We start from the raw sequence: 230,686 nt of genomic DNA, 5'->3' as shown, positions 1-230,686 counted from the left end.
GGGAATGCGATCGTATCTCTCAGGTTGGTGCGGCCGCTGAGCAGCATCACAAGCCGGTCAAGGCCGAGCGCGATTCCGCCGTGCGGGGGAGCCCCGTATTCAAACGCTTCAAGCAGGAAGCCGAACTGTTCTTTCGTCTCTTCCTCAGATAAGCCCAGAAGCGCAAACATTTTCTCCTGAACATCTTTTTCAAAAATACGGATCGATCCGCCGCCCAGCTCATAGCCGTTTAAGACAAGATCATAGGCTTGCGCTTTCATGTCTTCCGGATTCGTGTCGACCAGATCAAGGTCTTCCCGGACAGGCATCGTGAACGGATGGTGCGCAGCATAGAAACGTCCTTCTTCTGAATCATACTCAAGAAGCGGCCAATCAATGACCCATAAAAAGTTGAACAAGCTTTCATCGATCAGATTCAATTCTTTTCCGAGCTTTAAGCGCAGCGCGCCGAGCGCGTCATTGGCGACTTCCAGCCGGTCTGCGACAAAGAGGATGAGATCCCCTTCTTTGGCGTCAAGCGTTTCAATGAGCGCCTGCTGTTTTTCGTCCTGGAAGAACTTCGCAATCGGGCCTTTCAGTCCGTTCGCTTCGGCTTTCAGCCATGCCAGCCCTTTCGCCCCGTAGTTTGCTGCGAATTCGCCAAGTGCGTCAATGTCTTTCCGCGAATATTTAGATGCAGCGCCTTTAACATTTATCGCTTTAACGGCGCCTCCGTTTGCCACAGCTGACGCAAACACTTTAAAATCGGAATCCTTTACGCTTTCTGATACATCGGTTAACAGCATGTCAAAGCGGGTATCCGGTTTGTCGGATCCGTAAAGATTCATCGCATCCTGATAAGACATTCGCGGCAGCGGCAGGGAAATGTCCACACCGTGCGTTTCGAGCATGACTTTCGCCATCATTTCTTCAGCGAGCTTCATGATGTCTTCCTGGCTCATAAATGACATTTCGATATCGATCTGCGTAAATTCCGGCTGGCGGTCGGCGCGCAAATCTTCGTCCCTGAAGCAGCGGGCGATTTGATAATAGCGGTCAAAGCCGGATACCATCAACAGCTGCTTGAAAAGCTGCGGAGACTGCGGCAGCGCGTAAAATTCGCCTTCATGGACACGGCTCGGTACGAGATAGTCGCGCGCTCCTTCAGGCGTTTTTTTTGTCAACACTGGTGTTTCAATATCGATAAAGCCGTTGTCGTCAAGGAAGCTGCGGACGGCTTTTGTAACATTATGCCGCATTTTTAAGGTGTTGAACATCTCCGGACGGCGCAAGTCGAGATAGCGGTGCTTCAACCTGATGTCTTCAGACACTTCTGAAGCCTGGTCGCTGATCGCAAAAGGCGGCGTTTTGGCCGCACTCAGCACATTGACCGATTCCGCCTGGATTTCGATTTTTCCGGTTTTCAAGTTCGGATTGACTGTTGCTTCTTCACGGGCAACGACTTTTCCTGTAATGTCAAGTACATATTCACTGCGGATGCTTTCAGCTGTTTCAAGGGCAGCTTTGGAAACGTCGGGGTTAAATACAACCTGCACAATGCCGGTGCGGTCTCTCAAGTCAATAAAAATCAAGCCTCCGAGATCGCGTCTTTTTTGAACCCATCCTTTTAAAACGATGGATTCTCCGATCGCCTTCTCCGTTATTTCGCCACAATAATATGTTCGTCCAAACAAAGCGGTCCTCTCCTTTAACTTTCAGTGTTTGTTTTCAAGAAACGGATGAATTTATCAAGGCCGATGGCCTGTTGATCTCCTGTTTTCGCATCTTTGACATTTATCTGATTTTGGTTCAGTTCATCCTCGCCCAAAACAGCGATATATTTCGCATTGAGACGGTCGGCCGATTTAAACTGGCCTTTCATTTTTTTCTGTTCATAGTCGATTTCGGCGGAAATCCCTGCTTCTCTCAATTTATATAGGAGGGATACAGAATAGTCTTTGGCTTTGTCGCCAAGTGTCACGATATAGCAGTCAATGCCTTCATCCGCTCCGACTTTCACATTTTCCGCGTCCAGTGCGGCGAGAAGGCGTTCGATGCTCATCGCAAAGCCGATGCCAGGCGCTTTCGGTCCGCCGAACTCCTCGGTAAGGCCGTCATAGCGCCCTCCGCCAGCAAGCGTCGTAATCGCTCCGAAGCCTTCGGCATTGCTCATGATTTCAAATGCCGTGTGATTGTAATAGTCAAGCCCTCTCACCAGATTCGGATCGACCTCAAACGCAATGCCGATGCCGGTCAAATATTGCTGCACTTTCGCAAAATAGGCTTTGGATTCTTCATTTAAGTAGTCAAGAATCGAAGGAGCCGTTTTCAGCAGTTCATGATCCCTGTCTTTTTTGCAGTCCAGAATCCGCAGCGGATTTTGCCGGAGCCGTGTTTGACAGTCTGAACAAAACTCGTCGATCCTCGGCTCGAAGTGACGGATCAGCGCTTCTCTGTGAGCGGTTCGGCTCTCTTTGTCGCCGAGGCTGTTAATGACCAGCTTCAAATTGCTGAGACCCGCTTTCCGGTACACGCTCATCGCCAAGGCAATGACTTCTGCGTCAATCGCCGGGTCGTTCGAACCGATCGCTTCGATGCCGAATTGATAAAATTGGCGGTAGCGGCCCGTCTGCGGCCTTTCATAGCGGAACATCGGTCCGATGTAGTAAAGTTTCGTCGGCTGAACCGGATTAGCAAAAAGTTTGTTTTCCACAAAAGAGCGTACTGCAGATGCAGTGCCTTCAGGGCGAAGCGTCAGGCTTCTTCCTTTTTTGTCTGCGAATGTATACATTTCCTTTTGTACGATATCAGTCGATTCTCCCACCCCGCGGGAAAATAGTTCTGTATGTTCAAAAATAGGCGTCCGGATTTCTTTATATTGATACGCATGACACGTTTCTCTCGCAATCTTTTCGACGTATTGCCAGCGTTCCGATTCTCCTGGGAGAATATCTTGTGTTCCCCTTGGAATATTAAATCCCATTTTTAAATCCTCCTCATGACTTAAATGCTTTTTTTCATTTATGGAAATAAAAAAACCCCCGAACCTACTATAAAACCAATAGTAGGGACGAGAGTTATACCCGTGGTGCCACCCTAGTTGGAACGATCAACCCGTTCCCGCTCATGCCTTTAACGCAGGTTCACGTCCGCCGCCTAATTGCTCGCATGCTCTGCCGGGCTTTCAGCGGGAAACCTTCGGAGTGTTCATTCAGTCAAGATACCATGCAGACCGCTTTCAGCCCAGGGCGGTTCCTCTCTTTTCACGTACTCTTGCCTACTATTCTCCATCTTCAGTTCAACTCATATGTACACTAATTTATATTATAATACGAGTGTTAAGTGTGCATGTCAACCCTATTTGCGGTTCTTTTTATTCTGAATTGATTCTTTGGACGCAAGCCCCAGCTCAGTCGCCGTTTCTTCCATAAAGCCGGCCTGCTCCGGGTCCGCATGATCCTTTAGATGCAGATTCGCATCTTGCTCATGGATCGCTCTGCCCATTCTTTGATTATACCTCATGCAGCAACATCCTTTTGATATCTTTTTTCTATAGTATAAACAAATCATTTTCATTTTATTAAAAAAACGGCAAGGAATATACGATATAGAAGAAGAAGTAGTGTTCCAAGTTTTTTACCGAAAGGAGGAGATGGGTAACAATATGAAAAAAAGAACCGTATTGATCCTCTCGATGATGCTGGCAGCACAAGCAGCCTTTTATACATCGTCAAACACAGCTTCTGCAGCCATCGGGGAAGCCGTGATTGCCACCGATGAAATCAATGTCAGGAGCGGGCCCGGACTGAGCCATGAAATCGTCAGCGTCGTCAGCCGGAATGAAAGCTATCCGATTCTCGAAGAGCGCGGGGATTGGGTTCAGATCCAGCTGAACGGCGGACAAAAAGGATGGGTCGTATCGTGGCTGATCAAGAAAAAAAGCCAAGTCTCCAACGGCTCTGATTCAGCGGCGGGAAAAGTCACATCTTCCGAAGCAAACCTGAGAATCAGAAAAGGCCCCGGCACTTCATATGAAGTCCAAGGCGTATTCCCTGAAGGAGAACAGGCTGACCTGCTAAAGACCGACGGAAAATGGATGAAGATTTCCTATCAGAACATCACTGGCTGGGTCCATTCAGACTATGTCAATCAAGGTTCCGGCGCGAAACAGTCTCAATCGTCTTCATCACATGCTTCATCAACAAAATCAGGAACGGTCGGCGTATCCACCTTAAATGTCAGAAGCACAGCTTCCCATCAAGGACGGATTATTGCCACGCTCCAACGGAATGCAAGTGTGGCGATTTTAAACGAACAGCACGGCTGGTATGAAATCGAGTTTAATGGTCAAAAGGGCTGGGTCGCAAGCCACTATATTCTCGAAGGAACCAAACAGAAAAGCGGAACTTCGGAAACAAACAGCGGCTCCGGGTCAAAACAGCAGGCCACCATCGTGTATGAAGGCACAAATGTTAGAAGCGGGCCTTCGACATCCTCATCGATCGTCAAGCGCGCGGGGAAAGGCGAATCTTACCCGATCGTCTCTGCAAAAGGCGACTGGTATGAAATCAAACTGTCAAACGGCGATTCCGCCTATGTGGCAAACTGGGTCGTTCAAACCGCTGACCAGTCAGGCTCAGCCGGAGATTCAAAAAACGAAGCACCGCCTTTGGCAAAGCGGTCAAGTGCGAGCGGCACAATCAAAAACAAAACGGTTGTCATCGATGCCGGACACGGCGGACATGACAGCGGGACAATCGGAACGCAAGGGACGCTGGAAAAACGGCTGACCATCAAAACGGCAACGCTTCTTGCCGCGAAACTGAGAGCCGATGGCGTCAACGTCTATATGACGCGGAATGACGATTCTTTCGTCAGCCTTCAGTCGCGGGTCGCGACCTCTCACTACCGAAACGCCGACGCTTTTATCAGCATTCATTATGATAGTTTTGCAAACGCGTCCGTAAGGGGAAATACCGCTTATTACTACAGCCCGTCCAAAGACCGGAAGCTCGCAGCAGACGTGCAGTCCGAGATCGAAAAACACTCGCCTCTGCCAAGCCGCGGCGTATTATTCGGGGACTACTTCGTATTAAGAGAAAATAAACAGCCGGCCGCATTGTTTGAACTCGGCTACTTGAGCCACCCTCAAGAAGAAGCGGTTGTCAGCACGAACGCTTACAGAGAAAGAGTGACAGACGGCATCAGAAGCGGCCTGGAAAACTATTTTGACTAATATAAAAAAGCTCCCAAATGGGAGCTTTTTTATGCTTTCGAATCCATAATAAAGGTGACGGGGCCCGAATTTGTCAGCTTGACATCCATCATTTCGCCAAATCTTCCCGTTTCGACAGCGACGCCTTTTGCGCGAAGCATGCTGTTCCACTCCTCGTACAACTGAAGCGCCTGATCGGGCTTTGCCGCTTTTGTAAAATTCGGCCGTCTCCCTTTTTTCGTATCGCCGTACAAGGTAAACTGAGAAACCGATAAAACGGAGCCTTCGACATCTAAAAGCGACAGGTTCATCTTTTCGCCTTCATCTTCAAAAATTCGCAGATTGACTAGCTTTTCCGCCAAATATGCGGCATCTTCGCTCGTATCTTCATGTGTCACGCCGACAAGCACCATTAAGCCGAGACCGATTTGACCGACAGTCTCGCCTCCTACCGAAACGCTTGCATCTGTGACACGCTGAACAACTAATCTCATGACGCTTTTCCTCCTAATTCATCACCCTGCGCACGGAGTAAATATCTTTGATCTGTTTGATCCGTTCAACCACTTTATGCAAATGATTAATATTTTGAATGAAGATGGCCATATGGATCGTCGCCACTTTATTGCGGTCAGATTTACCTGAGACAGATGAAATATTCGTTTTTGTCTCATTAACGGCCTGAAGAACTTCATTAAGAAGGCCGCGGCGGTCATAGCCGAGAATTTCGATTTCGACGTTATATTCTTTTCTCCGCTGCGTCTGCGGCTCATGCTCCCATTCTACTTGAATCAGCCGGTCGAGCGCTTCATTTGTTAAAACATTCGGACAGTCCTCGCGATGGACGGATACACCGCGGCCTTTTGTAATGAATCCGACGATCGGATCTCCCGGAACGGGGTTGCAGCATTTTGACAGTCTGATCAAAAGGTTGTCAACACCTTTGACGCGAACGCCCGCTTCGCGTTTTTTTCCTTGGTAAGGTTTCGGTTCAGGCGTTACGTCTTGAACGCTTTTCACCTGTTCTTCTTGATCTCTAATCTTCCGTTCTTTTTCCGTCAGACGGTTTGCAACTTGAGCAGCTGTAATGCCGTTATAGCCGACTGCGGCATACATGTCTTCTTCATTGGCAAAATTGAATTTGTCGGCGACTTTCTGCAGATTCTCGACTGTTAAGACGTCCTTCACTTCAAAGTCCAGGTTTTTAATTTCTTTTTCAACCAGTTCTCTGCCTTTTTCGACGTTTTCTTCTCTACGCTGCTTTTTAAAGAACTGGCGGATTTTATGCTTAGCCTGAGATGTCTGCGCAAGGTTGATCCAGTCCTGGCTCGGACCGTACGAATGCTTGGACGTCAGAATTTCTACGATATCCCCTGTCCTCAGCTTGTAATCAAGCGTGACCATTTTGCCGTTTACTTTCGCCCCGATCGTTTTATTGCCTATTTCTGAATGGATCCGGTACGAAAAGTCGATCGGCACGGAGCCTGACGGCAATTCAATGACGTCTCCTTTCGGTGTAAAAACGAACACCATGTCGGAAAACAAATCGATTTTTAGAGATTCCATAAATTCTTCGGCATCGCTCGACTCATTTTGAAATTCCAAAATTTCGCGGAACCAGGAAAGCTTTTTATCAAAGCTTGAATCTTCATTGACATTTTTGCCTTCTTTGTAAGCCCAGTGGGCCGCGATTCCGTATTCCGCAATTTCGTGCATTTCAAACGTCCTGATCTGGACTTCCAGCGGATCCCCCTTCGGACCGATGACGGTGGTGTGGAGCGACTGGTACATGTTCGGCTTCGGCATTGCGATATAGTCTTTAAATCTGCCCGGCATCGGCTTCCAGCACGTATGAATGATGCCTAGAACCGCGTAGCAGTCCTTGATGCTGTTGACGAGGATGCGGACTGCGAGCAAGTCGTAAATTTCGTTGAATTGCTTGTTTTGCATCGCCATTTTTCTGTAGATGCTGTAAATGTGCTTCGGCCGGCCGGAAAAGTCCGCTTTAATATTGACCTCTTCGACGCGGCTTTTCACTTCGTTTACGACCTCTTCGACGTACAATTCCCTTTCGGCCCGCTTTTTCTTCATCAAATTGACGATCCGGTAATATTGCTGCGGATTTAAATACCGTAAAGCGGTATCCTCAAGCTCCCACTTTATTTTTGAAATCCCAAGGCGATGAGCCAGCGGAGCAAATATTTCAAGCGTCTCATTTGAAATTCTGCGCTGCTTTTCCTGCGGCAGATGCTTCAAGGTTCTCATGTTGTGAAGGCGGTCCGCCAGCTTGATCAAAATGACGCGGATGTCCTGAGCCATAGCCACAAACATTTTCCGATGATTTTCTGCCTGCTGTTCTTCCTGTGATTTATATTTAATTTTCCCGAGCTTCGTGACGCCGTCGACAAGCATCGCAACTTCTTCGTTGAATGCTTCCTTTAAATCTTCAAGCGTTACGCTCGTATCTTCCACCACATCATGGAGAAATCCTCCCGCTATTGTGGCAGGGTCCATTTCCAAATCGACGAGGATACCCGCGACCTGGATCGGATGGATAATATACGGCTCGCCCGATTTGCGGTATTGTTCGCGATGTGCGTCTTCCGCGTACTGATAAGCCTTTTTTATAAAAGCAACATGTTCATCGGAAAGGTAACTTTTCGCCTTCTCAATGACTTGCTCAGCGGTTAATACTTGTTCGTTCGCCATGGAATCACCTTTTTTATAATTGAAAACTGTATTGTAATTATTATCAAGAAAAATGTCACAGATGTAAAGAGAAGAAATTCAAAAGGACTTTTGCCGATCCCGGAATACTATATGAATAGGAAAAAAAGCACCCGCTTTTGATGAGTGCTTTTTATAGTATAAATTTTGTTTAGTATTGCATCAAGGTTAAAATATCATATCCGTCCAGTTTATTTCTTCCTTCAAGATATGTCAGCTCGATTAGGAAAGCGATTCCGGCTACGACGCCGCCGAGCTCTTCAACCAGCTTGATCGTTGCTTCGATCGTCCCGCCGGTTGCAAGCAGGTCGTCAGTGATCAAGACGCGCTGCCCCGGTTTAATGGCATCTTTATGGATGGTCAGGACATCTTTTCCATATTCCAATCCGTAGTCGACTTTGATGACTTCGCGCGGCAGTTTGCCTTCTTTGCGGACAGGCGCAAATCCTACCCCAAGCGAATATGCGACAGGGCAGCCGATGATAAATCCTCTCGCTTCAGGCCCCACGACAAGATCGATCTGTTTTTCTTTCGCATACGTTACAATTTGATCTGTCGCGTAGCGATAGACATCGCCTTTGTCCATCAATGTTGTAATATCTTTAAATTGTACGCCTTCCTTCGGGTAATCCGGCACAATTGTCACATACTTCTTCAAATCCATCTGTCTTCATGTCCTCCTCATACTTTATAAGCGACGGCGTTTTCCGCCATCCGCTTATCCAGCCACTGTTTAAGCTCATCCGCCGAAGAATAAATGAGCTTTTGCTCCAATTCAATCAGGCGCTGTTTTTCCCGGTAGGTTTCAGAATCTGTCAGATCGCGCTTTTCGGCATGATAAACAACAGATAAAACACCATTCTCTATTGTAACAAAACCGAGCTCAAAAAACACCTTTGTCATAAAATCAATTGTGTCTTTTGTCCAGCCTTTATGTCTGGCAAGCTCCCCGCCGTATTTCGGCAAGTCAAAAGAACCTCTTTTCAAGAGGAAAGCATAGTACCATTTAAAGTATTCCCTTGTTGGAAATGTTGAGAAAAAATGTTCATCTGATTGATAAAAAATCAGATAAATGCGCTCCAGTTTTTCACCTTTTATCACCTGGTCAAAGATGTCGAGCGACGGCGGAATATCTATAAATACCGCATAGCGGCTCTCAAGGTCGAGACGCTCTGCCTCTTCAGGGCCGCTGATGACGGTCAGCTCTTCTTCAAGGCCTGTCCCCGTAAGCTTCGCTTTTGTTTCCTCGCGGAAGCAGATGCACGCCCGTTTTGCAGGGTCCAGCTGCAATATTTTTTCTTCCCATGACCGTTTCCCCCGCAGATCAAACAGCTGCCATTCATTGACGGCCGCATCTTTGATCATCAGCTGCGGTTTTTTTCTGTTGTTCCACTCGTTAATCGACAGTTCCCCTACAATCGAGATCTTTGCCCCGGGAACGATCCCGTCTTCAATGGCGCCTTTATAAAATCCGATGCAATCGAGCTTGTTCTCGCCGTCTGCCAGCACAAGCTTCAAGTGATTCTTGTTGGCGCCGATTTTCCTGGAATCATCAATTTTAACGTCGCTGACAAGAACGAACGGCTTCGGATTTCCCGTGCCGAACGGCGCCAGCATGTTCATTTCGGCAATGCTGTCAACCGTGATATCTTCGAGCCGGCAGCACAAATCGACGTCTTGGACGGGAATAAAATCTTCCTCGGTCAGAACCGCTTCAGCCTGACGGTTGATCCTCTCCCTCAGTGCCGAAACATCTTCCAGGTTGAGCGTCATTCCGGCTGCCATCGGGTGGCCTCCGAAGTGCGGGAGAATATCCCTGCACTCCGAGAGGTTTTGAAATAAATCAAATCCTTTGATGCTGCGCGCAGATCCTTTGGCAATGCCTTTTTCTTCATCGATGCCGAGAACGATGGCTGGCCTGTAATAGCGCTCGACAAGCTTTGAAGCCACGATTCCGACGACACCGGGATTCCAGCCCGGCCGCGCCGCGACGATCACCGGCTGGTCAAGGCCTTCCTCCTCGATCATCTGAACGGCTTCCTCTGTCATCTGATTGACGATTTTTTGGCGCTCCTTGTTCAAGGCGTTGATGTCTTCGGCAAGCTCTTCCGCTTCTGTTTCGTCTTCTGTGTTCAGGAGGTAAACGGCCGGGTCAGCCTGTTCAATTCTGCCGACCGCATTTAAGCGGGGCGCGATTTGAAAACCGATGGTCTCTTCATCCGCACTATGTATCTCCGCTCCGGCAATTTTGGTCAGCGCTTTTAATCCGGGGCGCTTCGTTTTCCTGAACTGTTCCATGCCGCGCTTGGCAATCTGCCTGTTTTCATCATGGAGCGGCACAAGATCGGCAATCGTGCCGATCGCACAAAGGTCGAGCAAATCTTCCGGGAGCTCTCCGTTCAAGGCATGGGCAAGCTTAAATGCGACACCGACGCCTGCAAGCTCTTTAAATGGATAGCCGCAGCCTGGCTGCTTCGGATGAATGATCGCATAGGCATCCGGCAAAACGGGGCCCGGCTCATGGTGATCCGTAATGATCAGATCGACGCCAAGCTCTTTAGCGACTTCAGCTTCATGAACGGCGGCAATGCCTGTGTCAACTGTGATGATCAATGAATAGCCTGATTCTTTGATCCCGCGAAAGGCCGCTTCATTCGGGCCGTACCCTTCTTTAAAGCGGTCAGGTATATAAAAATCGGCTTGTGCTGAACATTTTTTCAACATTTGCAAAAGGACAGTCGTGCTTGTCACACCGTCCGCATCATAATCGCCGTAAATCATAATCTTTTCTTGATCTGAAATTGCCTGTTTGATTCGCTGTACAGCTTTTTCCATATCTTTCAGCAGATAAGGATCGTGAAAAACAGCATCCTTGCCATTTAAAAATGAAGCTGCTTTGTCGGCTGTATCGTAACCTCTCATGACAAGCAATGAGGCGGCAAGGGGAGTAATGCCTAAACTTCCGGCGAGCTGCTCCACCTTTTCTTTGTCGGGCGTTTGCACGTCCCAACGCATTTTTGACGCTAACATAAATTCACCCCTCAACCACACTATTATACTAGAGCAGCATGAGGGGATTCAATTTATTTCGCGCAATCTTCTAGTCTTTCTGATTTTCGGGCGCCGCCGATTCGGCTTCAAGTTCAGGATGCTTTACCCGTTCTTCTCTCTTGAGCGCCTTCAGCTCTTTTTTCAGCCGCATAATCTGGAAAGCGCCGGCCGAGCCGATAATAAGCGCCCCCATCAATACCGACACCAAAATGACCAGGATCAGGGGCCATTCTGCCGTTCCAAAAAGAAAATCAACCTTCACCGGTTCAACATTAATGACCGCGAAAACAGCAACAATTAATGTAAAAATAAGTGCAGCAATTAACGTCCATTGTTTGTTCATAAGTTACTCTCTCCATTCGCGTCGTTTTCTAGCGTTATTTTCCCGCTCTGCTCCCATTTTAAACAAAAAGAAGATCGATAGAAAGCCGCCAAAACCACTTTTTTTCTCTTCAAACCAAAAAAGGACCGCCCGGCAGTACGGGCAGTCCATGATTTATTCTCCTGCAGGCTTGCGCTTCGGCTTTTTCAGGTCGCGCCCTTTCCAGACAAGCCATACTTGAGCTGCGATGTAGAGCGATGAATACACGCCGCTCAACAGCCCGATTAACAGCGCGACAGAGAAGTTCGTAATCGATGCTGCACCAAAAATGAGGAGGGCAATGACCACAATGACGACGGTCAGCACCGTATTAATCGAACGCGTGAACGTTTGCTGCAAGCTCAGATTCACAATATGCGATAGATCGCTGAAGCTCTTCGGCTTGCGCTTTTTCACCTGTTCCCTGATTCTGTCAAACGTTACGATCGTATCGTTGATCGAATAACCGATAATCGTCAGCACGGCTGCGATAAACGTAATATCCACCTCGAGCCTTGTAATGCTGAAGACCGCAATGATGAAGAATGCATCGTACAGCAACGAAGCGATCGCCGCAATCGCCATCTTATATTCAAAGCGGATCGAAACATACAAGATGATCCCGAGAGCCGCGATGGCCACCGCATAGAGAGCGTTTCTCGCCAGCTCTTTTCCGACGGTCGGTGATACTGTGCTGACGTTCGGTTCCGTGCCGTATTTTCCTTTAAAATAATCCTTCACTTCGGCAATTTTTTTCTGATCCGGAACACCGACAAATCTGGCGACGCCGTGTTTCTGATCATCGCCCGAAAGAACGATCGAATCGGCTGTCAGCCCGACCTCTTCAAAATCTTTTTTCAGCTCTTCGCTCGTCAGCTTGTGGTCGCTTTGCACTTCGATTCTTGATCCGCTGGAGAAATCGATGCCGAGGTTCAGCCTGAACACAAGCAGAATGACAATTCCAGCGGCCAAAATGATCCCGGAAAATGCGAAGAACCATTTACGCTTGCCGACGAAATCCCATTTGGCAAACGGAGTCGGAGGCTCAGTATTTTCGTCTGTCTTGCTGATGTCCAAGATGTCTTTTCTGCGCACTCCAAACCAGCCTTTTTTCCGGTCAAGCCAACGGCTGTCGACCAGCAGGCCGAGCAGGAAGCGCGACAGGAAGACAGCTGTAATAAAGCTTGTCAAAATGGATAGGATCAGCATGGTCGCGAAGCCTTTGACAGAGCTCGTACCAAATATGAAAAGCACGATTCCGGCAAGCATCGTCGTAATGTTGGCATCAAAGATCGTTGCAAATGATCTTCTGTTTCCCGATCTGAAAGCCGAGCGGACCGATTTGCCGAGCTTCAGCTCTTCTTTTATACGTTCGTACGTAATGATGTTGGCGTCAACCGCCATCCCGACACCCAATATAAGAGCCGCGATCCCCGGAAGGGTCAGAACCGCATTCATCCAGTCAAAGATCTGCAGTGTAATGTAGATGTAGACCGAAAGCGTAATGACCGCGATAAAACCAGGCAAACGATAGTAAAGAAGCATAAATAAGAAAATAATAGCAATACCGACGATACCCGCAAACACGGTATCATTCAAAGCCTGCTCCCCAAACTGCGCGCCGACGGATGTCGAATACTTTTCAACGAGTTTGACAGGAAGAGCGCCCGCATTTAAAATGCTCGCCATATCTTTTGCTTCCTGAATCGTAAAGTTTCCTTCAATCATCACGTCTGACGTGTTCAGCACCTGGCTGACATTCGGAGCGGAGATGTATTTATGATCCGCTTTTTGCGATTCCTTTTTAAAGGAGTCGCCTTTTTTGTAATCAAGCCAGATGACAAGCTGGTTGTTCGGCTTCATATCGAGCACTTTTTTCGTCACTTCGCCGAATTTATCGGCATCCTTCAGCTTGATCGTCACGATCGGCTCATTCGTGTCCTGCTTGAACGACTGTTTGGCGCCGTTTTCGACAAGATCCGAACCGTTCAAAAGCTCTTTGTCATTCGTATCCCTGAACGTAAGCTGAGCCTGCGTGGATAAGATTTCCCGCGCCCTGTTCTGGTTGTCGACGCCGGCAAGCTGAACCCTGATCCGGTTGTTTCCTTCGATTTGAATGTTCGGCTCGCTGACGCCCAATACATTCGCCCGGCGGTTCAGCGCTTCAACCGTGCTGATGAGGGCGTCCCTGTCAATTTTGTCGCCCTGTTTGGCAGGCTGGACTTCATACAGAACCTCAAAACCGCCCTGAAGGTCAAGGCCGAGGCTGATGTTGTCTGCAGCCGGCTTCGTGAACATTCCCAGTCCCGTACCGATCAAGAGAACGGTAAGGAAAAACGCAATCAAGCGTCCTTTTTTCATTATGTATTTCCTCCTTAAATCAACCAAAATCAACGGCTACCTCAGCAGCTCATCGAGCATATCCTGCCCTTCTTTGCTGTCGAGTATATTAGACGTTTTAAACGATTCTACGGTTGCATAGTTCATAAATTCGCCAATTTTCACAGATAAAATATCACTGGCGAGCTGGTGAATTTGAACATCCTTCCGCTTCTTCCATTTCTTATTCAATAAGTATGACCACAATTCCTCTATTTCAATATCGTCATACCCGAGTATCCTGAACTCTTCCGTCTTGCTGTGAAGAAAAGGTTTTAAATGGTCCTTGTACAGATCAGCCGGATGTTTGCCCATGCCAAAGCCACGCTCCTTTCACATTTTTTCAGAGAGACTTGTCATGCTTGGACGATGTATGCGCATATCTTATTGTATATGATTAAAGGTTGTTTGAGAAGGCAGGGGACTCTAGAAATGACGAAGCAGACGTTTTTAAAAGGAACGCTCATTTTAATAGCGGCAGGTTTGATTACGAGAATGCTCGGCTTTATCAACCGGATTGTCATCGCAAGGTTCATCGGAGGTGAAGGCGTCGGGCTTTACATGATGGCGGCTCCGACTTTTTTTCTGGCGGTCACCCTCACCCAATTCGGCCTTCCGGTCGCCATCAGCAAGCTGGTCGCTGAAGCGGAAGCGCGCGGAGACCACAGAAAGACAAAGCAGATTTTAGTGATGTCTCTTGCGATCACCGGGACGCTCAGCGCCGTCATTACTCCGGTGTTTCTCATTTACGCCCCGCTGATGGCCGACACGCTGCTCACAGACAAAAGAACGCTTTATCCGCTTTTGGCGGTTACGCCGGTCGTTCCGATCATTGCCGTTTCCAGCGTGCTGAGAGGCTATTTTCAAGGGAAGCAGAATATGAGGCCGCTTGCCGTGTCCCAGGTTCTCGAACAAATTGTCCGGATATCGCTGGTCGCCGTTTGCACGACGGCATTCCTTCCGCTCGGCATCGAATATGCGGCAGCGGGTGCGATGCTGTCATCCGTGTTTGGCGAGTTGGCTTCACTTCTTTATTTGTTCGTCGCCTTTAAATACAAAAAGAAAATCCGCATCAGAAAACGTTTTTTCCAATCGCTGAAATCTGGGCGGACCACGTTTTTCGAGCTGATGAGCGTTTCGCTCCCAACGACGGGCAGCCGTTTTATCGGCAACCTGTCATGGTTTTTTGAGCCGATTGTCGTAGCGCAAAGCCTTGCGATAGCAGGAGTCGCCGCTTCCGCCGCAACGAGCCAGTACGGAGAGTTGACCGGCTTTGCCCTGACGCTTCTCACCCTCCCGAGTTTTATCACATATTCGCTGTCTACGTCGCTCGTTCCCGCCATCAGCGAAGGAATCGAACAGAAAAAAATGCAGGTCGTGGAATACAGGCTTGAGCAGGCGATGAGGCTTTGTCTTTTAAGCGGCGGCATATCGGCGGTCATTTTGTTTTCGTACGCGGATGAGCTGATCAGCGTGATGTACGGGTCGTCAAATGCCGCGATTTATGTGAAAATCATGGCTCCATTCTTTTTGTTTTACTATTTTCAAGGTCCGCTGCAGGCCGTTCTGCAGGCTTTAAATCTGGCCGGCGCGGCAATGATGAACAGCCTTGTCGGCGCCGTTGTGAAAACAGGTCTCATTTTTGTTCTCGCTTCACGACCTTCGCTTGGCATTATGGGGGCTGCGCTGGCGATTTTGACAGGGATCATCCTCGTCACCCTGCTGCACGCCGCAACCGTCAGCAAAGTGCTTCCCATCAGCATCAATCTGAAAGAATATATCGTATCCTTCGGCGTCATTTTAATATCGGGATGGAGCAGCCTGCTCATGAAAGAACATCTTTTTTTAAACCAGACCGAGCCGATGCGCCTGCTTTTGTGTGTCGCGGTTACAAGCTGTCTTTACGTCTTCCTTCTGGTCGCCTTCAAGCTGGTCAAAAAAGAAGAAATCCAGCGGTTTCCGCTGTTCGGCCGCTGGATTTCGTAAGCTTTCGCTTTATGGTTTAAATTCATCCTTTTTGTCAATAAAAAAAGAACCATTATTGTATGTGCAATAAGAAATTTGGGAAATGTCGCGGTGTCCTCTTTTTTCAAGCTTTTGCTCAAGCCACTCCCGGTCTTTCCCGATCTTTTCTAATTGTTCTTTTTGAACAATACCGTCAACAATCAACGGCAGTTCGATCATTTTGTTCGGCCCGTCTTTTGTAAATACCGAAAGCTTCCCGGTCGGCTCCAAAATCGCATATGAAACATCCGCGATTCGTTCTACATTCTTATCTCTCAACTGCGTCATCAAATCATCGTAATTATAGCGCTGTGTCCTCATGGCGTGTTCATCAATTTTTCCGCGGTCTATAATAATCGTCGGCTTTCCATCGAGAAGCCGGCGGATTTTTTGATTTTTCAATGACAAATATGCAAATATAACCTGAATCAGCGTCAAAACGAGAATTGGAATGATCGTATGGAGAAGGTGGTCATTGAGATTTTCAATGGCCAAAACCGCGATTTCGGCCATCATGATAAAAACGACAAGATCCAATATGCTCAGCTCGCCGATTTCCCTCTTCCCCATCAAGCGAAACAAAATAAAGATGATGAAGTACAAAACGATCGTCCGAAACGTAAGCGCTAAGATTTCATCCATTACCGCCCGCCTCCTTCCGCCTATCATGATCATAAACATAGCCTTTGTTAAATTGAGGCTTTTATGTATAAAAGGTCGGGGGAGCTAGTCTATTTGCCAAACGTAGAGAATACATTTAAAAAGACGAGCCCGTCTATATTGAAAGGAGGATCGTGATGAACGAACCAAAACAAGTCGGCAAAGGGATTTTATACAGCTTGGCGGTTATTTTCGCTTTGATGTTCGCGGGAAGCCTGCTCATTTCGCTGCTCCTCACCTTCACATCATTAACCGAAAGTTCATTCAGCTGGTTTATTACCGCCATTTCTTTTATTACCTTGTTCATCGGCGGTTTTATTGCGGGAGGCAAATCGAAGGAAAAAGGGTGGCTGAGCGGAGGGTTGACAGCGCTTTGCTTCTCTCTTACGGTGCTTTTGTTTCAATATCTCGGCTTTGGCGAAGCCTTCAATTTGAAGCAGCTGCTCTATCATTCCGGTTTTTTGGGAGTCAGCATGCTGGGCGGGATTTTCGGAGTCAATCTGCAGGGGAGCCGTGCATAAAGACAGCAAAAAGGGAGCGGATGACCGCTCCCTTTAGATTGTTAACAAAATCCCAAAACGGCTTTTTGTTTTGGGATTTTGTCATCCTTTCAGCGTGATTGAAAACCTTTGCAGTCTAGGAAGGCCGAGCATCGGAGCGGACTTTCACAGGAAGTGATGACGGCGGCGTTCAGGCAGGACGCCTGGGCGGTTAGCCGCCGATCCTTCCTCTATTCGTGAGCACCAACGCGCAGGCCTGACAACGAATGCGAGGGTTTGTCGACACGCTGAAGGGAGCGGATGACCGCTCCCTTTCCTCGTGCCCATTAAGGCTTCTTTTATGCCATGTCACATCAGGAGCAACTGCGGCTTCATCAGGATATAAGGAACGGCGCTAAAGCACCGTCTTCACGTCCTGCGACAGCCCGATTTCCGATGCTTATGTATCAGCCTTTCGGCTATTCTGCTGACGCCTCTCTGATCGCGCGGCGGTCGAATGTCAGACGGGTATTGTCGCCTGTTTTGATGACAACCTTGCTTTCGTCAATTGAATCAACGATACCGTGCAGGCCGCCGATTGTTACGACCTTATCCCCTTTTTTCAGCTCCTCCTGCATTTGGCGGACAGCCTTCTGCTGCTTTTGCTGCGGACGGATCAAAAGGAAATAAAGAACCGCAAACATTAAAATAATCGGAAGTAATGTTCCAAGCATCTCCATTATTTTTTCACCCCTTTCAAATGGCTTTATCGCTTTCTTCGTTTATGTGTCAGAAACTTTTAGCATTTGGTTTATTAAAACCGTAGCGCTCAAAAAACTCTTCCCGGAAATCACCTAAACGATCTTCACGAATGGCATCTCTCACTTGCCCCATTAATTTTAACAGAAAATGAAGATTATGATAAGAAGTTAAACGAATGCCAAACGTTTCATTACAGCGGATTAAATGTCTGATATAAGCGCGCGAGTAATTGCGGCACGTATAACAGTCGCACTGCTCGTCGATCGGTCTGAAATCTCTTTCATATTTGGCATTTTTGACGACGAGGCGCCCTTCGCTCGTCATGAGCGTACCGTTTCTCGCTATCCTTGTCGGCAGCACGCAATCGAACATATCCACTCCGCGGATGGCTCCGTCAATCAGTGAGTCCGGCGAACCGACCCCCATTAAATAGCGCGGTTTATCCGCAGGAAGCAGCGGAGTTGTAAACTCCAGCACACGGTTCATCACGTCTTTCGGCTCTCCGACGGATAGTCCACCTATAGCATATCCCGGGAAATCCAATGAAATCAAGTCTTTCGCACTTTGTTTTCTCAAGTTTTCGTACTCGCCGCCTTGAACGATTCCGAAAAGCCCTTGCTCGTCAGGGCGCTTGTGAGCTTTCAGGCACCTTTCCGCCCAGCGGCTCGTCCGTTCAACAGACCTCTTCATATAATCGTACTCTGCCGGGTACGGCGGGCATTCGTCAAACGCCATCATAATATCTGATCCGAGGGCGTTTTGGATTTCCATCGCTTTTTCAGGAGATAAAAACAACTTGTCTCCGTTTAAATGATTGCGGAAATGTACGCCTTCCTCTTCGATTTTGCGGAACTCGCTCAGGGAAAACACCTGAAAGCCGCCTGAATCCGTCAAGATGGCGCGGTCCCAATTCATAAACTGATGAAGGCCCCCCGCCTCTTTGACGATGTCATGGCCCGGTCTCAGCCAAAGGTGGTACGTATTGCTTAAAATAATACCTGCACCCATTTCTTTCAGCTCTTCCGGCGCCATCGTTTTAACGGTGGCGAGCGTTCCTACGGGCATAAACACCGGCGTTTCAAATGAGCCGTGCGGGGTGTGCACCCTTCCCAGCCTTGCTCCTGTTTGTTTACATGCTTTTATGAACTCATAGCGTATCGGTTGCTGCGACAAATTATGAGCCCTCCAATCTTTTTGAATTTTATTTGATCAACATGGCGTCTCCGAAGCTGAAGAAGCGGTATTCGTGTTCCACTGCGGTACGGTAGGCGGAAAGCACATGCTCTCTGCCTGCGAGCGCGCTGACAAGCATAATGAGGGACGATTTCGGAAGATGAAAATTGGTAATCATCCCGTCTATCGCCCGGAATGTGTAGCCTGGATAAATAAAAATCGATGTCCAGCCTCTCGCTTCCCGGAAGCGGCCGTCATGTTCGGAAGCGATGGTCTCAAGCGTCCTCGTGGATGTCGTGCCGACGGAAATAATCTTTCCGCCTTCCTGTCTGACGCGGTTTAACAATGCTGCCGTTTCTTCCGACATTTCATAAAACTCGGCATGCATGTCATGTTCCTCTACATTTTCCGCACTGACAGGCCGGAATGTCCCAAGTCCGACGTGAAGGGTAATAAACGCAATATGCACGCCTTTTTTCCTGAGCGCATTGAGAATCTCTTCCGTAAAATGCAGCCCGGCCGTCGGCGCAGCCGCCGATCCTTGTTTCTTTGAGTAAACCGTCTGATAGCGCTCCCTGTCATCGAGCTGCTCTTTAATATAAGGAGGCAGAGGCATTTCGCCGAGCGATTCGAGCACCTCGTAAAAAATTCCTTCATAGCGGAATTCAATTTTTCTTCCGCCGTGCTCGAGCTCTTCTGTGCACACCGCCGTTAGACGGCCGTCTCCAAACGAAAGAACGGTTCCGCGCTTGACCCGCTTTGCGGGCTTGACAAGCGTTTCCCATACGTCCCCTTCCTCCTGTTTTAACAGAAGAACTTCAACCTTTGCGCCCGTCTCTTCCTTGACTCCGTACAAGCGGGCCGGCAGCACCCTCGTATCGTTCAGCACGATGCAATCGCCCGCGTTCAAAAAATCAATCACATGCTTAAACGTGCTGTGAGTGATTTCTCCTGTTTTTTTATCCAGCACCATCAGCCTGGACGCATCCCGCTCTTTTAAAGGAACCTGTGCGATAAGGCGTTCAGGCAAGTCAAAATCGAATAATTCTACTTTCATCTTTTTTCACCTTACTCTATCTATAGACTTGAATGTCAGAGTCATTTCATTCGTCCGAAGATCGAAAACACCACGGACAGAATGATGCTGATGACAATGCATGTAACAACCGGAAAGAAAAATGTCACGTTTCCCTTTTTCACAAAAATATCGCCGGGAAGCCTGCCGATAACTTGCATGAATAAACCGATGCCAAAAATGACGGCGCCCAGCACCATTAAAATCTTTGGAAATTCAGTCACGGTTCGGAACCTCCATTTTAAAGTGGCTGTATACATCAGGGGTTACGATGCGCCCCCGCGGCGTTCTTTGAATAAAACCGATTTGAAGAAGATACGGCTCATACACATCCTCAATCGTGTGAGACTCCTCACCGATGGTAGCCGAAATCGTATCGATACCGACGGGACCGCCGCCAAATTTTTCGATCATGCCCATCAAAAGCTTGCGGTCGATATGATCAAGCCCGAGTTTATCAACCTGGAGGCGTTCAAGCGCATCAACTGCCACTTCCTCCGTGATGGAGCTGTTTCCAAGCACCTGGGCAAAATCCCTGACCCTCCTCAAAAGCCTGTTGGCAATCCGCGGCGTCCCTCTTGACCGTCTTGCGATTTCGAGAGCCGAGAGCGAATCGATGTCGACTTCAAACAGCTCCGCCGTTCTGATCACGATTTCCGAAAGCTCGCCACGCGTGTAATACTCAAGCCTTGACAGAACGCCGAACCTGTCCCTGAGAGGCGCGGTTAAAAGCCCGACCCTTGTGGTCGCGCCGACAAGGGTAAAAGGAGGAAGATCGAGCCTCACAGAACGCGCCGACGGCCCTTTGCCGATCACGATATCAAGGCAGAAATCTTCCATCGCAGGATACAGCACCTCTTCGATCGAACGGTGCAGACGGTGGATCTCGTCAATAAATAAAACGTCGCCTGGCTCCAGAGCCGTTAATATTGCCGCCAAATCGCCGGGGCGCTCGATCGCCGGACCTGACGTCGTTCTGAGATTGACTCCCATTTCGTTGGCGATGATCGCGGCGAGCGTCGTTTTTCCCAATCCCGGCGGCCCGTACAACAAGACATGGTCAAGCGTTTCCTCCCGCATTTTCGCAGCTTCGATGAAAACCTTGAGGTTGTCTTTCACTTTTTCCTGGCCGATATACTGAGCCAGTCTTTGCGGACGCAGACTTTGCTCAATCGCTGATTCATGGTTGTCTAGTTCACTTGATACAAGCCGCTCATCCATGATATCACCTTACTTTAATAATTTTTGCAATGCTTTTTTAACGTATTGATCCGTCGAAAGCGCCTCTTCCTTTTTCAAATGAGGCTGGACTTTTTTAATTTCCCGGTCGGAATAGCCGAGCGCTCTTAATGCTTCAAGCGCCTCCTCAAGAGCCGTTTCCGCTTCATGAATTTGCTCCCGCTCTTCATGGTTAAACAGATCGGCCGCGATTTCAGGAACGGCGTCCGCAAGCTTCCCTTTCAGATCAAGGATGATCTGCCTTGCCGTTTTTTTGCCTACGCCGGGGAACTTGACGAGAAAAGCTTCATCCTCATTCTCAATCGCTTCAATCACCGCTCCCGGATCGCCGGAAGCGAGGATCGCAAGGGCACCTTTCGGGCCGATTCCCGTAACATTCAGCAATTTCGTAAACAGCATTTTTTCTTCCCTTGTCGAAAAGCCGTACAGCGCATTTGTATCTTCTCTTACATAATGGTATGTATAGATTGTTTCGTTGCTGTTTTTCTTATAAATAAACGGATTTGGCGTAAAGATCTGATAGCCGATCCCGCCGTTTTCAATGACAATATATTGGGGCGATACATAATCAATCGTCCCTTTTACGAATTCGATCAACGTTCATTCACCTCTTTGACTGCTCTTCATTGTAACACAAAACAGGCAAAGCTAGAATGAAAAAGTTAACATATGTTCGCTAAAAGTGGCTTCTGTCCGCAGCTGAAAAAAGACATAACAGCGTCATGTCTTCATATCTTTTACATGATGTTGGCTTCCGGATGATTTTACGGCTTCAATGACATGTTCAAATTCCTTTTTCGTGCGGTATGGGATCCCTTTGCGCAAATCATCCGCCATCCGGCTTTCCAGGCGCTTTATATCAATCTGAAAAAACGATTGAATCGGCTCTGATAATATGCCCGGGCGGCCGTGAAAAGTCGAAATCACGCCGTCTTCCGTCACTCCGATATAACCGTTTGTTTTGCTGAGGGGAGAAATGTCGTCCACCTGTTTGCGAAACAGAATAAACCCCTTTTTCTGATCGATGAGCTGCCACCCTTTATAAGCAGCTTTAAAGTCTTCCAGTGTTCGAGCGGCCTCTACTTTATTTTCGATTCCAACGTCCCCGTCCAGATAAACCTTTTCAAGCTGGATTTGAACTTTAGCCGGCTTTTCGGCCAGGGCCTCCAGGTGAAAGCTGAGCGCGGCCAGCAGACTTCCAATAAGCACTAAACCGATTTTGAACTTGCTTTGGCTGTTCATCAATATCACCTTCTTTTTTGCCTTAACGATCATATCCATAGTTTGACCAACGCTTTTAAAAATTAATCTAAAAAAGCAATGAGATGACAACCGGTTTACGAATGTTACATTTTCAAACCAATATGAAGAACTCAAAAGCATTTAAGGTGCAAAACCGCCCGTTCTCATGTATAAACAACATTATAGAGAGTTTTTCGTTTGACCAGCCCTTAAAAAGAAGGTGAGTTCAGCGTGAAAAAGGCGCAAACCTATGCAGAGGCCGTAAGGTATAATACGAAAAAAAAGTTCAATAAACTTATCCAAAAACCCGATGACTTAGAGTTGATCGGGAAAGGCAGGAGCGCATACGTTTTTAAGCTGACTGAAGAGGGCAGGGAAATGGCTCTTAAAGTCTTTTTTCCCGAATTTAAGAACATCGCCGCAAGGGAAACGGAGATTTACAAAAAGCTTTCTGATTCGATTTATTATCCTGATATATATGAAACAGGGCCATCATATATTTTAATGGAGTATATAAAAGGATACACTTTTTATGAGTGTTTAAACAAAGGCATTCCGATCGATGATGACATGATCTGCGAGGTCGACCGCGCATTGAACGATGCGAAGCGGAAAGGGTTGAATCCATCCGATATCCACCTCCGAAACCTGATACTGACGCCGGCTGGGACAATCAAAGTCATTGATGTCGCCAGGTTTTTGCAGGCGAAAGAATGCAGACAGTGGGATGACTTAAAAACAGCCTATCAAACCATTTACAAAAAAAGCCGTTTCCCGCAAAGGCTTCCTAAGCTGTGGATGGAATTTATCGCTTATCTTTATAAAAAAAACTGGCTTCAGAAACAATGGGCCGCAAGAAAAAACAAATTTCACCCGTAATTTGAAACTTAAAGAAAGCACGTCCGTATATGAAATAACCCCATTACAGTCAGGAAGGGAGAAACAGCTGTTGAAGAAAAAGAAGAAACGAAATGATGATAAATGGGATTATCTTTATCTCGTTGATTTGCTTGAGCCGTTGTTTTATGTGCTGAGGCTGGCAGTAAGAGGACTTGCGAAAATCATAAATTAAACACTCGGGCTTTCGGGTGTTTTTTTGATGGCCGAGTGATCAGTCAAATACAAAACCCCTTCATCAGAAGGGGTTGCTTTTTAATGCTCTTTCAAATTTACGAGCGGTACTTCCTGCTCGTTCTCCGGCTGGCCGAGCGGAAAAATTCTTGCGGTTTCATTTTGTTCGTTGACACGCTGAATATAAATCGGCCTGCCGTTATAAGTAACATCAACCATGTCGGGTGATTCGACAATTTCCTGGGCACGCTGCGTATTCATGCTGACACCCTCCTTTAGCTTTTACTCATAATGTGTACTCCCGGCTGCTTTCGTATTCCCTTTTAGCCGGTTTTCTTTCAAGGAGGGGTGATCTTCAGGCTCCCGTAATCAATGAATCTTTACGTACAAAGGCAGATCCGTGTGTCCCATTTCACGCACATAAACAAACAGATTGCCTTTGTGATGAATTTCGTGTTCAATTGCGAGCTGCAGCAGCTGTTCGCCGGCTACTTTTCGTCCGATGACGCCGGTCAAATCGACTTCACGATCCAATTCTTCATCCGTAAAAGATTCAAGCAGCTTTTTTGTTTTTTCTGTATACGTTTTGGCGAGCTCGCTCAGGCTTGCCCCTGTTTCTTCCGGCTTCTTTTTAAAAGACTCTCCGTTCCCTTCTTTTGCCGCCGAAGCAAAGGCATAGAAAGATTGCAGCATATGCGTGACAAGTTCCTTCGCCGGCATCGACGTTTCAGTCGGTTTGTAATCGAGATGTTTTTCATCAATCTTTTGAATCAGTTCTTCTGTCACCAGGCGGTGGGACAAAAATTCCTGAACGATGCGGTCTTTTCGTTCCATTTTTTATTCCTCCTTCGTGTTTTAGCAGTTCATACACAGAATAACACGAGTTTCCATTTTCAGCATCTGTCCTGCAGCACCCTTCGGACCGCCTTGACATATTTGCGGAATGTTCTCGTTTTTGTTTCCTCCCTCTCTTTATAGGAAAAGTCTTCGAAAAACTCTTTCCTTTGAGCCGTGCTGATTTCAAGCTGCACGCTCATTCCTGACTGGCTTTCATTATTGATGTTTTCCTCGGCAGTTCCGGCAAATTTCCCGTCCACTTTGACCAATTCTGCGGAAAAGTCAGACTTTTTCAGAGATTTGACGATGGCTTTTGCCAGCTTTCTGTCCGTTCCTCCCACAAGCGTGTGCGGGCGGTCACCGGAATAGCCGTGGAATGCGATGGTATAGCGATGTTCTTTTATTTTCTGCAATGCCAGAGGCTCGTCAAAGTTTGTGCTTGTAATATGAAGATCCGAGTTATTCTCATCCTTTTTTCCCTCGAATAAATAAGTTGAATAATCATCTTTGAAAGCTCTGACAAGCTCGCTTACTCCGCCTTCTATTCTTCCTCCGTGAGGCGAAAAGATTAAACAGTCGCTTCCCGCTTTTTCGTGATACTCAATGTCATAGCCGCTTTTTTCGTGTTCCTGCAATTCCTTGAAATTCATGTATCTGTCCCCGGCCTGGATCTGAAAGTTCTCCCGGGTTGTTTTTTCGAACCACCTGTATACGCCATTTATCATCACTGCTGCGATCACCAAGTAGATGAGTACTTTTTTCTTCATTGATTATTCCCCTTTTACACTACCTTTCGATTTCTAAGCATGTCCTCGATGCCTCATTGTATATTTGGCTTTTTTGTGACACAGTTATTTTACGCTTTAGACATGACGCGTTCAATTATGAATAAGTTTGATAAAAAATAAAAATTTAAATAAAATGATGCTTTTTCATTAGTTTAAAAGATCGATAAATTTTAAGGAAAAAATCTCATAACAATAGGCGTCTTTTGTTGCACGACTTTCCCTACAGCCCATCCAGCGTGAGAAAAAGGCGTTCTATCAGAAACGGGGTATACGGTTTGATAAAAGTAAAATCGGCCGTGTCCGCCGGCTGCAGATGTTATATTTTCTTTTCCTCCCCGTTCTGTTATCCTATTACCGACAATAAAAATGCAGGTGATAAAACATGGAAACAGAATATGAAACAAAAGGCTACGACCTGACAAAAGTTTATGATTACAATCAATATCCGGATGTCCGCCACGGACGGTGCGACAATTGCGATTACACCCTTTTTAAAAGCTCTGTAAAAAACGGCCAGTTTTTGCGTGAATGCCGGCGCTGCGGCATGAAAAAAAGCATTTAGCGTTACAGCACATTCTTATATGTATAAAAAACTTGCCGACAAAGCTGCATGTAGCTTTGCCGGCAATACACTTCATGCTGTCAAATGCTTAAACATCTTTTTGATCTTTGTTTGTGACAAAGCCGTTGATCGATTCACCGATCTTTCCGCTAAGGTCGGCATTCAGATTGTTGAGATTTTGAATATATTCGCTGATGACATTTTGGATCGCTTGATTAAGTTCCGCATTTTCGCTTTTTGTGAGATCGGCCTCTCTCAGATCGATGCCGCTGTTTTTCTGAACCAGCTCATAGATCGATTCGCCAAAACCCGTGATAAGGCCGTTGACTCTCTCGATGATTTGAGCCGTTTCCTTGTCTTGCGGGCTGCCGCCCGCAGCCGGGAAAGACTTCTCATTTCCGTGTTGTTCAGCCATTTGCAGATCCTCCTCTCATAATGACAGACTCCTTCACAATATATGATAAAAAATCAAATCCTGTTTCCGCAGCAGCTTGATACGGCTGCTAATTGGTTGATGATGCATAAAAGGACGCCGCGAATCTGGAGCGGCGTCCTTTTTTTAATGAACGTTCGTATAAACTTCCTGCACATCGTCATCATCTTCAAGTACGTCAATGAGCTTTTCGACTTTTTCCTGAAGCGCTTCATCGACCTCTGCATAGGTTTGCGGAACCATTGTCATTTCGGCTGTCGCCATTTGATAGCCGCGCTCCTCCAAGTTTTTCTTTACTTCTTCAAACTGTTCCGGCTCTGTATAAATCTCGAACAGCTCTTCGCTCGTTTCAAGCTCCTCAGCGCCGGCATCAATGACCTCAAGCATAAACTCCTCTTCATCTATCTCAAGATCTTCACGCTCGATTGCAATATATCCTTTCCGGTCGAACATATAAGAAACGCATCCTGTTTCCCCCAAGCTGCCGCCGTTTTTGCTGAAGGCGGTTCTGACGTTTGTCGCCGTCCGGTTTTTATTATCTGTTAAACATTGGACCATGACAGCCACACCGCTTGGGCCGTAGCCCTCATACGTAATTTCCTCGTAGCTTTTTCCATCCTGGCTGCCGGAAGCTTTTTTGACGGCGCGGTCGATGTTGTCGTTTGGCATGTTTGCATTTTTGGCTTTATCGATGACGAGACGCAGACTTGCGTTAGATTCGGGATCGGGTCCCCCTTCTTTTGCGGCTACATATATTTCTTTGGCAAGCTTCATGAAAATTTTGCCGCGTTTAGCATCTTGGGCATTTTTTCTTCTCTGAATATTTTTCCATTTAGAATGGCCAGCCATATCTTTCTACCTCCAAAAAAATTCTCGTCTCTATGTACACTTTATACGGTTTTCCCCGTTTTTGTAAAGAAATCGGCCGAACGCTCACAAAAAAATTGCCGGGGAATCCCCGGCAATTCCCTGCTTGTCATTGGTTGCGCAAGCGGTTCAAATTGTTATTCGTCGTGTCTCCGCGATCCCTAATGTTCTGAGGGTCGTCGTTCATTTCACGGAGCCTTGTAAATGCGCCGTCGTCCTCGACAACTTGAACGGTCCGGTCTCCGGCAAATGTTTTGGCTGCTTTTCTAATTTGAGTTCTCTCATTATTTGTCAGCCGTTTATCTGACCGTACCGCGATGATGACCGTTTCGTTCGTTACGACGGCCTGACTCTCGTCAACATAATTCAATTTGTTGACGCGTCCAGTGATATTCCTGGAGATTTTACGGTTTTCCGGTCTGTTATAGCCTGTGTCCGCCGTGTTCACCAAATGATTGTGATAATTCATGTCTCCCCGGCTGAAAGTTCCATCGCCTGTTGGAACGGGATTGCCGTTGCCCGCTCGATTGTTCACGTTCGTTGCACCGTTTCTCCCGTTCATATTTTCAAGCATTTCTGTAACAGGACCGTCATTATCAAGACCGTTATTACGATTTGCATCATTTGAATAATATCCGATCGGACGCGTATTGTTTCCATTATCTATAGCGTCGTTCGTTCCGCAGGCAGATAGACCAGCTGTCAAAAGCAAAATACCCGAAAACACTTTCAGCTTGCTGTCCAATGGTAATACCCCCCGTAGAAAACCGCTGAATTTGAGCATTGCGCTCTTTTTTAGGATGTGCGGGATGTGAAGAGTTACCCTTGACAGTTATAGACAGTCCCGTGAAAAAGCATGAAAGTGTTTATAGCGGTCCACAATAAAAAAGGAACGATAGATCATCGTCCCATTCCGAATCAGTCTTCTTCATCTTCCGGTCTGTTAAACATCTGTCCGCCTGCGGGCTGCTGTCCGTACCCGCCCATACCGTACGGAGCTCCCATTTGCGGCATCTGTCCATATGGCGCTGCACCAGGAAAACCTCCCGGGAATTGGCCTGGCCCGCACCCGCAGTCATCTTCTTTGCCGTGTGCCATATTGGGATCGTGACCGACGTTTGCCGGTGCATATCCCGGAAACGGCTGATAAGGCGCGTATGCCGGAGCAGTCATTGGCTGATGATGATATCCGTGATGACCGGCATTGTCATGCCCCATGTTATCATCACCGTCATATTCAGCTGGAGATACATAGCTAGGCTGATGCATGTAAGGCATTTGAGCAGGATATGGATACCAAGGGTGGCATAATCCCGATCCAGGCAGCACCGGTGAAACAGGAATCCAGCAGCCTCCAGGATAGAACGGATAAGGATGCGGATGGTGATGGTGATGATATCCGGCCGCAGCTACATTTGGCATGCCGTGAAACTGCTTATTTTCCTCGCCTGCTGCACCGACATTCGGCGGCTGCGGAACATTCGGATAATTGACATTTTCCATATGATTCTCCTCCTCATTTGTCCATGGATTATACATGTTGGGGCCTTTCTCTTGATGTTCATAAGGTTTTGGAGGTGCGTACGGCTGATGAAGCTGATTGACGCTTTGATACAAATTTGAAATGTCGCCTTCAGGCAAACTTGACTGTCCGCTGTTCGGGACAGGCGGAACATAAGGAACCGAGGGCTTTTCTTTCGGTTTTATATCTTCAACATCAAGCTTGCTTTTCGGCTTTTCTTTTGCAAATGGATGTTCCTGCTGTTTTTTCGGTAACTCTTTTCGCATATTGAACTGTTCTTCTTTTTTGACCGGCACTCCCCCTGACGGTACTTTGATTTTCATGCCCGGCATGATCAAATCTGGATTGCTCAGCTGCGAATTCAGCTTTTTCAGTTCTTCAAAGTCCACTTCATATCTTTCCGCGATTTTTTCCAGAGAATCGCCCTTTTGGACAATATGAATTTTCAACGTTTTCCCCTCCTATGCAAAAACGTGAACGAACAGATGAGAATAACAAATATGCTTCTCCACAAATTTATGCGCATAGCGGAGGGGTTATGATAAAAACTTGTTCTCCAAAAAATTAACGGATTGTTAACATCCGATTCAGCGCAAGAATGGCATCTTTTGCGATATCTTGATCAACTTTGATCACGCCTGTCGGTTCACCTTTGTCAATCTGCTCCAGCGACCACAGCAAATGCGGCATGTCGATTCTGTTCATTGTCAAACAAGGGCACATATCTGGATTAAGGGATTCGATTTGTTTATCAGGATGTTCTTGTATGATGCGTGAAACAAGGTTCATCTCTGTTCCAATCGCCCATTTGCTCCCCGGTTCTGCTTCATTAATCGTATCGATGATTTTTTTTGTAGATCCGCTGAAATCGCTGAGTGCGACGACTTCATGGGTGCATTCCGGATGAACGATAACATGAATGTCCGAATCCCGTTCTTTAACGCTTTTGATATTCGCCGCGGTAAATTTTTCGTGAACAGAGCAATGCCCCTTCCACAAAATGATTTTTATGTCTTCCAAATCGCCGTTATACTCAAGTTTTTCTGCAATGGGATCCCATACCGCCATTCTGCTGAGAGGAATGCCGAGGTCAAATGCCGTATTGCGTCCCAAGTGCTGATCCGGAAGAAATAAAATCCTCTCCTTTTGCGATAGCGCCCATGTCAACATGCGGGCTGCATTTGAGGATGTCACGGACGCTCCTCCGTTTCTTCCTACAAAAGCTTTGATTTCCGCTGTCGAATTGACATATGTGAGCGGAATGACCGTATCGCCAAACAGCTCTGTCAGCTCTTCCCAAGCGCGATTCGTCTGCTGCATGTTGGCCATATCGGCCATCGAACAGCCTGCGCGCATGTCCGGCAAAACGACAATCTGTTCGTCCGAAGTGAGCATATCGGCTGTTTCCGCCATAAAATGTACGCCGCAGAACACGATATATTCCGCTTTTTTATTTTTTTGGGCGACTTGCGCCAGCTGAAGCGAATCTCCCGTCGCGTCCGCAAATTGGATCACTTCGTCTTTTTGGTAGTGATGCCCCGGGATAAACAGCCTTTCTCCGAATTTCTTTTTGATATTCAAAATCCTTCCGGCCATTTCTTCTTCGCTCAGTTCTTTATACAGCTCCGGCATCATGCCGGCGTTCCTGTCATGAATTAAGTTTAAAATAGACATCTGTCACCTCTCCAATCCCGCTTATTTTTTCAGATCGACATTCATGCTGATATCAAGGCTTTTCGCCGAATGAGTCAAGTAGCCCAATGAAATACAGTGCACCCCTGTTCCCCTGTATGCGGGGAGATTTTCAAAGGAAATTCCGCCTGAAGCTTCCGTAATAATGCCGGCGGGTGTCATTTCCGCAAATGCTTTCACCTTGTCAGGAGGACAATTGTCAAACATAATGATATCGGCTCCAGCCGCAATCGCTTCATGAAGCTCTTGCTCTGACTCGATCTCCACTTCGATTTTGACCATATGGCCGCACGCTGCCCGTGCTTTTTCAACTGCTTTTAAAATCGAGCCGCAGGCGGCAATGTGGTTGTCTTTAATCATGATGCCGCCGTCCAAGCCAAAGCGGTGATTGCAGCCCCCGCCGATTTTGACCGCGGATTTTTCAAGAATGCGCAGGCCCGGCGTCGTCTTTCTCGTATCGCAAATCGCGATATCCGGATCATTCAGCCTGATCACGGACTGCTTTGTTAAAGTGGCAATCCCCGACATTCTTTGAATGAGATTCAGCACGACCCGTTCGCCGGTCATGAGAGAAGCTGCACGGCCTTTGAGCCGCGCGATCGTTTCTCCTTTATGAACCGCTTCGCCATCTGTTTTCAGCATTTGCACGGCGATCGTTTCATCGAGCAGCCGAAAGCCTTCGAAAATTACTAATTCTCCTGCAAACAATCCGTCATCCTTCGCTGTAATGACAGCTTCACATTGAAGATTGTCGTCAAAAACGGCTTCAGAAGTGAAATCCCCCCAGCCGATATCTTCCTTGAAAAATTCTTTAAGCATGTTCCTAAGTATGAGCCGCTGCATATTTCACCATCCCTTCGTTTTGTCTGATCTTGATCCCGCCTTTTGTGTGAACGATTTGCTTGCCATGCCAGTTTTTATCATCAGGCACCGGGCAATCCGAACGGTAATGGCCGCCTCTGCTTTCTGTACGAAGCAATGCCGAGGCCGTCATCTGCTTGGCGGTCTGCCATAAATGAGCTAATTCAAGCTGTTCTTTTGTGATTTCTTTCACATTCACGATTTGAAATGGCACTCGCTCAAGCCATTCTTTCACCTTCGTCAATTCATCCTCCGTTCGCACGATCGCCACATGATCCGTCATGTGTTTTTGAATATCATCCACATCTGTCAGGGGAACAGAATATGTCACATCCTCAGGCTGAGGAGGTTGGCCTCTGACAGGCTCAGATTTTTGATAAGCTTGTATCCGATCCGCCGCTCTCCTTCCGAAGACGATGCATTCCAAGAGAGAATTGCTTGCCAGACGGTTGGCGCCGTGAAAGCCGGTGCATGCGGCTTCCCCAATCACATAGAGGTGTGGAACGGCCGTTTCCCCCCATCTGTTCACAGAAACGCCCCCCATTAAAAAATGCATGCCCGGTGAAACCGGAAGCCGGCCTTCTTCAATGGAAATTGCGGCTTTTTCGCAAAGAGAGGAAATCGTAGGGAAGCGGCTTTTAAAGTTTGATATACGGCTAATATCCAAAAATACGCTGCTTCCGAAGGCTAGCTTTTCGTGAATCGCACGAGATACGATGTCCCGCGGTGCTAAATCCTGCATGGGGTGAATGCCTTCCATCACCCGCTGTCCGTTTTCATCAACCAAGACAGCGCCTTCTCCGCGCACAGCTTCTGAAACAAGCCCTTGTGCGCGCCCGTCTTTGACGAGCAATGTAGGATGGAATTGAACGAATTCCAAATCTGCGAGCTCGGCTCCTGCCCGATACGCCAAAGAAATCGCATCGCTTGTCACAGAACGGTTATTCGTGTTGATTTGAAATAGATTTCCGCAGCCTCCTGCCGCCAGCACAACAAAATCTGCTTTCCTGAGAAAAGCCTTTCCCTGGCGGTCTTTCGTCCAGACGCCCGCACAGCGTCCGTCTTCAATCCATAAATCCGCCGCCGTTTCGTATTCTTTCAGTTTGACGTGAGGACCGAGCCTTCCGATTAAGTGCCGGATCAGCGCCTGCCCCGTAGCGTCTCCCCCGGCATGCAAAATTCTGTTCATCGAATGTGCGCCTTCTTTGCCGAGGCTGAGCTTTCCGGATTCGTCAGTATCAAAAGGGAAATGCTGAAGAATCAGCTCATCAACAAGGCGCTGGCCGTCTTTAATGGCATCTTGAACCGCTTCGATTTGATTGTGGCCGCATCCGGCATACAATGTGTCGTCCGCATGAGCTGACCAGGAATCGCGAGGCAATACAGCCGAGGCAATTCCTCCCTGAGCGAGGGTTGAATTGCTGTCTTTTACAGATGCTTTCGTCATCACAATCACTTCATAAGACGGCGGAATGGATGCAGCAAAAGACAGCGCAGCGGCACCTGCTCCGACAACAATTATCGTCTGATGAGACATGTCGACTCCTCCTGTAAATTTACATGTGTCTTGACACCTATATTTACATATCGATAAAATAAACTCAAGTATTTTTTATAAAGAATGGGAGACGAGAGCCGTGATTTATCTTGATTATGCTGCGACGACACCGGCGGCAAAAGAAGCCTTGGACGCGTTTCAAAAACTGAGCACAGATGTGTATGGAAATTCGAGCAGTCTGCACGATGCGGGAGGGAAGGCCGAAAGTATTCTGCGCTACTGCCGCCAAAGAATGGCGGAACTTTTATCCGGGGAAGAAGAAGGCGTTTATTTTACGAGCGGCGGCACCGAAGCCAATTTTTTGGCGATTCACTCCATCTTAAATGGACTCCCCGCCGGAAAGCAGCGTTTTTTAATGACAGAAATGGAACATCAGTCAATCCACATTTTGAAGCGGCATCTTGAGATACTGGGGTTTGAAGTCGACTTGATGAAACCGAACGCTTCAGGCATCATCACAACAGAGATACTGGAACGGCACCTCCGTCCTGATACAGGTCTCGTCTCAATTCAGCATGCCAACTCAGAAACAGGCGTCATCCAGCCCCTGGCAAAGCTTTCGGCTTACTTGCATAAGCGGGACGTGCTCCTGCACAGCGACTGCGTACAGACCTTTGCCAAAATTCCGGTCGGCATTGATGAGCTCGGCGCTGATGCCTTATCTGTTTCAAGCCATAAAGTATACGGACCAAAAGGAGTTGGAGCGGTCTATATTCGGCCTGGTGTGAACTGGAAACCCGTCTACCCGGGCACTTTGCATGAAAACGGATTGAAGAGCGGCACCGTCAATGTCCCTGGAATCGGCGCTTTCATTACCGCTGCCGAGTTGACAATAAAGCGTATGGATGCCGCGTATTTCAAACATCAGGAGCTGCGCACCCGTTTTCTGGAAAAGGCAAAAGGCCGGAAGCTTCCCGTCTCCCTCGCTGTGCCCGATTCGGCAAATTCGCATGTTCTGCCGCATATTATAGGTTGTTTTTTTCATTCCTTTGAAGGACAATATACTATGCTGGAATGTAATCGGAGAGGAATTTGCATTTCTACCGGAAGCGCGTGTTCAGCGGGCTATCATGAGCCGTCAAATACGATGAAAGCCCTTTTAGTCCCAAGGGAGCTCGCGCTTCAATTCGTCCGAATTTCGTTCGGATGCGATACGACAAGCGAACATGTTGATAAGCTGTTGGACGTTTTTGAAGATATGATGCATGAGAAAGGAGACCATCGGATTGACAGACGGATTAAAACTTACGGGAGCTGAGCGGCGCCAGCAGCTTCTGGCCTGGCTGAAGGTGTCTGAGGCTCCGCTGACAGGAAGCGAACTGGCGAAAAGAGCATCTGTTTCACGGCAGGTCATCGTACAGGACATTTCTTTATTAAAAGCAAAAAACGAACCGATCATCGCAACAAGCCAAGGATACGTGTATTTGCGGTCAGCCCTCGGCAAAAAAAAGCCGGTTCAGCGGATCATCGCCTGTGACCATGAGCCGGAAAAAACGGAGGAAGAACTGAATCTGATCGTCGACTTTGGCGTAACGGTGAAAGATGTAACGATTGAACATCCGGTCTACGGCGACTTAACAGCTTCGATCAGGGTCAGCACAAGAAAAGAAGTCTCGGATTTCGTCAAAAAAATCTCGTCGACAAACGCCGCTTATCTGTCTCAACTGACAAACGGCACCCATCTGCACACATTGGAGGCAGATGACGAAGAGAAGATCGAACAAGCTTGCGACGCCCTGCAAAAAGCGGGCATCCTCATTCCCGAATAAAGAAAAGGTCCTTTGCCGTCATCTACGCAAAGGACCTTTCTTTATAATGTATACGCATTGTAGGCTCCGAGCATTTTCACCTTGCAGCCCAAAGCTTCAAGCTCAGCTATCGCACCCGGAATCAGCACGTCGTCCAGTGCCATTTCAATATCAATAATGAAAAAATAATTGCCGAGACCGGTTTTTGTCGGCCGCGATTCAATTTTAGAAAGATTCAAATTTCTCCAGGCGAAAGCCGACAGCACTTGATGGAGAGCCCCTGATTTGTCCGAAGGAAGGGTTACCAGCAAAGTCGTTTTCGGCCTTCCCGTCAAGTGCGGATTGACCGGCGGAGATGCCTCGTGATCCGGATGAAGCATCACAAATCTCGTGTGATTGTATTCATAGTCATGCACATCTCTTTTGACGATGTCTAATCCATACGTAACGGCTGCCATTTCATTGGCGATTACGCCAATGTTCTCGTCCGGATGTTCACTCACGTATTTTGCAGCTGCTCCGGTGGATGTCGCATATTCAAACGGAATGGAGCGGAACCAGCTGTGCAAAAATTTATGGCATTGCGCGATGGCATGGGAATGGGAATAAACCTTCTGAATGTCTTCCCAAGCCTCTTTTCTTGCAGGATGCACAAGTAAATGCTGACGGATGGGAGCGGTGATTTCTCCGACAATATAAAGAGGCTGTTCGTGGATTAAGTAGTCTATTGTCAGATTGACCGATCCTTCAATCGCATTTTCAAGCGGGACGACAGCCAGATCAATCTCGCCGTTCATCGCCGCATCCATACATGCGGGTATCGTGTTAAATGCTTGCTGGTCTGCATCTGAAAAGCAGGAGCAGACGGCAAGGTGCGTAAATGTTGCTTCTGGACCTAAATAACCTACTCTCATACTCATGATATATACTATTCTCTCCCTTTAAGCGCCCGAACCTAGTATTTCGACCTTTTCTACGAATTCCAGCTTTCTTAATTTGTTCATCAGCAAATCGATATTTCCATCCATTCCTCTCGTACTGACGGACAGCGTGACATTCGCTCTTCCTTGAAGAGGGATGGTCTGATGGATCGACAGCACGTTGCAGCCCGATTCAGCCACCACTTGGAGCAGATGGGACAGCGTTCCCGAGCGGTCCTCCAAATGAAAAAAAAGCGTAATAATCTGTTCCTTGACCATCGTATAAAAAGGAAAAACCGCATCTCTGTACTTGTAAAAAGCGCTTCGGCTCAAATCTACCTTTTGGACGGCTTCAGCTACAGATTCCGCTTTTTTCCGCTCAATCAGCTTTTTGACCTCAAGTGTTTTCCGCATTGCCTCCGGCAGCACGTCTTCCCTGACAAGATAAAAGGTCTCCTCTTTCACAGACTTTTCTCTCCTTTTAAAAACCCTGATTCCTTTACATTGATCCGGCGAAAGGAAAGGCGTTCCTTTCAGCTAAAAGTCGGAGAGCTTGCCTGGCAAACTCTCCGGTATGATCAGTCGATAAATTCAAATTCAAATTCGAGAAGACGGATTGTATCTCCATCTTTTGCACCGCGGGCCCGAAGCGCGTCATCAACGCCCATTCCGCGAAGCTGTCTGGCGAAACGCTTAACAGACTCGTCTCTTGAAAAATCCGTCATTTTAAATAAGCGTTCAAGCTTGGCTCCGCTGAGCACAAAGGTGCCGTCAGGATCACGGCTGATCTCAAACGGCGCTTCCTCATCCTCAAGCTTATACATGACTCTGTTTTCAGTCATGTCTTCTTCGTCGTAGAGCGGGAATTCCGGTGTCGTTTCCAAACGGTCGGCAATCTCAAACAGCAGATCCCTCAACCCCTGTCTGGTCAACGCGCTGATTGGAAAAACAGGATAATCATCTGTAAGCTTTTCTTTGAATGCCTTCAGATTTTCTTCCGCATCCGGCATATCCATTTTATTGGCGACAATAATTTGAGGACGTTCTGTCAGCCTCAGATTATACTGTTCAAGCTCTTTATTGATGGTCACATAATCTTCATACGGGTCGCGCCCTTCAAGACCCGACATGTCGATCACGTGCACGATGACGCGCGTTCTTTCGATATGTCTGAGGAATTGGTGTCCGAGGCCAACCCCTTCGTGCGCCCCCTCAATCAGTCCCGGAAGATCTGCCATGACAAAGCTGCGGCCGTCTTCCGTTTCGACCATTCCGAGATTCGGGTTCAGCGTTGTAAAGTGGTAATCGGCAATTTTCGGCTTGGCCGAAGACACGACAGACAGGAGCGTTGACTTTCCGACGCTTGGGAAACCGACAAGACCGACATCGGCCAAAACTTTCAGCTCGAGAACGATATAGCGCTCTTTGCCGGGTTCGCCGTTTTCAGAAAGCTGCGGCGCCGGGTTGGCAGGCGTCGCGAAACGGGTATTGCCTCGTCCGCCGCGTCCTCCTTTTGCGATGACGGCTTCCTGTCCGTGCTCCGTTAGATCAGCGATGACCTGCTTTGTATCATCGTCAATGACAACCGTGCCGGGCGGGACTTTTACAACCATGTCTTCTGCATTTCGGCCGTGCTGGTTTTTAGACATGCCGTGTTCTCCGCGCGTCGCCTTAAAATGTCTTTGATATCTAAAATCCATCAGCGTGCTGAGGCCTTCGTCAACTTTGAAAACGACGTCTCCGCCTTTTCCGCCGTCACCTCCGGCAGGGCCTCCTTTTGGCACATATTTTTCGCGGCGGAAAGCAACCATTCCGTTGCCTCCGTCTCCGCCTTTTACGTATATTTTTACCTGATCAACAAACATAATGTCCTCCGTTCTATTCCTAAAAAACCGCTTTACTTGATATGAATTTCGGCGATGCACTCACAGTCTGTTACATCAAGCCGCTTGATTTCATAAAAATCAGCCAGTGAATGATGAAAGTCTTTGATACCGGTCAGCTTTGTGAATACGCCGTGGAAATCCAGAAAGATGACGAGCCGGTCGTCCGGACCGTCCGTCTGCAGCGTGATCGTCAGATGATTGTCGCCGCCTTTCAAAACGGCATCCTCAAAAGTCCCAAACAGCTTTCTGACGAAAACGACGAGCTTCTCTTCATAAGCTGACAAGTCTCTGACCTGACCGATCACCTCATATTCAAGCGTCAGCGAATGGGCCATCCAGTTAAATGTAAGCAGCTCATACGCCGCACGCGGGATTTTAAGGTTTGAAAGCTTTGATTCATGCTGAGCTTCGATGACCACTTCATCAATAATTTCAAATACGCGGTCATACTTTTTTAATGTTAAGTTTCCTTTAATCAATTGCAGTTTATTCATCCAGTCGTGCCTTGAGTGGCTGAGCAGATGAATAAGCTCATGGGTCAAAGCCTTATCGTCCATCGTCTTTTCTTGTTTTTTCGAAGTTTCTTCCATTTTTGCACTCCCAATCGTTTGTTCTCTATTTTAGGAGTCTGATCCAGTTTGTACTTTGAATTATAACAGAGAAGGCAGTATAAATGAAACACGTTTATATACTTTAAAGAAGCAGAATCAGAGCGGAACCCCGGCCTTGTCCAGGGGGCGGGAAGGTGTTTTTAAACAAGTCACGGTGCTGTATGTAAAAAACTCCGGTCAGAACGACCGGAGTTTCGTTTAAAGGTTAGGCTACAGGATATACGCTCACTTTTTTGCGGTTACGCCCGAAACGTTCGAATTTAACAGTTCCGTCGACTTTTGCATATAGAGTGTCATCTCCGCCGCGCCCAACGTTTTCACCTGGATAGATTTTTGTTCCGCGCTGACGATAAAGGATGGAACCGCCAGATACGAATTGACCGTCTGCACGTTTAGCACCTAGGCGCTTCGCCTCAGAGTCACGTCCGTTCTTCGTTGAACCTACTCCTTTTTTAGATGCAAAAAACTGAAGATCTAATCTTAGCATGTAGCTCACCTCCTATATTCTGTTCGTCGTTACTTTTAAGTAACCTTTGTAGTCTCGTTCGATCGTTTCAAGGGAGACGATCATGCCTTCGAGAAGGAGCTGCGCCTTTTCAAAAGCCTCCCGATCCGTACCGTCCGGGAATCCGAAAGATAAAAATCCGCCGTCTTCCCCGAGGTCAATGACCGGCTCAATGCCCGTCAGCTTCATGACGGCATTGACAGCTCCAAAGGCGACCGCCGATGCCCCTGCACAAACGAGATCCTGACCATGTTCAGCAAAATTCGCATGTCCCGACATTTCAAAGCCTAAGATATCTTTGTTCGATCGGGCTCTGGTAACCTTTGCATGAATCATATCATACACGCCTTAAGCGTTGATTTTTTCGATTACAACTTTAGTGTAAGGTTGACGATGACCTTGTTTTTTATGTTGGTTTTTCTTCGGCTTGTACTTAAATACGGTAATTTTTTTCGCGCGGCCTTGTTTTTCAACTTTGCCTGTTACCGTAGCGCCTTCAACCGTAGGGCTGCCAACTTTAACATTTTCACCGCCGACAAACAATACGTTGTCAAAAGTAACTGTTTCGCCGGCTTCAGCAGCAAGCTTTTCGACGTATACAGTCTGGCCTTCTTCAACTTTGATTTGTTTTCCGCCTGTTTGAATAATTGCGTACATCTCTGCACCTCCTAATAAACTAAGACTCGCCAGTCACAGGGGGCTAAGAAAGCACTTAACACCTGTGCTGAGCGGTTGTAGCACGGGTGCTACATCCATAACATTAAAAAATATACCAGAAAAGAGCTCGAGTGTCAATGTCTTTTAGAAGGATGGATATAGTCAATAAACCAAAAGCAGATCTTCCATTGAGGAAGTCGTGCGCTTGTCTGTAAAATAAGCGTGGAGAATTTCGTTTTCATCAAGCTGGCTCAGTTTTTGTCCGTCCTTCTCAATAATGATCGGGTGTTTGCAGCCTCTTTTAAACAGGAGCATGACCTCATAAATCCGCTGTTCGGCGCACACCGTGATCGGGGCAAGGCGTCGCACTTCCCTCTCCTTTCCGTAATACCGTTCAAGCAAAAAACGGATATGGGCGTAATGGCGATTGCGATATTCCTGGTAAAGGGATGCAGCCAAAAATACGAGGAGCACCCAAGCGCTCAGCTGTGACGGGGAAACCAACAGAATCACCGCGATTAAAACAGTACAGCAAAAGCACGACACAGCCAGCATCATCCGCTGTGCTTTCTGATACGGAAGGTGTTTTGAAAGCAGCAAAAACATCAGCTTCCCGCCGTCAAGCGGCCAAACCGGAAACAGATTAATCAAGAGGATGGTCAGATTGTAAAAGGTAAACGTTTCAAATATATGAGGGCTGACGAGCGAATTGACCGCCAAAAGCCAGGCTGCAAATTGAAGCCAAATATGCTGAACAGGCCCCGCGGCAATGACGGCCAGCTCTTCCTTTAACGGTCTGTTGCCATGTTCATCGACTTCAAGCGTTCCCCCAAAAGGCAGCAGGTAAATGCCTTTAATTCTCCATGAAAAATAAACGGCAGCAGCAGCGTGGCCAAGCTCGTGGATCAAAATAACGATCATTAAACAAAACAGCGCTTTAATATGTCCTGTCATGATACCGATCGCCATGACAAGCCACAGCAGCGGGTGAATGTGAAGCTTGGTGAAGAGCTCCGTCCATTTATTCAAATGTGATCACCTGTATCGGATCAACAAATTCCTCTCCTTGTTTGATCGCAAAGTAATAGACGCCTTTTTGATTTTTATCCTGCTTAATCGTTCCGAGCTTCGTTCCTTTATCTATAAAATCGTATAAAGCGACATCCGCTTTTTTCAGCTGGCCGTAGTAGGTATAGCTGTTGTCCGCATGCTGCAAAACCACCGTCAGGCCCGTTTCCGGATTTTTGTCCACTTCAATGACATAACCTTCCTTCATGCTGCGGATCGTTTCGTCTTCTGTTTCTACCTTAATGCCCTGGCCTGAGAATTTCTCCTGAACCTTTCCCATGGCAGGAACAGCGAGATCTTGATTCACCTCGACCTGACCGGATGGTTTGTCGCCTTTCGGTTGAAAGAATGCGAGGGGATCGCCAAACTTGGATTCATACCAATTCTGGAGAGCCGCAAATTGGAACTCTTCAGTAAACACCTGGCTGATGACCGGTTTGATTTGGTTTGCGGGTTCAAACTGGCCTTTGTAGGCAATAGCGGACATAAGGACAAGACATGCCGACAGAAGACATTTCATGATGAGCGCATCCGCTTTGACAAGAGGGTGCTTCCCATTTATCAGCAGGGAGCTTCCCTCAGGCGGAGGGAAGTCTCCGGCCTTTTCATCTTCCGAAAAGGCTGTCCATGCAGGCGACTTGACCGGCAGCTTTTTGCCGCCTGACGAAAAGGGCTGTTTATCCGGCGCCTTCCGCTTTCTTTTCCTGGCCATTCTTTTTCGAATCTCATCTGCTCTATGACTCATAACCCTCATCCTTTACATTCAGGTTCATTTGTTCAATGATATGTCTTGTCCCAGGCGTTTATGACGGTATATTGACATAAAACTAAAAGGTTTCATATAATAGATAGGAAACCTTTTGGTTTTACTTTTTTCTAGGAGGTCTATTATGAGCAATCAACAAGTGCCTGATATACATAAACAGGCTGTTTTTCACGCATCGATAGAAAAAGTGTGGGAGGCCGTCGCCACCAGTGAAGGCATCGCCGCCTGGTTTATGCCAAATGATTTCCGTCCGGAGATCGGCTGTGAATTCACCTTGCAGTCTCCGTTCGGCCCCTCTCCTTGCAAAGTGATTGAGCTTGAAGCGCCGCATCGACTCGCTTTCAGCTGGGATACGTCTGGCTGGATCGTCACATTTGAATTGAAAGAGCTGTCTGCAGAAAAAACCGAATTTACCCTGATTCATTCAGGATGGGGCGCGCCGGAAGAAACGGTTGCAAAAGCGGGAGAAAAACAAGCGGATGTCCGCAATCGGATGAATGGCGGCTGGGAAGCGATCGTCAATCAAAAGCTGCGTCAGGCAGTTGAAGGCTAGTGACATCCTCGGCCGTAAAACATGATGTGTTCCAAGCCGTTTCCGATCCCTCACGGCGAAAGATGCTGAAGCTCCTCGCCGGCAGGGAATTGCCTGTAACAGATATCAGCACTCATTTCCCAATGAGCCGAACGGCTGTTTCAAAGCATCTGAGAATTTTATCAGAAGCCGGGCTTGTCAGCGGGAGAAAAGCGGGCAGAGAAAAACTGTACAGGCTTCATCCCGAACCTCTCGCCGAGCTGCAGCAATGGCTCGCCTACTTCGACATATATTGGGACAATAAGCTTTCCTTGTTAAAGCACAAAGTCGAAAACGATCAATGAAACTGCGAAAAAAGCAATCTCGCTTTGGAGATTGCTTTTTTTGCAGTTAAGCGCGTACGCCGAAAAATGATTTAATCTTTGCGAAAACGCCTTTATTTTCTTCTTCAAACGACTGTAAAGGCACAGATTCGCCCAGCACGCGGCGGGCGATGTTCCGGTATGCGATTGAAGCTTTATTGTTCGGATCCATGACGACAGGCTCCCCGTTATTGGAAGCTTTAATCACTTCGTCATCATCCGCAACAATACCGATCAGTTCGATCGACAAGTGCTGAATGACTTCATCAACATCCAGCGTATCGCCGTTTTTCATTAAGTGGTTGCGGATCCGGTTGACGACAAGTCTCGGCGGCTCAATATTTTCTTCTTTTTCAAGCAGGCCGATAATCCGGTCGGCGTCACGAACAGCGGAGATTTCCGGTGTCGTCACGACAATCGCTTTGTCAGCACCCGAGACCGCATTTTTATAACCTTGCTCAATCCCTGCAGGGCAGTCGATGACAATGTAGTCGAAGTCTTGTTTGAGCTGCTGTACAAGCTTGACCATCTGCTCGGGAAGAACAGCCGACTTATCGCTTGTCTGAGCGGCCGGGAGCAAATAAAGCAAATCATCGAAGCGTTTGTCTTTCACAAGCGCCTGATGGATTTTGCATCGCTCCTCAACGACATCTACCAAGTCATATATGATTCTATTTTCAAGGCCCATGACAACATCAAGATTGCGCAGGCCGATATCCGTGTCAACGAGACATACCCGTTTTCCCAAAATGGCCAAGGCGGTGCCAAGATTTGCGGATGTCGTCGTTTTGCCTACTCCGCCTTTCCCCGAGGTTATTACGATAGCTTCACCCAATTTTACATTCCTCCCTCAAGCCTTGTTAAACTAGGTCTTAAATGAGCTAATTGCTGAAGGCGGTCAATGACCATATTCTCATTTTCATCTAAATAAGCACATTCCATGTCGTTCCCTTCTTGGATGTGGTCTGGGGAGCGATTGAGCACATGATTGATACGCAATTGAGTCGGTCTCATATCCGAAGCCGCAATAACAGCTCGTTTATTTCCATTAAAACCGGCGTGGGCAATCCCTCTTAATGAGCCGAGGATGAAAATATTCCCTCCGGCCTTCACCATTCCTCCCGGATTCACATCCCCAATCAGAAGCAAATCACCCTCCGTTTCGAGGACTTGCCCTGAACGGACAATTTTAGCGACAGAAATAATTTCGCTTTCCGCTTTTAAACGGTTTGCTTCATCTTTGGTCATGACTTCACTTTCAATGGAGTGGATGAACAGATTTTGTTTCTCTGTGATCACATCGGTCAGGATCTGTTCTTGCTCCTCTGTCACATAACGGTGGCCGAGCTTAACGAGCACACTGATTTTCTGGCCTTTTCCATCCATATAATGTTCGAGTGACAGCATATCCTGAAGACCGTACAATAATTCTTCAAAAGAGCATGTGTCATCAAGATGAAGCGTCAATCCATTTTTCGTTCCTTTAATTGTTACGTATTGCTGCTTTTGGGTCTTCACGGTGTTCACCTCAACATCATACTCTTTTCGACATCGGCTCATAAAATCCTCTTTTACTCATTCCTCAGCTCTTTCTTAAGACTGGTAAAAAACCACTTGAACGGGTAAATGAGCAAAAGGCCGCCAACAGCGTTCAGCCCAAGCGTAGGCAGGAGCCTGCCGAGCACAAATTGATGGAACGGCATGATTTCCGGACGTATCAGCATCTGCACGCCATATTGGTAGAATTCAAGAACACAGACGGCGAGCAGCGAAATAAAAATGACGACCAGCGCGTTTGTCTGCAATACTTTGAATGCTTTTGACGATAAATAGCAAATACCGGCAAAACCGAACATATATACACCTAAAAGGTCGGTGTAATTAATATCATATAACAATCCGAAAATAAATCCATATGTAATGGCAAAAGGCTGATTGACATAAGCCGTCATAAAAACTAAGACAAGCAGCAGAAAACGCGGGATGAGCTGCTGTTCTTCCGTCACAAAAGGCAGGTTGACAAAATCCGCATAGACGCTGTCAGATACTAAAACAAACATCATAACGACGGGAAGAAGGAAGCGTTTCACGAACCTTCCTCCTCATCGTCCATCTTGTCGACATCCACCGTATCAAGCGTTCTGTCGACGACGATGACGTTATCAAGGTTATACATATCGGCCGCCGGCTCTACATAAGCGATTTTCGTCAAGCCGTAGGAATCGGGTTCAACCTCTGTCACTTTTCCGATCGTCAGGCCTTTCGGAAAAACGCCGCCCGCGCCGGAAGTTTCGACGAGGTCTCCTTTTTTCACTTCCCTGTCTTCATCAGGCTCAATGATTTCCATTGACAGCGCCTTTTTCTCGGAGTCGTAGCCGTTGATGATTCCGTTGACCGTTTTCTTGCCTTTATTTGCAGCGATAACCGTAGAAATTCTGTTGTTTCTGTCTGTTGCGCTTAAAAGCTGGACGGTGGAAGTGAAATTGTTCACTTTTGTGCTTTTGATTTTTCCGATCAAGTTGCCGTTTTCATCTGTGACCGCCATATCCTTTTCGACGCCGTGCTTAGAACCTTTGTTAATCGTGATCAGGTTCCACCACTCATACTTATCGGGATTTCTGGCGATAACGGTCGCCAGAATCGGCGTGTAGTCTTTAATAGATTTCAAATGGCCGAGCTCTTTTCTTAAAGACTTATTTTCATTTTCAAGCTCTTGCAGCTTTGCCTCGTATTGCGTCTGGCCGTCGAGCTTTTTCCGCAGGCGCTCATTTTCGCTGTACGTATTTTTTAAGTCTTCGATATTTTCAAAGAAGCCCGCAAAAAATTGAGCGGGCGTATGAAAAATCGTCTGGAATACACCAGTTGTATCGCCAATAAATTTTTCGGGCCAAGTTGCATTCCGGTCATTCTTTAACGAAAATCCAATCATTGCCACTAAAATGATGATACAAAGGAGTAAAAGCATCAACCGTTTATTCGTAAAAAACTGCGGCATGATTATACACCTCTTCTATTCCCTGTGTCCTTAATTTTTGCCTTTAAATAGATGAATTTGCTCGAGCGCTTTACCTGTTCCGATCGCTACACAGTCAAGAGGGTCTTCCGCAATTAAAACCGGCATTTTCGTTTCTTCGCTGATGACTTTGTCCAAGTGGCGCAGCAGCGCACCGCCTCCCGTGAGGACGATTCCGCGGTCCATAATATCAGCCGCGAGTTCAGGCGGAGTTTTTTCAAGCGTATTTTTTACGGCATCGACAATTGCAGTCACAGTGTCGCGAAGCGCCGCTGTAATTTCTTTTTCAGTGATTTCAATCGTTTTCGGCAGACCTGTTAAAAGATCGCGGCCGCGGATTTCCATGCTTTCTCCGTTTTCAGAAGCTTCGGCAGAACCGATTTCAAGTTTGATCGCTTCCGCAGTACGGTCACCGATCATCAAGTTATATGTTTTTCTAATATAAGTAATGATTGCTTCATCCATTTCATCACCGGCAACGCGGATAGACTGGGATGTGACGATGCCGCCGAGGGAAATAATCGCGACTTCGGTCGTTCCGCCGCCGATGTCGACCACCATGCTTCCAGTCGGTTCCCAAACAGGAAGATTGGCTCCGATCGCCGCTGCAAACGGTTCTTCAATCGGATATGCATCTCTCGCCCCGGCCTGGCGCGTGGCGTCGATAACCGCACGCTGCTCAACCGCCGTAATTCCCGACGGGACACAAACCATGACATACGGCTTTCTCGCAAATAAGCCTTTGTTTTTAACAGCTTTGCTAATATAATGTTTCATCATTGTCGCTGTTGTTTCATAATCAGCGATTACGCCATCTTTCATCGGGCGGAGGGCGACGACATTGCCGGGCGTACGTCCGATCATGTTTTTCGCATCGTTTCCGACTGCAACGATCTGCTTTGTATCTGTTTGCAGCGCAACGACGGAAGGCTCCCTGACGACAATTCCTTTACCTTTCACAAAAACAAGCGTATTCGCCGTTCCTAAATCTATTCCAAGGTCTCTCGCACCAATTCCAAACATTTGTATGTATCTTCCTTTCTTAAAACAATATTCCTAAGCAAAAACCCATAAATTCTATTATAGCTTAATTTAATGAAAAAAAAAGTGTTACAAATATCCTTTTTCTTTTAAGCTCACAAATTTTTGATCACCGATGATGATATGATCGAGCAATTCAATTCCAAGCAGCTGTCCGGACTCGTGAAGGCGCTGTGTAACTTCTATATCTTCGCGGCTTGGAGCCGGATCTCCGGACGGATGATTGTGGACGCAGATGAATGAGGCTGCGGAGCGCTTTAACGCTTCCTTAAACACTTCCCTCGGATGAACGATTGAAGAGTTCAAGCTTCCTATAAAAATTGTGCGCTTGTGGATCACCTGGTTTTTCGTGTTCAGATACAGGCATACGAAGTGCTCCTGAGACAGAAAGCGCATATCCCCCATTAAAAAATTGGCCGCATCTTCGGGAAAACGGATCACATAACGGTCTTTGCAGGCAAGGCTGTGAATGCGCCGGCCAAGTTCGAGCGCCGCCAAAATCTGCACGGCTTTGGCGCGGCCGATCCCGGAAATGCTTGAAAGCTCCTCAGCGGATGCTTCTTTTAACAAACGGAGGCCGTCAAACGTTTGAAGCAGCCGGCTTGAAAGCTGAAGAACCGATTCTTTTTTCGTCCCGGTCCTGAGCAGTATCGCGAGCAGTTCATGGTTTGACAAACTTTCGGCGCCTGTGTTGAGAAGGCGCTCCCGCGGCCTTTCTTCATCAGGAAAATCCTTTAATTTCAATGGCAGATCGTTTATGATAAACCCTCCCTTTTGATTCCCTTCTCGTTCGGTTCATCAAAAGGAGTGTAGATCAAACGTTTTCAGCATTCTCATCGTTTTGGAAATCGGAAGACCCACAACTGTATAATAGTCACCCTTTATCTGTTTGACAAAAAGCGCGCCTTTTCCTTGTATTCCGTATGAACCGGCTTTATCAAACGGCTCTCCCGTAGCGATGTAAGCGCTGATTTCCTTTTCTTCAAGAGGCCAAAAAGAGACTTCGGTTTCTTCAAAAAATGTTTCGCATCTCTCGCCGTCCTTAATGCAGACGCCGGTGAGCACTGAATGGGTCTGTCCCGAAAGCATGCTCAGCATCCTTTTTGCATCTTCAGCATCTTTGGGCTTGCCCAAATAAGCCTCGTCATAAAGAACTATAGTATCGGCGCCAAGGACGACGGCATCAGGATATTGTTCGGCTACTGCACGCACTTTTTGTTCCGCCAACCATTTGACGTTTTCTGCTGGTGAAAAGTTTCGAATTAATTTTTCTTCCGCGTTGCTCGTAACGATGCTGTACGGAATCTGCAGGAGATCGAGGAGTTCCTTTCTGCGGGGTGATTGTGAAGCCAATATGAGCTGTCGGGTCATAAGAAGACATCCTTTCAAAGGTTTTTGCATAGGAAAAAAAGATACCTGTTTTATCCTACCAAAAGAACGCCGCCGCCACAATTTCAGAAAAGTAACTTTTTAATGACAAAAATCGTGAAAATAAAAAAACCAGCGCATCTGATATGCTCCCCTAAAAGTAGACAGATGAAAAAAAAATCTGTTTACTTTGGGGAAGTTTTTTATGGCTGGGAAATGGTACACGATAGAAGAAAAACTGAACATTCTGTCAGAATGTGATCAGGGAAGTGCTTCGGTGAAAGAGATTGCGGGCAAGTATGGTGTTCACGTTTTAAATCACGATCGTCTGCAAGAAAAACTAAACGGCCTCAGCCCGGCGGAATACAGGGCTAAAGCCGTCTAGTGTGTTTTCGTTATTTCCCCTGTCTACTTGACAGGGGGCCGTTCACTCTGCCGTTTTTTTATTTTATTTGGCTCAGCAATAGCTGCTGGCTTTTCCAGCCGTTGGCTGCGGTCGGTTTCTCCAGCAGGTTGACGGCTTCCAGTATGCTCTTTTTTACCTCGTCAGATTCTCCTTTTGATTTGGCGCCGTCAAGTTTAGCTTTGACATCAGCTATGTTTTGAGATGTAACCTCCGCGCCGAGAATCGCTTTTGCCGACAGTTCAGCCGCCTCTTTAAAAGGCTCCAGCAAACCGGGCTCGAGTGCAACCGGAAGCTCTTTTCCGCCCCACGCTTCAAAATCGTTTTCGATTAATATTTTGCCAATTTCAGATGTCATTTGTTTTTCCCCCGTTATTCCGGCGATCACATAAAATCCGTCGTCCTTGGCAATCGAAACGGCGGCATACCCCTTGTCTGCGATTTGAGAGGCCAGCGTCTCCGCTCCTTCTTTAGATGAAAACTTGCCGGCCTGAACGGCAAAGCTTTTAAAAGATTCTCCCGCTTGTCCGCTATTTTTTTCTCCGCTCTTTTTCTCTTCTGCACCTGAGTCACCGGCTTTAACCGTCTGTCCGTTTTCCGCATCCGCACCCAGGCTGCCGGATGCGGGCACTCCTTCCTTATGGGTTGCGAGATTCAGCGCGAACAGCCCGAGTCCCGTGCCGAGCAACACAGCAAAGATAATGGTTGCAGCAAAGCGCTTCAAAGGATACGTAAGGGACGTTTTCGCTTTTCGGTTGTTTTTGGCCTCATTTTTCTTTTGATAAGGCGCCACCACTTTGGGATCGTCTTTGTACACGGTTTCTTCTTCGTCTGGAGGCGTCCATGTAAATTCATCTGTTTCAGGTTTGCCGTCCTCTTTTGAAGCCGATATTTCCCGTTCTGCCTTTCTCTTTTCTTCCCAGTTTGAAAAGGTGAACTTCTTTTCTTCATTTCTGTTGGAAAACTCTTTTTCATTTCCGTAGATGGTCTCTTCTCTGCCATTGATCATCACTTTAAGCGGGTCTTCCTGCGGCGCTTTTTTAGCTGAGTTTTTCTTGCTTTTCCGTTTTTTCATGTGCTTCCCTCGCTTTCCGTTTATTGTTTTATATTGAGATTAGGCGGCAGATTGGCCGCTCTCTATACGATCGGCAGAGGGAAGCCAGAAGGAAGGAGGAGTTCTCCCAAAGGCTGTCCCTCTTATTGTCCACACTTTATCACAGCCTCAAAAAAAAAGAACAAGACTTTTGTCGTCTTGCCCAAAAAGGTTTCGTCAAATTTTTCACCACCGTGCCATTTGAAGGTACCACTCGATCATTGGATTGCCATAAAAACAGCTTATCAGCGTCCCGATCAGAATCGCGGGAGCAAACGGCATAGGTTCATTTTTCTTTAGCTTGCCTGCCAGCAGCGCAAAAAGACCAAGCACTGTTCCCGCGGCTGCCGAAAGGAAAAAAGCGAGAATGAGGAGGCGGCTGCCGAGCGCCATGCCGAGCACCGCAAACAGCTTTACGTCCCCCCAGCCGATCCCTCCCTTCGTCAAAAGCAGCGTCAAGAGCGGAAGCATGCCGCCGGCAAACGCACCGCTCAAACCGGAGTGCCACGGCTCGAGGGGAACAAGAAACCGTCCGACAGCAAAGACAATCAGGAAAAAACAAAGAACAGCATCCGGAATGACCATATGTGTCACATCAGATACAAAGACGATCAAAAGCAGGGAAATAAGAGCAAGCACAATCACCAGCTCCCCCTGGTGCCCAACGTGCATGCCGGCAAACGCAAACAGGATGGCGGCGGAGAGCTCAACTGCCGGATACACGATCGATATCGGGGTTTGACACCCCTTACACCTCCCCCGCTGCATCAAATAGGACAAAACAGGTATCAGCTCCGAGAGGCCCAGCTTTCTTTTGCAAGCCCGGCAGAGGGAACGCGGAGCAATCAAAGATATCTTTTCAGGAATGCGGCGCCCGGCCGAACTAAAAAAGGAACCGAGCACTAAACCCGCCGTAAAAAGGTAAAAGATGAACATCACGATCAGCCTCGCACAAACAAATTTAACCGCTTCATGAGAAAGAGCGGCTTCCTGAGGCTGTTATTTTAGCAAATACGAAGCGCCTCCGCTTTTCATAAAACATAAAAATGCGCCGTCAGCCGATGGCCAAAAGCGCATTTTTATGTTTTTTATTCAGTTAAAGCTGCCCTGACGGCGGAAATAAAGTAAAGCGACCCGGTAACAACGACCACCGCTTTTTCATCTTCAGCTTGTTCTTCGATATAGCGAAAAACAGAGCCGATGTCTTCATCACATGTTTTATGATCAGCGGTACTTTGCTCAAACAGCTTATGAGCGGATTCCGCTCTCGGAAAATCAAAAGATGTGAAGTGAATCGATGACGCAAACGACTCGATTTTGCGGATCATGTCTCTGTACGGCTTATCTTTGAGAGCGCTGAAGCATACGTGAATATTCCGCCCGCCGAAGTGGGACGTGATCGTCTCGGCCAGCCGCTCTACCCCTTCTTTGTTATGAGCGCCGTCGATATAAACGAGAGGCCTGTTCAATACCTTCTCAAACCGGCCGGGCCATCCCGCCTTATGAATGCCGCGTTTCAGCTCTTCTTCGCCGATGGCCGCATGTTTTTCGGCTGTCAGCCATTCGGCCGCAAGTATGGCCAAAGACGCGTTTTGCCGCTGATGGGTGCCGATCAGGCTTGTTTCAATTCTTTCATAACGATGTAACGGTGTTTTCAGTGAAAATTGCTCTCCATCGGGCAGTGAACACTCTCCGTGCAGCTCGCAATCCTCATGAAGGGATATAACAGCAGATTCTGTCTCCATCGCCTTTCGCTTTATCACTTCAGCTGCTTCACGCTGATGAACGGCTGTGATAACAGGAACGCCGTGTTTGAAGATCCCCGCCTTTTCTGCGGCAATCTCTTTCAGCGTACCGCCTAATATCGCCGTATGATCATGACCGATCGAAGTGATGACCGTTAATATCGGCTTCACGACGTTTGTCGAATCCAAACGGCCGCCTAATCCCGTTTCAAAAATAACAAAATCGGTGCTCCGATATTTAGCAAAATATAAAAATGCGCATGCCGTAATAATTTCAAATTCGGTGGCGGCTCCGAATTCGGTTTCTTCAAGCTCAAGGACGAGAGGCCCGACCTCATTAAAGAGCGCCGTCCATTCGTCGTCTGAGATCGGTGCGCCGTCAACGCTGATCCGTTCGTTAAAGGTAATGATATACGGTGATGTGAAGGTGCCTGCTGTATAACCGGCTTCATTTAATACCGTACGGAGAAAAGCGATCGTGGAACCTTTTCCGTTTGTTCCGGCGACATGAATCGCATGGAGCTTTTTCTCGGGGTGTCCGAGCTTTCTCAGCAGCCATTCCATTCGTTCCAAACCCGGCTTCACGCCGAATTTAAGCCTTCCGTTAATCCAGCTGAGTGCTTCATCAAACGTTTTGAACAAGCGCATTCCTTCCCTTCAATTGATGAAGGTGTTTTCCAGCACCTTTAGAAAGACCTGGAAAACACCTCCTTTTTTCGTGTGATTAATTTTTCAATTCGGCGATTCTTTTTTCTACAGCTTCACGTTTCGCCGCATAATCGGCTTCTTTCGCCCGCTCTTCTTCAATGACATGTGCAGGCGCTTTTTTCATAAATCCTTCGTTGCCTAATTTCTTCTGAACCCGTTCAACTTCCTTCGTCAGCTTATCGAGTTCTTTTTGCAGGCGGTTGATTTCTTCCTCAATGTTAATCAGACCTTCGAGCGGCAAAATCAGCTCGGCGCCGGATACGACAGCGGTCATCGCTTTATCGACCGCTTGAATATCAGTTCCGATTTGAAGAAGGCTCGGATTCGTAAAGCGTTCCACGTACGAACGGTTTTCTTCAAGTCGTTCGGCGATTTCCGGTGTGCTTGTTTTAATATATAGCTCAATCTGCTTGCTGAGCGGCGTGTTGACTTCGCTGCGGATGTTCCGTACAGCGCGGATGACTTCAACGAGAAGCTTCATATCCGCCGCTGCTTCGGTGTCCGTATATTCTTTAACAGCTTCAGGCCACTTGGCGACTGTAATGGATTCCCCTTCGTGAGGAAGATGCTGCCAGATCTCCTCCGTCAGGAAAGGCATAAACGGATGCAACAGGCGCATCGTTTGATCCAGCACATACGCTAAAATGGAGCGGGTCGTCTTTTTCGCCGCTTCATCTTCACCGTAAAGCGGAAGTTTAGCCATTTCGATGTACCAGTCGCAGAAATCATCCCAGATAAAATTGTAGAGATGGCGGCCAACCTCGCCGAATTCGTACTTGTCAGCCAGCTGTGTCACAGTTTCAATCGTTTCATTCAACCTTGTTAAAATCCACTTATCTGCAACTGATTTTTCTCCTGACAGATCAAGCTCTTCGTATGTCATGCCGTCCATGTTCATCAAGGCGAATCTTGATGCGTTCCAAATCTTGTTCGCAAAATTCCATGTTGACTCCACTTTTTCAAAGCTGAAGCGTAAATCCTGCCCCGGAGAGCTTCCCGTCGCAAGGAAGTAGCGCAGCGAATCCGCTCCGTACTTATCGATCACATCCATCGGATCAACGCCGTTTCCGAGCGATTTGCTCATTTTGCGGCCTTGGTCGTCGCGGATGAGCCCGTGGATCAAAACATCTTTAAACGGACGTTCTCCAGTGAATTCGATACCTTGGAAGATCATTCTGGATACCCAGAAGAAAATGATATCGTATCCTGTGACAAGGACGTTCGTCGGATAGTAACGCTTGAAATCTTCCTCATCGATATCCGGCCAGCCCATCGTTGAAAACGGCCAAAGAGCGGAACTGAACCATGTGTCAAGAACGTCTTTGTCCTGCTCCCAGTTTTCGGCATCTTCCGGCGCTTCAGCGCCCACATAGATTTCCCCCGTCTCTTTATGGTACCACGCTGGAATCCGGTGGCCCCACCAAAGCTGGCGGGAAATGCACCAGTCGCGGATATTTTCCATCCAGTGCAGATACGTTTTTTCAAAACGGTCAGGGACGAAGTTGACTTTTCCTTCGCTTTTTTGCAATTCGATGGCGGCATCGGCAAGCGGCTGCATTTGCACGAACCACTGCGTTGACAAATATGGCTCAACGACTGCTCCGCTGCGTTCGCTGTGACCGACCGAATGCGTATGTTCTTCAATCTTGAACAGCACACCCTCTTCCTGAAGATCTTTCACGATCTGCTTGCGGCATTCAAAACGGTCCATGCCTTTATATTGAAGCGCCTTGTCATTCATCGTGCCGTCTTCATTCATAACGAGAATTCGTTCAAGGTTGTGGCGGTTTCCGATTTCAAAGTCGTTCGGATCATGAGCAGGCGTAATTTTGACGGCACCTGAGCCGAATTCCATATCGACGTAGTCGTCTCCGACAATCGGAATTTCTCTTCCCGTGATCGGCAGAATGACCGTTTTTCCGATTAGGTGTTTGTACCGCTCGTCTTCCGGATGTACCGCAACCGCTGTATCGCCGAGCATCGTTTCCGGACGTGTCGTCGCAATTTCAATTGAGCCTGAACCGTCTTTCAGCGGATAGCGCATATGATAGAACGCACCTTGTACGTCTTTATAGATGACTTCGATGTCAGACAGAGCCGTTTTAGTGGCCGGGTCCCAGTTAATGATATATTCCCCGCGGTAAATCAGCCCTTTTTCATATAGCTTTACAAATACTTCGCGCACCGCTTTAGAAAGCCCTTCATCAAGGGTGAACCGCTCCCTTGAATAGTCGAGGCCGAGGCCGATTTTCGCCCATTGGCTACGAATAAAATCGGCATATTCCTCTTTCCATTTCCATGTTTCTTCAAGGAATTTTTCGCGACCGAGATCATAGCGCGTTTTTCCTTCTTCGCGAAGCTTCGCTTCTACTTTTGCCTGAGTTGCAATACCGGCGTGATCCATACCCGGCAGCCAGAGCACGTCATAGCCCTGCATCCGTTTCATTCTTGTCACGATATCCTGCAAGGTGGAATCCCAAGCATGACCCAAGTGCAGCTTACCCGTCACATTCGGCGGGGGAATAACAACGGTGTACGGTTCTTTTTCAGGGTCGTTTTTCGCTTCGAAAAATTTGCCGTTCACCCAATAGTCGTATCTGTCTTTTTCAATTGCAGACGGATCGTATTTTGTCGGCATCGTCAGTTCTTGATTATCCATTTTCAAACCTCCAACAGTATTAAACGGCTGAACAATAAAAAAGAGCCCTCTCGATCCTGTTAAAAGGACGAAGAGAACTCTCTCGCGGTACCACCTTTTTTCATGAATGCGAAAAACGCATTCACGCACTTAAATGGGATAACGGGACTTTCCCGAATTTCTCTACTTTTTCGTTCGAGAAATTGCGCTCCTGGGCGACCTTCCAAAAAAGACTGACTGGGAGCCTTTCAGCGAACCGGCTTCCCTCTCTGCAAGCGTCTGTTTTTGTACTCTTCCCATTCAAAGCGGGTGATCATTGTCTTTTCAGCACGTACTTTTTCTTTTTCTTATATTACTAAATCTTTTTCATTTTCGTCAATCATCTTTTCCGTTTTTCTCTTGTTTTATACGATACTGGGCCATGCACACAAGCTCCTTTTCCTCATATGATGCTGTAACGATAAGGAGAGGAGGCATAAGATGCGAAAAAAATTCAACACACATTCATTCCAGCCGTGGCTGAAGCAAGTCAGGCTTGTTGCTGTTCAAGTCGTCCTCCCGATCACGATCTTCCAGGGCATACGCACGATCATCTTTCCTACCACATTTGATGTCCTCCTTTTGGGCATTCTCATATTCCTTGCATGCGCCTTTCACCTTGACTGGATATAGGCACGAAAAAAGTCCGCATCATGATGATGGGGACTCTGTTTCTTCCTGCAGTTTTCTGTTTTCTTCCGTCTCGTGAATGCTCATCACAAGCGGTTCGGCGTTTTTCATTTGCCAGTACGCCTTCAAAAGCGTTGTACAGGCTTCTTTTTCTCCAGGCCCCTTCTCAAGGTCGTAGCGGTTCAGCACGCCGAATACAGGCCCGGGGTAAGCCATATAGCTGAGGAATAAGCTGATTTCTTCCTCCCGCAAAGGATAGACATTGTGATACGTATAAAACCAGTTTACACATTCCGTGCACATAACGGGGTTCGTCTTAAACATTCTTGTAAAAAATACAATGAGATCGTTCGCAGGGGGCCCGTGTCCCGCTTTCTCAAAGTTCGTAAAGTAACCCGTTCCGGTATCGTTATAGAGAAAATGCCGGACGGACAGCTGCCCGTGGTTTAAAACCATTCTGGAAGACTCTTTGTCTTTCATGGTCTCATACCACTCTTCAAGGCGGGCAAGCGCAAAGTCTGCAGCTGATATCGTCTCTTTGAAATACATGGCTGCCTGAAGCTGGAACGGGGACATATACCATTCGTTTTCCGCTCTTGAGATGAATTCTTCATATTTCTGTTTTTGCTGTTCCCACTTCCGTTTTGTCCGTTCATAGTGCCCGAGTATTTCTTCCCGCCTCACACCGAGCTCTTTTTCCGTCCGCTGGTGAAGAAGAGCGATTTCTTTAAACATATATTCGTGTTTTTGATCACGCTCTTCCTCTCTTTCAAGGGTAAGCCAAGGCATGAGATAACAGACATCTTCTCCGGCTTGCGTTAAAAATTCGCCCGTGCGGTTTCGATAGACGGGAACGAACTGCCTATAGCCTTTTTCCTCCAGCATGATCATCTGTTCTGTGAAGCGGGCGTTTCTTGAAGCCGCCAATTTTTTCAGGGCGAACACACCGTGATCCGTATACACTTTCCATACCTTTGGACTGACCGATTCCATATATTCAGGCGTAAGACCGTACTCATTTAAAACAGATTGGATGCCTTCCATCGGCTTCACCACATTTTTATCAATGCATTAGGCATGGCTGTTTTGATAATCCGGTATATAAAGGATCTGTCCCTCTTTTAATTCCTCGTCAAGGGAAAGGGAATTCATCCGGATGAGCTGCTGGACGTTAATATCATAGCGCTCGCACAGAAGATCAATGGTATCGTTTTGCTGAACGATGCACATCCTCATTCGAGTAAACTCCTCCTCTCCCTGTTTTGTAAACAGCTTTGTCAAATAGAGAGCATTGTCGTTCTCCTTCGCTGACACTTCCTGTTCGTCTGATGCCGGCATCTCATCTCTTTCTTCTTCGGGCTCCGTCTGCTCATGAAACGAATATTCCGGGATTTCAATGGTATGTCCGGCTCCCTCTTCTTCATCAATCGCTTCTGCTTCCTGTGTCACTTCAACTTCAAACGTCTCGGGCTCCCTGTCATTCTGGTCTTCTTCCAAAAGAGGCGGAACACCGTAGAACGGGGTTTCTTTCGGTTCATCATGAGGTTGATAAGCCCTTTGGAGAGGCTCCGGCTCTTCTTCCGCTTCTTCCCTTTTCAACTCGTATTCTTCCGGCTTTGTTTCTACTTTCTCCCTTTTCAGCTCGTATTCTTCCGGCTTTGCTTCCGCTTTCCCCTCTTTCAGCTCATATTCTCCCGGCTTTGCTCCTACTTTCTCCCTATTTAGCTCATATTCATCCGGGTTTGCTTCCGCTTTCCCCTTTTTCAGCTCGTATTCTTCCGGCATTGCTTCTGCTTTCTCCCTATTTAGCTCATATTCTTCTTCCGGATGTTCAAGAGCGGCATCTTTTTGATTTTCCATTTCGCGCTTTGCACGCTCTGCCGCAGACAAAGACGCTGTAAAAAACGGCTTTGTTTCCTCTGTATCGTCTCCGAGAAACGACTGGTAAATCGGAACCGCTTCCTCATCGGTATCAGTTTCTTCTGCTTCTTCATACGGCTGTTCTTCGTCCTGCTCTTCATAAGATCTGTCAAGCTGAATCAAAAATTCTTCCTCTTTACCCTGCTCTTCGTCGTCTGAAGGTGATCTGAAGGCAGGCTCGAGCTCCTCTTCCGGCTGGACGGCCGCAGGCATAGTACGCGGTTCTTTTTCACCCGCTTCACCGCTTACATTCAAGAGGCCTTCAATCGCCAAATCAGCTTGAATCGTCAGCATCCTCGCATCTGTCAGCTGATAATCGAAAGCGTCAATAAAAACAAATACGTCGTTTAAATGATTGACCTTGTCTTTCGGGATGGTGATATCCACTGGGAAACAATGCGTCAGCTCTGCGCTGCCGTCCCCTTTCAGCTTTACATCTTCCACAAATCGGCTTGTCACAGGCAGCTCTGCATACTCCCGGGTTTGATCTATGTTGTATTCGCCTGTCAGCTCTAATGACCCTCGTATGGATACATAATCATTTACTTCCTGAACAGTAATGTCAGGATCCAATGAAATCGATAATAATTCGGATACTTCCTGTCCTTTTTGAAAACAGATTGACTCTTCTACAGAAAATTGCAAACGATTGTTTTGCGGCAAACTGATATCCTCCCTTCACCTAATTTTTAAAATTAGATGTCAGTAAAGATGTATGTGAAAAGCAGGCAGAATATGAACAGAAAAATCATAAGCCGTTACCGGCACCATGCAAAAAAAGAGCCGCCGGCAATGTCCGGCAGCCCTTTTCTTTATCTGGAGCGGCTGATTCTTTCGAATACGCGTTCAGCAGCTTGAATCGTATGCTCAATGTCGTCATCCGTATGAGCGGTTGACAAGAACAGTCCTTCAAACTGTGAAGGCGGGAGAAACACGCCTTCATCGGCCATCCCTTTATAATATTCGGCAAACAATCCGAGGTCAGACTGTTTCGCTGTATCATAATTGATGACCGGTTCATTTGTGAAGAAAAAGCCGATCATAGACCCCGCCCGGTTAAATGTACACGGAATGCCATTTTTCTCTGCAGCTTCAGAAATTCCTTTTTCCAAACGGTCTGCTTTGCGGGAGAACTCCTGGTAGGATTCAGGAGTCAGCTGTTTCAATGTTTCAAGTCCGGCTGTCATGGCAAGCGGGTTGCCGGACAGCGTGCCGGCCTGATAGATCGGACCGCTCGGCGCAATTTTCTCCATGATTTCCGCCTTACCTCCATAAGCGCCGACAGGAAGACCGCCGCCGATCACTTTTCCGAGGCAAGTCAAATCAGGCGTCACTCCGAAATAGCCTTGCGCACAGTTGTAACCCACCCTGAAGCCTGTCATTACTTCATCAAAAATCAGCAGAGCGCCATGCGTCTCAGTCAGCTCGCGAAGCCCTTCGAGGAACCCTTTAACCGGAGGTACGACACCCATATTGCCCGCGACAGGTTCAACGATAACGCCGGCAATGTCCTCTCCGAATTCCTGAAAGACAAGCTTCATGCTTTCCAGATCATTGTAAGGAACGGTAATCGTGTTTTTTGCAATGCTTTCCGGAACTCCGGGACTGTCAGGGAGGCCAAGCGTCGCTACTCCAGAGCCCGCTTTAATCAGCAGGGAATCACCGTGTCCATGGTAGCAGCCTTCAAATTTCACGATTTTGTTACGGTCTGTGTATCCGCGTGCCAGCCGCAAGGCGCTCATCGTCGCCTCCGTACCGGAGCTCACCATCCGAACGATTTCTATGGAAGGAACGCGGTCGATGACAAGCTCGGCAAGTTCGGTTTCCAGTTGTGTCGGTGCACCGAAGCTTGTTCCGTGTTCTGCCGTCTTTTGAATTTCTTTCACCACTTTTTCATTGCTGTGTCCTAAAATAAGCGGTCCCCATGACAAGACATAATCGATGTATTCGTTTCCGTCAATATCATAGATTTTTGATCCTTTTCCCCGCTCCATAAAAATCGGGTCCATGTTCACTGATTTAAAGGCTCTGACCGGACTGTTCACCCCGCCAGGCATGACGCGTTGCGCCTCTTCGAATGCCGCTTTAGACTTCTCATAGCTCCGCATCCTCTAAAACCCCCAGTTCAAATTCTTATTCCGAAATCCATTTTGCCGCATCTTTTGCAAAGTACGTAATGATCAAATCGGCGCCCGCCCGCTTCATGCTTGTCAGCATTTCGAGAACAAGAGCTTTTTCTTCAATCCAGCCGTTTTGGGCCGCGGCTTTGACCATTGCATACTCCCCGCTTACATTGTATCCGACAACAGGCAGGTTAAATTCGTTTTTCACTTCTCTGACGATATCAAGATATGAAAGCGTCGGCTTGACGATCAGGAAATCGGCGCCTTCTTCCACATCGGATTTTGCCTCCCGGAGAGCCTCCCTGCGGTTGGCATAATCCATTTGGTACGTCTTGCGGTCGCCGAACTGCGGACTGCTTCCCGCGGCATCGCGGAACGGGCCGTAAAACGCGCTCGCATATTTTACAGCGTACGACATGATCGGCACATTTGTAAATCCTTCCTGATCAAGCGCCTCCCTGATGGCGGCAACGAAACCGTCCATCATGTTTGACGGCGCAATAATGTCAGCGCCTGCACGGGCTTGGCTGACAGCGGTTTTTGCCAAAAGAACGAGCGATTCGTCATTTAATATTTCACCGTTTTCCACAAGGCCGCAGTGACCGTGGTCCGTATACTCGCATAGGCACGTATCTGCGATAACGACAAGCTCAGGAAAGTCTTGTTTGATTTGTGCAATCGCTTTTTGAACGATGCCGTGGTTGTGATAGGCTCCGCTTCCCACATCATCTTTATGTTCAGGCACGCCGAAGACGATCACAGATTGAATGCCGAGGCTTGCGACTTCCTCCATTTCCTCTTTCAGCCGGTCCAAAGACAGCTGGTATACGCCCGGCATGGACGGAACTTCGCTTTTGACGTTCTCTTCCTCGGTAACAAATATCGGATAAATGAAGTCAGATGCTCTTAACTCGGTTTCTCTTACCAATTTCCGCATACCTGCTGTCGTCCGCAGGCGGCGGTGTCTTTGAAATGATGCTTCCATTTGTCATTCTCCCTTTCTTGAAATGCGGCACATTTCACGCAGCATTCCGTCGATTGTATAGACGGCCGGCATATATGAAGGAATTCCGTAGTCCGACAGCGCCTTCTTTGTCATGGGCCCAATCGTAATAAAATCCGTACCGTTCTTTTCGGCCCACGTTCTGCTCTCCTCTTTCAGAATGGACATGAATGTATGTACCGTCGAGGAACTCGTAAATGTCACAAAATCAAAAGTCGCGTGTTTTGCTGCTTCCTTCAGCTCCAGAATTCCCTTTTCATCACGAACGGTTTCATACAAAATCCATTCCGAAACTTGAAGTCCGAGCGGAGTGAGGGTTTTCTTGATGACGTCTCGGGATAAATTTCCTTTTAAAACGGCCACTTTATCATGACGGCCGGCATTTTGCTTGAGTGCCTCAGCCAAATGTTCAGCCACGTATAACTCAGGCATCAGATCGACAGAAAGACCCCTGTCGCGCAAATACCTGGCCGTTTTTTCACCGACAGCGGCAACCTTCGCCTTTAATGCGAAAGGAATGCTGAACCCGGCGTTCTTTAAATAAGAAAAAAAGAATTTTGCCCCGTTCACGCTTGTAAAAACAAGCCAGTCCGCGCTTTCAAGATCTGCTCGAAAACGCTGGGCCGCCTCCGGCGGGAGGGCGGGCCGAAACGAAATCAATGACGTTAAAACAGCTTCTCCGCCCAAAGCCTCCACCTTTTCCCTGAAAGATTGGGCTTGCGCTTTATTGCGGGTGACGAGCACTTTCTTTCCCTGTAAAGGAAGATCATGCTTCATTGTCTTCCAGCTCCTGTTTCACCCGGTCAATCAGTGCCTTTGCTCCTTTTTCCGACATGACTGCCGCGCACTCTCTGCCGACAGCCTCCGGATCTTTTCCTTTTACTGTTTCTTTGTATGCGATTTTTCCGTCAGGCGATGCCACAAGACCGGTCAGTTCGATGACGCCGTCTTCGTCCATCGTAGCAAATCCTGCGATTGGCACTTGGCAGCCGCCTTCCATTGCATGGAGAAAAGCGCGCTCTGCCGTGACGGTCAGCTGTGTATAGCGGTCGTTCAGGCGCGAAAAGAGGGACAGCAGCTCCTCATCCGAGCCCCTGCACTCGATCGCCAACGCGCCTTGCCCAACGGCGGGAAGGCAGCTCTCCGGATCGAGAAATTCGGTGACGACATCGTCCTTCCAGCCCATTCTTGACAGGCCTGCAGCTGCTAAAATAATCGCGTCGTAATCTTCGGTTTCAAGTTTTTTCAGCCTGGTATCGATATTTCCCCTGATCCACTTGATCTCAAGGTCTGGGCGCATTTGCAAAAGCTGCGCGCTTCTTCTGAGGCTGCTCGTGCCGATAACCGCGCCTTGTTTCAGGTCGGCCAGCTTTTGACGGCCTTTTGAAATGAGAGCGTCCCTGGCGTCTTCCCGTTTTGGAATGCAGCCGACCATCAGCCCTTCGGGAAGCGCCGACGGCATGTCCTTCATGCTGTGAACGGCCATATCAATTTCCCCGGATAGCAGCGCCTGTTCGATTTCTTTGACGAACAGGCCTTTCCCGCCGACCTTTGACAGCGTAACATCCAAGATCCGGTCGCCTTTTGTAACGATTTCCTTTATTTCAAACGTGAAATCCGGATTTAATTCCTCCAGCTTTTTGATCACCCATTTTGTCTGGGTCATCGCCAATTTGCTTCTTCTTGAGCCTACAATGATGTTTCTCATGTTTTCTTCCTCCCAATCCGTCACGGGCAACCGTTTTACTAACTAAACCAATGAAATTGCGAAAAGCTGCCGAGCAAAAAGAAATTGATTAAAAGAACAAGAAAGGACGCGGCATTCCACATGGCCGCGATCCTGCCCTGCAGCTCTTTGACAATCCTGATAAATAAATAGTATCCGTATAAAAAAAGCAGGACGATTGATCCGAGCACTTTCGGATCGGCCCAGTACAGGGTTTCAAGCGATACATATGACCAGATAATCCCCAGAATCAGGCTCAGCAAAAGCATGGGAACGCCGATGAGATTGAGGACATAAGCCATATGATCAAGTTTTGGCAAATCTTCGATTCTCAAGAGCCATTTCCCCCACTTTTTCTTTTTCAATAAGCGGTACTGAAAAAGATACAGAACGGAAAAGACAAACGACAATGAAAACGCTCCATACGAAAGAATCGCCATTGTAATGTGGATGATCAAGAGTTCGGACACGAGCCTTCCCGAAAGCTCCGCCGACTGCTGCGCCGTCGGTGTAAACGTGTGAATCGCCGCCATTGAAAAGCCGATGAGATTGGTGAAAAAAACGAGAAATTCCACTTTCAAAAGCTTCGTCAAAACGAGAGACAGCGTGACGAGCACCCACGCGTAAAAATAAAGCCCCTGCGCATTATTCAAAACAGGAAACTGATCTGTGTACTGCATGAAATAAAAAAGGTATACCGTCTGGAGAATCCAGACAATAGAAAGCAACCAGAAGGCCGCTTTTCCCGCCTTCCGGTTGTGCTGTAAAAAGTCTATAAAATAAAAGAGAACGGTGAGCGCGTACAACACGATTGTAACTTCGTTAAGCCTTGCTAACAATGTGTCTGTCATGTCTGTCACTCGCTCGCGATAGAAGTCAAACCCTGCTGGTTTTGCCGCTTAAACGCATGAACCGGCTGGCGTTCGTCTTGTTTCTCTCCGTCAGGAAAAGCCGCTTCTTCAATATCAAAAATCTGCGTAAACAGCGCAAGCTTTTCTTCGGCATCAGCTTCTGACGCAAACTCCTTCACTTTTAAAATCGGGTCGCGCAAAAGCTGGTTGATAATGCTTTTCGTATGCTTGTTTAAAAGTTTTTTCTCTCTTGTGCTCAAGTGAGGGAGCTTCCGTTCGATGCTCTGCATCGTTTCCGCCTGGATTGTCAAAGCTTTTTCCCTGAGAGCAGAGATGACCGGCACGACGCCGAGCGTATTCAGCCATTGTTTAAAAGCGACGATCTCAGCTTCAATAATCAGCTCCACTTCTTCAGCAACGGCCTGACGCTCCTTCAGATTTTCTTCCACGATCCCTTCAAGATCGTCAATATCGTACAGAAAGACGCCTTCCACTTCGCTGAGAGCCGGGTCAAGATCCCGCGGCACGGCAATATCCACCATAAAAAGCGGACATCCTTTGCGAAGCTTATTGACATGTTCGATCATCTCTTTTGTGACGACATAGCCGCTGGCGCCCGTTGAACTGATGAGAATGTCGGCTTCCATCAAAGCGCATTGCAGCTCATTTAAGCTTTTCGCCGCGCCTGAAAAACGGCCGGCAAGCTCCTTCGCTTTTGAAAATGTTCTGTTGATCACGGTAACCTGTCCGATTCCGTGGCCGTGCAGGTTTTGAACCGCAAGCTCTCCCATTTTGCCCGCACCGAGAATCAGCACGTGTTTATCGGAAAGGTCGCCGAAGATTTTCCTCGCAAGCTCGACGGCTGCATAGCTGACGGATACAGCATTTGAAGCAATGTCCGTTTCGGCATGGCAGCGCTTCGCGACAGTGACCGCCTGCTTAAACAAATAGTTGAAAACGGTACCAATTGTCTTCTCTTCCTGAGCCAGCTTAAAACTTGTACGCACTTGGCCTAAAATCTGCGTTTCTCCAATAACCATCGAATCCAATCCGCACGATACGCGGAACAAATGTTCAACGGCTCCGTCGTTTTCATAAAACTTCAAGTAAGGCGAAATGTCCTCTTTGCTTAATCCGAACCAGTTCGCCAAAAACATTTTCATATAATAACGTCCGGTGTGCAGCTGATCAACGACTGCATACAGCTCTGTCCGGTTGCATGTCGACACGATGATGTTCTCAAGTATGCTTTTTTCTTCTTTCAACTGCGACATCGCCTGCCCCAGCTCATCCGGCTGAAAGGTTAACTTTTCACGTATATCAACAGGGGCTGATTTGTAATCCAATCCCACGACAAGTATATGCATAACTCTTGCTTGCACCCCCAACATCTATCTAAATTAGAATGATTACAATATAGAATTTATTATTCAAAACGATTATAACATATATTCACTATTTTCTCTTCCCAAAATGTGAACAGATTTTAAAAAATTGATGTGATATAGTAGAAAATGTGTTTCTATTTCTTTCACTACATCAAGAAGGTGATACTTTGAAAAAGAAATCTGTTTTGCTCCCATTGCTGTTGATAGCCGTGGCTGTCTACGCCTTTCTGCGGTCGGGCCGGATCAGCCTGTTTGACGGACAGGAAGAATGGTCTGTACTTGCGGGGCTCATCGGGCTGGCTCTTTTTTATCAGGGGCAGAAAGAAGCCGATTCCGCCCATTCCTTTGCAGGGCTCTTCATGACAGCGATCGGCGTTTATTTCACATTTAAAGAGGACTATTTCAGCCGCGCGGATGATTTTGCGGTCATCGTGCTGATTCTCGGTGCGGCGCTTCTTGTCAAATCGTTTAAGACGAAAGAATATCAATATGAGAGTCTGCTGATGATCGCGGTCGCCCTCTATCTTTACTTTTTCCGGCAGATTGCCGCCTGGCTGAAGTCGGTCAATATCGAGACGGCATATGTAGAAGCCTATTGGCCTGCCGCTTTTATCGCGGTTAGTCTGCTTTTATTATTCTTAAAAAGAAAATAGTTTATTCAAGAAAAAGCACTTGCATCAAACCCGCAAGTGCTTTTTCTTTTATTTCGCAATCATTTGCTCGATCGCCGACCATGCTTCTTGTTTACCCTTTTTCGTCTCGGAGGAAAACAAGATGAGCTGGTCTTCTTTTTCTATATTGAGCGTCTCTTTAACGACTTTGGCATGCTTTTCCCATTTACCTTTAGGGATTTTATCCGCTTTTGTCGCAATCACGATCACAGGAATTTCATAATGCTTTAAAAAGTCGTACATGATGACATCGTCCTGTGAAGGAGCATGCCTGAGGTCGACGATTTGAACGACCGCTTTCAGTTCTTCGCGGGATGTCAAATACGTCTCTATCATACGGCCCCAAGCCTCGCGCTCCGTTTTGGAGACTTTTGCAAATCCGTAACCGGGCACATCGACAAAGTGAAGGACATCGTTAATGATATAAAAGTTTAGTGTCTGTGTTTTGCCCGGTTTTGAAGATGTCCTCGCTAAGTTTTTACGGTTGATCATTGTATTGATAAATGAAGATTTTCCAACATTGGATCTCCCGGCAAGGGCGATTTCCGGCAGTCCCCCTTCAGGATACTGCTCGGGTTTCACCGCACTGATGACAATCTCTGATTTCGTTACTTTCATTTCTCTTCTCCTACTAGCGCATGCTTTAGAACTTCGTCCAGGTGAGCGACGGGAATGAAGGTTAAGCCTTCCCGCACGCTGTTTGGAATGTCCTCAATGTCTTTTTCATTATCTTTCGGCATAATGACAGTCTTTAAGCCGGCACGATGTGCGCCGAGCGCCTTTTCCTTCAGGCCGCCGATCGGAAGGACGCGGCCTCTTAATGTGATTTCGCCGGTCATGCCGACATTTCGTGAAACAGGTCGGCCCGTCAGCGCCGAAACAAGAGCTGTCGCCATTGTGATCCCCGCGGATGGGCCGTCCTTCGGAACAGCTCCTTCCGGCACGTGAATGTGAATATCGTGTTTTTCATGAAAATCAGGGCTGATGTTCAACTCTTCCGCCTTTGAACGGACATAGCTGAATGCGGCCTGCGCCGATTCTCTCATGACATCGCCGAGCTTTCCGGTTAAAATGAGCTTGCCTTTCCCGGGGGAAAGAGACACTTCAATGGACAGCGTATCTCCGCCGACCGTCGTGTAGGCGAGACCTGTGACAACGCCGATCTGATCGTCGAGCTCAGCCTGTCCGTATCTGAACATTCTTTTTCCTAAATAGTCTTCAAGGTTTTTGTCCGTGACCGTAATTCTTTTTCTTTCCCCTGATACGATCAGCTTCGCCGCTTTTCTGCATACCGCTGCGATTTGGCGTTCAAGGCTTCTGACGCCGGCTTCCCTCGTATAATAGCGAATGACGTCCAGGACAGCCTGCTCCCGCATTTGCAGATTGGATTTTTTCAGACCGTGTTCTTTCAGCTGTTTTGGAAGCAAATGATCTTTGACGATTTCGACCTTTTCCACTTCCGTATAGCCCGCGATCGTGATGATCTCCATACGGTCTCTGAGCGGACCGGGGATTGTGGCCAGGTTGTTCGCGGTTGCAATAAACAAAACCTTTGATAAATCAAACGTCTCTTCAATATAATGGTCGCTGAACGTATGGTTTTGTTCAGGATCGAGCACTTCCAGCATCGCTGAAGCAGGATCTCCCCTGAAATCCGAAGCCATTTTGTCAATCTCGTCCAAAAGGAACACGGGATTGTTCTTGCCTGCTTTTTTCATCCCCTGAATAATGCGGCCCGGCATGGCGCCTACATATGTGCGGCGGTGGCCGCGGATTTCAGATTCATCCCTCACGCCGCCAAGGGAAATGCGGACAAATTTGCGTCCGAGCGATTTGGCGATCGATTTGGCCAGCGAGGTTTTTCCGACACCCGGAGGTCCGGCCAAGCATAAGATCGGCCCTTTTAACGAGCGGGTCAGCTTTTGGACTGCCAAATATTCGAGAACCCGTTCTTTCACTTTTTCAAGGCCGTGGTGTTCTTCATCAAGGATTTGACTGGCGAGATTTAAATCAAGCCTGTCTTCTGTCGCATCGTTCCACGGGAGGGAAATAAGCCATTCAATATAATTGCGGATGACAGAGCTTTCAGCTGAGCTTGACGGAATTTTTTCGTACCGGTTCAGCTCTTTAAACGCGGTTTCTTTCACATTGTCAGGCATGCCGGCCTGTTCGATTTTCTCAGTCAGCTTTTGGACCTCGCCCGTTTTTCCTTCTTTATCGCCAAGCTCTTTTTGGATGGCTTTCATCTGCTCGCGCAGGTAATACTCCTTTTGCGTTCTTTCCATTGAACGCTTGACGCGCTGCCCGATCTTCTTTTCAATCTCAAGGACTTCTTTTTCGTTGTGAATCAGGTCGATCACTTTGTTTAATCTGGCTTTGACATCGATCGTTTCCAGCACTTCCTGCTTGTCTTTCAGCTTAAGCGGCAGGTGGGAGGCGACGATATCGGCCATTCTTCCCGGCTCTTCAATATCTGTCACAGCGGCAAATGTTTCAGCCGATATTTTTTTCGAAATCTTTATGTATTGATCGAAGTGGTCAAGCAATGTGCGCATGAGTGCTTCATCTTCAACATCTTTTTCAGTCTCTTCATCGATTCGTTCGATTTTTACAGACGTATATTCATCTAAATCATGGTACTCAAGAATGCGGGCGCGCTGCAGCCCCTCCACCAAAACGCGGATCGTTCCGTTCGGCAGCTTGAGCATCTGCTTGATTTTCGTATAGGTTCCGAATGTAAAAATCTCGTCTTCATCCGGTTCGTCTATGGATATGTCCTTTTGTGTTGCCAAAAAGATCATATGGTCATTCATCATCGCCTGTTCAAGCGCCTGAACCGATTTTTCACGTCCGACGTCAAGGTGCAAAACCATCGTCGGATAGACGAGTAAACCTCTTAAAGGGAGGAGCGGGATGTTTCGTTTCGTTTCATCTGCCATTTTGACTGACACCTCCGTAACTTTAGTATGAACCATTATAATATACTTTTTTTATCCCTGTACAATTGTAAGCCCGGCGAAATAAAAAGGGTCTCCTGTAGTATACCCTTTCTTTCAGTTCTGAAAAAGGAAAAGATGTCCTCCGCTAAGAAAACCTGCCCGAAAAAAATCCCCATCTGAAACGATGGGGATTTATACGGATTCTCTTTTCATTTCAGCGCCGTCAGGCACTTCTGAAGGAGGGTTGACCAATGCGAGGTCCAACACTTCCTGCAAGGTTTTGACGGGAATGATATGTACGCCTTCTATCCGCTTTAAAATCGACTGGACATTTTCGTGCGGAATAATGACCGTTTTTGCCCCCGCATGCTTGGCCGCTTTGATTTTCGGAATCACGCCGCCGATCGGCTTTACCCGGCCGTTCAGGCTGATTTCCCCTGTCATGGCGACAGTATGGTCTATCGGAACCTTATGAATGGCGGAAAAAATGCCCGTAGCCATTGCAATTCCTGCAGATGGTCCGTCAACCGGGATACCGCCGGGGAAATTCACGTGAATATCATAATCCGAAGCTTTTACTCCCATTGTCCGCAATACAGTCATGACATTTTCGACCGATCCTTTCGCCATGCTTTTCCGGCGGATCGATTTTGACTGGTTGCCGATATTCTCTTCTTCTGCGATGCCTGTGATATTAATCGATCCCTTATCAGCAGCCTTGTTGACTGTGACTTCAATTTCGAGCAGCGAACCGCTGTTAGGGCCGTGGACGGCAAGTCCGTTGACGATGCCGATCTGCGGTTTGGAGGCGATTTTCTGTTCGTATTTCGGTGTCAGCTGGCTCGAATGGATCACCCATTCGATATCTTCAACCGTCACCTCGTCGCGCTCTTCAGTCAAAGCCATTCCGGCGGCGATTTGCATCATATTGACGACTTCGCGGCCGTTTCTCGCATACCGCGTCAACAGGTCAAGTCCTTCCTCTGCGACTTTCTTCTCAATCTTATCAGCCGCTTTTTTGGCGACCGTTTTTAATTCTTGCTTTTCAAGGTCGCGGAAGAACACTTCCAGACATCTCGACCGGATCGCTGGCGGGATTTCGTCAGGCATCCTCGTCGTCGCGCCGATCAGTCTGAAATCCGCCGGCAGCCCGTTTTGAAAAATGTCGTGGATGTGTTTGGGGATTTGCGTGTTTTCTTCACTGTAATAGGCGCTTTCCAAAAACACTTTCCGATCTTCAAGCACCTTCAGCATTTTATTCATTTGAATCGGATGAAGCTCTCCGATTTCGTCGATGAATAATACCCCGCCGTGCGCATGCGTAACGGCTCCCTGCTTTGGCTGAGGAATTCCGGCCTGCCCCATCGCTCCGGCACCCTGATAAATCGGATCGTGGACCGATCCGATCAACGGGTCGGCGATTCCCCGCTCGTCGAAGCGGGCCGTTGTCGCGTCAAGCTCGACAAAGACGGAATGTTCCTGGAACGGTGAGCGCTTGTTCTTTTTCGCTTCTTCGAGGACAAGCCTTGCAGCTGCGGTTTTCCCCACACCTGGAGGGCCGTAAATAATGACATGCTGCGGATTTGGTCCGCAAAGGGCGGCTTTCAGTGCTTTAATGCCGTCCTCTTGGCCGACGATGTCTTTAAAAGCTGTCGGCCTCACCTTTTCTGATAACGGTTCTGATAAATGGATTGATCTCATTTTCCGGAGCTGTTCCATCTCTTTTTTGGACTCTCTGTCTATCGTAACCTTTTGGGTTCTTTGATTCTTGAGCAGATTCCAAAAATATAATCCGATGATGATCCCGAAAAATAGTTGTACAAAAAGTGCAATGCTCGTCCAGCTCAACTGATGGTCCCTCCTGAAATGGTTTCGTATCTTTAAGTATGTCAGATAGTATTTCCTGATCAGGGAGGGAATAAACGTACAGAAAGGGATAATTTCGCATTTGGAAGCCGTCACTTTTTTCTGTATGCCGACGGTTTCCGAATGCAAAAAAGAACCTCCTTTTGGCCAGGAGGTTCTCTGCATTACGCTGAAGTTTTTTTGTCTTTATTGACGACCGTGCCGTCTTTCATAATGAGACGCGGCGGTTCGCCGTCAGTGACGGTTTTGCCTGTAATCACGCATTTTTCAATATCCTCGCGGGACGGCAGATCGAACATCACGTCGAGCATAATTCCTTCGATAATGGAACGAAGTCCGCGTGCTCCTGTTTTACGTTCAATTGCTTTTTTAGCGATTTCTGTGAGCGCTTCGTCTTCAAATACAAGCTCCACATCATCCAGCTCAAGCATTTTTCTATATTGTTTAACAAGTGCGTTTTTCGGTTTTGTTAAAATTTCAACCAGCGCTTTTTCATCGAGTGGTTCAAGGCTTGCGATGATCGGGAGACGGCCGATGAATTCAGGGATCAGACCGAAGCGAAGCAAGTCTTCCGGAAGAACTTTGGAAAGAAGCGCTTCTTTTTCAAGATCTTCATGCTTGTTGTCAGAGCCGAAGCCGATGACCTTCTGACCGAGACGGCGCTTGATGATTTGCTCGATTCCGTCAAAAGCTCCGCCGCAAATGAACAGGATGTTCGTTGTGTCAATCTGGATGAACTCTTGATGAGGATGCTTTCTTCCGCCTTGTGGAGGAACGCTTGCAACCGTACCTTCAAGAATTTTAAGCAGAGCCTGCTGAACGCCTTCACCTGATACATCGCGTGTAATTGAAGGGTTCTCGGACTTTCTGGCCACTTTATCGATTTCATCGATGTAGATAATGCCTTTTTCCGCTTTTTCAACATCGTAGTCAGCAGCCTGAATCAGCTTAAGCAAAATGTTCTCCACATCTTCACCGACATAGCCTGCTTCAGTAAGCGAAGTGGCATCTGCAATGGCAAACGGCACATTCAGGATGCGGGCTAGCGTTTGAGCAAGAAGCGTTTTTCCGCTTCCAGTCGGTCCGATCATGGAAATATTACTTTTTGACAGCTCGACATCATCGACTTTGCTGTTCGAATTGATCCGCTTGTAATGATTGTAGACGGCCACGGCAAGGGATTTTTTTGCCTGGTCTTGGCCGATGACGTATTCATCAAGAATCTCGCGGATTTCCTTTGGTTTTGGGACATCTTTGAACTCCACTTCTTCTTCAGAGCCGAGTTCCTCTTCTACAATTTCAGTGCAAAGTTCGATGCACTCGTCACATATATATACGCCTGGTCCGGCGACAAGCTTGCGTACCTGATCTTGTGTTTTTCCGCAAAACGAGCATTTTAATTGTCCTTTTTCCTCGTTGAATTTAAACATTCTTTCACCCCTTATATCCTTGTCATTCCTGTTTCTTCGTTAAAAGAAACATCGCTTGAAAACATTCGTTCCATTATGTATTGCATTTTACCACACTTTCCAAAAAGGCGATAACGTTGTGTTTGCCGTTCGGCATATTCAATATGTATGTTGATCAAAACGACATTATCTATCCTTTCCCAAAGAAAAGATGATAAGTCAAAATTGTATAAAACAAGGCACGAAACATTCGCGCCCTGTTTTATATAAAGTATGATTATGAAACATATTAACGGTTTTCTACAAGAAAATCAATTGCTTTGCGAACTTTTAAGTCCTCTTTCATTCCTTCTGTAGAACCGATTGCTTGTTTGATGTTTTCAACAGGCATGTTGTACGCTTCAGCCATTTTAGAAAGCTCTTCTTCGACTTCTTCGTCAGTGACTTGAAGGTTTTCAGCTTTGGCGATCGCTTCCAGTGTCAGGTTGGATTTTACGCGTTTTTCAGCATCCTCTTTCATCTGCTCTTTCAGCGCGTTTTCATCCTGTCCTGAGAATTGGAAGTAAAGCTCAAGGTTCATGCCTTGCATTTGCAGACGCTGTTCGAATTCTTTCATCATGCGGTCAAGCTCTGTGTCGACCATCGCTTGAGGAATGTCAGCTTCAGCGTTTTCAGCTGCTTTTACGACAAGCTCTTCGCGAAGTTTAGCGTCCGCTTCGTTTTCTTTTGCTTCCTCGAGACGTTTTTTCGTTTTTTCAGTCAGCTCGGCAAGCGTTTCAACTTCCTCATCGACATCTTTCGCAAACTCGTCATTAAGCTCAGGAAGCTCCTTCGCTTTGATTTCGTGGATTTTCACTTTGAATACGGCAGGTTTGCCCGCAAGCTCTTCCGCGTGGTATTCCTCTGGGAATGTCACTTCTACGTCTTTTTCAGCACCGGCTTCAAGTCCGACAAGCTGATCTTCAAAGCCTGGAATGAAAGAGCCTGAACCGACTTCAAGGGAATAGTTTTCCGCTTTTCCGCCTTCGAACGCTTCGCCGTCTACGAATCCTTCGAAGTCAAGAACAACAGTGTCCCCTTCTTCCACTTTGCCGTCTTCTTTTACAACGAGCTCAGCCTGGCGCTCTTGGAGAGACTTCAGTTCGTTTTGAACGTCTTCATCCGTTACGGCAGTGTCGTCTTTTTCAATGCCAAGGGCTTTGTATTCGCCAAGTTTCACTTCAGGCTTAACCGTTACCTTCGCAGTGAAGATCAGGTTTTCGCCTTTTTCGATTTTTTCCACATCGATTTCCGGACGGTCAACAGGCTCAATGCCCGCTTCCTCTACCGCTTTCGGATACTCGACAGGAAGCAGGATGTCCAGCGCATCCTGATAAAGCGCCTCAACGCCAAAACGCTGTTCAAACAAACCGCGCGGCACTTTCCCTTTGCGGAATCCAGGAATGGATACTTGCTTTACGACTTTTTTAAATGCATCATCAAGGGCTTTATTAAAGGTATCGGCATCTACCTCAACCGTTAAAACGCCTTCGTTTCCTTCTTGCTTTTCCCATTTTACTGACATGTGTTTCCCTCCAAAATCTATTCAGGTTGTGTCGGTTTTCCATTTTAAAACAAACAAACGGCCACGTCCATCGCAAGCTGCCGACTGTGTGCAGCTCATGTGTTTCTGACAGCCATCATTATGTATACAAAGATAAATAATGAACCTTAAGCGGCAAACGGAACAGCTCCCGTTTTTCACAAATGCAACCACTATATTATAACACAATGCCCGCTGCTTTCAACATTTACAAATAAGAAATTTCTTCTATGTCTTTGATCAGCGCGCAGGCCTCGTCAAGCTGTCTGTCATTGAATTCATAGAGATTATGAAGCTCCTCTTTATCGATGTCAATCCCGTGCATTTCGTATCCGACTTTATGCAGCGCGGCAGCCCAGAGCTCGCGGTTTGAGTATTTCGGCTGAAACGGATAGAGGACGTAAATATGCCTTCTCCACAGCTCTTCGACCGCTTGGTACAGCGTGGGATTTTCATTCCCAAGCGTGTCATCGAGCACGCTCAGAACATGCTTCAATATCGGCATATCATCAGGCTTGACCGTCTCTGTCGGATTAATTGTCATCGAATCGCCAAATTTTGCGACAAGCGTCGGCTTTTCATGGTCTGACTCGGCCAAAAGCTGAAGAATCATCGTTTTTACGACAGGATGTGCACTCGGATTTTGCAGAATCGTTTTCAACAAGCCGATATAGCTTGTCAGATTGCGGTCCTTCAGTCCGTGAAGAAGCTTTACCTGCTCTTCCGTGTCATTCAAAAGCCTTTCCTGATCAACCTCCTCCGTCTCGGGAAGGTCTTCGGTGATGTCCTCAGGTCCGGGGTCTTCCGTCATCTTGCGGCTGAAATCAAGCAGTTTATAAAACTGTTCCGCGCTTTCAGGAGGCAGCTTGTTTTCTTCGAGTACAGCTTCAATCGTTTCTTTTACTTTTTCGTATTGTCTGAGCTGGATTAAAATCGTCATATAGACTTGTAAAACGGTAAAATAATGGCCATGGCCTTCTTTCAGCATTTTTTCGCAGATGCCTTTCGCTTCTTCAAGCTCGCCGATTTCCAGCAGGCAGATGGCCATTCCCAGATAAATATCCGATTCCTCGTCATCGTAGCGCTTCGCTTCAGAAAACAGCCTGAGCGCTTCGTGGTAATTCTTTTCTTTGAGCGCGGCCATCCCTTTGTGCACTAAACGCTCCTTAACGTTCGGGAACGGGATGATCTTCGAGTTTTTCTTGTCATGCTTCATTTCTAAGTTCCTTTCAGGCACTTATTTTTTAACAAGTGTATCAACCTGGCCCGCTAAACACAAGAAAGAACCGGCGGCAGTATGCTTCCGCCCAGCAAAAAAAGCCTCCGATCTACATCGGACAGCTTTTTTATGCTTGCAACCAAGAACTTCTCTGTTTCTCAAATTGTTCGATTTCTTCTTCAAGGAGCAATGTTAAAGAAATTTCATCGTAACCGTTCAGCAGCATCTCTTGCCAATGCGGATCGACCTCAAAGGCAATCTGCTGCCCTGCGTGGTCTGTTATCGTCTGTTTTTCGAGATCGACAGTCATCGGCAAAGATTGATACTCATACTGTTCAGCAAGCTCTTTCCACGTCTCATAAGGGAGGCGGATCGGCAGCATCCCGTTTTTGAAACAGTTTTGGTGAAAGATATCGGCAAAAGACGGCGCGATAATGATTTTAAATCCATAGTCGTCAAGCGCCCATGGCGCGTGTTCCCTTGAAGAGCCGCAGCCGAAGTTTTCGCCAGCGATTAAAATCGAAGCGCCTTTGTATTCCGGCCGGTTCAGCTCAAAATCAGGGTTGGGATCGCCGTTATCCAAATACCTCCAGTCAAAGAAAGCAAAACGTCCGTACCCCGTTCTTTCGATCCTCTTTAAAAATTGCTTCGGAATGATCTGGTCCGTGTCTACGTTGATTCTATTTAGCACCGCCGCTATTCCGGTATGGGTCTTTAATGGCTCCATCTTGTCACTCCTCTATACAGCTGTTGTCTCTTGGTAATATTTTCTGACATCGACAAAGCGTCCGTGAATCGCGGCCATCGCAGCCATCGCCGGGCTGACGAGATGCGTCCTGGCCCCTTTGCCCTGCCTGCCTTCAAAATTGCGGTTGGAAGTGGAAGCACAGCGCTCTCCTTCAGGGACAACATCGTTGTTCATGCTCAAACACATGCTGCATCCCGATTCTCTCCATTCAAAGCCCGCTGCGAGGAAAATCTCGTGAAGCCCTTCTTTTTCAGCTTGAATTTTGACGCTTTGCGAGCCGGGAACGACGATCGCCCTGACACCGTCAGCGACTTTTTGGCCTTTTATCATTTCAGCCGCCTGGCGAAGATCTGTCATGCGTGAGTTGGTGCATGAACCGATAAAGACGTGCTCAATTGTAATATCCTCGATTTTTTTATATGGTTCAAGACCCATATATTCATATGCGCGCTGCGCTTCTTTTTTATCGTCTTCCTGAGAGAAAGCCTCAGGCCCCGGAATCGTTTCATCAACCGGCAGCACCATGCCAGGGTTGATGCCCCACGTCACCATCGGCGAAATGGCGCTTCCGTCCATCACGATCGTCCGGTCGTAGACCGCCCCCGAATCGGTTCTCAGATTCTTCCACTCTTCTACAGCTTTCTCAAACTCTTCGCCTTTTGGCGCATATTTTTTCGTTTTGACATATTCAAATGTTGTTTCATCCGGTGCAATCAATCCGGCTCTTGCCCCAGCTTCGATTGACATGTTGCACACCGTCATCCGTTCGTCCATCGACATGTTTCGGAATACTTCGCCGGTATATTCAATGACATAACCCGCACCGAATTTAACCCCGTATTTTCCGATGACCGCCAGAATGACGTCTTTAGCCGTCACTCCTTTTTGCAGTTTGCCGTCAACGCGGATTTCCAGCGTCTTCGGTTTTTGCTGCCAAAGCGTCTGCGTTGACAAGACGTGCTCGACCTCGCTCGTTCCAATTCCGAAAGCGAGCGCGCCAAACGCTCCGTGTGTGGATGTATGGCTGTCTCCGCAAACGATCGTTTTGCCCGGCAGCGTCAGCCCCAGTTCAGGCCCGATGACATGAACGATCCCCTGGTCGACGCTTGACAAGTCTGCGAGGCGGATGCCGAATTCTTCGCAATTCCGTTCGAGCGCACTGACCTGCCGTTTGGCGACATCATCTTTAATCTCAAACCGATTGACAGTCGGAATGTTGTGGTCCATTGTGGCAAACGTATTTTGAGGCCGTCTGACTTTTCTGTTCTTTTGCCTTAGGCCTTCAAAGGCCTGGGGTGACGTTACCTCGTGTATCAGGTGCAGATCGATATAGAGAAGGTCAGGCTTCCCTTCACCTTTTTTAATCACGTGTTGATCCCAAATTTTTTCGATGATCGTTCGAGGCATCATCTTTCTTCCTCCCTCTACCAATATCCATTTTCCTTAAACGTAAGCGGTCATGATGTTTGAAATGGCATTGTCGTCTGCCAGCGCAGCTTTTACTTCCCCTGTAATCGATTGAGTCGTGCAATGCTCCGAGCCTTTTGCCAGGTCCTTCGTCCGCTTACCTGCCCGGAGAACTTGATCGACTGCGTGTTCAACAGCTTTCGCTTCAGCTTCAAGACCGAATGACGTCCTGAGCATCATCGCCGCGGACAAGATTGCCGCAAGCGGATTGGCAATGTTCTGACCCGCGATATCAGGAGCCGAGCCATGCACAGGTTCATATAGATGAAGACCGGAGCTTGATAAGCTTGCCGACGGCAGCATGCCGAGCGATCCGGTCAGCATCGATGCTTCATCGCTTAAAATATCGCCGAACATGTTTTCAGTCACGATAATGTCAAACTGTCCAGGCGCGTAAATGAGCTGCATCGCTGCATTGTCGACGAGCATGTGCTCAAGCTTGACGTCAGGAAACTCTTTCGCTACTTCTTCCGCCGTCTTGCGCCATAGTTTGCTTGACTCAAGGACGTTCGCTTTATCAACGGAGGTCACTTTGCCTTTCCGTCTCTGCGCCATTTGGAAGGCCTCCCTGATGACCCTTTTCATTTCCGACTTTTTATAAAACAGCGTGTCAACGGCTTCTTCCTCGCCGTTCTGATTGACGTACTGCTCGCTCGGCTTTCCGAAATACAAGCCGCCCGTAAGCTCGCGTACGATGACAAAGTCAACACCTTCGATATATTCGGTTTTTAACGGAGAAGCCTCCGCAAGGCTTTCAAATACTTTAACAGGCCGCAGATTGGCAAAAAGATCGAGCTGCTTGCGGATGGCGAGCAGCCCTTTTTCAGGCCTCAGTTCAGAAGGATTTTGATCCCATTTCGGCCCGCCTACTGCTCCGAGCAAAATGGCGTCCGCAGCTTTGCAGGCGGCGACAGTTTCCTCAGGAAGCGGCGCTCCCGCCTCATCAATTGCCGCTCCCCCGATCAGGCCGTATTCAAATTCGAATTCATGCTGATAATGTTCAGCAACGCTTTTCAGCACATCAACAGCCGCGTCCAATACTTCGGGACCAATTCCGTCACCGGGCAAAAGTGCGATTCGTTTTTTCAAATTCAACAAACTCCTTCCTTATTACTGTTATGATCCTACAGCCGCCTGTTTTGACAATCCTTCCGTATTCGTCTTCAATACGAGATAGCGGTTCACTGCGTTCAAGTAAGCTTTGGCAGATGCTTCGAGAACATCCTGGGCGACTCCGCGTCCTCCGGATTCTTTTCCGTCGATCATCACCCTGACGTATACTTGCGCAAATGCATCCTGTCCCTTGCGATTGGATTGAATCCGGTAATCAAGGAGCTGGACTTCTTTATCCATACAGCGCTTCAGCGTGTTGTACACCGCTTCAACGCTTCCCGCTCCGGTCGCCGCTTCCTGGATGATCTGATCCGTTTCCTGATCTTTAAGGGAAACCGTTGCTGTCGGAACCTGCGAGGTGCCGTAATGAACCTGCAATGAAATAAATTCATAGCCGATTTTGCGGTCTGCCGTTTTCTCCTCGAGAATCAGGGAGATGAGATCTTCATCCGTAAATTCCTTTTTCTTGCCGGTAAGCTCTTTAAAGATGTTAAAAAATTTATTGATTTCTTCTTCTCCAAACTGGAATCCGAGGTTCTGCAGCTTATCTTTAAATGCGTGGCGCCCTGAATGCTTTCCGAGCACAAGCGCATCCGTTTTCACGCCGACAAGCTCCGGAGAAATAATTTCATATGTTGTTTTTTCTTTTAAGAAGCCGTCCTGGTGAATGCCTGATTCGTGGGCAAAGGCATTATCGCCGACGACCGCTTTGTTCCGCGGCACGGCCATGCCGGTGAGTTTGCTCACTAAATCACTTGTCCGCTTAATCTCATTCAGCTGAATCGTTGATTCCGCCTGGTAGAAATCTTTTCGGAGATAGAGGGCGACGGCGATTTCTTCAAGAGAGGCGTTCCCAGCTCTTTCGCCTATGCCGTTGATGACCGATTCGACTTGATCCGCTCCGTTTTCAATCGCAGCCAAAGAGTTGGCGACAGCCATGCCTAAATCATCGTGGCAATGGGCTGAAAGCGTGACTTTGTCAGCATTGCGGGCATTTTCTTTAATATAGCGGAAGATATTTCCGTACTCGGCGGGCGCTAAATAACCGACCGTATCCGGAAGATTGACGACATCCGCTCCTGCGGCGATCACTTCGCTGACGATCTCGGCTAAAAACGGAAGGTCGGTCCGGCACGCATCTTCGGCAGACCACTGGACGATCGGGAAGCGTTCTTTGGCGTATTTCACCATTGCGACCGCCTGTTCCAGAACCTGTTCGCGCGTTTTTTTCAGCTTATATTTTAAATGGATGTCAGAAGTGGCGATAAAAATGTGAAGCCTTGGTTCAGCCCCGTCTTTGAGCGCTTCCCACGCCGAATCGATATCCCCTTTGACAGAGCGGGCAAGCCCCGTTACCGAACAGTTTTTAATCGTCCTTGCGATTTCTTTTACTGCGTTGAAATCCCCGGGGGATGAAGCGGGGAAGCCCGCTTCCATAATGTTGACCCCGAGTTTTTCAAGCTGCTGGGCGATCGCCAGCTTCTCCTGCGTGTTTAAATTAACGCCCGGCGACTGTTCACCGTCACGGAGTGTCGTATCAAAAAAGTTAATTTTTCGCACCGGCTACCACCGCTTCCTTCTTCTTGCCCTGCTTGACAAACGGCATCATTTCGCGAAGCTTTCTGCCGACCACTTCGATTTCGTGTTCGTTTTCGCTTGTATTGATGGCGTTGAAACGCGGACGGTTGACTTGGTTTTCGACGATCCATTCTTTCGCGAATGTACCGTTTTGGATGTCTTTCAATACTTCTTTCATTGATGCTTTGACCTTCTCATCGACGACGCGCGGGCCTGATACGAAGTCTCCCCACTGCGCTGTGTCTGAAATCGAATATCTCATGCCTGCCAAACCTTCTTCATACATCAAGTCGACGATGAGCTTCAGCTCGTGCAGACACTCGAAGTATGCGAGTTCAGGCTGATAGCCCGCTTCTGTCAGCGTTTCGAATCCTGCTTTGACAAGGGAAGTCAATCCTCCGCACAGCACCGCCTGTTCACCGAAAAGATCGGTTTCAGTTTCTTCTTTAAATGTTGTTTCAAGAACACCGGCTCTTGCGCCGCCGATCGCTTTAGCATAAGCAAGGGCTTTGTCTTTCGCTTCCCCTGTTACGTCCTGATAGATCGCAAACAGCGCCGGAACCCCTGCACCTTGTTCAAACGTTCTTCTGACAAGATGTCCCGGTCCTTTAGGAGCGACAAGGAATACGTCAACATCTGCCGGAGGCACGATCTGATGGAAATGAACGTTGAATCCGTGGGCGAATACGAGTGAATTGCCCGCTTGAAGTCCGTCTTTAATTTCCGCTTCATACACTTTTTGCTGCTGTTCATCCGGAAGAAGCACCATAACGATGTCGGCCTGTTCTGCCGCTTCTCTTACCGTGAAAACTTGATGGCCGTCTTCCTCTGCTTTTGCAAAGGATTTCCCTTTTCTGACGCCGACAATGACGTCCACTCCGCTTTCTTTCAGGTTCAGTGCGTGCGCATGGCCCTGAGAGCCGTATCCGATTACCGCTACTTTTTTGCCTGCCAATACGTTTTCTTTGATATCACCGTTATAATATACTTTTACCATTTCAATCTCTCCCTTTTTATGTTTTATACAATAGATATTGTTTTAATAGAGGACGGCTTTTGCTGGGTTCCCCTCGCAAAGGCCGTTGTGCCTGTTCTGGCAACCTCTTTAATCCCATATGGTTTCAACAGTTCGATCAGGGCTTCGATCTTGCTTGATTCCCCCGTCACTTGAATCACGACGCTGTCTTTTGCGACATCGACGACAGTCGCCCGAAACGGTTCAATGACGCCGTTTATTTCCGCCCTGCTCGACGGAGGGGAAACCACCCTGATTAATGCCAGCTCTCTTTGGACGATCGATTGATTTGTAATGTCCGTGACTTTCAGTACATCAATCTGTTTGTTTAATTGTTTTGTCAGCTGTTCCGTTTCTTTTTCATCTGCCACATGAACGACAAACGTGATCCTGGAAATCCCCGCTGTTTCGGTGTGGCCGACGGTAATGCTTTCAATGTTGTAATGCCGTTTTGTAAACAACCCTGTAATTCTGTTTAAGACGCCGCTTTGATTCAAAACCGTCAGCGTGATGATTCTTTTCAAGGTTTCACCCCCACCATTTCGTGCAGCCCTTTTCCAGGCGCAACCATTGGAAATACTTTTTCAGCTTGTGCAACCTGAACATCGATGACCATCGGTTCATTCGACGTTAGCGCCGCTTCCAGCTTTTCTTCCGCTTCTTTTTCAGATGTGATTCGGACACCTTTGATGCCGTATGCTTCAGACAGCTTGATGAAATCAGGCTGTGATGCGAACTTGGAGTGTGAATAGCGCTCATCGTAAAAGATCTCCTGCCATTGCCGGACCATTCCGAGGCAGCGGTTGTTTAAGACCACGACTTTGATCGGAAGGTTCAGATCGTGAATGACGGACAGCTCCTGCAGCGTCATCTGGAATCCTCCGTCGCCGAGTATCGATACAACCGTCGCATCCTTATCCGCAAGCTGTGCTCCGATTGCCGCCGGAAGTCCGAAGCCCATCGTACCGAGTCCGCCGGAAGTGACCCATCTGTCGGCTTTTTGGAACTGATAAAATTGCGCAGCCCACATTTGATGCTGTCCGACGTCCGTCGTTAAAATTGCTTCGCCTTTCGTATAGCGGTGGATATATTCGATCAGCTTCTGCGGTTTGAATCCTTCTGTTTCATTCTCTTCATACCAGAGCGGATATTCGTTTTTCCAGTCCGCAAGCTGCTTTTTCCACTCATCCGAAGCGCTCGGTTTGCCGTTTTGCTTGATCAGCTCTGTCAGTACAAGCTTGCTGTCGCCGACAACCGGAATATGCGTATAAACGATTTTGCCGATTTCAGCCGGATCGATGTCAATGTGAGCGACTTTCGCATATTTTGCAAAATGCTTCAAGTTCCCTGTGACCCGGTCATCGAATCTCGCACCGATGCTGATTAACAGATCGCTTTCATACAGCGCCATGTTGGCCGCATACGTTCCGTGCATTCCGGCCATCCCGAGGAAAAGCGGATGGTCGGCCGGAAATCCTCCCAAGCCTAACAGCGTATGCGCCACCGGAATTTGCTGCTGTTCGACATAATTTTTTAATTCTTCTGACGCTTTCCCGTGCAAGACGCCCGCGCCCGCTAAAATCACCGGCTTTTTCGCTGCACTGACCGCTTCCACAAGCTTTCTGATCTGCAGATAATTCGGTTCCTTCGTCGGCTGATAGCCAGGAAGGTGAATCTCATGGTCGTAGCGGAATTCTCCTTCTACAACGGCGATGTCTTTAGGAATATCGATTAAAACGGGGCCCGGTCTTCCTGTTGTTGCGATATGGAATGCTTCTTTAATAATTCTCGGCAGATCTTCTGCATGGCGAACCTGGTAGCTGTGCTTTGTAATCGGCATCGTAATTCCGATGACGTCAGCTTCTTGAAATGCGTCAGATCCGATAACCGAGGTCGCAACCTGACCGGTGAATACGACGAGAGGCAATGAATCGATCATCGCGTCGGCCAGACCCGTTACAAGGTTGGTCGCTCCCGGACCGGATGTGGCGATGACGACACCCGGTTTCCCTGAAATCCTCGCATATCCTTCGGCTGCGTGGATGGCGCCTTGTTCATGGCGCGTCAGCACATGAAACATCCCCGATCCGTAGAGTTTGTCATAAATCGACAGGACCGCACCGCCGGGATACCCGTAGATCACTTCGACATTTTCCTGTTTTAAAGCCTCGATCAGCATTGACGCCCCTGCCATTGTTTGTGTACATTGGGCATTTTCAGCATCCAACTGTACATTCGTCCCCATTTTTCTTCCTCCTTATCAAGTGATCATTATCACTGTTCATTCACGTGGTTTTTTTAAAATTAATTCATGTATATATGCCGCAAAGCATGTTTCCAATCTGCTTTTGCAGCTAAAAAAAGCCTTCCCGCCCACTGTTGACGCTGCACACCTTGCAGGCCAAAGGGGCGAAAAGGCTTTTCTTTCCGCGGTACCACCCTTGTTCGCGGCTTTCGAAAGCCGCCTTATGGATAATCGCTTATCCGGTTTAATAACGAGTGAACCTTCGTGACGTTCACCCGGCCAGCCTTACTAAACTTGAAAGTCGTTCAGGCTGACACTCAGAGGGGAGTTCACAAGCGGAGGCCGTCACCGGTTTCCAGCAATCCCGGCTCTCTGCAGGCGGCGTTTCCGCTGTTACTTATCCTCTTCAACGTTTGTCTTTATTCAACTGACACTTAAGCTTTGATCTTCGAGGCTGACTTTTACCCCTTCACAGACGACGCGCTCGCGGAACTTTTCAAGCATCCGGTTTGTATGGACTCCCGGCTTGCCGTCCCCGATCTTGCGGCCGTCAACTTTTACGACCGCGATGACTTCTGCAGCCGTTCCGGTTAAAAACACTTCGTCGGCTGTGTATACGTCATGGCGGGTAAACGGCTCTTCTTTCACTTCATAGCCGAGTTCCTGCGCTATTTCGATAATGGCATTCCGGGTGATTCCTTCAAGCGCTCCGATATAGCCCGGAGGCGTCAAAAGCTTTCCGTTGTTATAAATGAATACGTTATCCGCAGAACCTTCGGCGACATAGCCTTGATCATTGAGCATGAGCGCTTCTGTCACGCCCGCCATGTGCGCCTCGATCCGGACAAGAATATTGTTTAAATAGTTCAGCGATTTCACTTTAGGGCTCAGTACATCAGGTCTGTTTCTTCTTGTCGGAACCGTCACGATGTCAATTCCCGTTTCATACAAGTGTTTCGGGAATATTGCCAATGGTTCGACAATTATAATGACACTCGGGTGTGAACAATTGTTTGGATCGAGTCCGAGGTCACCTGCTCCTCTTGAAACGACCAAGCGGATGTAAGCGTCTTTAAGCCCGTTTTTTTCGACTGTTTTGAGAACGTGCTGTGTCAGTTCTTCCTGCTGATATGGAATCTCCAGCATGATCGATCTCGCAGAATCGTAGAGGCGGTCCATGTGCTCTTTCATTCTGAAGATGTTGCCGCCGTATACCCTGATCCCTTCAAACACGCCGTCCCCGTATAAAAATCCGTGATCATAGACTGATATTTTAGCGTCTTCTTTTTTAACGAGTTTGTCGTTTAGGAAGATCCACTGGTCTTTCTGGTCCCCCATCCCTCTAGCACACCTTTCTGTTGTAAATGAACGCTTTAAACGGTTAAAAATTGATGATGCGGGAACCCGTTTTCCCGCTGTCATTCCCGGGAAAGATGAAAAGTTTTCAAGTGATTTGTTCTTTTGTTTGAACTCATATTACGCCCCTTTACATGCAGTGTCAACCGTATTTTTTAAAATTATTAGACAATTTCGATTAATCAATCTACTTGTATACGCTTACATGATTGATATAAAAGGAAATGCAAAATTGAAAAACAATCTGAAATTTTTTATGCAATTATAAAGATTACATAAAAAAACTGGTGTTTTATACAGTTTTGTTAGATTTTATTACCGACAACTTTTTTAAAATTTCATCCCGGAAGGTTAGATTTTTTACCACATTTGTGTACAGACTCCATTTTACGATTTTTTACATAAACTGCTGTTAATTCAATAAGAAACGGGTGAATATGATGTACCGCACCTTTCCTCCATACTCTGACCCCCGCGTGCGCCAATACCCGGGATACTTCGGCTATCCGACTACTTATGTCTATAATCCTTCAGCGTACGGGCCCTATCCCTATTATCCGTACGGCGGGGTGTTCACCACTCCGACTCTCGGATTCGGTATCGGTTATCCGGGAATTTCCGTTCCGGCTGTGCACGGCTTTACCGGTGGATTCAGAGAAGATTAACAAAGCACAAAAAAGAGAGAGCATTTTGCTCTCTCTTTTAACGGTTAAACGACTCCCTGAGCGATCATCGCATCCGCCACTTTAATAAATCCAGCTATATTGCAGCCGTCAAGCAGATTACCGGGACGTCCGTATTCTGAAGACGCTTCAACGCTTCTCTTGTAAATATCGGTCATGATCGTTCTGAGCTTCTCATCCGTTTCTTCCGCCGTCCAGTGGAGCCGCGCGCTGTTCTGCGCCATTTCGAGCGCTGAAACGGCCACACCGCCGGCATTTGCAGCCTTAGCCGGCCCAAAAAGAACCCCCGCATCCAAAAAGCGTTTGACGGCGCTCTCTTCAGACGGCATATTCGCTCCTTCTCCGACGGCTTTGACCCCATTTGAAATAAGCACTCCGGCCGCCTCTTCGTCAATTTCGTTCTGGGTCGCGCAAGGAAGCGCGATATCGCACGGAATAGACCAAATGCCGGAGCATCCTTCGAAATAGTGTGCTTCCGGATGCTCGTTGACATACTCGCGAATCCTTCCGTTCCCGCTTTCTTTGAGCCGCTTCACCGTCTCGAGGCTGATGCCTTTTTCGTCATAGACATAGCCGTCAGAATCGCTGCAGGCCACTACTTTTGCGCCGAATTGAGCGGCTTTTTCCATCGCATACAGCGCCACATTGCCTGAACCGGAGACGACAACTGTGCTGTTTTCAAAACGCAGCCCCTGATCCTTCAGCATTTCTTCTACGAAATAAACCAGACCGTACCCTGTCGCTTCTTTCCTCGTCAAACTGCCCCCGTATTCAAGGCCTTTGCCTGTTAACACACCTGCATCATAGCGGCCCCGAATCTTTTTATACTGTCCGAACATAAACCCGACTTCCCTTGCTCCGACACCAATATCGCCGGCAGGGATATCCGTGTCCGGTCCGATATGTCTGTACAGTTCATCCATAAAGCTTTGCGTAAAACTCATGATCTCCCTGTCAGACTTGCCCTTCGGATCAAAATCAGCCCCGCCTTTTCCGCCGCCGATCGGCTGGCCGGTTAAAGAATTTTTAAAAATCTGCTCAAAGCCCAAAAATTTAATAATGCTCGCGTTTACAGAAGGATGAAAGCGGATGCCGCCTTTATACGGACCGATCGCACTGTTAAATTGAACCCGGTATCCCCTGTTAACCTGGATATTGCCTTCATCATCGACCCACGGCACCCTGAAGGTGATCATCCGTTCCGGCTCTGCAATCCTTTCAAGAATGCGGTTTTCAATATACTTTGGATGCTTGGCCAATACAGGGACGAGGGAATCGAAAATTTCTTTTACAGCTTGAAGAAATTCGCTTTCGTGAAGATTTCGCTTCCGCACTGTCTCGTATGCTTTTGTCACATAATCTCTCGCCGCCTGGAAATTTGTTTGCTCCATTTTTTCTAGCGTATGCACCTTTCTTCAGCTCCCTTTCTAAAGTAAAAGCAGAACGAACTTGTAAGATTTTCTATCATGGTAAATTTTACAACCAATTCCCCATTTACATCAATCTGGAAAACAGATTAAACCATTGCTGAATTGAGATGTATAACAAAAAGCGAGAATAGACGGGTATTAAGATAGAAGAACACTTCTTAAAAGCTGAGGAGAAAAGGACCAATAAACCATAAAATACCATAACATCCGAAAGGTTCTTTCTGTGCTTTTCGTTGTGATCGGCGCATTTGCCCGTTGTACTCTCGGCAGAAAATGAGCATCTTCTCCCGTTTTCAAAATGAATCCTACTGCACAAAACGAAAACACATAGCTCTTCTTTTTCATGGCAACAATAAAACTAAAACAGGGGTGATCTGATGGACCACAAAAAAGAACTGTCGAACGTTGAAACACAAAGAAACTTTTTAACGGCTGAAGAATTTCCTGAAGGAGCGTATGGAGCTGCCCAGGGCAAAGACAAGCCTGTTGAAAACAAAAACACGCCATGGAAGGAAGGCCAGCAGTACTACAGCAATTTCACATATGAATTCCGCTATCTCCACCAAGGAATGCCGCGACAGTACCCCGGGGCGCATCCAACCCATGACGAAAAGGATCAAAACGAGGAATGACCGATAAAAAAGAGCCGTGCTAAACGGCTCTTTCAAGCTTTTTATTGGAGGGAATGCTGGAAATTTTGATTGTGTTGCTGGTTTTGTTGGTTTTGCTGATCCTGTTGACCTTGCTGTCCTTGCTGGTTAAATGACTGCTGCGCCTGCTGAAGTGCCTGGCTCATTTGGTTCATGGCCTGGTTTGTCTGGATCCCTTGAAGAGCCTGATTCAGCTGCTGAACAGCCTGCTGAATGCCTTGCTGAATTTGCTGATCCGTCTGCTGCTGAGATTGTGAGCTGGACTGCTGCTGAATTTGCTGCTTCAGCTGATTGATTCCCTGGCTCAATTGAGAGCTCTGCTGGCCGCTTTGGCCCTGCTGCTGTTACCCCATTTGATTAACAGTTTGCTCCAGCTGGGCAAGCTGCTGCTGGATATTTCCGAATTCCTGAGCAAGTTCGGTATCCGTAATGTTGACCCCGAGCAGCTGCTCATGCTTTTGTTTTTGTTGTTTCTGCTTTTGCTGCTGATTGTGCTGTTGTTTTGTCATTACAACATCCTCCTTAAAATTGATCACACCCTTCATTTTGTTTAAGATGACTAAAGGGAATTTTTAGGATGTTGTTGTTTGAAGAAAAAGGCCATTCAGAGAACTACTCTCACTTCAAGATACAATTGGAGATGTTCTTGAAAGAAGTATAGGAAGAGGATTAGGCAGCTCGTAAATTGTTATAAATGATAAAATATTCCTAAAAAGGAAAGATGGGGAGTGTAGTTGAACAGGATATCCAATAAAATAAAGGAGTTCCAATGAAATTCGAAAATTTAAATCCGCTTCCAATCCGCTCCCAAAACACATTTTCAACCCCAAAATAAAACGCATGTTCCAAGTAAATAAAAAAGCCTCAAACCCTTGTATACCAAGAAGTTTGAGGCTTTTTTCAGAGACGTCCCAGGAGAGATTCGAACTCCCGACCGACGGCTTAGAAGGCCGTTGCTCTATCCTGCTGAGCTACTGGGACATGATGTTGTTTTGTTTCGCTTTAACTATCAGCGACAAGATTTATTATATGCGGATCGGGACATAAAGTCAACAACTTTTTAGAATTTTTTTCTTCACGAGGAAGAAAAAAATTCTTCCTCATGAATGTGCTGGCAGTTGGACGTGGTTTGTCAGGCTTTCGACTTCCCGGCCGTCCAAGTCGTAAAAGCGGACCGTTGCATTGTCTTTGTCAATGTTTAGTATAGCATAAGTTTTTTCTTTCCGCACCCGCGGAAGGCGGATGCTGCCGGGGTTGATCAGCAGTTTTCCGTCCATCAGCTCGCTTCCGGCGATGTGGGAATGGCCGAAACAGATGATATCGGCGCCGAGTTCTTCAGCGCGGTAGTATACATTTAAAAGCGACTGTTTAATGCCGTATAAATGCCCGTGTGTGAAAAAAAGCTTTCTCGATCCGACGGGAACGACAATTTCGTCTTTAAACTCCCCGTAAAAATCGCAGTTTCCTTTTACCGTTAAGTAAGAGGAAAGCGCGGGATGGGAAGGATCCAATTCGGAATCCCCACAATGGATGATGAGATCTGTTTCCTTCCCGTGCCGCTCAGCGATCATTTCCAGTTCGTCTTCAAGACCATGGCTGTCGCTGACAATCAGAACCTTCATGATCGGCCCTCCTCCTTTACGCTTGATCCAATAGAGCGGACAGTTTTTTCAGCGCTTCCGCTCTGTGGCTGATTTTGTTCTTTTCGCCGCTTGAGAGCTCGGCCATCGTTTGATCTTTGTCTTTGACGAGAAAAACCGGGTCATAGCCGAAGCCGTTTGTGCCGCGCGGTTCTTCGGTAATATACCCTTCCACAGAACCTTCGACCGTTTTCGTTTCCTGTCCTGGAGTGCATAATGCGAGCGCGCATCTGAACCTCGCGGAGCGGTCTTCTTTTTCCACCCCTTCAAGCTCTTTCAATAGCTTTTTCAGGTTGGCGAGATCGTTTTTCTCTTCTCCTGCATAGCGGGCCGAGTATACGCCGGGGCTGCCGCCGAGGTAGTCGACAGACAGGCCTGAGTCATCGGCAATTACGATTTTTCCGGTTTCTTTCGAAATCGTTTCCGCTTTAATCACCGCGTTTTCTTCAAACGTCTGCCCGGTTTCTTCGATTTCGGGCGTATAGCCGATGTCCAGTAGAGATTTGACATCGTAGCCTCTCGGTTCGAGCATCGCTTTAAATTCTCTGACTTTCCCTTCGTTTTTCGTGGCAATGATGACTTCTTTCATCGTGTATCAAGCCTTTCTCATGTTATTGTTGAATGGCTGATGCAACGTCGCCGAGCACTTCTTTCTGCTTTTCGATCAGTTCGGCGATCCCTTTTTCAGCCAGTTCTAAAAGCCCGTCCAATTCACTTCTTGAGAATGTCGCTTCCTCTCCTGTTCCCTGAAGTTCGACAAAGCGGCCTTCGCCTGTCATGACGACGTTCATATCCACCTCTGCTGCAGAATCTTCCTGATAGTTCAAATCAAGGATCAATCCTTTTTCCTTATCGATTCCCACCGAAGTGGCAGCCAAAAAGTCAGTGATCGGCATCGCCTTCAGCGTGCCTTTTTCGACAAGTCTTCCGACGGCAAGCGCCATGGCCGTAAATGCTCCGGTGATCGACGCGGTTCTCGTGCCTCCGTCAGCCTGAATGACGTCGCAGTCGATCCAGATCGTCCGCTCACCGAGCTTTTCCAAATCAACGACCGCCCGCAGAGCTCGTCCGATCAGCCGTTGAATTTCCATCGTCCGCCCGGAGATTTTCCCTTTTGACGATTCCCTGATCGTCCTTTGGTTTGTGGCCCGCGGGAGCATGCTGTATTCCGCGGTGATCCAGCCCTTCCCTTCTCCTCTCAAAAAGGGCGGTACACGGTCTTCCACAGACGCGTTGCATATCACCTTTGTCCCGCCGACTGTGATCAGGACCGATCCCTCGGGATGCGTAATGAAGTCGAGGTCCATTGTGACAGGGCGCAATTCATTGTTTTCTCTTCCATCGTATCTCATTTTTTACCTCCGATTGTATGTACATAAACCTTTCACAATCATTCTGCTCTTCCAAAAAGCTGAATAAAGAAAGAGGCAGCTTTAATCGCTTACCTCTTTTTCTATAGTATATCAAAAATCTCTGCTTAAAAACTACCTGTGTTCACCTTGCTCGGTCTTGAAACCGGCTTGGAGAGCTTTTCTCCTTTTTCATTGACGAGCTCGGATTTTCCGTTCACAGTAACCGACACACTTTTCACATCAGGCAGCTCGGTTAATGTCAGCACAATACTGTTTAACACTTCATCCGATATCACTTTCTTCTCGCCGTCTGCACTCCCGTAGATCGCTTCATTAAAGTCAAGAGTCACATGGCCGTCTTCAATTTTCGGCTCGTTTTCAAGCTTGACGCCGCCCTGGAAATCGGAAAGCAGGCCGCTTTTATTGCCCGGTCCTTCCGTCAGCTCTTTAATCGCCGCCGTCACCTCGTCTTTTTCTTTTGCAGACGTCCGTTTCGTTACAGGAACGTAGTATGTGCCTTTGTCCGATTCAGCCAAATAATAGACGGTGACCGGCTGTGTCGCCGTTATATCGGTCACACCCGCCGTATCGAGGTTGATGCCGTCCTCGCGGCTGAGTTCTTCTGAAATCGGTGTGCCGTTAACAGGCATTTCTTTCAAATCATGGCCGTTCATGCGGATCTTCACTTTATCAATCGAGTTAAACTGTGTCAACGTCCATGTAATCGCCTGTACGATTTTTTGCTCGTCTTCAGCTTTATAGTTTTTAAATTCATTTGAGAAGTCAGCAATCGCTGTTCCGTCTTCTTTAATATCAACATTCACCGTTGTATCCGCTGGCAGCACGGCTCTGAACCCGTTTGGCAGGATGTTTGAAACAGGGCCGCCTTCAACGAGGTATTCAAGCGCTTGTTTAGCCGTGCCTTCCTGCTTTGGCAGCGGCAGCGTCTGTGCAGTCACATAGCCGTTCTTATCAATGAGATAAAGCTCTCTCATAACCGTATCGCTCGTTTGAGCCGCTTTATCGTCGCTTGTCGTTTTGCTGCCTTTGTCTTCTGTTTTATCTTTGGTTTTGTCTGTTTTGTCTTGCTCCTTCTCCTCTTTTACATATGTGATGTCCTGCGGCGGATCTATCTCCTCTGAGGCTTGATCTGACTGAAATATTCCGCACCCGGAAAGAAGCAGCGCGGAGGCCGTAACCGAAACCGCGATTCCTTTCATTCCTTTTTTCAGCATACTTTTCCCTCCTAAGGCAGTTTGTACTATTATGTATACGAGCCCGTTTTTGAATTAGACCGCTTTTTAAAAAAATCCCTCTGAATACAAAAAACCTTTTCTTTTAAAGAATAGGCTCATGAAAAAAGCTGCCGTTTAATTGTGCGGCAGCTTTATTTTATAGCGGTTTCCTGAAGAGAAATGCTTTCCACATTTTTCACTTCGTATCCAAACCAATCATTTGCAATTTTTGTGAAGCGGGCGCGCTCCCCGGTTGTTAAAAACAAGTGTTCCGGCGGTTCCCCCGTTTTGCTTAATAAACTGTTGTATGACAAAATCGTGCTGACTTCCCTGGCCGTTTCATCTCCGGAGGAAATAATGTTGACGCGCTCTCCCATATAGCGCTGAATCGGCTCTTTTAAAATCGGATAATGCGTGCATCCGAGAATCAGCGTATCGATTGATGAATCCCTGAGCGGGTGCAGTGACGACCTGACGATTTCATCAGCCGTCTCATCCAAAAATTTGCCGCTTTCCACAAACGGGACAAACATCGGGCAAGCCAGATTTTCTACCGTTAAATCTCCGTTCAGCGAAAGAAGCGCTTCTTCGTAGGCGCCGCTTTTGATCGTGTTTTCTGTTCCGATCACGCCGATCCGCTGGTTTTCCGTCACTTTAATCGCGGTTCTGGCTCCGGGCTGCACAACGCCGATGACCGGGATCGCGACTTCTCTGCTTATTTCTTCAAGGGCGATGGCGGTCGCTGTATTGCAGGCGATCACGAGCATTTTAATATGGTGGCGGGATAACAAATAATTTGTCATTTCCCATGTATATGACAGGACTTCTTCTCTGTCGCGAGGTCCGTACGGACACCTTTTCGTATCTCCAAGATATATAATTTTTTCTTTCGGCAGCTGCCTCATGATTTCTTTTGCAACGGTTAAACCGCCGACTCCCGAATCGATGACTCCTATCGGTTGATCCAACAAAATCGCCTCATTTTCTGTTCATTTCCTGCTGTAGTTTAATTAATAATTTTTCAAATGCAGCTGTTTCTTCCTCGGAAAACGCCTCTAACATGTCTTCCAAATAGTCCTGCCTTTTTTGAATGACCTCCTGGATGATCCGCTCTCCTTCCGATAGAAGGTGAATGCGGACTACGCGCCTGTCGGACGGATCTTTCACCCGTTCAACGAGGTTGTTTTTTTCCATTCGGTCAATTAAATCCGTCGTGGTGCTGCACGCCAGGTACATCTTTTGTGATAACTCGCCGATCGTCATGTCCCCGTATTCATACAGCCATTGAAGACCGACAAACTGGGGAGGGGTAATCGTATATTGGGTGAGAATTTCTCTTCCTTTTTGTTTAATGATGCCCGCAATATGGCGGAGTGATTTTTCAATATCCGCTATGTGATTCAAAGAAGCATTCGAATTCATTTTCTCTACCTCGCTCGACTCGTTGTTTTGTTTTCAAAACACTTGAGTCTATTTTCCTTCTTTTCTACACAAATTGCAAGACTTCAACATGAATATACAAATTGCACCTCAAAACAAATAACCGGTTCCCTTCTTGATACAAGAAGGAACACCGGCTCAATTTAGAGCTCTAGCTCACCCATTCGAAGAAGTTCAACAACAGCTTGCGAACGGCCTTTCACTCCCAATTTTTGCATCGCATTGGAAATGTGATTACGTACAGTCTTTTCACTTATAAAGAGCTCGCTTGCGATTTCCTTTGTTGTCTTGTCTTGAACGAGCAATTCGAACACTTCTCTTTCTCTTTTTGTTAGCAGCGGCTTTGATTGAAACTCTTTCTCCTTCAAGTATTGTAACCCTCCTTGCTAAGGTGAGAGCTGATCTGAAACGAATGGGTTTCGATATAGTCGTGATATCATATGAAACATACGCAAGGTCGGTGACGTTTCTGACGGAGAAAAGGGTTCCCTCAAACACCTATTTTTCAAATCATGACACAGGCATCGTTTCAGGGCTGAACTTCTAAGGAAGACATTTTAAAATCCAGGCGATCAGCCGCCATCTTTTCGTAATATATGCGTGCGTTTTCTTTTTCTGCACAGCACTGATGATTTGTGCAGCCGCTTTTTCGGGCGAAGCCGTCCAAAACAGGTGATCACCTTTTGCAAGAGCCGTGTCCACGAAGCCTGGCTGAATTTCGGTGACCACGATTTCATCACACCCAAGTTTTTTTACTTTTTGCCGGAGCCCTTTTAAGTAATTAGAAACAAATTCTTTTGAAGCGGCGTAGGTGACGGCTCTTCCGTTTCCTCTCAGCGCGGCAATGGATGATATGCCGACTAAATACCCTTTCCCATTTTTGATAAAATGCTCCATCAACACGTTCGAGCAGGACACAAATCCCGTCACATTTACATCGATCGTTTCCTTTTCTTTGCTCCAATCCATTTCGCTTTCCAAATATCCAACACCTGAACAGATGAAGACTGCGTCTGCCCAATTCATCTCATCAAGCAGTTCTCTCAACAGTATAGGCGCGCGTTCGCTGTCGGCTGTATCGATCTTTTTAATGTATGAAGGTCCAGGGAGATCGTCGCGCAATTTGGCTAGCAGCTCATACCGTCTTGCAGCAAGACCGACCTCAACTCCTCCGGCTGACAGCTGCTTGGCAAGCGCTTTGCCAATTCCGGAACTCGCGCCGATGATTATCACTTTTTTCATTTTCCTCTCCCTGTCAATTATTTCTCAGGAAATGAGTGATTGCCAAGCAGTTTTGCTTTTTGTTTATCTGTCCATTTCACCGGTTTGCCCGTATCTTTCGCAATTTGCACCATAACCGCCTTCCCTGTGAAGCAAAGGCCGCCTTCTCCATTTTTCGCCGTATAGTGAAGGGTGAGGGAGGCGTTGCCGACAGATGCTGTTTTGACGCCGATTTTCAAATGTTCATGAAGCATGACCTGCTGAAAGTAATCGCATTGCTGGCTCGCCACGACGGGAATGGCCGCGCTTTTCCCGTCTGAAAGGCGGTCCATGACGCCCAGGTGCTTGAAATAGGAAATCCTCGCTTCCTCGAAATAGACAAACGGTGTGACATTGTTCATATGACCGAACATGTCCGTTTCTGAAAAACGGACGGATACTTCATCAAAAAAAGAAAATGACTGACACCATGTGTCAAACGGTTCTTCAATATATCCCGGCAGTTTCATTGTTTTTCATCCCCTTTGGTCATAAAAACACCTCTTCGGCTTGAAGAGGTGCGTTTTTTCGTGTTATTCCGTGTTGTCGCTTCCGAAGAAGTTTTTAAACGCCTGAACGGTCGTATCCCTGTTTAACGCAGCGATTGAGGTTGTGAGCGGGATGCCTTTCGGACATGACTGCACGCAGTTTTGCGAATTTCCGCATTCGGCCAGTCCGCCGTCCCCCATGATCGCTTCGAGCCGTTCCGATTTGTTCATCGCGCCTGTCGGATGGGTGTTGAATAAGCGGACTTGCGAGAGCGGTGCAGGTCCCATAAAGTTTGTTTTATCGTTCACGTTTGGACAAGCTTCGAGACATACGCCGCAAGTCATGCATTTTGACAGCTCATAAGCCCACTGCCTTCTTCGTTCCGGCATTCTCGGTCCCGGTCCGAGGTCATATGTGCCGTCGATCGGCACCCATGCTTTGACTTTCTTTAATGAATCAAACATGCGGCTCCGGTCCACTTGAAGGTCGCGGACAACAGGGAATGTTTTCATCGGTTCAAGGCGGATCGGCTGCTCAAGCTGGTCGATCAGCGCCGTACAGGACTGTCTCGGCTTGCCGTTGATCACCATCGAGCAAGCGCCGCACACTTCCTCGAGACAGTTCATATCCCAAGCAATCGGCGACGTTTTTTCTCCTTTTGCATTAACCGGGTTCCTTCTGATTTCCATCAAGGCGGAAATGACGTTCATATTCGGACGGTATGGAATTTCAAACGCTTCCTGGTAAGGACTAGAATCCGATGTATCCTGACGAGTGATGATAAACTTGATTGTCTTATTTTCACTCATGATTTCGCCACCTTTTTCTTCGAGTAATCCCGTTTACGCGGTGCGATTAATGAAACATCGACATCCTCATAATGGAATTTCGGGGCTTCAAAATCGCCTGCATGTTTCGCCATTGTTGTTTTCAGCCATTCCTCGTCATTGCGTTCAGGGAAATCCGGTTTATAATGGGCGCCGCGGCTCTCATTCCGGTTGTATGCACCGAGCGTGATCACCCGTGCCAATTGCAGCATGTTGTGCAGCTGGCGCGTGAATACGGCGCCCTGATTGCTCCATTTTGCCGTATCGTTGATATTGATGTTTTGGTAGCGCTCGGCAAGCTCTTGGATTTTTTCATCCGTTTTCAGCAGCTTGTCATTGTGGCGCACAACCGTCACGTTGTCTGTCATCCATTCGCCGAGCTCTTTATGAAGGACATAAGCATTTTCATTGCCGTCCATCTTCATAATGTCAGCCCACTTTTCTTCTTCCTTTTTGACGCAGCTGTCGAAAACGGAAGAAGACAGATCTTCTGCGGATGTTTCAAGACCTTGAATGTATTCAACGGCTTTCGGACCTGCCACCATGCCGCCGTAAATGGCTGACAAGAGCGAGTTCGCGCCCAGGCGGTTTCCGCCGTGCATTGAATAATCGCATTCTCCTGCGGCAAACAGTCCTGGAATGTTGGTCATCTGATTGTAGTCGACCCAGAGTCCGCCCATTGAGTAGTGGACCGCAGGGAAAATCTTCATCGGCAGCTTGCGCGGATCGTCACCCATGAATTTTTCATAGATTTCAATGATTCCGCCCAGCTTGATGTCCAATTCCTTCGGATCTTTATGGGAAAGATCGAGATAAACCATGTTTTCGCCATTGATGCCGAGCTTTTGTCTGACGCATACATCAAATATTTCACGCGTCGCAATATCACGCGGCACAAGGTTTCCGTATGCCGGATATTTCTCTTCGAGGAAATACCAAGGCTTGCCGTCTTTATACGTCCAGACTCGTCCGCCTTCACCGCGCGCCGATTCGCTCATCAGCCGCAGCTTGTCGTCTCCCGGAATGGCGGTCGGGTGGATCTGGATGAATTCTCCATTCGCATAGTAAGCGCCCTGCTGGTAAACGATCGAAGCGGCTGATCCGGTATTGATCATCGAGTTCGTCGATTTTCCGAAGATGATGCCCGGTCCCCCGGTCGCCATGATGACCGCGTCTGAACGGAACGACTCGATTTCCATCGTCGTCAGATTTTGGGCGACGATGCCCCGGCACGCATTGTCATCATCAAGAACGGCTCCGAGAAACTCCCAGCCTTCATATTTCGAAACAAGCCCTTCGACTTCAAAGCGGCGAACCTGCTCATCCAGCGCGTACAATAGCTGCTGTCCGGTCGTCGCCCCCGCATATGCCGTTCTGTGATGCTGAGTTCCCCCGAAGCGCCGGAAGTCAAGCAGCCCTTCAGGTGTTCTGTTAAACATGACGCCCATGCGGTCAAGCAAATGAATAATCGACGGCGCCGCGTCACACATCGCTTTGACCGGCGGCTGGTTGGCCAGAAAGTCGCCTCCGTAAACGGTATCGTCAAAATGCTCCCAAGGGGAGTCGCCTTCACCTTTTGTATTGACCGCTCCGTTGATTCCGCCCTGCGCACATACGGAATGTGAGCGCTTAACGGGAACGATCGAAAATAGTTTTACATTTGTTCCTGCTTCCGCAGCTTTAATGGTCGCCATCAGACCCGCAAGTCCTCCGCCGACAACGATGATGCTTGAATTGCTCATGCCTGCCCCACTCCCTCTAGTAATCTAGTTCTTTTACACAAATGCCAAAATCGCTCTCAGCCCTACATAGGACAGCACAACAAAGACTCCCATTGTCACAAACGTGGCGATTCGCTGTGAGCGGGGAGAAACGGTGATTCCCCAAGTGACAGCAAACGACCATAAACCGTTTGAAAAGTGGAAGATTGTTGAGAGGACACCTACAATGTAAAAGCCGAGCATGATCGGGGAGCTCAAAATATCAGCCATCATGTCAAAGTTCACCTCTGCCCCCATTTGGGCGGCAATCCGTGTTTGCCACACGTGCCAGCTGACAAAAATCAAGGTAATGATTCCTGTAATCCGCTGCAGAACGAACATCCAGTTTCTAAAAAATCCGTATCTGTTCGCATTGTTTTTCGCTGTAAAAGCTATGTATACTCCATAAACAGCATGATAAATCAGCGGAAGGAAAATCACGAAGATTTCCAAGACGTACCTGAACGGCAGGTTTTCCATAAAGTGAGCGGCGTTATTAAACGCCTCTTCTCCGCTTGCCGCAAAATGGTTGACAACCAAATGCTGGATTAAAAATATGCCTACCGGTATGACGCCAAGCAAAGAATGCAGTCTTCGATAAACAAACTCTCTGTTCCCGGCCATTGCTTTACCCCCTAGTTGAAAAGTGCAGTAAAAATGAAAGGTCTCCTATCCCCCGTCCTGTTTCAAATATCGCACTTTGTTAAGTTTTTATGACAATTTCATTTTACTCCTATGAGAAATAGGCGTCAAGAAAACGCGTACATAAATTGAAATTTTCTAAAATTTAATCATATTTTTGAAAATTTTATTTTATCAAAATATAAATATATCAGATTTTTTTCTTCCTAAATGCATGTCCCCGCTGTAATCTTTCACCCCATTTAAGCTATAATAAACGGAGAAAAGAGGGGAGACATTGGATATGAACAAATTTGAAGCAAACTTAGCGCAATTAAAAGAGCTGGAAGTCTCCGCATATGGCTATGAGTTGATCAGGGAAGTGCTGCTTCCCGATATGCTGGGACAAGACTACGCAGATATGTTGTACTGGGCGGGAAAAAAGCTCGCCCGCAAGTTCCCGCTTGAATCCAGGGAGGACCTTCCCGCTTTCTTTCTGGATGCAGGCTGGGGAACGCTTACGATCGTCCATTCAAAGAAGCAGGAGCTTGAGTTTGAGCTCGAAGGCCCGCTGGTCTCAAACCGCCTCAAATATCAAAAGGAACCGTGCTTTCAGCTTGAAGCCGGATTTATCGCCGAGCAAATCCAGCTGATGAACGAACAAATCGCCGAATCGTATGAACAGGTGAAAAAAAGAGCCGGAAAAGTTGTTTTAACGGTAAAATGGGATTTGAAGGACCCGGCATAACCATGCAAAAAAGGCGGAGACTGCAAAAGTCCCGCCTTTTTCTTTTTAAATGACTGCTGTCTGCTTTGACAGTTCAAAAGCATCATGCAGCGCTTCAACGGCTTTCACCATATCGCCTTCGTTGACGACAGTCGAAACTTTGATTTCGGATGTGCTGACCATTTTGACCTGGATGTTTTTTTCCGCCAGCACAGCGAACATTTCCGCTGCTACTCCGGGGTTGGAGATCATGCCTGAACCGACGATCGACACTTTGGCAAGCCTGTTTTCCGTTTCAATCTGTTCATAGTCGAGCGCGTCTTTGTATTCTTCGAGAACTTCGACCGTCCGTTTTAAGTCTTCCGTTTTCACGGAGAAAGAAATCGACGTTTTGCTTGTGCTTGTCACCGATTGAATGATGATGTCAACGTTGATGTTCTGTTTGGCAAGTGTTGTAAAAATCGTTGACAGCGTCGTCAGGCCGCTCGCCAGGCCGCATACAGTCACGCGTGTGATCTGATCTTCAAATGCAATGCCTCTTACGATTAAATTCTGTTCCATTGATGATTCCTCCTCGATTAATGTGCCGGCTTCTTTTTCGGTGCTTGAACGGACTTCCAAAGGCACCTGATAGTTTTTCGCGAATTCAACAGCTCTCGGATGCAGGACGCCTGCTCCAAGATTGGCAAGCTCAAGCATTTCATCGTAGGAGATTCCGGCCAGTTTCCGCGCTGTTTTGACATAGCGGGGATCGGTTGTGAAAACCCCCGGTACATCGGTGTAAATGTCGCATTTATCGGCTTTCAGGGCAGCTGCGAGGGCAACGGCTGTCGTATCTGATCCGCCTCTGCCGAGCGTTGTGATTTCACCTTCCGCTGTCGTGCCTTGGAATCCGGCGACAACGGCGATTTTCCCTTCAGTCAGGCGCTCTTTCAGCTTGGCTGTATCAATGTTCGTAATTCTTGCGTTGCCGTGAATATTTTCGGTTTCGATGCCGGCCTGCCAGCCTGTATAGGAAACCGCATCATACCCCTTGTTCTGCAAAGCCATTGTCAACAGCGAAATCGTCACCTGCTCTCCTGTTGTCAGCAGCATGTCCATTTCCCTGCTGCCCGGCTGTTCGGTAATTTCCTTAGCAAGCGCGACGAGGGAGTCCGTCGATTTGCCCATCGCCGAAACGACGACGACAACATCATGACCGCGCTGTTTTTCTTCGATGACGCGGTTTGCGACATTCAATATTTTTTCCACTGATCCTACTGAAGTTCCGCCAAATTTTTGGACGATGAGACCCATCAAATACCACCCTTTTTGTTTTCGTTCGTGCTTGTTTATGTATGAAGAGGAAAACTTGACCGGCGGGCTGTACGTTTTTTCGTACAAAAAAAGCAATGAGAGAATTCCCTCATTGCTTTAACCAACAAAAATGCCGATGATTTTAACAACGAGATAGCCCTCCAAGAAATGATTTCTTGACAGCCTTACATTTATTCAATGTAAAGCCAGCAGGAAAAACGAATGGATTTTTCCCCGCTTCGGCGACGCTCCCCTTTCGGCTTTTTTCATCGGAATCCATCTTCCTCATCAAGCCTACTCTTGAAGTTCGCACCTCTATCTTCACCATATCACACGATCTTATTATGAAATTAGTACAAATTCTATCAGATTCTTTTTAAAAGTTCAACATTATTTTTTCAAAGCCTCTTCAATCAGCTGCGCCGTCTTCAGAGGAATGCCGAGCTTGCGGATATCTTCGGCGCTCGCTTCCTTCATTTTCTTAACGGAACCGAAATGTTTTAACAGCAGTTTTTTCCGCTGTTCGCCGACGCCCGGTATGCCGTCGAGCACCGATTGAAATGCGCTTTTTCCTCTGAGCTGCCTGTGGAAGCTGATCGCAAACCTGTGCACTTCATCCTGAATGCGCTGAAGCAGGTAAAATTCCTGGCTGTTCCGCTCAAGCTGGACGATCTCAAGGGGGTCGCCGATCAAAAGGTTGGAAGTTCTGTGTTTATCATCTTTCACCAGACCGGCAACAGGGACATCGAGCCCCAATTCATTTTCCAAAACGTCAAGGGCGGCAGACACCTGGCCTTTTCCGCCGTCGATCAATACTAAATCAGGCAGTGGCAGATTCTCTTTCAGCACCCTTGTATATCTTCTTCTGATGACTTCGCGCATTGACCCGTAGTCGTCAGGGCCTTCAACCGTCTTGATCTTATATTTGCGGTACTCTTTTTTATGCGGTTTTCCGTCGAGAAAGACGACCATCGCCGAAACGGGGTCCGTTCCTTGAATATTTGAATTATCAAACGCTTCAATCCTGTATGGCGTGTAGATGCCCAGCGCTTTGCCGAGCTTTTCAATCGCTCCGATCGTCCGCTCTTCATCCCGTTCAATGAGCGAAAACTTCTCTTTCAAGGCGAGCTTTGCATTTTTATGGGCAAGGAGCAGCAGGTCTTTCTTCGCTCCCCTTTTCGGCTGGCGCACATTCACGTCCAAAAGCTCCTCAATCATGTCCTTATCGACGCTGTCAGGCACCAAAATTTCCTTCGGAAGAAAATGGTTGTTTTTTGAGTAAAATTGCCCGATGAACGTCAAAAACTCCTCGTCTGCTTCCCTGTATAGAGGAAACATGCTGACATCCCTTTCAATCAATTTACCTTGCCTGATGAAGAAGACCTGGACGCACATCCAGCCCTTGTCATACGAATAGGCAAATACATCGCGGTCAACCATGTCATTCAGCATCATTTTCTGTTTTTCCATCGTTGACTCGATATGGGCCATTTGATCGCGGAATTCTTTCGCCCGTTCGAACTGCAGGTTTTCCGAGGCTTCGAGCATTTTTGCTTCAAGTTCTTTCTTGACTTCATTGTATCCGCCCTTTAAAAAGCGGGTGATTTCTTCTGTGAGCTGTCGGTTTGTCTCCTCAGACACATCATATACGCATGGCGCCAGACATTGTCCGAGATGATAGTACAAACAGACGCGGTCCGGCAGTTTGGCGCACTTTCTGAGCGGATAGAGGCGGTCCAGCAGCTTTTTTGTTTCCCTCGCAGCCTGGACATTGGGATACGGCCCGAAATAGCGGCCTTTGTCTTGTTTGACCTTCCTCGTGACAATCAGCTTCGGATGCCGCTCGTTCGTGATTTTAATAAACGGGTAGCTTTTATCATCTTTCAGCATCACGTTATATTTCGGGTCGTACTTTTTGATTAAATTCATTTCAAGAATGAGCGCTTCGATGTTCGAGGAGGTGACAATGTATTCAAAATCTTCAATTTCACTGACAAGACGCTGTGTTTTGGCATCATGGGACCCGCTGAAATAGGAGCGGACCCTGTTTTTTAAGATTTTCGCTTTCCCGACGTAGATGACGGTATCCTGCCTGTCTTTCATCAAGTAGCAGCCAGGCTGATCCGGGAGAAGGGCCAGCTTTTCTTTGATTTTTTTGTTCATCAAAAATCCTTCCTTGTTTCGGCGTTTTTTCTTCATTTCAGTTTACCATGACCGACCGTACGTTCGCTACAATTGGAGAAGGAAGATGGCGCGTTGTAAGAAAAAAGCGATCCCTTTGGAATCGCCTTTTTCACAGGTTTCTATTTTACAAATGTTTGTTGACCAGTTCTTCAAGGGCTTCTTTCGGTTTAAAGCCGACAGATGTTTCAACCACTTCGCCGTCTTTTAGTATGAGGAGAGTCGGGATGCTCATCACGCCGTATTTGCCGGCAGTTTCTTGGTTTTCGTCAACATCGATTTTTACGATTTTCAGTTTGTCTCCCATTTCTTGATCAAGCTCTTCAAGTACCGGCGCGATCATTTTGCAAGGTCCGCACCAAGGAGCCCAGAAGTCGGCAAGAACTACGCCTTCACTTGTTTCAGATGAGAATGTTTGATCAGTTGCTTTTACGATAGCCATTCTTTCATTCCTCCAATTGTGAAATTATGCTTTTTAGTATAGCATCTCCCTTTGGTTCACGCTAACATAATGCTTGATTATACATTTCCCTATCTGCGCAGTTTTACACATCGGGATTTTAGCCTTTCTAAAAATGTCCTTATTCCATGTTATTTTGCAAAAGGCGGAAATGTGCCTATGTAAAAAGCCGGCCATTTCAGGCCGGCTTTTGATCAAGTGCTGACACTCAGCTTTTTAAATTCCTCCGTAAGCAACGGAACGATTTCAAATAAGTCGCCGACGATCCCGTAGTCGGCAATTTTAAAGATGTCGGCTTCCGGATCTTTGTTGATGGCAACGATGATTTTGCTGTTTGACATCCCTGCGAGGTGCTGAATCGCTCCTGAAATGCCGCAGGCGATATATAAGTCTGGAGTTACGACTTTGCCGGTCTGGCCGATTTGGAGCGAATAGTCGCAGTAGTCTGCGTCACAGGCTCCCCTTGAAGCGCCGACTGCGCCGCCCAGTACGTCGGCAAGCTCCTGCAGCGGTTTAAAGCCTTCCTCGCTTTTGACGCCGCGGCCGCCGGCTACGATGATTTTCGCTTCAGACAAATCGACGCCTTCGGACGTTTTTTTGACAATGTCCTTGATAACCGTTCTGATGTCCCGAATATCCGCTTCGATGCTTTCGACCGCTCCCGTCCGCGTCTCATCTTTGTCGAGCGGGGCGATATTATTCGGTCTGATCGTTGCAAAAATCGTTTCATCTTCGGAAATGATCCGCTCAAACGCTTTGCCTGAGTAAATCGGCCTTGTAAACACGATGTTGCCGCCGGCTACTTCGACGTCAACGGCATCTGATATCAGCCCTGTTCCCATACGGGCTGCAAGCTTCGGCGACAAGTCTTTGCCCATAGACGTATGGCCGAAAATCATCACGTCCGGACTCTCGCGCTCAATGATCGGCATAAAGGCTTGAACATAGCCGTCAGACGTATAGTTTTTCAAGAGCGGGTTTTCGGCTGTAAGCACTCTGTCAGCGCCGTAATGGATCAGTTGTGCCGCATCGCTTGAAACGCTTTCGCCGAAGAGAACGCCGATCACCTCTCCCCCTTCGGCTACCGTTTTTCCTGCGGCTATCGCTTCGAATGTCACATTTCTCAACGAACCGTCCCTGAACTCTCCCAATACGATAACTTTTTTGCTCATGTCCATTTCCCCCTGTATTTTAATGACCGTGTTTTTGCTCCCTTCGGCTTCAAACGACCTTTGCTTCGCTTCTCAGCAGTGATACAAGGTCTGCCGCCTGCTGTTCCGGCTCCCCTTCAAGGATTTTCCCGGCTTCTTTTTTCGGAGGCAGGAACCGTTCGATCGTTTTTGTTTTGGCGGCCACGTCTTCCTCGTCGATGTCCAGATCATCAAGTTCAAGCTCCTCAAGAGGCTTTTTCTTCGCCTTCATGATTCCCGGAAGTGACGGATAACGCGGTTCGTTCAACCCCTGCTGTGCAGTCGCTACGATTGGAAGCGACGTTTGGATCACTTCAAGGTCACCCTCGGCGTCGCGTTCCGCTTCAACATCTCCGCCGTTTACCATCAGCTTTGTAATCGTCGTGATACAAGGGATGCCGAGCAGCTCGGCCAAACGAGGCGCCACCTGTCCCGATCCCCCGTCGATCGCCACATTCCCGCCGAGTATCATGTCATACTCGCGGTCTTTCAAATAGTTGTATAGGATGGCTGACGCCGTATATTGGTCCGCTTCTTCCAGATCGTCTTCAATGTTGATCAAAACGGCTTTGTCGCACCCCATCGCCAGAGCCGTCCTGAGTTCTTTTTCAGCTTCTTCCTCGCCGACTGTGACAACCGTAATCTCACCGCCGTGCTTCTCCTTCAGCTGAAGCGCTTCTTCAATGGCGTACTCATCGTACGGGTTGATGATGAATTCCGCTCCATCCGTGCTGATTTCCCCTTGTTCAATCTGAATTTTCTCCTCTGTATCAAACGTGCGCTTCATTAAGACATAAATGTTCATGTTCTATTCATCCCCTTTGTTTTCACGTTTGTTATTTCCCTTTAAAATGCGGCTTCCGCTTTTCAAGAAATGCCTGAATCCCTTCCTTCGCATCCTCCGATTGGAACACTTCGCCGAAGTATTTTCCTTCCAGCTTGAGGCCGCCTTCATACGAATACACTTTGCTCGAATTCAGGAGTTCAATGACATAAGCCATCGTCTGCGGACTTTTTTCAGCGAATTTTCGCGCGAGCTCTTGTGCCTTTTGCAGCACTTCTTCTTCATTCGCCGCCAAAATCGTGACAAGGCCGTATTCAAAAGCTTCCTTGCCGGATATCGGCTCTGATGTCCCGATCATTTCAAGCGCTTTGGCGGTGCCCACATACTTCGGAAGGCGCTGCGTTCCCGCAAAGCCGGGAATGATTCCGAGATTCAGTTCGGGAAGGCCGAGCTTAGCGCTCTCCTCGGCAATCCGGATGTGGCATGCCATTGCAAGCTCCAGACCTCCTCCAAGAGCAGCTCCGTGAATCGCGGCGATCACGGGCTTTGGAAAAGATTCTACTTTTTCGAAAATCTGCTGGCCTTTATCAGCCAAATTTGCATAATCAGACCCGTCCATCAATGATGTAAACTCTTTAATGTCAGCGCCTGCCGAGAAAAATCTTCCTTCCCCGTGAATCACGACGCTTCTGACATCCTGACGTTCTGAAAGCTCCTGAAGACATGCGGAAAGGTCTTCAAGCACTTGCGTCGATAGCGCATTTGCCGGCGGGTGCTGAATCGTAATGGTTGCGATATAGTCGTCTACGGCGTATGTTAATGCTGCCATTTTATTTCTCCTCCTTCGTCTTTTGGCTGCCGAACCCATGGATCAGCAATTCATGAATGCTGTCTGCCAGCTTTGGCAGATCGTATTTTTGATCATTCATCACCCAGGTTGTAACCGTCTCATCCACCGTACCGAAAATCATCTGCTTCGCCAGGCGGACATCAAGCGTGCTCTTAAATTCTCCCGCTTCTTTTCCTTCGGTGATGATGTCTTCCAGGATCGTCAAGTACCCTTTGAGAATCTCATTGATTTTCAGCCTCAGCTCAAGATTCGACTGCCTCAGCTCAAGCTGGGTGACAATCGCGAGGTGGCGATCGCTGCTGAGCAGTTCAAAGTGCTTTTTGATGAACAGCGTGAGCTTTTCTGTCGCCGAATTTGTCACTTCCATTTCTTCGTTCATCTGCTCGATAAACTGTCCCATTTTCTCTTTGAATAGCGAGATGAGAATATCTTCTTTGTTTTTAAAATAAAGATAAATGGTGCCGTCCGCCACTCCGGCCTGCTTGGCGATTTTCGAAACCTGCGCCTGATGGTATCCGTTTTCTGCAATCACAATGACAGCTGCGTCGATAATCTGCATATACTTTGGTCTCTTTTGTTTCAATTGGCTTCGTTCCTTTCAAATTAATGAATGAACACTCATTCATGAGTTTATCGTAAATAAAAATGGACGCTTTGTCAAGAAGCTAAACTCAAATCGCACCACAAAAGCATGCCGTCAAAATCGACGGCAGACTTCGCTTTTTCAGACGCCGGTTTTTTCTTCTTGAACGAGCGCTCTTCTTAAAATCTTCCCGACTGCCGTTTTCGGCAGTTCGTCCCTGAACTCGTATACTTTCGGCACTTTATAAGGAGCCAGACGCGATCTGGCATATTCGTCCAATTCCTTCTCCGTTATTGTAACATGATCTTTCAGCACTATAAAAGCCTTAACCGTTTCTCCTCTGTATTCATCAGGGATGCCAGCAACGACCGCCTCCTGAACGGCTTCGTGCTCGTAGAGCACCTCTTCGATTTCGCGCGGGTAAATGTTGTATCCACCGGCAATGATCACGTCTTTTTTGCGGTCGACGATATAAAAGAAGCCGTCTTTATCCATGTAGCCGATGTCTCCTGTAAAAAACCAGCCGTCCCTTAGACTTTGAGCGGTTTCTTCATCATTGTTCCAGTAGCCCTTCATCACCTGCGGTCCTTTGACGGCGATTTCTCCATGCTCATATGGTCCGAGAAAACCGCCGGTTTCTTCCGAATAGATCGCCGCGTCTGTACCAGGCCAAGGACAGCCGATACTGCCCGCTTTATTCAAATCCCAAATAAAATTGGCGTGAGTGACAGGCGAGGTTTCAGACATTCCGTAACCTTCGACAAGCCTTCCGCCCGTTACCTTTTCAAACTGCTGTTTGACTTCAACAGGAAGCGCTGCAGATCCGCTCAAACAGCTCTTAATTGATGACAGATCAAATTGGTGAAGGTCAGGATGGTTCAACAGGGCGATATAAATCGTCGGTGCCCCCGGAAATATCGTCGGCTTTTCTTTATCGATCGTTTTCAGCGCTGCGCGCGCGTCAAATCTCGGCAGCAGAATCATTTCATACCCCTGCCTGATCGTGAAATTCAAAACGGCCGTCATTCCGTAGACGTGAAAAAACGGGACGATCCCCAGCACCTTCTCCTCCCCTTTATTCAATTGATAAAACCAGGCATCGCACATCTCCATGTTGGCTAGTATGTTGCGGTGGCTGAGCATGACGCCTTTTGGCGTGCCTGTCGTGCCTCCGGTATACTGCAGGACGGCAATGTCGTGGGCCGGATCGATTTCAATTCCCGGAGGACCGCTTGGAACGGGGTGTTTCATGATGGTGCGGAAAAGGTGTGTCGTCTCATTTTCATTGATCTCAACCGACATTTGATTCTCTTTTTTTTGCACGATTGGGTACAGCAGATTTTTAGGGAAAGGCAGGTAATCTTTTATGCTTGTCGCAATGATGTGCCTCACATTTGTTAGCGCTTTCATTTTATATGCCGCCGGGTACAGCATGTCGAGCGTAATGATGATGGCTGCCCCGCTGTCATGAAGCAGATGTTCAAGCTCCCTTTCCGTATACAGCGGATTTGTCTGGACGACGATGCCGCCGGAGAAAAGTACGCCGTAATACGCGATAACCGCCTGCGGGCAGTTCGGCAGCATGATCGAGACTCTGTCTCCTTTTTGAATGCCGAGTGACAGCAGGTAATCTGCCATTTTTAAAGCGTCCTCGTAAACTTGCCGATACGAACGTTTTTTTCCGAGAAAATGAATCGCTGTTTTTTCAGAAAACTGTTGGGCGGATTGTTGCAGGATGGAATGGAGTGTTTGATCTTCAAATTTCAGCTCGTGAGGAATTTGTTCGGGATAATGACGCAGCCACGGTTTTTCAGTCGGCATAAGCTCCCCCCTTTTAAACAATATATTCTTGATTTCAGTATATCAAAACAATATTCAGAAAGTAATGATATTTTTTCATTTTAAAAAAGGCGCCCTTGTTCAGGACACCTTTTTCAAGTATAAAAGATCATATAAATCAGGCCGATAACCACAAATACCCCAGCTGTGAAAAACAGGATTTTCGCTAATTTCTCCATGTTGATCCCCTTTAGATACCCGAAGCCACGACAAATGACAGGCCGACTGAAATGACGAATGAAATGAAGCCGACTGCGCGGTTGTCGTTTTCAATCTCCTTGTCAATTTTAAAGCGCGGCGTCAGAAATTCAAAAATGAAGTAGCCGATCAAAAGCAGGATAAAACCGAACAGCCCCCATCCCATCATTTGCAGCAGGGAATTATGCTGGCTGATCGATTTTTGCAGCACGTTGGCGATGCCTAAAATTTTTCCGCCTGTTGCCATCGCGACCGCCATGTTTCCTTTTTGAATCTCCTCCCAATTTTTATAGGTGGTGACGAGTTCAAACACAGATAAAAATATCACAAGACACAAAACGGAAACGCTGTAGTACGCGGCAATTTCCACAAGGTCGTTCTCCCAAAACTCTTTCATCCTTTTAGACTCCCTTTTTTATTTTAATTCGACAATGGTGACGCCTGATCCTCCCTCTCCCGCTTCGCCGAACCGGGAGTTTTTCACATTGCGGTGGGATTTCAAGAGGTCCTGAACGCCTTTTCGGAGGGCGCCGGTTCCTTTTCCGTGGATGATTGAGACTCTTGGATAGCCCGCAAGCACCGCATCATCCAAGTATTTTTCAACCCGGTGAAGCGCATTTTCATACCGCTCCCCCCTAAGGTCGAGTTCGAGCGAGACGTGATAATCTTTTCCTTTGACGGCGGCGATCGTTTTTTGTTTTTCGGGTTCGGGCGCCGATTTCAGGAATTCCAGATCCTTTTCCTTGACCTTCATTTTCAGAATGCCGATTTGAACATTCCATTCGGCCGCACCCGTTTTTTCGAGCAGCGTCCCTTTTTGGCCAAAGGTTAAAACCTTGACTTCATCGCCCGGTTTTAATTCGCGCTTGTCCGTTTTTTTCTGTGCCGGCTTTTTCGCTTTTTCAAACGAAGGCACGGCTTCTTCAAGGCGTTTTTTCGCCTCGATCAGCTCATGGTCTTTAAATGCTTTATGGTCTTCCTTGATCATGCGGAGCGACTGGATGATCTCGTCTGCTTCTTTCATCGCTTCTTTGACTTTTTCAGCCGCTTTTTGCTCCGCTTCTTCATAGAGCTTGTCTTTTTTCTCCTGCCATTCGCTGATCTGCTGCTGGAGGTCGCGGTGAAGGGCTTCAGCCTCCGCGCGGATGGCTTCGGTCTCGTTCAGCTCCGCTTCGGCGCGCTTTTTGCTGTCTTCCAGCGATGCGATCATCGTATCAACTTCATTATGTTCGGCCGTCATCTCCGCTTTTGCGCGGCCGATCAGGTAATCAGGCAGCCCGAGACGCTTCGAAATTTCGAACGCATTGCTTCGGCCGGGCACGCCGATTAACAGCTTGTAGGTCGGCGACAGTGTGTCGATATCAAATTCGACGCTTGCATTAATGACATTTTCGCGATTGTAGCCGTATGCCTTCAGTTCCGGGTAATGGGTCGTGGCAATGACGCGCGCGCCTGTCTGGCACACCTCGTCGAGAATGCTGATCGCAAGGGCCGCGCCTTCCTGCGGGTCTGTCCCGGCGCCGAGCTCGTCAAAAAGCACAAGGCTGTTTTCCGTCATGTCTTTCAAAATATCGACGATGTTGACCATATGTGACGAGAACGTACTTAAGCTTTGTTCGATTGACTGTTCATCGCCGATATCGGCAAATACTTGATCAAATATGGCGGTCTCCGAGCCCTCTTCCGCCGGTACGTGCAATCCCGACTGCGCCATAATGGTCAAAAGCCCGAGCGTTTTAAGCGTCACCGTTTTACCGCCCGTGTTCGGGCCCGTGATGACAATTGTCGTATACTCTCCGCCGAGCTCAATATCATTCGGAACGACTTCATCCAGGGGTAAAAGCGGGTGGCGGGCTTGAATCAGGCGGACATAGCCGTCAGCGTTGACAGCCGGTTTAACCGCTTTTGTCGCTTTTGCGTATTTTGCTTTTGCAAAAATAAAGTCCAGCGTCTGAAGCACTTTGACATCGTGAAAGAGTTCATTTGTGTGCTCTGCCGTCTTTTCTGTCAGGACGCGCAAAATCCGTTCAATCTCCTGTTTTTCGTTTACTTTTGCCTGGCGAAGCGCATTGTTCATATCGACAATCGCCTGAGGCTCGATAAACAATGTCGCACCGGAAGACGACTGATCGTGCACGATTCCTCCGTAGCTTGATCTGTACTCCTGTTTGACAGGGATGACAAAGCGGTCGTTGCGAATTGTGATGATCGTATCCGACAGCATTTTTTGCGCAGATGAAGAACGCAGCATCGATTCCAGCCGGTCCCTGATTCTTGATTCAAGCGTCCGCAGCTGCGTCCTGATCCCCCTTAACGTCTCAGATGCATGGTCTAGCACTTCTCCATGATCATCGATGCACGAATTGATGTCTCTTTCCAATTCGGAAAGCGGAATGAGCTTTTCTGCGTATTGGTGAAGACAAGGGATCTCAACCCCGTCTTCGAACAGGCCTTCGAGAAAATGCTTCATCTGTTTTGCTGCGTATAGCAGACCCGATATTTCGGTCAATTCCGCCGGGCTCAAAATGCTGCCAATTTCCGCCCTTCTTAACGCTTTTCTAATGTCCGTAAGGCCGCCGAAAGGGGCGTTTCCTTTTAAGCGCAGGACGGTTCCTGCTTCATCGACTTCTTCCTGCAGCTTTTTGACTTCTTCGAGCGAACGGGAAGGTTTGAGTTCCAAAAGCATTTCCTTCCCTAAAGAAGATGCCGCATGCTCTGTGAGCTGTTCTTTTACTTTATGAAATTCAAGTGCTGATAGCGCTTTTTGCTGCAACGTCCATTAAACCTCCTTAAGATCGATGGCGCGACAAAAATGCCTGGACTTCTTCAAAGGAGCGGGTATTTAATACATTGGCCTTTGGCGTCCATCCTTTTCTCGCTGCCGTAACGCCCGTTTTCATATCGTCAAGCATCGCTGTGTTGTGGGCATCCGTATTAATAACGAGTGTCACTCCGGCAGCATTCGCTTTCATCAAGTGTTCCATCCTGAGATCGAGCCGCGCTGGATTTGCGTTCAGCTCCAAGGCTGTATTCGTTTTTTTCGCAAGCTCGATCAGCTGGTCAATATCGACTTCATAACCTGCCCTTCTTCCGATCAGACGGCCGGTCGGATGGGCGATAATGTCAACGTGCTGATTCATCAGCGCGGTTTCAAGCCGTTTCATGATGACATGCTGCGGCTGTGAAAAGCTTGAATGGATCGAAGCAATGACAAGGTCCATTTCCGCCAGCAGCTCATCGTCATAATCAAGCGTTCCGTCAGGCAGGATGTCCATTTCCACGCCTTTAAAAATATGAAAATCGGTCAATTCCTTATTCAGTTCATCAATTTCCTTCGCCTGCATGCGCAGGCGCTCAGGCGTCAAACCGCCTGCCACTTTTAAATACTGGGAATGGTCTGTGATCGCCATATAGCGGTACCCTTTTGCCATGCAGGCTTCCGCCATTTCCCTGATCGAAAAAGCACCGTCGCTCCAAGCCGAGTGCATATGAAGGTCTCCTTGGATATCCTCGGCGGAAACGAGTCCGATGTCATCGCTATAGTCCTCGACTTCTCTTCCCGTCTCCCGCAGTTCGGGCGGAATAAACGGAAGCCCGAAATGGGCGAAAAACTCTTGTTCGCTTGAGAAGGTTTTAATTTCTCCAGTTTCAACGGTTTCGACGCCGTATTCACTGATTCTTTCGCCTTTTTCTTTGGCTAGCTGGCGCATTTTGATATTGTGGTCTTTTGATCCGGTGAAATGATGGAGCGTCGTTGGAAACTGTACCTCTGTCACCAGCCGGAAATCCGCACTGATTTCGTATTCAAACGCAAATGTGAGAGACACTTTCGTATCTCCTGCGGCAATGACCTCCTTGATGTTCGAAAGCTTTAGGAGCCCTTCCCGGACAAGTTCCGGATCAGTGACAGCCATAATATAATCGAGGTCTTTCACCGTTTCTTTGGCGCGGCGCAGGCTTCCGGCCCGCGAAAACTTGATGAGACCCGGGAGCCCTTCAAGCTGCTCTTCAATGATGTCAGCGACGGCCAAAGCGACCGCGATCGGGTACCGTTCAGGACGTTTCCCCGCTTCACCCAAAGCCTGCAGGATTTTTTCTTCCGTTTTTTTGCCGAATCCGGCAAGCCCCTGAACCTTTTGCTGTTCGCATGCCTCTTTTAAAGACGCCGCATCACAGACGCCGAGCTCCTGATACAGCTTGGCGATTTTTTTGCCGCCAAGACCCGGCAGCTTCAAAAGCGGGACAAGTCCTTCCGGAACCTCTTCCTTTAATCGTTCCAGCGTTCCGGATGCTCCCGTGTCCATATATTCCTTGATGACGGCGTACGTGCCTTTGCCGATCCCGGACAGGGACATCATATTATCGATTTCCGAGAGGCTCCTGTCGTCTTGTTCTAGAGCTGCCGCAGCCTTTCGGAAAGCGGAGATTTTAAACGGGTTATCCCCTTTTAGTTCCATATATATCGCAATCGTTTCAAGCAATTTAATGATATCTTTTTTATGCATACTGTTCACCTCTTGTTTCCCCTCGTTCATCCTGCTTCAATCATACAAATTTTTGGCTGATCCTACAACAAACAGGCCTATTCGACAGTTTCCGGGGTTCTCAAGAGCCCCGAAAAAAAACTTCCCTACAAACAGAGAAGTTTTTACAAAGATCCGTACTGATGCAGCAGATTGTTTAACATGTTTGATAAAAACGGTGTTTTATGAATGATCAAATCAGCCATCACCGAACCGGCCATCATGTTTTGCAGAACATCGATCGGCAGAAGCGTTCCGATGAACAGAACGACAAATACGAACAGATAGATCTCCGCAAAACCGAGCACGGCTCCGAGTACTTGGTTGATCTGTTTGAGAACCGGTATGCTTGCAAGGGCATCCAGAAACGATGCGGCAATTCTCAAAAGGATAATCGTCAGGAAAAAGAGAATCAAAAACGCAATCATATTGTAATAAGCGCCTTCAAGGCTTCCGTTTACAAACGCCAGCGCAGACTGGCCGCCCGTAAAGTCGGGAGACGGAATCCAGCCGAGCTTAGGTGCAAGGTCGCCGTAATAGGTTGCGGCCACAGCGATCGCTGCGATAAACGTAACCAAACGGATAAACTGGCGGATAAACCCTCTTTTGAGTCCAATAAACAAACCGGACAAAAGCAAAATGATAATGATGATATCTAGCATCGTGATGTTCAATCCTTTTCTTTAATTTGTCCTTTTAATCTCTCAAGCTCTTCCTTCAGCTTCAAATAATCGTGAACCACATTTACAGCCGTCAAAACGGCCAGTTTATTTATATCAAGATACGGATTTTTTTCGTTGATTTCTCTCATTTTATCATCCACAATCGAGGCAACGTGCCTCATATGGCTCTTGCTCTCATCGCCGATAATTGTGAATTGCTGACCGTAGATGTCAACTGTTGTTTTCGTTTTTTGACCATCAGACAACGTTTCTCCTCCATTCCAATTATGCGAGAATCCTAGTCTATATCATAACATGTTTAGAGATTGAATGGAAAGACGAGCCCTCCGCTGTTATGATACACTTATAAAAACAATGATTTAGCCTGTTTAAGCAGCTAATAAAGGAGATTAGAACGTGTCACATTCTGTTTTAAAAGTTCCCCCGTCTGTTATTGAACGGATGCAAAGCCACTACGGGCCTCACATGACTTCCCTTTCCGTACAGGGCGCGGTTTTCCAGGCCAAACCACAGGGCTGCACCATTACAGCATACCGGTCGGGGAAGGTGCTGTTCCAAGGAAAAAACGCGGAAAAGGAAGCGGAGCGCTGGACGGCGGATGCTGAAACACCGGCTGCCAAAAAGCCCGCATCCAAAAAAAGCATCCCGTCCGTCTATCAGCCGCCTGAAGGCATCGGTTCCATGTCTGTGATCGGCTCCGATGAAGTCGGGACAGGCGATTATTTCGGTCCGATCACCGTCGCGTGCGTATACGCTGACAAGGTAAAGCTGCCGCTGTTAAAGGAACTCGGTGTTAAAGATTCAAAAAACTTAAAAGATCCGCAAATCGTTCAGATCGCGCGCGACTTAATCAAGACAGTTCCTTACAGCCTGCTCGTCTTGAGAAATGAAAAGTATAATGAAATGCAGGAAAAAGGGATGAGCCAGGGAAAAATGAAGGCCCTTCTCCACAACCAGGCGATCGGCAACCTTCTCAAAAAATTGGACGGAACCCGGCCTGAAGCGATTTTAATCGATCAGTTCGCAGAACCTGCCGTCTATTTTAAACACCTGGCCGGCAAAAACGCCATCAAAGAACGTACATATTTCAGCACAAAAGCGGAAGGCATCCATCTTTCAGTTGCAGCGGCTTCGATCATCGCACGCTATTCATTTTTAATGGAGATGGATAAGCTTTCGAAAGAAGCCGGGATGACGCTCCCGAAAGGAGCGGGTCCGCTCGTCGATGAAGCGGCGGCAAAGCTGATCAAGAAACACGGCGAAGGCGCATTGAGGGTATTTACAAAGCTGCACTTTGCAAATACGCAGAAGGCGAAGCGGATTGCGGCGAAACGGTAAACGGTGCGCAGACCTAGCAGCAACCTATCCTCAGATTCCGGGATGGGCTCTTACTTCAATTAGTGCCATCTTAAATGCCGCTGGCACTGTTGGAGCAATTGCAGCGGTTCTAGGGACTTTTGGACTCGGAGCGATTGCATCCCTAGTTTTTTCCTATGCAAAAAAATACGGAATTAGATATGCTATCGCTTACTAATAAGTTTTAATTTAGGAAAGGGTATTTAAAATGCCCTTTCCTCCACATTTAAGTCAGGATGGTTTTCAATGAATAATAAATACTTAATTTATTCAAAAATTCTTTTAACCAACGACATTCGAAAATTTAATACTAAAAGCAAATGGCTTGCATTATTCGTATTGATATTGTCATTCGTTGTTTTCCCTTTAATAATTGGCAGCTTTGCTGGGTACATCATTAAAAATCTAGTCATCATTCATCTTTCTTTTTTTCTGTTTATCCTTACTGTAAATATTGATAAAAGTATTTTCAGAGTTATGTTTTCCTCTGACAAAAAACAAATGGCCATTCTGGGAATCAAATTGGATCAATTTATATTAGGAAAAGATATTAGTAAATTTTATAGTTCATTTTTATCTTTAATATCTTTTTATGTTGGTTCATCGATTGTATATTATCTCATTCATCAGTCTTTGGAAGAAATCTTCGCGATTGCTGTGATTGGTTTATTGTCCGCTATACTAGGATATTTGCTTAGACTTCATTTTATAAGGCTATTAGTATTGCCTAAATTCATAAATGTCTCAAGCATTATTGGCTTTTTCACAAATGGAATTTTAATTCTTTGGATCTTTTTTATACTCAAATATAATTTGTTATTTCTAAACATCAATAATATGCGAATTTTTTCAATATCTATACCAATAATGGTATCTTTAACAATCCTGTTAATTATAGTGTGGTATAAAAGTTTAAGAAACCTTTCCATTTTTAATGATCATTTAAATAGCAAGACTGATACAAATTTGAAGAAGTCTAGAGAGAGCAGAAGCCTTCTATATTACGAGCTGATCCTTCTATATAGGAACCCGCCTGTAAGGTGGTCGGTTTTATTATTTATTTTAAGTTTATCAGCAGGTTTACTAACAATCATTTTGTATGGTTTTAACACTGATCGATTTGCAGACACTGGAATTTCCAACGAATTCAGCTTTATGTTCAGCGTGCTGTTCCCGTTAGTCTTTATCTCTATCATGATTCAATCATTGGTTTCTTTTGATATTGATGGTCTTATTATACCTTTGAATCAGCACAAGCCAAACTTTATTAAAAACAAAATAAAAGCAAAAACCAAAATCTCTGTCTTAGCACATGTGTTATTTGTTTTAATCTATGCTGCGATTTCAAATTTTTATATAAAACCGGATCATTTTATTGCATTATCCATTATCTTATTGATGATAGCTGTTACTTTGGGGTTAAGCTGTCTCACTTCAACTATATTGTTTCCATATTTTAAATGGGATTACATTTATCAAGTTCCCAGTACTTTAAGCAAAATCTTTCTTAATTTAGTATTTGGATTACTAATAGGGTTAGCCATTGTTTCAACTTACAACAAAGTTTTGTATGTTGTTATTTTTATCACTTTGTTATGTATCATAACGCTGCTGCACTCCATAAACAAGCAAATATGGAAATCAACAATCAACAAAAATTACATATCAATAAAATCTTTATTCGAGTGAGTGATTATATGCTTAAACTGCAAAATATATCAAAAGAATATCCTCAATCCAATTTTAGCATGAAGAATTTAGAATTCGCTTGCGGGCGAAATCAGATTATTGGATTGCTCGGTAAAAACGGAGCAGGAAAAACGACCCTATTAGAAATTATTGCAGGCCTCATTCCTCCGGATAGCGGTGAGGTAGTCGTTGATGGACATCTTACCAATTATTTAGAGAAAATCGGATACCTAGAAGACGATCCAAAATTATTTGAGAATTTAACGTGTTATGAATTAATCAAGTACCAATCTTTATTAATTGAAAAACCATTATCCCAAGAACAAATCATTGAAACCTTAGACATGTTCAGTCTAAAAGAACAAAAAGACCAAATGGCATCTTCGCTATCAAGAGGAATGCGTCAAAGAATGTCTTTTATTCTTTCCACTTTGCATCAACCTGATATTATCTTGCTTGATGAGCCTTTTACAGGACTTGATCCAAAAAACATGGCGGATATGAAAAAGATTTTAATTAATATTAGAAATCAAAATAGAATTATTATTTTATCCACGCATATCTTACAGTTTGCAGCAGATCTTTGTGATGAGATATTATTTATTAATAACGGAAATATTATCCACACTGAAAAAAAATTAGCCGGGGAGACATTTAATGAAGCCAGCCTTGAAAAAAATTCCTTGAATACCTATGCTAAATACTCTATTTTGTTCATTATTATTTTTGGTTTCGGTTTTTCTCTTAGCTTTTTTGTATTTCAAGAAATACACGAGACTTACTATGATAGCTTTAAAATATCCAACGCTTTAGAGATTTTTACAAATAACTTAATTGTAGGACTAACTATTTTCTTTCTTGGATTAATCAGTGTTGGTTTCCTATCTAGTGTAGTAGTGTTTTTAAACGGTTATTTCTCAGGGGCAATTTTCTTTTCATATGAGAAGTCTTTAGGTTTTTGGAAATCACTACAATATCTCTTATTTCACGGCCCCTTTGAAATCCTTGCCCTTCTTGCTTTTTATGTAATATCTCTTGATATTTCTTCCCGTTTTTTAAGATTTCTAAAAAAGTCTGAAATAAACCTAATGATTAAGCCGAAAGTAAAAGAGTACACAATAATAATGATAAGTGCAGTAGGCCTTCTAATCTTAGCATCTGTTGTCGAATACTACGTAATATTACTAAAATAAGGAGTTCAATATGAAGAAGACTAAATTCAACTTAATATGTATTTGTCTATTATCTGGAGCTGCAGCCTTATGTGTTTCCATTTTAAAAATGAATGAGATCGATGCTAGCTTACATGAATTAAACGAAGATGAATATGGAAATCTTATTACTATCAGTAAATGGATTGGCATTACAATAGCAGTAATTGGCGAAGCGATAAAACCCCTTCTTGAGCTTTTATTTTTCACTTTAATCATTTGGCTCGCTATTATGATTTTTGGAGCAAAGGATTCCTTTAAAAACATTTTTTCAAAAGGTGTTCTTTCCTACTATTTCAATCTTGTAGGCAGTGTCTTAGTTATTGTCTTTTATCTATTTGGCTTAAAAGATGCTGAAAGTCTTTTTTCTATTCCTTTTTTAAGAAATTTAAACATTTTTTCTTTAATTTCGTTATTTTTTTGGTGCTATTTATGTCTAGAAAAGAAAGAAAACTCACTAAAAATTAAATACTCTTTTTCTTTTTTCATATTGTTTTTATTTTCTATTGCCATATCTATTTTCTCCGATATTCTTGCATAGATTACCTTCGTATAGACTCATTAAATAACATATGAGAATTCGATACAACTTAATTCAAAATATTTTACATAAATATTCTTGCCATCCTAAAATAATTAAAACTTACAATAGGCCGACAGTTTTTCCAATGCAAAAAAACCGGTTCCCGAATGATCGGGGGCCGGTTTTTCTTTATCCTCTCAATACAGCCTGATACGTATCCTCAAGTGCCTTCAGCACTTGGTCGTGAACTTTTGTCACTTCTTCTTCAGTCAATGTTTGTTCAGGATTCAAATATTGCAGGCTGAAGGCGACGGATTTCTTGCCTTCTTCCATGTGCTCTCCTTCGTAGACGTCAAAGACTTGGACTTCTTTGAGCCATTTGCCGCCTGCTGTTTTGATGACGTCCTCAAGCTGGCCGGCCGCTGTTTCTTTGTCTACAACAAGCGCGATATCCCGGGTAACAGAAGGATACTTCGGAATTGGTGTATACGTGATCTCCGGTACATCCAAGCGAAGGAGCTCGTGCAGGTCCAGCTCAAACACATACGTGTCGCTCAGATCCAGTTCTTTTTCAACTGACGGATGCAGCTGGCCGATGAAGCCGACTAATGAGCCGTTATGCAAAATATTGGCCGTCCGCCCAGGATGAAGCTCTTTTCTTTCAGATTGAGCGAATTCGATGCCTTTGGTGATGCCGAGCTTTTCCAACAGACCCTCGACGATGCCTTTTACGACGAAGAAATCAACCGGCTTTTTCTCGCCCTGCCAGAGGTTTTTATGCCACAGGCCTGTCACGGCTCCGGCGACGTGTTCTTTTTCGACCGGTTTCGTATGTTCTTCGGCTTTCAAGAAAACTGAACCGACCTCATAAAAAGCTGCAGAATCGGACTGCCGTGCGAGGTTGTATGCGACCGAATCAAGCAGATTAGGAAGCAGGCTGTGCCTCAGCACGCTTCTTTCCTCACTCATCGGCAGCGAAAGGATTGTTTTAAACGATTTTTCCAATGCGTAAGCCGTTGCTTTTTTATCGTTTGTTAATGAGTATGTGATCGCCTGGGAAAGCCCTGCTCCTTCCAGGAAGCGTCTTACTTTTCTGCGCTTGTCCTGATAAGGCGTCAGTCCGCCCGCAAAGCCTGTTACTTCCGGCAGTGTCGACGGAATGTTGTCATATCCGTACAGTCTTGCGACCTCTTCGATCAAATCTTCTTCAATCGCAATATCGCCTCTTCTTGATGGAACCGTCACGACCAGTTCACGTTCAGCGTCTTCAACTACAAAGCCGAGCCTTTCAAAAATGTTGACCATTTCTTCTTTGCTGATGGACATGCCGAGAACCTTCGTCACTTTATCAACGGAAAGGCGAATGACATTCTCTTTGATGTCAAGATGGTTTTCTTCAACCGTACCTTCCAAGACGGTTCCTCCAGCGTACCGGCTGATCAAATCTGCCGCGCGTTCTGCAGCGAGGCGCACCCGTGCAGGATCGATGCCTTTTTCAAAGCGGACGCTTGATTCGCTGCGAAGACCGAGATCCTTTGATGCTTTGCGAACGGTCTGGCCGTTAAAATACGCGGCCTCAAGCAGCACTGTCGCCGTATCTTCACGGACTTCGGAGTCCGCTCCGCCCATTACGCCTGCGACTGCCTGCGGAAGAGAACCGTTTGTGATGACAAGATGCTCAAGCATCAATGTTCTTTCTTGTTCGTCAAGCGTCGTTATCGTTTCATTTTCGTACGCTTTGCGGATGACGACCTCTTTTGAGCCGAAACGGTCATAGTCAAACGCGTGGAGCGGCTGACCGTATTCAAGCAGAACAAAGTTCGTAATATCGACAACATTGTTGTGCGGTCTGATGCCGGCGTTGATCAGCTTCGTCTGCATCCAAAGCGGCGACGGGCCGATTTTGACGTCTTTAATGATTTTCGCCGCATACAAAGGATTGGCTTCTGGATCTTCAATTTTGACGGAAATATAGTCCGCCGCTTTTTCGGCGCCTGCCTGATAAGCCGTCTCAGGGAGCTTGACTTCGCGGCCGAGAATCGCAGCCACTTCATAGGCAACGCCGAGCATGTTCATGGCGTCGGCGCGGTTTGGCGTCAATCCCAGTTCGAGAACCGCATCGTCGAGCGCCAGGCTTTGAAGGGCGTCCGCCCCGGTTTCAGCATCGCCCGGGAAAACGAAGATGCCTTCTGCATATTCTTTCGGCACAAGCTTGCCTTGAATGCCAAGCTCCTGCAAAGAGCAGATCATGCCGTTAGACGCTTCCCCGCGGAGCTTCGCCTTTTTGATTTTAAAATTGCCGGGCAATACCGCGCCAACCGTGGCGACGGCTACTTTTTGCCCTTTGTCCACATTCGGAGCCCCGCAGATGATCTGGACAGGCTCTTCTTCCCCGATATCGACGAGGCATTTGTTTAATTTGTCGGCGTTCGGATGCTGTTCGCGCTCCAGCACATGTCCAATGACAACACCTTTAATTCCTTCTCCCTTATATTCGATGCCTTCCACTTCAATTCCGCTTCTTGTAATCTTTTCAGCGAGAATCTCGGGAGTCATCCCGTCTAAATTCACGTATTCCTGCAGCCATTTATATGAAACAAACATCACGCGTCCTCCTCTTTAAGCCTGTTTAAATTGAGATAAAAATCTGACATCGTTCGTATAGAAATGACGAATGTCGTCAATGCCGTATTTCAGCATCGCGATCCGTTCAACACCCATTCCAAATGCAAATCCCTGATATTGTTTGGAATCGAATCCGGCCATTTCGAGCACGTTCGGGTGTACCATTCCGGCGCCGAGAATTTCGATCCAGCCCGTTTGTTTGCAAACGGAGCAGCCTTTGCCTCCGCATTTAAAGCAGGAAACATCGACTTCGACAGACGGCTCTGTAAACGGGAAGAAGCTTGGACGCAGTCTGATTTCGCGCTCTTCGCCGAACATCTTTTTCGCGACCGTTTCAAGCGTTCCTTTTAAGTCGCTCATGCTGATATCGCGGTCAACGCAGAGCCCTTCAATCTGCATAAACTGATGGGAATGTGTCGCATCATCGTTGTCGCGGCGGTACACTTTGCCGGGGCAGATGATTTTGACAGGGCCTTTGCCTTCATGCTTTTCCATCGTGCGCGTCTGAACGGGAGATGTCTGTGTTCTCATCAGCGTATCTTCCGTAATATAAAAGCTGTCTTGCATATCCCGGGCCGGGTGCTCTTTCGGAAGGTTGAGCGCTTCGAAGTTATAATAGTCGGTTTCCACTTCAGGTCCCTCTTCCACCGAATATCCCATGCTGATAAACAAGTCTTCGATTTCTTCAACAACGATCGTCAGCGGATGCCGCGCTCCTGTTTTTACAGGGCTTCCCGGAAGCGTCACGTCAATCGTCTGTTCTTTCAGCTTCCTTTTCACCTCTTCTTCCTCAAGGCGGGCATTTTTTTTGGCGATCGCCGCGGCGATTTTTTCTCTTACTTCGTTCGCCAAGGCGCCCATTTTCGGCCTTTCTTCAGCGGACAGCTTTCCCATTCCCCGAAGCACTTCCGTGATCGGTCCCTTTTTTCCCAGGTACGCAACGCGGACATCGTTGACTTCTTTTAATGAACCAGCGGCTTCCACTTTTCCAACCGCTTCTTTCTCAAGCCGTTTCAGCTCTTCCTGCATCTTAAAAACTCCTCCTTTTATGTAGCAACCTGTTATTTTAGGCAATAAAAAAAGCCCCTTTCATAATGAAAGGGACGAATCGTGGCCGTGGTACCACCCTTTTTTAAAACAAAGCAAAAAAAGCTTTGCTGCTTACTTCATTGGCATAACGGAATGAATCCGGTTCACCTTTACACATCCCTCGAGAGACGCGGTCCCGGTGACAACTCAAGAGGTGAAGCGTTTTTCCGGCCTGCCATAAAAATGCTTGCAGTCTAAGGCATTTTCTCCCTAAATGGCGGCATGTGAAAAAACGGAGCCTCTGTCACTGTTTTTAAACATATTACATTCATTATAGTGAATTACATGATCCTGTGCAACCGGTTATCCGCGGAGATGATAAAGAAGGACTGCGGCTGCGGCCGCTACATTCAGCGACTCCGCTTTTCCGTAGATCGGAACGTACAGATTTTGGTCAGTCTGTGCGAGGAGGGCCGGATCGACCCCCGATCCTTCGTTTCCGATCAAAAGCGCAAATGACTGCGACGACTCCGCTTCCCTAAATGGCACGGCATTTTGCAGCGCTGTGCCGTAAACCGGGACGCTTTTTCCCTTTAGCTCTTCAATCAGCTCCGGCAGGTCGCGTTTTAAAATCGGAATGTGAAAATGCGAGCCTTGAGCCGATCTGAGCGTTTTGGCATTGTAAGGGTCGACAGTGCCTTGTCCGATAACAACGGCATCGATCCCCGCCGCGTCTGCCGTCCGAATGATCGTCCCTAAATTGCCCGGATCTTGCACAGCATCCGCAAGCAGCAGTTTTTCGTATTGAAAAGGTCCGCTTTCAGTCATTTGGCATACAGCGGCGACAGCCTGGGGTGTCTCTGTTTCGGCAATCGCCGAGAAAGCATCGGCGCTCAAAATATAGCGGGCAACAGACTCATCAAGCGCGGCCGGGAAATCCGCTTCGTCTGCGACCATGATTTCTTTCACAACACCCGGTGTCTTCAGCGCTTCCTCAACGAGATGCTCGCCTTCTATTAAGAAAGTATTGGTTTTTGTCCGCTCTTTTTTCGTATGAAGTTTTTTCCAATCCTTCACTTTTTGATTTTTGGCTGATTCAATTCGTTTCAAATCGTTTTGACTCCTTTGTCTCGCAATAGTCACATTATATCTCATCAATGATACATAATAAACCCGAAAGCGAGGCAGAATATAGAAAATCAGATGATGAAATGGAGTGAAAAAAGATGGATTTGAATTTGCGCCATGCCGTTATTGCCAATGTATCAGGAAACTCGCAAGAAGAGCTTGAGCACACGATCGTCGATGCGATCCAAAGCGGTGAAGAAAAAATGCTTCCGGGATTGGGTGTGTTGTTCGAGGTCATCTGGCAGCATGCAAATGAATCGGACAAAACCGAAATGCTCGAGACATTGGAACAAGGATTAAAAACGAAATAAACCGGCGGCCTGCAACGGCCCCGGTTTTAATTTATCATCCTGGAATAGAAGGCTCCATCCGCAATGCCGGATCGCGCCAAATCTCCATCCATTTTTTAATGGCAGCCGCCATGATCACCAGCCCGAGCAGCAGCATAATAATCGATAAAATGACGTTTAAAACGTTGAAACCGGCAGCTTCCGCATTAAAATAAACGTTTTTGATCATCCAGTATCCCGCATAGTTGACCGTCACATACAAATAAGCGAGCGGAATGAGACATGTCAGCATATAACGCCGTTTGTCCGCAATTTTTAAAATGACCGTCGCTCCGATAATTAAACCGACGGATGCCATCAGCTGGTTGGATACGCCAAACAGCGCCCAAATCGAGCTGATGTCGCCTGAATACAGCAAATACCCCCACATGAAACAGGCAAGGGCGCTCGCTGCGACCGAACCCGGAAGCCAGTCCGTTTTTTTCAGCGGTTTGTAACTTCCCCGAAAAAGTCTTGAATCAAATAACGCGCCACCCTTGTTCCGGCATCAATCGCCGTTAAAATAAAGACGGCTTCAAACATGATGACAAATTGAAAAAAGTAAGAGGCCAAATGGCTGAAAAACGGAATATCCGTAAAAATATAAGCCATGCCGACGGCAAGGGTAACAGCTCCGCCTGTTCTTCCTTCAAGATCGAGACCGATTTCGCGGCTGAGTTCAGGCAGGTGGACGACATTCATGCCAAGCGTCCGAAAGACTTCAGGTGAACTGTTGATGGCAAAATAATCGCCCGGCTGCAATGCCGTTGCCGCGATCAGCGCCATGATGCCGACAAGACACTCAACGAGCATCGCCCCGAAGCCGACGAATTTCATGTCGCTCCACTTATCAAGCATCTTCGGCGTCGTGCCTGAACCGACAAACGCATGGAAACCGGAAATCGCACCGCAAGCGATCGTAATTGAAATAAACGGCCAGACCGGACCAGGCGATACAGGCCCCCCTCCGCCCGTGAACTCGGTAAACGCCGGAAACGGAATCGCCGGATTGACGACGAAAACCCCGGCAATCAAAGCGATAAACACCCCGATTTTCATAAAGCTGCTCAAATAATCGCGCGGCGCAAGCAGCAGCCATACAGGGAGCGCAGCTGCAAAAAATGCATAGACAGGAAGTGCGACAGCAAGCGTTTTCGTATCGAGCGTCAAGGCGTCTCCAAGCGGAGTCTCCGCGATGGACGGTCCGATGAAGACACCCGCCATCAACAAAATAAATCCGCCGGTTGACGCTAATTTTAAATTACCTGTCTTTTTATAAAATAAACCGACCCCCATCGCGATCGGAATTGTAATCGCAACGGCGAACGTCCCCCACGGATTGCGTTCAAGCGCATGAAGCACAACCATTGACAGCCCCGCCATCGTGATTGTAATAATAAACAGCATCGCAAGCCCCGTGCAAAATCCCGCAACAGGCCCGAGCTCTTCTTTTGCCACTTCTGAAAGCGACTTTCCCTTCCTCCGCATGGACGCAAATAAAACGACAATATCATGCACGGCTCCCCCGATCACCGCTCCGATCAAAAGCCACAACAGCCCCGGCAAATAGCCGAACTGCGCCGCCAAGATCGGCCCGACAAGCGGCCCAGCGGCTGCGATGGCGGCAAAGTGGTGGCCGAAAGACACCCATTTGTTCGTCGGCACATAATCTTTGCCGTCTTTCTCGAGATGGGCAGGAGTCGGCTTGTCATCATCAACCTTCAACACTTTCACCATCATAAATGTTCCGTACAAACGATAGGCGATCGCCAAAATACAGATGGAAGCGATCACAATTGTTATTGCATTCATCCAATTCCTCCCCCCTTTGTTTCTTTTTTAACATATCTCATCTTTTTTGTAAGCGCAATCATCTTATTATGAGAAATTTTCAATCAGCTATTTCCCGGCAACTATAAACCCAGTTGACTAATAGGAATAATAAGAATAAAATAGACATAAGCTTCATCTGCTTCCTTTTTAAGGCACAATTGGCGGGCATCATCGGATATCCGCCTTTTTTCTGTCAGCATAATGGAACGATAAAAAAATGAACGGCCATGACTAGACAAAATGCGGCGATCCCCGCGATTCGATTGACATTTGTTTTGACAAGCGAAGCTGAGAAATGGTGAGACAGCGAAAAAAACAAAATGGTGCCGATCAAGATGACGCCCGCCTCTAAAAATGATCAAAGACTGCCGTGATAAACAGAAGCCAAAGGTTGCTAAAAATGCGTACATCAAAATGCAGTATGCAGCCGAAAAAAACGACTTCATCATATCCCTCCCTCATGTTTTATAGTATTCTCCGGCATAAATGCGCACACCTTTTCACCCCTTAAAAAAAACCGGCACAGCGGCCGGTTTTTTTACATCATCGTTTTTTCAGTCTGATCACATTCCAGGAAAGCTTCGGAAGGTGAGCCGTCAGCCTGCCGTCACATACTTTGGCGTCTCCGCCGCTGTGCGGAACGACGTTGTTGCGGTCTTTTTCATTCGTCGCTTTATGATCCTCGTGTTCCAGAACGATGTGCTCAGAGACGCTGTACCCTTCAAAGCTTCTCATATCGGCCTCCATTTCAAGGCCGGCGTCTGTTGCGCGGTTGACGGCAAAAACGGTTAATTCCTCGGCTTCTTCATTGAAAACAGACACGGACTCCAAGTACGGCACATCCGTAAAGTCTTTCGCATCATACTTCGGAGACGATACCGCCGTCTGCAATACCGTTCCTCTGCCGTAGACGGAAGCGTGCATAAACGGATAGAAAATAGTCTGACGCCACGCTTCTCCCCCTTTGTCTGTCATAATCGGCGCGATGACATTGACAAGCTGAGCCAGACAGGCGATTTTCACGCGGTCGGCATGCTTGAGCATCGTAATCAGCATACAGCCGACGAGAAGTGCATCTTCAAAGTTGTAGATGTCTTCAAGAAGGTGCGGCGCTTTCGCCCAGCGTTCAGCTTCTTTGTCTTTTTCATTCGAGTGATACCAGACATTCCACTCATCATATGAAAGGTGAATCGTTTTCTTGCTTTTCTTTTTCGCTTTCATATAGTCGCAGACTGAGACGACCGTTTTGATAAAGTGATCCATGTCCAGCGATCTCGCCAAATAGTTTGGAAGATCATTGTCACGGTTGCCGTAATACGAGTGAAGCGAGATGTACTCGACGTGTTCGTACGTATGGTCAAGCACGGTCGTTTCCCAGTCGATGAATGTCGGCATTCCGCTTCCCGAACTTCCGCAGGCGACGAGCTCGATCGACGGGTCCGTCCATTTCATCACCTTCGCAGCTTCAGCGGCAAGTCTTCCGTATTCGGCTGCAGTTTTATGGCCGATTTGCCATGGACCGTCCATTTCATTGCCGAGGCACCATGTTTTAATTTTATGCGGTTCCTTATATCCGTGGGATTTTCTCAAGTCGCTGTAGTACGATCCTGAAGGATGGTTGCAATATTCTACTAGGTTGCGTGCGGCATCAATTCCTCTCGTTCCGAGGTTGACGGCCATATTCACCTCTGCCCCGACAAGCTTTGCCCAATCCATAAATTCGTTCGTACCGATTAAGTTCGGCTCGGTTGTCGCCCACGCCAAATCAAGTCTTGTCGGCCGATGTTCGACAGGACCGACCCCGTCCTCCCAGTTATAACCTGAGACAAAATTTCCGCCCGGATACCTGATAAACGGAACCTTCAGTTCACTGACCAATTTAATGACGTCTTTCCGAAAGCCCGATTCGTCAGCTTCAGGATGATCAGGCTCATAAATGCCTTCGTAAACGGCTCTGCCGAGATGCTCGATAAAGGAGCCGTAAATTCGCTTATCAACCTCTGCCACCTTATATTCCTTGTCAATCGTCATCTTCGCTTTGTGTGCAGTCATGTTAAACCATTCCTTTCAAGATGATATATAGTGGATCAGCCTTTGATTCCGCCCGCCGTCAAACCTGATATAAAGTACTTCTGGAAGAACAGGAAGATGAGAATCACCGGCAGAATCGCCAGCACAGAACCCGAAATCAACATGTCATAATTGTTCCCGTACGGACTGAGCAAAGCGGACAGTCCGATGGGGAGCGTAAACATTTCTTTCGATCGCAAAACGATCAGCGGCCATAAGAAGTTGTTCCAGCTGTTTAAGGATTGAAGAATGATCATCGCTCCAAATGCCGGCTTCATCAAGGGCGCCATGATCCTGAAGTAAATGCCGAACTCTGTGCAGCCGTCCATTCTCGCGGAATCAAGCAAATCTCTCGGCAGGCCGAGCGCATACTGTCTGAAGAAAAACACGGCGACAGGCGAAACGATAAACGGCAGGATCACACCGGCGTATGTGTCGACAATATGAAGAGAAACCGTCATTTTAAATAAAGGCAGCATGAGAATTTCGATCGGCACCATCATGATCAGAAGCACGGCTACAAACAAGAGATTTTTCCCTTTAAAGTCGTAGACGGCAAGTCCGTATCCGACCATTGAAGAAAACAAGAGCGTCAGCACGGTGGATATCACCACGAGAATCAAGCTGTTCGAAAACCATTGAAAATAAATGCTTCCGCCGTTAAACAAGTATGTGTAATTGTCAAGGCTCAGGATTTCAGGGTTCAGCTTTAAATTCAGGCCGAAGCGCAGCAATTCCGAAGATGGTTTGAGCGAGCCGAGCACAAGGCAGAAGAGCGGAAACACAAACAAAAAGCTTAATATCGCAAACAGCAGAAACAGAGCCACTTTCGCAATGTTGAGGCCTCCGGCAGGACGCATTAATAGCCCTCCTTTTTAAATGATCCAGACAGCTTTAATGAAATGAGGCTGCAAATGAAAATGATGATCAAGAGCACGATACCGAGCGCCGACCCGTAGCCCATGTTGTTGTAGGCAAGCCCCTGCTGATAAATGTATCCGACCATCGTCAGGCCGATGTTGCCCGGAGAGTTGTTCTGCCACAGCACATAGCTTTCTTCAAACATTCGGAAGCCGCCGATGATGCTGATCGTCAGCACGTAGACGCTGACGGGCTTTAAAAACGGCAGCGTAATATGGTAAAACTTCTTGAACGTGCCCGCCCCGTCGATTTCGGCAGCTTCGTACAATTCTTTCGGAACGTTCTGCAAGCCCGCCAAAAAGTACAGGACATTGATCCCCATCCATCTCCAGGATGCGAGCATCACCATTAAAAACATGCCGGTATGTTCGTTGTTCAGCCAGTTGTACGGCGAACCACCGAGCTTAGCCAATATCGAATTCGCCAGCGACGTATCCATTTCTCCAAAAATCAGCCTGAAAATAATCCCCGCCACAATGGTTGAAGTCAGAGCCGGGATGAATAAAGCCGATTTGAACACGTTTTTAAATTTGACGAGTTTAGAATCTAAAAAGACTGCCAGAATAAGAGGAACAGGTATTAAAATCAGCAATGTCCAAAAGGTGTATTTTACGGTGTTGAATAGTGCGGTATAAAATGTAGGATTGTTTAATGCTTTATAGTTCTCTGTCCCGATGAAGCGGACTTCCCCGGGGAGAATGCTTTGAAAACTCATGATGACGACGCTGATAAGCGGATAAAGAAAAAATATGCAAAAGGAGAGTACAAAAGGTGCTGTAAAAATGTAGGGTGCGGCTTTTGCTGAATATAATAAACGTCTGATCTTTCTTTTTCTGCTCACCGGCGGAAACGAATGCACTGTATCTGTTTTAACAGTCTTCAAGTTATCGCCTCGCTTTACAGTAATGAAAGACTATTGCCCTTTCACTTCATCTGCTGCTTTGTCCAATGCTTCTTTCGGTGTTTTGCTCTTCGTTTTGAGCGCTTCGTACAGTACGTTTCTGTTGACGAGATCGGAAGTCTTCGCATAATCCTCAGTAAGGTAAAGCGGATTGATCTCATCCTTTATGTCAAGAAGCACGGAAAAGATGTGTTGTCCGTTTTGAAAGTATTCTGTATATTGATTTGGTTTTTTCAATTCGTCCGAGTCCCACACATCCCATCTGAGCGGATCGAACCCGAGCACGGTCCACAGCTTGATGTTGCCTTCTTTTGACGCTTTGGCAAATTTCAAGAAATCCTTGGCCAGATCGACCTCTTTTGCCTGCTTTGGAATCACGGTGGCCGTTCCGCCCATTCCCGCTGAGCGGTCTCCCCCTTCTTCCCATGCCGGCAGCGGTCTAATCGCGATTTCCCCTTTCAAGTCAGGCATATAATCCAAAAAACGGCCCATATACCAGATCGGCATTAAGACAGACGCCGCGCCGCCTTGGTTCATAAATCCGTAGTATTCTTCACTGTGATGATTGCCTCCGGGCGTTGTGACGGCTATTTTGTCTTTCTCAATTAAAGTCTTTAAAAATTCGAGCGTTTTCACGTTTGTCTCATTGTTTAATGTCAAGCGCCCCTGTTCATCAAAGTAACCGGATCCCTGCTGGGAAACCAGCGGCAGAAATGAATTCGGGTCGGTCGTTTCAATCGTTGTCATCGGCTTTCCGAGAGCTTTGACGACCTTTTTTCCCGCTTCCCTGTAATCTTCCCACGTTTTGATGTCGTCCGGATCAACGCCCGCTTTATTCATCATTTCCATGTTGTAATACATCACGGTTGTTCCGACATGTGTGTCAAGTCCGTAAAGCTTGCCGTTCTTGCTGTAGAGCGTCAGCCTCGCTTCAACAAACTTGTCTCGTTCATCCTCCACAAGCGGCGTTAAATCTGTAAGAGGAATGTCAGAGCCCTTCAAAAAGTTCGAATAGCGCCCCAGCTCCACATCGGCAATATCTGGAACCCCTTTCCCGGCTAAAAGCGAGATTGATAAATTGTCATGCATCTGTCCATACGGATACACCACTGTATTTAATTTGATTTTTCGCTCGGGATACTTTTTGTTCCATTCTTTCACCATCTCAGCGTAAAACTGTTCATGAAGGCCGTTGAATGTCCAAAATATCAGTTCGGTGCTGTCCGTTTGATCGGAGGCAGGACTCGCCTTGCACCCCGATAAAAACAGACATGCAGCGACCGTGACCATAAAGATAGATGAAAGGAACCTTTTCACATTTTAACCCCTTTCACGCCCGGTCCTTCGCCTAATAGCCCTGGCAAAAGGCCGTATTGATTGATGATTTTCAGTCCCGTATACCGGTCTCTGAGCTGATGGGCGTATGCGAGCGCTTCTCTCACCAGCTCTTCTTCAACATCGAGTTCTTTGAATGATACAGGCCCGCCGATACGCCTCATCCACTCTGCCATTTTCTTACCGTCAGGGAGCTTTTCATAAACGGAGCGAATCGCGTGTTCTGCGTGTTGATCACCCAGGCTTGCACCGATAAGAGATCGGTAAATGTCAGTCAGCATGATCGCGCTGCAGCCGACTTTAGCACCGTGGAGCACTTGCCGTTTATTGTTCTCCAACGCTTTCATTTCAAGGTAGTGGGAAAGATGGTGCTCGCCGCCGGAAGCCGGCCTTGAATGGTCGAGAACCAGCATGACGAGGCCAGAAAGGATCAGCGATTCCATCAATTTCTTAATCCCATCGCACGTCTTGGCGGCGATGTCATCTTTTCGGTCAAGACATTGATCAAGCGCTTCCCTCGTGAGCCGGCTGGCGGCCGGACAATACGGCTCGCCGGCAAACAAGCGGGAAATTTCCCAATCCGCAAGCGACGTCTCCTTGCCGAGCATATCGCCAAAACCTGCGGCTATCATGTTCTGCGGCGCTTGACACAAGAGCTCCAAATCGGCAAAAAGCGCGATCGGCGCTGTCGTTTGAACCGTCTGTTTCTTTCCTTTTAAAATCAGCGGTGCGCCGGCTGAAGTAAAACCGTCAACCGACGGAGCCGTAGGAACTGAAATAAACGGGATGCCGCGCTGATAGGCGCAAAACCTGACGATGTCGTGAATCGTGCCCGCTCCGGCCGCAATCAGTACATCCGCATCAATCGGTACACCGATCAACGCACTCACCAACGTTTGTTCATCCGCCGTCACATCGCCCGCTTCATTAGCTTCCAGCAGAACCTGAACCGTTTCAGCCGTTTCTTCAAGAAGAGCCGCAATCCGCTTGCCGGCTATCCGTCCGGTCGTTTCATCATAAATGACAGCGGCTTTTTTATAGGAAGCCGATTTCACAAAAGCGGGCAATTCTTGCTCAACAGCATTGCCGCCGATCGCGATTTTTTCGACTGTAAGCGGATGATGAACGGCTCCGCACTCGCATGCACCCAAAGTGTCTTTCACATAAGAGATCAAATCTTTCATTGACAGCTTCCCTCCTCTATTGACCGTAATACGCGTCTTCCCCGTGCTTGCGAAAATAGTGCTTATCCTGCAAAGCGCTCTTAATCGGCTCAAGAGACGGATTCAGCATCAGGGAGCGGTACGCCATCTTCGCGACTTCTTCCAAGACGACAGCATTGTGTACGGCAGTCAAGGCGTCTTTCCCCCAGCAAAACGGCCCGTGATTGTTCACGAGAACGCCGGGCATCGCCAGGGGGTCAAGATGCCGGAACGTCTCGGCAATCACTTTTCCTGTATTCAACTCGTATTGACCTCTGATCTCCTCGGGTTCCATTTCTCTTGTGCACGGAATGTCACCGTGGTAGTAGTCAGCATGAGTCGTTCCGAATGACGGAATATCCTTCCCTGACTGCGCCCAGCTTGTCGCCCACGGAGAATGCGTATGGACGATCCCGCCGATCGATTGAAACTGCCGGTAAAGATAGAGGTGTGTCGGCGTATCGGAAGACGGCTTCAGATCCCCTTCTACAATCTCGCCGTCCATATTCACAACCACTAAATCTTCAGCTATCAAATCGCTGTATTTGACACCGCTCGGTTTGATGACGACCAGCTCATTCTCCCGGTCTATACCGCTGACATTTCCCCATGTAAAGGTGACAAGCCGGTATTCTTCAAGCTGCAAATTCGCTTTTAATACTTGTTCTTTCAAAGATTCCAGCACAGTTTTCTCCTCCCTCTAAGCCATCGCTTTACCGGTGTCGGAATTAAGGGACTGGATGTTTTTCAATTTTTTAAGGCGTTTCATCACATTGTTTTGCTTTCCGAAGTATGTGTAAAGCTCCTTGTATTCCGCATAAAGCTGATCGTATAAGGCAACGTTTTCAGGAATTGGTTTGTAGGTTTGATCCTTGACCTTGCCCATATGTGCGACTGCTTCTTCGATATGGTCGTAACCGCCGTTCATGCTTCCGGCCGCGAGCGCTCCGAATATCGCGGAACCTAAAGCCGGCGCCTGCGGAGATCCGGAAATTTTGATTTCCATGTTGGTGACATCCGCGTAAATCTGCATGATAAACGGATTTTTTTCGGCGATTCCTCCTGCGGCATACAGCTCCTCGATCGGCACGCCGCTTTGTCTGAACGTTTCAATAATGATCCTCGTCCCGTAGGCAGTCGCTTCAACCAATGCGCGGTATATCTCTTCAGGCTTAGTGGCAAGCGTCATACCGAGCAGCATGCCCGTCAGATCGGCATCAACGAGTGTTGAACGGTTTCCGTTCCACCAATCCAATGCAAGCAAACCGCTTTCACCGATTTGGAGACGGTCAGCCTTTTGAGAAAGCAGTTCGAAAATGGAAATCCCTTCGGCTTCAGCTTCTTTCATATACGCTTCTGGAACAAAGTGTTGAATCAGCCAATGAAAATGGTCGCCGACGCACGATTGGCCTGCTTCATAGCCGACATAGCCCGGGAGAATCCCGTTTTCAACAACGCCGCACATTCCCGGCACCATTCTGACATCTTCACCGAGCAGCATATGGCAGGTAGACGTTCCCATGATCATCAGCATCTTGCCCGGCTCTGTGATGCCGACCGCAGGAACTGACACATGCGCATCAACATTTGCGACAGCGACCGCGGTACCTGCCAGAAGCCCTGTTTTCCCGGCCATTTCTTCAGTCAGTCCGCCCGCTTTTTCGCCTACAGAATAAATATCCTCCGTTAATTTTTCGCGAACGATATTTTTCAGCTTCGGATGCAGGCTTGCGAAGAAATCGTCGGAAGGATAGCCGCTCTTATTGTTCCAAATCGCTTTATACCCCGCTGTGCAATTGTTGCGCTTTCTGATTCCGCACAGCATATAGACGATCCAGTCGGCCGCTTCCATCATCTCGGCTGCGGCATCATAAATATCAGGCGCTTCTTCCGCGATTTGCATCACTTTTGGAACGAGCCACTCGGAAGAAATTTTCCCGCCGTATGTTTGAAGAAAAGGTTCATTTCTTTCTTCCGCGATTTGATTCAAGCGATTCGCCTGCTCCTGTGCAGCATGGTGCTTCCAAAGCTTCACATAGCTGTGCGGTTCTGACGCATACTCTTCCCTCATGCAAAGAGGAGTGCCGTTCTCGTCAACGGGCAAAATCGTGCAAGCCGTGAAATCGATTCCGATGCCGATGATTTCTTTCGGATCGGCTTTCGACTGCTTTAAAAGGCTCGGAATCGTTTCCTCCAGCACTTCAATGTAATCAGCCGGATGCTGGAGCGCCCAGTCCCTCGGAAGTTTTTGCTTTGAGACGGGAAGCTCCCGGTCTATCACCCCGTGTGTGTACTCTTTGACAGCTGTCGCGATTTCCTCACCTGTCCGGACATCGACGAGAACAGCGCGTCCTGACAATGTTCCAAAGTCAACTCCGATTGTGTAAGGGATAAGCCTTCACCCCCTTAAAACTTGCGAAGCCGATATGCAGCTTCACTCCATTTAAGTTCATTGCGAAGATTTAAAATTGTCGTATCGCGATTGATCAACACCGCTTCAATGCCCGACATTTCGGCCCAATCGAGCATCTGCTCAGCTGTCAGCTGATACGAAAGGCATGTATGGTGCGCACCGCCAGCCAAAATCCACGCTTCGGCCGATGTTCTCAGAGACGGCTGCGGCTTCCAAAGTACGCGCGCCACCGGAAGATTCGGCATATCATGCGGAACCTTCTCAGCTTCCACTTCATTGATGACAAGCCTGAAACGTCCGCCCAAATCGATGAGGGAGATATTGACCGCAGGGCCTGCAATTCCGTCGAACACGAGCCGCGCCGGATCATCCTTTGCACCCATTGACAGCGGATGGACTTCAATTCTCGGTTTGTGTTCGGCAATCGACGGGCACACTTCAAGCATGTGGGAGCCGAGAATCATTTCATTGCCCGGTTCAAAATGGTACGTGTAATCCTCCATAAATGACGTTTCTTTTCCGCCGGCCATCACTTTCATCATCCTGACGAGTGCAGCCGTTTTCCAATCTCCTTCTCCTCCGAAACCGTAGCCTTCGGCCATCAGCCGCTGAACGGCCAAACCTGGAAGCTGCTTCATACCGTGGAGGTCTTCAAAGGTTGTCGTAAAGGCCGTATAGCCCCCGCTCGAAAGAAAGCGCTTTAATCCAAGCTCGATCCGCGCCTGCTCCTTGACTGATTCCCTTGCCTCTTCGCCTTCCGGCCACTCATAAAGTTCCTCATATTCGGAGATGAGCTCGTTCAGACTTTGTTCTGATACAGCATTGATTTCTGTGACGAGGTCGCCGATTCCATATCCATCGACAGACCAGCCAAGCTGAATCTGCGCTTCAATCTTATCTCCTTCCGTCACCGCCACATTGCGCATGTTGTCCCCAAATCGGGCGACTTTGATATGACGGCTTTCAATATATGCGACCGCTGCGCTCATCCATTTGTCGATCGAGTGTTTGACGTCTCTGTCTTCCCAATACCCGGCGATGACTTTTCGCGGAATGCCCAATCTCGCTCCGATAAAGCCGTATTCGCGGTCGCCGTGTGCGGACTGATTAATATTCATGAAATCCATGTCGATTCTGTCCCACGGAATGTCCCGGTTAAACTGGGTATGAAAATGGAGCAGCGGCTTATTCAGCTCTGACAGGCCCGGAATCCACATTTTCGCTGGTGAAAACGTATGCATCCAGGTGATGATGCCCGCGCACTCCTCGTCCCGGTTCGCCTCTTCAAACAGTTTTCTGACGCCGTCCAGCGAAGTGGCCACCGCTTTGTACTTGATTTGAAACCTTAAATGCCCGTCATTCAATCCGTTGCAGATCATTTTGGAATGCTCTTCCACCTCTTGTACAGCCTCTTCTCCATATAAATGCTGGCTGCCTGTCACAAACCAAAATACATGCGTCTTTGTCTGAATCAAATAGCTTCCTCCTCTTCTTTATGGTGTCTGTGTAAAGATTAGCAAACTATTAAAACGCTTACAAAAAAACATGGATATCCCTCATTCTCAAACTTATCGCGACTATATGTACGTACAACTAAACCCAAAAACATATTTGTACGAACAACTTCATTATATCATTTTGAAAAAAACTGTCAATTTAATTTCCAGAATGTTTTTTATTTTATTGACAGATTTCAGAACAAAAAAACCGGGCGGAAAAATCGCCCGTCATCTGTTAATAAGTCGGCCACCCTTGGGAATCCCAGTACAAGTCGTTGATGAGCAGCTTCGATACGCCATTGTCCAGTGCGTCATAAGCGTGTCTGACAAGGATCGAGTTGTTCAGAACATCCTGATGTCCCGGCCCTTTCCAGCGGTCATTGCCGGAATCGAGGATCGTCCCTCCGCCGTTCATCATATTTTTGCCGCTTTTATCATAATAGGGTCCCGTAATGCTCGTTGAACGGCCATACGCTATTTTATATGTGCTGTTCACCCCTTTACAGCAGCTGTCAAACGAGACAAATAAGTAATAGTAGCCGTCTTTGTAGGTAATGTTCGGCGCTTCAACCGCTCCGCCGTTATTCGGCCTTGAGGCGATCGAATACAGGCTTCCCGTCGGCTTCATCGTGTTTTTATCAAGCCTTGTCAGCTTGATGCCGGTCCAAAAGGAACCGAATGAGAGCCATGGATTTCCTTCTTTGTCAATGACCAGATCAGGGTCAATGGCATTAAACTGATCACCGGATGTCGATCTGATGACCAGCCCGTCATCCCGCCATTGGCCGGATGAAATCCGGTCTGTCGATGCGAGTCCTATCGCTGATGTGTTTGAACCGAAAGACGATACCGAGTAATAGAGCCAATACCGGCCGTTATAGTAGCTGATATCCGGCGCCCACTGATGCGGTTCATGATTTGGTACGTACATCTTCCACCAGGACAATGGAGCTGGAAAAATACTCGGGGCAGCACTCCAGTTTCTGCCGTCGGTTGACTTAATGACACGCAGCCCTGTACCGAGCCCGGTTCCAAATGTATACCACGTATTTCCCTCTTTAATGATGGAAGGATCATGGATGAAATTGTCCCCCTTTGTGTCCCAAAACGCAGCCTTGCCTGATTCAGGCATCAAAAAAGCCAGCAGCAGTCCGAACATCAATCCTGTCAAAGACATTCTCCGCAACACATTTTTCATTCAGATCACACTCCTGTTCTTGTAAATGAAAAAACAATGCCTCCCTTTCTTTGTCAATTTTCCGAACAATGTTTATATATGTAAGCGCTGTCTTTTGCATTACAAAAAAAGCTGACAGCTTGTAAAATAAGCTGTCAGCCACTCTTTCATCAGTCAAATGTAATTTTTTGAACCGTCTCTTTATCCAATCGTTTAATCACTTCGGTAATTAATTTTACCGCATGTTCATAGTCATCCCGGTGAAGCATGGCCGCGTGCGTATGGATATACCTCGTCGCGATCGTGATCGACAGGGCAGGCACTCCGTTCGCGGTAAGGTGGATCGATCCCGAATCTGTTCCTCCGCCTGAGAGGGCGTCAAATTGATACGGAATGCCGGCTTCATCTGCAACATTCGTGACAAAGTCGCGAAGCCCTTTATGGGACACCATTGAAGCGTCATAAAGGATGATTTGCGGGCCTTTTCCCATTTTGCTTGTCGACTCTTTTTCGGTAATACCCGGCGTATCACCCGCGATTCCCACGTCAACACCGAAAGCGATATCAGGCTTGATCGTATGCGCGGCGGTTTTCGCGCCTCTCAGTCCGACTTCTTCCTGTACGGTTCCGACGCCATAGACGACATTCGGGTGATCCGCTCCTTTCAGATTTTTCAGCACATCGATCGCGATCGCGCAGCCAATACGGTTGTCCCATGCTTTGGCAAGCAGCATTTTTTCATTATTCATCACCGTAAATTCAAAGTAAGGAACGACCTGGTCTCCCGGAAGAACGCCCCACTCCATCGCTTCCTCTCTGTTCGACGCACCGATATCGATAAACATATCTTTAATATCGACCGATTTTTTTCTTGCCTCCTGAGACAGTACATGAGGAGGCTTTGAACCGATGATACCGGTGATGTCGCCTTTCTTCGTCACGACTGTCACACGCTGCGCCAGCATGACCTGGCTCCACCAGCCTCCAATCGTCTGAAAGCGGAGATAACCCCGGTCATCGATCCGCGTAACCATAAAACCGACCTCATCAAGATGGCCGGCAATCATAATCTTCGGTCCGTCAGCCTGTCCGGTCTTTTTAGCGATTAAGCTTCCCAGTCTGTCTGTCGTAACCTCGTCGGCAAACGGTTCTATGTACGATTTCATGACTTGTCTGGGCTCTTTTTCATTTGCCGGAATTCCTTTTGCATCTGTTAATTCCTTTAGCATCGTCAATGTTTCATCAAGCTTTGCCATCTCTATATAGCCTCCTTAATTAACCTCATTTACTATTATACAGAAACATCCCTTTTCAATACGACCAATATTCTGTACAGCTTTTTTGGTTAAAAAGTGAAACCTTGCGGGAACTGGTTCGTATATATTGGGATATACTCAAAATTACGTTCAAGGGAGGTTCTGTTTTCACATGATTTTCATCATATTGAGACTGGCTTTGCTGGCGCTTTTGGTTTACGTCGTGTACAGGGCCGTTCAATTTTTGGGGAGCCCGGACAGAAGGCTGAAATCAGCACAGGCCAAAGAACACTTTTATTTTTTGGACGAACAGAAAAATGCACGCAAAAATCTCAAGCTGACATTTAAAGGCGTGCTTTTCGAAGGAGAAAAACACATTCCTTCAAAAGACCATCCGCTGTTCATCCATACGATTTTTGTATGGACGGAAGCGCCTGAAGAAAAACTCGGCTCTTTCACGGAAGAAGACTTCGCGGAATTGGAAGAAAACATTAAAGCGCACTATCCCGATTGCAAAATTGACTGGGATTCGAACATTCAAAAGTGGAGAAACAAAAAAGCAGAAGAGCAATAGGCCTCGTCTGCTTTTTTAATTCATCATATAACAATAGGTCAAAACGGCTTGCACGACCAGCAAAAAAGGAATGCCAAGCCTGAAGGAAAGGTGTTTTGTCTTATGTCTGAACCGCATCATCCCGAACCAGACGCCTGTCGATCCGAAAGCGGCCGCAACGAGCCAGATGCGGCGCTCAGATACCCTCCATTTCCCAGTGACCGCTTTTTGCTTGTCTGCTTTCATTAAGAAAAAGCCGTATCCGTTTATAAGGATCGCATATATCCATATGAGAGTCATATTGTTCATTTCCCCTTGTTTCGCGGTTTTGGGCTTCTTGCGGCGGGCCGGCCTCCCGAACCGTTTCACACACCGTGCGAGAAGCTTCTAACAACAAAAGAAAAAGGCCGGGTTCCGGCCTTTTTCAATTATTTATTCAATTGCGCTTTAGCAGCGTCTGCAAGCTGATTGAATGCGTTCAAATCGTTTACAGCAAGGTCAGCAAGCATTTTGCGGTTTACTTCGATACCTGAAAGCTTAAGACCGTGCATCAAACGGCTGTAAGAAAGACCGTTCATGCGTGCTGCAGCATTGATACGAGTGATCCAAAGTTTGCGGAAATCGCGCTTTTTCTGACGACGGTCGCGGAAAGCGTAGTTTCCTGATTTCATAACCTGCTGGTTAGCTACTTTATATAATGTATGTTTTGAACCAAAATAACCTTTTGCTAATTTGAGAACCTTTTTACGACGTTTGCGTGTAACAGTTCCGCCTTTTACTCTTGGCATTAGATTTCCCTCCTAATTATACCTTTTCCGAATTACTTAATGTTGGCAAGCTGCTGCTTGATGCGTTTGAAATCGCCGGCGCTTACGACTGCGCTTTTGCGAAGCTTGCGCTTTTGTTTTTGAGATTTATTTGCGAACAAGTGACTTGTATATGCATGAGAACGTTTCAGTTTCCCGGAACCTGTCTTTTTAAAACGTTTCGCAGATCCGCGGTGAGTTTTCATTTTTGGCATGGATGTTTCCTCCTTAATTACTTTTCAGTTTTAGGCGCAAGCACCAAGAACATGCTGCGGCCGTCCATTTTCGGCTTCGTTTCAACAGTCGCCACTTCCGCGCAGGCTTCTGAGAAACGGTCCAGCACGCGCTGTCCGATTTCTTTATGCGTGATCGCACGGCCTTTAAAACGGATAGACGCTTTCACTTTGTCCCCTTTTTCCAGGAACTTGATAGCGTTGCGAAGCTTTGTATTGAAATCGTGTTCTTCAATACCAGGGCTCAGCCGAACTTCTTTTAAGTTAATGATTTTTTGATTTTTGCGTGCTTCCTTTTCCTTCTTCTGCTGCTCGAATCTGTACTTTCCGTAGTCCATGATCCGGCATACAGGCGGTTTTGCATTCGCTGCAACCAACACAAGGTCAAGATTTGCGCGACCCGCAATTTCCAGTGCTTCCTGGCGGGATTTGATCCCAAGCTGATCGCCATTTTGTCCGATCAAACGAACTTCACGCGCACGGATACCCTCATTAACCAATTGATCTTTGCTAATAATGAGCCACCTCCATAGAATCTTTGAATTGATTTCACAACTCATTTTGACCGTTTCTTTGCATTCCACAGGCAAACAAAAAGTGCGGGCATCGAAACACCCACACTGCGAACATTGCATAGAAAAATAAGAAATGTACGTTTAACCTGCCAACTACAAGAATGTGTCAATCAGGTGAGAAGCGGGTGCTTCTGCTTGTTGATATATATTCAATTCATTATCCATCTTACATAAACAAATCCTGCAAGTCAAGATATAAAATTTATCACAACATTTGCTATTATATCAGGACACATTTCAAATAGCAATGCTATTTTTTTATTTTTCTTTCACCGGCTCTATCCGCCGATCATTTGGACACATAACGGTACGACAAACACGGTCACGACGCCGACGACGACAACTGCAATACTCGCCATTGCCGCTTCGACTTCCCCCATTTCAATTCCGACGGCGACGCCAAGGGCATGTCCAGATGTTCCGAGTGCCAACCCTTTGGCGATCGGATGCTGCACTTTGAAGATTTTCAAAAAAAGCGCGCCGAGCGCATAGACGATCACTGCGTTAAAGATGACGGCGAAGGCCGTGATATCTTGAATGCCGCCGATCCCTTTTGATAAAGGCAGCGCAATCGCCGTCGTGGCGGCCTGGGGCAGCATGCTTTTCATGACGGCTCCGTCAAGATGGAGCGCGTTTGCGATCAGATAGACGACAGCAACCGAGCAGACAGAGCCCGCAATAATGGCGCCAAGGATTTGCAGCCAATACTTTTTCAAGCTTTCCGCCTGTTTGTATAAAGGAATGGCAAACGCAATCGTGGCGGGCTCCAAAAAGAACTTAATGATGTCTCCGCCGCTCTTGTAGTCCTCATATGAAAAACCGCCGATTTTTAAAAACGCGATCCCAAGAATCATCGCGACAAACAGAGGCGTGAACAAGAAAAAACCATTTGATTTTTTAAATAAAAAAGTGCCGATGCCAAATGCGGCCAGTGAAACGACGATACCGAAATAAGGTGTCATAACGTAAAGAACCTCCTCCTATTGATTCAAGAAGCTGTTTTTTTAGCTGGTTCAACCCGGGTGTCCTGACGATCCTTTTTGCCGACAGACAGAACGAACTGTGAAAACAAGCCTGTCGCTGCAAGCAGAATGACGGTGGCCAGGAATATCACAAGGACGATCGGCAATCCGTATTTCTCCATGACGCCGAGCGAATTCATCACTGATATACCCGACGGAACGAATAAAAAGCCGATCAGCGAAGTGAGCGCCGTGCCGAGCGATTCGACTTGTTCCAGCTTCAGCACCTTCGCACACAGCAATGTAAACAACAGCACCAAACCGATGACAGACGGAGGAATCGGGATGGGCAGAACCGCGGCGATTCCGTTTGAAACAAACATCATAACAGCAAAAATAAATGCCTGAGTTAAAAAGCCATATTCTTTTTTATCCTTCATTTCGTTCACCTCTTTGGCTGTGTTGGGTTCATTATAAAAAAAAGACCGGCCAAAAAAGCGTTTTCAAAATAACTTGCCGGATACAGCCCTTTAACTGCAGAAATGGGATGCTGAAATGCAAGTCGCTCTTCCGGCTTTGCAAATTCTTCACAAACATTTAAATTCCAGAATGTGCTAATGAAGCAAAGCAGATCGTATAGTGGTTAATGAGAAAACGATTGATGAGGAGGCCTGACCCATGGACCATTCAAGAGGAGGCCGCTTTGTTCCGGCTGGCGAATTCGCATCTTTAGCAAGACGCGGCCTGATGCCTGAAGACGCTTCGATCGGCGCCGGCGCGCCCCGATTTGCTGATTATCCATTCAAACTTGGCGTGGCTTCGGGTGACCCGCATCCCGACGGAGTTGTCATTTGGACGAGGCTTGCCCCAGATCCGCTTGCCGAAGACGGTTTAGGGGGAATGCCCGGCAGAGCCGTCCCTGTTCAGTGGGAAGTAGCTGAAGATGAACATTTTCGCAAAGTGGTGAAGCGCGGGACGGCCTCTGCGCTTGCTGAGCTCGCCCACTCCGTTCATGTTGAAGTGCACGGCTTAAAGCCGGGAAGCTATTATTGGTACCGGTTTAAAGCGGGGCGGGAAATCAGCCGGACAGGCCGTACAAAAACAGCGCCTGCCCCGCACGCCGACATCAAGGGAATGTCGTTCGCTCTCGCCTCGTGCCAAGCTTGGTACCACGGATATTTTACAGCTTACCGGCATATGGCCGAAGACCATCCGGACGTTGTTTTTTTCCTCGGAGACTATATTTACGAATATGCCATTAATGCTAAAAATCTTTTCCGCGATGTGACTTTATCCGCTGCCCATAACGCAAAAACCGTCACGCTCAGCCAATACAGACTCAGATATTCTCTTTTTAAGACAGATCCGGACCTCCAGGCCATTCATGCGCTGGCTCCCTGGGTTGTGACGATGGATGACCATGAGGTCGAAAACAATTATGCCGGCATCCATTCGCAATACAACACGTCTCCGGACGATTTTCTCCGGCAGCGCGCAGCGGCGTACCAAGCTTTCTATGAAAATATCCCGATTCGCAGCACATCGATTCCAAATGGGCCTGACATGCTGATGTACAGGCGGTTCCGCTATGGAAACCTGGCTGAATTCAATGTTCTGGACACCCGGCAGTACCGCAATAATTTCCCGGCAAATGAGGCCGAACGGCTTGAGCCGTCACGTTCCATACTCGGATTTGACCAGGAGCGCTGGCTTTTTAACGGCTTGAGCCGGTCTGACACGGTATGGAACTTTTTAGTCCAGCAAGTCGTGCTGGCTCAAATCGACCGCGATACAGGCCCTGGAGTTGAGTACAGCACAGACCAGTGGGATGGTTTTCCCGCTTGCCGCGACAGGCTTTTTTCCGCATACAAGGCATACGGTATCCAAAACCCCGTTGTGCTGACAGGAGATATTCACAGACATGCCGCCGCCGACTTAAAGGAGAACTTCGACGATGCGGGTTCAGCGACAATTGGAACCGAGCTGATCACAACTTCGATCTCTTCAGACGCTGACGGCAGCGAGACCGATTCATTGGCGCCGATCTGGCTCGGAAACCCGCATGTCAAACTGTACAATGCGCAGCGCGGCTATGTTCGCTGCCGCTTGACGCCCCGGCAGCTCGAAGCCGACTTTCAGGTTCTTCCTTATATCACACGACCCGGCGCCCCAGTCTCAACTTATGCCACGTTCGCCGTTGAAGCGGGACGGCCCGGGCTCCAGCGCTAAAAAACGGCGGTGAATGACGAATTCAGTCTTTCACCGCCGCTTATCATTTCACACCATATGCAGCCGTTTTTTCAGCTCTTTCGCGTATGTGCGGCTGACAGGAATCGTGGAGCCGTCTTTCATCAGGAGGTTGTATGTCGAATTGAACCAAGGTTTGACTTCTTTAATATGATCCATATTTGCGAGAAAGCTTCTATGCACCCTGATCAACGCCGTCTGTGAAAGCTTTTGTTCGAGAACGACTAATGTATCGTGAACCGTATATGCCTGATCAAAGGTTTTCACTGTGACGTGTCCGTCTTCTAACCCGGCGTATACGATTTCGTCCGGATCGAGAATGACGATCGCTTCGTCAATGCTGAGAGCCAGCCTGTGGCGGCCCGCAAGCCGCTGCTCCTCCTGATGGCCGGGGCGCATCCTTTTATATTTTTGGATCGTCTGTCTGATTCGCTCCTCATCAAACGGCTTTGTCAAATAATCGACCGCATCTACTTCAAATGCTTTCAGCGCATATTCATCATAAGCGGTCGCAAAAACGACAGCCGGAGGCGCCGACATTTTTTTCAGCCGCTTCGCAATGTCAAAACCGTTCTCCCCAGACAAATCGATGTCCAAGAAAAGAATATCGGGTTTGTGATCCGCCATTTTGTCAAACGCTTCTTCGATATGTTCAGCCTCATCGACCGCATCCACTTCTTCGGTCTGCTCTAATAAATATCTCAGCTCGTCTCGCGCAAACATTTCATCATCAACGATTAATACTTTGAGCATCTCTGTTCCCCTCTCTTTCGGTTTGAAAAGGAATCTTAAAGGATATCTCTGTTCCTTGATCATGTTCGCTGGCAAGCTGCAGGGCAGCCTGGTGCCCGAACAAACCAGTGAGCCGCTGATTCACATTGTAAAGCGCCGTCCCATTCCCTTCCTTTGAAGGTGCGGGCGCCTGTCCCAGCTGTCCAAGCAGCTCCGAATCAATTCCCCTGCCGTTGTCTGACACCTTCATCAAAACGCCGTCCTGCTCTCTCACAGCGCATACTTTTACCGTGCACACCTTTTGTTTTCTCGGGAACGCATGGCGGAGCGCGTTTTCAACGAGCAGCTGCAATATAAATGGAGGAATTTCCATGCTTTCAAGACCGTCCTCGATATGAAAATCAATATGATACTTGCCAGGGAACCGGGCCTGCTCCAATGATAAATAGGCTTCCAGGTGATTCAGCTCTTTTGAGAGCGGAATCATCAGCTGCCTGGCTCCCTGCAGATTTGAACGAAAATAAACGCTCAGCTGCAGGAGGAGTTTCCGCGTTTTTTCCGGATCTGTCCTGCACAGAGCAGAAATCGTATGGATGGCATTAAATAAAAAGTGCGGATTGACTTGCGCTTGAAGCGCCTTGATTTCGGCATCTTTCAAAAGCTTGCTTTGCAGCTCTGCTTCACCGAGTTCTAGCTGAGTGGAAAAAAGCATGGCAAGCCCTTCGGCGAGCTCTTCCGTCACGCGGTTAAGACCGGACGGGTGCTTAAAGTACAGCTTCAGCGTGCCAATCGTTTCGCGGTTGGAGAAGAGCGGCAGTACGATCGCCGCCTGCAGCGGACAGGAGCGGTGCGCACACTCGATTTCATCGCGCGACTTCACTTTCATGACCTTTCCGGTTTGAATGACTTTTTTCGATAAACCGGTGATCAGATTTTTTGAAGGAATATGATGATCGGCTCCATCTCCGACATGAGCGAGAATGTTCTCTCTGTCCGTAATCGATACGGCATCGGTCCCCGTCATCCGGTGAATAATGAGAGCGGCGCTTTTGCAGGAATCCTCATTCAGTCCCCGACGGAAAAAAGGAAGCGTCTGATCCGCTATCGAAAACACCTTATGGGTCTGAACGGCCCGCGCCTGTTCCTCTTTGCGGATAATAGACTGAATGATCGATAGAAAAATAAAGCTGCCCGTCCCGTTGACAATCATCATCGGAATGCCAATCATCTGAACGAGCGCAAGAGCCTCAGCCTGCGGTTTTGCAAGCACGAGAATCATCAGCATCTGCAGACCCTCCATACAAATCCCCGCCAGAGCGGCTACCCTTGGTGTCACCATCTGATGCCGTTTCCTGAAAAAGCTGCCGATATAACCCGCGATGACGCCAGCCAGCAGTGAAGAAACCGCACAGCTTAAAGCCGTCGTCCCTCCCAGTGAAAAACGGTGAATGCCTGACAATAGCCCGACACCCGCTCCGACAAACGGCCCTCCGATCAGGCCGCCGATTTCGACACCGAGAATTCTCGTATTGGCAATCGAGCTTGACGGATCGATCGCAAAAATCCAATCATTGTTCAAAATCTTGTGTTCTCGGATTTCAATGCCCGTATAGTTGCTGATGATGCTGAACAGGGAAAAAATGAAGATGAGAACCCCTTTTCCCTTATACCCTTCCGGATGCTGAAGGTGCTGACGGAACACCTTCATATGGGCCAACATAAAGCCCAGGATGACGATGATCCCCACTCTCTCCAGCATCATGATCATGAGTTGAATCATGTACTTCCCCTTGCTTTCTTTCTGAATCGGAATTTGCTCTTATTCTATCATACCTCTCTTTATTCACACTTTGACGCGGCATGCTTAAACGGCAGCAATTGTTTGCTGCCGTTTCCTTATTTGCTGCTACCCGTTTTCAAATTAACAATCAGCCACACTACTTGAATAATGAATGGAAATATAAATGCAATCAATAAAACGATAAAAGCTATTAATTTAAGCTCAGGCGTTTGAGTAACACCGGCGCCATCAACATCTCTCAGCCACACGAGAGCCGTCCCCATTACAAAAACGGCCATCCAAAATATGTTGCAAATCCACCAAAATATCCATCTTTTTTTCACAAAACCATTCCTTCCATTTCTACACTGTATCCGCTTCTTCCGTCCGCATATGAGCCCGAATCATGACCATAAGATCATCTTAAAAATCCCCTGCATTTCCAAACAATAGAAACCCGTTTCATTCTATCATATTGGAGAAGCTTTCACACTTTGACACTGCATGACATCACATTCTTAAATTCATTTCTTTCACATCCCTTTGATCTATTGTAAAATAAATGAGAGAATTCTATAAATTAATGGCAGAGGAGAAGATCATGAAAGCCGTATTTTTTGATTTAGACGATACATTGCTCTGGGATGAAAAAAGCGTCAGCACAGCATTTTCAAAAACGTGTCTTAAAGCTGAAGAAAAATACGGAATCCATGCGGAAGAATTTGAAGCAGCCGTCCGCGAAGCAGCGCGAAAGCTTTACACGTCTTATGAAACATATCCATACACCGTCATGATCGGCATCAACCCATTTGAAGGCCTGTGGTCAAACTTCAGCGAGCCGATCAGCGAAGGGTTTCAAAAACTGAACAAAATTGTTCCTGAATACAGAAAAAGCGCATGGACAAACGGATTGAAGGCGTTTGACATCGACGATCCCGCCTTCGGAAAAGAACTCGGCGAATATTTCGCCGCAGTGCGCCGAAAGAGCCCTTTCGTCTATGAAGAAACATTTGCCGTTTTAGATGAACTGAAAGGAAAAGTAGAGCTTCTTTTGCTGACAAACGGCGATCCGAGCCTGCAGAAAGAAAAATTGGCAGGCGTACCGGAACTTGCTCCTTATTTTAATGAAATCGTCATTTCCGGTGAATTCGGAAAAGGAAAGCCTGATCCAAGCATATTTGAACACTGCCTCAGTCTCCTCGGTATGACAAAGGATGATGCCGTGATGGTCGGAGACAACTTGAACACCGACATTCTCGGGGCTTCCAGAGCAGGCATTCAAACCGTCTGGGTCAACCGCAAAGGCAAAAAGAATGAAACTGACCTTACACCTGATCACGAAATCAGCCATTTGAGCGAACTGTTCGATATCCTCCGCGGAAAAACAGCGGACAAGCTAAGCAAAAAAGCATGACTCCCGAGCGGGAATCATGCTTTTTTCTCGTTTATTTCTTTGCTTCTGCAACAGCTTTTTTAATGAAGTCTGCAAACGCAACCGTTTCTGATTTTTGCTCTCCGTATTTGCGGACGTTGACGGCTTCGTTTTCAACTTCCTGGTCGCCGACGACAAGCATGTACGGGATTTTTTGCATCTGCGCTTCACGGATTTTATAGCCGATTTTCTCGTCGCGGATATCGACTTCAACGCGAAGCCCTTCACGCTGCAGGCGCTCCTGGACTTTTTTGGCGTAGTCAAGATGCACGGACGGCGATACAGGGATGACCTGGAACTGAACAGGGGCAAGCCATGTCGGCAATGCGCCTTTATGCTCCTCAATTAAGAAAGCGACAAAACGTTCCATTGTGGAAACGACACCTCTGTGAATGACGACCGGACGATGAGGTTTTCCGTCTTCTCCGACATATGTCAGATCAAATTTTTCAGGAAGAAGGAAGTCCAGCTGTACAGTTGACAGTGTTTCCTCTTTGCCGATTGCTGTTTTGACCTGAACGTCAAGCTTCGGTCCGTAGAACGCCGCTTCCCCTTCGGCTTCGTAATAATCGTGTCCGATCTCGTCCATCGCTTCCTTCAGCATCGATTGCGCTCTGTTCCACATTTCATCGTCGTCGTAATATTTCTCAGTATCTTCAGGGTCGCGGTAAGACAGGCGGAATGAGTACTGTTCAAGGCCAAAGTCTTCATACACTTCCTGAATCAGGCGGACAGTGCGGATAAATTCTTCTTTAATTTGATCCGGACGGACGAAAATGTGTGCGTCATTCAAAGTCATCCCGCGAACACGCTGCAAACCTGAGAGAGCGCCTGACATTTCGTAGCGGTGCATCGTTCCGAGCTCTGCGATCCGGATCGGCAGTTCACGGTAGCTGTGAATGTCGTTTTTATAAATCATCATATGGTGCGGACAGTTCATCGGACGAAGCGTCAATGTTTCATTGTCCATTTCAATCGGAGGGAACATTGTGTCTTGATAATGATCCCAATGCCCTGACGTTTCGTAAAGTTCTTTGCTGCCGAGGACAGGTGTATACACGTGTTCATAGCCGAGCGCAAGCTCTTTGTCAACGATATAGCGCTCGATGACGCGTCTGATGGTCGCCCCCTTTGGCAGCCAAAGCGGCAGCCCTTGCCCTACCTTTTGCGAAATCGCAAACAGCTTCAGTTCTTTGCCGAGCTTTCTGTGGTCGCGTTCTTTTGCTTCCTCAAGAAGGCGAAGATGCTCATCAAGCTCCGCTTTTTTGAAGAAAGCCGTACCGTAAATGCGCTGGAGCATCTTGTTGTTGCTGTCTCCGCGCCAGTATGCCCCCGCAAGGCTCAGCAGCTTGAACTCCTTGATTTTCCCTGTCGAAGGAACGTGAACACCGCGGCACAGATCGAAGAATTCGCCCTGCTCATAGATCGATACCGTTTCGCCTTCCGGAATCGCATCAAGCAGTTCCAATTTCAGATCATCGCCGATTTCGGCAAACCGGGCTCTGGCTTCCTCACGGCTGACTTCTTTTCTTACGATCGGCAGATTTTCGCCGACGATTTTTTTCATTTCCTTTTCAATCTTCGGAAGGTCTTCCGGAGTCAGCGCTTCTTCCATATCCACATCATAGTAGAAGCCGTTTTCGATGACCGGACCCACGCCGAGCTTCACGTTTTTATACAGCCGCTTGATCGCCTGGGCCATTAAGTGTGCAGTACTGTGGCGCATGATTTCCAGCGCTTCTTCGCTGCCTTCTGTAATGATTTCGATGGCGCCGTCCTCAAGGATCGGTGCGCGCAGATCGATTTCTTTGCCGTTTAATTTCCCCGCTATTGATTTTTTCTTTAAGCCGGGACTGATTGATGCCGCGATATCTTCTGTTGTCGTCGTTTTTGCAAACTCCTTAACCGCTCCGTCAGGAAATTTGATTTTTACCATATCTGACATCCTAGTCACTCCTTTTTTTTACAAAATAAAAAATCCCCGTCCCCCTATGAAAGGGACGAGGATTAATAAACGGAATTCGTGGTTCCACCCTTTTTCCCGAAAACGCAAAAAACCCGTCGCGCTCTCGGCTTTCGGTTCTGTAACGGGAAGTCCCGTCAGTCATTACTAGACACATTGCCGTTCACAACTGATGTTCAAAGGCGGTAAAAAAATGCTCCTTGGTTTAGAGACTTTCAGCCATGGTCTCCCTCTCTGTCAAACCGGTGTTCATCTTTTCATGTCCTTATCGATACATGATATCTTTAAGTTTACATCGTATTATAAATCGTTTTTCACACAAAATCAAGAATGCTCTTCCAAAATGTTTTCCCGCGGATGAAAGGCGTCAAGCGAAAGAATCCGTACGCGCTCCTGAAAAATATTTTGTATGGTCTGAACCATGGCGTGTTCCCGGTCTTCTGTATAGAGGTCTATTTTTTCCGGCGCAATCGATACGAGCGGAGCCAGGAGATGGGAATCAATATACATCGGGTGTTCTCTTACGAACCGCCTGTCTATGTATTTTTTTTGTTCCCGTTCAGAAATATACTTTAATTCCCACAATACAAAATAACCGTCGTGCACAATGTGGACATGGTCAAGCATCGGCTCTTTCGACATGACGTAGTCTCTCAGCGATTGAATGAATGTCTGATATTCCTGCTCCATTTTATACTCGTCGATCGCCGCCTCCACATAAGACCTGAGGCGTTCATAATACCTCCCGAGGCGAAATGTCATAAAGGACCGAATGGAAAAGACGTTTTCCTCAAGACAGATCGTTTGGAGCTCCTGAATGATGTAATGTTCGCGAGGGGTGTCGTCCTTGTTGAGAGGAAGCCCTTCAAGTTCGCCCTCCATAATGCTGTGGGCCAGTTGAAGAATCTGCTGCTGTTCATCCCGGTCCAAAAAGTAATAATCGCCTTCAATAATCGAAAGCATGTATTCGTCTTCTTTGCATTCTGTAAAAAATCTCGTCAGAACCGGCTCAATATAGGCCTGAATACTGACAGAGGAATGGGTCTTTTCAATTCCGATCTTCCCTGGCGCTTCGTAAATCTTGATATGCCGGTTCGCATCCGCATTGCGAAGGAGATGCAAAAACGCGGCTGTATCATAATCATCTTCAAATGTAATTTCAAGCATGTTTGTCCCCCCTAACAACATCTGATACATGTATATGGGGGTGACAAATAAAATAGACGTAAAAAAAGGATGAGCCCTTAATCGAGGAGCGCCTGCACTTTTTTTCTGAACAAAAGAGGCACGGTAATGAATATCAAGTAAATTGCCGCTGTAGCTGCAATCGCTATGATGTCGCCGGTCAAGAGGCTTGACCCGAGCACATTTAAAATAACGGTGCCCGGAATGATGCCCGCGGCCGTCGCCAGGACAAACGACAGGGGCTTCACTTTGGAAACGCCTGCCGCATAGCTGACCGCGTCAAAATGAATCGGCGCGAGCCTCAAGAGCAGAATGCAGAAAAAGCCGTTTTTCCGCAAAAGCGTCCGCAGGCTGTCAAGCTTCAGCGGCATGTGCTGAAAGTTTCCGCCGAGCCTGTATGCAACAGCGAATGATAAAAATGCACCGCCTGCCGCCCCGATAAAAGAATACAAAGAGCCAAACAGCGGACCGAATGCGAGGCCGCCGCTGACGGCGAAAACGGAAGCAGGAAGCAGCAAAAACGGCCGGATCATCAATAATCCGATATAGATCAGCGGGGCGAAAATCCCGAAGGATAAGACGCCTTCTCTTATATGAGCGGGGCTCAGATTCAGGTATTTCGCATTCAGCCATAGTCCGGCCGCCGCGATTGCAGCGATAACCGTCCATTTGGCCAAGGTTCTTTTTCGCATCTTCTTCATCTCCGTGATTGAAGCTCGGGGTCATGTGATTACTGACGCCGGTTTTTCCCGTCCAGCCGGACAGGCGTCGCTAAATACAGCACCCTCTCCATCAGCCTTGCCGCTTTCACCTCTTCTTTTTCGCCCCTTTGCGAATAGGTGAAATGGTGTTTCAGTTCATTGGGGTCAAAGTTTGAAGAGAAAAACGTCGGCAGCTGATGAGACATTCTGTGCTGAAGGATGGCGCCGAGTACCTCATCCCTCACCCAGCTTGACATGGACTCCGCACCGATATCATCGAGCATCAGAATCGGCGTAGACTTGACCATCTCAAGCTTTTCCTCAAGCGACTGATCGTGTATCGCATTTTTCAGTTCCCTGACAAATTCTGGGACATAGACGAGAATGGATGGATGGTCCTTTGCCGCAAGCTCGTTGGCGATGGCGGCCAGCATAAAGGTTTTTCCGACCCCGAACTTCCCGTAGACGTAGATGCCTTTTCCCTTTCCCGTTTCGCTATAGTCATGCAAGAAGCCCGTCACAAGCTGAAGGACCTTTAATCTGCTCGGGTCATCTCCGTCAATATCGGCAAACGTAGCATTCAAGAGATCCTGTTGAATATAGATGCTTTTAATCAGCGACCGCTGTCTTTCCCTCTCGTCCGCTGCCTTTTTTTCCGGACACCTGTCATATTGAACATCGATCGTCTTTCCGTTCATCACAAGCTTTGGATGATAACCTTGAATCAGGTTTTTGCATTCTTTCAGACTCGGGCAGTCTTGGCATGCTTTGCTTTGCTGTGTAAATTCATAAAGCTTGTTTAGGCTCCTGTCGATCATTCCTTGATCCACTTCTGCCTGACGGCTGTTTAAAAACTCCTGAACATCCTTGTCAGAGAGCACTTTTTCTTTCATATCTTCAAGGCGTTTTTGAAAATCGGGTCTCGTCGTCACGCCTTGCAAAGCGCGTTTAATCGGCTCCATCATCTTCACCTCACATTAAAGAGCGGAATGGTTTTTCAGTTTTTTTATTTCTTCGAGCAGCTTCTGTTTCTGCTGGTCAAAGCCTTCTCTGGCTGCGGAACCGGCCGGCTCTGTTTCCGGCGGTTTGCTGTCGGCTTCGTCACTTTCCCGAAGCCAGTCAGGCAGCTTTTCTTCCCTGATGACTTTCTTGTTCCGGGAAGGGTTTTTCTTCCCTTCCGCCCATTCAAGATATTGGCGGTTTTCTTCTTTCGCAAGCTTCATGGCCTCTCTAACCGTGCGAACGTTTTTTCTGGCCCAGTGAGAAGCGATTTTTTGGGTGTAATTTTTCGAAAGCTTCATATCGGTTTTCAGCATGACATAATAAATCAGAACATTGATGACGCCGGGCTCTAATTTTTGGTCAAGCATAATTTCTTCTATAATTTTCAGATCGGCTTTGGATGGTTCCGCTCCGCCGCCGATATCCTGCAGCAGCTTTTTTGGCGATACCTGCTCAAGCAAAGCGATCAAATTGTCTTCCTTGGCGTTCGTTGACGACTGGTGATTCGGCTGTTCGCGGAGATTCATCGGCTGCACTTTGTCGACGAGTTCCGGAAGCGGGCCGCTGCGCTCGATTTGATACCAGTCGCTCGCCGCTTTTCTGAGCGCTTCTGTCGTGATCGTATCGTGCTCGTCAACGGCTGACATGACGACGTTTTGCATCTGAAGCGGTTCGATCCCGTAAAGAAAGGCGAGCTTTTTAATCGTTTCCTTCACTTGGTCTGTCAGCGCTTTTCTCGGGATCAGCGTGTCGGATAGACCGGCGAGAAACAGTTGAAAGTCAAAGGCGTCGTCTGTGACTGCCGCCGGTTTGCCATTCCCTTCTTTCATCCATTCACGATCTTCGCGAAGCTCCATCGCTTCGATCATATCGTCAGACATCTTCCATTCGCTCGGCTGGACAGATGCAAAAACTTCGTTGAAAGAACGGGTGATATCCCGTGCTTCTTCGGGAACAGACGGGTGGGAAAAGTATTCTTTCAGCTGCTGAAACCTCGCTTTTCCGACGCGGTTGTACAAGAAGACATTCAGCATGCCGTCCTGAAAGAACTCATCCGGTCTGAGCGGCGGAATCAATTCATATATAAACAAACGTTCGTCTTCCGTTTCTTTTATAAAAGTTTTCAACAGTCCGATTCCCTCAAGCTTTTCCTTTTCTGAGTGAATCGTCTTCAGGTTGGTCTGCATCGCCGCCATCAGCTGTCTGTGAGTCGAGCTTTTCCCCCAGACTCTGTTTTGCTCCAGCTCTCCCCACAGCGTGAGAAACAAGCTGAAGGAAAAAGAACCGATCAGAGGCTGATACAATAGCGTGACAATTTGCCGGTCCAAGTCCTGTAGCAATCCGCAGCTTTTGACAACGTACGGATCGACAGGAAGCAAATTTTTCCAATAATTACTCATATTTTTTGTCAACCTTCCACTTTGTTTCTTGTCCTCATTTTACACCTTTTTCAGGCCTTCATGTCACACGACCGTGGTTTTATCATGAGAAAAGAGCTGGATTAATTTACAGCTCTTTACCGTTCTTTCTTTATTAAGTCTTTCAGCTCGTCGATAAATACGTTAATATCTTTAAATTGGCGGTATACTGAAGCAAACCGGACATATGCGACTTCGTCGATTTTCGCAAGCCGGTCCATCACCATTTCTCCGATCATGTCGCTTTTCACTTCAGCAACGCCTTGATTTCTAAGCTCTTTTTCAATTTCAAAGCAAATATCCTCTAGCTGCTTTAAGGCGACAGGGCGTTTTTCGCACGCTTTGATCAAACCGCGGAGCATCTTCTCGCGGCTGAATTCTTCCCGGATTCCTTCTTTTTTTACGACGATGAGCGGAATTTCTTCCACTTTTTCAAATGTAGTAAATCGATAGTTGCATGATTCGCATTCGCGTCTTCTGCGAATCGATCTGCCTTCGTCAACGGGACGGGAGTCCAAAACCCTCGTCCCGTTATGCTGACATGCTGGACATTTCATTTTTTCAGCTCCCTATTCAATTGTTTGAATGCACAGATTTCTGCAGCTTTCCGTCCAGTTCGCTGTATAGCGTCGAGACAAGCCCGCGGCTGTAGCCAAAATCGGTCGGCAAAAACGTTTCCGTTGACACATTAAAATCCACCGCTGTATCAAAAGGGCGAATCGAAACGACTGTCGCCACCACAAAAGCTTTTCTCGTTTTTTTCACCTCGGCGCTGATTTCTCCTCTTTCTTCCGACACCGATGTCACCTTGCAGCCGTCAATCCCTTCCAGCACTTCCTTTACAGCATTGAGCGCTTCTTTTGACGCCGCTTTATAATAGCGGCTCTTCAGCTCGTCCGAAGGATGGCGGTCAGACGTTTCGGCGTGTGTAGAAAAAAACCGGTGAATGTTTTGAAAAAGACTCATATCCCCTGTCCCCTTTGTCTTTCTTCTCTATATTTTATTAAAAAAATGGTTGATTTCCAAGGGAAAACAAATTAGGGCAGAGAATGACGGGGAGAATATGTTTCGGGGATTGTCGCGAGAGGAAAGAAAAAGGAGCGGATTTTAAAAGCGGTGTCCGCTTTTTTATCCAGCTCCTCTATCGGCATTAAAGTGCCTGTGCTTTGGCTTTGGCCTGTTTCACCTGAACAGGTCCCATGCCTCTCGGTATTTCAATGTTCTCTCTTGTTTCCGCTCTTAATTCTTCTGCGATATAATCGGCAGCTACGTTCGGATCTAAATCTCCGCAAGTATAAACATCAATGCTGGCATATCCGTGTTCAGGAAAACTGTGAATGGTCAAGTGAGATTCAGAAATAATCACGACCCCGCTTACACCTTGAGGTGCAAACTTATGAAAGGCTACCTCACGTACCTCAGCACCTGACTTCAGTGCCGCATTTACAAACGTTTTTTCAATAAAATCCATGTCATTCAGCTTATCAAAATCGCATCCCCAAAGTTCGGAGATAACGTGACGCCCCATTGTTTCCATAGCATGGACCCCCCTTAACAAGAATTAAAAAAGTGAATTTCCAAGCAACTGAACCGGTCATTTACCACGGGGGAAAGTTAGTCCGGAGAGGTCCTAACCCTTTAAGTAATGCCGAAGCGCTCACGAACTAGAAGTTCACGAAAAATAGTATACTTTGTTTGAATATTTTTTGCAAGGCGGTTTTATCATTTGATGGTTAAGGGGTATTGATTTTTTATCCGTCCATGCTCTTATTTTATACAGCCGAAGGGTGTTTCATTCTTGAAGCCACGTATCTGATCAAATCGACAACCCTGCATGAATATCCCCATTCGTTGTCATACCATGCGAGCACTTTCACCTTTCTGTTTTCAAGCACCATTGTTGAAAGGCTGTCAATCACGGCCGAGTATGGATTCGTATTAAAATCGGATGAGACAAGCGGTTCATCGCATACATCGAGGATGCCGGACATGGAGTCTGCCGCCGCCATTCGGAACGCCTCATTAATATTCTCTGCTGTCACATCGCTTTTTAAATCAGCCACAAGGTCAACGAGTGACACATTTGAGACGGGAACGCGCAGGGCCAGGCCGTGCATTCTTCCTTTTAAATGAGGCATGACAAGTGACAGCGCTTTCGTGGCGCCTGTCGTTGTCGGAATGATCGAAGACCCGCAGGCGCGCGCCCTTCTCAAGTCTTTGTGCGGATTATCAATATTTTTTTGATCATTTGTAAATGCGTGAACGGTGGTCACCAGGCCGTTTTCAATGCCAAATGCATCATCAAGCACTTTTGCGACAGGAGCGAGACAATTCGTCGTACAGGAAGCGTTTGAAATAATCGTATGATGCTCCGCATCAAATTCGCGTTCGTTGACGCCCATCACGATTGTGATGTCTTCATTTTTCCCCGGCGCTGTCAAAATAACTTTTTTCGCGCCGGCTTCAATATGAGCTTCCGCTTTTTCTTTTGAGTTGAATTTCCCCGTCGCTTCCACGACGATGTCAATCCCGTATTGCGCCCACGGAAGAAGCTTAGGGTCCCTCTGATTGGTCAGCATGACCTTTTTACCGTTAACGAACAGGCAATCGTCTCCAGCGTTTACATCAAGCTCATATCGGCCGTGATTTGTGTCATACTTTATTAAATGAGCGAGCGTTTCCGGAGGGTAGCTCGCATTGATCACCGCAATGTCAATCTGTTCATCAAGCATCGCTTTTCTAAACACCATTCTGCCGATCCGGCCGAATCCGTTTATCGCAACTTTCACTTTCATCAAATATGCACCCCTTATTTTATGTCATTCCACATCATGATTTATTCAAAATAAGTATAACACATTATTTTTAATTAGCCATACCATTTGTTTCTTTTACAGCAAATTTACGCATTTTTTGTGAAACAGTGAACAAAGGACTAGAAAAAAACGGCATTAAAGCATATATTTCAAATCCATCTTTAGTGCTACAATTTCCAACGGCGCTAAATTTTCACACGACAGAAGGCAGTGTCTTCAAGGAAGGACAACCATGAAACTAACCAAAAACGTATATTTTATCATTTCTTTTTTGGCTGCGGCCGGCATTTATTTTTTTATAGGAACAGCGGCAGCTTCCGCGGCAAACGAAGATTATCCGAAACAGATGATCAGGCTGGAAAGCTTATCAGGCATAAACATCACGCCCGCCGGGAATCAGGATAATGCACCGCTGACAACAAAACAGACAAGCGGGGAAAAAGCAGAAAGATGGAGGCTGGATACGTCTGACGGCAAACAGTTCAAAATCAGAAATATGGATAACGGCAAAATTATCATCCCTGCCCATTACGCATTGTCAGACAATAATCCCGCTGTAGTCTACTATGACAATTCACGGAAGGAAGAGTTGTGGAATATTATTGGGGCTGACAAAGACGGAAATGGAGACTTTATCACGTATAAAATCGTCAGTGCACAAAACAACAGCCTTGCACTGACACTGGACGGCAGCGGAGTGAAGCTTGCCAAATATACAGGCAGCTCCGTCCAAAAGTGGAAACTTCCAAGCGACGGGCTCGAAGGTTTCGCGGGCTATGCAAAGGAAACGAACGGCAAGCAGAAAACAGGCACAACCGGCGGCCTGCTTGGAAAAGTCGTCTATGTCAACAATCTGGGCGAACTGAAAGCCAATATTGAAGGTTCAACGACCCGCACCATTGTCGTCTCCAGCAATATCGGCGCTTCAGCCAAAACGGTATTGACGGTGGGCGCCAATAAAACAATTATCGGCTCGTATGAAAAACATAAGCTGAACAACATTTACTTTAAAACAAAAGCGGACTCAGGCAACGTTATTTTCAAAAACCTGATCATTGCACATGATGCATCCATAAATGAAAACAACGACATCCCTGTTTACATTACCGATTCGAGAAATTACTGGATTGACCATGTCACATTCCAGGGCCACAGCTATTCAGCAAACGGTCACGATCTCGACAAGCTCTTATACATCGGCGCTAAAGCCGATTACGTCACACTGTCTCACAGCACATTCACAGACCACAGGTACGGCTTGATTCTCGGCTGGCCTCAAGATGATAAGCAATACCACAGTATATATAATGGATATCCGCGGATGACGATCAGCCACAACCGCTTTGAGAATCTCTATGTCAGGGCGCCCGGCTTGATGCGTTACGGCCATTTTCATGTGAAAAACAATTATATCAACAATTACCATCTTGGCTTCACGATAACCACATTGGCCAAAATTTATTCTGAAGCCAATTACTTCGGCACGGGCAGCGAGAAAGGCATACTTGATGATTACGGAGACGGGTCGTTTAAAGATGTCGGGTCATATCCGGCGATAAAGGGACAGAAATCGCCTGAAACAAGCTGGAAACCTTCATCCAACTACAGCTATCGGACGATGAAGGCAGGCAATGCCAAAGCTTTTGCCGAACGGTATGCAGGAGCACAACGCACCACGCTGTATTATGCGAATTACAGCCAGTTTAAAAACGACTAATAAAAAAGTGAGCGCAATTTCGCGCTCACTTCAGATTGTTGACAAAATCCCAAAACTGCTCTTAGTTTTGGAATTTTGTCATCCTTTCAGCGTGATTGAAAACCCTTGCAGTCTAGGAAGGCCGAGCATCGGAGCGGAGCGAATGTTGGAATTCGTGAGCACCGACGCGCAGACCTGACAACGAATGCGAGGGTTTGTCGACACGCTGAAGTGAGCGCAATTTCGCGCTCACTTTTCAATATTTGACCATGTATCAAGCAGCTGATGAAGCTGCGCTTCTGTATCTTTCAGACTGCCGCTGTTATCGATCACCGCGTCTGCCTTTTTCTTTTTTTCTTCAAGAGAATGCTGGGCGTGAATTCTGTTCAGCGCCTCGTCTTCAGTGAGCCGGTTTCTTTTCATCAGCCGCTCAAGCTGAAGCTCCATCGGCACCCAGACGACGATCACTTTATCTGTCAAATGTTCAAGCCCGCTTTCATATAAAAGCGGAATATCGAGAACAACAAACTGTTCACCGGCCCGGATGGCTTCGTCGCGCTGTTTGATCATCATTTTTCTCACTTCCGGATGGACGATCGCATTTAACTGCATCCTCTTTTCTTCGTTAGCAAAAACAATTTCTCCAAGTTTTCTCCGGTCGATATCGCCTGTTTCAAGCAGCACGCCTTGACCAAATGTCTCAGCGATTTTCTGATAAGCGGGCATCCCTTGTTCAACAGCCTCTTTCGCGATCACGTCCGCATCGACGACCGTGATGCCGCACTGCTGGAACATTTGCGCGACAGTGCTTTTGCCGCTGGCAATCCCTCCGGTCAACCCGATGACCAATGTCAAAGGCCTGCACCTCCTTCTTACAGTTTCCAGATGCCGATCATAATCAGCAATATACCGGGAAGAAAGGTCAGTTTATCCATCCAGTTCCATTTCGATAAAAATCGTCCCGCCTGTATTCCGCAAAATACGAACAATGAGCTCATGATGCCTACCGTAATGCTCATCGGTACAGGGGAAAAGCCGAGCGCAGCCGCGCCGATCCCTGCTCCGAACGCGTCAATAGAGAGGGCGAAACCGAGAAGGAAAGCTTCTATACCGGTAATGATTCCTGATTTATCAATGTCGGCGCTTGTCGGTTTTCTTAATATGTGTATCACGATTCCGAGCGATTTCAATTCAAGGTTGATGAGCGTTTTTTCAGAGAAGACGAGATCCTGTTCTTTCTCCGGCCTGAAAAACTGATACAGCACCCATGCGCCGATCCCCATTAATATGACGGCTCCGAGCCTTTCTGTTACGACAACGGGCAGGAATTTCGCCAAAAGGGTTCCGATCATCATAGCCATATACATCACGGCACCAGAGCAAAAAGCAATAATCAAAATCGCTTTAAATGGGATTTTCAACTTTCGCAATCCGTAAGTAAATCCGACTGAAAAACTGTCCAAGCTGACGGCAAATGCCAGCAGCAAGAAAGATGCAAACATCATATCAGGCTCTTCCTTTCTGTTGATGCGAGCGGTGTAAGTCATGCAGCCTAAAGGCAGCTTTCTAGGCTTCTTATATATATGAAAGAAGAAAACCATCCGTGTGTTGTTCACCCGAAAAAGAAACATCACACCTTAAAGCTTGCTTTTCACAGCTATATGGAGCCTATGCATCGACAGCTTGAACCATGATACGGCTTGCTGTTGTCCCTTTTATGCGATTGTCATTTTTTCTGGCACTTTATGCAAAAATGCGTGCCCCTTCCGCCAACGACTGTTTTTTCAATTGGAGATCCGCACTTTTTACAAGGTTCATCTTTCCGGCCGTAAACGAAAAGTTTGAGCTGGAACATGCCGATTTCTCCTTGTGAATTGATGTAAGATCTGACTGTGCTTCCCCCTGCTTCAACGGCTTCCTTTAATGTTTGAACGATCTCTTCATGAAGAAGAACCGTCTGTTTTTTGGTGAGCTTGTTCGCTGTTGTCTCGGGATGGATACCGGCTCTGAACAAAGCCTCGTCGACATAAATATTGCCCAGTCCGACCACTGTCCGCTGATCGAGCAGTGCGGTTTTCACCGAGCGGTTTGTTTTCTTCAGGCGCTCTCTTAAATAACCGGCTGTAAATTCTCCGCTGAAAGGCTCGGGACCGAGCTGCCTGAGAGGCAGCTCCGTCAGTTCCTCCCCCGGCTTAAACAAATGCATCGTGCCGAACTTTCTGACATCCCGGTAGCGCAGTTCGCTTCCGTCCGTGAACCTGAAAATGACGTGCACATGTTTATCAAGGGGTTCATCGTTTTGATGAAGCCCGTACTTTCCTTCCATTCTCAAATGGGAAACCATGACACAGTCATCAAGATGAAACAACAGGAATTTTCCCCTTCTTCCGATCGACTGAAACGTCTGACCGGCCAGGAGCCTTGCGAATTCCTCAGGCTCCTCCGGCCGTTTTATGATTTTTGTCCATCTGACATCAACCGCATCGATCGTTTTCCCTCTTACAAGCCCGGCAAGAGTGCGCCGGACCGTTTCGACCTCTGGTAATTCCGGCACATCATCACTTCCTTTTCTCTATTTTGCATCGTACCATGAAGGCCCTGAAGCGCAGTCCACTTTCAGTGGAACATCGAGCTCCAATGCATGTTCCATTACTTCCGGAACAAGTTTTTCAAGCACTTTGATTTCATCTTCAGGCGCTTCAAAAATCAATTCGTCATGAACCTGCAGCAGCAGTTTTGCCTTAAGATTTTTTTCTTTCAGCTTGTCCGCCATGTCGATCATCGCTTTCTTAATGATATCTGCGGCGCTTCCCTGGATCGGCGTGTTCATCGCTGTCCGTTCGGCAAAGCTGCGCAGGTTGAAATTCCGGCTCGTCAATTCCGGGATATACCGCCTCCGGCTTAAAAGAGTCGTCACATAGCCCTTCTGTTTCGCTTCTTGAACGGTCTCTTCCATATATTCTTTGACTCCCTGGAAGCTGTGGAAATAGCGCTCAATAAACGCTGCCGCTTCCTTTCTTGTAATGCCCAGGTTTTGCGACAAGCCGTAGTCGCTGATTCCGTAGACGATTCCGAAATTGACGGCTTTCGCCTGCCTTCTCATCGCAGGGGTGACTTCTTCTTCTGATACATGAAAAACATCCATCGCCGTTTTCGTGTGAACGTCCATATCGTTCGTGAACGCTTCAATCAAATTTTTATCCTTTGATATGTGGGCGAGAACCCTCAATTCGATTTGGGAGTAATCCGCAGCGAACATGAGCCAGCCTTTTTGCGAAGGGACAAACGCCTGGCGGATTTTGCGGCCTTCCTCAAGACGGATCGGTATATTTTGCAGATTAGGATCGGTTGAGCTGAGCCTTCCCGTCTGTGTTAAAGCTTGATTAAAGCGGGTATGCACTTTATGGCTGTCTTTTTTGATCACTTTTAAAAGCCCTTCGACGTATGTGGACTGGAGCTTGCCAATCTGTCTGTAGTGCAGAATATCCTCGATAATGACGTGTTTGTCGCGCAGTTTTTCCAGCACATCGGCTGAAGTCGAATAGCCCGTTTTTGTTTTTTTGACGGCAGGCAGCCCGAGTTTTTCAAACAAAATCACACCGAGCTGCTTTGGTGAATTGATGTTGAACGTTTCACCTGCTGACTCGTGGATTTTTTTCTCGTATTCCGCTAATTTGGCGGACAATTCTTCACCCATTTTTTTCAGTCTGCCGACATCGACTTGGACACCGATCGATTCCATCTCACCGAGAATGTGGGCAAGGGGCATTTCGAGCGCTTCAAACAGATCGAGCTGCTCGTTTTTCTCCAATTCATCAAGGAGCTTTTCGCGCAGCAGCGATATCGCCTTCGCTTTTCTGGCTAAATGGTCGGCAAGCTCCTTCTCATCCGGCACCGCCTGTTTCGCGCCTTTTCCGTAAACCGCTTCATCTGCCGCGACGATGTGTAATTGATGTTCTTTCGCAACGCTTGCAACATCGTCGTAGGAGTGTCCCGGATTGATGATATAGGCCGCAAGGAGAACGTCAAATTCTGCGCCTTTCAGTTCGATGCCCCGCCAGCGCAAAGCGACCGCCGCGCGTTTTGCATCAAACACCCATTTCTTTTTCGACTCGTCTTCGGCCCACTCTTTAAAACGGTCCGACTGAACGGCCGTCTCTTCCGGGATGAAGAAAGCGCCATGTTCGTTGACGATCGAAAAACCGAGGATCGGCGCCTCATGATAATTGTCACCGAGCTGTTCGACAACGAGTGAAGCCGGTGACGCAAACAAGTCATCGGTGATGTCTGTTTTGATCATGACGTTGATCTCTTCAAACTGTTCTTCTTCTTTTTCTCCCGGCTCTTCGCCAATCCTTTCGAGCAAAGAGTTAAAGCCGAGATCTTTAAAAATCTTGACGACCGCTTCCCTGTCAAAACCTTCGTATCCGAGGGAATCAAGGGTGACTTCAAGCGGCGCTTCTGTCGTAATTGTCGCAAGCTCTTTGCTCATCAATGCCTGTTCTTTAAATTCTTCAAGCTTTTCTTTCAGTTTTTTTCCGTTGACTTCGTCTATTGACGACAGCAGCTCCTCTATTGTATGGAACTGTTTCAAAAGCTTGATCGCCGTCTTTTCGCCGACGCCCGGCACGCCTGGAATATTGTCTGATGAGTCTCCCATCAGCCCTTTCATGTCAATGATCTGTTCAGGTGTAAGTCCGTACTTTTCCCGGACATGTTCCGGCGTATAGTATTCAACATCTGTAATGCCCTTTTTCGTGATGGCGACCGTCGTTCCTTCTGTAGCCAGCTGTGTCAGGTCTTTGTCGCCGGAAAAAATCTTCACTTCAAACCCGTCTTTTTCCGCTGATTTGGCAAGGGTGCCGATAATATCATCGGCCTCGTAGTTTTCAAGCTCATACCTTAAGATTTGATAGGCGTCGAGGAGCTCGCGGATAAACGGCAGCTGCTCGGACAGCTCGGGCGGCGTTTTTTGTCTGCCGCCTTTATATTCTTTAAACGTTTTATGTCTGAATGTCGTTTTCCCCGCATCAAAAGCAACGAGCATGTGGGTCGGTTTTTCTTCTTCAAGCATCTTCATTAAGATCGTGGTAAAACCGTACACAGCGTTTGTATGTATCCCTTTTTCATTGCTGAGAAGAGGCAGAGCGAAAAACGCGCGGTAAGCCAGGCTGTTTCCGTCGACCAATACTAATTTTTTTCTTTCAGTCATCTTTATCCTCCTAAGGAGCCGATTCGTCAGCTTCCATTCAACTTCGTGATCATATTTGCTTATTTTATTTTAGCAAAGTTCATTTTGAAAGGAAAATGAGAGTGATTTCGCAGAAAAATAAAAAAGGGACGCGCTGTTGATCGCGTCCGTCCATATGGCTCCTTGGATGAAGGGGTTCACTAATGATCCTATCAGCCAAGTTTTAACCATATATATAAAAGTTGTTAAGCCTTTGTAAAGTTTGCTAAATGAAGCTACTCGGATGCGCGTTTTAAGCGGACCGTGAATTCGGTGCCTTTTCCCCGCTCGCTTTCGACGTCGATTTCACCGTCGTGGGCTTCGACTAAATGCTTGACGATCGCAAGGCCGAGACCGGTTCCTCCTGAATTTCTGCTCCTGTCTTTATCGATCCGGTAGAAGCGTTCGAATATCCTCGGGATTTCGGACCGCTTGATCCCGATGCCCGTATCCTTCACTTTGATTTGCACTGCATTTTCCAGTACATCAGCCGAAATCGTTACGTTTCCATCTTCAGGCGTATATGTGAGGGCATTGTTCACCAAATTTAAAAAGATCTGCTTTAGTCTGTGCGGATCCCCGGAAGCAACGGCCGGCTTCTCCGGCTTTTCCAGGGTCAAGGTGATTCCTTTTTCCTCCGCTTTATTCTTCAAAAGCATCTCAATTTCAGCGAGGATTTCGCCAATATTGCAATTTTGAATATTCAAGGTGAAGTTTTGCTGTTCGATTTTCGACAGATCCAACAGGTCCTGGATCAACGTTTGCAGACGGCTGCTCTCTTTTAAGATGATCGATAGAAACTGCAGCAGCGTCTCCCTTTCGTTCATCGCTCCGTCCAAAAGCGTCTCGGTGAACCCTTTGATTGACGTAATCGGCGTTTTCAGCTCGTGGGAGACATTGGCGACAAAGTCCTTCCTCATTTCTTCAAGCTGCTTTCTTTCCGTCATATCATGGAACACGAGAACGATGCCTTTCCACTCATCATTGATGCCGATAATCGGAACCCCGTCGACTTCAAAATACCTTCTTTCAATTTTGATCGGCAGTTTAAACATTTTGCGGACCTTTGTTTCCGTCATGAAAATTTCTTCAATGAGATTAATGATTTCTTCGTGTTCGAGCACTTCGTGATAGAAATGGTAAAGAAGCTGATCGGCTTCTACGTGAAATTGCTTTTGATAAGCCCGGTTCACAAGGTGAATATAACCCTTTCCGTCGATTAAGATCAGCCCGGAGTCGATATTTTCGATGACGGTTTGCAGACGGTCGCGCTGCATTTCCTGGGCTCTTGTCATGTCCTGCAGGTTCTGGGCCAGCATATTGATGGACTGGCTCAGCATCGTTTCATCTTCGTTGAAAGTCCTTGCTTTATAGTTTCCTTTGGCAAGTTCAATCGCCACTTGTGTCGCAGACTCAATCGGATTCGTATATTGAGAGGTTATTCTCGCCCCAAGCCCGGCGATGATTAAAAAGGCCGTTCCAAGGCTCACGCCGAGGAGAATCCAGATCTTTTGATTGATATCTTGCAACGGATCGACAGGAGTGCTGATCAGAATATATCCATTCACATTCCCGTCTTCTTTCAGCGGCTGCACGTAACGGTAAACGGACTCGTCATCCGGGTTGATTCTGAAGCCTCCTCCTTCACCGTTTAAATCCGACTCAAGCGCTTCTTTGATAACGGATTGATCTTCTGCGCGGCCCCCAAAATGAAAAAGAACCTGACCTTTTGTATCAACCAGCGATACATGACTGTCCAGTTCACGGCTTGCCTTCTCTAAAATGGCTCCTTGCTCCGAAGACTTCATGTTTTCACGATTTGCCAATGAAGCGACCAAAGCGGCTTCTTTTTCAATATGGCTGCTCAGTTTGGCATCGTATGAGGAGTGAAACAAGTGAACGAGCAGAAAACCGAGTGAAGCAAATACGAGAATCAAAAGCGTCAGCAGGGCAGCTAAAAGCCGGGTCCGGAATTTAATCATTCAGCTTCGGCTCCTCCATTTTGTAGCCAAGACCTCTGATTGTTTTAATGTATTCCGGTTTTTTCGTATTTTTTTCGATCTTATCGCGAAGGTGGCTGATATGGACATCGACGATGCGCGTATCGCCCGCGAAGTCGTAGTTCCAGACAGCGTTGAGGAGAAGATCTCTCGTCAGCACCCTCCCTTTATGCCTTCCCAAATATAAAAGGAGTTCGAATTCCTTCGGCGTTAGCTCGAGGCGTTCGTTTTGAAAGTAAACCTCATAATGTTCAGGCAGTATTTTCAGTTCGCCTATGATCAGCTCGCCTGCATCCGGTTCTTCCGTCTCCTCCGGATGAACGGACAGCGTCTGTGTTCTTCTTAAAATCGCTTTGACCCTTGCCGTCACCTCTCTCGGGCTGAACGGCTTCGTCATATAGTCATCGGCACCCAGTTCGAGACCGAGCACTTTATCAAATTCATCATCCTTAGCGGTCAGCATCAAAATCGGATACATCAGCTTCTTCTGTCTGAGTTCCTTGCATACTTCAATGCCGTCCATTTTAGGAAGCATCAAATCAAGCACGATCAGATCCGGCTTCTCTTCAATCGCCTTTAATAAGCCGGCCTCCCCGTCCATGGCCGTCACCACATGATAGCCCGACCGTTCAAGGTTATATTTTAGAAGGGTAACAATCGATTCCTCATCATCTACAACTAATATCTTTTTGCTCATGACATGCCTCCAGGCTTCAGATTTCCCCGACATCTCTTTCTCTATCTTTTGTTAAATAAACGTTTTCACTCCTATTTTAACGAAAGCCTATCCGTTCGACAATTTGATTTTTCAGTGTTTTGCATAAAATCTCTCTTTTTCGGCCATAAACCGCTGTTTTAAGCGATGGAATGCTTCCAGAAAAAAGAATGAAAATGTCCGGGCAGATGATTATGATTAGGTATATGCTGACAGCCCGTGTTTATGTCTTGATTTTCATATGGTTTTATGTAAAAAAAGTTTGCATTCAAAAACAGGAAGGCTTGTATAAAGCCTCCCTGTTGTTTTCATTATGATAATACTTTCATGACGTTTTTGACTGATTCAACGGATCGATCAAGCTGACTTCTTTCTGTTTCAGTCAGTTCAAGTTCAATGATCTGTTCAAGACCGTTTCCGCCGATAATCGTCGGAACGCCAAGGTAAATGCCTTCATAGCCGTATTCGCCTTCAAGGTAGGCAATAGTCGGCAGCACGCGGCGCTGGTCTTTTAAGATCGCTTCAACCATTTCTGTCAGGGAAGCGGCCGGCGCATAGTACGCGCTTCCGTTTCCTAACAGATTGACAATTTCTCCCCCGCCTTTTCTCGTTCTTTCAACAATCGCATCGATCCGGTCTTTCGGAAGAAGCGTTTCAAGCGGAATGCCGCCTGCATAAGAGTAACGAACGAGAGGAACCATATCGTCCCCGTGTCCGCCCAGTACAAAACCTGTAATGTCTTTGACGGAAAGGTTGAGCTCCTGAGCGACAAACGTTCTGAATCTTGCCGTATCTAAAACTCCCGACTGGCCGATGACCCGCTCTTTCGGGAAGCCCGATTCCTTATAGACGGCGTATGTCATCGCATCCACAGGGTTTGTCAGAACGACGATGATGCAATCAGGTGAGTATTTAACAACTTCCTTCGTTACGCTCCTCATGATCTTTTCATTTGTAGCCACGAGGTCGTCCCGGCTCATTCCCGGCTTTCTTGCGATTCCCGCCGTGATGACGACGATATCTGAGCCGGCCGTATCTTCATAGTTTGCCGTTCCTGTAATATTCGCGTCAAATCCTTGGACAGGGCTCGCTTCCAGCATATCGAGCGCTTTCCCTTTTGTAGGGTTTTCAAGCTGCGGAATGTCGACTAGCACGACGTCAGCCAATTCTTTTTGAGCCGTTAAAAACGCAGTTGTTGCACCTGTAAAACCCGCTCCGATGACAGATACTTTATTTCGCTTCTTTCCCATGTTTTCTACCCCTTTTAATTGTTGTTTGTTTTACCCCAAAACAGCAGCCGTTTAAGACATATTTTTGATAAGCTCATCACCGAATTCAGAGCATTTGACTTCAGTCGCGCCGTCCATCAAACGAGCGAAATCGTATGTGACGACTTTGGATGCGATTGTTTTCTCCATTGATTTAATCACAAGGTCGGCAGCTTCATTCCAGCCCAAATGCTCAAGAAGCAGCACACCGGATAGGATGACTGAAGACGGGTTTACTTTGTCAAGGCCGGCATATTTTGGAGCTGTACCATGTGTCGCTTCAAAGATGGCGTGTCCTGTCTCATAGTTGATGTTTGCTCCAGGAGCGATGCCGATTCCGCCGACTTGGGCAGCAAGCGCATCTGAAATGTAGTCCCCGTTCAGGTTCATTGTCGCCACAACATCAAACTCGGCAGGGCGGGTCAGGATCTGCTGAAGGAAGATGTCAGCGATGCTGTCTTTGATGATGACTTTGCCGGCCGCTTCAGCTTCGCTTTGCGCTTTGTTTGCAGCGTCTTTGCCGTCTTTTTCAGCGATGCGGTCGTATTCGGCCCATGTGAATACTTTATCGCCGAATTCTTTTTCAGCCACTTCATAGCCCCAGTTTTTAAAGGCGCCTTCCGTGAATTTCATGATGTTTCCTTTATGGACGAGCGTTACAGACTTGCGGCCGTGCTCGATTGCATACTCGATCGCAGCTCTGACAAGCCTTGACGTTCCTTCTTCAGAAACCGGCTTGATACCGATGCCTGATGTTTCAGGGAAACGGATTTTGTTAACGCCAAGCTCGTTTTTCAGGAATGAAATCAGCTTTTGAACTTCTTCAGAGCCTTTCGCGTATTCGATGCCGGCATAGATATCTTCAGTATTTTCGCGGAAGATGACCATATCCGTATCTTCAGGGCGCTTAACCGGTGAAGGAACGCCTGTGAAATAGCGGACAGGACGCAGGCATGTAAACAGGTCAAGCTCTTGTCTGAGCGCTACGTTTAATGAGCGGATTCCGCCGCCTACAGGAGTTGTTAAAGGACCTTTAATCGCGATCAGGTATTCGCGGATCGTATCAAGCGTTTCTTCAGGAAGCCATTCGCCTGTTTTGTTGTACGCTTTTTCCCCGGCGTAGACTTCTTTCCAAGTGATTTCTTTTTCGCCGTTATACGCTTTCTCCACAGCCGCTTCAAGAACCCTGGAAGCCGCTCTCCAAATATCAGGACCTGTTCCGTCCCCTTCAATAAACGGGATGACCGGGTTGTTTGGAACGTTTAATACTCCGCCGGAGACTGTAATTTTTTCGCCTTGTGCCACAATAAAACCTCCCATAATATGTAATTCTTCAATATAGAAAAACATTTGTTTCCCCCGTTTGGCGGGGGACAAACATGTTTTTTCATAGATTCATTAAATCGTTGTTTCCTTAGAAAAGCCGTTAAGAGGCCGGCCGAACGAAGCTCGAACAGCCCCTTTCAAACGGTCAGCTTCTGTCTTCAATCGGAATGAACGTCTGCATGTCAGGACCGGTGTAATCAGCCCGCGGACGAATCAGTCGGTTATTTTCATACTGTTCAAGAATGTGAGCGAGCCAGCCTGATACCCTGCTGATCGCAAAAATCGGCGTGAACAGATCATGGTCGATTCCTAAGCTATGATAAACCGACGCAGAATAAAAGTCTACGTTTGGCGGCAGCTTTTTCTGAGACGTGACGATTTCCTCAGTCCGCTCTGAAATCTCATACCATTTGCTTTCACCCGTTAAATTCGTCAAACGTCTGCTCATTTCCTTCAAATGTTTTGCGCGGGGATCGCCCTGGCGGTATACGCGGTGGCCGAACCCCATGATCTTTTCTTTCTTTTCAAGCTTGGCGTGAATATATGAATCTACGTTTTCAACCTCGCCAATCTCTGAAAGCATTTTCATAACTGCTTCGTTTGCTCCGCCGTGAAGCGGACCTTTCAAGGCCCCGATTGCGGCCGTGATTCCTGAGTAGACGTCTGAAAGCGTCGCGACGCATACTCTGGCTGTGAACGTAGATGCGTTCAGCTCATGATCCGCATGCAGAATCAAAGCTTTGTCAAACGCTTCCACTTCAACAGGTGAAGGTTCTTTTCCATTCAGCATGTAGAGAAAGTTGGCGGCAAAACCGAGTTCCGGATTCGGCTCAATCGGCTCGAGCCCTTTGCGGATTCTTGAAAAAGCAGCGACAAGCGCAGGCATCTTCGCTTGGAGACGCACTGCTTTTCTGTAGTTTGCTTCCGCATCCATTTGATCTGCTTCTTCGTCAAACAGTCCGAGTAAAGAAACGGCTGTCCGAAGAGCTGCCATCGGGTGGACTTTTCCATTCGAGTAAGATTTGAAATGGTCAATCACTTCTTTGGGGATACCGGCATTTTCAGAAAGCTGTTTTTTAAGCTCGGCGAGCTCCTCTTTGTTCGGCAGCTTTAAATGCCAAAGCAGATAAACAACTTCTTCAAAGCTGGCTTTTTCTGTCAAATCATCGATGTTATACCCTACATATGTAAGAGTATCATCAATAATTGAACTTACTGATGATGTAGTGGCGACTACCCCTTCAAGGCCGCGTGTTGCTGTCATACTCATCTCTCCCTTTTTTAAAAAATTTCCCCTTTTAAAATTAAACCAAAACCTAGGAGCAAAAACAACGCATGATGTATACATCTTCTTCAGCCCAAAAAGAAAATGCTTACATTAAATCGTTTTTCAAATAAAACAATCGTGCGTTTCTATATACCGTTCGATACTCCGAAATGCTTAATAAAGATTAAGCATATTTATATTATAAACAATAATCTGATAAATTTGTAGGTTTTTGATCAAAAATGCTTTCAAAGCCTTATAAATCAAGGGTTCGTAGTTATTTATTATCAACCGACAGCTTTGTAGAATCATGTATTCTTCTGTATCTATTTGGGGAAGGTTTCGGGGAGGGATTTTTATTAAAAGTGGACAAACGCATTCCCCCAGTTCTTTCATACTAATCGGTTTATGATTTTCACCTATAATAAATTTATAAACAAAAGAAAAAGAGATAAAATCTTTTACTCGTTACTTCACAAAAAATCCCCTTCATCCGTTTTAAAATGACAGAGGGGAGTTTTTATGAATGAAAAGTTATTATCAATATTTTGACTGATGTTCCCTTTTTAAAGAATCAGGTATGATCAGTAAAGAAAACGCTTTTAAAGAAAGGGGAATGCCGCATGCCTTATCGCATGAAACGAGTGCTGTTGCTTCTTGTCACTGGATTGTTTATGAGTTTGTTTGCAGTCACTTCTACTGCCTCGGCTCAAACAGGCGGATCGTTTTTTGACCCTTTTAACGGCTATAACTCCGGCTTTTGGCAAAAAGCAGATGGTTATTCGAATGGAAATGTGTTCAACTGCACTTGGCGTGCAAATAACGTATCAATGACGTCATTAGGTGAAATGGGTTTGGCGCTAACAAGTCCATCTTATAACAAATTTGACTGCGGGGAAAATCGCTCTGTTCAAACATATGGATATGGACTTTATGAAGTCAGAATGAAACCAGCTAAAAACGCAGGGATCGTTTCATCGTTCTTCACCTACACAGGTCCAACGGATGGAACGCCTTGGGATGAGATTGATATCGAATTTTTAGGAAAAGACACAACAAAGGTTCAATTTAACTATTATACAAATGGTGTAGGGAACCATGAGAAGCTTGTGAATCTCGGATTCGATGCAGCCAATGCCTATCACACGTATGCGTTCGATTGGCAGCCAAACTCGATTAAATGGTATGTCGATGGGCAATTAAAACATACCGCGACGAGCCAAATTCCGACTACGCCAGGAAAGATCATGATGAACTTGTGGAATGGTATTGGTGTCGATGACTGGCTCGATCCCTACAATGGTGTAACACCTCTATACGCTCATTACGACTGGGTGCGTTATACAAAAAAATAATCTCAAAAAAGATAAGAGCCTGCTGCCTCAACATAACCAGGCTCTTATGATTGTAATGTGAAGTTGCTGGCATGAATAGTCTTTTATACGAATCTTATCGAGATGATGTCAGCCCTCTTTCTGGGGTTGCTTATATGCGATTCTTTAGTTCTCTTTCTTTTGAAAATGACATCTTCATATCCTTCAATTTTAAAATCAATTTCTTTCTGTTTTCTATCAATTTTTCTCTTTCGTTCACTAAAATCACTTGCTGCCGTTCACGCCGCAATCATATCCGGCGTCTCTTGTTTAAGATTCTCCGGCACTGAACAGCACTCGCAGTTCGACAGCCGTCATCATAAAGGATGCGATCACTGATGCAAGCGTTTCAGCCCGAAAGAGACGATAGGTCATTTTTTCTTTTTATCCAAGCTTACCTGCTGAAGACTCCACAAATAAAAAACTACAAATTCGAAATAAACGGTCATATTTCTCCACACAAATTTTTGACAAATTGTGCCCTCTTTTTATAGAGGGCTTTATTTTTTTGCACCAGCTGACTCCTATTTACAGATTTTTAGTAGTTTTAACTGCGTTATTTATTTTTAGTTGCGAACGTTTTTTCAAACTAAAAAACCCCCTGAAACAGGGGGAGCTTGCCCGCATCTCTAAGATGTAAAATGCTGGACGGCCTGCATGACAAGATAGGCGATCCCGGCACCGATGAGCGGGCCGACGGCAACGCCTTTGAATAAAGCGACCGCTAAAATCGTTCCAAATACAAGAGCGGTGGTGATATGCGGGTCTTCCGCGAGCAATGTGATCCCGTTTTTGGCGATCAATGCTACGAGAATGCCCGCCCCGAGTGCGATCCATGCGTAATATGATTTCATCGCTTCGCCAAGCTGTTTAAAGCCGATCTCTCCAGTCGCAATCGGAACAAGGACCGCTATTGTAATAACGGTAACTCCCCAGTTAATCCCTTTGGATTGGATGGCCGGAAACAGCTTTTGATCGAGACCGGTCAGCTTGATCAAAAGCAGGACGGATACCGCGATGATCAACGACTGATTTTTCGCAATTAATGCGATGGCCAAAAGCAGGATCAAAAATAAATTAGCTTGAGTAAACATGCTGTATTCAACTCCATTTTTTTATGACCTTTCTCATAATAACAGGACTCAAGAATAAAATGAAATAAGGACATGCTTTCTAATATCAGGAGGATGCAGAATTGAATCAATCCTATCTCACAGCTGCGCTTCGGGCAGTGTATGTGCTGTTTTTGACCGCTGCTTGCGGAGCGGTCGGCTACTACTCTTTTCCGTTAACCTATCCTTTTGTGATTGCGCTTATTCTCGCCATCATGATCAACCCTTTTGTAGAATGGCTCGATAAGCGGACCGGGCTCCCGAGAGGCGTTAATGTCGGCATCGTGCTATGCGGCTTTTTGATCGCCGGAGCCGGCTTTTTGACACTGGTCGTTGCCGAGATTGTCTCTGGAACGGCTCATTTGGCTAAAATACTCCCCGTCCAGTTTAATAAAGCCGCTCTTTATATCGAATCGTTTTTTACGAATCAAATCATGCCGCTGTATAATCAGCTGGCCGCTTTTTTTGACGGGCTCGAAGCCGCCCAGCAGGAATCGATCATTACACAGGTCCAAAATTTGGGCAATGAACTCGCTTCAGGCACCGCTTTGTTTCTTTCAAAAATTCTTGAGACGGTGCCCCTCTTTTTAGCCTTTCTGCCGAATATGGCGGCCGTACTGATCTTTTCGCTCCTGGCCACTTTTTTTATCAGCAAAGATTTGCATAAAATCCAAAACAAGGCGAGGTCTGTTCTTCCTGATCGGCTGATCTCGGGTGCAGCGGCTGTTTATGTGGAATTGAAAAAAGCGCTGGCAGGATTTGTGAAGGCCCAGCTTACCCTTGTGGCGATGACGATGGTGCTCGTGTTGATCGGGCTTTCCGTGTTGAAGGTTAATCATGCTGTGGCCATCGCTTTTCTCATCGGGCTGGTCGACCTGCTGCCGTATTTGGGAACGGGGTCTGTATTTGTGCCGTGGATCGTCTATTTAGCAGCGTCCAAGCAGCTGCCGCTTGCGATCGGCCTCGGAATCCTGTACATCGTCGTGCTCGTCTTCAGGCAGCTGGCAGAACCGAAGATTTTGAGCCGGTCAATCGGACTTCATCCTTTGGGAACATTGATCGCGCTGTTTGCCGGTTTCAAATTGTTTGGTTTTCTCGGATTGATCATGGGCCCCGCCCTTCTCGTTCTCATTCAGGCTCTCTTTACAACAGGTATTTTTAAAGACATATGGCAGTTTATTACAGGAAATGAAAAATAAGCGGCAGCCTGCTTTTTCCATGCGGGCCGCCGCTTATCGGGTTATTTGATGATGTTGATCCGCCTGCCTTCAGACATCCTCTTCAGCTTGCGGGATATGAACGGTTTGAAACGGCTGCGCGTTGCCGGCAGCAGCAGCAGTAAACCGATGATATCCGATAAAAAGCCGGGCAGCAAAAGCAGCATGCCGCCTATGAAAATACAAAGCCCGTCCAAAATCGCATCCCCAGGCATTTTTCCGTACTGAAGATCGCGCTGAACTTTGTAGTAAACTTCGATTCCTTGTTTTTTGGCGAGAGCGGCCCCGAGAAATCCCGTCAAGATGATCAGCAAAACGGTCGGCAAGACACCGATCCAATTAGCGGACAAGAGGAACAGACCGATTTCACTCGCTGGAAAAATGACGAGAAATAATAAGAAAAACTTCATTGTCTTCACCTCATAATTCTAATATGGAAGCGAACGGCCGCCCTGTTTTGCTTGTGCCGCCTGCAAAAAAAGAAGGGAAAAGCTTCCCTTCTTCCAGCGTGTTGTCAAACCCTCGCATTCGTTGTCAGGCCTGCGCGTCGGTGCTCACGAATTCCAACATTCGCTCCGCTCCGATGCTCGGCCTTCCTACACTGCAAGGGTTTTCAATCACGCTGAATTGAAGGATGACAAAATCCTAAAACTGAAAAACGTTTTAGGATTTTGTCATCAATCTAAAAGAAGGGAAAAGCTTCCCTTCTTCTTCAATAAGCGATTAAAGTACGCTTGCACGTCCTTTGTAAACAGCTCCGCGGGCAGAGTCGACCGTGATGTCTTCTCCTTCTTTGAGAATGGATGTCGCATTTTCCATTCCGACGATGACAGGGATGCCGAGGCTCAAGCCTACAACTGCAGCGTGGCTGGTTAAACCGCCTTCTTCCGTAATCAGCGCAGCCGCTTTTTCAAGGGACGCCATCATGTCACGATCGGTGCTTTTTGTAACCAAAACGGCGCCTTCTTTCATTTTTTTATCCGCTTCTTGTGCATTTTGAGCGATGACCACTTCACCAAACGCGGATTTGCGTCCGATTCCCTGGCCTTTTGCGACCACGTCTCCGACAACATACACTTTCATCAAGTTTGTTGTGCCGGCTTCACCGACAGCTCCGGCCGTGATAACGATCAAGTCGCCGTGGCGTACGATGCCTGTGTCGAGAGATTTTTGCACTGCTTTTTCAAGCATTTCGTCAGTGGAGCTGTGGTTTTGTCCGCTTGTTGCGAAAACACCGAAGACAAGAGACAGCTTTCTTGAAACCGCATCGTTTACCGTAACTGCGACAATCGGCGCCTGCGGGCGATATTTGGAAATCATTCTCGCCGTATGACCGCTTTCTGTCGGTGTGACGATGGCATTCACGTCAAGGTTGATTGCCGTATGCGCCACAGACTGGCCGATCGCATCTGTAATTGACATGCTGACCTGCTTGCTTCGTGCAGAAAGGATCTTTTTATGGTTGAGCGCTTCTTCTGAACGGGAAGCGATATTGTGCATCGTCTGAACGGCTTCAACAGGGTAATTTCCCGCAGCAGTTTCACCTGAAAGCATAATCGCGTCAGTTCCGTCAAAGATCGCATTGGCAACGTCGCTCGCTTCCGCGCGTGTCGGACGCGGATTGCGCTGCATGCTGTCGAGCATTTGGGTAGCCGTGATAACAGGCTTGCCAAGCGCATTGCATTTTTTGATCAGTTCTTTTTGAACGAGCGGCACTTCTTCGGCAGGGATTTCAACACCGAGGTCTCCGCGTGCAACCATCAGACCGTCTGATACTTCAAGAATGGCATCGATGTTGTCAACGCCTTCCTGGTTTTCGATTTTTGGAATGATTTGAATATCTGCCGCATTGTGCTCTTCAAGAAGTTCGCGGATTTCAAGGACATCCGACGGACGGCGCACAAAAGATGCCGCGATAAAATCAACACCCTGCTCGATACCGAACACAATGTCGTTAGCGTCTTTTTCCGTAATTCCCGGAAGATTGACGCTGACGCCCGGCACATTCACGCCTTTTTTGTTTTTCAGCGTTCCGCTGTTCATTACTTTCGTGACGATTTCACGCTTGTCCTTGTTGACATCTGTGACTTCAAGTCCGATCAGTCCATCGTCAAGCAAAATTGTTGAACCAATTGATACATCGTGAATCAACCCATCATATGTAACTGAGATTTTTTCAGGTGTACCGATGACTTCTTCCATTGAAACGATCAGCTGAGAACCCGCTTCCAGTTCGATTGAACCGCCTTCCATTGTGTTCGTGCGGATTTCCGGACCTTTCGTATCAAGAAGGATACCGATATCTTTTCCCAGCTTGCCGGCTGCTTCGCGAATGTTTTTAATTCTTGCGCCGTGCTCTTCGAAATCTCCATGGGAAAAGTTCAAGCGCGCCACGTTCATTCCGGCTTCCATCAGCTGGGTGAGCTTTTCAACAGTTTCGCTGGCCGGTCCAATTGTACAAACTATTTTAGTCTTTCTCATATTGCTTCCTCCTCGGGTTTTACACTAGATTGACAGTTCTTGAGACAAGCGGTACATGCTTTGATCAATTGTATGTTTATGATCGAGTATTTCAATGATATCATGATGCACAAGCTGGTTATTTTGAATTCCGACACAGCGTCCGCCTTTTCCTTCAAGAAGCAGTTCAACCGCAAATGCCCCTAGACGGCTTGCCAATACACGGTCTGCTGCAGTCGGAGAACCGCCGCGCTGGATATGTCCAAGCACCGATACTCTAGTTTCGAGATTTGTGGCTTCTTCAATTCTTTTGCCGAATTCAACGCCGCTTCCGACGCCTTCCGCCACAATGATGATGCTGTGTTTTTTGCCGCGCTCATGCCCTCTTTTCAGCCTTGCAATAATTTCTTCCATATCGTAGTCAGCTTCAGGAATCAAAATGGATTCCGCGCCTCCTGCCAAACCTGACCATAAAGCAATATCCCCGGCATGGCGGCCCATTACTTCAATCACGTATGTACGTTCATGGGAAGTAGCTGTATCCCTGATTTTATCGATGGCATCGATAACGGTATTTAACGCCGTATCAAATCCGATCGTCAAATCTGTTCCAGGGATGTCATTGTCGATTGTTCCCGGCACTCCGACACAAGGAAAGCCGTGTTCTGTCAGCTTTTTCGCTCCCATATAAGAACCGTCTCCGCCAATGACGACTAATCCTTCTATACCATATTTTTTTAAATTCGCTATTCCTTTTTCCCGTCCTTCTACCGTTTTAAACTCAGGACACCTTGCTGTATATAGCTTCGTTCCTCCGCGGTGAATAATATCTCCGACAGAACCGATTTCAAGCTTTTCTATTTTTCCGCTGATTAAACCTGAATACCCGTTGTAAATTCCGTATACTTCTACGTCATGGTAGATCGCTTTCCTGACAACCGCGCGGACCGCCGCGTTCATTCCCGGGGAATCTCCGCCGCTCGTCAATACTCCGATACGTTTCATCTTTTTCACCTCGAAAACATATATAATTTACCTTAACACGTTCATTGTCGCTAAAACAATGAAAAAGGGATGAAAATTTTCCGAAAATCCCTATAAAACCTTACTCATTATACAATTAAACAAAAAGTTTTTAAATAAATTTTAAGCAAACTCTTTGAAAAATCGCGGGTGAAAGACACAATCCTTTCACTTTTCACCTTTATCCATAAAAAATAAACGTGAGCCAAAGGCCTCACGTTTATTTATTTTATCCCAACATATTGGTTTTCAGTCGAAATTTTTCCAATTGATTTATACTTGTTATATCTTTGTTGAATCAGCTCGTTCTTATCCAGTTTCAGCAAGGATTTAAGCTCGCTTTTCAGCGCTTCATCGATGTAGGCGGCCTGCTGCTCTACATCGCGGTGTGCTCCGCCTCTTACTTCTTTTATAACATGATCTATAATATCCAATTCTTTAAGGTCCGGAGCGGTGATTTTCATTGTTTCTGCCGCTTTTTTCGCGAGTCCTGAATCCTTCCAGAGGATAGCAGCCGCTCCCTCGGGAGAGATCACCGAATAAGTTGAGTTTTCCAGCATCAATAAGCGGTTTGCGACGCCGAGCGCAAGCGCTCCCCCGCTGCCGCCTTCCCCGATGACGATCGAGATGACCGGCACAGAGAGTCCCGCCATTTCAAAAAGGTTCTTGGCAATGGCTTCGCTTTGCCCCCGCTCTTCAGCTGCTTTTCCAGGGTATGCTCCTTTTGTATCAATAAAGCAGATGATCGGCCTGTTAAATTTATCGGCCTGCTTCATCAGCCTGAGCGCTTTGCGGTAGCCTTCCGGGTGCGGCATTCCGAAGTTGCGGCGGATGTTTTCTTTTGTATCCTTGCCGCGCTGTTGGCCGATCACTGTCACAGGAAGGCCCCGGAACTTGGCAATTCCGCCGACAATCGCTTCATCATCACCGAAATAACGATCTCCGTGGCATTCAAAAAAATCGGTAAAGAGATGTTCGATATAATCGAGCGTAGTCGGACGGTTCGGATGCCTTGCAATCTGGACTCTGTCCCAGGCTTTCAGATTTGTATAAATGTCTTCTTCAAGCCTTTCAAGACGAGCTTCAAGCTTTGTAATTTCCGAGCTTAAATCCATATCGGAATCCTGTGTGAACCTTTTCAATTCGGCGATCTTTTCACGCAGTTCGACCACCGGTTTTTCAAATTCTAATTCTCCAGCCACTCGAGATCACCTCCAGTTTGGTGCATTTTCAAAATGCTGCCGAGCGTTTTTTTCATGTCTGCTCTGTGAACGACGGAATCAAGCTGTCCGTGCTTTAACAGAAATTCTGCAGTCTGAAAATCCTCAGGCAGTTCTTCACGGATGGTTTGTTCGATAATTCTTCTTCCGGCAAAGCCGATCAGCGCGCCCGGCTCGGCAAGGTTGTAATCGCCGAGGGATGCGAAGCTTGCGGATACACCGCCTGTTGTCGGATGTGTCATCACCGAAATGATCAAGCCCTGCTCTTCACTGAACAGCTTTAATGCGGAGCTTGTTTTAGCCATTTGCATCAAGCTGAGAAGACCTTCCTGCATTCTCGCACCGCCTGATGCGGTAAAAATAATGAACGGCACTTTGTCTTCTCTTGCCTTTTCGATCGCCAGCGTAATTTTTTCGCCCACGACAGACCCCATGCTTCCCATTCTGAAAGATGAATCCATCACGGCAACGACTGCCGGAGATCCGTCAATCGTCCCTTTTCCGGTGACGACCGCTTCATTCAGCGACGTTTTTTCCCGGTCTTTTTGCAGTTTCTCAAGGTATCCTGGGAATTCCAGCGGGTTTTCAGACATCATATCCTGATTGAATTCTTCAAAGGGGCCATCGTCCAGCAGGCTTTTTATACGCTGCTTCGCGTTCATTTGAAGATGGTAACCGCAGTTCATGCAGACCCTTAAGTTTTTATCCAGCTCTTTTGTGAGCATGATTTTTTTGCAATCCGGGCATTTTGTCATGATCCCTTCCGGTACATCTTGCTTTGCTGATTCCGCGGGAACGGAAGCGTATTTTTTTTTCTTTTTGCTGAATATATCTTTTAACAAAAGATTACCTCCCTTTTCTGAAGGGTTTTCTTCATGTATGCCTGTCCTGTTTATAGACTAGAACATCACTATACCGAAACTATTGTACTTTTTTTGTCAAACGGTGTCATCCTCAATTCGACATTTTTGACCGGCAAAAAGCCGAATCGCACTTTATGCGGTTAGAGACTGACAAATTGATATATCAGCCTTGAGAGCGGATACAAAAGTCCGGAAAAGCGATTTGAAAAAATTTTTTACAACCCGCATATTCCCTTAAAAGTGTCCCCAATAAGAGGAAAAACTGTACATCATATTCGAGAAACAGCGCGTGACGGCTCTTTAGGCCAGAGCAATCACGCGCTGATCACAAAAATTGAGTTTTATTTTCCTTCAATTACTGCAAGCTTTCTTGTCTTTTCAGCGACTTCTTCAGGATCGACATCGATTCGTGCAACGCCTGTTTCCATCGCGGCTTTCGCTACCGCTTTGGCAACGGCCGGTGCGACCCTTGGATCGAACGGAGCCGGAATGACATATTCGGGACTCAGCTCTTCGTCGGAAACGAGTGATGCGATCGCCTCAACCGCGGCGATTTTCATCTCTTCGTTAATATGTGTCGCGCGGACGTCGAGCGCCCCGCGGAAGATGCCGGGGAATGCGAGAACGTTGTTCACTTGGTTAGGGAAGTCAGAGCGTCCCGTACCAACGACGCTTGCTCCGGCTTCATGCGCTTCAGCAGGCATGATTTCAGGATTTGGATTCGCCATGGCGAAGATGATCGGTTTGTCAGCCATGCTTTCAACCATTTCTTTTGTCAAAGCGCCTTCGACGGAAACTCCGATAAAGACATCGGCGTCCTTGATCACATCTTTGAGTGAGCCGTCTATGCGGTTTTTGTTCGTATATTTTGCGACTTCTTCTTTAACAGCGTTCATTCCGTTCGGACGGCCTTCGTAAATCGCGCCTTTCGTGTCGCACATGATGATATCGCGCACGCCGAAATGATAAAGAAGCTTAATGATGGCAATTCCCGCTGCCCCGGCGCCGTTTGCCACGACTTTGACGGAAGACATCGATTTGCCGGACAGCTTAAGCGCATTGACGAGACCGGCTACCGTTACGATTGCAGTACCGTGCTGGTCATCATGAAACACCGGGATTTTCGTTTCTTTTTTGAGGCGCTCTTCAATGACAAAGCAGTTCGGTGCTGCAATGTCTTCAAGGTTGACGCCGCCGAATGTCGGCTCAAGCAGCTTCACCGTCTCAACAATTTTGTCGACATCAGATGTATTTAAACAGATTGGGAAAGCGTCTACACCGGCAAAGCTTTTGAAAAGAACCGCTTTTCCTTCCATAACCGGAAGGGCGGCTTCAGGGCCGATATTGCCGAGGCCGAGCACAGCCGTTCCGTCCGAGACGACTGCTACCATGTTTCCCTTCATTGTATAATCGTATACTTTGCTGTTATCATCGTAAATCGCTTTGCAGGGTTCAGCCACACCTGGAGAATATGCAAGGCTTAAATCGTCCGCATTGCGAACCTGCACTTTTGATTTTGATTCCAATTTGCCTTGGTTTACTTTGTGCATATGCAGCGCTTTTTCTTTCAATGACATGTTAACAAACACTCCTTCAAGGGAATTTTGCCAAAAACTTTGCTTCGTTTTCTGCTTAAGATTCTTGTAAGACGAACCCTAGAATCTTAAAAATGATAACACAATTGACCGCTTTTTTGATCAAAAATGCTCAAAATACCTGCTATCTGAACACGACATTTTTCTCACCTACAACGCTTTTGAGCCTGTAGAGGGCAGCGTGGTCAGCCTTGATATTGTAGCTTTCCGGCAGCTGCATCGTTTGCTTCCGTTTTTCATAATAGACGCAGACCGGCGTTTCCCCTTTGTGTTCAAGCAGGATGCTGCTGATCTTCTTGAAGATATCATGGGTGTGCTGGCTTTCCTCCACTTTAATATAGACGGACGGCTGCTTTTTCGCATGAAGCGATTCGACGAGCGATGCCCCGGCGATGATCAGCTGGCGCTTTTCATTCCTTGTCTCAAGACGTCCTTCCGCAAAAAGCGATACGCCTTCTTCCAGGATCGGGGAAAGCTGCCTGAACTGTTCAGGAAAAACAACCGCCTCCATTTCCCCGCTTTCATCGCTCAGCTCCAGAAAAGCCATCGTCTGTCCCGTTTTTGTACGGATCGTCTTCATCTTCGTCAAAAGTCCGCCCAAAGCCGCCTTTTTACCGCTGGAGGCGAGCAGCTGAATAATCGGCAGCGCACCTGCACGGTCCAGCTTCTTGCGGTGAACGCTCAGCGGATGGTCAGAAAAGTAAATGCCGAGCGTGTCCTTCTCGTGTGCCAGCAGGTCGACGAGCGGCATTTCTTCCGTCTCAGCGTACTTCGGTTTAATCGTCAAGCCTTCATCGAGAAAGAAGCCGAGCTGATCATTGTCTCCTGCAAACAATTCGGCATGCTCCAGCGCGACATCGACAGAAGCGAGCAAAGTAGCCCGGTTTTCACCGAATTCATCCATTGCTCCGGCAAAAATTAAAGCTTCAATCGTTTTCCGGTTCACGCTTTTCACAGAAGTCCTGACACAAAAGTCAAACAAATCTGCGAACGGCTTTTCTTTTCTCGCCCTGTAGATCTCTTTCACAGCCGAAATCCCGACGCCTTTAACAGCCCTTAAACTGTAGCGCAGCGCCCCGTTTTCCACGACGAACGGATAGCCGCTCTTATTGATGGAAGGACCTAAAACATTCAGCCCTTTCCCTTTCGCTTCATAGATGTACTGAGCAAGCTTTTCCTCATTTCCGATCGCACTCGTCAAGAGGCCGCACATAAAGTAAAGGGGGTAATGCGCTTTTAAATAAGCGAGCTGGTAGCCGATCATGCTGTATGCAACCGCATGACTCCGGTTAAAACCGTAATTGGCGAATTTTACGATCAGATCGTATACTTCATTAGCCGCTTGTACGGAATACCCTTTTTTCAAGCATCCACTAATAAAATGATTTCTCTCTGTATCGAGAATTTCCTTGTTTTTTTTGCCGACCGCCCTTCGCAAAAGATCGGCTTCTCCAAGCCTGAAACCCGCCATCCGCGATGCGATCATCATGATCTGTTCCTGATATACGATCACGCCGTACGTATCTTTCAAAATATCGGCCAAATCCTCGTGCGGATAAGACACAGCAACCCGTCCGTGCTTTCGTTCGATATACAGCGGGATGTTTTCCATCGGGCCCGGGCGATACAAGGCATTGACGGCGACAATGTCTTCAAGGCTCGATGGATTGAGCCTTTTTAAAACGTTTCTCATGCCGGCTGATTCGAGCTGAAAAATACCTGTCGTATCTCCTTCAGACAACAGCTTAAACGTCTGTTCATCTTCATAGGAAATCACCGAAAAATCGATGGTGACCCGCTCGCTTTTTTCGATCAGCGTTTTGATCGATTCAATGAGCGTTAAATTGCGCAAGCCGAGAAAATCCATTTTCAATAGTCCCAAGTCTTCGAGATAGCCCATCGAATATTGCGTTAAATATACGCCGTCATGTCCTTCCTGTATCGGTATGATATTCGTCAGCGGCTCCTCGCTCAACACGACGCCCGCCGCATGAATGGACGTATGCCGCGGCAGCCCTTCGATTTTCTGAGCCGTTTTAAATATGTCCTGAAGCTTCTTTGACCCGTTCAGGCGCTTGTCCAGTTCAGCAGAAAGAGCTCTCGCTTCTTTCAGCGTCACTCCAGGTTTGGACGGAATCAGTTTCGCCAGCTGGTCGGCTTCTTTCGGACTGATGCCCATCACCCTGCCGACGTCCCGCAGCGCCGCTTTTGCGGCCAATGTGCCAAACGTGATAATTTGCGCTACGTGCAGCGCCCCGTATTTATTTTTCACGTATTGGATGACTTCATCCCTTCTCGTATCGGGAAAATCGATATCGATATCGGGCATGCTGATGCGCTCCGGATTTAAAAACCGTTCAAACAGCAATTTGTGCTTGATCGGATCGACATCTGTGATAAACAGCGTATAAGCGACGAGAGAGCCGGCCGCCGACCCGCGCCCCGGCCCTGTGATAATGCCGTTATCATGGGCGAACTTCATGAAATCCCAGACGATCAAAAAATAGTCGCTGAACGCCATGTCGCGAATCACTTTCAGCTCATACTCAAGCCGTTCGACATACTCCCCCGGAGCGGCATCGAACCGTTTTTCCAACCCGAGAAAGCAAAGCTCGGCCAAATAAGCGTCAGCATTCTTGCCGGAAGGCGCCGGATATTTCGGCAGTCGCGTCTGGCCAAGGCTCAGGTCCACCTGGCACAGATCCGCGATTTTGACTGTATTCTCCAACGCGTCCGGACGATCCCTGTAAATGTCAAGCATTTCAGCGGGCGGCTTTAGTTCAAGATGCAAATCTCCTTCGGCCTTCAAGTCTTCGTTCAGCTTCTCGCCCGCTTTAATCGCTGTTAAACACGTATAAGCTGCCGCATCCTCTTTTTCGATGTAGCGTACATCGCCGGTTGCGGCAATCGGAATTCCCGTATGTTCGCTGAGCTCCAGAATGCGTTCAGAAAGAAGCGGGTCGCCCTTGTAAGGCTGATACGACAAATAAAAGCTGCCTTCACCGAAGATCGAAAGACAGCGGAGGGCGGCGTTCTTCGCCTCTTCGATCAGCCCTTCTTTCAACAGCGCTTCAACATGGCTTGTCCCGCCCGTTGTCAGCGCAATGAGCCCTTCATGATAACTTTTGAGCCATTTTTCTTTGATGCCGGTTTTTGATTTCGACTGCAACACGCTGCTGATTTTCAGCAGGTTTTGGTAGCCTTTGTTTGTTTTCGCCAAAAGAACGAGCGGATATGAAAGCTGTTCTTTTTCATCCGTTAAAACTGAGGCCGTAAGCCCGATAATCGGCTTGATGCCGCGTTTTTTGCATGATTTATAAAATTCCACCGCCCCGTACATGACCTCGTCATCCGTCAGCGCCATCGCGCTGTAGCCCAGCTCTTCGGCTTTGGCCGTGAGGTCCTCCACGGAAGCGGCGCTGTTTAATAAGCTGTAACCGCTGTGTACTTGCAGGTGAACAAAAGGCATTTCTGTCACCCCTTCCTTTTTCGAGCCGTCTCTTTTCATTATATGATGGGATCGAATGAGAAACAAATGTTCTTTCTTTGATCAACAATCATACTTGTCTTTCTTTATCCATATAGTGTGATAAGGTGAGGTGATCGGAATGGATCCTGAACAGCCCTTTTTTCCAAACTTTATCAGCTGTTATTTTATTGCGCTTGGCGTGCTTCTCGGCGGTTGCATAATCGGAGGGATCGGCGCCTATCTGTCGGGGCAGCCGCCTTTAACGATTATTACAAGCCTCGCAAACCGTCTGAAAATCTGGGCGCTGGTTGCCGCAATCGGCGGCACGTTTGACGCGGTTTACAGCTTTGAAAGGGGCATTATCGAAGGCAATACGAGAGACATCGTCAAGCAGCTTCTCCTGATTCTTTCAGCGATGGGAGGAGCACAGACCGGTTATCTGATCATCAATTGGCTCACACAGGAGCATATTTCCTCATGAGAATCCCTCCTTATTATAAAAAACCGGGTTGGCAGCGTTTTTTTGCGGGAATGATGTGCGGAGCCATCATCAGCTGGGTCGTGTTCCTGTTTACATACGGCACCTTTCAGGAGAAGCAGGTCGTCTTGATAAGGGAACAGAAAGAGCGCATCAATGATTTAAATGACCAGATCACCATTTACCGGGAGGACCTTCATAAGCTGAATGAAGACAATAAAAGAAAACTGCTGATTCAAAGCGTCGACGTCAAGCTGATCAACGGCAAGCAATACAAGCTGTCACAGCCCGACATGATGAACTTTGAAGAGCATATCCGGGATAACATTTCGGATGTCATCACAAAGGATATCGAAAGCGTCTACCGGACGAAGGAGCTTTTAAAGCGGACGATTGAAAATAAAGAGTATACGATAAACGGTAAAACGTACAAAGCGAAAGTCACCGAACTGACGATTTATACGCGGCTTTCCGTTGAAATCAAAATCTCTTTTTCCGAATAAAAATTATGGATTTTTTTTTACGATTTACATGCATTCGTCGCTTTTTTCCATATTTTAATTTAAACTGACAGTAAGCGATATGTAAGTTTTTTTAAAAAGGGAGGAAAGCAGAATGTACATTTACAGTTACCATCAGCTGGCAAGAGATAAAGTCAACCGGATCAAGCTGGGCTACTCGGCTTATGCGGAAACCGAAAGTCTCGCGTCCCTTATCAAACGAGAGTTAAAAGCACAAAACATCCATGTTTATGAGGATGTAACAGATATCGGATCATGGTTTATACCTGAATAAGCAGCAGCTGTCGTGCGTAAAATGATCTGCTTACACTTTGCTGCTTACTTTTTCGCAACATATAATGCAAACGCTTGCAGTTGAACTGCACAAAAAAAGAGGGACTTCCCCTCTTATTTGTTTTCTTTGCATATGCGCTCCAAGTCAGCGATGACAAGATCGGTGTCTTTCCAGTCATAGATGGAAGCGCCGGCTGCGAGCGGATGGCCTCCGCCGTTGTATTTTTTAGCGACTTCATTGACAATCGGCCCCTTTGAACGAAGCCTTACCCTGATCTGGTCAGCTTCCTCCACAAAAAACACCCATGCTTTGATCCCTGAAATATTGCCGAGCGTGCTGACAAGCTGTGAAGCTTCAGACGGCGTAATATTGTATTGATGCAAAATGTCACGGGTGATGAAAACCGACGCAACGCCGTTTTCGGACAGAGAAACATTCTGATAAATGTAACCGTTCAGCCTCACAACATTTAATTTCGTCTCATACAATTGATTAAATAGCGCCTGAGAATTAAAAGGATACTCAATCAGCTCTCCGGCATATTTCAATGTCTTTTTTGTCGTGTTCGGAAATAAGAAGCGCCCTGTATCCCCCACAATGCCGGCATAGATCAGTTCGGCACCCTTTGTCGGAAGCGTCCATCCCGCCTGTTCTTTACCCGCTAAATACAGTTCGTAAATCATCTCACTCGTCGAGCTCGCATTCGTATCCACCCATAAAAGGTCGCCGTATTGGTCTTCATTCGGATGATGGTCGATTTTGATCAGCTTGTCGCCCAGGTTGTAGCGCGAATCGGAAATTCTCGCTTGATTGGCCGTGTCACAGACGATGACAAGTGCATTTTCATACACCGGGTCTTCAATCACATCTGGGGTGTACAAAAAAGCGAGGGAAGGCTCGGGCGTTCCGACCGCGAAAATATTTTTTTCAGGATAGGTTGCCCTCAGGATTTCCGCAAGGCCGCATTGGGATCCGTAGGCATCAGGATCCGGTCTCACATGTCTATGTATAATGATCGTGTCATATAATGATATGGTTCTGATGATTTCTTTTTTCATGACGCGCCCCTTCTTTACTTTGTTTTTAACCATTAAATCATAATCTGTTGTTGGTGGAAAGTGAAAGTTATGACTTTTTATTGTAGAAAGCGAACCCGATTATGTATACAATGGGTTTGTAAAACTTACAATGGAGGATGTCGATTATGCCGTTTTTTGTTTTTTTCATTGTGGTTTCAGCGATAGCTTATGTGTATTTCAAAGTAAGGTATGTGCGCACCAAAAAAGCGATTGAACGGGAATACTATTCGGCCAAGTCAAGCATGAGTCTGGGCCTGTTTATCATGTTCTTCGGCGCCAATCAGCTGCTTTTAAACCGCGGCACGCTGGCTGTCGTCATCGGCGTTATTTTTATGCTGACCGGGCTCGGAAGCATGTGGGCCGGCTACAGAGCCTATAAGCACTATGTCCCTTTGCTTGCGAAAGAAAATGAACGGGAAAACGCATAAGCGAAAAGAGGGACACTGGCCGCGTCCCTTAGCTTCTTTCCATCAGCTGAACCATCATCATCGCTTTGCCGACGAGAGCACCCTGGTGAAAAACTTCTATATCCATTTTTCCGAACTTTCTCCCGGCTTCGAGAATGTTCGGTTTTATTTCAATGACAGACTCCATTTGCACAGGCTTTAAAAAATAAATCGTCATGCTCTCTATCACGAGTTCGCCTTTTTTGCGCGACCGCAAAAAACGGTTTGCAGCTTCGGTCAAAATCGTCGTAAACACGCCGTAGGAAATCGTCCCTAAGTGGTTTGTCATTTGCGGCGTAACTTCGTATTGATAGACCGGAGCCGGCTTGTTTTTGTCATTGTCCGATTCTTTGAAACCGCCGGTCACAATGTCATCGAGTTTTTCGCCGACCTGGGGCTGCTTCTGAATCATTTGAAGCGCCTTTAATACGTCCTGCCTGCTGATCATGCCGATCAGCTTTTGCCGCTCGTCAACGACGGGAAGCACTTCGATTCCTTCCCAGACCATCATCTGCGCCGCTGAAGCGACTGACGTTTTGCCGATCACTGTAATCGGGTTTTTCGTCATGACTTTTTCAATCAATACAGAGCGGTCATATCCGGCTACATCTTTTGAAGTTAAAATGCCGTGGATTTTCATCTGCTCGTCCACGATGGGAAAACGTCCGTGCCCCGTTTCAAAGTTTTTCTCATACCATCTTTCAAGCTTTTCATGAGGGGATAAGCAGACGGTTTTTTCCAAAGGAGTTAAAATATCCTCAACAAGCACGACTTCTTTTTTGATGAGCTGGTCATAAATCGCCCTGTTGATCATCGCGGCTACGGTAAACGTGTCATAGCTTGTAGAAATGACCGGGAGCTCGAGCCTGTCGGCAAGCTCAATAATCTCCGGCTCCGTATCAAAACCGCCGGTCACCAGCACGGCAGCACCCGCTTCCAATGCCTGGCGGTGCGCATCGATTCGGTTGCCGACAATCAGCAGGTTGCCCGCTCCGGTATACCTCATCATCGCATCAAGCTTCATCGCTCCGATGACGAATTTGTTGAGCGTTTTATGAAGCCCTGCTTTTCCGCCAAGAACATGGCCGTCAATGACATTGACCACTTCAGCGTATGTCAGTTTTTCGATATTCTCTTTTTTCTTTTGCTCGATCCTGATCGTTCCGACCCTTTCGATCGTGCTGACAAACCCTTTATTCTCGGCTTCTTTTATCGCTCTGTAAGCAGTTCCTTCACTGACTTTCATTTCCTTGGCAATCCGCCTGACGGAAATTTTTTCGCCGACGGACAAAGAATCAATATATTTTAAAATCTGTTCGTGTTTTGTCGCCAATCGTTTCACCTTCATCCTCTGACTGCTAGATATATTTATTATAAATCGTTGTGCAATTGAACCGCAATCCGCCTTCGCAACATCATGCCCGTCTAAGAGCGATCATTCTCCATCAGAAGAAGCGCTTTTTCAAGCCATGAGCAATAGCCGTTTTCCCGCTCCAGCGCCCGGGTCAATACAAGATAATGGCCGAAATGAGGCGAGCGGAAAGTTAGCGATTCACCCGCTTCTCGCTTCAATTCTTCGAGCTTATTTTTTAAAAAAGCGGCTTTCTCCTCCCGCTTTTGAAGCTGATCGGCAAAAAGCCTTTTCGCTTCATCACGTTCCATCGAAGAGATAAAATAAGCTTTCAGCATAAATTCATCTTTTACCGTATCCGGGACCGGCTTGAATTCCGTAAGCCACCCGTGAAGTTCACGCTTCCCGGCTTCAGTGATGGAATACATTTTCTTTTCTAACTTTGAGCCTTGGATCACCGTTTCATATTCGATAAATCCTTCATCCGTCAGCTTTTTCAGCTCGGGATAAATCTGGCTGTGCTTGGCGCTCCAAAATTGGCCCAATTCGGCTTTAAAGCGGCTTGTCATATCGTAGCCGCTCAAACTCCCGTGATCAAGGAGCCCCAAAATCGCATATTTCAATACCCTCATAATCACCCTCCAAGATCAATCCGATTCCTATATTATATCATCATTAACATGTTTTGATAGACACATAACCGGTTCAACCGAAAAAAGGACCCGGATTCGGGTCCTCTAAAACAAGTTTATTTAAATTCGATTGACTCGCCGACCTCAAGAACTTTTCCGACGCCACCGGGAAGGCTGTCCGCAAACGCATGCGGGTCCTGTTCGATGACGGGGAACGTCGAGTAGTGAACAGGGACAACCTGTTTCGCCCTGAGCCATTCTGCGGCCAGTTTGGCGTCCTCCGGGCCCATCGTAAAATTATCGCCGATCGGCAGGAAAGCGAGGTCGATATGATTTAATTCACCGATCAGCTTCATATCTGAGAAAAGCCCGGTGTCTCCTGCATGAAAAATCGTCCTTCCTTCCACAGTCAAGAGGATCCCCGCCGGCATGCCGGTATAGACGATCTTTTGGCTGTCTTCTTCCGTATAAGCCGATCCGTGAAAAGCCTGCGTCAGCTTGACTTGGCCAAAATCGAACTGATGGGAGCCGCCGATATGCATCGGATGGACATTCAGGCCTTTCCATCCCAGATAGACCGCGAGTTCATTCGGAGCTACAACGAGCGAATGGTTTCGCTTGGCGATTTCGACGGTATCGCCGACATGATCGTTATGACCGTGGGTCAGCAAGATGACATCCGCTTTGACCTCTTCCGGCTTTAAATCGGTTAAAGAATTTCCTGTAATAAACGGATCGAAGATCAACTGATGATTTCCCGTATCAACTGTTACCACTGAATGACCATGATATGTCACTTTCATCATATCCACCCCTGTTTTTTAATTTCGCACGTCTAGAGAGAATGACGGTTAATCACATTCAAGCCGCCTGTCGCTTCAATGACTGTTCCCGTAATGTAGTCGGAATGTTCATCGCATAGAAAAGTGATGATCCTTGCGATATCTTCACCGGTTCCCGACCTGCCGATCGGCGTTTCCTCATCAAGTGACGCCCTCGCTTCTGAAATCGAGGCCTCTTTCATATCCCCGACGATGTTGCCTGGACAAACCATGTTGGCTGTGATGCCGGAGCCCGCTTCTTCAATGGCGATCGTTTTTGTTAAAGAAGCCAGCCCCACTTTCGCCGCTCCAAAAGCGGAACGATGCAGCCAGCCCGGCGCATGGTCGGCCCCCTGAAATCCGTATGTGATAATGCGGCCGAACCGCTGGCGCCTCATCACCGGAACAACCGCTTTAAACAGATGGAAGACAGAGCTTAAGTTGCCTTCAAGCATGTCATACCATTCATCATCAGTATAATCTGCAAGCTTTTTTCGTTCAAATATGTATGGGCCGGCATTATTGATCAGAAGATCAATTTTTCCAAATCGCTCAAGAGCGGCATTCACCATTCGGAGCAGGTCTTCTTTTCTGGTGACATCTCCCTTTACAAACTGTAAACGGTCAAGGGATGACCGCCATTTTTCTTTGAGGCGGCTGACTGCTTCTTCGTCCTGCCTGTAATTCACCGTCACTGAGTAGCCTTTTTCAAGCAGGGCTTCCGTCACTTTACACCCCAAACCTTTTGAACCGGCAGTAATTAACGCATGGCGCACATCTTTCCCTCCCAGACATTGGTTCTAGGTATTCGCAAATGATTGCATGTATCTACCTATACTTTACTACAAAAACCAGAGTATATCACATGTGGAGCATCGGGAAATTTGCAATCGCCGCTGGACAGAAGAAAGCTGAAGCCCGCTGTTACGGGCTCCAGCTTTTTATTGTTTATCTGCATCAGCTAACGGCTGTGCGTCATCGTGCGCGACAAATCCGCTGAAATAGGCATCAGAGATTTGCTGAACGGTTTCTTTATCACCGTCGGCATCATACATGTATGCGTGTTTTGACTGATCTTGTTTCATTGCCACACCCCTTTTCGATTCACAAATCTATTTTGCGTATGAAGCCGCACAGTTATGAATCGAATCGGGAAGTGTTAAAAATTGTTCAAACAATGCTTCGCCTTTTGAATGGCTTCTTCCACCTTTTTGAATCCAGTCCCGCCTTCACTCATCCTTTTTTCGACGGCATGGTGCGGATCGAGCACGATGTAGACGTCTTCTTCAAACAGCCCGCTTGCCTTTTCGAATTCTTCAAACGGCAGGCCGCTGAGATAAATGCCTTTTTCGATACAAGTGTAGACAAGCTTTCCAACGACTTCGTGCGCCTCTCTGAACGGCATGCCCTTTTTCGCCAGATAGTCGGCAAGTTCGGTGGCATTTGAAAAATCCTGCTCCGTTGCTTTTTTCATCATATTTTTGTTCACTGTCATCGTTTTAATCATGCCGGCAAAAATCTCAAGGCTTCCTTCGACCGTTTTGACAGTATCAAACATACCTTCTTTGTCTTCCTGCAAATCTTTATTGTACGCTAACGGGAGCCCTTTCATAATCGTCAGGAGGCCGATCAGATCACCGTATACGCGTCCGGTTTTCCCGCGAATAAGCTCCGCCATGTCAGGGTTTTTCTTTTGCGGCATCATGCTGCTCCCCGTAGCATAAGTGTCGTCAAGCTCAATGAATTTAAATTCCTGTGAACACCAAAGAATGATTTCTTCGGAGAATCTTGACAGATGCATCATCAAAATGCTGCTCGCGCTTAAAAATTCAAGGATGAAATCTCTGTCGCTGACGCCGTCCAAGCTGTTTTCATATATCGAGTCAAACCCGAGCAGACCTGCTGAATATTCACGGTCGATCGGAAATGTTGTTCCGGCGAGCGCCCCGCATCCAAGGGGGGACTTGTTAATCCGCTTGAATGAATCATGATAGCGTTCTTTATCGCGCTCAAGCATCCAGAAGTAAGCGAGCAAATGATGCGCGAACGAGATTGGCTGCGCCCGCTGCAAATGGGTGTATCCCGGCAGTATCGTCTCCACATGTTCTTCCGCTTTTTCGATAAGCACGTGTTGAAAAGCCGTAATTAGCTCGATAATATGCTCTGTGTGCCCTTTTAAATACAAGTGCATATCCGTCGCAACCTGGTCGTTTCGGCTTCTGGCTGTATGAAGCTTTCCGCCGAGCGGCCCGATTTCGTCAATGAGCATTTTTTCAAGGTTGAGGTGAATGTCTTCGTAATCGACTGAAAAATCGAGTTCGTTGTTTTCCGCTTTGTGCAAAAGTGATGTCAGGCCTTCTTTTATTTTGACCGCTTCTGCTTCGGTTAAAATGCCGCATTTTTCAAGCATGGAAGCATGAGCGAGAGACCCAGCGATATCTTCTTTCACGAGCGTTTTGTCAAAGTGGATCGATGCGCCGAACTCATCGACCCATTTTTCCGGTGTTTTTTGGAACCGGCCTCCCCACAGCTTTTTCATGCTTTAATCTGCTCCTTTTTTTGGACGATGCTGTTTACTTTCGTCGGCAGTCCCCACAGCTCGATAAAGCCGACGGCAGCGTGATGATCGAATGCATCGTCTTTTGTATACGTCGCAAGTTTTTCATCATACAGGGAGTATTCGGATTTACGCCCTTCAACGATCGCATGGCCTTTGAACAGCTTGACGCGGACGACGCCTGTGACATGCTTCTGCGTTTCTTTCAGGAAACCGGAAAGCGCATCTTTAAGCGGAGAAAACCACAGGCCGTTATAGATCACTTCAGCCATTTTTTGTTCGATCAGAGGTTTGAAATGCGCCACTTCTTTTACCAATGTCAAATCTTCAAGCTCTTTGTGTGCCTTAATCAAAGTCATCGCGCCCGGGCATTCGTACACTTCGCGTGATTTGATGCCGACAAGACGGTTTTCAACATGGTCGATGCGCCCCACTCCATGCGCGCCCGCCAGTTCATTCAGCTTTAAAATCAAGTCTGACAGCGGGTAGTGAGCGCCGTCAATGGAAACCGGAACGCCTTCTTCAAAAGCGATTTCGATCACATCGGGGCTATCCGGTGTTTTTTCAAGCGGCTTCGTCAAATCATAAGCCCCTTCAGGAGGCGCCGCCCATGGATCTTCCAGGACTCCGCATTCATTGCTTCTGCCCCACAGGTTTTGATCGATTGAATACGGGCTGTCAAGATTGATCGGAATCGGAATGCCGTGCTTTTCTGCATACGCGATCTCTTCGTCGCGCGACCATTTCCATTCGCGCACAGGTGCCAGCACCTCCAAATCCGGATTGAGCGATTTAATGGACACCTCGAAGCGCACTTGGTCATTTCCTTTGCCTGTGCAGCCGTGAGCCACGGCTTGCGCGTTTTCTTTCTCAGCCACTTCGACGAGCTTTTTGGCGATCAGCGGTCTGGACAAGGCTGATACAAGCGGGTACTTTCCTTCATAAAGCGTATGGGCCTGGAGGGCGGTCAGCGCAAACTCTTTCGCAAATTCTTCTTTTGCATCGATAACATATGAGTTAGAAGCCCCGACTTGAAGCGCTTTTTGCTGAACAAATGCAAGGTCCTTTCCCTCCCCGACGTCAAGGCAGCAGGCCACTACATCATATCCCTGTTCCTGCAGCCACTTTATCGCGACAGAAGTATCAAGTCCTCCTGAATATGCTAAAACCACTTTTTTCTTTTGCGTCATTTTGAAAAACTCCTCTCATCTCGGTGCTCTTTTTGTATAAAAATAAGTTTTATTTAATAAAAATACATTTAATATGTATACACTTTAACAAGGAAGTCTGGTTTTTTCAACCTTTTTATAAAAAAAACTTCATTCATTTTTTATGAATGAAGTTCAGTACATATTCAGCGTTCGGCCGAAGGGCTTTCCGGCTTTACTTTTTCATATCTTTTCTCAGTTCTCTGATGACATGGGCAAGTTCAGGCACAATCAGCTTTGACATTGCAAGCTTAACCGCCCCGCTTGAACCCGGTGTTGCAAACACGGCTTTGTTTTGAATAACACCTGCTGCAGCTCTCGAAAGAATCGCAGCCGCTCCGATATCATCGGTATAACTCAGCATGCGGAATATCTCTCCAAACCCCGGAATTTCTTTCGAAAAAAGAGGAACGATCGACTCGATTGTTACATCTCTAGAGGCAATGCCCGTCCCTCCGTTTAATAGGATGGCATCGATCCGGTCATCAAGACAGCCTTCCAGCACAGCTTTTTGAATCATTTCCTTTTCATCCTTTACAATCTCATAGGAAACGATCTCATGACCGGCTTCCGCTAAAAACTCTTTCATAAGCCGGCCGCTTTTATCTGTGTCTTCCGTTCTTGTATCGCTGACGGTAATGACTTTGCAGTTGACGCGGTCCGGCGCTTCTTTTTTATGCTCCTCAACACTCATGGCTAGACAGCCTCCTTTATACAGTCTTTTTTCATTATAAAGGGGAAGATGCATAAAAAAACAGCCCTCCTTGTAAAGAGAAGGCTGTTTTTTTACTTTTAGTGAGCCAGTCTGACGACGTCTCTTGCAATCATCACTTCTTCATTCGTCGGGATGACGATGACTTTTACAGGTGAATGCGGATAGCTGATAAACGCTTCTTTTCCGCGGACGTTATTCAACGCAGGGTCCCAATAGACACCCATGAATTCCAAACCATGAAGAACGCGCTCTCTGACTTCAACGCTGTTTTCCCCGATGCCGGCAGTGAAAATGATCGCGTCTACTCCGCTCATTCTCGCTGCATAAGAACCGATGTATTTATGAATTCTGCTTGCGAATACTTCAAGGGCTGTTTCCGCACGCTCATTGCCTTCTTTAGTCGCTTCGACAATATCGCGCAAATCGCTTGAGAATCCGGAAATTCCTAAAAGACCGCTCTTTTTATTGAGCGTGTTTAGGACTTCATCAGCTGTTTGACCCGTTTTTTCCATAATGAACGGGATAAGCGCTGGATCGATGTTTCCTGATCGCGTACCCATCGCCACACCCGCAAGCGGTGTGAAGCCCATTGATGTATCGATTGATTTGCCGCCTTCAACAGCTGCGATGCTCGCTCCGTTTCCAAGGTGGCAGGAAATCAGGCGAAGTTCTTCAATCGGACGGCCGAGCAGCTCTGCCGCGCGTTCAGTCACATATTTATGAGATGTGCCATGGAAACCGTATTTACGGATGCCGAATTTCTCATAGTATTCGTATGGCAGACTGTACAGATAAGATTGTTCCGGCATTGTTTGGTGGAATGCCGTATCAAAAACGGCCACGGCAGGAACATTTGGAAGCACTTCTTTAAACGCTTTAATTCCGACAATATTGGCCGGGTTATGAAGCGGTGCGAGTTCTGAAATCTCCTCGATCTCATGGATCATTTCATCCGTTAATAAAACGGAGTCGCTGAACTTTTCGCCGCCGTGTACGACGCGGTGTCCGATTCCGTCAATTTCATTTAAATCTTTAATAATTTCGAATTTTGTCAGTTTATCCAGCAGCATTTTTACGGCTACGGAATGATCCGGAATATCTGTGGTTTCGGTCTTTTTTTCGTCGTTGACGGAAATCGTGAAGATGCCGTTATCCAGCCCGATTCGCTCAACAAGGCCTTTTGTTAATACTTTTTCGCTGGGCATTTCGAACAGTTGAAATTTTAATGAAGAGCTTCCAGCGTTGATTGCAATAATTTTGGACATAAAATGACGCTCCTTTTTACCTATAGTCCGGTGACATTATGTTCAACCCGGATCATAAAAAATATGTATAAAATCGTTCTTAGTAAATTCAAAAAATATCTGCCTTACTCATTTAAACACTCAAAAGAGTGCATTTCAAGTCACGATCCAATATGTTAACGCTTTCACAAAGAAATTATTATTTTCTGAATATAAAAACAGATCAGAGAATATAACTTCTCTGATCTGCTTATCTTTTTTCAGCCTGAAACCAGTTGTCGAGTTTGGCTGTCATTTTCAGCATCGCATCCTGATTGGAGAATGACGGAACTTGCGCGAGCAGGACTTGTTTAGGCGCTTTCGCCTGTTCGCCATGCTTTTGTAAAACCAAAATGCTCTTTGCGTGTGCTTCATCTTTGAAAATGGACAGCGGAAGCTGAAGCACTGCATTAATATGCGCGTTGTCCTTTAAAAAGGTGCGCAGTTTTTCGCTTTGGCTGCTTTCAAACAATTGGTTCGGTATCATAAAAAATAAATATCCGCCCGGTTTTGTATAGGTCAAGCTTTGTTCAATAAACAAATGGTGTGAAAAAGAATGGCCTTCATCTGCCTTTAATTCGAAAGCACTCGCGCTTTCGTCATCAGGATAATATCCGACGGGAAGATCGCAAATGACCGCATCAGCAGGCTCCATAAAAATCGGCTGCAGGCTGTCCTGGTTAAAAAGCTCGATTTCTTTTTCCTGCAGGTTTGCCTGGACATAGGCGAGCTTGATCAGGACGTCATCAATCTCTGAACCGAACGCTTTTCCCGCTTCCCCGGCCAGCTGGTTCAAGACGGCAAGCAGCAGATTTCCAGTGCCGACCGCCGGATCAAACAGCGTCAATCCTTTTTTGGGTCCCATAAATTTGTTCACAAGATATCCGATAAATAAACCGATCGTATCGGGCGTCATCTGCCGGTTCGGATGGGGAATATCTTTCTGGCCTTTCAGGATGGCAAGCTGGAAGGCTTTCCGGATCGCTTCATGGCTGCATTCTGAAAAGCGCGCACGGGCGAGCAGATCCTTCACGTTTTGTTCGGCTTTTTCGGAAAGCCCGCGGTCCGCAGAACTTGTAAAGAATGCCTCACCTGCTTCCACCAATCCTTCTATGTAAGGGATCTGCCGGTCGCGTGCGATGACTTCTGCTCCTTTGTCGAGCCATTCATAAATCGTTTCGACTGGATAGTTTTGCATGATGATGTCTCTCCTTATCAAAAAATCAAAGCCATGAAAAGAGCTCCGGCAAGATGATCACCTGGAGCCCTTTTATGAGTTGAATTTACTTAACGAGTGATTTGGCAGCTTCGATGGCTTTGTCGTAGTCCGGGTGGTTTGTCGCTTCGCTCACGTATTCAGTGTAGACGACTTTTCCGTTTTCATCTAACACAAATACGGCGCGGGCAAGCAATCTCAATTCTTTAATGTAAACCCCGAATGCTTCCCCAAAAGACATTTCCCTGTGATCTGACAATGTTTCCACATTTTCAATTCCGTTTGCTCCGCACCAGCGCGCCTGTGCAAACGGAAGGTCAGCGCTGATCGTATACACTTTCACTGCACCGAGGCCTGCGGCTTCTTCGTTAAAGCGGCGTGTCTGTGCGTCACAAACCCCTGTATCGATAGACGGAATCACCGAAATAACGGCTGGTTTGCCTTGAATGTCTTGAAGCGTGACTTCCTCAAGCGAATTGGACAAAACCGTGAAATCAGGCGCCTGGTCTCCGACTTTCACTTCTGAACCCACCAGTGTCACCGGGTTTCCTTTAAATGTAATTGAAGCCATCATCATTCCTCCTTCATTTATGTATGACTCTACTATAAAAGAGTTTAGGACAAACTGCAAAGCTTAAGTCCGGCCGAGACAAAAAAAGTTAACTGCTGCAGGAACAGTTAACTTCTGTGGCCGGAAAGCTGAAGCTTTTAAAATGGAGGCGTCTGGTTTTGGCGGTTCATATTTTGCTTCTGCTTATCGTTTTTCTTAAACATATGCTGAATCCGTTCGATCGTTTGCGGAGCTGAGTCTAAAATCTTATCGATGACGTGCGTGTTTTCATCCAAATGCAGTATTTTAACGCCTGATGATCCGACAATCAAAAAAGCAATCGGCGTAATCGATACGCCTCCCCCGCTTCCCCCGCCAAACGGGAGCTTCGATTCTTTTCGTTCGCGATCTCCATCGCTCGCTTTGGATTCGGCCGGTTTATTTCCGCCGAACTCGCTTCCGCCAGCCGCAAAACCGAATCCCACTCTGGAGACGGTTAGGATGACGCTGCCGTCAGGTGTTTCTACAGGATCTCCGATAATGGTATTGACATCGATCATTTCCTTTAAATTTTCCATTGCGGTTTTCATCAAACCTTGAATTGGATGTTCAGCCATATTCCATTCCTCCTATACTGATGAATCATTCTTTGTTGAACCTGACAGATTTTTTGGCAGCTTAAATAAGCCGCGCATTTTCCCTTTCCAGTTCATCACGATTCTAAAAGCTGCGGTTATAGCATGGCCAACCCGAAAATGGAATATACATGTCAGATGCGTTTTGGAGGAACGGCTGTTAAAGGCTGGAATCACTTCGTATTCCGGCTGGCTGTCAAAGCAAAAAAGCTGATGTAGGAGAGCCATCGTGCCGGCTTTCAGAGACCAGGCGCCTCCCGTGACGATTCCGGTTAAAGCGGCATCAGGAAAGCCGAGAACCGAGGTCCATTCGAGCTTCGTGACGTGAATCCGCTTCATAAACCGGCGGATAAGCGGCTGCAGATTGATGACCTGCTCCGTCAATTTTTTGATTTGCTTCATATTATCGAGCACTTCCCGATAGCCGACTTTTCTCCTCTTTTTATCGTTTTTTAGAGCCGTATTCGTCTGTTCTTTCACATCAACGGTCATATCCTGCTGATTGATTTTAATCACCGGAATTTCCTTTTTGAAGCGCAGAAGCCCAAAACCTGTTCGAACTTTGACGGTGAGCCGGTCGTCATCGTCTGTATGAAGATATTCGATCGCTATGCGGATTTTCATCATCATGAACGCTGCCAAAAGAATGAATACTCCCGCAATCCATATGTAAATCATGATTTCACTTCCTCTTATACTAAGCATTATAGGAAGAAATTTAATAAAATAAACATAGCCGGAGTTCCGCTGATTCCAGGCCGCAAAAAACCCGGCTGTCTTTTAGCAGCCGGGTTTGATACGCTCAGTCTTTTTTTCGATACAGGTTTTCATGAATAACCGCCGTGTCCGCAAAGAAATCGTGAATCCCCTGTTTCTTTGGCGAAAATGCAGCAACGAGATACGTAACATATAAACTGTTGATATAGCGGCCGATAAGCTCCCTAAACAAGATCACATCCCATGTCAGCCCTTTTTCCGGGACAAGCGACACGACCTTCAGCCCGAATACCATCTTGCCCAACGTCTGTCCAAAATATTTCGTCATCAGGACAAAGTAAGCAAAAAATACTGCCGCCGTCACAAAAGAATAAAGCGAAAAAGTGAAAAACCCTGATTCTTTTGGGAGATTCAGCAGGCTGAAAACAGGTGAAACCGCTAATTTGTTAATGCTGCCGATAACAATTCCGTCGAGCAGAAAGGCAAACAGCCTGATCCAAAAACCGGCATAGGCATGCTCTGCATGCGGGGCCGATTCTTCCCTGGAAACACCGGCGTCCGGTGATAATTCATTATGATCCTTTCCATCATAAGTCACATCCATTTTTTCGGTCCCCTCCTATTTAGCGTATAAATACATGAGTCTCGGTGCGCCGGATTGAGAAATTGCTTCTTTAATGTTTAAGAAATCAGCTTCGCTTTTAAACATCTTATTTGCAGTCATCGAAAACAGCGACGCAAGGCCGGCCGATTCTTCATAGCTGACAACAGATGCTCCGGCAAGGTTTTTATGGTCTTTTTTCATCGCTTTGACCGCATCCTCATAGTAGCCGAGCTCATCAATGAGATGGTTCTGTTTCGCCTGGCGGCCGTCATAAACGCGTCCGTCGGCAATTTTTTTCACGTCATTTTCGGACATGCCGCGTCCTTCAGCTATAACATCGACAAATCCTTCGTACGCGTCATCGACCATTGACTGCATGATTTCTCTTTCTTTTTTCGTCATATCGCGCGTCGGTGACATGATGTCTTTAAACTCACCGCTTTTAATCGTTTCTGTTTTCAATCCAAGCTTCTCTGCAAGCTTGCTGTAGTTAAGGCTTTCCATGATGACACCAAGTGAACCCGTCAGCGTGTCCGGCGCTGCAAAGATTTTGTCGGCAGGCGTTGAAATATAATAGCCTCCAGAAGCAGCCATCGAGCCCATTGATACGTAAATCGGTTTCGTATCTTTTTTGATCTCTTCAAGCTTCTTATGTATTTCGGCGCTCTCGTATACTCCGCCTCCAGGGGAATCGACGCGCAGAACAATACCTTTTACGGCAGAATCGTCTTTTGCTTTTTCAAGCATTTGCAAAAACGATCTGTGGTTATAGCCTTCAGAGCTGAACAAGCCAGAAGCGCCGCCATTGTCGGAAATCGTTCCGTTCACTTCAAGCACGGCGATTTTTCTTGAGCTGTTTCCTTGTTCAAGCACCGTTTCTTCCTGGGTGTCGTTGAGGCCAAACTGCATCTTTCCGTCATTCCCCATCGTGTCAAATACTGCTAGCAAAAGGCTCACCACCGCAGATAACGCAAAAACGCCCAGCGCGATGACAAGTGCGATCCATCTTTTCGCATTCATTTTGTCTGTTCTCCTCCTTTGAATAAAAAAAGCTGCATGTCTTAGTACGTATATGAAGAGAAAAAGTTCAGTATGATACCGCTTCATATACAAGAAGTTTTTGGACATGGTAAACTAAGGGTCACAGGTCATTTTAACATACATGTTAGATGGCAGAAAAATCTAAACTTAACAGACAAAGGGGAGAATGATTGTGACAGACCGCCGGAACATTTATTTCTTTTACAAAAAAAGCGAAGAAACCGACGAGCAGTGCAAAAAACTGAAACAGCTTGCCGAAGAACACGGATTTCGCGTCGTTCACCATCACAATGAAGCCAATATTATCGCAAGCATCGGCGGCGACGGGACATTTTTGCAGGCGGTTCGAAAGACGAATTTCAGGGATGACTGCCTGTACGTAGGCGTAGCAAAAAAGGGGAAAGCTCATTTGTATGCGGATTTTAATATACATGATACCGATAAAATGATTGAAGCGACAAACTCTGAACAAATCGAGGTCAGAAAATATCCGCTGATCGATGTAACCGTTGACGGGACAAGATTTCAATGTCTGAATGAGGTATCCATCCGTTCAAGCATTATTAAAACATTTGTGATGGACGTCTATATTGATGATCTTCACTTTGAAACATTCCGCGGGGACGGAATGATCGTGTCCACTCCGACCGGAAGCACCGCGTATAACAAATCGGTTGAAGGGGCCGTCGTCGACCCGCTGCTTCCATGCATACAGGTGACAGAGCTCGCTTCATTGAACAACAACACATACAGAACGCTCGGATCGCCGTTTATTTTAAGTGCGGACCGAAAGCTGACATTAAAAATCGTCCAAGACGGGAACGACTATCCGATCATCGGCCTTGATAACGAAGCCTTCAGTACGATGCATGTAAAAGAAGTCGAAGTCAGCCTCTCCGGCAAGATGATCAAAACCATTAAATTAAAAGACAATTCGTTTTGGGAAAAAGTAAGGCGGACATTTCTATAATTTTGAAAACCTTTTCATTAAAAAAGAGCGGGATGTTCTTCCTGCTCTTTTTTGCGGGCGCTTATAACGCAATTTTCACTTCCGCATTCATGCCGGGCAGCACTTTGGCGGACGGATTTTGAATCGACGCAACGAATTGACTCAAAAGTGCTCCTCCTTTCGGTTTGTATGTTTCATATTACAAGTTGTATTATGCATCCTTCTTTCAATAAATCAACTGATTCAAAAGAAAAAGGCTGATGATCGTCTGATCAACAGCCTTTAGCCGCTTATTTGCTCCACTTTTTAAAATCCTGATTCAGTCTGATTAAATGAGTTTCCAACGTGCTCAGTTCTTCTTTTGTCCAGTCTTGAAGAACCTCCGTGTAAACATGATAGCGGGCCTTTTGCACTTTTTTCAGAGTATCAATGCCCTCCGAAGTCATTTCCACAAGGCTGATCCGGCCGTTGTTGGGATCAGGAAAACGCCTGATGAGCTTTTTCCGTTCCAATGCTGCAACCTGTCTGCTCGCTGTCGAAAGATTCAGCATTAAGGTTTCAGCCAGCGAGTTGATGGCAAGAGGACTTTGCTTATCAAGTTCGCTTAACAGCAGATATTCCGAGCGGTCCAGACTTCCAAACCGCGGACTGTAGGCCGTCGTCAGACGGACTAAAAGCGCGATTTCTTTCTCGATGTTTCGGAGTGAGTCATGCCCCAACGGATATTCCCCCCTCTTGTGTGGTTATTCAGCTTTCGTTTTAAGAGCGATTTCCCGCTGTCTTAGTTCAAAGCGCTTGATTTTCGCCGAAGGCGTTTTCGGCAGTTCATCGATGAATTCTATCTCCCGGGGGTATTTATAAGGGGCCGTCATGGCTTTTACATGGTTTTGCAATTCCTTTGTCAGTTGTTCATTTCCGCGGGATCGGTCCTTTAAGACAACGTATGCTTTCACGATCGATCCCCTGATTTCATCAGGGCTTGCCACAACAGCACATTCTTTGACCTCAGGATGCTTGATCAGCGCATCTTCAACTTCAAACGGGCCGATTGTATATCCTGAGCTGATGATTACATCGTCATTGCGGCTTTCAAACCAGAAATAGCCGTCTTCATCCTTTCGCGCCTTATCCCCTGTTATAAAGTAATCCCCTCTTCTTTGGCGGAGCGTTCGTTCTTGATCTTTGTAATATTCTTTAAAGAGTGCCGGCGTGCTTAAGTGGACGGCAATATCGCCCGTTTCGCCCGGCGGACAGCTCTTTCCATTCCCGTCTATAATATCAACCAGGTTTCCAGGCGTCGGTTTTCCCATGCTGCCAGGCTTGATTTTCATTCCTTTTAAAATCCCCACCAACAGCGTGCTCTCCGTTTGTCCGTAACCGTCCCGCACAGCAATATGAAAATGCTTTTTAAATGTATCAATGACTTCCCTGTTCAACGGCTCCCCGGCCGAAACAGCGCTGTGCAGAGAAGACAGGTCAAAGCGGGACAAATCATTGACTTTCGCCATGAACCGATACTCTGTCGGAGTACAGCACAGCACATTGATTTGATGGCGCTCAATCAGCCGCAAATACGTTTCCGGCGTAAATTTCCCGTGATAGATAAAACCTGTTGCACCGCTGCCGAGCACTGCTAAAAACGGGCTCCATACCCATTTTTGCCAGCCCGGCCCCGCTGTCGCCCAGACGAGATCCCCTTCTGAAATATCAAGCCATGCGGAAGCTGTCGTTTTTAAGTGAGCATAAGCCCAGCCGTGTGTATGTACAACTCCTTTTGGCTGACCGGTCGTGCCTGATGTGTAAGATAAAAATGCGATGTCATCGCGTGATGTATCAGCCGCTTGAAAATCCGCTGCAAAGGCCTGATTCATTTCTTCAAGCAGGTTGATCCACCCTTCGCTGCTTTCCCCGACGGCAAATAACGACAGCTCATCTTTTGCTTGAACATCCAGAAAAGCATCAAGAAATGCTGAATATACGACGGCTCCTTTGACGCCGGCATGCTTGATCCTGTAATCCAAGTCTTTCGCCCGGAGCATTTCGGAACATGGGATGACCACCATTCCGGCTTTTAAAATCGCCATGTAGACGGCATACGTCTCCGGGATCCGCGGCATCATCACGATAAGCTTGTCACCTTTTTTCAGTCCAGAACGGGTCAATATGCTGCCGATTTTGTAAGCCTTTTCAATCAATTTTTCATATGTCCATGACACTTGACGCCCTGATTCATCTTCCCAGATCAAAGCGGTTTTATCACGGGAAGATTTAAATTTTTCAATTTCATCAACCGCATTATACTTTTCCGGCGCAATCAAATCTTCTCTTCTCAACCCTTTCATCTCCTTGTCTTGTGCCATCTTTTTATTATACATAATCCTTTCATACAATTGTATTCCGAAATGCCTATTTTGCAGAACATAAAAAAGAGTGGGGATTAAACCCCACCCATTATCCATTGCTTTTTAATTTTCATTATTGATGTGTTCCACCCATTTGCTGTTGAGCGAAAGAAACTAAACGCTTAGTGATTTCTCCTCCAACTGAACCGTTTGCACGAGAAGTAGTTTCTGCTCCAAGGTTAACGCCAAATTCAGAAGCGATTTCGAATTTCATTTGGTCGATAGCTTGAGCAGCACCAGGAACCAATAGTTGGTTAGAACTGCTTTGTCTGTTGTTTTGAGCCATGTGTTCTCACCTCCTTGTGAGTATAGATTGTGTAAAAACACATGACTTCATACAAAGAATGTTTGGTAATTGTATGCAAAAACAGACAAAGGCGTTTGATCGAATATTCCTTTAGAAAAAGTCCGCAAATTGATCTTTCGTTTCCGCTTTGCTGCTCAAAACAATCGTTTCCGTGTTCTCCACAGCTTCGCTGATGAGCGGTTCGAAATCTGTGTAGCTTTCAAAGTGTTCGATTTTTTCTTTTTTCGGACGCGTTTTCGGCGCAGAAGGCGTGAAGATCGTGCAGCAGTCTTCGTACGGACGTATGCTGATATCGTACGTATCGATTTCCTTCGCTTTTTCGATGATTTCCGTCTTATCCATGCCGATTAAAGGGCGCAAAACCGGCGTGCTCGTGACTGCGTTGATGGCATACATGCTTTCGAGCGTCTGGCTTGCCACCTGACCGAGGCTTTCTCCTGTAAAAACGGCAAGCGCGTTATGACGTTCGCGCAGTTTGTCGGCGATCTGCAGCATCAGCCTTCTGGTCGCCGTCATGGAATAGTTTTCGGGAATCTGCTTTTGAATGAGCTCTTGGGTTTTCGTAAACGGAACGATATGAAGCTTGATGTCTCCGCCGAAAGCCGTAAGGCGTTTAGTGAGATCGATCACTTTTTGCTTGGCCCGCTCGCTTGTATATGGCGGGCTGAAAAAGTGAACGGCTTCGATCTCAAGCCCGCGCTTCATGGCATAGAATCCGGCAACAGGGCTGTCAATTCCGCCGGAAATCATAAGCATCGCTTTTCCTCCGCTTCCGACCGGCAGTCCGCCCGCACCTTTTTCATCCCGGAATGTCAAATACGTAGCATCTTCCCGAATTTCGATCCGCAAATGGATGTCCGGGGAGTGAACATCAACGGTAAGATCATCTGTGTTGCGCAAAATGTGTCCGCCGATTTCGGCATTCATCTCATTTGTATTTAATTCAAACTGCTTATAAGCCCTTTTCGTCGATACTTTAAAGGTATCTCCAGGCTTGTATTGTTCTTGAACAGACGCGAGCGCCGTCTCTTTAATGCTTTCCAGGTCTGTCCGGCATTTCACGGCAAGACTGAACGATTGGATGCCGAAAACGTTTTTCAGACGGGCCATTACGGCTTCCGCGTCTTCTCCGTTTAATACGAGAGTCATCCTGTCACGTGTTGACTCATAACGGACGTTGCGGAAATCGCGCAAGACCATTTTGATATTTCTTTTCAGGCGATCGACAAAAAGCTTTCTGTTCTTTCCTTTTGTTGAAATTTCGCCAAATCTGATTAAAATATAGTCTTCATTCATTGTCTCTCTACCTCATAATTCCTTTTAGTTTGTGTAAACTTTCTTTTAAGGCCGTCATAAACGGGCCGACAAGCTCCTGATTGTCCCGGTACGTCATGCTGATTCTGATGCTGCTTGCCGCTGCATCTTCACCTTTTCCCATTGCTAAAAGCACCTTGCTCGGCTTATGCTGTTTTGAAGAGCATGCTGATGTCGTCGATACGAAAATATCCCGCTCTTCTAGCATATGCAAAAGGACCTCGGCCTTCAATCCCGGCACGGAAAAATTAATGATATGCGGCGCGCTGTTTTCTTCCGGCGTATTTAATATAACACCTTTTAGCTCTTTTAGCTCCTTGATAAAAGCCGATTTTGCCGCCTTTATTTCTTCTATATAATGGTTATAATCCTGTTTTGACATATTGATCGCTTTTGCAAGCGTAACAGCGCCGGCGGTATTTTCAGTTCCGGCACGCCTGTTGTTCTGCTGTTCTCCTCCGGAAATCAAAGGAAAAAGCGAAATCCGTTCGTTCAGAATGAGCGCTCCTGTTCCTTTTAAGCCGTGAAATTTGTGGCCCGATATCGTACAAAGGTCAATGTCTGACCCGGAGATGTCCAGCGGAACCTTGTTAATGCCTTGAACGTGATCAACGTGAAAGTATGCCCTTGTGTTTTCTTTTACGATTTTGCCGATGTCTTCCACAGGCTGGATAACGCCTGTTTCATTGTTGACGTGCATAATGCTCACCAGAATCGTGTCTTTGCGGAGCGCTTGTTTCAGATCTTCAAGCGAAACAAATCCGCGGCCGTCGACAGGAAGATATGTAACCTCAAAGCCGAAAGCCGTCTTCAGCTGCTCCAAAGATTCCGTCACAGACGGGTGTTCAATGGAGGAAGCAATGATATGTTTTCCTTTTTGCATATGTGCCAAAGCAACGCCTTTCAACGCCATGTTGTTGGCTTCTGAAGCGCCTGACGTAAACACGATATCATGACTTTTTAGCGAAAGCGCCGTTTTGATCTGTTTCCGCGCTTCTGAAAGCAATTGATCCGCTTCAATGCCGTGGCGGTGCAGCGACGACGGGTTGCCGAAGAAGCGCTGATTTACTTGTTCATAAATTTGTAATAATTCAGGATATGGTTTTGTTGTTGAACTATTATCAAGATAAATCATGATCTACTCCTTTAAAAATGAACGTTCTTTTTCATGACTGTATATGTTATCATATCAACTTGTAATTGAAAATTAAAAATAAATGTTTGACTTCTCTGATTTTTAAAATATAATAGTCTTTGGACTTTTGTCATATTATATCACGAAAATAAATTGACAGAAAATTTAAACAAAAATCAGGAGGTTCTTTTTAATGAAAACTTCACTATCCGCTAAGGAAACGACGGCGATTGGACTTATGCTGTTCGCCCTCTTTTTCGGAGCGGGAAATATGATTTTTCCTCCCCAGCTCGGTCAAGCTGCCGGAGAGAATGTTTGGCCGGCTATCACCGGATTCTTGCTGACAGGCGTCGGTCTTCCGCTGCTCGGCGTCATCGCGGTTGCTCTAAAAGGAAGTGCAAAAGGCCTAGCTGACAAAGCCCATCCGGTCTTCGGCACGATATTAATCGTCAGCATTTATTTAACGATCGGACCTTTGTTTGCTATTCCGAGGACAGGAAATGTTTCATACGTCATAGCGGTGGAGCCGTTTTTAGGGAAACAGTCATCAAGTCTTTATCTGTTTATCTTTACCCTGATATTTTTCGGAATCACTTATTTCCTGGCTTTAAACCCAAGCAAGCTTGTTGACCGCATCGGTAAAATTTTAACACCGATATTATTGACTGTAATCGCGATATTAGTCATCAAAGCGTTTATCACCCCGATGGGCAGCATCGGATCTGTGACAGAGGCCTATCAATCCGCACCTCTGTTTGTCGGATTTTTAGAAGGGTATAAAACGATGGATGCGATCGCTTCAATCGTATTTGGAATTGTCGTTATTACCGCGATTAAAGACCGCGGCGTTACAAATCCAAAGTCAATCGCCGCTTCATGCATCAAAGCGGGGATAGTCGCTGCAGTCGGTCTCGGACTCGTTTATGTTTCTCTCGCTTATTTAGGGGCGACAAGTGTTGAAACCGTCGGTTCGCTCAACAACGGCGGCGAAATATTGTCCAAAGCTTCCGCGTATTTGTTCGGCTCGCTTGGAAATGCCGTACTCGGTATCGCGATCTTGTTCGCCTGCCTGACGACGAGCGTCGGACTCGTTTCTTCTTGCGGAGAGTATTTTTCAAAGCTGATTCCGAAGCTTTCTTACAAAGCTGTTGTCATCATCGTGACGCTTTTCAGCCTTGTGATTGCCAATTTCGGATTGACAGAAATCATCTCGTTTTCAGTACCGATTCTGTCGGCGATTTATCCGCTTGCGATCGTCGTCGTATTGCTCTCATTCATTGACAAGCTGTTTGCTGAACGGCGCGAAGTCTATATCGGCGCCCTTATCCCGACTGGAATTTTAAGCATCATCGACGGATTAAACGCGGCGAAAATTCCGCTGGGTCCGGTTAACGATATCTTAAAAGCGAACATCCCGCTGTTCAGCATGGGTGTCGGCTGGGTCATTCCGGCTGTTATCGGCGCGGTGATCGGTTACATTGTGACGTTTTTTATCGCTTCGCCGAAAGACAAATTAAAGAAAGTCAGCTGATCTTTGCTAAAAACCGGCTCTGTTTTTAAACAGGGCCGGTTTTTTTATCTTTTCATTGCAGCTTTAGACAAAAAAACCCGACACGCCTCTTCACGTGCCGGGTTTTTGTTCTATTCAGGCTGCTTCGCGTCCGCTACAAGCCGGGCCACTGCTCCCGGCGACGCTTTTTCCACCGCTCTGGCGGCAATGTCGTAAGCCTCTTCATACTGATATGCGTAAAAACTGTTCTCTGCTTCTTTCAGCTGTTCAGAAAGAATCCGGTCCTGGCTTCTGAATCGGTTGCCATATTGGATGATGCGTTCGATCAGCAAAACCATTTCAACCAGTTCATCCGTCTTTGTTTTCACTTCTGTGACAAGCTGTTCCGCCTCTTGAAGGCGTTCGTTCACCGCATCCATGTTCAGCGGCAGCTCATTCAGCTGTTCTGTCACCTTCTGCACAGTCGTCTGCGACTGCCGGATTTTTTCGGTTATGGCCTCCGGAATGCCTGGAACATTGCTTTTCTCCAGGCTCCGCGCAGTATCCTTGATCGTCTGCTTCAATTGCTTGAGAAGCTCTCTTGCCTGAAGCTCTTCTTTTCTCAGCATTTGCAGCATGTCCCTGTATTCGTCATGCTCCCGTTGAGCGGCTTCCATCTGCTTTTCGATATCCGCAAGCTCTTCTTTTAACAGCGAGTAGGCGACATGTTTCTGATCAAGCCTTTCTTTCACTTGTTCGAACTGCTTTTCGATCATTTCAAGGCGCTTTTCGTATGACTGCTGTTTCTCCAGTTCTCCGGTTGTCAGTCTGTAGCCTTTCTTGACGAGCTCGGTTTCAGCTTCAGTATCCTTTTTGGAGGCTTCAAGCTTTTCCAATGCAGCGGCAAGCTCAGGCACTTTTCCCAAAATTTCCTGCCCTGCTTCGACTTCATGCTCCAGCTGGTTATACAGCGTCTGGATCGTTTCATCAATCATCTGCACGATTGCGGCGGCTTCTTCTAAATCAAGTTCGTCCAAAAGCGCACCTTCAGCGCGCTTCAATTCTTTCAAAAGGTTTTCGAGCTCCTTCTCCACTTGAATATGATCGAGTTTGTATCCTTTATCGATCATTTCCTGATAGCCGGCTTTCAATTTGGCGAGTTCCTGCGGAACGGTCTGCTTGCAGCTTGCAAGCAGTTTCGGCACATCGTCTATGTATGATTGAAGCCCTTCAAGCAAACGGTCTTGGGCAAGCAGCACCTTTCTGGCTTCTATATAATTTCCGCCTTCTGTTTCCTCTTCAAACTGTTTAATGCCTTCCCACACGGTATCGAGGTCGGCTTCAATTTTCTCATAAAGGTCTCCGTACAGGTGGCTGTATGCCAAAAGGTTTTTCCGCACTTTTGTATACCGTTCTTTTACCTCTTCGATTTCTTTGCGGTTCTGCTCTTCGCTCGAGACAAGATCGGCGATTTCCTTTAAGATGTCTTCAATGTTGGATTCAGCCGCTGATAAAAGATTCTCAATATGCGCGAGCACCTGTTTCGATTTTTGAAAACGGTATTTGTCGGCGCAATCCTCGGCTTCAAACAGAAGCTCTTCGACTTTGGGCATATGCGAGGTGACGATTTCATCCCATTCCCGGCGCCACCTTTCAAAGAATTCCTCAGTCTGCCCCGTCATTTTCAGATGCTTGATTTTTGACATCTCTTCCACGATCGATCGGTTCATGATTTCAATTTTCCAAGCTTCTAAACGGTCGATCTCTTTATATATATTTTTTCTGAATAAGTAGCCCGTAGCGAATAAGATTAAAAATAACGCCAGTAAGCCAATGACAAACTCCATAATGAGCCCCCTTGCTGTTTATCTGTTCTGTCAGGGTATGATATTTGAAATTGTTATGTAAAAATGAAGTTAAACTATCGTTTTCATTGTTCTTATGATACCATGTAACCAACATTTTTTGAGCAGAATTTTTAATTTTTTTACATCAAAGTGACAACATCTGACTATTTTTTTATGGGGTGACATCATGCTGAAACGAGACGGTCATGTTCATTCTCCTTTTTGTCCGCACGGATCAAAAGACGAATTCAGATATTATATAGAAGAATTATGCAAAAAAGGCTTCCGATCCGTATCCTTCACCGAGCATGCGCCGCTTCCGCCTTCATTCATGGATCCGACTCCGGAGAAAGACAGCGCCATGCCGATCTCCGAGCTGGACCGCTATATTGAACGGCTGACCGATCTGAAGGAAGAATACAAAGGACAGCTCGACGTTTTGATCGGTCTTGAAGTCGATTATATCCGCGCCTTTGAACACGAAACGAAAGCTTTTCTCGATCAATACGGCACGCATCTTGACGACAGCATTCTTTCCGTTCATTTTTTGCCTGCCGGATCTACGTACATCTGCCTTGACTACGATGAAAAAGCGTTTCAGCAGCTGATCGGCTGCTACGGCAGCACAGAACAGGTCTATCTCGCCTATTATGACGAAATTTATTCTTCCATTGTATCACCGCTGGGAGCATTTAAGCCAAAACGAATCGGCCACATCACGCTTGCGAAAAAATTTGTGAAGCTGTTTCCGTATACGTTGTCAGAAAGCGTCAGAAAATCGGTCTCCTCCTGTCTGGATGAAGCCGCAAAGCGCGGGTTCGAACTTGACTTTAATACGTCCGGCCTCCGCAAGCCTTATGCAGGCGACGTCTATATGGAAGAATGGATGATAAAAGAAGCGGAACAAAAAAACATCCCGCTTGTCTTTGGGTCAGACGCCCACCAAGCAGAGGATGCCGGATTTGGTTACGAACATTTTGAGAGCCGCTTTGCTAAATAACGGCGGCTTGCCGACCTTCTCTGTACAACAGACTGAGAAGCCATGTTTTGACTTCCTTGTAATACGCCTGATAAAAGTACGGCTCGTGCGGCTGTACATAAAGCACTTCTGAAATATATTGAGGCTGCAGATAAGGCATCATTAAAAGCGACTTCAGCTGAATCATAAAATGGGATAGGGGAAAACGGGAAAATTCGTTGTCCTCATTTCCCTTTTCAATGATCAGATGGAGAATGTACTTTTCTTTTGTTAAATATGTCGACATCACTTCACGATTCAGTGTGGAATCGATCGTGACTTCGCGATAAACAAACCGAGTTAATTGACGGTGCTCATGCTGATACGATAGAATATCAAAAACCAATTGAAGAAGGCAATCCGTTGCACCTGCATCCTGAAGGCGTTCATAACCCTTTTCAAGGACTCTTAAATAACCTTCATAAAAACGGGATACTAAATGCTCCATTAAACCGCCTTTTCCATTAAAATAATAGGAGATGTGGGCGACATTGACATTGGCTGCTCGGGCAATTTCGCGGACTGATGTTCCTGAAAAACCTTTTTGGTTGAACAGCTCCACGGCAGATTCGATGATCCTGTCCTTCGTGGTTGAAATAGCGTTTGATCCCATCTTGTTTCACCCCTTCTTACTTAAAACAATTCCACTTGAAGCGGAATTGTTCCTGTAAAAAGTGCTCGACAAATAGCATCACGGCAAGCGTGTTTTTGCCATTTCAAAGAAAAAGCGAGGGAAATTATCATGTTTCATGTCGAAAAAACAGAAGGCAGCAAAGAAAAAAAATACGAGCTTCTCCTCAAACAGATCGATGCGCTGACAGAAGGCGAACCTGATATGATCGCCAATACAGCAAACGCCTCCGCTCTTCTGTATCAATCATTGGAAGACATCAACTGGGCGGGTTTTTATTTTGCCAAAGACGGCGAGCTTGTGCTCGGGCCGTTCCAGGGACTTCCTGCATGCGTAAGAATCCCGTTCGGGAAAGGCGTCTGCGGCACCGCTTATACAAACGGCCGGGTTGAGCGCGTTGAAGATGTGAACGCGTTCCCCGGACACATTGCGTGTGATGCAGCATCCCAATCCGAAATCGTAGTTCCGCTTGAAGTTGACGGGAACATCATCGGAGTGCTCGATATCGACAGCCCGATTAAAAACCGCTTCGATGAAACGGATGAGTATTATTTGAAAAAGTTCACAGAGAAGCTTGGAGAGCGTTTAAGCGAAAAGAGCCGGTAAATCCGGCTCTTTTTTAATGTGTCATAAACCTGTTTTTCCCGTTCCGCTTTGCATTGTACAGCGCGACATCCGCCTCTTTAAAAAGGCAGGTTAAAGATTTCGGATGATCCTGAGACCAATGGGATACCCCGCACGAAATCGTCACCTTCGGATCAGTGCATTCCCTCACAAGCGTAATCAGCCTCTCAGCAAGCATTTCACCGGCGTTCAGCCCTGCTTTCGGCAAGTATACCGCAAGCTCTTCTCCTCCCCATCTTGCTGCGACGTCCTCGTCGCGGATGTTTCGCTGGATCACCCGGGCGACTTGAATGAGAATATCATCGCCTTTCTGATGGCCGTACGTATCGTTAATCTGTTTAAAATCATCAATATCAATCAATACGAGCACGCCGCTCTCATCCGCTTTCATACTGTACCCGATTTTTTCATCGAAATAGCTTCTCGAGTAAAGCTCTGTCAAACGGTCTGTTTGAACAAGATACTTCAGCCGGTCGCGCAGCATCAAATTCGACACGGCGAGCGTGGAATGCCTGATCAGCGTCTGAAACAGCTTAAACATTTCAAATGAAAAGGAGCAGACGTTTTTTTTCAACACGATGACAAATCCTTTGTTTTCATTATTCTCAAGCATCGGAACGCCCATTAATGAAGCATAACCTTCATTTCCAAAAAACGAAGAACCGTTTCCGACAAACACCCCGTTTTCCTCTGAAATCTTTTCTTTAACATAGCAGATGTATGGAAGGGCCGCATCCGTCTGAAAAAAACTTGTGCTTCCCGGCAGCAGGGTGTCCTCGCCCAAGTGATTTTTATAAAAAAAGCCCACTTCTTCGGCGCCAAATGAACTGATCAGCCTTTCGGACAAGCTCTTCATCATATCCGGGAGGCGTTTCGTCCGGTTCAGCTGATGCGATGTTTCATTAATCAGCTCCAAATTTGAAATCATATTCTGCGATTGTTCGTAAAGCCGCGAATTTTCAAATGCTTTCCCTGCCGCATTCGAAATAATGCAAATATCCGCTGCCATATCGGCAGCGCCTGGTCCATAAGCTTTCAAAACGCTATACGTTCCCTGTCGGCCTTTAATCGGAATGTATACTTCCTCTTCATTTTTGCTCTTCACCTGTCCTGATAAGTATGCCTCCAAGGCAAAAGAATCGGTCGATTCGCTTTGCACATCCAACTCTATCGCTGGAAGGTTGATGTACTGATCCTGATCGGATGACAAGAAAATGCAATATGTGAAAAAAGGAAAAACATCCCTTAAACTTTCGAGCATTGTCTTGAGCACCTGTCCCTGATCCATCAGCTCATGCAGCAGCTCCGTCTTTTCAAAAATCTTTGTTTTCTCGAGCTCATCACGAAATAATGCATCAAGCTCCAGACAATGCATTAAAAACAGGCGGATGGATTCAGCAAGACGTTCCGGTACTTTATGATTCTTTTGACACAAAAGTTCTATATATTTGCTGTTTTCTTCTATTGTTATAATGATATAATAATCATTAACTCGGCTGATCTGGCCGCTTTGGCCGTTCGCTCCCTGCGGTCTTGAAGAAGGACGCAATGTAAGAGAAATAAACGAAAAAAATGACTCTGCTGCCGCTTTTAGCCAGGCAACAGAGTCATCGTACGAGACGGCCGGCTTTTTTAAAAGAAATTGGAACAGCTTCTGATGAAAAGACAGATATAGGTCTTCAGTTTGTTTATTCATGGTCATCACCTTAAAAAATCCGTTTTGTGTATTTTATTTTCCTGATTATATCATAAAAAAACAGGACTTTATACTTATTAACGATTTGTGCTCTTTGGGACAGTCCATGAATGGTTGACTTTGCACAGCGGACATTATATAATCTTCTTTGTGTGAAATAATGCAGCCTTTTTGTTCTGCTTCTGTGTTTCATTTTGTTCCTTATCTATTAAGGTGTATCGTGTAACTCTTTGCTGCTGGAGCGAGGATACATGAATACAAAATGGACATGGCTGAATTGAACAGATGGGTTTTATTTTCACAAAAATAAAACCAAAGGAGGAGTCACATTATGGCTCGCTATACAGGTCCAAGCTGGAAATTATCCCGCCGTTTAGGCATCTCTTTGAGCGGTACGGGTAAAGAATTAGAAAAACGTCCTTACGCACCAGGTCCCCACGGTCCGGGACAGCGTAAAAAACTATCAGAATATGGTTTGCAATTGCAAGAAAAGCAAAAGCTTCGCCATATGTACGGTGTGAACGAACGCCAATTCCGCAACCTTTTTGACAAAGCTGCGAAAATGGCTGGTAAACACGGTGAAAACTTCATGATTCTTCTTGAAGCACGTCTTGACAACATCGTTTACCGTCTTGGCCTAGCGCGCACTCGCCGCCAAGCACGCCAATTGGTAAACCACGGTCACATTCTTGTTGACGGAAGCCGCGTTGACATTCCGTCTTACCAAGTTAAACCTGGCCAAACGATTTCACTTCGTGAAAAATCTCAAAACCTTTCTGTCGTTAAAGAAGCGGTTGAAGTGAACAACTTCGTTCCTGAATACCTGACTTTTGACGCTGAAAAGCTTGAAGGTTCACTAACTCGCCTTCCAGAGCGTTCTGAGCTTCCTGCTGAGATCAACGAAGCATTGATCGTTGAGTTCTACTCTCGTTAATAGAAAATGCTCTTTAAAGAGTATTTCTCGAACCCCAAGAAACCAAGGTTTCTTGGGGCTTTTATACTTGCTAAAAAACAGTGTTTTAGCTCCTGCTTTTTAGTCTCCGGGGATTTTAAGTTAAAGAAGGCATGAAAAAGTGAGGAAGCTTTTAAAAAGCCAGACCACGGAGGAAGAAACAAACACATAAAGATCTTTTTAATGTAAAGTTACAGCTCAAGAGAGGAGTAACTGTTAATTGTCAAAAAATAAAGCTCTCCTTTTATAAGAGAGCCTTACTTAACTTATCGAGTCCACTTGCTTGAATACACTGTTTGCATTAATTCTGAATGCTTCCAATTATTATAAAGTTTAACCTTTACTCGGGTAGAGGCAGACTTTTTGGCGATATTTGAAAATGTAACGTTTAGTTTTTTACCATATTCTGCATCACCAGAAGCGGTATCAATCGTTTTCCAAGAGCCACCTGTGTAGCGTTGCAGATATAATTTGCAATATGCTGCAGTACCCCAAGTGCCAACTCTACCTAACTCAACTGTAGCATATACGTTTATATAATTTTCAGATGTATGGATATAAGACTTTGCATCCCCAATACCCGAATGATATGTAAAGCTCGTTGTTTTGCTTACAGCCTCTGCCGTCTTGCCAGTTCCCATAAAAATAAATCCAAATACCATGATACCGACAAAAGCTAATAACGTAATTTTTTTCATAAATGAACCCCTCCATTAAATATAAATATTGTAAAATAAAAGATATATATCCATCTTAAACCCTTGAAACTACTATTTCAAGGGTTATATTTTGATTGTCTCCTGTGTTAAATACTATGATGTCCGGCTGATGTGCAGCGATTTTTTCCAGGACACCTTCACACCAAACCGTACCCCCTTCTACAAACAGCGTTTTCTCTTTTGAGTGCTTAAAGACAACGCCGTACACTTCTCCGGCAAATTTAATATCTCTCCTCTCCCATGCTCGCCTTTTGCCTTCTTGAACCCATCAAACACTGTTCTTTTGTTAGAACCTCTATATTTTGAAAACCGGCTTTTCTCACTTCCTCAGCATTTGCTTCATTTCAGACAAACAGTTTAATTTCTATCGGCAACAGATCCTAGATCTTTGGCAGCATCGTCAAAGTGATCAAATGCAGATAAGGGACGATAACTGCGTCTGTATTCTTGACGAGTTCGTCGATTGGCACAGGCAGAGTGACCAAAGTGTGTTTTGATCTTGTTTTGTTGAATCCGGAAAAGGAGGGCAAATGACTTTCTCAGCCAACATCAAATCTATTAGTAATGTTTTGCCGGTTATACCTTTCCTTTTATTTACGATCAGTTTACACTATGACCGCTCATCATTTAAATAGATATAATCAAGTCTTATTAGCGTTTGTTTGAAAAACATCGAGAGGATCTAGGATAATATACAAATATAGGAAAATAATAGAGGTGATTCAAGAACAACCGGATGACCATGAAGGAATTAGGAGAATAAGTACGTTTGACAGAGCAGGCGCCTTCATCAAGGGTTGCTAAATTAAAGGATCAAAGAGTGATTGAAGGTATACCATAAGGGTGGATCAAGTTAAACTCGAGTGTTTTATTCACGCTTTTTTTAATATCTATACAAAAGGCGCTTATCATAACTTCCTGTCATTCAAAACTAGAAAATCAGCGGGGACTCTCGAATGCAAGTTTCCTCCAAATCAACTGTTGGATCAATTTTTACAATTTTAAACCATCATACAAATTATAAACTGTCGATCGTGACTCATCAAACGGACGTGTGAAGAATTTACCGTCCGCTTTTTTATAAAAAAAAGGGCCCTAAAGACCCTCTACTTCAGCCGCTTTGCTGCATTTTCCGTCTGATTCAATTGATTGTATCCGTCAGCCGACTGCTGCACCTCTTGTTTTCGTTCCGTTTCCAGCTGCTTGTGGTAATCTTCCATAAATTTTTCTTTGGCTGCAATGAACAGGTTCATGCTACATTCCTCCCTCTTCAACGATGGAAACGCTTTACCTATTACATCTATATTTTTGACATTTCCTGAATGAACATACATAAAACATACGGACACAAAAAAACCCTTGCCAAATGGCAAGGGTTCGCTGATTACTTATAAGTCAGCAGGAAGTATTTCTTTTTACCGCGACGGATGACGGTAAACTGTCCTTCGATGCGGTCATCGCCGGTGAGGACGTCCGCAACATCGGTGCGGCGTTCGCCGTTAACATATACCGCACCATTCGTGATGTCTTCGCGCGCCTGGCGTTTGGATGGAGACAGCTTTGATTGGACGAGCACCTCAACAAGAGGCAGTTCATCCGCTTTCTCGAGTTCCATGGAAGGAACCCCTTTAAAGCCGACCTTCACTTCTTCAGCAGTCAGTTGTTTAATATCTCCGCTGAAGAGTGCTTTTGAGATGTTGACGGCCTGCTCAAACGCTTCACGGCCGTGTACAAGTACGGTCACTTCTTCGGCAAGGCGTTTTTGCGCTTCGCGTTTTTCAGGCGCTGTCTCTGTTTTTTCAGCGAGATCTTCGATTTCTTCTTTGGACAAGAAAGTGAAGTATTTTAAGTATTTCACGACATCCCTGTCGTCGGTATTGATCCAGAACTGATAAAACTCATATGCCGACGTCTTCTCTTTATCAAGCCAGATCGCGCCGCCTTCCGTTTTTCCGAACTTTGTGCCGTCTGCTTTTGTCACAAGCGGAATCGTCAATCCGAAAGCTTTTGCATTCTCTTCAGATTTGCGGATAAGCTCGAGGCCTGACGTGATATTGCCCCACTGGTCGCTTCCGCCGATCTGCAGCTTGCATTCCTGGTTTCTGTACAAATTCAAGAAATCGAGAGACTGCAGGATCATGTAGCTGAACTCAGTATAAGATATGCCCGTCTCGATTCTGGAGCTTACCGTATCTTTGGCAAGCATGTAATTGATTCCGAAGTTTTTGCCGACATCGCGCAAGAAATCAATGACGTTCATTTTGCCGATCCAGTCATAGTTGTTCGCCATGATCGCCGGATTCTCATCAGCTTCAAAATCAAGGAAACGCGAAAGCTGGTTTTTGATTTTCTGTGACCATTCGCGGACGATTTCTTCAGTGTTCAGTGTCCGCTCCGCTTTCTTTCCGCTCGGGTCGCCGATCAGGCCAGTCGCTCCGCCTACGAGCGCAATCGGACGATGTCCGGCCAGCTGGAAGCGGCGAAGCATTAAAATCGGCAGCAGGTGTCCGATATGCAGACTGTCAGCTGTCGGATCAAATCCGGAGTATAAGCTGATGTTCTCTGAATCCAGCAGTTCTCTCAAGCCTGCTTCATCGGTTTGCTGCTGAATCAGTCCCCTGAAGGACAAATCATCAAGTAAGTGTGTCATCATCATTTAGCTCCTTTTTTCCAAAAATAAAACGCCCCTTCGCAAAAACGAAGGGACGATAAAAATCGCGGTACCACCCTGCTTAAAAGAACGCATGGCCGCGCTCTTTTCACTCTCATTGATAACGGAAAAGCTTCCGTTCTTCTGCTACACAAAGCCCGGGAGGCTTTTTTCGCAAAAGCGGTTCGTGAGTGTAATTCAAACCATCCATATGTGCTGATTTTCACCGGCCATCAGCTCTCTAAGACAGGGAAGGATGCGTTCTACTGATCTCAGTCTTCACCTTTTGAATATTCGACTAAATCTTTTTTAACATAATATTTTTGCATTGTCAATGAGACATCAGTCTTCCATCGATGAGAGATCGCCTGCCGGAAGGTTCAGCTCCCATGCTTTCAGGACGCGTCTCATGATCTTTCCGCTTCTTGTTTTCGGCAGTTTATCCTTGAATTCGATCTCCCTTGGCGCGGCGTGCGCGGCCAAACCTTGTTTCACGTACTGCCTGATTTCTTCTTTTAACGAATCTGAAGGTTCATAACCGTCCCTCAAAGCGATGAACGCTTTAATAATTTCACCGCGGACGGGATCCGGTTTGCCGATGACGCCTGCTTCAGCGACAGCTTGATGCTCAACAAGCTTGCTTTCGACTTCAAACGGGCCGACGCGCTCGCCCGATGTCATGATGACATCGTCGATCCGTCCCTGGAACCAGAAGTATCCGTCTTCATCCATGTAGGCGGAATCCCCTGATACATACCAATCCCCCGGCATAAAATAGGAGCTGTATTTTTCAGGATTGTTCCAGATCGAATGCATCATCGACGGCCAGCCTTTTTTAATGGCGAGATTCCCCATTCTGTAGGGAGGCAGTTCATTTCCCTGGTGATCGACGATTGCAGCCTCTACGCCTGGAATCGGTTTGCCCATCGATCCCGGTTTAATTTCCATGCACGGGTAATTGCAGATGAGCTGCGCTCCTGTTTCGGTCATCCACCATGTATCATGAATCCGGTTGCCGAAGACTTTATGCCCCCATCTGATGACTTCAGGATTTAACGGCTCCCCTACGCTTAAAATATGCCGTAATGAGCTCAGATTATATTTGTTCACGAGATCGTCGCCAGCACCCATCAGCATCCGAAAAGCCGTTGGCGCGCTGTACCATACCGTCACTTCCATTTTTTCAATCGTTTCGTACCATGCTTCTGGACTGAACCTGCCGCCTACGACGACATTCGTTGCTCCATTCAGCCACGGACCGAAGATCCCGTAAACCGTTCCGGTAACCCAGCCTGGATCAGCCGTACACCAATAAATGTCATCGTCGTGCAGATCAAGAACCCATTTGGCTGTTTGATAATGCTGAATCATTGCTTTGTGGACGTGGAGAACCCCTTTTGGCGCGCCGGTCGAACCCGAAGTATAGTGAAGCAGCATCCCGTCTTCCTGATCCATCCATTCAATCTCAAGATCAGTGTCTGCTTCAGCCGCTTTCGCGTAATAATCGATGACAGATCCTTCTTCCTTTATGCCTTCTCCAACGACAATGATTGATTCAAGATCCGGAAGTTCGGCGGCCGGCACCCGTTCAAGCAATTCCGGTGTCGTCACGATGACCTTCGCTCCGCTGTTTGCAAGCCTGTCTTTGACAGCGCCTTCCATAAATGCTTCAAACAACGGCCCGACGATCGCTCCCAATTTGACAGCGCCGAGAAGAATAAAATAAAGCTCAGGTGATCTCGGCATAAAAACAAACACACGGTCTCCCTTTCCCACATTCGCATGCTGCTTTAAGACATTCCCGGCTTTATTCGTTTCATTTTTCATCTCTCTGAAGGTGTACTTTTCTTCGCGGACCGGATCTTTGTAGTAAAATGCCACTTTATTTTTCAAATTTGACTCAGCGTGGCGGTCGATCGCTTCATAAGCTGCATTGATTTTTCCCGTTTTGTGCCATGAAAAATGTTTTTCGGCATCCTTCCAGTCAAATGATCGGTATGCTTCATCATAGTCTTTCAAGTTGTAGTTTCCCGTTTCTGCTGGCAACGCTTTCAATTCCATGCCCATCCCCCTTTGTTCGCTCATCAAAATATATTATAGTATAGATTTTTTATTTTCTCAATTTTTAAAAAACACTCTCCCACCCTATGAAAACGCTTAATATTTTGGTATGTTATGTATAAAAGACTTCAACTAAGATGTAAGGCGGTGGATACGTGGAGCATCACAAAACTTATCATGCCAAAGAATTGCAGACCGAGAAAGGCTCAGTGCTGATAGAGGGCCCTATCAGTCCCGAAAAACTCGCACAATATGAATTTCACGACGAGCTTACAGCCTTTCGCCCATCTCAAAAACAACATGAAGCATTAATCGAAATCGCCGGGCTTCCCGAAGGACGGATCATCATCGCCCGTTTCCGGCAAACCATTGTCGGCTATGTGACATATGTTTATCCAGACCCGCTTGAAAGATGGTCTGAAGGAAACATGGAAAATTTAATTGAGCTTGGAGCCATCGAAGTCATTCCGGTGTTCAGGGGTCACTCTGTCGGGAAGACGCTGCTTGCGGTGAGCATGATGGATCCGCAGATGGAAAAATATATCATCATCACGACTGAATATTACTGGCATTGGGATCTAAAGGGGACTAATAAAGATGTTTGGGAATACAGAAAGATGATGGAGAAAATGATGAATGCCGGAGGGCTTGTCTGGTTTGCGACAGACGATCCGGAAATCAGCTCCCATCCCGCCAACTGTTTAATGGCCCGCATCGGAAAAGAGGTCAGTCAGGAGTCGATCGAGCGTTTTGACAGACTCAGATTCCACAATCGTTTTATGTATTAAGGGAGCAAAGGGGACCTGAATATGATTGTTGAAAAAATCATGAAACGGGATGTTGTGACACTTTCCAGAACGGATACGATTGAAGAAGCGATCAAACGCATGCGTACATTTCACATTAAACACCTTCCCGTCATCAATGAACGGGGAACGGTCATAGGCATTGTCACGGACAGGGATGTCAAAACAGCAAGTCCGAGTATTTTTGCCCAAAATAGATCTCACGAAGATTTAAAAAAGCCGGTGGAACTGATTATGTCAAAAGAAGTGATCACCGGTCACCCGCTTGATTTTGCCGAAGAAATATCAGCCGTTTTTTTCGAACACGAAATCGGCTGCCTTCCGATCGTAAAAAACGGGAAGCTTGTCGGCATTGTGACAAAATCCGATTTGCTGCATACGTTCGTCCAACTGACAGGAGCCCATTTTCCAGGCTCCCAAATCGAAATCAAAACCGATCATATCGCCCGAAGCCTCGCTGATATCAGCGCCATTTTCAGCAGGCGCCAAATCGCCATATTGAGCGTGCTCGCATATCCCGGTGATGAAGATGATTCAAAAATACTCGTGTTTCGCGTTCAAACGATGAATCCCGCCTCTATCATCAAAGACGTGAAGTCCAAAGGGTATCAGGTTCTTTGGCCGGCTGTTCAAAGGGATTTGCCATGAAGGACAGCGTATTTATTTTTTCTCCCTCTTATCAAACTTATCAATTTCATCAAGATCACCCGTTTAATCAGCTGCGCGTCTATGTAACATACGATCTTTTGAATACGGTCGGCGCATTTGAACCGGGAGAAACGATTGCTCCGCGCATAGCGACAGAAGCCGAGCTCGGCCTTGTTCACACAGGCGATTATATCAGGGCCGTCCAGCTTGCAGGGGCGGGAAAACTTCCGGCAGCCGAAAGCGAAAACTACGGGCTTGGAACAGAAGATACCCCTGTCTTTGCCGGGATGCACGAAGCCGCCTCCCTTTTGGTGGGCGGAACACTGACAGCGGCAGACTATGTCATGACGGGCAAAGCGAGACACGCCCTCAATCTCGGAGGCGGGCTTCACCACGGGTTCAGAGGAAGAGCTTCAGGATTTTGCGTCTATAACGACAGTTCTGTTGTGATACGATATTTGCAGAAAAAATATCATGCGAAGGTTTTATATATTGATACGGACGCCCACCACGGCGACGGGGTGCAGTTTACGTTTTATGATGATCCTTCCGTGTGCACCGTCTCCATTCATGAAACCGGCCGCTACCTTTTCCCGGGAACGGGGCAGGTTCAGGAAAGAGGTCATGGCGAAGGCTACGGCTATGCTTTTAATATCCCGCTCGATGCCTTCACAGAAGATGAATCTTTTCTTGATTCCTACCGGACGGCTGTTTCTGAAATAGCCGAGTTTTTCAAACCGGACGTTATTTTGTCGCAAAACGGAGCTGATGCGCATTACTATGATCCGCTGACACATTTGTGCACGACGATGAAGATTTACGAAGAGATTCCAAAGCTCGCTCACGAACTTGCACACACCTATTGCAACGGAAGATGGATCGCTGTCGGCGGAGGCGGGTATGACATTTGGCGCGTCGTACCGAGGGCATGGGCAAGAATCTGGCTTGAAATGAAAGGAATGAAACCTGAGGATAAGATGCCTGAAAAATGGCTGAAAAAGTGGGGCAAACAGGCATCTGTCCGGCTTCCTGCCAACTGGTCCGACCCGGGAGATTTGTATCCTCCGATTCCAAGAAAAGCCGAAATAACGGAAAAAAACGCCCAAACCGTTGCCAAAGCTCTTTATCCGATTCGCTCTGCTAAGCGCGCCACTTAATGCGAAAAATCCCGGCGCACAGAAAAAGGCCTTGCTTTTATGCAAGACCTTGCTTTCTTCTCACTTATTTTTTTGCGATGACAATTTCGACGCGCCTGTTTTTCTTCATATGGCTCTCTGTGCGGTTGTCCTTGACCGGTTTTGTATCGGCATAACCGATGGCAAGAAATCGTGAAGAATCGAGCTTCTCTTTCGACGTAAAGTAGCCGATCACAGTGCTCGCCCTTGCCGCAGAAAGCTCCCAATTGGATGGAAAACGGTAAGTTGAAATCGGGCGGCTGTCCGTATGCCCCTCCACACGGATCGGGTTGGACACTGATTTGAGAAGGACGGCGATTTTATGCAAAAGCGGGTGAGCCTGGTCTTTCAGATCCGCTTTTCCTGAATCAAACAAAACCGCTTCCTGAAGGACGAGGATGACGCCCCGTTCGTCACGCTTGGCCGCAATCAAACTTGACAGTTCATTTTTTTCAATATAGTCGTTGATTTTCTTTAATAAATCATCTTGGCTTTTAGCCGTTTTTTCAGCCTTCTGATCGTCCGCGTTTTCTTTTTTCAGCTCTGCGGCGGATTTGCCGTCGGCCCTGTCTTGAAATGAACCGACTGCTGCTTTAAATTTGTTTAAATCGATTTGCGACATCGAAAACAGTAAAATAAAGAACACGAGGATGAGCGTGATCAAATCCGAAAACGTGATAATCCAGTTTGACGATTTGCGACCCTGCTCGCGCTTCCTTCGTTCATGTCTAAGCTTCATGAGCTCTGCCCTTTTGTTTTACATGATCCGCCCGCTTTTTTGCCCATTCTTCTTTTGAACTGAAAACGACAAGCTGACTTTCCAGATTTCGCGGATTTCGTCCCGACTGGATGCCGATGATGCCTTCGATCATGACCTGCTTCTTAAAGATTTCATTCTCCGTCTTTTCTTCAAGCTTTGCGGCGATCGGTATAAACAGCATGTTGGCTAATAGGGATCCGTAAAGCGTCGTCAAAAGAGCGATCGCCATATTCGGACCGAGCGTTTCCGGCTTGTTCAGGTTTTTGAGCATCATGACGAGCCCGACAAGGGTTCCGATCATTCCCCATGCAGGGGCAAATTCCCCCGCTTTTTCAAAGATCCTTCTTCCCTTTCTGTGCCTTTCTTCCATCGCGGCGATTTCCGAGTTCATCACATTGCGAATCGTCTCCTCATCCCATCCGTCGATGGCAAGAAGCAGACCTTTTTTCAAAAACGGGTCTTTCATTTCATTGACATTGGCGTCCAATGATAAAATTCCTTGTTTGCGCGCCTGTTCAGACAGGCTGACAAAGGTTTTGACCAAGTCGCGCACATCGTCTTCTTCCGAAATAAAGACCTGCTTCAGCACAGCCGGCGCTCTTTTTAAATCTTTCGGGGAAAAGCTGATGAAAACAGCTGCACACAATCCGCCCGTCACGATAAAGAAAGACGTCAAATCGATAAACGAATAAAAACCGGAAAGCCCCGCTCCAGAGACAACGCCGATTACTAAAATGAAAATACCCAAAATCAAACCAACCGGTGTCAGATAATCAAATCGTTTCATTTTTTCATAATCTCTCCAGCTCAAGGAAAAGAAAGCAAGCAATTCACGAAAAAAGCTGTGAACACTTGCTTTCTTTCTCGTTTATTTAATCATGATCATTTTGTTGATTGTCTGAGTTCAATGCGATGCGGCAGCTGGACAATATGCTCTTCGACTTCCTCTTTGTTCATCAGCTTTGTCAGAAGTCTCATCGCTACGGCACCGATATCATACGTCGGCTGGACGACAGTCGACAGCTGCGGCCGAACCATTAATGAAAGCCTTGTATTGTCAAAGCCGATCACTTCAAGGTCATCCGGAATAGCCAGTCCTTTATCCTGTGCTGCGTGAATAACACCGAGCGCCATTTCGTCTGTCGCTGACAGGACGGCCGTCGGTTTTTCATCAAGCTTCATGAGCGCCTCCAGCGCTTCCATTCCTGAATCGTACGTATAATCGCCTTCTGCTACATACTCTTCTTTAAATTGCAGCCCCTTATCCTCAAGGGCTCTTTTAAAGCCTTGAAGTTTTTTCGCTTGATTGACCGGCTCAGTCATCGGTCCTGATACAAACGCAAGGCGCTTATGGCCTTTTTCAATCAGCATGGTAGCCGCATCATAAATCGCCTGTTCATAATCGATCGCAACCGACGGCGTTTCCCCTTTTTCTTCAACAGATGCCGCAAGCACGATCGGAACCGGTGACCGCTTAAACTCCTCCACATGCTCCTCAGTGACATTTCCGCTCATAAAGACGATACCGTCAACTTGCTTTCCTAGCATCGTATTCAAAAGATGCAGTTCTTTGTCCATATTCTGGTCGGAGTTACTCAAAATAATATTGTACTTGTACATCGTTGCGATATCTTCGATTCCCCTCGCCAGCTCTGAATAAAAGATGCTGGAAATATCGGGAATGATCACGCCGACAGTCGTCGTCTTTTTGCTTGCAAGGCCCCTTGCCACGGCATTTGGACGATAGCCAAGACGCTCGATAGCTTCTAGCACCTTCTTTCTCGTCGTCGGCTTGACGTTCGGATTCCCGTTCACAACCCTGGAAACGGTTGCCATACTTACATTTGCTTCGCGTGCTACATCATATATTGTCACATTACTCATTTTTACCACTCCTTCAACTGGGTACACTTTTCTTTTCCTATAGCATAAACATTTTCATGTAGAGAAATGTCAAAATGTAAAACTTTATGTAAAATAAACAGAACTCAAGTTTACATTATTTTTCATAACCTGCCAAAACAAAAGGGGCTCTCTGAAATTATACACGGTTTTACCTAATATGAAAACGTTCCCTTTATTTTTATAATTAATTTAAATAAGAATAAACAGCTTTTTAATTAAAAATAAGACATTTTTTCGACAATTTTTGATGACAACTAAAAAAAGGACCGCTCGAAAGCGGTCCATAAACGAATCTTATGCTTTTACTTGAACGAGCGGCTTCAGTTCATTTAACCATTTTTCAAATGTCGGGATATCCATTTGCTGAGCAGAGTCGGAAAGCGCGACAGAAGGATCAGGATGGACTTCGGCCATGACGCCGTCAGCTCCGATCGCAAGCGCTGCTTTTGCTGTCGGAAGCAGCAAGTCGCGGCGTCCGGTAGAATGAGTGACATCCACGAATACAGGAAGGTGAGTTTCCTGCTTCAGGATCGGCACAGCTGAGATATCAAGCGTATTTCTAGTCGCTGTCTCATACGTTCTGATTCCGCGTTCGCAAAGGATGATTTGATCATTGCCCTGTGACATGATGTACTCCGCTGCATTGATGAATTCCTTCAGCGTTGCGGCAAGGCCGCGCTTCAGCAGAACCGGCTTCTTCACTGAACCGGCCGCTTTTAAGAGCTCGAAGTTTTGCATGTTGCGGGCGCCGATTTGGATAACATCAATGTAATCAATGGCTTCTTCAATATGCTGCGGATTCACGATCTCACTGATGACGGCCAGATCATACTCATCAGCAACACGCTTTAAGATTTGCAGGCCTTCAACACCGAGGCCTTGGAAGTCGTACGGGCTTGTACGGGGTTTGAAGGCTCCGCCGCGAAGCAGTTTCAAGCCTTGCTTTTTAGCTGCGGCTGCGACTTCGGCTACTTGCTCATAGCTTTCAACCGCACACGGACCGACGATAAATCTTTGTTCTCCGTCGCCGATCTTTTCGCCTTTCAAATCAACGATCGTATTTTCAGGCTTTTTCTTGCGGGAAACGAGCAGCGCTTTGCTGTGATCGTCTTCCTGAAGTTCGAGTCCGGCTTTGAAAATCTCTTTGAAAATATGCTGGATCGTCGAGTTTTCAAACGGTCCGTCATTATTTTCAATAATTTCATTCAGCATCGCTCTTTCTCTGACTGGATCGTAGCGGTTGATGCCTTGCGCTTCCTTCGCTTTTCCAATCTCCTGAACGATTCTTCCTCGCTCATTAATCAGTTTTAATATTTGCAAGTTTAATTCATTCGCCTGCTGCCTCAGCAAATCAAGTTCAGTGTTGCTCATGTTATCCATCCTTTCTTTTAACTTCACCCTCTATGAGAATAAGAATGATTCAATTGATTAGGGTTTATTATAAACAATGTTTCTTAAAATGTCACGAAAAAATTCTTTATTACCAAAACGCTTTTAAGCGATAAAGCATTATATGCAGTTTCTCCCTTGCTGTGCGGGTGTTTGTCGGAAGAATAAAAAAAAGAATCATGTTTGATTCTTTAACTTGATAACCTGTATATTCTCTGTATTGCAGTTTCGACACTAAAAACCCTGTCATTCAAGGCAGCCGCCTTATCATCGGCATGTTCGACAATGTTCTCCGTAAATTGTCCGATGTTCTCGATGATCGTTTTCGGGAGCATCTCCTGCCCTCTTTTTAGTTCATCTATATCTGTTTCAAGCCGATTCAGCCGCTTGTCCATTGCGTTTAAACGGTTTTCTACTTTGTTTAAGCGCCCGTCTATTTCTTTGAAGCGCTTGTCGATTGCGTTAAAGCGCTTATCTACTTCAACGAAGCGCGCGTCCACTTCATCGAAGCGCTTGTCGATCTTAACGAAGCGTGCGTCCACTTCATCGAAGCGCTTGTCGATCTCAACGAAACGCGCGTCCACTTCATCGAAGCGCTTGTCGATCTTAACGAAGCGTGCGTCCACTTCATCGAAGCGTTTGTCAATCTTAACGAAGCGTGCGTCCACTTCATCGAAGCGTTTGTCGATCTCAACGAAGCGCGCGTCGATTTTGTCTAAGCGCTTGTCGATTCCATCAAGACGCTGATTGATCGGACTCAATTCTTCTTTTAGAACGGATTGAAGCATGTCCTTTAATTCAGTGTTCAACTCATCACCTCCCGTTTTTTTAATTATAACGTACAACCATTGATCAAACGATACATTTTCCTAAAAAGGCATTTCCATGAGGCAAAAGCATCATAACAACATAGAAAACGGCCAAAACGCTATACGTCTTGGCCGTTTTCACCTGCGGATTATCTGCTGTTTTCCGCAAGTGCTTGAGCTGTAATTTGCGAGTGGGAGGCGTGCCATTTCACATTCCCGTTTGTAAAAATGAAGGCTTGAGGACTTTCGTGTTTAATTCCGTACTGCTCAGCGATATAGTTTGACAGCGGTCGGCTTTCCTGCACTTTTAAATAATAAGCCGGTATGTCTTCATGCTGATTGGCGAATGATTCAAATTCTTCAAACGCGCGCCTGCTGATCGGGCATGTCACACTATGTTTCAAAAAGATAAATGTATCGTTGTTTTCTGCAAGCTTTTTAAATTCATCCTCTGTTTGAATGAGCTGTTTCGACACGGTGATCTCCCTTTCCTCCATTATTTCTGGACGGTATCTGCTGTTTCCCTTGCTTCATCCTCTATTTCATTTTTGGCTTCTTCAGCCTGTTCTTCGATTTTAGACGATGCCTCTTCCTTTAGTTCATCAGCTTTTTCGGCACCTTTGTTTCGCAAGTCTTTGACTTTATCCATGATCTGTGAAGACTGGTCGGCAACAAGCTGTGAAATCGAAGATGTCTTCTCTTTGGCGATGCTGACGTACTCAGAACCTTTCTCCCTCGCTTCGCTTGTGAGCTTTCCAGTCTTATCTTTTAAAACGACAGCTTGATTTCCGAGGTCATCACGAAGCTCTTTCCCTGACTTCGGCGCTAAAAATAAAGCTGCGGCTGCCCCGATGATTCCTCCTACAAACGTGCCGATTAAAAAATCCTTAGTATTCATTCCATCTTTACTCATAAATTATTCCTCCTTCATCTTCTTTTGTTTCCATCTATTCCAAATTTCCAAAGCTGCATTGCTCCAGCTGACAACTTGAGAAATTTTTTCACGGTTTTGCTCTGCGGCTGATGTGACGGACTCTGAAACCTGCTGAATGGAGCTGTTAAACTGCCTGACCGATGTGCCGACTTCCTGAACGGCATCCACGACCGTATTCAGCTTCAAAGATTTTTCCTGAATATCATCAGCGAGCCGGTTCGTCTTATTCAGGAGCTCCGTTGTTTCAGCGGTGATGCCTTTCATTTGTCCTTCAACACCTTCCAGCGTTGAGGCAACATGATTGAGTGTGACTTGAAGCGATTTTAATGTTTTTGATAAATAGATAACCAGAATAAGAAAGCTGACAGCGATGAGTGCGGCACTTAAATATAGAATAATAATCATCTTATCCTCCTCGAGCTAAGGTCTTACAATTGATGTATACCCAATTGTTTAAATCGTAAACCTCTATATTTACTTTTTCTACACGCACGGGAGAATTCCTTTAACAGAAACTCCCGGCTCCATATGTACAAAAAAGCAGCGGATTGACTCACACTGCCTTTTTCTCATTATGCTAATACATTTTCATATGCTTTTAAATACTTTTGAATGTCACCTGCGCCCATGAAAATTAACACTGCATGTTCATGCTCCTTTAAAATCGATGTGTCATTTTCATCGATCAGCTTCGCCTGCGGGATTTTCTCCTGCAAATCGCCGATCGTCAGCTTTCCTGCATTTTCCCGGGCAGATCCGAATATATCGCAAAGATATACATAATCGGCTTTCTTGAGGCTTTCGGCAAATTCATTCAGGAACGACTGCGTGCGCGTAAATGTATGCGGTTGAAATACTGCGACAACGTCCCGTTCCGGATACTTCTGTCTGGCTGCTTCAATCGTCACCGTGATTTCAGTCGGATGATGAGCATAATCGTCAATCAGCACTTGGCTGCCGGCATGTTTTTCGTTAAATCTGCGTTTAACTCCGCCAAAGGTTTGCAATCCTTCTTTAATGATATCGACATCGACCTCTTCATAATGGCAGAGTGCGATGACGGCCAAAGCGTTCAGAACGTTATGGCTGCCGTATGCCGGTATATAGAAGGTATCATAGAATGTGTTCCTGACGAAAACATCGAACGTTGTGCCCTCGGTATTTTTGATGACATTTCTCGCCTGAAAATCGTTTTCCTCGGCAAAGCCGTAGTATACGACTGGAACGTTCGCATGGATTTTCATCAAATACTCGTCATCTCCGCATGCGATAATTCCCTTGTTCACCTGTAATGCCATCGTTTGAAATGCGTCAAATACATCATCGATATTCGCGAAATAATCGGGATGATCAAAATCAATATTTGTCATGATCGCATAATCAGGCTGATAGCTCAGAAAATGCCTTCTGTATTCACAGGCTTCAAGCACAAAGTACTCGCTGTTTTCGCAGCCTTTTCCAGTCCCGTCTCCAATCAGATAAGATGTCGGTTTTGCTTTCTGGATGACATGAGACAAAAGGCCCGTCGTTGACGTTTTGCCGTGTGCCCCTGTAACGGCAATGCTCGTAAACTTCTTCAGATAGTCGCCGAGAAATTTATGGTACCGCACGACTGGCAGGCCTTCGGCTTGCGCTTTTTCAATTTCAGGATGGGTGTCGGGAAAAGCATTTCCGGCAATAACAGTCATTCCCGGCTTGATATTTTCCGGATCAAACGGATATATCGGGATATTTCTCTCCTCTAATGCGGTTTGTGTAAAAATGTACTTTTCGATATCCGATCCTTGGACATTATATCCATTATCATGGAGAATTTGGGCAAGCGGACTCATACCTGTCCCTTTTATTCCGACAAAATGATAAACAGTCATAATTGTACCTCCAACAAACGTCTATCTGCTTCCCAGTATATGACGCTTATTTCAATTTGCAACCTAAACCCGGCCGCATCGTTTTCTTCAAAGTCATTATTATATTCAGTATCAGACATTTTCAAGAGTGAATAAACCTCCTGCGTAAAGGATTTTTTTGAACCCTTTCACGGAAGTGCTCTTAAAAACGGATTAAAACGCCGCTGCCGGCGCTTTAATATGCGGCGCTCTAAAAAACACGCCCATCTGCTATCATACCATGTTTAGCCGAAAAGTGAACTACTTTCTATTAACTGTTCCAGGTCGGCCTTTGTAATCAGGACTTCTCTCGGCTTACTTCCTTTCGCCTCAGAAATCATGCCTTCCCTTTCCATCATATCGATTAATCTGGCAGCTCTGTTATAGCCGATGCGAAAGCGCCGCTGCAGGCTTGAAGTGCTGGCGCTGTTTTGCTCCACGGCAAATTCGCACGCTTCAAGAAACAGTTCATCCTGATCAAATCCGGCCGGATTTTGTCTGACCAATTGTTCCTGTTCAAATAAATAGTTCGGCTCCTGCTGCCGTCTGACATGTGAAACGACACGGTCAATCTCCCGGTCGGAAACAAAGTTGCCCTGCAGGCGGACCGGTTTGCCTGAACCGTTCTCCAAGAACAGCATATCTCCTTTTCCAAGCAGCTTTTCAGCTCCCGCCATATCGATAATCGTTCTTGAATCGACGGCACTTGATACAGAAAATGCTATTCTTGTTGGTATATTGGCTTTAATTAAGCCGGTAATGACATCAACTGAAGGCCGCTGCGTCGCGATCAGAAGATGGATGCCGCACGCTCTTGCCTTTTGTGCGATTCGGCAGATGCTTTCTTCCACTTCATTCGGAGCGACCATCATTAAGTCGGCAAGTTCATCAATCACGACAACAAGATAAGGAAGTTTTTCACCCATGTTCTGTTCCCGGACTTTTTCATTAAATCGTTCAATTTCCCGAACACCGGAATGGGCAAATAATTCATAGCGCCGCTCCATTTCTTCGACAACCCATTTTAATGCAGCAGTTGCCGCTTTGGCATCTGTGATGACAGGACTGACGAGATGAGGAATTTTATTATACGGAGCAAGCTCCACCATCTTAGGATCGATAAGCAGAAGCTTTACATCGCTCGGCGCCGCTTTGAACAGCAGACTGACTAAGATCGTGTTGATGCATACGCTTTTCCCTGATCCCGTAGCCCCGGCAATCAAACCGTGGGGCATTTTTTTCAGATCTGCCACGACGGGCTTTCCGGAAATGTCGAGTCCGAGGGCTGCGGTCAGAGGAGACGGATTCGTTCTGAATTCCGAACTTCTGATCATTTCGCGCAAATAAACCATTTTACTATGCAAATTCGGCACTTCAATTCCGATCGTATTTTTTCCCGGAATCGGCGCTTCGATCCGAATATCTTTCGCTGACAGGCTGAGTTTAATATCATCTGACAGGTTTGTAATTTTGTTGACTTTCACTCCGGGTTCAGGATGCACCTCAAATCTTGTCACAGAAGGCCCCTGGGTGACATGAACGACATTTGCTTTGACATTGAAGTTCTCAAGGGTGACGTCCAACAGCTCGCGCTGCTCATGTATCCAGGCCTGATCATCCTGCTTTTGCGCCGGCGGCACATCAAGCAAAGACATATTCGGGAACTGATACCCTTGAGCCGCTTTTTCTTTTTGTTTATCTGATGCAAGCATCATGACATTAAACGGAACAGATCCTTTCTTCGATCCCGGAGCCGCTCCTGTTTCCCGCTTCCGCGGAACTTCAGGCCGCCCCTCATCTGTCCTTGTCTCCCGGTCCGGTTCGCTGTTTTCGGGTTCACCCGCGCTTGACGCTGTCTCTTCAGGTTCCGGTGAAAAAGATGCCTGCTCTTGTTTCCAGCCAGCCCGGCTGCTTCCGCTTGTTTCTTCATGAGCGTCAGCCGGCGTGTTGGCATCTGTCCGGTTTTTGATATCGGAAGGGCCATCGCTCTGGTCGGATATTTCAGAGCTGCGGCCATAAGTGTGCGCCTCTTCCGGAATTGAAGCTTCCGGGTCAGGACGCATTTCGTCCGAGCCGTTAGTCTCCCCTTGTTCTTCCGTGACGGCTCCTGCATCCTCTGCAGTTTCCATCTCTTCTCCGGTTTCCTCAAGCTGATCCAAAAGCTTTTCGATTTGTTCCGGTGTTTGCTCGGCGGGGATTGCTTCTTCTTCCGTTATGTTCCATGATGCGGTGGCTGTCTCTTCTTCAGCTTCATACCGCAACGCTTTCTCTTTGACGAGCCCGGAATCTTCTGTCATTCGCTCACGGCGGATTTCTGTTTTTTCTTCCGGAATATGTGTTGAGACAGGGGTTTCCGTTCGTTCGGATTCATGCCGCAGCGCTTTTTCTTCAGCGAGTTCGCCACCTTCTGTCATTCGCTCACGGCGGATTTCCGTTTCCTCCGGAGTATGTGTTGAGACAGGGGTTTCCGTTCGTTCGGATTCATGCCGCAGCGCTTTTTCTTCAGCGAGTTCGCCACCTTCT

General features: G+C 46.8%; 224 protein-coding genes, 1 tRNA gene, 4 pseudogenes, 1 riboswitch and 6 other annotated features (1 of these 236 cut by a window edge). Of the genes and pseudogenes, 40 read left to right on the top strand and 189 right to left on the bottom strand.

Annotation, left to right across the window (positions count from 1 at the left end; genetic code table 11):
* The 3 genes from aspS to QMZ64_RS03660 all read right to left on the bottom strand — a co-directional run.
* Positions 1-1,673, bottom strand: partial view of an aspartate--tRNA ligase gene (gene aspS, locus QMZ64_RS03670; protein ID WP_265626109.1) — the 5' portion only. Its footprint begins 106 nt before the window's first position; 1,673 of the gene's 1,779 nt are visible here — the first part of the coding sequence; its start codon is at positions 1,671-1,673; the stop codon falls past the left edge of the window.
* Positions 1,674-1,687: 14 nt separating this feature from the next.
* Positions 1,688-2,962 carry a histidine--tRNA ligase gene (hisS, locus tag QMZ64_RS03665; protein ID WP_265626108.1) on the bottom strand — a complete coding sequence of 425 codons (1,275 nt, stop codon included), beginning with the start codon at positions 2,960-2,962 and terminating at the stop codon, positions 1,688-1,690.
* A gap of 80 nt (positions 2,963-3,042) precedes the next feature.
* Positions 3,043-3,282: a binding site (T-box leader), on the bottom strand.
* A gap of 54 nt (positions 3,283-3,336) precedes the next feature.
* Positions 3,337-3,501 (bottom strand): YrzK family protein, encoded by a 165-nt coding sequence (locus QMZ64_RS03660; protein WP_023855388.1) that lies wholly within the window; start codon positions 3,499-3,501, stop codon positions 3,337-3,339.
* 142 nt (positions 3,502-3,643) lie between these two features.
* On the opposite strand from QMZ64_RS03660, the gene QMZ64_RS03655 reads away from it, so the two are divergent.
* Positions 3,644-5,215 carry an N-acetylmuramoyl-L-alanine amidase family protein gene (locus tag QMZ64_RS03655; RefSeq protein WP_265626105.1) on the top strand — a complete coding sequence of 524 codons (1,572 nt, stop codon included), beginning with the start codon at positions 3,644-3,646 and terminating at the stop codon, positions 5,213-5,215.
* Positions 5,216-5,244: 29 nt separating this feature from the next.
* Here the strand turns inward: QMZ64_RS03655 and dtd are convergent, their stop codons facing one another.
* From dtd to QMZ64_RS03620, 7 genes are all read right to left on the bottom strand, one after another.
* The gene (gene dtd, locus QMZ64_RS03650; protein WP_265626104.1) at positions 5,245-5,688 is read right to left on the bottom strand and encodes a D-aminoacyl-tRNA deacylase; all 444 of its coding nucleotides are present in this window, start codon (positions 5,686-5,688) and stop codon (positions 5,245-5,247) included.
* 13 nt (positions 5,689-5,701) lie between these two features.
* Positions 5,702-7,903, bottom strand: a complete 2,202-nt coding sequence (locus QMZ64_RS03645; protein ID WP_023855390.1) for a RelA/SpoT family protein — start codon at positions 7,901-7,903, stop codon at positions 5,702-5,704.
* Positions 7,904-8,072: 169 nt separating this feature from the next.
* Positions 8,073-8,585, bottom strand: coding sequence for an adenine phosphoribosyltransferase (locus tag QMZ64_RS03640; RefSeq protein WP_154995795.1), 513 nt, complete (start codon positions 8,583-8,585; stop codon positions 8,073-8,075).
* Between the two features lie 17 nt (positions 8,586-8,602).
* Positions 8,603-10,951: a single-stranded-DNA-specific exonuclease RecJ gene (gene recJ / locus QMZ64_RS03635; RefSeq protein WP_265626102.1), complete on the bottom strand. Its 2,349-nt coding sequence runs from the start codon at positions 10,949-10,951 to the stop codon at positions 8,603-8,605.
* A gap of 70 nt (positions 10,952-11,021) precedes the next feature.
* Positions 11,022-11,315 (bottom strand): LapA family protein, encoded by a 294-nt coding sequence (locus QMZ64_RS03630; protein WP_265626101.1) that lies wholly within the window; start codon positions 11,313-11,315, stop codon positions 11,022-11,024.
* Positions 11,316-11,468: 153 nt separating this feature from the next.
* Positions 11,469-13,694 (bottom strand): protein translocase subunit SecDF, encoded by a 2,226-nt coding sequence (gene secDF / locus QMZ64_RS03625; RefSeq protein WP_265626100.1) that lies wholly within the window; start codon positions 13,692-13,694, stop codon positions 11,469-11,471.
* A 36-nt stretch (positions 13,695-13,730) separates the two neighbouring features.
* Positions 13,731-14,027, bottom strand: coding sequence for a post-transcriptional regulator (locus QMZ64_RS03620; RefSeq protein ID WP_265626098.1), 297 nt, complete (start codon positions 14,025-14,027; stop codon positions 13,731-13,733).
* A 117-nt stretch (positions 14,028-14,144) separates the two neighbouring features.
* Between QMZ64_RS03620 and spoVB the strand changes: the two genes are divergently transcribed.
* The gene (spoVB, locus tag QMZ64_RS03615; RefSeq protein WP_265626096.1) at positions 14,145-15,698 is read left to right on the top strand and encodes a stage V sporulation protein B; all 1,554 of its coding nucleotides are present in this window, start codon (positions 14,145-14,147) and stop codon (positions 15,696-15,698) included.
* A gap of 9 nt (positions 15,699-15,707) precedes the next feature.
* Here spoVB and QMZ64_RS03610 read toward each other — a convergent pair whose 3' ends face one another.
* Entirely contained in the window at positions 15,708-16,358 is a 651-nt protein-coding gene (locus QMZ64_RS03610; protein ID WP_265626095.1) for a DUF421 domain-containing protein, read from the bottom strand.
* Between the two features lie 155 nt (positions 16,359-16,513).
* Between QMZ64_RS03610 and QMZ64_RS03605 the strand changes: the two genes are divergently transcribed.
* The gene (locus tag QMZ64_RS03605) at positions 16,514-16,897 is read left to right on the top strand and encodes a TIGR04086 family membrane protein (protein WP_025811053.1); all 384 of its coding nucleotides are present in this window, start codon (positions 16,514-16,516) and stop codon (positions 16,895-16,897) included.
* Between the two features lie 437 nt (positions 16,898-17,334).
* Here the strand turns inward: QMZ64_RS03605 and yajC are convergent, their stop codons facing one another.
* From yajC to QMZ64_RS03570, 7 genes are all read right to left on the bottom strand, one after another.
* On the bottom strand, positions 17,335-17,598 hold the full coding sequence (gene yajC, locus QMZ64_RS03600) for a preprotein translocase subunit YajC (protein WP_085959518.1): 264 nt from the start codon (positions 17,596-17,598) through the stop codon (positions 17,335-17,337).
* 46 nt (positions 17,599-17,644) lie between these two features.
* A complete protein-coding gene (gene tgt / locus QMZ64_RS03595; protein ID WP_025811052.1) occupies positions 17,645-18,790 on the bottom strand; it encodes a tRNA guanosine(34) transglycosylase Tgt in 1,146 nt (381 codons plus the stop codon).
* A gap of 28 nt (positions 18,791-18,818) precedes the next feature.
* On the bottom strand, positions 18,819-19,847 hold the full coding sequence (queA, locus tag QMZ64_RS03590) for a tRNA preQ1(34) S-adenosylmethionine ribosyltransferase-isomerase QueA (RefSeq protein WP_265626094.1): 1,029 nt from the start codon (positions 19,845-19,847) through the stop codon (positions 18,819-18,821).
* A gap of 41 nt (positions 19,848-19,888) precedes the next feature.
* Positions 19,889-20,089, bottom strand: coding sequence for a DUF2905 domain-containing protein (locus QMZ64_RS03585; RefSeq protein ID WP_145652808.1), 201 nt, complete (start codon positions 20,087-20,089; stop codon positions 19,889-19,891).
* Positions 20,082-21,086, bottom strand: coding sequence for a Holliday junction branch migration DNA helicase RuvB (gene ruvB / locus QMZ64_RS03580; RefSeq protein WP_265626092.1), 1,005 nt, complete (start codon positions 21,084-21,086; stop codon positions 20,082-20,084). The genes QMZ64_RS03585 and ruvB overlap by 8 nt, the downstream gene beginning before the upstream one ends.
* Positions 21,087-21,095: 9 nt before the next feature.
* Positions 21,096-21,701: a Holliday junction branch migration protein RuvA gene (ruvA, locus tag QMZ64_RS03575; protein WP_265626091.1), complete on the bottom strand. Its 606-nt coding sequence runs from the start codon at positions 21,699-21,701 to the stop codon at positions 21,096-21,098.
* Positions 21,702-21,824: 123 nt separating this feature from the next.
* Entirely contained in the window at positions 21,825-22,346 is a 522-nt protein-coding gene (locus tag QMZ64_RS03570; protein WP_243942844.1) for an intercompartmental signaling factor BofC, read from the bottom strand.
* 231 nt (positions 22,347-22,577) lie between these two features.
* On the opposite strand from QMZ64_RS03570, the gene QMZ64_RS03565 reads away from it, so the two are divergent.
* Both QMZ64_RS03565 and QMZ64_RS03560 read left to right on the top strand, forming a co-directional pair.
* A complete protein-coding gene (locus QMZ64_RS03565; RefSeq protein WP_301441131.1) occupies positions 22,578-23,225 on the top strand; it encodes a protein kinase family protein in 648 nt (215 codons plus the stop codon).
* Positions 23,226-23,295: 70 nt separating this feature from the next.
* The gene (locus tag QMZ64_RS03560; RefSeq protein WP_023855401.1) at positions 23,296-23,418 is read left to right on the top strand and encodes a hypothetical protein; all 123 of its coding nucleotides are present in this window, start codon (positions 23,296-23,298) and stop codon (positions 23,416-23,418) included.
* Between the two features lie 80 nt (positions 23,419-23,498).
* On the opposite strand, the gene QMZ64_RS03555 is transcribed toward QMZ64_RS03560, so the two are convergent.
* The 3 genes from QMZ64_RS03555 to QMZ64_RS03545 all read right to left on the bottom strand — a co-directional run bounded on the left by QMZ64_RS03555 (position 23,499) and on the right by QMZ64_RS03545 (position 25,021).
* The gene (locus tag QMZ64_RS03555; RefSeq protein ID WP_265626089.1) at positions 23,499-23,678 is read right to left on the bottom strand and encodes a small acid-soluble spore protein H; all 180 of its coding nucleotides are present in this window, start codon (positions 23,676-23,678) and stop codon (positions 23,499-23,501) included.
* A gap of 108 nt (positions 23,679-23,786) precedes the next feature.
* The gene (locus tag QMZ64_RS03550; RefSeq protein ID WP_265626088.1) at positions 23,787-24,251 is read right to left on the bottom strand and encodes a DinB family protein; all 465 of its coding nucleotides are present in this window, start codon (positions 24,249-24,251) and stop codon (positions 23,787-23,789) included.
* A 59-nt stretch (positions 24,252-24,310) separates the two neighbouring features.
* Entirely contained in the window at positions 24,311-25,021 is a 711-nt protein-coding gene (locus QMZ64_RS03545; protein ID WP_020452428.1) for a poly-gamma-glutamate hydrolase family protein, read from the bottom strand.
* A gap of 403 nt (positions 25,022-25,424) precedes the next feature.
* Here QMZ64_RS03545 and QMZ64_RS03540 point away from each other — a divergent pair, with 403 nt between their 5' ends.
* On the top strand, positions 25,425-25,604 hold the full coding sequence (locus QMZ64_RS03540) for a DUF8096 family protein (RefSeq protein ID WP_003183993.1): 180 nt from the start codon (positions 25,425-25,427) through the stop codon (positions 25,602-25,604).
* An 88-nt stretch (positions 25,605-25,692) separates the two neighbouring features.
* On the opposite strand, the gene QMZ64_RS03535 is transcribed toward QMZ64_RS03540, so the two are convergent.
* From QMZ64_RS03535 to nadB, 7 genes are all read right to left on the bottom strand, one after another.
* Positions 25,693-26,019 (bottom strand): hypothetical protein, encoded by a 327-nt coding sequence (locus QMZ64_RS03535; protein ID WP_265626087.1) that lies wholly within the window; start codon positions 26,017-26,019, stop codon positions 25,693-25,695.
* 144 nt (positions 26,020-26,163) lie between these two features.
* The gene (locus QMZ64_RS03530) at positions 26,164-26,886 is read right to left on the bottom strand and encodes a YebC/PmpR family DNA-binding transcriptional regulator (RefSeq protein ID WP_243942835.1); all 723 of its coding nucleotides are present in this window, start codon (positions 26,884-26,886) and stop codon (positions 26,164-26,166) included.
* A gap of 127 nt (positions 26,887-27,013) precedes the next feature.
* Entirely contained in the window at positions 27,014-27,649 is a 636-nt protein-coding gene (locus QMZ64_RS03525; protein ID WP_265626086.1) for a YhcN/YlaJ family sporulation lipoprotein, read from the bottom strand.
* Positions 27,650-27,822: 173 nt separating this feature from the next.
* A complete protein-coding gene (safA, locus tag QMZ64_RS03520; RefSeq protein ID WP_265626084.1) occupies positions 27,823-28,875 on the bottom strand; it encodes a SafA/ExsA family spore coat assembly protein in 1,053 nt (350 codons plus the stop codon).
* Positions 28,876-28,990: 115 nt separating this feature from the next.
* Entirely contained in the window at positions 28,991-30,100 is a 1,110-nt protein-coding gene (nadA, locus tag QMZ64_RS03515) for a quinolinate synthase NadA (RefSeq protein WP_265626083.1), read from the bottom strand.
* A gap of 21 nt (positions 30,101-30,121) precedes the next feature.
* Positions 30,122-30,961, bottom strand: a complete 840-nt coding sequence (gene nadC / locus QMZ64_RS03510) for a carboxylating nicotinate-nucleotide diphosphorylase (protein ID WP_265626082.1) — start codon at positions 30,959-30,961, stop codon at positions 30,122-30,124.
* Positions 30,942-32,516, bottom strand: a complete 1,575-nt coding sequence (gene nadB / locus QMZ64_RS03505; protein ID WP_265626081.1) for an L-aspartate oxidase — start codon at positions 32,514-32,516, stop codon at positions 30,942-30,944. Before nadB ends, nadC begins: the two co-directional genes overlap by 20 nt.
* A 100-nt stretch (positions 32,517-32,616) precedes the next feature.
* Here nadB and QMZ64_RS03500 point away from each other — a divergent pair, with 100 nt between their 5' ends.
* Both QMZ64_RS03500 and QMZ64_RS03495 read left to right on the top strand, forming a co-directional pair.
* On the top strand, positions 32,617-33,795 hold the full coding sequence (locus QMZ64_RS03500; RefSeq protein ID WP_265626080.1) for an IscS subfamily cysteine desulfurase: 1,179 nt from the start codon (positions 32,617-32,619) through the stop codon (positions 33,793-33,795).
* A complete protein-coding gene (locus tag QMZ64_RS03495; RefSeq protein ID WP_265626079.1) occupies positions 33,764-34,306 on the top strand; it encodes a transcription repressor NadR in 543 nt (180 codons plus the stop codon). The genes QMZ64_RS03500 and QMZ64_RS03495 overlap by 32 nt, the downstream gene beginning before the upstream one ends.
* Positions 34,307-34,347: 41 nt before the next feature.
* Here QMZ64_RS03495 and pheA read toward each other — a convergent pair whose 3' ends face one another.
* The 9 genes from pheA to QMZ64_RS03450 all read right to left on the bottom strand — a co-directional run bounded on the left by pheA (position 34,348) and on the right by QMZ64_RS03450 (position 40,677).
* Entirely contained in the window at positions 34,348-35,199 is an 852-nt protein-coding gene (gene pheA, locus QMZ64_RS03490) for a prephenate dehydratase (RefSeq protein WP_265627915.1), read from the bottom strand.
* Positions 35,200-35,226: 27 nt separating this feature from the next.
* Entirely contained in the window at positions 35,227-35,670 is a 444-nt protein-coding gene (locus tag QMZ64_RS03485; protein WP_023855415.1) for an ACT domain-containing protein, read from the bottom strand.
* 113 nt (positions 35,671-35,783) lie between these two features.
* Complete coding sequence (gene obgE, locus QMZ64_RS03480) at positions 35,784-37,070, bottom strand: GTPase ObgE (protein ID WP_020452440.1); 1,287 nt, start codon at positions 37,068-37,070, stop codon at positions 35,784-35,786.
* Between the two features lie 32 nt (positions 37,071-37,102).
* On the bottom strand, positions 37,103-37,681 hold the full coding sequence (locus tag QMZ64_RS03475) for a sporulation initiation phosphotransferase B (RefSeq protein ID WP_165427704.1): 579 nt from the start codon (positions 37,679-37,681) through the stop codon (positions 37,103-37,105).
* 226 nt (positions 37,682-37,907) lie between these two features.
* Positions 37,908-38,189: a 50S ribosomal protein L27 gene (rpmA, locus tag QMZ64_RS03470; RefSeq protein WP_003184023.1), complete on the bottom strand. Its 282-nt coding sequence runs from the start codon at positions 38,187-38,189 to the stop codon at positions 37,908-37,910.
* 12 nt (positions 38,190-38,201) lie between these two features.
* A complete protein-coding gene (locus QMZ64_RS03465) occupies positions 38,202-38,543 on the bottom strand; it encodes a ribosomal-processing cysteine protease Prp (protein WP_035338334.1) in 342 nt (113 codons plus the stop codon).
* A gap of 12 nt (positions 38,544-38,555) precedes the next feature.
* The gene (gene rplU, locus QMZ64_RS03460; protein WP_003184027.1) at positions 38,556-38,864 is read right to left on the bottom strand and encodes a 50S ribosomal protein L21; all 309 of its coding nucleotides are present in this window, start codon (positions 38,862-38,864) and stop codon (positions 38,556-38,558) included.
* Positions 38,865-38,876: 12 nt separating this feature from the next.
* Positions 38,877-38,951, bottom strand: a sequence feature (ribosomal protein L21 leader region).
* A 75-nt stretch (positions 38,952-39,026) separates the two neighbouring features.
* The gene (locus QMZ64_RS03455) at positions 39,027-39,893 is read right to left on the bottom strand and encodes a M50 family metallopeptidase (RefSeq protein ID WP_265626078.1); all 867 of its coding nucleotides are present in this window, start codon (positions 39,891-39,893) and stop codon (positions 39,027-39,029) included.
* Positions 39,886-40,677 carry a peptidoglycan DD-metalloendopeptidase family protein gene (locus QMZ64_RS03450; protein WP_265626077.1) on the bottom strand — a complete coding sequence of 264 codons (792 nt, stop codon included), beginning with the start codon at positions 40,675-40,677 and terminating at the stop codon, positions 39,886-39,888. The genes QMZ64_RS03455 and QMZ64_RS03450 overlap by 8 nt, the downstream gene beginning before the upstream one ends.
* Before the next feature lie 145 nt (positions 40,678-40,822).
* On the opposite strand from QMZ64_RS03450, the gene QMZ64_RS03445 reads away from it, so the two are divergent.
* Both QMZ64_RS03445 and QMZ64_RS03440 read left to right on the top strand, forming a co-directional pair.
* Entirely contained in the window at positions 40,823-41,251 is a 429-nt protein-coding gene (locus tag QMZ64_RS03445; RefSeq protein WP_025811043.1) for an SRPBCC family protein, read from the top strand.
* Positions 41,251-41,574 (top strand): ArsR/SmtB family transcription factor, encoded by a 324-nt coding sequence (locus QMZ64_RS03440; protein ID WP_265626076.1) that lies wholly within the window; start codon positions 41,251-41,253, stop codon positions 41,572-41,574. Before QMZ64_RS03445 ends, QMZ64_RS03440 begins: the two co-directional genes overlap by 1 nt.
* Positions 41,575-41,620: 46 nt before the next feature.
* Here the strand turns inward: QMZ64_RS03440 and minD are convergent, their stop codons facing one another.
* The 7 genes from minD to QMZ64_RS03405 all read right to left on the bottom strand — a co-directional run bounded on the left by minD (position 41,621) and on the right by QMZ64_RS03405 (position 47,017).
* On the bottom strand, positions 41,621-42,427 hold the full coding sequence (gene minD / locus QMZ64_RS03435) for a septum site-determining protein MinD (protein WP_020452447.1): 807 nt from the start codon (positions 42,425-42,427) through the stop codon (positions 41,621-41,623).
* A 2-nt stretch (positions 42,428-42,429) separates the two neighbouring features.
* Positions 42,430-43,110: a septum site-determining protein MinC gene (gene minC / locus QMZ64_RS03430; protein ID WP_023855422.1), complete on the bottom strand. Its 681-nt coding sequence runs from the start codon at positions 43,108-43,110 to the stop codon at positions 42,430-42,432.
* Positions 43,111-43,163: 53 nt separating this feature from the next.
* Positions 43,164-43,682, bottom strand: a complete 519-nt coding sequence (gene mreD, locus QMZ64_RS03425) for a rod shape-determining protein MreD (protein ID WP_020452449.1) — start codon at positions 43,680-43,682, stop codon at positions 43,164-43,166.
* The gene (mreC, locus tag QMZ64_RS03420) at positions 43,679-44,587 is read right to left on the bottom strand and encodes a rod shape-determining protein MreC (protein WP_017474373.1); all 909 of its coding nucleotides are present in this window, start codon (positions 44,585-44,587) and stop codon (positions 43,679-43,681) included. Before mreC ends, mreD begins: the two co-directional genes overlap by 4 nt.
* Before the next feature lie 30 nt (positions 44,588-44,617).
* Positions 44,618-45,628: a rod shape-determining protein gene (locus QMZ64_RS03415; RefSeq protein WP_003184042.1), complete on the bottom strand. Its 1,011-nt coding sequence runs from the start codon at positions 45,626-45,628 to the stop codon at positions 44,618-44,620.
* 87 nt (positions 45,629-45,715) lie between these two features.
* Positions 45,716-46,390, bottom strand: a complete 675-nt coding sequence (gene radC / locus QMZ64_RS03410) for a RadC family protein (RefSeq protein ID WP_020452451.1) — start codon at positions 46,388-46,390, stop codon at positions 45,716-45,718.
* A gap of 54 nt (positions 46,391-46,444) precedes the next feature.
* On the bottom strand, positions 46,445-47,017 hold the full coding sequence (locus tag QMZ64_RS03405) for a Maf family protein (protein ID WP_265626074.1): 573 nt from the start codon (positions 47,015-47,017) through the stop codon (positions 46,445-46,447).
* 202 nt (positions 47,018-47,219) lie between these two features.
* Here QMZ64_RS03405 and QMZ64_RS03400 point away from each other — a divergent pair, with 202 nt between their 5' ends.
* Positions 47,220-47,399, top strand: coding sequence for an IS3 family transposase (locus QMZ64_RS03400; protein WP_130627134.1), 180 nt, complete (start codon positions 47,220-47,222; stop codon positions 47,397-47,399).
* A 58-nt stretch (positions 47,400-47,457) separates the two neighbouring features.
* Here the strand turns inward: QMZ64_RS03400 and QMZ64_RS03395 are convergent, their stop codons facing one another.
* The 4 genes from QMZ64_RS03395 to QMZ64_RS03380 form a co-directional block, all read right to left on the bottom strand.
* A complete protein-coding gene (locus QMZ64_RS03395; protein WP_265626072.1) occupies positions 47,458-48,492 on the bottom strand; it encodes an SPOR domain-containing protein in 1,035 nt (344 codons plus the stop codon).
* Positions 48,493-48,696: 204 nt separating this feature from the next.
* Positions 48,697-49,446 carry a prepilin peptidase gene (locus tag QMZ64_RS03390; RefSeq protein ID WP_265626070.1) on the bottom strand — a complete coding sequence of 250 codons (750 nt, stop codon included), beginning with the start codon at positions 49,444-49,446 and terminating at the stop codon, positions 48,697-48,699.
* Between the two features lie 152 nt (positions 49,447-49,598).
* The gene (locus QMZ64_RS03385; protein ID WP_301441130.1) at positions 49,599-50,897 is read right to left on the bottom strand and encodes a bifunctional folylpolyglutamate synthase/dihydrofolate synthase; all 1,299 of its coding nucleotides are present in this window, start codon (positions 50,895-50,897) and stop codon (positions 49,599-49,601) included.
* A gap of 82 nt (positions 50,898-50,979) precedes the next feature.
* Entirely contained in the window at positions 50,980-53,622 is a 2,643-nt protein-coding gene (locus tag QMZ64_RS03380) for a valine--tRNA ligase (RefSeq protein ID WP_265626066.1), read from the bottom strand.
* A 60-nt stretch (positions 53,623-53,682) separates the two neighbouring features.
* Positions 53,683-53,914 (bottom strand) — a binding site (T-box leader).
* Between the two features lie 167 nt (positions 53,915-54,081).
* On the opposite strand from QMZ64_RS03380, the gene QMZ64_RS03375 reads away from it, so the two are divergent.
* Entirely contained in the window at positions 54,082-54,273 is a 192-nt protein-coding gene (locus tag QMZ64_RS03375) for a hypothetical protein (protein WP_020452457.1), read from the top strand.
* A gap of 18 nt (positions 54,274-54,291) precedes the next feature.
* On the opposite strand, the gene ysxE is transcribed toward QMZ64_RS03375, so the two are convergent.
* The 8 genes from ysxE to hemA all read right to left on the bottom strand — a co-directional run bounded on the left by ysxE (position 54,292) and on the right by hemA (position 63,260).
* Positions 54,292-55,314 carry a spore coat protein YsxE gene (ysxE, locus tag QMZ64_RS03370; RefSeq protein WP_145645218.1) on the bottom strand — a complete coding sequence of 341 codons (1,023 nt, stop codon included), beginning with the start codon at positions 55,312-55,314 and terminating at the stop codon, positions 54,292-54,294.
* Positions 55,315-55,341: 27 nt separating this feature from the next.
* Positions 55,342-56,853, bottom strand: a complete 1,512-nt coding sequence (locus QMZ64_RS03365) for a LysM peptidoglycan-binding domain-containing protein (protein ID WP_301441129.1) — start codon at positions 56,851-56,853, stop codon at positions 55,342-55,344.
* 149 nt (positions 56,854-57,002) lie between these two features.
* Positions 57,003-58,298: a glutamate-1-semialdehyde 2,1-aminomutase gene (gene hemL, locus QMZ64_RS03360; RefSeq protein ID WP_265626063.1), complete on the bottom strand. Its 1,296-nt coding sequence runs from the start codon at positions 58,296-58,298 to the stop codon at positions 57,003-57,005.
* A gap of 25 nt (positions 58,299-58,323) precedes the next feature.
* Positions 58,324-59,298, bottom strand: coding sequence for a porphobilinogen synthase (gene hemB / locus QMZ64_RS03355; RefSeq protein WP_265626061.1), 975 nt, complete (start codon positions 59,296-59,298; stop codon positions 58,324-58,326).
* Positions 59,299-59,301: 3 nt separating this feature from the next.
* Positions 59,302-60,093 carry a uroporphyrinogen-III synthase gene (locus QMZ64_RS03350; RefSeq protein ID WP_265626060.1) on the bottom strand — a complete coding sequence of 264 codons (792 nt, stop codon included), beginning with the start codon at positions 60,091-60,093 and terminating at the stop codon, positions 59,302-59,304.
* Positions 60,083-61,024, bottom strand: a complete 942-nt coding sequence (gene hemC, locus QMZ64_RS03345) for a hydroxymethylbilane synthase (protein WP_265626059.1) — start codon at positions 61,022-61,024, stop codon at positions 60,083-60,085. The genes QMZ64_RS03350 and hemC overlap by 11 nt, the downstream gene beginning before the upstream one ends.
* Positions 61,025-61,062: 38 nt before the next feature.
* Positions 61,063-61,893 (bottom strand): cytochrome c biogenesis protein, encoded by an 831-nt coding sequence (locus QMZ64_RS03340; RefSeq protein ID WP_075752503.1) that lies wholly within the window; start codon positions 61,891-61,893, stop codon positions 61,063-61,065.
* A 5-nt stretch (positions 61,894-61,898) separates the two neighbouring features.
* Complete coding sequence (hemA, locus tag QMZ64_RS03335) at positions 61,899-63,260, bottom strand: glutamyl-tRNA reductase (protein ID WP_076793586.1); 1,362 nt, start codon at positions 63,258-63,260, stop codon at positions 61,899-61,901.
* Positions 63,261-63,448: 188 nt separating this feature from the next.
* On the opposite strand from hemA, the gene QMZ64_RS03330 reads away from it, so the two are divergent.
* Complete coding sequence (locus tag QMZ64_RS03330; protein WP_165427716.1) at positions 63,449-63,934, top strand: hypothetical protein; 486 nt, start codon at positions 63,449-63,451, stop codon at positions 63,932-63,934.
* 48 nt (positions 63,935-63,982) lie between these two features.
* On the opposite strand, the gene yihA is transcribed toward QMZ64_RS03330, so the two are convergent.
* The 14 genes from yihA to ilvE all read right to left on the bottom strand — a co-directional run bounded on the left by yihA (position 63,983) and on the right by ilvE (position 82,471).
* Positions 63,983-64,570 carry a ribosome biogenesis GTP-binding protein YihA/YsxC gene (gene yihA / locus QMZ64_RS03325; RefSeq protein ID WP_154995868.1) on the bottom strand — a complete coding sequence of 196 codons (588 nt, stop codon included), beginning with the start codon at positions 64,568-64,570 and terminating at the stop codon, positions 63,983-63,985.
* Positions 64,567-66,891: an endopeptidase La gene (gene lon, locus QMZ64_RS03320; protein ID WP_243942795.1), complete on the bottom strand. Its 2,325-nt coding sequence runs from the start codon at positions 66,889-66,891 to the stop codon at positions 64,567-64,569. Before lon ends, yihA begins: the two co-directional genes overlap by 4 nt.
* Before the next feature lie 192 nt (positions 66,892-67,083).
* Positions 67,084-68,739 carry an ATP-dependent protease LonB gene (gene lonB, locus QMZ64_RS03315; protein WP_265626053.1) on the bottom strand — a complete coding sequence of 552 codons (1,656 nt, stop codon included), beginning with the start codon at positions 68,737-68,739 and terminating at the stop codon, positions 67,084-67,086.
* Between the two features lie 182 nt (positions 68,740-68,921).
* Positions 68,922-70,187 (bottom strand): ATP-dependent protease ATP-binding subunit ClpX, encoded by a 1,266-nt coding sequence (clpX, locus tag QMZ64_RS03310; RefSeq protein WP_003184083.1) that lies wholly within the window; start codon positions 70,185-70,187, stop codon positions 68,922-68,924.
* Between the two features lie 268 nt (positions 70,188-70,455).
* Entirely contained in the window at positions 70,456-71,730 is a 1,275-nt protein-coding gene (gene tig, locus QMZ64_RS03305; protein WP_265626052.1) for a trigger factor, read from the bottom strand.
* A gap of 226 nt (positions 71,731-71,956) precedes the next feature.
* Positions 71,957-72,964, bottom strand: a complete 1,008-nt coding sequence (gene ddcA, locus QMZ64_RS03300) for a DNA damage checkpoint antagonist DdcA (RefSeq protein WP_265626050.1) — start codon at positions 72,962-72,964, stop codon at positions 71,957-71,959.
* A gap of 130 nt (positions 72,965-73,094) precedes the next feature.
* Entirely contained in the window at positions 73,095-73,694 is a 600-nt protein-coding gene (gene leuD, locus QMZ64_RS03295; RefSeq protein WP_265626049.1) for a 3-isopropylmalate dehydratase small subunit, read from the bottom strand.
* Positions 73,695-73,706: 12 nt separating this feature from the next.
* Positions 73,707-75,125 carry a 3-isopropylmalate dehydratase large subunit gene (gene leuC, locus QMZ64_RS03290; RefSeq protein ID WP_265626047.1) on the bottom strand — a complete coding sequence of 473 codons (1,419 nt, stop codon included), beginning with the start codon at positions 75,123-75,125 and terminating at the stop codon, positions 73,707-73,709.
* Positions 75,126-75,158: 33 nt separating this feature from the next.
* Positions 75,159-76,271, bottom strand: a complete 1,113-nt coding sequence (gene leuB, locus QMZ64_RS03285) for a 3-isopropylmalate dehydrogenase (RefSeq protein ID WP_265626046.1) — start codon at positions 76,269-76,271, stop codon at positions 75,159-75,161.
* A gap of 27 nt (positions 76,272-76,298) precedes the next feature.
* Entirely contained in the window at positions 76,299-77,855 is a 1,557-nt protein-coding gene (locus QMZ64_RS03280; protein WP_026579125.1) for a 2-isopropylmalate synthase, read from the bottom strand.
* The gene (gene ilvC / locus QMZ64_RS03275) at positions 77,842-78,870 is read right to left on the bottom strand and encodes a ketol-acid reductoisomerase (RefSeq protein ID WP_020452476.1); all 1,029 of its coding nucleotides are present in this window, start codon (positions 78,868-78,870) and stop codon (positions 77,842-77,844) included. Before ilvC ends, QMZ64_RS03280 begins: the two co-directional genes overlap by 14 nt.
* 23 nt (positions 78,871-78,893) lie before the next feature.
* The gene (gene ilvN, locus QMZ64_RS03270; RefSeq protein ID WP_020452477.1) at positions 78,894-79,412 is read right to left on the bottom strand and encodes an acetolactate synthase small subunit; all 519 of its coding nucleotides are present in this window, start codon (positions 79,410-79,412) and stop codon (positions 78,894-78,896) included.
* Entirely contained in the window at positions 79,409-81,133 is a 1,725-nt protein-coding gene (gene ilvB, locus QMZ64_RS03265; protein ID WP_265626043.1) for an acetolactate synthase large subunit, read from the bottom strand. Before ilvB ends, ilvN begins: the two co-directional genes overlap by 4 nt.
* A 157-nt stretch (positions 81,134-81,290) precedes the next feature.
* Positions 81,291-81,552, bottom strand: a binding site (T-box leader).
* A gap of 4 nt (positions 81,553-81,556) precedes the next feature.
* The gene (gene ilvE / locus QMZ64_RS03260; protein ID WP_265626042.1) at positions 81,557-82,471 is read right to left on the bottom strand and encodes a branched-chain-amino-acid transaminase; all 915 of its coding nucleotides are present in this window, start codon (positions 82,469-82,471) and stop codon (positions 81,557-81,559) included.
* Positions 82,472-82,926: 455 nt separating this feature from the next.
* Between ilvE and QMZ64_RS03255 the strand changes: the two genes are divergently transcribed.
* Positions 82,927-83,154: a hypothetical protein gene (locus QMZ64_RS03255; protein ID WP_301441128.1), complete on the top strand. Its 228-nt coding sequence runs from the start codon at positions 82,927-82,929 to the stop codon at positions 83,152-83,154.
* Positions 83,155-83,198: 44 nt separating this feature from the next.
* Here the strand turns inward: QMZ64_RS03255 and gdhA are convergent, their stop codons facing one another.
* Positions 83,199-84,581, bottom strand: coding sequence for an NADP-specific glutamate dehydrogenase (gdhA, locus tag QMZ64_RS03250; protein WP_265626039.1), 1,383 nt, complete (start codon positions 84,579-84,581; stop codon positions 83,199-83,201).
* Between the two features lie 398 nt (positions 84,582-84,979).
* Between gdhA and QMZ64_RS03245 the strand changes: the two genes are divergently transcribed.
* A complete protein-coding gene (locus tag QMZ64_RS03245) occupies positions 84,980-85,234 on the top strand; it encodes a hypothetical protein (RefSeq protein ID WP_265626038.1) in 255 nt (84 codons plus the stop codon).
* A 41-nt stretch (positions 85,235-85,275) separates the two neighbouring features.
* Here the strand turns inward: QMZ64_RS03245 and QMZ64_RS03240 are convergent, their stop codons facing one another.
* The 15 genes from QMZ64_RS03240 to QMZ64_RS03170 form a co-directional block, all read right to left on the bottom strand.
* Positions 85,276-85,560, bottom strand: coding sequence for a hypothetical protein (locus QMZ64_RS03240; RefSeq protein ID WP_265626037.1), 285 nt, complete (start codon positions 85,558-85,560; stop codon positions 85,276-85,278).
* 36 nt (positions 85,561-85,596) lie between these two features.
* Positions 85,597-85,761: a hypothetical protein gene (locus QMZ64_RS03235; RefSeq protein WP_265626035.1), complete on the bottom strand. Its 165-nt coding sequence runs from the start codon at positions 85,759-85,761 to the stop codon at positions 85,597-85,599.
* A gap of 398 nt (positions 85,762-86,159) precedes the next feature.
* Positions 86,160-86,233, bottom strand: a tRNA-Arg gene (locus QMZ64_RS03230).
* 119 nt (positions 86,234-86,352) lie between these two features.
* Positions 86,353-86,874: a YfcE family phosphodiesterase gene (locus QMZ64_RS03225; RefSeq protein WP_242792981.1), complete on the bottom strand. Its 522-nt coding sequence runs from the start codon at positions 86,872-86,874 to the stop codon at positions 86,353-86,355.
* 16 nt (positions 86,875-86,890) lie between these two features.
* Complete coding sequence (locus tag QMZ64_RS03220) at positions 86,891-87,481, bottom strand: XTP/dITP diphosphatase (protein ID WP_075752009.1); 591 nt, start codon at positions 87,479-87,481, stop codon at positions 86,891-86,893.
* Positions 87,482-87,503: 22 nt separating this feature from the next.
* Positions 87,504-88,244, bottom strand: a complete 741-nt coding sequence (rph, locus tag QMZ64_RS03215) for a ribonuclease PH (protein WP_020452486.1) — start codon at positions 88,242-88,244, stop codon at positions 87,504-87,506.
* 125 nt (positions 88,245-88,369) lie between these two features.
* Positions 88,370-89,479 (bottom strand): GerMN domain-containing protein, encoded by a 1,110-nt coding sequence (locus tag QMZ64_RS03210; RefSeq protein ID WP_265626031.1) that lies wholly within the window; start codon positions 89,477-89,479, stop codon positions 88,370-88,372.
* Positions 89,480-89,631: 152 nt separating this feature from the next.
* Positions 89,632-90,450, bottom strand: a complete 819-nt coding sequence (racE, locus tag QMZ64_RS03205) for a glutamate racemase (protein ID WP_265626029.1) — start codon at positions 90,448-90,450, stop codon at positions 89,632-89,634.
* 7 nt (positions 90,451-90,457) lie between these two features.
* Positions 90,458-90,901, bottom strand: a complete 444-nt coding sequence (locus QMZ64_RS03200; RefSeq protein ID WP_003184148.1) for a MarR family winged helix-turn-helix transcriptional regulator — start codon at positions 90,899-90,901, stop codon at positions 90,458-90,460.
* A gap of 161 nt (positions 90,902-91,062) precedes the next feature.
* Positions 91,063-91,287, bottom strand: a complete 225-nt coding sequence (gerE, locus tag QMZ64_RS03195) for a spore germination transcription factor GerE (RefSeq protein WP_003184172.1) — start codon at positions 91,285-91,287, stop codon at positions 91,063-91,065.
* A 175-nt stretch (positions 91,288-91,462) separates the two neighbouring features.
* Positions 91,463-92,161, bottom strand: a complete 699-nt coding sequence (locus QMZ64_RS03190) for an SDR family NAD(P)-dependent oxidoreductase (protein ID WP_265626027.1) — start codon at positions 92,159-92,161, stop codon at positions 91,463-91,465.
* 17 nt (positions 92,162-92,178) lie between these two features.
* Positions 92,179-92,649 carry an acyl-CoA thioesterase gene (locus QMZ64_RS03185; protein ID WP_265626025.1) on the bottom strand — a complete coding sequence of 157 codons (471 nt, stop codon included), beginning with the start codon at positions 92,647-92,649 and terminating at the stop codon, positions 92,179-92,181.
* A gap of 63 nt (positions 92,650-92,712) precedes the next feature.
* Positions 92,713-93,477: a succinate dehydrogenase iron-sulfur subunit gene (sdhB, locus tag QMZ64_RS03180; RefSeq protein ID WP_265626023.1), complete on the bottom strand. Its 765-nt coding sequence runs from the start codon at positions 93,475-93,477 to the stop codon at positions 92,713-92,715.
* Positions 93,474-95,237 carry a succinate dehydrogenase flavoprotein subunit gene (gene sdhA, locus QMZ64_RS03175; protein ID WP_020452492.1) on the bottom strand — a complete coding sequence of 588 codons (1,764 nt, stop codon included), beginning with the start codon at positions 95,235-95,237 and terminating at the stop codon, positions 93,474-93,476. Before sdhA ends, sdhB begins: the two co-directional genes overlap by 4 nt.
* 33 nt (positions 95,238-95,270) lie before the next feature.
* A complete protein-coding gene (locus QMZ64_RS03170; RefSeq protein WP_243942760.1) occupies positions 95,271-95,879 on the bottom strand; it encodes a succinate dehydrogenase cytochrome b558 subunit in 609 nt (202 codons plus the stop codon).
* A 301-nt stretch (positions 95,880-96,180) separates the two neighbouring features.
* On the opposite strand from QMZ64_RS03170, the gene QMZ64_RS03165 reads away from it, so the two are divergent.
* Complete coding sequence (locus QMZ64_RS03165) at positions 96,181-96,624, top strand: YslB family protein (protein WP_265626021.1); 444 nt, start codon at positions 96,181-96,183, stop codon at positions 96,622-96,624.
* A gap of 45 nt (positions 96,625-96,669) precedes the next feature.
* Here the strand turns inward: QMZ64_RS03165 and QMZ64_RS03160 are convergent, their stop codons facing one another.
* The 13 genes from QMZ64_RS03160 to zapA form a co-directional block, all read right to left on the bottom strand.
* Complete coding sequence (locus QMZ64_RS03160) at positions 96,670-97,899, bottom strand: aspartate kinase (protein ID WP_265627914.1); 1,230 nt, start codon at positions 97,897-97,899, stop codon at positions 96,670-96,672.
* Between the two features lie 146 nt (positions 97,900-98,045).
* Positions 98,046-98,225: riboswitch (Lysine riboswitch) on the bottom strand.
* A 64-nt stretch (positions 98,226-98,289) separates the two neighbouring features.
* Positions 98,290-100,062, bottom strand: a complete 1,773-nt coding sequence (uvrC, locus tag QMZ64_RS03155) for an excinuclease ABC subunit UvrC (RefSeq protein ID WP_265626020.1) — start codon at positions 100,060-100,062, stop codon at positions 98,290-98,292.
* Between the two features lie 145 nt (positions 100,063-100,207).
* Entirely contained in the window at positions 100,208-100,522 is a 315-nt protein-coding gene (gene trxA / locus QMZ64_RS03150; protein WP_020452497.1) for a thioredoxin, read from the bottom strand.
* Positions 100,523-100,734: 212 nt separating this feature from the next.
* Positions 100,735-101,712 carry an electron transfer flavoprotein subunit alpha/FixB family protein gene (locus QMZ64_RS03145; RefSeq protein WP_243942758.1) on the bottom strand — a complete coding sequence of 326 codons (978 nt, stop codon included), beginning with the start codon at positions 101,710-101,712 and terminating at the stop codon, positions 100,735-100,737.
* A 49-nt stretch (positions 101,713-101,761) separates the two neighbouring features.
* Positions 101,762-102,535, bottom strand: a complete 774-nt coding sequence (locus QMZ64_RS03140; RefSeq protein ID WP_026579113.1) for an electron transfer flavoprotein subunit beta/FixA family protein — start codon at positions 102,533-102,535, stop codon at positions 101,762-101,764.
* A 31-nt stretch (positions 102,536-102,566) separates the two neighbouring features.
* A complete protein-coding gene (locus QMZ64_RS03135; protein WP_265626016.1) occupies positions 102,567-103,343 on the bottom strand; it encodes an enoyl-CoA hydratase in 777 nt (258 codons plus the stop codon).
* Position 103,344: 1 nt separating this feature from the next.
* Positions 103,345-103,947 (bottom strand): fatty acid metabolism transcriptional regulator FadR, encoded by a 603-nt coding sequence (locus QMZ64_RS03130; protein WP_020452501.1) that lies wholly within the window; start codon positions 103,945-103,947, stop codon positions 103,345-103,347.
* Between the two features lie 141 nt (positions 103,948-104,088).
* On the bottom strand, positions 104,089-105,768 hold the full coding sequence (locus QMZ64_RS03125) for an AMP-binding protein (RefSeq protein WP_265626014.1): 1,680 nt from the start codon (positions 105,766-105,768) through the stop codon (positions 104,089-104,091).
* Positions 105,769-105,976: 208 nt separating this feature from the next.
* The gene (locus tag QMZ64_RS03120) at positions 105,977-106,381 is read right to left on the bottom strand and encodes a DUF350 domain-containing protein (protein ID WP_026579111.1); all 405 of its coding nucleotides are present in this window, start codon (positions 106,379-106,381) and stop codon (positions 105,977-105,979) included.
* Between the two features lie 18 nt (positions 106,382-106,399).
* On the bottom strand, positions 106,400-108,757 hold the full coding sequence (locus QMZ64_RS03115; protein ID WP_243942751.1) for an endonuclease MutS2: 2,358 nt from the start codon (positions 108,755-108,757) through the stop codon (positions 106,400-106,402).
* A gap of 16 nt (positions 108,758-108,773) precedes the next feature.
* A complete protein-coding gene (gene polX, locus QMZ64_RS03110; RefSeq protein ID WP_265626013.1) occupies positions 108,774-110,489 on the bottom strand; it encodes a DNA polymerase/3'-5' exonuclease PolX in 1,716 nt (571 codons plus the stop codon).
* Between the two features lie 143 nt (positions 110,490-110,632).
* Positions 110,633-111,169: a CvpA family protein gene (locus QMZ64_RS03105; protein WP_265626011.1), complete on the bottom strand. Its 537-nt coding sequence runs from the start codon at positions 111,167-111,169 to the stop codon at positions 110,633-110,635.
* 8 nt (positions 111,170-111,177) lie between these two features.
* Positions 111,178-111,435, bottom strand: a complete 258-nt coding sequence (zapA, locus tag QMZ64_RS03100; protein ID WP_020452506.1) for a cell division protein ZapA — start codon at positions 111,433-111,435, stop codon at positions 111,178-111,180.
* Between the two features lie 151 nt (positions 111,436-111,586).
* Between zapA and rnhC the strand changes: the two genes are divergently transcribed.
* From rnhC to QMZ64_RS03080, 4 genes are all read left to right on the top strand, one after another.
* Positions 111,587-112,528: a ribonuclease HIII gene (gene rnhC / locus QMZ64_RS03095; protein ID WP_265626010.1), complete on the top strand. Its 942-nt coding sequence runs from the start codon at positions 111,587-111,589 to the stop codon at positions 112,526-112,528.
* Between the two features lie 264 nt (positions 112,529-112,792).
* Entirely contained in the window at positions 112,793-114,235 is a 1,443-nt protein-coding gene (locus QMZ64_RS03090) for a hypothetical protein (RefSeq protein ID WP_076793185.1), read from the top strand.
* Positions 114,236-114,243: 8 nt separating this feature from the next.
* Positions 114,244-115,428 (top strand): ATP-binding cassette domain-containing protein, encoded by a 1,185-nt coding sequence (locus tag QMZ64_RS03085; RefSeq protein ID WP_301441127.1) that lies wholly within the window; start codon positions 114,244-114,246, stop codon positions 115,426-115,428.
* A 10-nt stretch (positions 115,429-115,438) separates the two neighbouring features.
* Positions 115,439-115,987 carry a hypothetical protein gene (locus tag QMZ64_RS03080; protein WP_003184223.1) on the top strand — a complete coding sequence of 183 codons (549 nt, stop codon included), beginning with the start codon at positions 115,439-115,441 and terminating at the stop codon, positions 115,985-115,987.
* A 171-nt stretch (positions 115,988-116,158) separates the two neighbouring features.
* Here QMZ64_RS03080 and pheT read toward each other — a convergent pair whose 3' ends face one another.
* The 3 genes from pheT to QMZ64_RS03065 form a co-directional block, all read right to left on the bottom strand.
* On the bottom strand, positions 116,159-118,573 hold the full coding sequence (pheT, locus tag QMZ64_RS03075; protein ID WP_265626004.1) for a phenylalanine--tRNA ligase subunit beta: 2,415 nt from the start codon (positions 118,571-118,573) through the stop codon (positions 116,159-116,161).
* 15 nt (positions 118,574-118,588) lie between these two features.
* Positions 118,589-119,623 (bottom strand): phenylalanine--tRNA ligase subunit alpha, encoded by a 1,035-nt coding sequence (gene pheS, locus QMZ64_RS03070; protein ID WP_265626002.1) that lies wholly within the window; start codon positions 119,621-119,623, stop codon positions 118,589-118,591.
* A gap of 363 nt (positions 119,624-119,986) precedes the next feature.
* On the bottom strand, positions 119,987-120,733 hold the full coding sequence (locus tag QMZ64_RS03065) for a TrmH family RNA methyltransferase (RefSeq protein WP_265626000.1): 747 nt from the start codon (positions 120,731-120,733) through the stop codon (positions 119,987-119,989).
* Between the two features lie 116 nt (positions 120,734-120,849).
* On the opposite strand from QMZ64_RS03065, the gene sspI reads away from it, so the two are divergent.
* Positions 120,850-121,062 carry a small acid-soluble spore protein SspI gene (gene sspI / locus QMZ64_RS03060; RefSeq protein ID WP_243942737.1) on the top strand — a complete coding sequence of 71 codons (213 nt, stop codon included), beginning with the start codon at positions 120,850-120,852 and terminating at the stop codon, positions 121,060-121,062.
* Positions 121,063-121,096: 34 nt separating this feature from the next.
* Here the strand turns inward: sspI and cstA are convergent.
* The 12 genes and pseudogenes from cstA to QMZ64_RS03000 all read right to left on the bottom strand — a co-directional run bounded on the left by cstA (position 121,097) and on the right by QMZ64_RS03000 (position 135,687).
* A pseudogene (gene cstA, locus QMZ64_RS03055) lies at positions 121,097-122,892 on the bottom strand (carbon starvation protein CstA).
* A 101-nt stretch (positions 122,893-122,993) separates the two neighbouring features.
* Complete coding sequence (locus tag QMZ64_RS03050) at positions 122,994-123,362, bottom strand: hypothetical protein (RefSeq protein ID WP_301441126.1); 369 nt, start codon at positions 123,360-123,362, stop codon at positions 122,994-122,996.
* 94 nt (positions 123,363-123,456) lie between these two features.
* Entirely contained in the window at positions 123,457-124,965 is a 1,509-nt protein-coding gene (gene arfA, locus QMZ64_RS03045) for an arabinosylfuranosidase ArfA (protein ID WP_265625997.1), read from the bottom strand.
* A 35-nt stretch (positions 124,966-125,000) separates the two neighbouring features.
* Complete coding sequence (locus QMZ64_RS03040) at positions 125,001-125,843, bottom strand: carbohydrate ABC transporter permease (RefSeq protein WP_243942732.1); 843 nt, start codon at positions 125,841-125,843, stop codon at positions 125,001-125,003.
* A complete protein-coding gene (gene araP / locus QMZ64_RS03035) occupies positions 125,843-126,787 on the bottom strand; it encodes an arabinooligosaccharides ABC transporter permease AraP (protein WP_011198183.1) in 945 nt (314 codons plus the stop codon). The genes QMZ64_RS03040 and araP overlap by 1 nt, the downstream gene beginning before the upstream one ends.
* 30 nt (positions 126,788-126,817) lie before the next feature.
* Positions 126,818-128,095 carry an arabinooligosaccharides ABC transporter substrate-binding protein AraN gene (gene araN / locus QMZ64_RS03030; protein WP_265627913.1) on the bottom strand — a complete coding sequence of 426 codons (1,278 nt, stop codon included), beginning with the start codon at positions 128,093-128,095 and terminating at the stop codon, positions 126,818-126,820.
* Positions 128,096-128,118: 23 nt separating this feature from the next.
* Positions 128,119-129,324 (bottom strand): sn-glycerol-1-phosphate dehydrogenase, encoded by a 1,206-nt coding sequence (locus QMZ64_RS03025; RefSeq protein ID WP_265625993.1) that lies wholly within the window; start codon positions 129,322-129,324, stop codon positions 128,119-128,121.
* A gap of 16 nt (positions 129,325-129,340) precedes the next feature.
* Positions 129,341-130,027: an L-ribulose-5-phosphate 4-epimerase gene (araD, locus tag QMZ64_RS03020; RefSeq protein ID WP_265625992.1), complete on the bottom strand. Its 687-nt coding sequence runs from the start codon at positions 130,025-130,027 to the stop codon at positions 129,341-129,343.
* Between the two features lie 15 nt (positions 130,028-130,042).
* Entirely contained in the window at positions 130,043-131,734 is a 1,692-nt protein-coding gene (araB, locus tag QMZ64_RS03015; RefSeq protein ID WP_265627912.1) for a ribulokinase, read from the bottom strand.
* 14 nt (positions 131,735-131,748) lie between these two features.
* Positions 131,749-133,230 (bottom strand): L-arabinose isomerase, encoded by a 1,482-nt coding sequence (gene araA, locus QMZ64_RS03010; RefSeq protein WP_265625991.1) that lies wholly within the window; start codon positions 133,228-133,230, stop codon positions 131,749-131,751.
* A gap of 259 nt (positions 133,231-133,489) precedes the next feature.
* Complete coding sequence (gene abnA / locus QMZ64_RS03005; protein WP_409365381.1) at positions 133,490-134,452, bottom strand: arabinan endo-1,5-alpha-L-arabinosidase AbnA; 963 nt, start codon at positions 134,450-134,452, stop codon at positions 133,490-133,492.
* Between the two features lie 149 nt (positions 134,453-134,601).
* Entirely contained in the window at positions 134,602-135,687 is a 1,086-nt protein-coding gene (locus tag QMZ64_RS03000) for a M42 family metallopeptidase (RefSeq protein WP_265625989.1), read from the bottom strand.
* A 172-nt stretch (positions 135,688-135,859) separates the two neighbouring features.
* Here QMZ64_RS03000 and QMZ64_RS02995 point away from each other — a divergent pair, with 172 nt between their 5' ends.
* Entirely contained in the window at positions 135,860-136,261 is a 402-nt protein-coding gene (locus QMZ64_RS02995) for a sigma-w pathway protein ysdB (protein WP_265625988.1), read from the top strand.
* A gap of 15 nt (positions 136,262-136,276) precedes the next feature.
* Here QMZ64_RS02995 and QMZ64_RS02990 read toward each other — a convergent pair whose 3' ends face one another.
* The 6 genes from QMZ64_RS02990 to lrgA form a co-directional block, all read right to left on the bottom strand.
* Positions 136,277-136,540, bottom strand: a complete 264-nt coding sequence (locus tag QMZ64_RS02990; RefSeq protein ID WP_265625986.1) for a DUF1294 domain-containing protein — start codon at positions 136,538-136,540, stop codon at positions 136,277-136,279.
* A 128-nt stretch (positions 136,541-136,668) separates the two neighbouring features.
* The gene (gene rplT, locus QMZ64_RS02985; RefSeq protein ID WP_003184266.1) at positions 136,669-137,028 is read right to left on the bottom strand and encodes a 50S ribosomal protein L20; all 360 of its coding nucleotides are present in this window, start codon (positions 137,026-137,028) and stop codon (positions 136,669-136,671) included.
* A 32-nt stretch (positions 137,029-137,060) separates the two neighbouring features.
* Positions 137,061-137,261, bottom strand: a complete 201-nt coding sequence (gene rpmI / locus QMZ64_RS02980; protein ID WP_003184267.1) for a 50S ribosomal protein L35 — start codon at positions 137,259-137,261, stop codon at positions 137,061-137,063.
* A 17-nt stretch (positions 137,262-137,278) separates the two neighbouring features.
* On the bottom strand, positions 137,279-137,797 hold the full coding sequence (gene infC, locus QMZ64_RS02975) for a translation initiation factor IF-3 (RefSeq protein ID WP_116523372.1): 519 nt from the start codon (positions 137,795-137,797) through the stop codon (positions 137,279-137,281).
* A 67-nt stretch (positions 137,798-137,864) separates the two neighbouring features.
* Positions 137,865-137,997: a sequence feature (ribosomal protein L20 leader region), on the bottom strand.
* Between the two features lie 135 nt (positions 137,998-138,132).
* A complete protein-coding gene (lrgB, locus tag QMZ64_RS02970; RefSeq protein ID WP_075751978.1) occupies positions 138,133-138,816 on the bottom strand; it encodes an antiholin-like protein LrgB in 684 nt (227 codons plus the stop codon).
* A 26-nt stretch (positions 138,817-138,842) separates the two neighbouring features.
* Entirely contained in the window at positions 138,843-139,256 is a 414-nt protein-coding gene (lrgA, locus tag QMZ64_RS02965) for an antiholin-like murein hydrolase modulator LrgA (RefSeq protein WP_265625983.1), read from the bottom strand.
* A 238-nt stretch (positions 139,257-139,494) separates the two neighbouring features.
* On the opposite strand from lrgA, the gene QMZ64_RS02960 reads away from it, so the two are divergent.
* Positions 139,495-141,045, top strand: a complete 1,551-nt coding sequence (locus QMZ64_RS02960; protein WP_265625982.1) for an alkaline phosphatase D family protein — start codon at positions 139,495-139,497, stop codon at positions 141,043-141,045.
* A gap of 48 nt (positions 141,046-141,093) precedes the next feature.
* Here the strand turns inward: QMZ64_RS02960 and QMZ64_RS02955 are convergent, their stop codons facing one another.
* The 3 genes from QMZ64_RS02955 to QMZ64_RS02945 form a co-directional block, all read right to left on the bottom strand.
* A complete protein-coding gene (locus QMZ64_RS02955) occupies positions 141,094-141,816 on the bottom strand; it encodes a LytR/AlgR family response regulator transcription factor (RefSeq protein WP_243942716.1) in 723 nt (240 codons plus the stop codon).
* Positions 141,794-143,575, bottom strand: a complete 1,782-nt coding sequence (locus QMZ64_RS02950; RefSeq protein ID WP_265625980.1) for a sensor histidine kinase — start codon at positions 143,573-143,575, stop codon at positions 141,794-141,796. Before QMZ64_RS02950 ends, QMZ64_RS02955 begins: the two co-directional genes overlap by 23 nt.
* A gap of 116 nt (positions 143,576-143,691) precedes the next feature.
* Entirely contained in the window at positions 143,692-143,919 is a 228-nt protein-coding gene (locus tag QMZ64_RS02945) for a DUF3923 family protein (protein WP_020452536.1), read from the bottom strand.
* Positions 143,920-144,176: 257 nt separating this feature from the next.
* Between QMZ64_RS02945 and QMZ64_RS02940 the strand changes: the two genes are divergently transcribed.
* Positions 144,177-144,989 carry an HAD family hydrolase gene (locus QMZ64_RS02940; protein WP_265625979.1) on the top strand — a complete coding sequence of 271 codons (813 nt, stop codon included), beginning with the start codon at positions 144,177-144,179 and terminating at the stop codon, positions 144,987-144,989.
* A gap of 31 nt (positions 144,990-145,020) precedes the next feature.
* On the opposite strand, the gene thrS is transcribed toward QMZ64_RS02940, so the two are convergent.
* The 9 genes from thrS to QMZ64_RS02895 form a co-directional block, all read right to left on the bottom strand.
* Complete coding sequence (gene thrS, locus QMZ64_RS02935; RefSeq protein ID WP_020452538.1) at positions 145,021-146,952, bottom strand: threonine--tRNA ligase; 1,932 nt, start codon at positions 146,950-146,952, stop codon at positions 145,021-145,023.
* Between the two features lie 342 nt (positions 146,953-147,294).
* Positions 147,295-148,137, bottom strand: coding sequence for a putative sporulation protein YtxC (gene ytxC / locus QMZ64_RS02930; RefSeq protein ID WP_265625978.1), 843 nt, complete (start codon positions 148,135-148,137; stop codon positions 147,295-147,297).
* 77 nt (positions 148,138-148,214) lie between these two features.
* Positions 148,215-148,847, bottom strand: coding sequence for a TVP38/TMEM64 family protein (locus QMZ64_RS02925; protein WP_265625977.1), 633 nt, complete (start codon positions 148,845-148,847; stop codon positions 148,215-148,217).
* A gap of 38 nt (positions 148,848-148,885) precedes the next feature.
* Positions 148,886-149,818, bottom strand: coding sequence for a primosomal protein DnaI (gene dnaI, locus QMZ64_RS02920; protein ID WP_243942710.1), 933 nt, complete (start codon positions 149,816-149,818; stop codon positions 148,886-148,888).
* 15 nt (positions 149,819-149,833) lie between these two features.
* A complete protein-coding gene (gene dnaB / locus QMZ64_RS02915; RefSeq protein WP_265625976.1) occupies positions 149,834-151,258 on the bottom strand; it encodes a replicative helicase loading/DNA remodeling protein DnaB in 1,425 nt (474 codons plus the stop codon).
* 116 nt (positions 151,259-151,374) lie between these two features.
* Complete coding sequence (nrdR, locus tag QMZ64_RS02910) at positions 151,375-151,833, bottom strand: transcriptional regulator NrdR (protein ID WP_020452543.1); 459 nt, start codon at positions 151,831-151,833, stop codon at positions 151,375-151,377.
* 16 nt (positions 151,834-151,849) lie between these two features.
* The gene (locus QMZ64_RS02905) at positions 151,850-152,242 is read right to left on the bottom strand and encodes a cytosolic protein (RefSeq protein WP_265625973.1); all 393 of its coding nucleotides are present in this window, start codon (positions 152,240-152,242) and stop codon (positions 151,850-151,852) included.
* Between the two features lie 184 nt (positions 152,243-152,426).
* On the bottom strand, positions 152,427-152,813 hold the full coding sequence (gene speD / locus QMZ64_RS02900; protein WP_003184296.1) for an adenosylmethionine decarboxylase: 387 nt from the start codon (positions 152,811-152,813) through the stop codon (positions 152,427-152,429).
* A 235-nt stretch (positions 152,814-153,048) separates the two neighbouring features.
* Positions 153,049-154,071 carry a glyceraldehyde-3-phosphate dehydrogenase gene (locus QMZ64_RS02895; RefSeq protein WP_301441125.1) on the bottom strand — a complete coding sequence of 341 codons (1,023 nt, stop codon included), beginning with the start codon at positions 154,069-154,071 and terminating at the stop codon, positions 153,049-153,051.
* Between the two features lie 253 nt (positions 154,072-154,324).
* Between QMZ64_RS02895 and QMZ64_RS02890 the strand changes: the two genes are divergently transcribed.
* Entirely contained in the window at positions 154,325-155,809 is a 1,485-nt protein-coding gene (locus tag QMZ64_RS02890; RefSeq protein WP_326134709.1) for a pectate lyase family protein, read from the top strand.
* A 228-nt stretch (positions 155,810-156,037) separates the two neighbouring features.
* Here QMZ64_RS02890 and coaE read toward each other — a convergent pair whose 3' ends face one another.
* The 9 genes from coaE to citZ all read right to left on the bottom strand — a co-directional run bounded on the left by coaE (position 156,038) and on the right by citZ (position 167,591).
* Entirely contained in the window at positions 156,038-156,643 is a 606-nt protein-coding gene (coaE, locus tag QMZ64_RS02885; protein WP_243942706.1) for a dephospho-CoA kinase, read from the bottom strand.
* 17 nt (positions 156,644-156,660) lie between these two features.
* Positions 156,661-157,335, bottom strand: coding sequence for a sporulation membrane protein YtaF (ytaF, locus tag QMZ64_RS02880; RefSeq protein ID WP_256700615.1), 675 nt, complete (start codon positions 157,333-157,335; stop codon positions 156,661-156,663).
* 179 nt (positions 157,336-157,514) lie between these two features.
* Positions 157,515-158,342: a DNA-formamidopyrimidine glycosylase gene (gene mutM / locus QMZ64_RS02875; protein WP_265625967.1), complete on the bottom strand. Its 828-nt coding sequence runs from the start codon at positions 158,340-158,342 to the stop codon at positions 157,515-157,517.
* Between the two features lie 18 nt (positions 158,343-158,360).
* Positions 158,361-161,000, bottom strand: coding sequence for a DNA polymerase I (gene polA / locus QMZ64_RS02870; RefSeq protein WP_265625965.1), 2,640 nt, complete (start codon positions 160,998-161,000; stop codon positions 158,361-158,363).
* Positions 161,001-161,254: 254 nt separating this feature from the next.
* Positions 161,255-163,000, bottom strand: coding sequence for a two-component system histidine kinase PnpS (gene pnpS, locus QMZ64_RS02865; protein WP_265625964.1), 1,746 nt, complete (start codon positions 162,998-163,000; stop codon positions 161,255-161,257).
* Positions 162,993-163,715, bottom strand: a complete 723-nt coding sequence (locus QMZ64_RS02860; protein ID WP_020452552.1) for a response regulator transcription factor — start codon at positions 163,713-163,715, stop codon at positions 162,993-162,995. Before QMZ64_RS02860 ends, pnpS begins: the two co-directional genes overlap by 8 nt.
* A gap of 329 nt (positions 163,716-164,044) precedes the next feature.
* Entirely contained in the window at positions 164,045-164,983 is a 939-nt protein-coding gene (gene mdh / locus QMZ64_RS02855; RefSeq protein WP_020452553.1) for a malate dehydrogenase, read from the bottom strand.
* A gap of 51 nt (positions 164,984-165,034) precedes the next feature.
* Entirely contained in the window at positions 165,035-166,306 is a 1,272-nt protein-coding gene (gene icd / locus QMZ64_RS02850) for an NADP-dependent isocitrate dehydrogenase (protein ID WP_144499094.1), read from the bottom strand.
* A 166-nt stretch (positions 166,307-166,472) separates the two neighbouring features.
* Positions 166,473-167,591: a citrate synthase gene (citZ, locus tag QMZ64_RS02845; RefSeq protein ID WP_020452555.1), complete on the bottom strand. Its 1,119-nt coding sequence runs from the start codon at positions 167,589-167,591 to the stop codon at positions 166,473-166,475.
* A gap of 626 nt (positions 167,592-168,217) precedes the next feature.
* Between citZ and bglS the strand changes: the two genes are divergently transcribed.
* Positions 168,218-168,949, top strand: a complete 732-nt coding sequence (gene bglS / locus QMZ64_RS02840) for a beta-glucanase (protein WP_265625961.1) — start codon at positions 168,218-168,220, stop codon at positions 168,947-168,949.
* Between the two features lie 260 nt (positions 168,950-169,209).
* On the opposite strand, the pseudogene QMZ64_RS02835 reads toward bglS, so the two are convergent.
* Together QMZ64_RS02835 and QMZ64_RS02830 are read right to left on the bottom strand one after the other, a co-directional pair.
* A pseudogene (locus QMZ64_RS02835) lies at positions 169,210-169,336 on the bottom strand (transporter); the annotation flags it as partial.
* Positions 169,337-169,596: 260 nt separating this feature from the next.
* On the bottom strand, positions 169,597-170,061 hold the full coding sequence (locus tag QMZ64_RS02830; protein ID WP_020452557.1) for a DUF441 domain-containing protein: 465 nt from the start codon (positions 170,059-170,061) through the stop codon (positions 169,597-169,599).
* Between the two features lie 101 nt (positions 170,062-170,162).
* Between QMZ64_RS02830 and ytvI the strand changes: the two genes are divergently transcribed.
* Positions 170,163-171,278: a sporulation integral membrane protein YtvI gene (ytvI, locus tag QMZ64_RS02825; RefSeq protein WP_265625960.1), complete on the top strand. Its 1,116-nt coding sequence runs from the start codon at positions 170,163-170,165 to the stop codon at positions 171,276-171,278.
* Between the two features lie 41 nt (positions 171,279-171,319).
* Here ytvI and QMZ64_RS02820 read toward each other — a convergent pair whose 3' ends face one another.
* From QMZ64_RS02820 to dnaE, 7 genes are all read right to left on the bottom strand, one after another.
* Positions 171,320-171,706, bottom strand: a complete 387-nt coding sequence (locus tag QMZ64_RS02820) for an FxsA family protein (protein WP_020452559.1) — start codon at positions 171,704-171,706, stop codon at positions 171,320-171,322.
* A 313-nt stretch (positions 171,707-172,019) separates the two neighbouring features.
* On the bottom strand, positions 172,020-173,777 hold the full coding sequence (gene pyk / locus QMZ64_RS02815; protein ID WP_265625959.1) for a pyruvate kinase: 1,758 nt from the start codon (positions 173,775-173,777) through the stop codon (positions 172,020-172,022).
* A gap of 24 nt (positions 173,778-173,801) precedes the next feature.
* Entirely contained in the window at positions 173,802-174,761 is a 960-nt protein-coding gene (gene pfkA, locus QMZ64_RS02810) for a 6-phosphofructokinase (RefSeq protein WP_020452561.1), read from the bottom strand.
* 242 nt (positions 174,762-175,003) lie between these two features.
* Positions 175,004-175,981 carry an acetyl-CoA carboxylase carboxyl transferase subunit alpha gene (gene accA, locus QMZ64_RS02805; protein ID WP_145651931.1) on the bottom strand — a complete coding sequence of 326 codons (978 nt, stop codon included), beginning with the start codon at positions 175,979-175,981 and terminating at the stop codon, positions 175,004-175,006.
* The gene (accD, locus tag QMZ64_RS02800; protein WP_301441124.1) at positions 175,966-176,841 is read right to left on the bottom strand and encodes an acetyl-CoA carboxylase, carboxyltransferase subunit beta; all 876 of its coding nucleotides are present in this window, start codon (positions 176,839-176,841) and stop codon (positions 175,966-175,968) included. The genes accA and accD overlap by 16 nt, the downstream gene beginning before the upstream one ends.
* 362 nt (positions 176,842-177,203) lie before the next feature.
* Positions 177,204-178,439, bottom strand: a complete 1,236-nt coding sequence (ystJ, locus tag QMZ64_RS02795; protein WP_065643636.1) for an NADP-dependent malic enzyme — start codon at positions 178,437-178,439, stop codon at positions 177,204-177,206.
* A gap of 142 nt (positions 178,440-178,581) precedes the next feature.
* On the bottom strand, positions 178,582-181,926 hold the full coding sequence (gene dnaE / locus QMZ64_RS02790) for a DNA polymerase III subunit alpha (RefSeq protein ID WP_265625957.1): 3,345 nt from the start codon (positions 181,924-181,926) through the stop codon (positions 178,582-178,584).
* A gap of 139 nt (positions 181,927-182,065) precedes the next feature.
* On the opposite strand from dnaE, the gene ytrH reads away from it, so the two are divergent.
* The 3 genes from ytrH (at position 182,066) to QMZ64_RS02775 (ending at position 183,199) form a co-directional block, all read left to right on the top strand.
* Complete coding sequence (gene ytrH, locus QMZ64_RS02785; protein ID WP_065643635.1) at positions 182,066-182,407, top strand: sporulation membrane protein YtrH; 342 nt, start codon at positions 182,066-182,068, stop codon at positions 182,405-182,407.
* Positions 182,404-182,907, top strand: coding sequence for a sporulation membrane protein YtrI (gene ytrI, locus QMZ64_RS02780; protein WP_265625956.1), 504 nt, complete (start codon positions 182,404-182,406; stop codon positions 182,905-182,907). The genes ytrH and ytrI overlap by 4 nt, the downstream gene beginning before the upstream one ends.
* Positions 182,908-183,019: 112 nt before the next feature.
* Positions 183,020-183,199 (top strand): YtzJ family protein, encoded by a 180-nt coding sequence (locus tag QMZ64_RS02775; RefSeq protein WP_043928670.1) that lies wholly within the window; start codon positions 183,020-183,022, stop codon positions 183,197-183,199.
* Positions 183,200-183,312: 113 nt separating this feature from the next.
* Here the strand turns inward: QMZ64_RS02775 and QMZ64_RS02770 are convergent, their stop codons facing one another.
* Positions 183,313-184,257 carry a DHH family phosphoesterase gene (locus QMZ64_RS02770; RefSeq protein ID WP_165427773.1) on the bottom strand — a complete coding sequence of 315 codons (945 nt, stop codon included), beginning with the start codon at positions 184,255-184,257 and terminating at the stop codon, positions 183,313-183,315.
* Positions 184,258-184,403: 146 nt separating this feature from the next.
* On the opposite strand from QMZ64_RS02770, the gene QMZ64_RS02765 reads away from it, so the two are divergent.
* Complete coding sequence (locus tag QMZ64_RS02765) at positions 184,404-184,706, top strand: YtpI family protein (RefSeq protein ID WP_075751956.1); 303 nt, start codon at positions 184,404-184,406, stop codon at positions 184,704-184,706.
* A 28-nt stretch (positions 184,707-184,734) separates the two neighbouring features.
* Here the strand turns inward: QMZ64_RS02765 and QMZ64_RS02760 are convergent, their stop codons facing one another.
* The 15 genes from QMZ64_RS02760 to sppA form a co-directional block, all read right to left on the bottom strand.
* On the bottom strand, positions 184,735-186,057 hold the full coding sequence (locus QMZ64_RS02760; protein ID WP_025807568.1) for a CBS domain-containing protein: 1,323 nt from the start codon (positions 186,055-186,057) through the stop codon (positions 184,735-184,737).
* 92 nt (positions 186,058-186,149) lie between these two features.
* On the bottom strand, positions 186,150-186,707 hold the full coding sequence (locus QMZ64_RS02755; protein ID WP_243942682.1) for a PadR family transcriptional regulator: 558 nt from the start codon (positions 186,705-186,707) through the stop codon (positions 186,150-186,152).
* A 116-nt stretch (positions 186,708-186,823) separates the two neighbouring features.
* Positions 186,824-187,510 carry a metal-dependent hydrolase gene (locus tag QMZ64_RS02750; protein WP_243942680.1) on the bottom strand — a complete coding sequence of 229 codons (687 nt, stop codon included), beginning with the start codon at positions 187,508-187,510 and terminating at the stop codon, positions 186,824-186,826.
* A 32-nt stretch (positions 187,511-187,542) separates the two neighbouring features.
* Positions 187,543-188,304, bottom strand: coding sequence for an SDR family oxidoreductase (locus QMZ64_RS02745; RefSeq protein ID WP_301441123.1), 762 nt, complete (start codon positions 188,302-188,304; stop codon positions 187,543-187,545).
* Positions 188,305-188,469: 165 nt separating this feature from the next.
* Entirely contained in the window at positions 188,470-188,613 is a 144-nt protein-coding gene (locus QMZ64_RS02740) for a hypothetical protein (RefSeq protein ID WP_020452574.1), read from the bottom strand.
* Positions 188,614-188,687: 74 nt separating this feature from the next.
* Positions 188,688-190,067 (bottom strand): argininosuccinate lyase, encoded by a 1,380-nt coding sequence (gene argH / locus QMZ64_RS02735; protein ID WP_243942678.1) that lies wholly within the window; start codon positions 190,065-190,067, stop codon positions 188,688-188,690.
* Positions 190,064-191,275, bottom strand: a complete 1,212-nt coding sequence (locus QMZ64_RS02730) for an argininosuccinate synthase (RefSeq protein WP_243942676.1) — start codon at positions 191,273-191,275, stop codon at positions 190,064-190,066. The genes argH and QMZ64_RS02730 overlap by 4 nt, the downstream gene beginning before the upstream one ends.
* A gap of 193 nt (positions 191,276-191,468) precedes the next feature.
* Complete coding sequence (locus QMZ64_RS02725; protein ID WP_243942674.1) at positions 191,469-191,987, bottom strand: MogA/MoaB family molybdenum cofactor biosynthesis protein; 519 nt, start codon at positions 191,985-191,987, stop codon at positions 191,469-191,471.
* A 98-nt stretch (positions 191,988-192,085) separates the two neighbouring features.
* On the bottom strand, positions 192,086-193,273 hold the full coding sequence (locus tag QMZ64_RS02720; RefSeq protein ID WP_243942672.1) for an acetate kinase: 1,188 nt from the start codon (positions 193,271-193,273) through the stop codon (positions 192,086-192,088).
* 229 nt (positions 193,274-193,502) lie between these two features.
* A complete protein-coding gene (locus tag QMZ64_RS02715; protein ID WP_265625949.1) occupies positions 193,503-194,489 on the bottom strand; it encodes a class I SAM-dependent methyltransferase in 987 nt (328 codons plus the stop codon).
* An 85-nt stretch (positions 194,490-194,574) separates the two neighbouring features.
* Entirely contained in the window at positions 194,575-195,078 is a 504-nt protein-coding gene (gene tpx / locus QMZ64_RS02710; RefSeq protein WP_265625948.1) for a thiol peroxidase, read from the bottom strand.
* Between the two features lie 137 nt (positions 195,079-195,215).
* Positions 195,216-195,674, bottom strand: a complete 459-nt coding sequence (gene ytfJ / locus QMZ64_RS02705) for a GerW family sporulation protein (RefSeq protein WP_152848358.1) — start codon at positions 195,672-195,674, stop codon at positions 195,216-195,218.
* Between the two features lie 12 nt (positions 195,675-195,686).
* A complete protein-coding gene (locus QMZ64_RS02700) occupies positions 195,687-196,370 on the bottom strand; it encodes a DUF2953 domain-containing protein (protein WP_265625946.1) in 684 nt (227 codons plus the stop codon).
* 124 nt (positions 196,371-196,494) lie between these two features.
* Positions 196,495-197,013, bottom strand: a complete 519-nt coding sequence (locus QMZ64_RS02695) for an RDD family protein (RefSeq protein ID WP_265625944.1) — start codon at positions 197,011-197,013, stop codon at positions 196,495-196,497.
* Positions 197,014-197,028: 15 nt separating this feature from the next.
* A complete protein-coding gene (gene sppA / locus QMZ64_RS02690) occupies positions 197,029-198,033 on the bottom strand; it encodes a signal peptide peptidase SppA (RefSeq protein ID WP_301441122.1) in 1,005 nt (334 codons plus the stop codon).
* A gap of 193 nt (positions 198,034-198,226) precedes the next feature.
* Here sppA and QMZ64_RS02685 point away from each other — a divergent pair, with 193 nt between their 5' ends.
* Positions 198,227-199,024: an NAD kinase gene (locus QMZ64_RS02685; protein ID WP_243942657.1), complete on the top strand. Its 798-nt coding sequence runs from the start codon at positions 198,227-198,229 to the stop codon at positions 199,022-199,024.
* A 269-nt stretch (positions 199,025-199,293) separates the two neighbouring features.
* Here QMZ64_RS02685 and QMZ64_RS02680 read toward each other — a convergent pair whose 3' ends face one another.
* The 5 genes from QMZ64_RS02680 to QMZ64_RS02660 form a co-directional block, all read right to left on the bottom strand.
* Positions 199,294-199,722: a MarR family winged helix-turn-helix transcriptional regulator gene (locus QMZ64_RS02680; protein ID WP_020452586.1), complete on the bottom strand. Its 429-nt coding sequence runs from the start codon at positions 199,720-199,722 to the stop codon at positions 199,294-199,296.
* A 24-nt stretch (positions 199,723-199,746) separates the two neighbouring features.
* Entirely contained in the window at positions 199,747-201,345 is a 1,599-nt protein-coding gene (mbcS, locus tag QMZ64_RS02675) for an acyl-CoA synthetase MbcS (RefSeq protein WP_265627910.1), read from the bottom strand.
* A 133-nt stretch (positions 201,346-201,478) separates the two neighbouring features.
* A complete protein-coding gene (locus tag QMZ64_RS02670) occupies positions 201,479-201,691 on the bottom strand; it encodes an alpha/beta-type small acid-soluble spore protein (RefSeq protein WP_065643628.1) in 213 nt (70 codons plus the stop codon).
* A gap of 111 nt (positions 201,692-201,802) precedes the next feature.
* Positions 201,803-203,008 (bottom strand): tRNA uracil 4-sulfurtransferase ThiI, encoded by a 1,206-nt coding sequence (thiI, locus tag QMZ64_RS02665; protein WP_065643627.1) that lies wholly within the window; start codon positions 203,006-203,008, stop codon positions 201,803-201,805.
* 7 nt (positions 203,009-203,015) lie between these two features.
* On the bottom strand, positions 203,016-204,161 hold the full coding sequence (locus tag QMZ64_RS02660) for a cysteine desulfurase family protein (RefSeq protein WP_243942650.1): 1,146 nt from the start codon (positions 204,159-204,161) through the stop codon (positions 203,016-203,018).
* Between the two features lie 193 nt (positions 204,162-204,354).
* Here QMZ64_RS02660 and brnQ point away from each other — a divergent pair, with 193 nt between their 5' ends.
* Complete coding sequence (gene brnQ, locus QMZ64_RS02655; protein ID WP_243942648.1) at positions 204,355-205,692, top strand: branched-chain amino acid transport system II carrier protein; 1,338 nt, start codon at positions 204,355-204,357, stop codon at positions 205,690-205,692.
* Positions 205,693-205,802: 110 nt separating this feature from the next.
* Here brnQ and ezrA read toward each other — a convergent pair whose 3' ends face one another.
* Positions 205,803-207,497: a septation ring formation regulator EzrA gene (gene ezrA, locus QMZ64_RS02650; protein WP_243942646.1), complete on the bottom strand. Its 1,695-nt coding sequence runs from the start codon at positions 207,495-207,497 to the stop codon at positions 205,803-205,805.
* Positions 207,498-207,684: 187 nt separating this feature from the next.
* Between ezrA and hisJ the strand changes: the two genes are divergently transcribed.
* Positions 207,685-208,497: a histidinol-phosphatase HisJ gene (gene hisJ / locus QMZ64_RS02645; protein ID WP_265625940.1), complete on the top strand. Its 813-nt coding sequence runs from the start codon at positions 207,685-207,687 to the stop codon at positions 208,495-208,497.
* Here the strand turns inward: hisJ and refZ are convergent.
* Positions 208,490-209,128 (bottom strand): forespore capture DNA-binding protein RefZ, encoded by a 639-nt coding sequence (refZ, locus tag QMZ64_RS02640; RefSeq protein ID WP_265625939.1) that lies wholly within the window; start codon positions 209,126-209,128, stop codon positions 208,490-208,492. The two genes, hisJ and refZ, sit on opposite strands and share 8 nt — an antisense overlap.
* A gap of 129 nt (positions 209,129-209,257) precedes the next feature.
* Here refZ and QMZ64_RS02635 point away from each other — a divergent pair, with 129 nt between their 5' ends.
* Entirely contained in the window at positions 209,258-209,752 is a 495-nt protein-coding gene (locus QMZ64_RS02635) for a GAF domain-containing protein (RefSeq protein WP_145651903.1), read from the top strand.
* Between the two features lie 13 nt (positions 209,753-209,765).
* Here QMZ64_RS02635 and QMZ64_RS02630 read toward each other — a convergent pair whose 3' ends face one another.
* Positions 209,766-211,466 (bottom strand): sensor domain-containing diguanylate cyclase, encoded by a 1,701-nt coding sequence (locus tag QMZ64_RS02630; RefSeq protein ID WP_265625937.1) that lies wholly within the window; start codon positions 211,464-211,466, stop codon positions 209,766-209,768.
* A gap of 331 nt (positions 211,467-211,797) precedes the next feature.
* Between QMZ64_RS02630 and rpsD the strand changes: the two genes are divergently transcribed.
* Positions 211,798-212,400 (top strand): 30S ribosomal protein S4, encoded by a 603-nt coding sequence (gene rpsD, locus QMZ64_RS02625; RefSeq protein ID WP_165427795.1) that lies wholly within the window; start codon positions 211,798-211,800, stop codon positions 212,398-212,400.
* Between the two features lie 284 nt (positions 212,401-212,684).
* Here the strand turns inward: rpsD and QMZ64_RS02620 are convergent, their stop codons facing one another.
* Together QMZ64_RS02620 and QMZ64_RS23255 are read right to left on the bottom strand one after the other, a co-directional pair.
* Positions 212,685-213,116, bottom strand: coding sequence for a hypothetical protein (locus tag QMZ64_RS02620; protein WP_020452597.1), 432 nt, complete (start codon positions 213,114-213,116; stop codon positions 212,685-212,687).
* Between the two features lie 91 nt (positions 213,117-213,207).
* Positions 213,208-213,741, bottom strand: a pseudogene (locus tag QMZ64_RS23255) (MBL fold metallo-hydrolase); the annotation flags it as partial.
* Between the two features lie 132 nt (positions 213,742-213,873).
* Here QMZ64_RS23255 and QMZ64_RS02615 point away from each other — a divergent pair.
* A pseudogene (locus QMZ64_RS02615) lies at positions 213,874-214,195 on the top strand (Lrp/AsnC family transcriptional regulator).
* A gap of 48 nt (positions 214,196-214,243) precedes the next feature.
* Here QMZ64_RS02615 and QMZ64_RS02610 read toward each other — a convergent pair.
* From QMZ64_RS02610 to acsA, 3 genes are all read right to left on the bottom strand, one after another.
* Entirely contained in the window at positions 214,244-214,390 is a 147-nt protein-coding gene (locus QMZ64_RS02610; protein WP_003184427.1) for a hypothetical protein, read from the bottom strand.
* 131 nt (positions 214,391-214,521) lie between these two features.
* Positions 214,522-215,787, bottom strand: coding sequence for a tyrosine--tRNA ligase (gene tyrS, locus QMZ64_RS02605; protein WP_265627909.1), 1,266 nt, complete (start codon positions 215,785-215,787; stop codon positions 214,522-214,524).
* Positions 215,788-215,835: 48 nt separating this feature from the next.
* Positions 215,836-216,076: a binding site (T-box leader), on the bottom strand.
* Positions 216,077-216,129: 53 nt separating this feature from the next.
* Complete coding sequence (acsA, locus tag QMZ64_RS02600; protein ID WP_265625934.1) at positions 216,130-217,848, bottom strand: acetate--CoA ligase; 1,719 nt, start codon at positions 217,846-217,848, stop codon at positions 216,130-216,132.
* A gap of 155 nt (positions 217,849-218,003) precedes the next feature.
* Here acsA and QMZ64_RS02595 point away from each other — a divergent pair, with 155 nt between their 5' ends.
* From QMZ64_RS02595 to QMZ64_RS02585, 3 genes are read left to right on the top strand one after another with little or no spacing between them, the layout of a single operon-like run.
* On the top strand, positions 218,004-218,636 hold the full coding sequence (locus QMZ64_RS02595) for a GNAT family N-acetyltransferase (protein ID WP_265625932.1): 633 nt from the start codon (positions 218,004-218,006) through the stop codon (positions 218,634-218,636).
* Between the two features lie 21 nt (positions 218,637-218,657).
* Positions 218,658-219,302: an acetoin utilization AcuB family protein gene (locus QMZ64_RS02590; RefSeq protein WP_265625931.1), complete on the top strand. Its 645-nt coding sequence runs from the start codon at positions 218,658-218,660 to the stop codon at positions 219,300-219,302.
* Complete coding sequence (locus QMZ64_RS02585) at positions 219,299-220,459, top strand: acetoin utilization protein AcuC (RefSeq protein ID WP_243942633.1); 1,161 nt, start codon at positions 219,299-219,301, stop codon at positions 220,457-220,459. The genes QMZ64_RS02590 and QMZ64_RS02585 overlap by 4 nt, the downstream gene beginning before the upstream one ends.
* Positions 220,460-220,523: 64 nt before the next feature.
* On the opposite strand, the gene motS is transcribed toward QMZ64_RS02585, so the two are convergent.
* The 10 genes from motS to QMZ64_RS02535 form a co-directional block, all read right to left on the bottom strand.
* Entirely contained in the window at positions 220,524-221,216 is a 693-nt protein-coding gene (motS, locus tag QMZ64_RS02580) for a flagellar motor protein MotS (protein ID WP_243942632.1), read from the bottom strand.
* A complete protein-coding gene (motP, locus tag QMZ64_RS02575) occupies positions 221,206-222,024 on the bottom strand; it encodes a flagellar motor protein MotP (protein ID WP_265625930.1) in 819 nt (272 codons plus the stop codon). The genes motS and motP overlap by 11 nt, the downstream gene beginning before the upstream one ends.
* 95 nt (positions 222,025-222,119) lie before the next feature.
* Positions 222,120-223,121, bottom strand: a complete 1,002-nt coding sequence (ccpA, locus tag QMZ64_RS02570; RefSeq protein WP_154998909.1) for a catabolite control protein A — start codon at positions 223,119-223,121, stop codon at positions 222,120-222,122.
* Between the two features lie 315 nt (positions 223,122-223,436).
* Positions 223,437-224,513 carry a bifunctional 3-deoxy-7-phosphoheptulonate synthase/chorismate mutase gene (locus tag QMZ64_RS02565; protein ID WP_003184447.1) on the bottom strand — a complete coding sequence of 359 codons (1,077 nt, stop codon included), beginning with the start codon at positions 224,511-224,513 and terminating at the stop codon, positions 223,437-223,439.
* 209 nt (positions 224,514-224,722) lie between these two features.
* Positions 224,723-225,340: a hypothetical protein gene (locus QMZ64_RS02560; RefSeq protein ID WP_265625928.1), complete on the bottom strand. Its 618-nt coding sequence runs from the start codon at positions 225,338-225,340 to the stop codon at positions 224,723-224,725.
* Between the two features lie 149 nt (positions 225,341-225,489).
* Positions 225,490-225,816, bottom strand: a complete 327-nt coding sequence (ytxJ, locus tag QMZ64_RS02555; RefSeq protein WP_020452607.1) for a bacillithiol system redox-active protein YtxJ — start codon at positions 225,814-225,816, stop codon at positions 225,490-225,492.
* Positions 225,817-225,836: 20 nt separating this feature from the next.
* A complete protein-coding gene (locus QMZ64_RS02550; RefSeq protein WP_059231758.1) occupies positions 225,837-226,253 on the bottom strand; it encodes a YtxH domain-containing protein in 417 nt (138 codons plus the stop codon).
* Between the two features lie 3 nt (positions 226,254-226,256).
* Entirely contained in the window at positions 226,257-226,679 is a 423-nt protein-coding gene (locus QMZ64_RS02545; RefSeq protein WP_059231756.1) for a DUF948 domain-containing protein, read from the bottom strand.
* Positions 226,680-226,846: 167 nt separating this feature from the next.
* Positions 226,847-228,145 carry a UDP-N-acetylmuramate--L-alanine ligase gene (gene murC / locus QMZ64_RS02540; RefSeq protein ID WP_075751919.1) on the bottom strand — a complete coding sequence of 433 codons (1,299 nt, stop codon included), beginning with the start codon at positions 228,143-228,145 and terminating at the stop codon, positions 226,847-226,849.
* A 263-nt stretch (positions 228,146-228,408) separates the two neighbouring features.
* A partial coding sequence (locus QMZ64_RS02535; protein WP_301441121.1) for a DNA translocase FtsK occupies positions 228,409-230,686 on the bottom strand: 2,278 nt, incomplete at its 5' end.

Origin of the sequence: Bacillus sp. LB7 (assembly GCF_030449715.1) — a bacterium.
Taxonomy (GTDB): Bacteria; Bacillota; Bacilli; order Bacillales; family Bacillaceae; genus Bacillus; species Bacillus paralicheniformis.
The sequence above is the reverse complement of the archived record's forward strand: the minus strand, read 5'-3'. Positions and strand labels throughout refer to the sequence as shown.

Excerpts from the sequence above, each read along its gene's own strand:
- QMZ64_RS02630 (WP_265625937.1), bottom strand. The coding sequence starts at position 211,466 with ATGAATAAACAAACTGAAGACCTATATCTGTCTTTTCATCAGAAGCTG.
- pyk (WP_265625959.1), bottom strand. The coding sequence starts at position 173,777 with ATGAGAAAGACTAAAATAGTTTGTACAATTGGACCGGCCAGCGAAACT.
- rph (WP_020452486.1), bottom strand. The coding sequence starts at position 88,244 with ATGAGATACGATGGAAGAGAAAACAATGAATTGCGCCCTGTCACAATG.
- QMZ64_RS03405 (WP_265626074.1), bottom strand. The coding sequence starts at position 47,017 with ATGACCCGACAGCTCATATTGGCTTCACAATCACCCCGCAGAAAGGAA.
- QMZ64_RS03135 (WP_265626016.1), bottom strand. The coding sequence starts at position 103,343 with ATGGCAGCATTAACATACGCCGTAGACGACTATATCGCAACCATTACG.
- speD (WP_003184296.1), bottom strand. The coding sequence starts at position 152,813 with ATGGAAACAATGGGGCGTCACGTTATCTCCGAACTTTGGGGATGCGAT.
- hemA (WP_076793586.1), bottom strand. The coding sequence starts at position 63,260 with ATGCATATACTTGTCGTGGGATTGGATTACAAATCAGCCCCTGTTGAT.
- QMZ64_RS03400 (WP_130627134.1), top strand. The coding sequence starts at position 47,220 with ATGGCTGGGAAATGGTACACGATAGAAGAAAAACTGAACATTCTGTCA.
- hemC (WP_265626059.1), bottom strand. The coding sequence starts at position 61,024 with ATGAGAAACATCATTGTAGGCTCAAGAAGAAGCAAATTGGCGATGACC.
- hisJ (WP_265625940.1), top strand. The coding sequence starts at position 207,685 with ATGCTGAAACGAGACGGTCATGTTCATTCTCCTTTTTGTCCGCACGGA.
- QMZ64_RS03660 (WP_023855388.1), bottom strand. The coding sequence starts at position 3,501 with ATGAGGTATAATCAAAGAATGGGCAGAGCGATCCATGAGCAAGATGCG.
- QMZ64_RS03395 (WP_265626072.1), bottom strand. The coding sequence starts at position 48,492 with ATGAAAAAACGGAAAAGCAAGAAAAACTCAGCTAAAAAAGCGCCGCAG.
- nadA (WP_265626083.1), bottom strand. The coding sequence starts at position 30,100 with ATGTCTATTTTAAACTTAATTCATGACAGGAACGCCGGCATGATGCCG.
- QMZ64_RS02660 (WP_243942650.1), bottom strand. The coding sequence starts at position 204,161 with ATGATTTATCTTGATAATAGTTCAACAACAAAACCATATCCTGAATTA.
- QMZ64_RS02960 (WP_265625982.1), top strand. The coding sequence starts at position 139,495 with ATGGACCATTCAAGAGGAGGCCGCTTTGTTCCGGCTGGCGAATTCGCA.
- QMZ64_RS03375 (WP_020452457.1), top strand. The coding sequence starts at position 54,082 with ATGCGAAAAAAATTCAACACACATTCATTCCAGCCGTGGCTGAAGCAA.
- leuC (WP_265626047.1), bottom strand. The coding sequence starts at position 75,125 with ATGATGCCTCGAACGATCATCGAAAAAATTTGGGATCAACACGTGATT.
- QMZ64_RS02620 (WP_020452597.1), bottom strand. The coding sequence starts at position 213,116 with ATGAAAAAAATTACGTTATTAGCTTTTGTCGGTATCATGGTATTTGGA.
- QMZ64_RS02775 (WP_043928670.1), top strand. The coding sequence starts at position 183,020 with ATGTACATTTACAGTTACCATCAGCTGGCAAGAGATAAAGTCAACCGG.
- ytxC (WP_265625978.1), bottom strand. The coding sequence starts at position 148,137 with ATGCTTGAAATTACATTTGAAGATGATTATGATACAGCCGCGTTTTTG.
- QMZ64_RS02550 (WP_059231758.1), bottom strand. The coding sequence starts at position 226,253 with ATGAGTAAAGATGGAATGAATACTAAGGATTTTTTAATCGGCACGTTT.
- QMZ64_RS03170 (WP_243942760.1), bottom strand. The coding sequence starts at position 95,879 with ATGGCCGGGAACAGAGAGTTTGTTTATCGAAGACTGCATTCTTTGCTT.
- lrgA (WP_265625983.1), bottom strand. The coding sequence starts at position 139,256 with ATGAAGGATAAAAAAGAATATGGCTTTTTAACTCAGGCATTTATTTTT.
- argH (WP_243942678.1), bottom strand. The coding sequence starts at position 190,067 with ATGAAAAAGCTGTGGGGAGGCCGGTTCCAAAAAACACCGGAAAAATGG.
- brnQ (WP_243942648.1), top strand. The coding sequence starts at position 204,355 with ATGAAAACTTCACTATCCGCTAAGGAAACGACGGCGATTGGACTTATG.
- ddcA (WP_265626050.1), bottom strand. The coding sequence starts at position 72,964 with ATGAAGCATGACAAGAAAAACTCGAAGATCATCCCGTTCCCGAACGTT.
- QMZ64_RS02715 (WP_265625949.1), bottom strand. The coding sequence starts at position 194,489 with ATGCAAAACTATCCAGTCGAAACGATTTATGAATGGCTCGACAAAGGA.
- QMZ64_RS03465 (WP_035338334.1), bottom strand. The coding sequence starts at position 38,543 with ATGATTCATGCAAAGGTTACCAGAGCCCGATCGAACAAAGATATCTTA.
- uvrC (WP_265626020.1), bottom strand. The coding sequence starts at position 100,062 with ATGAACAAAAAAATCAAAGAAAAGCTGGCCCTTCTCCCGGATCAGCCT.
- QMZ64_RS03610 (WP_265626095.1), bottom strand. The coding sequence starts at position 16,358 with ATGGATGAAATCTTAGCGCTTACGTTTCGGACGATCGTTTTGTACTTC.
- QMZ64_RS02905 (WP_265625973.1), bottom strand. The coding sequence starts at position 152,242 with ATGAGTCTTTTTCAAAACATTCACCGGTTTTTTTCTACACACGCCGAA.
- polA (WP_265625965.1), bottom strand. The coding sequence starts at position 161,000 with ATGACTGAAAGAAAAAAATTAGTATTGGTCGACGGAAACAGCCTGGCT.
- QMZ64_RS02925 (WP_265625977.1), bottom strand. The coding sequence starts at position 148,847 with ATGCGAAAAAGAACCTTGGCCAAATGGACGGTTATCGCTGCAATCGCG.
- QMZ64_RS02950 (WP_265625980.1), bottom strand. The coding sequence starts at position 143,575 with ATGATTCAACTCATGATCATGATGCTGGAGAGAGTGGGGATCATCGTC.
- QMZ64_RS02755 (WP_243942682.1), bottom strand. The coding sequence starts at position 186,707 with ATGAGGGTATTGAAATATGCGATTTTGGGGCTCCTTGATCACGGGAGT.
- QMZ64_RS03255 (WP_301441128.1), top strand. The coding sequence starts at position 82,927 with ATGATGTACCGCACCTTTCCTCCATACTCTGACCCCCGCGTGCGCCAA.
- ilvB (WP_265626043.1), bottom strand. The coding sequence starts at position 81,133 with ATGGGGACGAATGTACAGTTGGATGCTGAAAATGCCCAATGTACACAA.
- leuD (WP_265626049.1), bottom strand. The coding sequence starts at position 73,694 with ATGGAGCCATTAAAGACCCATACCGGAATAGCGGCGGTGCTAAATAGA.
- QMZ64_RS03085 (WP_301441127.1), top strand. The coding sequence starts at position 114,244 with ATGCTTAAACTGCAAAATATATCAAAAGAATATCCTCAATCCAATTTT.
- QMZ64_RS02545 (WP_059231756.1), bottom strand. The coding sequence starts at position 226,679 with ATGATTATTATTCTATATTTAAGTGCCGCACTCATCGCTGTCAGCTTT.
- obgE (WP_020452440.1), bottom strand. The coding sequence starts at position 37,070 with ATGTTTGTTGATCAGGTAAAAATATACGTAAAAGGCGGAGACGGAGGC.
- QMZ64_RS03000 (WP_265625989.1), bottom strand. The coding sequence starts at position 135,687 with ATGGCAAAGCTTGATGAAACATTGACGATGCTAAAGGAATTAACAGAT.
- rpmI (WP_003184267.1), bottom strand. The coding sequence starts at position 137,261 with ATGCCAAAAATGAAAACTCACCGCGGATCTGCGAAACGTTTTAAAAAG.
- ytrH (WP_065643635.1), top strand. The coding sequence starts at position 182,066 with ATGGATCCTGAACAGCCCTTTTTTCCAAACTTTATCAGCTGTTATTTT.
- QMZ64_RS03090 (WP_076793185.1), top strand. The coding sequence starts at position 112,793 with ATGAATAATAAATACTTAATTTATTCAAAAATTCTTTTAACCAACGAC.
- QMZ64_RS03145 (WP_243942758.1), bottom strand. The coding sequence starts at position 101,712 with ATGAGCAAAAAAGTTATCGTATTGGGAGAGTTCAGGGACGGTTCGTTG.
- QMZ64_RS02565 (WP_003184447.1), bottom strand. The coding sequence starts at position 224,513 with ATGAGCAACACTGAACTTGATTTGCTGAGGCAGCAGGCGAATGAATTA.
- tpx (WP_265625948.1), bottom strand. The coding sequence starts at position 195,078 with ATGGCTTCAATTACATTTAAAGGAAACCCGGTGACACTGGTGGGTTCA.
- QMZ64_RS03125 (WP_265626014.1), bottom strand. The coding sequence starts at position 105,768 with ATGCCGACTGAAAAACCGTGGCTGCGTCATTATCCCGAACAAATTCCT.
- dnaI (WP_243942710.1), bottom strand. The coding sequence starts at position 149,818 with ATGGAGCCGATTAAACGCGCTTTGCAAGGCGTGACGACGAGACCCGAT.
- QMZ64_RS03225 (WP_242792981.1), bottom strand. The coding sequence starts at position 86,874 with ATGAAGGTTCTGATTGTCAGCGACAGCCATGGTCTTGAAGACGAACTG.
- QMZ64_RS02995 (WP_265625988.1), top strand. The coding sequence starts at position 135,860 with ATGATTTTCATCATATTGAGACTGGCTTTGCTGGCGCTTTTGGTTTAC.
- QMZ64_RS03040 (WP_243942732.1), bottom strand. The coding sequence starts at position 125,843 with ATGCGTCCTGCCGGAGGCCTCAACATTGCGAAAGTGGCTCTGTTTCTG.
- QMZ64_RS03200 (WP_003184148.1), bottom strand. The coding sequence starts at position 90,901 with ATGAATTCGAATGCTTCTTTGAATCACATAGCGGATATTGAAAAATCA.
- QMZ64_RS03415 (WP_003184042.1), bottom strand. The coding sequence starts at position 45,628 with ATGTTTGGAATTGGTGCGAGAGACCTTGGAATAGATTTAGGAACGGCG.
- ilvE (WP_265626042.1), bottom strand. The coding sequence starts at position 82,471 with ATGGGGGACCAGAAAGACCAGTGGATCTTCCTAAACGACAAACTCGTT.
- QMZ64_RS03185 (WP_265626025.1), bottom strand. The coding sequence starts at position 92,649 with ATGAAACTGCCGGGATATATTGAAGAACCGTTTGACACATGGTGTCAG.
- clpX (WP_003184083.1), bottom strand. The coding sequence starts at position 70,187 with ATGTTTAAATTCAACGAGGAAAAAGGACAATTAAAATGCTCGTTTTGC.
- dnaE (WP_265625957.1), bottom strand. The coding sequence starts at position 181,926 with ATGCCTTTTGTTCACCTGCAAGTACACAGCGGTTACAGCTTATTAAAC.
- QMZ64_RS03555 (WP_265626089.1), bottom strand. The coding sequence starts at position 23,678 with ATGAATACGCAGCGTGCCCAGGAAATTGTCGAATCACCCGACATGGTT.
- abnA (WP_409365381.1), bottom strand. The coding sequence starts at position 134,452 with ATGAAAAATGTGTTGCGGAGAATGTCTTTGACAGGATTGATGTTCGGA.
- ysxE (WP_145645218.1), bottom strand. The coding sequence starts at position 55,314 with ATGGAAGGCATCCAATCTGTTTTAAATGAGTACGGTCTTACGCCTGAA.
- QMZ64_RS02895 (WP_301441125.1), bottom strand. The coding sequence starts at position 154,071 with ATGAAAGTGAAAGTTGCGATAAACGGATTCGGCCGGATCGGCAGAATG.
- QMZ64_RS02860 (WP_020452552.1), bottom strand. The coding sequence starts at position 163,715 with ATGAGCAAAAAGATATTAGTTGTAGATGATGAGGAATCGATTGTTACC.
- QMZ64_RS02610 (WP_003184427.1), bottom strand. The coding sequence starts at position 214,390 with ATGAACCTGTTCATTGCAGCCAAAGAAAAATTTATGGAAGATTACCAC.
- ytfJ (WP_152848358.1), bottom strand. The coding sequence starts at position 195,674 with ATGGCTGAACATCCAATTCAAGGTTTGATGAAAACCGCAATGGAAAAT.
- ruvB (WP_265626092.1), bottom strand. The coding sequence starts at position 21,086 with ATGGATGAGCGGCTTGTATCAAGTGAACTAGACAACCATGAATCAGCG.
- arfA (WP_265625997.1), bottom strand. The coding sequence starts at position 124,965 with ATGACTGCACACAAAGCGAAGATGACGATTGACAAGGAATATAAGGTG.
- tyrS (WP_265627909.1), bottom strand. The coding sequence starts at position 215,787 with ATGACACACTTACTTGATGATTTGTCCTTCAGGGGACTGATTCAGCAG.
- mreC (WP_017474373.1), bottom strand. The coding sequence starts at position 44,587 with ATGCCGCAGTTTTTTACGAATAAACGGTTGATGCTTTTACTCCTTTGT.
- QMZ64_RS02635 (WP_145651903.1), top strand. The coding sequence starts at position 209,258 with ATGTTTCATGTCGAAAAAACAGAAGGCAGCAAAGAAAAAAAATACGAG.
- QMZ64_RS02730 (WP_243942676.1), bottom strand. The coding sequence starts at position 191,275 with ATGACGCAAAAGAAAAAAGTGGTTTTAGCATATTCAGGAGGACTTGAT.
- ytaF (WP_256700615.1), bottom strand. The coding sequence starts at position 157,335 with ATGACTTACACCGCTCGCATCAACAGAAAGGAAGAGCCTGATATGATG.
- acsA (WP_265625934.1), bottom strand. The coding sequence starts at position 217,848 with ATGGAATTGAAAGCGTTGCCAGCAGAAACGGGAAACTACAACTTGAAA.
- yihA (WP_154995868.1), bottom strand. The coding sequence starts at position 64,570 with ATGAAAGTAACGAAATCAGAGATTGTCATCAGTGCGGTGAAACCCGAG.
- nadB (WP_265626081.1), bottom strand. The coding sequence starts at position 32,516 with ATGTCTCATCAGACGATAATTGTTGTCGGAGCAGGTGCCGCTGCGCTG.
- QMZ64_RS03550 (WP_265626088.1), bottom strand. The coding sequence starts at position 24,251 with ATGGAACGAAAAGACCGCATCGTTCAGGAATTTTTGTCCCACCGCCTG.
- citZ (WP_020452555.1), bottom strand. The coding sequence starts at position 167,591 with ATGACAGCAACACGCGGCCTTGAAGGGGTAGTCGCCACTACATCATCA.
- QMZ64_RS02725 (WP_243942674.1), bottom strand. The coding sequence starts at position 191,987 with ATGAGTGTTGAGGAGCATAAAAAAGAAGCGCCGGACCGCGTCAACTGC.
- QMZ64_RS03540 (WP_003183993.1), top strand. The coding sequence starts at position 25,425 with ATGGAAACAGAATATGAAACAAAAGGCTACGACCTGACAAAAGTTTAT.
- QMZ64_RS03025 (WP_265625993.1), bottom strand. The coding sequence starts at position 129,324 with ATGAAAGATTTGATCTCTTATGTGAAAGACACTTTGGGTGCATGCGAG.
- QMZ64_RS02695 (WP_265625944.1), bottom strand. The coding sequence starts at position 197,013 with ATGGATGTGACTTATGATGGAAAGGATCATAATGAATTATCACCGGAC.
- QMZ64_RS02590 (WP_265625931.1), top strand. The coding sequence starts at position 218,658 with ATGATTGTTGAAAAAATCATGAAACGGGATGTTGTGACACTTTCCAGA.
- ccpA (WP_154998909.1), bottom strand. The coding sequence starts at position 223,121 with ATGAGTAATGTGACAATATATGATGTAGCACGCGAAGCAAATGTAAGT.
- QMZ64_RS03105 (WP_265626011.1), bottom strand. The coding sequence starts at position 111,169 with ATGCTAGATATCATCATTATCATTTTGCTTTTGTCCGGTTTGTTTATT.
- QMZ64_RS03190 (WP_265626027.1), bottom strand. The coding sequence starts at position 92,161 with ATGAAAAAAGTGATAATCATCGGCGCGAGTTCCGGAATTGGCAAAGCG.
- pfkA (WP_020452561.1), bottom strand. The coding sequence starts at position 174,761 with ATGAAACGTATCGGAGTATTGACGAGCGGCGGAGATTCCCCGGGAATG.
- QMZ64_RS03120 (WP_026579111.1), bottom strand. The coding sequence starts at position 106,381 with ATGAAAGAGTTTTGGGAGAACGACCTTGTGGAAATTGCCGCGTACTAC.
- lrgB (WP_075751978.1), bottom strand. The coding sequence starts at position 138,816 with ATGACACCTTATTTCGGTATCGTCGTTTCACTGGCCGCATTTGGCATC.
- QMZ64_RS02820 (WP_020452559.1), bottom strand. The coding sequence starts at position 171,706 with ATGAAGTTTTTCTTATTATTTCTCGTCATTTTTCCAGCGAGTGAAATC.
- QMZ64_RS02990 (WP_265625986.1), bottom strand. The coding sequence starts at position 136,540 with ATGACTCTCATATGGATATATGCGATCCTTATAAACGGATACGGCTTT.
- dtd (WP_265626104.1), bottom strand. The coding sequence starts at position 5,688 with ATGAGATTAGTTGTTCAGCGTGTCACAGATGCAAGCGTTTCGGTAGGA.
- nadC (WP_265626082.1), bottom strand. The coding sequence starts at position 30,961 with ATGCAGCGGCTCATACTTAGGAACATGCTTAAAGAATTTTTCAAGGAA.
- QMZ64_RS03450 (WP_265626077.1), bottom strand. The coding sequence starts at position 40,677 with ATGAGTCATAGAGCAGATGAGATTCGAAAAAGAATGGCCAGGAAAAGA.
- pheS (WP_265626002.1), bottom strand. The coding sequence starts at position 119,623 with ATGCAGGAAGAGCTGAAACGGCTTGAGAAAGAAGCGGTTGGAAAAGTG.
- lon (WP_243942795.1), bottom strand. The coding sequence starts at position 66,891 with ATGGCAGATGAAACGAAACGAAACATCCCGCTCCTCCCTTTAAGAGGT.
- pheT (WP_265626004.1), bottom strand. The coding sequence starts at position 118,573 with ATGTTTGTTTCATATAAATGGCTGCAGGAATACGTGAATTTAGACGGG.
- mbcS (WP_265627910.1), bottom strand. The coding sequence starts at position 201,345 with ATGAAAGGGTTGAGAAGAGAAGATTTGATTGCGCCGGAAAAGTATAAT.
- refZ (WP_265625939.1), bottom strand. The coding sequence starts at position 209,128 with ATGGGATCAAACGCTATTTCAACCACGAAGGACAGGATCATCGAATCT.
- QMZ64_RS03605 (WP_025811053.1), top strand. The coding sequence starts at position 16,514 with ATGAACGAACCAAAACAAGTCGGCAAAGGGATTTTATACAGCTTGGCG.
- QMZ64_RS03640 (WP_154995795.1), bottom strand. The coding sequence starts at position 8,585 with ATGGATTTGAAGAAGTATGTGACAATTGTGCCGGATTACCCGAAGGAA.
- tig (WP_265626052.1), bottom strand. The coding sequence starts at position 71,730 with ATGTCAGTAAAATGGGAAAAGCAAGAAGGAAACGAAGGCGTTTTAACG.
- spoVB (WP_265626096.1), top strand. The coding sequence starts at position 14,145 with ATGACGAAGCAGACGTTTTTAAAAGGAACGCTCATTTTAATAGCGGCA.
- araN (WP_265627913.1), bottom strand. The coding sequence starts at position 128,095 with ATGGTCACGGTCGCTGCATGTCTGTTTTTATCGGGGTGCAAGGCGAGT.
- QMZ64_RS03390 (WP_265626070.1), bottom strand. The coding sequence starts at position 49,446 with ATGTTCATCTTTTACCTTTTTACGGCGGGTTTAGTGCTCGGTTCCTTT.
- QMZ64_RS03050 (WP_301441126.1), bottom strand. The coding sequence starts at position 123,362 with ATGATGAAGTCGTTTTTTTCGGCTGCATACTGCATTTTGATGTACGCA.
- QMZ64_RS03545 (WP_020452428.1), bottom strand. The coding sequence starts at position 25,021 with ATGAAGAAAAAAGTACTCATCTACTTGGTGATCGCAGCAGTGATGATA.
- mdh (WP_020452553.1), bottom strand. The coding sequence starts at position 164,983 with ATGGGAAAGAAGCGAAATAAAGTATCTGTCATCGGAGCGGGTTTTACA.
- QMZ64_RS03340 (WP_075752503.1), bottom strand. The coding sequence starts at position 61,893 with ATGACAGACACATTGTTAGCAAGGCTTAACGAAGTTACAATCGTGTTG.
- rpmA (WP_003184023.1), bottom strand. The coding sequence starts at position 38,189 with ATGCTAAGATTAGATCTTCAGTTTTTTGCATCTAAAAAAGGAGTAGGT.
- ytrI (WP_265625956.1), top strand. The coding sequence starts at position 182,404 with ATGAGAATCCCTCCTTATTATAAAAAACCGGGTTGGCAGCGTTTTTTT.
- QMZ64_RS03235 (WP_265626035.1), bottom strand. The coding sequence starts at position 85,761 with ATGACAAAACAACAGCACAATCAGCAGCAAAAGCAGAAACAACAAAAA.
- QMZ64_RS02890 (WP_326134709.1), top strand. The coding sequence starts at position 154,325 with ATGAAACTAACCAAAAACGTATATTTTATCATTTCTTTTTTGGCTGCG.
- QMZ64_RS03245 (WP_265626038.1), top strand. The coding sequence starts at position 84,980 with ATGGACCACAAAAAAGAACTGTCGAACGTTGAAACACAAAGAAACTTT.
- QMZ64_RS03350 (WP_265626060.1), bottom strand. The coding sequence starts at position 60,093 with ATGAAGCATGATCTTCCTTTACAGGGAAAGAAAGTGCTCGTCACCCGC.
- QMZ64_RS03620 (WP_265626098.1), bottom strand. The coding sequence starts at position 14,027 with ATGGGCAAACATCCGGCTGATCTGTACAAGGACCATTTAAAACCTTTT.
- hemB (WP_265626061.1), bottom strand. The coding sequence starts at position 59,298 with ATGGAAGCATCATTTCAAAGACACCGCCGCCTGCGGACGACAGCAGGT.
- hisS (WP_265626108.1), bottom strand. The coding sequence starts at position 2,962 with ATGGGATTTAATATTCCAAGGGGAACACAAGATATTCTCCCAGGAGAA.
- nrdR (WP_020452543.1), bottom strand. The coding sequence starts at position 151,833 with ATGAAATGTCCAGCATGTCAGCATAACGGGACGAGGGTTTTGGACTCC.
- rplU (WP_003184027.1), bottom strand. The coding sequence starts at position 38,864 with ATGTACGCAATTATTCAAACAGGCGGAAAACAAATCAAAGTTGAAGAA.
- QMZ64_RS03445 (WP_025811043.1), top strand. The coding sequence starts at position 40,823 with ATGAGCAATCAACAAGTGCCTGATATACATAAACAGGCTGTTTTTCAC.
- pnpS (WP_265625964.1), bottom strand. The coding sequence starts at position 163,000 with ATGATTAAATTCCGGACCCGGCTTTTAGCTGCCCTGCTGACGCTTTTG.
- QMZ64_RS02750 (WP_243942680.1), bottom strand. The coding sequence starts at position 187,510 with ATGAAAGTGACATATCATGGTCATTCAGTGGTAACAGTTGATACGGGA.
- murC (WP_075751919.1), bottom strand. The coding sequence starts at position 228,145 with ATGACTGTTTATCATTTTGTCGGAATAAAAGGGACAGGTATGAGTCCG.
- QMZ64_RS02955 (WP_243942716.1), bottom strand. The coding sequence starts at position 141,816 with ATGCTCAAAGTATTAATCGTTGATGATGAAATGTTTGCGCGAGACGAG.
- QMZ64_RS03475 (WP_165427704.1), bottom strand. The coding sequence starts at position 37,681 with ATGGAAGAAACTTCGAAAAAACAAGAAAAGACGATGGACGATAAGGCT.
- QMZ64_RS03655 (WP_265626105.1), top strand. The coding sequence starts at position 3,644 with ATGAAAAAAAGAACCGTATTGATCCTCTCGATGATGCTGGCAGCACAA.
- thiI (WP_065643627.1), bottom strand. The coding sequence starts at position 203,008 with ATGAATGAAGACTATATTTTAATCAGATTTGGCGAAATTTCAACAAAA.
- ystJ (WP_065643636.1), bottom strand. The coding sequence starts at position 178,439 with ATGTCATTGAAAGAAAAAGCGCTGCATATGCACAAAGTAAACCAAGGC.
- QMZ64_RS02585 (WP_243942633.1), top strand. The coding sequence starts at position 219,299 with ATGAAGGACAGCGTATTTATTTTTTCTCCCTCTTATCAAACTTATCAA.
- sdhA (WP_020452492.1), bottom strand. The coding sequence starts at position 95,237 with ATGAGCAATTCAAGCATCATCGTTGTCGGCGGAGGACTTGCGGGTCTG.
- QMZ64_RS03160 (WP_265627914.1), bottom strand. The coding sequence starts at position 97,899 with ATGGGTCTCATCGTCCAAAAATTTGGCGGAACTTCAGTAGGATCAGTG.
- queA (WP_265626094.1), bottom strand. The coding sequence starts at position 19,847 with ATGAAAGTAGAATTATTCGATTTTGACTTGCCTGAACGCCTTATCGCA.
- hemL (WP_265626063.1), bottom strand. The coding sequence starts at position 58,298 with ATGCGGAGCTATGAGAAGTCTAAAGCGGCATTCGAAGAGGCGCAACGC.
- QMZ64_RS03645 (WP_023855390.1), bottom strand. The coding sequence starts at position 7,903 with ATGGCGAACGAACAAGTATTAACCGCTGAGCAAGTCATTGAGAAGGCG.
- QMZ64_RS03210 (WP_265626031.1), bottom strand. The coding sequence starts at position 89,479 with ATGCTGAAAAAAGGAATGAAAGGAATCGCGGTTTCGGTTACGGCCTCC.
- QMZ64_RS03220 (WP_075752009.1), bottom strand. The coding sequence starts at position 87,481 with ATGAAAGAAGTCATCATTGCCACGAAAAACGAAGGGAAAGTCAGAGAA.
- QMZ64_RS02700 (WP_265625946.1), bottom strand. The coding sequence starts at position 196,370 with ATGATTTACATATGGATTGCGGGAGTATTCATTCTTTTGGCAGCGTTC.
- QMZ64_RS03535 (WP_265626087.1), bottom strand. The coding sequence starts at position 26,019 with ATGGCTGAACAACACGGAAATGAGAAGTCTTTCCCGGCTGCGGGCGGC.
- motS (WP_243942632.1), bottom strand. The coding sequence starts at position 221,216 with ATGAAGCTTAGACATGAACGAAGGAAGCGCGAGCAGGGTCGCAAATCG.
- QMZ64_RS02770 (WP_165427773.1), bottom strand. The coding sequence starts at position 184,257 with ATGAAAAAAGAAATCATCAGAACCATATCATTATATGACACGATCATT.
- ezrA (WP_243942646.1), bottom strand. The coding sequence starts at position 207,497 with ATGGAGTTTGTCATTGGCTTACTGGCGTTATTTTTAATCTTATTCGCT.
- thrS (WP_020452538.1), bottom strand. The coding sequence starts at position 146,952 with ATGTCAGATATGGTAAAAATCAAATTTCCTGACGGAGCGGTTAAGGAG.
- ilvC (WP_020452476.1), bottom strand. The coding sequence starts at position 78,870 with ATGGTAAAAGTATATTATAACGGTGATATCAAAGAAAACGTATTGGCA.
- QMZ64_RS03380 (WP_265626066.1), bottom strand. The coding sequence starts at position 53,622 with ATGGATAATCAAGAACTGACGATGCCGACAAAATACGATCCGTCTGCA.
- QMZ64_RS03570 (WP_243942844.1), bottom strand. The coding sequence starts at position 22,346 with ATGAACAGCCAAAGCAAGTTCAAAATCGGTTTAGTGCTTATTGGAAGT.
- QMZ64_RS02765 (WP_075751956.1), top strand. The coding sequence starts at position 184,404 with ATGCCGTTTTTTGTTTTTTTCATTGTGGTTTCAGCGATAGCTTATGTG.
- motP (WP_265625930.1), bottom strand. The coding sequence starts at position 222,024 with ATGAAACGATTTGATTATCTGACACCGGTTGGTTTGATTTTGGGTATT.
- QMZ64_RS03080 (WP_003184223.1), top strand. The coding sequence starts at position 115,439 with ATGAAGAAGACTAAATTCAACTTAATATGTATTTGTCTATTATCTGGA.
- QMZ64_RS02670 (WP_065643628.1), bottom strand. The coding sequence starts at position 201,691 with ATGGCTCAAAACAACAGACAAAGCAGTTCTAACCAACTATTGGTTCCT.
- trxA (WP_020452497.1), bottom strand. The coding sequence starts at position 100,522 with ATGGCTATCGTAAAAGCAACTGATCAAACATTCTCATCTGAAACAAGT.
- QMZ64_RS02940 (WP_265625979.1), top strand. The coding sequence starts at position 144,177 with ATGAAAGCCGTATTTTTTGATTTAGACGATACATTGCTCTGGGATGAA.
- polX (WP_265626013.1), bottom strand. The coding sequence starts at position 110,489 with ATGCATAAAAAAGATATCATTAAATTGCTTGAAACGATTGCGATATAT.
- sppA (WP_301441122.1), bottom strand. The coding sequence starts at position 198,033 with ATGAATGCGAAAAGATGGATCGCACTTGTCATCGCGCTGGGCGTTTTT.
- QMZ64_RS02740 (WP_020452574.1), bottom strand. The coding sequence starts at position 188,613 with ATGAAACAAGATCAGTCAAAACACGCATACATGTATGATGCCGACGGT.
- sdhB (WP_265626023.1), bottom strand. The coding sequence starts at position 93,477 with ATGAGTGAAAATAAGACAATCAAGTTTATCATCACTCGTCAGGATACA.
- QMZ64_RS03630 (WP_265626101.1), bottom strand. The coding sequence starts at position 11,315 with ATGAACAAACAATGGACGTTAATTGCTGCACTTATTTTTACATTAATT.
- QMZ64_RS02830 (WP_020452557.1), bottom strand. The coding sequence starts at position 170,061 with ATGTTTACTCAAGCTAATTTATTTTTGATCCTGCTTTTGGCCATCGCA.
- bglS (WP_265625961.1), top strand. The coding sequence starts at position 168,218 with ATGCCTTATCGCATGAAACGAGTGCTGTTGCTTCTTGTCACTGGATTG.
- QMZ64_RS03140 (WP_026579113.1), bottom strand. The coding sequence starts at position 102,535 with ATGAACATTTATGTCTTAATGAAGCGCACGTTTGATACAGAGGAGAAA.
- QMZ64_RS02720 (WP_243942672.1), bottom strand. The coding sequence starts at position 193,273 with ATGTCCAAAATTATTGCAATCAACGCTGGAAGCTCTTCATTAAAATTT.
- QMZ64_RS03530 (WP_243942835.1), bottom strand. The coding sequence starts at position 26,886 with ATGGCTGGCCATTCTAAATGGAAAAATATTCAGAGAAGAAAAAATGCC.
- secDF (WP_265626100.1), bottom strand. The coding sequence starts at position 13,694 with ATGAAAAAAGGACGCTTGATTGCGTTTTTCCTTACCGTTCTCTTGATC.
- QMZ64_RS03165 (WP_265626021.1), top strand. The coding sequence starts at position 96,181 with ATGAACAAATTTGAAGCAAACTTAGCGCAATTAAAAGAGCTGGAAGTC.
- rplT (WP_003184266.1), bottom strand. The coding sequence starts at position 137,028 with ATGCCAAGAGTAAAAGGCGGAACTGTTACACGCAAACGTCGTAAAAAG.
- rpsD (WP_165427795.1), top strand. The coding sequence starts at position 211,798 with ATGGCTCGCTATACAGGTCCAAGCTGGAAATTATCCCGCCGTTTAGGC.
- dnaB (WP_265625976.1), bottom strand. The coding sequence starts at position 151,258 with ATGAGTAATTATTGGAAAAATTTGCTTCCTGTCGATCCGTACGTTGTC.
- recJ (WP_265626102.1), bottom strand. The coding sequence starts at position 10,951 with ATGTTAGCGTCAAAAATGCGTTGGGACGTGCAAACGCCCGACAAAGAA.
- pheA (WP_265627915.1), bottom strand. The coding sequence starts at position 35,199 with ATGAGAGTAGGTTATTTAGGTCCAGAAGCAACATTTACGCACCTTGCC.
- sspI (WP_243942737.1), top strand. The coding sequence starts at position 120,850 with ATGGATTTGAATTTGCGCCATGCCGTTATTGCCAATGTATCAGGAAAC.